Here is a 230,686-nt window from a genome sequence, read left to right as displayed (position 1 = left end):
TAAAATACGATTTAGAATACGCTATCTTTTCTGCTTTTTCTAGTGTTTCTTTGGCTTTGTGCCAATCTTTGTCGGCCAAATACATTTCAGCCAATAGGATAGAGGCGTACATCGTGTTTTGATTACTTTTTCCCTTTTCAGAAATGCGAATGTCTTTAGAAAGCAAAGCAATAGCTCCTTTGATATTGCCTTTTTGCTGGTTTACGAGTGCCAAATTCCCTATTGCTTTGGCGTAGCGAACCTCGTCTTTAATTTGTGTTGCCAGAAGCGCTGTTCTTTGAAAATAAGACTCCGCTTCTTTCAGATTTCCCACCCGAAAATAATTTAGGCCAATAGCATCTAAAATAGCAGCATATTCAGCCGTCTTTTGTGGTGTATGTTTCTTTGCCAGATTCAAATAATGAAAGGCATTATCATAATCGGCTAGGGTTTGCATTATCCAGCCTATTTTCTTGAAAGATTCTCCAGGTAGAATTAACTGCTCAGGAGCCACTTTTTCTAATCGTTCCATCATTTTTAACAGCAAAGGTGTCATTGTTACATATTCTTTATGATGATACAGATACATTATGTAATTGAGCTGTGTCCAGATTTCAAGAGATTTATTTTTTAATTCGTTTGCTTTTTTTATGGATTGTAAGTAATGAAATTCGCTTTTTGGGTTGGTTTTATTTAAGCAATTACTGTAACCATTAGCAAGAAGGGCATTATAAAGAACGGCTAATTCTTTAGTGCTCTTTAATGGCTTTAGGTATTTTTTTAATGCTAAAGTATCGTTTTCAAAAGACTTTTCCTGAAGCAGCATAGCTTCTATTTTTTTTATCGGATGGACTAAAGAAGGGATTTTTATAGGCGCATTTTGTGTTGTTCCTGCAAGCGAAAAAAAGAATAAAACAAGAAGATATATTTTTCTGGAAAGCATCAATTTTGTTTATGGGAGTTCTCAGTTGTAAGCGGTAAAAATAATAAAAAACAATTCTAAACGTAGATATTTATTAGTTTATCGCTTGTTTTTCTTTTATTTAAGGTAAAAATGTCCCCTATTTGTCCCCCTATATTTTTTTCAAATATAAAAGTGTAGTTCTATTTTTGTCGTTTTATGACCTACTACACCTAATTAACTTTATGAAAAAAATTCTACTATTATTTTTTTATTTATCCTTTTACACTTTATATGCTCAAATTCATATTGGTGCAGTTGGTGGGGCTATTATCAATAATGTTTTCCCCTGTTATGATAGGCAAGGATATAGTTATACACAGCAAATTGTTCTGGCAAGCGAGTATCAGGCAGAGGAGGGAGTAACTGGACCGATTACACAAATTAAATGGAAAATTACTAGCGGAGCTGTAAACGCATCTACTTTTAATAATTGGTCGGTTTACTTGGGGCATACAACCAAAACATCATTTTCTTCCGATTCCGATTTTATTCCTGTAGCTAATCTTACGCAAGTTTATTCTGGAATAGTGACTATTACACAAGATAATCAATGGATAACGATTGATTTACCTACAAGTTTTAATTACAATGCCTCTGAAAATTTGGTCGTAGCTGTTTTACAAAATGTAGTAGGAACCTCAGCCCCCTCTTTTTCATCCTACATGCCCACAACTTTTGGAAGTAGGGGATTATTGGCTTTTGGTTATACAGCAGTTGATATTAACAATTTGGCAGCTAGTTTTAATTATTCTCAGCAAACAATTGCTCAAATTCAGTTTACCGGGACGCTAATAAATTGCCATAGACCTCAAAATGTAATAGTAGCAAATAGCACAAATGGAAATGTAACTTTCAACTGGAGTAACCACCAAAATGCTTTAAACGGCTATTTCTATGAATTACGGACTTCAGGCTTATCTGGGAGCGGCAGTTCTGGTTTAGTAGAATCAGGAAACATTGCTGCTGGACTTGTAAGTAAAACATACAGTGATATTCCTTTAAATACTGAACTAAGCTATTATGTTAAGGCTTTGTGTAGTACTAATGAGGAAAGTAACTGGAGTAAAGTGGTCTTTACAATAGTTCCAGCTCCAACAGCAGCAGCAGCAAATCAAGGTTTTTGTCTCAATTCAAATGCTACGTTAAACAATCTTTCTGTACAGGGGGCAAATATAAAGTGGTATGTTGTCGCAACAGGCGGAAATGCTTTGATAAATACTACTTTTTTGACCGATAATACTACTTATTATGCAAGTCAAACCTTAAACGGAAAAGAAAGTATCGAAAGAGTTCCTGTACTGGTTTCATTAAACACTGTTCCTAATTCACCTGTAATTGCTTCACCTCAAGTATATACCAATATAAATGCAACTTTAGCCACTTTAACAACAACTGCAGCTAATCCTAAATGGTATATCAGTAGTAGTGCTCCTTTTCCTTTATCACCCGGAACAGTCTTAAACAATGGGCAAACGTATTACGTAAGTGAAAACAATGGTGGTTGCGAATCACCACGGACGGCCGTAACCGTTCAGCTAGATTCGAACAGTAATCCGTGTACCAACTGGGGTACCGCTCCTAATCAGGATTATGATTGTGATGGTGTAATTAACAGCGCCGATTTAGACGATGATAATGATGGTATTTTAGATGATGAAGAAAGGGGTGTTTCTAACACAGCTACGACTTTTAATTTATTTGCTCCGCCAACTTTAGATTATACTAATGATTCTTGGTATTTGAATATTTCTGGCGAAGCAAGTACACAAATTTTATTTGATAATACTACTTATACAATACCAGTTAGTGGTGCATTAACCATTAGTGTTCCAAATATTAAACTTCCAACGTTAAATGACAATATAATCCAGACCAATAAAACCATGGAATTGCAGGCTAGCAGCCCGATTACTATTGTACAGGAGGTAAAAGGTAGTGGAGCTTCAAGTGATGCATGGGTTGTTTTACCAGAAAAGTTATGGGGTAATGAGTATCGTATAATTAGCCACCCTGGAGCAATTAGAAATAATTACGCAATGCTTTTCAGTAATATAAACAATAATGAAATTATAATTAAAAACCAACAAGGCATTGTGCAAAAGAGTTTCATATTAAATGCCGGACAAACTTATGTACAGACATCAGGCACTGCCTCTATGACTGGATGGACAATTTCGGCATCTGATAATATAGCCGTTATCGCAGCTAATGCCTGTGCTAATTCTTCTGGTGGATCATGTGACAATATAAATGAAATGCTTTCCCCTCAAAATCTTTTGGGAACAAAACATTACATTCCAAATAATAATTCGAATACTACCTATGTAATGGCTGAAGAACCTAATACAGAGCTAAGAATCGACGGTGTTTTAATTAGTACTTTGGTTAACTCGGGCGATGTTTATAATTTCAACATAGGTGTAAATGATCTTAAAGTACTTGAAACAAATAAAAAGGCTACTGTTTGGCAATTAACACCTAATGATTATGATCCTTCATGGTTAAAAGTATTGGATGTGAACAAAGCAGTTACCAGCTTTAATTTTACTATACCGAGTTCTATGACTTCTTCAAATATTTTATCTTTAATAGTAAATACAGCGAGTACTTCTTTAATACGCATAAATGGAGCAGCGGTTACAGCTTGGGTTCCTTTTCCTTCTGATCCATCAACTTCACTCGCAAAAATAACAAATATAGTAGCTGGGCAATCAATAACGGTTAATTCAACTACAAATCAAGTGCCTATTCTATCTGCATATACTGGTACAGGACCTGCTATATCGAATGCAACATCACCATCAATAGGCAGTTATAATTTAGGAACAGCTAATCCTGTTAATTTATCGGACATTGATACAGACGGAGATGGAGTTTTTGATCATTTTGATTTAGATAGTGATAACGACGGTTGTAGCGATGCCAATGAAGCGTATAATACTAAAACTGCTGAAGGCACTGATGGAAATATGATATATGGTAATGGGAATCCTCCAGCAGTTGATTCAGATGGAAAAGTAATTGGGGCAAATTATTCAGGAACTAATCCAAACGTTAGAAAACCAGGAAGTAGTAGTACTATTACGGCACAACCCGAGGATGCTGTTTCAGATGTATCGGGAAGTGTAAGTTATAATGTAAGTATAACAGCCGGTTCTGGTACAACATTATACCAATGGCAGTATAGTGCTGACCAAGGAAATACTTGGAATGATTTAGTAGACGCATCCATCTATTCAGGCACAACAACGCCAACTTTAGTTTTAAATAATAGTACTTCATCTTATCATGATTACAGCTATCGAGTAGTAATTAATCAGTCTGATTTTATTTGCGGTGAAGTTTTTTCTGATGCAGCTAATTTATGTCTTGTATCTGCATCTCAAGCGCAAATTGTTAATGATAAATGTGCCGCTATCGAAATTTCAGGAAATGTTCCCGAACTAGGTGTGGGAAGCTGGAGTATTGTAAGTGGTACTGGAGGGACAATTTCTGATGTTAATGAGGCAGAAACTTTCTTTAGCGGAAATCCGGGAACTACCTATGTACTAAGATGGACAATAACCAACGGAAGTTGTAGTAATTATAGTGATTTAACAATATCTAATATTCAAACAGCATTAAACAGTGTTCCAACACAGGTAGACCTATTATGTCAAGGTGCAGCAACCGGTTCAGCAAGAGCAACTATTACAGGTGGTGTAGCTCCTTATAGTTTTGTTTGGAACAATGGTATTACTTCAACAACAAACCAAGCGGATAATTTAACCGAAGGAACCTATGAAGTGACTGTAACAGATGATAATGGATGTGTAATTAAACAAGATTTTACAATTATAGTCACGCCCGATATCATAAATCCAACAGTTTTAACTCAAGACATCACTGTTCAGTTAGATGCAACAGGAAACGCAACTATAACCGCTTCTCAAGTTGATAATGGCTCGACAGACAATTGTGCAATTGACACATTAGTTTTAGATACAACCACATTTGATTGTTCGAATATAGGCGCTAATACAGTTATACTTACGGTTACTGATGTCAATGGGAATTCTTCAGATGCAACAGCAACAGTTACTGTAGAAGATACCACAGCGCCTGTTGCCGATTTGGCTATGTTGCCAACTAGTACCGAGCAATGCGAAGTAATAAGTTTGACCACGCCAACCGCTACTGATAATTGTTTAGGAACGATAACAGGAACAACGACTACGACTTTCCCTATTACAGCCTCTACAACAGTGGTGTGGACCTATACTGACGGAATAAACACTTCTACTCAAAACCAAGAAGTAATCATAGCTGATACCACAGCGCCTGTTGCCGATTTGGCTATGTTGCCAACTAGTACCGAGCAATGCGAAGTATTAAGTTTGACCGCGCCAACCGCTACTGATAATTGTCTGGGAACGATAATAGGAACAACGCCTACGACTTTCCCAATTACAGCCTCTACAACAATTGTTTGGACCTATACTGACGGAATAAACACTTCTACTCAAAACCAAGAAGTAATCATAGCTGATACCACAGCGCCTGTTGCCGATTTGGCTATGTTGCCAACTAGTACCGAGCAATGCGAAGTATTAAGTTTGACCGCGCCAACCGCTACTGATAATTGTCTGGGAACGATAATAGGAACAACGACTACGACTTTCCCAATTACAGCCTCTACAACAATTGTTTGGACCTATACTGACGGAATAAACACTTCTACTCAAAACCAAGAAGTAATCATAGCTGATACCACAGCGCCTGTTGCCGATTTGGCTATGTTGCCAACTAGTACCGAGCAATGTGAACTAATAAGTTTGACTGCCCCAACCGCTACTGATAATTGTTTGGGAACGATAATAGGAACAACGACTACAATTTTCCCAATTACAGCCTCTACAACAATTGTTTGGACCTATACTGACGGAATAAACACTTCTACTCAAAACCAAGAAGTAGTAATCGCTGATACCACAGCTCCTGTTGCCGATTTGGCTATGTTGCCAACTAGTACCGAGCAATGCGAAGTAATAAGTTTGACTGCGCCAACCGCTACTGATAATTGTTTGGGAACGATAATAGGAACAACTGTTACAACTTTCCCGATTACAGCCTCTACAACGGTAGTTTGGACATATACCGATGGAACGAATTCAAGTACCCAAAATCAAGAAGTAGTAATAGCTGATACAATGGCTCCTGTTGCCGATTTGGTTGCATTGCCAACTAGTACCGAGCAATGCGAAGTAATAAGTTTGACCGCTCCAACCGCTACTGATAATTGTTTGGGAACGATAATAGGAACAACGACTACGACTTTCCCAATTACAGCCTCTACAACAGTGGTGTGGACCTATACTGACGGAATAAATACCTCTACTCAAAACCAAGAAGTAATCATTGCTGATACCACAGCGCCTGTAATTACTGGTATTGGCAACCAAACAGTATCTTGTGATGCGACAATTCCTGATTACACTACTTTAATTTCGGCAACAGACAATTGCGATGTGCTATTGACAATTACACAAAATCCAGTAGCGGGAAGTGCTTTTGTGGATGAAATAGTGGTAACGGTTGAAGCTAGTGATACTAGTGGAAATAGCGCAAAATATGATTTTGTAGTATCCAAAAATATAGTTTCAGTAGATGCTGGATCCGACGTCTATATAAAAGAAGGAGAAACTGTGCAGCTTAATGCCATAGCATCTGAAGTGGGAAGTTATACCTGGAATGCAGCTGTCGGATTGAGTGATTTGTTTATTCCAAATCCTGTGGTCAGCCCTGTGGGAACAACCACATATACGGTTAGTTTCATGAATGCTGACGGTTGCCTTGCAGAAGATACTATTACCGTATTTGTTGAACCAGATCTAAATGACGATACAAAATATGGTTTTTCCCCAAATGAGGATGGTATAAATGATTTCTGGGAAATTGATACTATAGAAAAATATCCTGATAATGAGGTTTTTATTTACAACCGATGGGGCGATTTGGTTTTTCAAATCAAAAATTATAATAATACTACGAATGTTTTTAGTGGTATTGCCAATCGAAAAAGAACCATGGGAGCCGATGTGCTTCCTGAGGGTACTTACTTTTTTGACATTAAAATAAAAGGTACAAATTATCTTAAAAAGACCAAGGGATTTCTGGTATTAAAACGATAAATAATGATTCATAAATATTTCACACCTACTATTGTAGTTTTGTTTACAATGCAACTCAGTTTAATTTTTGCACAACAAACACCAGTATTTGCTAATTATAGTTATAATACTGTGGTTATTAATCCAGCACATGCGGGTTATTATCAAGATGCTGATCTTACTTTTATAAATTCTGGTTTTTTTAATGCTGTTGAAGGAAGTCCCAAAAACATTGGGTTAACGGTTAATGCGCCACTGCGCTCCAAGCATTTGGGATTAGCGGCTGGAGTTTCATCCGATGAAATAGGAGTTACAACTGCTACTAGTTTTTTTGCCGCTTACTCTTATAAGATTTTTTTTGATTCAGAGTACGGCCAAGGACGCTGGTGGGCTTATGATCCTAATATCATATCCTTTGGTATAAGTGCTGGAGGAACATTTTATAATGAAGATCTATTGAGTTTGGGTATCGAAAATGATCCTGAATTTCAACGCAATATTAATGCTTTTGTTCCTACTATTGGAGTTGGACTTTTGTATAATAAAGATCGTATTTATGCCGGTATTTCTGCTCCAAACATATTAGGAAATTCATTATCATCAGAAACAAATATTAATTTTAAAAATCCTATTTATAGTTATTTCGGCTATCGTTTTTTTACGAATCAATTTGAAGAAGTGTTGATTAATCCAAGTATGTTAGTTAAATATGTTTCTGGGGCGCCACTTCAGGTTGATCTTAATTTGATGGTCAATTATTTAAATATGGTAGAATTTGGAGCAGGATATCGTACTAGTGAAACGGTTAATTTATTGGCAGGATTTCATTTAGGTACTAATTTTAAGCTATTATATAATTACAGTTATGCCCTAAAAGAATATAATAATATCAATACTCATGGTATTATACTTAATTATCGTTTTGGTAAAGGATATGAAAGATAGCTTTTCGTTGATCCTTAAAAAGTGAAGTGGTATTTAGGACTTTCAAAAAAGAAAAATTACCGGATGCCATTTGAAAAAGCATCTGGTAAATAGCCCTTATCCGCCCTTGTGTTTGTTGACTTTCCATTTGATATAAACTGAGAAATTCATTATTCCATAGCAATACAGTATAGTCCATTGACCTAAAATCGTTGTCAGTCCACCGTCCACCGATCCCTATCCCGATAAAAATAAAATTTAGATTTATTAGGAAATCAACACAGAATCTATCGGGGCCCAAAACCCACAACCCACAACTCACAACCGACAACTCACATCTCACAACCCAAAACCCAAAACCCAAAACCCAAAACCCAAAACCCAAAACCCATAACTGATAACCCACAACTCACAACTCACAACTCACAACCGACAACCGACAACCGACAAAACATTCAATATTATTTTTTATCTTTAATCTTTCAAGTAAGCCCCTTCATGAATAATCACTAATCCAAAATCAATAATATGGAAAATAATAGCGTTTCATTACACCGAGTACTTAAAGCCGCTCCCGAGAAAATTTATCGTGCGTTTACTGATGCAAATGCGATGGCATCATGGATTCCCCCATACGGTTTTTTATGTGTTGTTCATAGTATGGATGTAAAAATAGGAGGGAACTACAGCATGTCTTTTATTAATTTTTCTACAGGAAAGGGACACTCCTTTGGCGGAACATATAGGGAATTGAAGCCAAATGAGTTTATTAAATATACAGACAAATTTGATGACCCGAATTTGCCTGGTGAAATGCTCACTTCAGTTTGGCTCAAAAAGCTGTCTTGCGGTACAGAACTTAAAATTATCCAAGAAGGAATCCCTTCGGTTATACCAACAGAAATGTGTTATTTAGGTTGGCAGGAATCATTAGAGAAATTGGCAAAATTAGTGGAACCACAAATTCCGGATGCCTAAATGCCCCAAAAAACATAACTCTCGGAACTGACCACTCATGACTCATCCAGATAACTATTGGGACTCACAACCCACAACTCACAACCCACAACCCACAACCCACAACCCAAAACCCACAACCCACAACCCACAACTGATAACCCTACTAAAGCGGCTTTGGGCTTAAACTGCTAATTTAAAATATTTTTGTTTTTTTACAGAATAGGAATTCCTATCCAATGCATAATAAGCATTATTACAACAGTTATTCCAAAACTGCACAAAGTAAGAATACGCCAATAAGTAGACCGCCCATTTCCAAATCTCCAAATTCTTTCACCAGTTTCTTTCCTGTTTGATTCTAAAGTAAATTTCGACAGTATATATGTTGAAATAATAAAGATCAAAATTGCAATTAACCAAAATTTCATCATAATTTAAATTTTAAAAAAAGTTATTCAATTTAGATATCAAGATTAGCGCTAGCCGCTCTCTTGTTGTTATTCTGCCTTTTGTTCTATTGGAAACTGAGTCATATCCATATAAAAAATTTCCCAGGTGTGCCCATCAAAATCTTCAATAGTTCGCTCCTGCATAAAGCCATGATCCCGCATTTCGTTAGGTTCTATTCCACCGGCTTTCAATCCATTGGTCATGATATGATTTAATTCGTCAATGCTGTTGGTCGATAGTGAAAAAAGCCCTGCCAATTTGGATTTAGTGTCAGCAATGGGTTTGCTAGCAAAACTCGCAAATTTTTCGTGCGTCAGAAGCATTACAAAAATAGTTTCGCTCCAAACCATACACTTTGCGGTCTCGTCTGAAAATTGAGGATTGTTTGCAAACCCTAATGCAGTATAAAAGGCCATAGATTTTTGTAGATCTTTTACTGCTAAATTGATAAAAATTTGTTTTGCCATTTTTTAAATATTTAATAGTTAAGAATATTTTTTTGTTTCTATTTCGTTTGGTCAGTGTTTTTAGAGTAAGCACCGAACCCTCCAGCATTAAAACCGCTAGACTAAATTTTAAACTAATTAGAAAGTGAGTCGCTCGGCGATTCCTACTTCCCTTGTAAATAAATGGAGTTATTATTTAAGGTTTTGGAGTTTTAGATAGTATTTCGTCTAATTTATAAACAATATTGCTTCCGTCTTGTGGAGGATTTACTAAATATGTTTTTTGAAGTCTTACTTGATATTCATGATTTTCAACGTAATCAAATTTTTCAATTTCAGGTAAACTGATCCATTCAGTCGAATTAGTTTCTTTAATTTTAATTCCTTTTATTGTTGTAGTGCCAGGGAAAATAGTGTAATCAATATATTTGTGATATACGGTTGCCGTTACTACTACTGTTCGGTCAGAATGATCTTCTTTCTCGCAGCTTATGGTTGAAAAGTAAATAATAATAATAAAGCTAATAAATACACAGATAGGATTCTTCATTTTTTTGCTTTTAATTTTTTTAAATTTCTAATACTCCTTAGCTTTTAAAATGTCTTATATAAAGCTTGTTTCTTAAAAAAAAGAGAACTTTAAACTAAAGCCAAATATAACAAAATACTAATATAAAAAGAAGATTATTCTTATTTTTAGAAGGACTCTGTCCGCTATTGGCAGAGCCGTCTAACCGAGAGCTTACTGTTTATTATTCCAGTTCTAATTTAGTTTTATAAATTTTACTTAAGCCATTATTGCTTGCAGATAGGTATAGCTGCAAATCGGAAACAGTTTTAAATTCTCTGGGCCTAATTTCATTTCTTTTACTTGTGAAATATAACATTTGGTTTTGCTCGTCATAAAAAGGGCAATAATCCATATATTTTGAATTAATGGGTTCTCCTATGTTTTTAGCTTTTCCCCATATTCCGTTGGCATCTTTTTTTGAAACATATAGATCGCCACTACCGTAACCGTCTTTTTCGTTGTACTTTGTAAATAGTAGCAAATCTTCTTTCTTAGAAATAAAAGCATTAAATTCGTAGCCGCTACTATTGATGTTTTCGTCCAGAAGTATAGGCTCAGTGTATTTGCCGTTGTCCCAACGACTAAAATAAATATCATCTTTTCCTAATCCCTTAGGGGATTCCATTGTGAAATAGAGGTCGTTATTGCCACTAAGGGAGGGATAAAATTCATCCAAATCAGAATTAATTGGTTTTCCTATATTGATGGGTTGTGACCATTTTTCGCCTGACTTATTTCGTTGAACATACCAAATGTCAAAATCTTTTTTTACGGTATCAGTATCATGTAAAGGTCTGTCAGAAACAAAAAACAGCCGTTGACCATCCGCTGATAAAAAAGGTTCTAAATACATATATGAATCAGAAAACGGCATCAATTCCGGTTTTGTCCATCCTTTTTTTTCTTTTTTGATACAGGCAATTTGAGAAATTTCCTGAAAAGGACTTTGGATTGTAAAAAAAACTTCATTGCCGTCTGCCGACATAGTAAAATCGCGTACACTTACATATTGGTTTAAGGCAGTACTAAATTGTACGACCTCATTGGTACTCTGAGCCCATAGCCCGTTTGAAATAAAAACAAGTACAATTATGAATCTAATTTTCAGCATAGTTATAAGTCTGTTTGATAATTTGTTTGCTAGAGTTCTTCATAATTCTTAGTTAATAATAACGCAAAGTGTTTATTATGTACTAAATAGGTGATTTCGAATTATAAACTTTTCAAACCGCTAAGTTTTCTTCTATTTCACCTATTTTGTATATACTTTCTTAGGAAAAGTTCATTTATTTAAGTTTATATGCATAAATAAGTCCATTGGCATCACCAAAATAAATAATTCCATTATCAATTATAGGGGTTGATAGAAGTGCTCCTAGTTCAAGAATTGTTTTCTCAGAACCTTCCATGTCCTTTCCATATAATTCAAAATCGGTTCGAAAATCATCATTTTCATTATATACCAGATGGAAATTTTTCTTGCTAGCCTGAGTTTGAAAAACTTGTTCTAATTTTCCTTTAGACGGATTAAGCATATACAATTTTCCATTAAAACAACCGAAATAAATATTATTTTCAAAATATATAGCTTTCCCAAATACTCGCATATTTAAAGGGTAGGAACATTTTTCATAACCGGTTTCTGCAGATAAACCACAAAATCTGTGTGAATCTGAGGTTCCAAAATAAACCACATCATCAACAATAAGAGGTGTAGCAATAACCCAGCCTCCTTTCTCTTTCATATTCCACAATCCTCTTCCTGTTTCAATATCTAAGGCATAAATGTTAAAATCTCTACTGCCAAAAATTACAGAATTCTTATAAATAGCAGCAGCTCTCTGAATTTCACCTTTAGGAAAATAAGTATCGCCAACGGTTTTAAATTTCCAAACTAATTCTCCATTTTCAGTATTTATTGCATAAAAGAACCCGTCAAAACTACCTACATACGCTACCTTATTGTGAATTAATGGAGTAGCATGAACAATACCATCTGTTGTAAATTTCCAAATTAACGTGCCACTATTTGGTTCAATTGCATATATATTTCCGTCACCACTTCCAATAAATATCTTATTGTCTGAATAAACTGGAGATGAAAGGTAATAGTCCCAGATGTCAAGTCTTTTTTCCCCATTTGTTTTAAATGTCCATTGCACTTTTGCATTGTTTTTGTCAATAGAATATACTAATCCATCGGTACTATTAAAAATCACAGAATCTTTATATAACAAAGGTTGAGATTTAATGGCTCCTCTCGTTTTAAACTTCCATTTCAAACTGCCGTTTTTCTTGTCTAAAGCATACAAACATGAATCGTTACTTCCGATGTATAGTGTACTATTATCTACAGCAGGAGATGAATAAACACCTGCTGCAGTTGAAAATTCCCATAGCAAAGAACCCTGTCCGTAAACAGCTGTAGAAAAAAAAGTAAATAGAATAAGCAGTTTCTGTAGCTGTTTCATTTATTTTAATTTTTACCAGTAGACGATAGTCGGTCTTAGTAGGCCATAATTTTTCGGTTAAACACTAATTTTCCAAGTACAAAACCATTTTCAAATTAAGTCAAATGGCCAACGAAACTCTGACTATTATGCCTTGTTTTTCTTTTTCTCCTCAATTATTTTTTCCACTAAATCTCGGAAAGTTTTTACTTCGCCGATTACTAATTCTTGTCTTTCAGGTTTAAAAATGTTTATTGAGTTCCAAAATCCTTTCGTTCTAGTTTTGGCTCTTATTTTTGTTTCAATTTTTTCTATTGGTCTTGTGCCTGTCAAAGTAATTTCTTCCAAAACAGGTGAAAAATATTTATCCATATATTCAGTCAAACTTGAAGAAGGCTTGAGTTCTGAAACATTCACACCTTTTTGTTTTAAGTTTCTTTTTATCGTCAAAAATACACCTGCTTTAATACAAGGTTGTCCAAATAGTTTCTTTGGTTCGTAACTGTCTTTTAAAGCATGATTGGAAATTAGTTTACAAACATCAATTAGTTTTCTGTTTTTTGCTGGTTCTAAAGTGTCAAACCATTCTTTTTCGGGTATATTAATTCGGAATTCTTGATTAAGAAATTCACTTAGTTCTTTCCATCCTAATAAGTCTCTAGCCCATCTCCATTCTCTGATTGTCATTTCGGCTGTTATTTCTGCCCAAGAGTCTGCTTCGCAGTCAAGCGGACTGCAAAGTCTGTGTTGTTCTTTGAAAATTCCAAGAACTTCTTCTGTCGAATATTTTTCTGTAGTTTCTTTCATTTCAAAATAAGGCATAACGGCAGCCTCTTAAAAAAACCTCCATTACATTACCCTCAAATATAACAAAATACTAATATAAAAAGAAGATTATTCTTATTTTTAGAATACAACACATCACCGGAATTTCTCTTGATAAGATAGTTTTTTCAAGTGTTAGAAGACATGCGTCCTCATTTTCGGCTCCCTTTAGAGAAGGGGTAAACCGAAAATCGCACCCCTTTGCACAACTTCCAGTTCCGTTCAACCGCGGGTTCATTACTTCGTCCGATTAGTATCGGGACTCGGCACACAAACCTATGATTTACTGAAACTAAGTGAAACGTCTCTATAAAACTATTCTTCTATGTGGTTAAAAAACATCCCAATTGCTATCGGAGAACTAATAACTGATAACTATTGTTTCTTTTTTTCTTGATAAAAAAAGAAACAAAAAAATCAAACCTCAATAGTTGCTCCCGATAGCTATCGGGACTGAAAATCTCGGGCGCATTTCATAACTTCGTCCCTTCGTCCCGATAAGTATCGGAACTCGGGTGTTTGTGCTGTGCACGCAACGAACTTAGCTGTTGTGCGTTCGTTTTTTTTATGAGGTTAATGGATTTATATGTATTTGTCCTCCAATTGCTTTCAAAACTTTCATTATCGTTGAAAATTGTGGTTTGGATCCTTCCGACAATGCTTTGTACAAACTTGGTCTGCTCATTCTAGTTTCTTCTGCAATTTTGGTCATACCAATTGCTTTTGCAATATGTCCAATTGCAGTAACAATTTCAGCATCATTGCCTTCTTCCAAAACGGTATTTAGATATTCAGCAATCATTTCGTTGCTGTCCAAGTAATCTGCAATATCAAATTTTGACGTTTCCATTTTCTATTTTTTTAATTTTTTCCAAATTTCTTTTGCTTTTTCAATGTCTTTTTGTTGAGTAGATTTATCTCCTCCAATAAGTAGAATAATAACTTTCCCGTCAATTTCTTTGAAATAAACTCTCTAACCTTTTGCGTAGTTGATTTTTAGTTCTCTAATTCCATCTCCAACAGGTTCGCAATCTCCAAAGTGTTCGTCCTTTTCTAACTTTTGAAGTCGAAACAAAATTTTTGCTTTTGCTCTAAAGTCATTCAATTTCTTAAACCACTTATCAAATTCCGTCGTCTTTTCAATAAAGTACATTCTTTAGACTGTATTCGTTTGGATAAAAAATAATTTAATCTTGCAAATTCAGTTTTAAACGTTCTATCTGGGCAAAAGCTAAAACATTAAAAAAAACAGCCTCGATGAACGGATTAATTTAAAAATAACTATTGCTACCAAAATTAAAAGCAACAGCGAAAAGGGGTAGTACAAGAATTAATTTTAGAGACAGCGATTCCATTAATGGCAACAAGCCGCATAATAGTATGCTCCTGACTCTAAATTGCTAATAGATAGGATACAAAAGGGTTTCTTCTTTAGTATCTGTTTTAGTCGAAATCCGTATTTCTTTTAAACAATTCCCTTTCTCATCTTTGGTCACACAGTATAGCAGGACCTCGTCAATAAGTGCCTCATTTTTGTCTCTGATGACAATTTTAGAGCGCTCTTTGTTAGTATAATAGAAATACCTAGTGTGGAAAGGGGCAAAATGATCAACTATTTTAGCAATAGTTCCATCGGTATTATAATGATAAATGGCTTCATTTTGTTTATATTGTTTCTTAGTGTAGCAACTGATACGTTCTCTTTGTTTAGGCTTCCAACGCGTTTTGCAATAATAAGCCTCTTTGTCGGGATAGATTTCCACCACAAACCATAATTTTTTTTTGGTTTCTTGCACAAGATGGCCTGAAGCATCAACAGTTTTGGAATATTTGATGCGACCATTTCGGGTAAAAATCATTTGCTTTTTTTGTACAAGCCTTTTCTGATCGTCGACTACGACATAAGTTTCTTCGGTTGCAGATTTTATTCCTTTAGCCAGTCCTTGCTTATCGATATACTTTTTTGTGGCGCAGGAGGCTACTGTCAAGAGAAGGATAAAAAAGAGTGAAATTTTCATAATTCTAAAGTGTAGCGTTGTACTAAGATACTGTTTTTCAAAGCATTTACTTCCGATGGACAGGGGCGTGTTTTTTTTTAAAAAAACAAACTTTCTGAAGCGCAGCAGTAAGGATATAGAGCAGTACAATCAGTAATGGATTGCATTTTCAACTGAAATACCTCGGCCTTTTGTCAGAATAAAACCTGCAAAAATCATTACAGTTTCCAGTTTTTTTGAAATAACCAAAGGGACAATTTTGTAACTTCGTTCCCATATTAAAGATAATGATAATTTCTTTACGGGAATTTCTGTTTTTTTTAATGTCAATGGCTAATAAGGAAGATGGGATCAGAAAAGAAGCGATCACTTAAATAAAAAATAAAATAAGTTAGTTTAGGAGATCTTATTTTTGGCAGTTTAAAAAGGAATCAGGAGTGAAATAACCGGATAATTTCTAACTTTATATTTTAATACTGGAAAAATGAAAAAGAATAGTATACTGATAGCAGCTACGCTGATAGCTAGCGGTTCATTTGCTCAAGCGCCACCAAAAACAGTTACCGATGCATTGGAGAAAAAATTCCCCAATGCCACAAAAGTGAGTTGGGATATGGAAGGGCCCCTGGAATGGGAAGCAGAATTTAAGTGGAAAGGAAGTAAAATTTCAGCAGAATTCAATCAAGACGGAACCTGGTTAGAAACGGAAAAAAATATAAAACCCAGAGCGCTGCCTCAATCCGTTCTTGCTGCAATCAGGCTGGAATTTCCGGCATGGAAATTAAAAGAAGCCGAAGAAAAAGAAACTGCAAAACAGGGAAAATTATACGAACTGGATCTTAAAAAAGGTTCAGAGAATAAAACCGTTACTTTTAAAGAAGATGGAACAGTCCTGCTAGAATAAATTCAAATAACGCCTTGGCTGTAATTAGTTTTTAATGATGATTTTTCGTCAGTTCGAGGCATAATTTTTTTACAAAAAAAGCAATTTGATATGATATCCTCAGTGTCACCTCGAGCGGAGTCGAGAGGCTTCAATGTAAAAAACGTCAATGGTAGTGATTTTCGATAGAAAATCGTATCGAGACAGAGTAGAATAAATTCAAATAACGCCTTGGCTGTAATTAGTTTTTAATGATGATTTTTCGTCAGTTCGAGGCATAATTTTTTACAAAAAAGCAATATAAGATGACATTCATCCTGTCAGGCTGAGCCTGTCGAAGCCCCTATTGTATCAAAACGTCATAGGTAGTAAATTTTCAGGAAATGCGAACAGCTTTTTCAGAAAATTTGTATCAACCCGAGCGCAGTCTTCAAAGCACTCAACCATCTCACAACTCACAACCCACAACTCACAACCAATAACCGTTGCCCGTCTATCGATGACCGAAAACTGACAACCCATAACCGACAACTTACAACCCACAACCCACAACTCATAACCCATAACCGTTGCCCGTCTATCGATGACCGAAAACTGACAACCCATAACCCATAACCCACAATATTGTATTACTAGAAAAACGGAACACGGATAACGCGAATCTAAACTGATAAAAACGGATTTCTATCTAAAAAAATCAGCGACAATCCGCCTGATCTGTGTCATCTGTGTGCCAATACTGAATTACTAGAAAAACGGAACACGGATAACGCGAATCTAAACTGATAAAAACGGATTTCTATCTAAAAAAATCAGCGACAATCCGCCTGATCTGTGTCATCTGTGTGCCAATACTGAATTACTAGAAAAACGGAACACGAATAACGCGAATCTAAACTGATAAAAACGGATTTCTATCTAAAAAAAAATCAGCGACAATCCGCCTAATCCGTTTCATCTGTGTGCCAATACTGAATTACTAGTCCGCTAAGCGGACACTCATCGAGGAAAATGAAGAGCTTAAATAGCTTTTAGTGCTCAAGTTACAGCTTTTATTTGCAAATCGAGATTCTTACTCTAGGAGAGAAAGTTTTGAAACCAAAAGAGGCTGTCCTTTTCGGACAGCCTCTTTTATAGAAATAATAAATGTACTTATTAAGTTTAATACCAAATTAATACCCAAAATTTTGATCTTCCGGAAATACTTTGTCATTATTGTTGATCTCATCTAAAGGTATTGGAAGCAATAAATTCTTTTTTAAGAAATCTTCAGTAAGAACACCATTATTGATGATATAATCCCTGTATAGCCCTCCAACGGAATTGCTGGTTTCAAGATTGTATCTGTATTGAACATTTTTACTGTTGTTATGAATTTCCATTACTTTTTTCAAATAAGCTGTTCCTCTGCGACGGATATCTTCAAACAAATTAGGCTCTCCGGCCAATTCAAACATTCGTTCAAAAAAGATTTTATCACGCATCGCATCTTTACTCAGCGCAGTTTGAACTTGAGGATAAATAGCTCCTGCTACTGAATTTCGGGCACGATCTAAAACTTGGTTTAGGTAGCTAAGTGCCTGGCCGCTATTCCCTAATTCATTTTCAACATCAGCCATCAACAAAAGCAAGTCAGCATAACGGAAGATAATTAAGTTTTTAGGATCGTACTGGGCATTCGCCATTACTGTGGAGAGCATCTTATGATTCAATGGATTGATATTTCTATCACCAGCAGAGGTGTTGTTCCAAAGAGCTCTAAGACCATTAGGCAGGCTAGTACCGGTAGCAAAGTCGTAATCTGGATTAGTTGGGCTATCACCAGATTTACGAGGCGCCGAAGCATACATATCATACACAACTGGCGCAGTCGCTGTGCCGGTATTATACAAAGGATAAGCAAAATAGGTTTGATTTTGCGTTGCAGCCGAAGTATTGTTTACCCATCTCGATAAATAGGTAGAGGCCATACGGGGATCGTCAGGGTAAGTGCCGCGATGCAAATCATAGAAGGCCCTGTCTATTTTGATATTTCCAAAAGAAGGCTGAGCGGCTGCAATTCTACCAAAGGAGCCAGCTGTAGGACCAAAATTAAACGAAGTGCGTAGATTGACACCGATAGCATCAGTAAAATTAATTTGGAATATAGATTCTGTAGAATTACTGTGACTAACCCATAAATCAGCAAATTTAGGAGCCAATGTAAATTTTCCAATGGCCTTATCGCCATAGGTTTTTGCCAAAGTATACAAAGCAGTGGCGTCTTTTCCTTCTGCTTGCGATTGGTTGGCCATCATCCAATAACATTTGGCAATAAACGCATTGGCAGCATCTTTGGTAGCCAAACCTTTCATGCTTTCAATTGCGGGTAGGTTTTCTGCTGCAAATACTAAATCACTCAATGCCTGATCATACACCTGAGCTCTTGTGCTTAAGGCCGTGTGTAAGTTGGTAGACGATAGCGGTTCTGTAATTATGGCTGCTTTCCCAAACAAATTAGCCAATTGAAAGTAAGCAAATCCTCTTAAAAATCGAGCATGGGCAATTCCTCTTGTTTTATAGGCTGGAGGGAGGCTGGACGCTTCCAATCCTTTTGCTAAATAGGTACCTTCTGAAATGACTCTATAAAAGCCGGTCCACATCGAGTTCAAGAGGGGATGTTCTTGGTAATAATCATATTTGATTGATTTTTCAAGACGATCACCATCGGTTTTCGACCAATAGATTCCGTTGGCTATGGTGATTTCATGTATAAACTGACCGTAAAGCGCTGAACTGGCTAACCAACCGTAATTTTGCATGATAACTGCTTCGGCAGTGCTTTCATCGTTAAAAACAGTGGCCGAATTTAAACTGTATTTTGGATCTTCTTCTAAAGAACAGGAGGTGCTGATAATGGACACCAAAACAAGCATTAAGCCGATTATATTGAATTTCATTTTCATGACTTATTGTATTAAAAAGTTAAATTTACACCTAGAATAATTTGTCTTTGTGCGGGGAATGAATACAGATCAAATCCTCTTCGTAACGGATCAAAGTTGAAAGATCTGCTAGTAGGGTCATAACCACTGTAGTTGCTTATTGTGAAAACATTTTTTGCAGAGGCAAAAAGGTCTAAACCACTCAAGCCTAGCTGTCTGGCAATAGCAGACTGGAATGTATACCCCAGAGTGATATCGGTACATCTTAAGTAACTGCCGTCTTCAAGATAGCGGTCATAAATATGTCCATTAGCAATATTACTGTCAAGAGAAGGATACACATTAGATGGGTTGCTAGGGGTCCAAGCATTGGCAACAGCTTCTGGTTTCCTGTTTCTGTCCCCACTTTGAATATTCGCTAAGTTAGTATAGCGGTTGTTGGCATTAAAGATATCACCTCCCTGTACTCCTGAAAATGAAGTCGAAAAGCGCAATTGCTTGTAATTGAGACTGGATTGAAAGCCATATGTATAGTCTGGATTGGGATCACCAATAATGGTTTTGTCAGATAAGTTTACCACACCGTCACCATTGACATCGACTACTTTAAGATTTCCTGGAGCAGATGAAATTCCAAAAGGAGCACCTACTACATAAGTGTCATTCTGTTGTACGATACCATCCGTTTTAAAGCCGTAAAAAAGACCCGGCGCTTCGCCTTCCATAAAGATATTGGCCTGACCAAAGTGGTCTCCTGCGGTGTTCCCCAAAAAGGCGGTTACGGTTCCTAAAGAACCATATACACCCGGAGTATTTCCTATTTTATTAATCGTAGATTGGTTGAAGGCAATATTACCGCCAAGAGTCCATTTAAAATCTTTTTTACGAATAAGATCAACATTTAATAAAAGTTCAACCCCCTTGTTTTGAACTTCACCTCTGTTAACCGTTATCGAACTGAAAGCAGTAGAACCAGGTAAAGAAATGTTGACTAATAAGTCTTTAGTTGTTTTGTTATAAACATCTACCGATCCTGAAATTCGATCCTGAAATAATCCAAAGTCAAGCCCTCCATTAATAGATGCCGTACTTTCCCATTTCAAATCAGGATTACTGATACCACTCACCCCTAAACCTTGGATGATCGCTCCTGTAGTTGTTGCATATCCTGCACCTATAGCGCCATAGCCAAACACAGTGGAGTAGGGACTGATATTTTGACTTCCTGTTTCTCCATATCCCGTACGTAGCTTAAATTGAGACAACCAACTGGCGTGGTTCGATACAAAGTTTTCTTGAGCCACATTCCATGCTAAAGCAAATGACGGAAAATAACCCCATTTATTTTCAGGACTGAATTTGCTGGTTCCGTCTGCACGCATAGTAGCAGTAACCACATATTTCCCATTATAAAATGAAGCATTCAATCGCGCCAAATAGGATAATAATTGGTAATCACTTTGGCCTGGGCTTAAAATTTGTTGCGTCGTAGCCGTATGCAATCCATTGGTACGTAAATTTTTATAAGGAAAATTTCTTCCCAGTGCAGCCGTACTGGACAAGCTGTAAACATCATAGGTTGCTCCTGCAGTAGCATCTATACGTGCTGCTCCAAAGGATTGATTATAGAACAAAAGATTTTCAACATTGTAGTTGTTGCGTTTTAATTTGTCTTGGGTCAATTGACCATTGTAAAGAAAACCATTGTACAATCCCAAATCATACCAGTTTGTTTTTTCCACATTGTTTAAGTTTCCTCCAGTTCTAAAAGTATATTTTAGGTTTTTGCTAATTTTGTAATCAGCATTGAAAGAGCCAGTAAAACGCTGTTCATTGTTAATGTCGTCATAGTCGGTAAGCCAACTTAATACGGTACCTCTACTGTCTACATCGTTTGCAAAAGTAACATCATCTGTAGGTCTAAAATAGGGAGCAGTATTGATCGCTGTAGGAATAATAGCTCCCGAAACTCTACCGGTAGTATTACCGCCAGACATCATATTGTTTTTTCTCAGGAATCCGCTAAGCTGGAAACCTACTGAAAGTTTGTCGGTAAGATCTGTATTTAAGTTAAGGCGAAAATCTCCATGTTTCAAACCGGTATTTTTAACAATACCTTCCACATTTTTAAATGAAGAAGAAAAGCTGTATTTTACTTTTTCAGATCCTCCATTGATATTTAAATTATAATCTTGAGATAAGGCCGCCCTTGTTACCTCTTTTTGCCAGTCTCTATTGCTAATGGCGGATTCTTTGCTAACATTTACACCATTTTCATCTACACCCGTATAGACGTATTTGATGTCCTCACCAATCAGAAATCTTTGATCAGTTGGAAATTTAGTATTCCAGTAAGTTCCATATTCTCTAAGATTCATGAGATCGATAAATTTTGCGGCTTCAGCCATAGAAAAATTTGCACTAACACGAATCGTGGCCTTACCGGCTTTACCTCTTTTAGTAGTAATTAAAATAACACCATTGGCACCACGGGAACCATAAATAGCCGTTGCAGAAGCATCTTTTAGAATTTGAATGTCTTCAATGTCATTCGGATTGATACCGGCCAACGGATCCAGAGAAGGCTGATAATCGCCACTGGAATTGCGCATACCTTGTGAAGTTGAGGATTGCGGAACATTATCAATTACATATAGAGGCTGACTGTCTCCTTGCAAGGAATTAGCGCCACGAATAGTGATTGAACCAGCCGATCCGGGAGTAGAACCTCCTGTCGATATACTGACACCAGCCACTTTTCCTTGCAGTAAATCATCAATAGACGTGGCAATTGCAGCTTCATCTCGGTTTGGCTTTAACGAAACAATAGCCCCAGTCAGGTCTTTTTTACGCATAGAACCATAGCCCACCACAACAACATCATCTAATTGTTGGGCATCTTCTATAAGGGATACGTTGATCACCTGATCTGTACCCAATGTCTTTTGTTGATTGCTAAAGCCTAAATAAGCAAAAACCAATACATCACCTTTTTTGGCTTCTAATTTGTATTTCCCGTCAAAATCAGTTGACGTCCCTTTAGAGGTATTTTTAATCTGAACATTTACGCCGGGTATAGGCGATCCCTTCTCATCCGTAACCTTCCCGGTTACCACTTTTATTTGTGCCAACAAAGTACTGCTAGCCATGATAATAAAAAGAAATGATAGTATCAAACTTCTTTTGCTCATAAAATTGTGATTAAGTTAGTTAAAAAAATAATTGTAATTGGTTATTAAAAATGGTTAAAATCGCAAGAAGCAATCGAAAAGATTTATACTTGATCTAACTTCCTGTGTACTATGTTTTTTCTGTTATACAATTTCTAGGCATCTGATAAGGACTAAAATTTATTTCCACTAATTTTTAGCACATAAGTTTTTTACTTTAGAAATTATTATTACAAATTTAAAAGAGATGTTAAATTAGTATTAATATTGTGGGGATACAAAAAGGTTACATCAATGAAACTTTGGGGTTACATGTTTAAATTTACAGCTGTTAATTAAAAAAAAGGCTAAAAGCATAAGTTATGATAATACGATTAAGATTAATAGGTTTGCTGTTTTGTATCTTTCTATTACAGCAAGCACCGCTGCACGCACAAACCAATATTTTAAGGTTTAAGCGCGTTACTTCCCAACAAGGATTATCAGAAAATGGGGTTACAGCTGTCATGCAAGATGACAATGGAAGACTTTGGGTAGCAAACAAAATTGCAATTAACAGCTTTGATGGGGAAACAGCTAAAGTATATCATGTAGGTCAAAACAATAATATAAATCAGTTTTTTGAAGACAAAAATAGAAATATTTGGGCAGCCACCCAGCACGGAATTTATGTCTTTGATAAGAACAAGGACAGCTTTGTGAAATTAAAATCCAATCACAAAAAACGGAACAAATTGTTCGCTTCTAATGTCTTTTGTATAGTTAGCACCAAGCAAAATGAACTTTTAATAAGCGGAGCAAATGATTTTTTGGTGAAGCTGAAAATAGACCGCAAAGCCAGAGTCATTGACAGTTCAATTCAATTTTTAAACAAACCTAAAAAATATGGGAACCTTACTAAAATAGTAAAAGGACCGGATGCTACATTTTGGCTGGCTACTGATAGAGGAGAAGTATTAATCATGAAAAATGATGTGATTAGTGAATCCGCTTTTGTAAAATCAGGAAATGGACTCTTAATAAATGATTTGGCTATGGATAATTTTGGTAATTTATGGGTAGCTACCAATGGCAACGGACTCTTTCGCTATAACATTGATAATAAAACAACGAAACATTTTTATAAAGAGGATAATGCTCCGCAACAATCCATCAATAATAATATAGTGACGAAGCTCTATGCCGAAGGAAAGAATCTGTGGATTGGAACAGATGGTGGCGGTCTTAATTTATACGCTCAAGACAAAGAAGTTTTTAATTATTATACCTACGACTTTGGTAATGAGTTTTCAATATCGGATAATTCAATAATCGACATACAACCGGGACTAAATAATGTCATCCTATTAGGGACGGTACATGGTGGAATATCCATGTTTCGAAATAATTATAAAATACAAAATGTGCCCGCCAAAAATTTGAAATTTTTAACGCAAGATCCCCAAGGATCCAGAGTAATGGAGGACAGTTATAAGAACATCTGGTTATCGGCAGGAAGAACGGGACTTCGAAGATACAACCCAAAAACGAAGTCATTAACGATATTTTCAGCTAAGGGATCCGATTCGGGATTTAGAGGAAATATAGTGCTTTCCCTATTTGAAGATAATAATAAAAGAATATGGGTGGGAACCCTGAGAGAAGGAGTTAATATATATGATTTAAAACAGGATAGATTTATAGACTTCAAGCAAGGCAAAGACTTTAAAGGGGTTTTTTCAATAACCCATGATGATCAGGGGAATATATGGGTAGGCCACAGAAAAGGAATCAGTATTTTTAACAAAGATTTGAAATTAATACAGCTATTAACCAAGCAATCTTCCAATTCCAATCAGATAATTTGTTTGTACAAAGATACCAAAGGCAATATGTGGGTCGGAACTACTGATGGTCTTTTTAAATATGAAAAAAAAGACAAGGGTTTTGTGATGAGAACCTACAAACACAAGGATAAGGAGGTTCACTCTTTGAGCAGTAGCAGTATATTGTCAATAGGAGAAAGCCAGGATTCATCAATTTTAGTAGGTACCTACGGCCATGGTTTGAATAAATATGTGAAGGAAACGGGAAAATTTGAAAGGCTGGCCAGTGGAAATAAAATCAAAGGAGGAATAATACGCGGGATTTTAAAAGACCATCAAAAGAATATTTGGCTCAGCACAAATGCGGGATTAACAAAAATGGATTCGAAAGGGGAGATCACTAATTATGGGATCTCTGAGGGCATATTTCCGTTTAATGGTGGTGCCGCGAGTTTAGATTCGAGCGGTAAAATAATAATGGCGGGAGTATTTGGCTTATCCTATTTTAAACCGGATAAATTACAGTTCAAAAACTATTGCCCCCCAGTTTATTTTACTTCAATTAAAGCAGTCAACGGGGAAAAGGAATCGATTTATTCGTTCTCTGAATTTGCAAACGATACAGTGGTGGTCAAACCGGACACCAAACTATTGAATATTAACTTTGCTTCCTCTGAATTGTATTCAAAGAGTAGTATTGAGTATCAGTTTCTGATGGTTGGACTGGATGACAACTGGCAAAACCTGGGAGGTCAAAACAAAATATCCTTCTCTAATTTAGATCCGGGAAAATACCAATTAAGGGTGAGAGCAACTAATAATTCCAAATTATGGGATAGTAAATACACGACTTTGTATATCATTGTCAAACCTTCCTTTTGGCAAAGACCTTTAGTAAGGGGCCTGCTGCTGCTTGTTGTTATTTCAATGTTTGTAGTAGTCTACCGCCTAAGGACTTCTGTAATCGAAAAACAAAAGATAAAGCTTCAGAAACTTCTCGACTTGAAGACCATTGAGGTCAAAGAGCAGGAGCAGAGAATATCGCAGGGCAAGATTTCAATGTTAGAAATTGAAAAACAAAATCAAGGCTTAAGACAGAAAAAATTGCAAGATGAGTTAAACTTCAAAATAAACGAACTTACTAACAATTCATTGCGAAGCATGCACAAAAACAATTTGCTCAATGATATCAAAGACAAACTCAAAACCGAATTGAAGAGTAAAACAATAGACAGAAACAATTTGGAGGCTATAGTGGATCATATAAATGACAGTTTTATTCTTGATGCTGACTGGGAAAGCTTTTATACGCTTTTTAATCAAGTACATCCTACCTTTATTAAGGAATTAAAACGACAATATCCTGCTTTAAGCGAACGCGAAATAAGATTGTGTACTTTAATTTTGATTGATTTTTCTTCCCAGCATATGGCAACGCTTTTTGGAATTTCGCTAACCTCCATAAAAGTGGCGAGACATCGATTGCGTAAAAAATTGAATATACCAACTGGTGAATCGGTAAAAAACTTTATGCTAGACCTGGCTGCCGATGAATTAAAATAGCTGGGGAACCTGAGATTACTCAATAGTGATCTTCTAAATGGGCTATGTTTTATACGATGCTAATGCAAAATTATTGTTGATGCTTTGGCCTGCTAAGAGTGCTGTTGTACCCCTTTTTTACACCTTAATGGTTTAGTTATCAGTGTTTTTTATTGTTTTTTGTAAGTTAATGTAACTTAAATGTAGGGTCAATGTAACATAGTTGTAACCATTAGAATGCCTTTTTCGCCAGTTCGAATGTTTAACTTTGAAATAGGAGAAGCTTTGCTTTATCTTAAAAAGCAATGAGGAAATTTCACAATGGAAGCCAAGTGAATGCTCTGGACTAAGGAACTATTAATACTAGAACAATAAAGATGAAAATTAATGTAAAAAGAGTGCTCTTGTGCTTTATTTTGGCGATCACTGTCAATGCTTATTCTAAAGAACTCCCTTTTGGAGAGAAAGAAAATAGTTTTAATCCCAAGGATCCAAGCGGGAAGCTAAAGATTATTCCGGAACCGGTGCAGATGCAGCTTTTTGAAGGAAGTTTTTCGATAGCTCCTTCGGTTCAGATCTATTTCAGTTCAAAGCAGCCGGAACTCTCCAAACAAGCAAAATTTCTGTCTAGTGCGATCGAATCTTTATCGGGAGCCAAATTAAAAATAAGCAATAAAGCAGCAAAGACTTCAATCAAACTAATGATTTCAAAGTCGGAAGGAATCGGAAAAGAAGGCTATAATCTAACGGTTACCGAAAAGGGAATTGTGATTTCGGCCAATACCGAAAAGGGAATTTTTTATGGGATTCAGACTTTGTTGCAGACCTTGCCGGCAATTCGAACCAATGAAGCTTTAAAAGTTTCTTGTCTTAAAATTACCGATTATCCTCGCTTTCAATGGCGCGGGATGATGCTGGATGTAAGCCGTCATTTTTTCTCGGCAGAGGCAGTAAAGAATTATATTGATTTATTAGCCGCTTATAAAATGAATGTTTTTCACTGGCATTTGGCAGATGCCGAGGGTTGGAGATTGGAAATAAAAAAATACCCTAAACTGACTTCGGTAGGGGCTTGGAGGAAAGAGATTCCGGGAAGTATTTTCTATAAAGTCGATCAGAGCTTAACAGGAGAACCCTTTTCTTATGGGGGCTATTATACCCAAGAGCAAGTGAAGGAAATTGTGGCCTATGCCGCGGCAAGAAATGTGACGGTAGTGCCGGAAATTGAGATGCCAGGACATTCAGATGCAGCCCTGGCTGCCTATCCGGAATTGGGCTGTACAGGAAATCCGCAAGAGGTGAGAAGATCCCAAGGCCCCCTTCCGGGCGCCGAAGCTAATTTTTGTGCCGGAAAGGAACAAAGCTTTACCTTCCTGCAGGACGTATTGCAAGAAGTAATGCAACTTTTCCCATCCACTTATATTCATATCGGGGGCGACGAAGTAGATAAAAAATGTTGGGAGAACTGTGCTTTATGCCAACAAAGGATGAAAACAGAAGGGCTGCAAAACGTAAAGGAATTGCAAAGTTATTTCATAAAAAGAATAGGCAAGTTCATAACAGCCAAAGGCAGAAAAATGATTGGATGGGATGAAATACTCGAAGGAGGATTAGCACCTAATGCTACAGTAATGAGCTGGCGTGGGGAGAAAGGCGGAATTGAAGCGGCCAAACTCCAGCACGATGTAATAATGACACCCTCTAGGGTACTTTATTTTAATAGATATCAGGCCGATACCCTGGCTGTTCAACAACCACTTGCTGCAAAATTCACAATTAATACGCTACAGAAAGTATACGATTACGAACCGATACCAAAGGAATTAACAGCTGCCGAGTCCCGTTTTGTACTGGGATCTCAGGGCTGTATTTGGACCGAATTTATTTCTTCAGTGCCTCATCTACAACAAATGACCATGCCGCGCATGCTGGCCTTGTCAGAAGTTTTATGGTCGCCTCTAGAGAACAAGAATTGGAACAAATTCAAAAGCAAGGCGCATTCGCATTCAAAAAGGCTGGGAGATCTGGGGGTTGTCGTATTTACATCAGAACTGAATCCTTAAGATTTAATTTGGAAAAATAACTAAAACTATATATTAAATAAAACATGACTATTTCATTAAAAAAAGACTACCGATTGCTACTTTGGGGATGGATATTAGCCCTGTCAGTGCATACTATTTCTGCCCAGCAAAGCAGTACTTCACAATCGAGACAAGCAGTTTCCTTAAATAAAAACTGGAAATTCCATTTGGGAAGTGCCAATAATCCGGCTAAAGATTTTGATTATGGGATTGTTCGTAATTTTACAATCGCCGGTGGTGGTGGCGGGGCTGTAAGTCCAAAATTTGACGATAGCAAATGGCGCACGGTAAATGTGCCTCATGATTGGGCAGTTGAACTTCCTTTTGAATACCATAAACATTTTGACGTTCAAAGTCATGGTTACAGACCTGTTGGTGGTTTTTACCCGGAGAACAGCGTGGGCTGGTACAGAAAGCGTTTTAATGTAGATAAAGAAAAAGAAGGACAACGTTTTGTACTTCGATTTGAAGGGGTGTACCGCGATTTTAAATTATGGGTGAATAACAATTACATTGGAGGCAATTTTGGTGGCTATACCGAAAGCTCTTTCGATATCACAGATTTTATCGAATTTGATAAAGAGAACTTAATCGTTCTTCGCGTTGATGCGACTCAGTATGAAGGCTGGTTTTATGAAGGAGCGGGTATCTATAGAAATGTAGCTTTAGAAACTTTTACTCCCGTTCACATACCGGAATACGGCGTTTATGTGTATGCGAAAGTAGAGAAATCACAAGCAAAAGTAATTGCTCAAACAACAGTAAAAAATCAAGAAGGTAAAACTGCAGAATGTACGGTATCTTCTTATGTGATGGATGCCAAAGGGACAAAAGTTACCCCAACTAGAACAGAGAAATTAAAGATAAAAAACAACGAAACCCAACAAGTTGAACAGAATTTTTCTATCAAAAATCCGCTATTGTGGGGTCTTAACACGCCTAATTTATATCGATTAGTATCGATCGTAAAAAAAGATGGGAAAATAATTGATACTCTTTCAACAGAATTTGGAGTTCGAACTTTTGATTATAACGCTACTACAGGATTTTCTCTAAACGGAGAATCGATGAAGATAAAAGGGATGTGTGTGCATCAGGATCACGCAGGCGTTGGATCGGCCGTGCCGGATGCTTTAGTATTTTACAGAATAAAACTTCTAAAAGAAATGGGAGTCAATGCCTACCGTTGCAGTCATAATCCGCCTTCAAAATCAGTTTTGGAAGCCTGTGATAAGCTGGGTATGATGGTGATGGATGAAATTCGCGTAATTGGTACCGGAAAAGAATATTACGAGCAATTTGAAAAATTGATTTTAAGAGACCGCAACCACGCCAGCATCATGCTTTGGAGCCTTGGAAACGAGGAAACAGGAGTTCAAAACACCGATTTGGGCAGACGCATGGCGCATACCTTGGTACAACGTCAAAGAGAATTAGATCCTTCACGTTTGAGTACGTATGGTGGAAATAACGGAATCAATTTCAAAGGAATCAACCAGGAAATGGATGTGAGAGGTTTTAACTACCACATCAAAGAATTAGACGATTACCACAAAGAACATCCTACACAACCGATGGTTTTTAGCGAGGTGTCTTCTATGGTAAGCTCCAGAGGAATGTATGCCAAAGATTCGATAAAAGGCTATCTTCCGGATTATGATATGAACAAACCGGGCTGGGGACAAAGAGCCGAAGAATGGTGGAAGTTTACCGTGGACAGACCTTGGCTGATGGGCGGTTTTGTTTGGACCGGTTTTGATTACCGTGGGGAACCAACTCCCTTTACTTGGCCGAATGTTAATTCCCATTTTGGGATAATGGATGTTTGCGGATTCCCTAAAAACACCTACTATTACTACCAAAGCTGGTGGACGGATAAAGACGTTATCAAAATTTATCCGCACTGGAACGGCCACAAAGCGGGAGATAAGGTAAATGTATGGTGCAATACTAATGCCGATGAAGTGGAACTGTTTTTAAATGGTAAAAGCTTAGGTAAGAAAACCATGCCACGCAACAGCCATTTAGAATGGGACGTTATTTACGAGCCGGGCAAATTAGAAGCAGTTGGCTTGAAAAATGGCAAAATAATCCGCACCGCTGTCGAAACCACTACAGCCCCATACCAAATTGTCTTGACTCCGGACCGCCAAGCTATAAAGGCTGACGGAAATGATGTCTCGGTTATCAATGTAAGCGTTCTGGACAAACAAGGCAGAGAGATTCCTGATGCGATGAATTTGATTCAATTTAACTTAAAAGGCAATGCTACTGTCTTAGGGGTGGGTAATGGCGATCCAAGCTCACACGAAGCTGATAAATGCATGGACGGCAACTGGAAGCGTTCTTTATTTAATGGAAAATGCCAAATCATTTTGCAGTCTATGGATAAAGAAGGTGAATTTAACCTTACAGCCGCAGCCGAAGGGGTGCAAGCGGCAGCCGTTTCAATAACGATGAAAAATAAATAGAAATGAAAAGATTTAATATACCAGCAATAGTGCTTGCCTTATCCTGTAGTTTTTGCGTTCAGCTATCGGCCCAAAATAAGACAGCAAAAAGACCCAATATTGTCATTATCATTTCGGATGACCATGCCTTTCAGGCCATTGGGGCCTATGGCAATACCATGAAACCAACGCCCAATATTGACCGTATTGCCCGCGAAGGGGTTCTGTTCAATAAAGGCTATGTGACCAATTCGATTTGCGGACCGAGCCGCGCGGTGATTCTAACGGGCAAATACAGCCATAAAAACGGATTTAAAGACAATGAAAATTCGCGTTTTGACGGAAGTCAGGATAGCTTTATCAAGCAACTAAAAGGCTCCGGCTATGAAACGGCTTGGATTGGAAAATGGCATCTGGAAACAGACCCCCAAGGTTTTGATTATTGGCAAATTTTACCCGGGCAAGGCCAGTACTACAATCCGGATTTCCACATGATGGACGGTACTAAAAAACGCACCGAAGGCTATGTCTCGGATATAGTCGAAGATGTTTCCGAAAATTGGTTGGACAATCGAGACAAAGACAAACCTTTTTGTCTGGTTATAGGACATAAAGCCACTCACCGTACTTGGATACCGGATACTCAGGATATGGGGAAATTTGACGATGTTACTTTTCCTTTGCCTCATAATTTCTATGATGCTTACAAAAATCGGGAAGCGGCCAAAGTGCAGGATATGTCTATTGCCGAAACCATGGTGATGGGATATGATCTTAAAGTTTTTGAGGACGAAGCCGCCGCTAATCAGGAAGGAACGGTTTCCAGAATGAATGCCGAGCAGCGTAAAAAGTTTGACGCCTATTATTTGCCCATAGCAGCCGATTTGAAAGCTCGTAATTTAAAAGGAAAAGAATTGACCGAATGGAAATTTCAGCGCTACATGCGCGATTATTTGAGTACGGCAGTTTCATTAGACCGAAACATTGGCCGCACCTTGGATTATTTGGATAAAAATAATTTGACAGAGAATACCATCGTGATTTATATGTCGGATCAGGGGTTTTATTTGGGGGAACACGGCTGGTTTGACAAGCGTTTTATTTATGAGGAATCCTTCAGAACCCCCATGGTGATGCGTTATCCGGGAGTGATTAAGCCCGGAACAGTGTCCAATGATTTGGTGATGAACCTGGATATTGCTCCTACAATGCTTGATGCGGCCGGAGTGGCCATCCCGAAAGACGAACAGGGACAGTCGTTTTTGCCGTTACTTAAAGATAAAAAAGCCAAAGGACGTGAGGCCATCTATTATCATTACTATGAAAACGGCGAACATGCCGTATCACCGCATTTTGGGGTAAGAACCAAACGATACAAGCTGGTGCGTTTTTACAAAAGAGTGAGTTCTTGGGAATTGTATGATTTAAAGAAAGATCCCAACGAAATGAATAATTTATATGGGAAAAAAGGGTTTGAAAAAATCACCGCTCAGATGAAAGTGGAACTCAACAAACTGATTGCGCAATACGACGATCAGGATGCCAGAAAGATCTTGACGGCGAATTAAGTTCGATTTTAGAAGTGAAATTATTTTTAATGCCAATCAAGGCTTGAAAGTCATGATTGTTTATGATAATTAATTAGCTCCAGAGGAGCGAAATGTTTATAGAATTTAAGATTTGTGTAAAAGTTCCGGAGGGACGGTATATAAATTCAAGCGTTGATTCGCATTTTAGGTGATGTTCTCATGATAGTTAATTAGTCATAAATAGGTCGCTCCGATGGAGCTTTGAATCAATTCAATTATACTTTCTATAGCTATTTCGCTGCTGACGGAGCTTTACCGTTGGAGCTTTATTCATTATAAGCTCCAGAGGAGCGAAATGTTTATAGAATTTAAGATTTGAGAAAAAGTCCCAGAGGTACGCTATTTTGCTCCTAACAGAGCTTTATTATATGACTTTATATTCATTATAAGCTCCAGAGGAGCGAAATGTTTATAGAATTTAAGATTTGAGAAAAAGTCCCAGAGGTACACTATTTTGCTCCTAACAGAGCTTTATTATATGACTTTATATTCATTATAAGCTCCAGAGGAGCGAAATGTTTATAGAATTTAAGATTTTTGTAAAAGTTCCGGAGGGACGGTATATAAATTCAAGCGTTGATTCGCATTTTAGGTGATGTTCTCATGATAGTTAATTAGTCATAAATAGGTCGCTCCACTGGAGCTTTGAATCAATTCAATTATACTTTCTATAGCTATTTCGCTCCTAACGGAGCTTTACCGTTGGAGCTTTATTCATTATAAGCTCCAGAGGAGCGAAATGTTTATAGAATTTTACCAAGAGGACTATAATAGCAAGCTCGCCTTTGCAAACACCAATAAAGTATAGCGTCCCGAATAGAAAGAGCAGAACCATAAAAGAACTACTAACAAATAAAATTGATTTTGATGAAAAAAGTGCTACTTATTGCTTTCTTACTGATGATTAATCCCTTGCTAAAAAGTCAGACGATCAACCAGAGTATCTCCTTTTCGGGTACTGCAAACAGCTTAGCTTCCTTTGGTAATATCAACGAATTAAACGGAGTCAGTCAATTCTCTTTTGAAGCTTGGGTGTATATCAATCAGTGGAATGAAAATAGTTATATTTTTCGAAAAACAGCTTCTACAACCAGCAGAATTGATCTTCAGTTAGGGCCTGTAGCGACTAAGAGATTGTATTTTCATGTGGCCAACGGAGCGAATACTTATGCTGCTCTTGATAATTCAGCGATTAATGTGGGGCAATGGAATCATATTGTAATGGCTTATGATGGTACGAAGTCTGCTTATAATAGGATTCGCATTTATATAAACGGTACTCAGGCGACAACGGGTATTTGGTATTCTTCCGGGAATGGATTGCTTGCTGCAACGACTCCTGTCACTACAGCTGATTTTGAACTGGGAAAAAACTTTAATGGTAAGATTGACGAGGTGAAACTTTGGAATCATGCCCTAACAGCATCAGATATTGATAGGAAGAACACGATTAATAAATACCATCCTTTGTATGCCAATCTGATTTCCTATTGGAAGATGGACAAAAACGCTACATCCGTAATTGATACAAAAAACAATTATAAGGGTACGCTCTCAAGTGCTTCATTTTCTCCGGTTACGGATAATAACACATTCAAATATAAGATTGTCAGTAGTTATATACGGTCTAATTTTTACGAAAGCGGCCAAATCAGTGAGGAGTATATTCGAAACAATAATGATATAATATATATGGCAGCTAGTCCGTATGCCAATGGGGATTTGTTCTTTGATTTCCCCGTCAATGATGGGGTATTAAATAATGCCGCTTATATGTCAGGTTTTGATTCCAGAAATGGCCTGATGGATTTTTCGGGTACCGCTGCTTCAATGAATTGTGGTAGTGATTTGCTCAATAAAGCGAATGGAGGGGCAACGGCTTTTTCTTTTGCAACATGGGTCTATATTGACCAATGGGTGGAGAACAGCAGTATTTTTAGAAAATACGAATCGGCAACTAAAAATTTTGATTTGCAGCTAGGGGCGGCAGCCACAAATCAATTGATCTTTCACCTTTCAAATGGGGCAGATAATTATGTGACGGCAGAGAATTCAGGAATTGCCACAGGGGGATGGCACCATGTTGCTGTAACTTATTCAGGGAATACTTGCGCCTATCAACAGCTCAAACTCTATGTTGATGGAATTGCTGTCCCAATAGCATATAAAAACGGGGATGGTTTACTGTCCACAACGGGGCCCTTTATCAGATCAAATTTTGAATTAGGAGTAAACTTTGACGGTAAACTCGATGAAACCAGTGTCAGTCAAATAAGCCTGAGTAGCAGCGAAATTAATGCATTGATGAACAATCAAATCGTGGTAGACACCTGGAATGAAACAAAAACGACTGCTTACTGGAAATACGATGATGCCTCAAAACCGGAAAAGGATTCCAGAACATGGCTTAGTGTTTTAGAAGGCCTGAAACAAACAATGACGGGATATGATGGAGCAGAAATTCGTCTGGGAATTATTGGTGGAGATTGGAAAACCATGATAAAGACAGAGCCTGCTAGAATTAATTTTGCCAATAAGGTCAAAAGCATTGTAGAAACCTATGGTTTTGATGGAGTCGATTTGGATTTTGAATGGTGTACCACCACACAGGAATGGTCTGATTATAGCGCTACTATAGTGACGTTGAATAGCATTTTGTCTCCAACTTCTAATTTTAGTGTAACCTTACATCCTTTGTACTATAAAATCAGCCCGACTGCAATAGCAGCACTTGATTATATATCGATTCAGTCTTATGGACCAAGCCCCGACCGTTATCCATACAATGAATTTGTAAACAATGTGGATGCCATGCTGGCTTATGGCTTTCCTGCTCAAAAACTCATCATGGGATTGCCATTCTATGGCGTAACTACTGATAATTCCAAAATTACGGTCAGTTATAAAGGGATTGTAAATAAATACCCCACACTTGACCCCCTATCAGATCAAGCAAATATGGATGTGAATGTAACGACAGGGAATGGTTGCGGAGCAACTGGAGAGCTACAGTCCAAAAGCATCACTTATAATGGACAGCAAACCATCATCAATAAAACAAAATTGGTAAGCGACAGGGAATTGGCTGGTGTGATGTATTGGGATATGGCAACTGATGTCGATTATACAAACCAATTATCCCTTCTAAGAGCTTTAAATAGTGTAATGAATGCAAATGTCGAACAAATTCCATTAGAAGGCGTATCCAGTCGCAATACGAAGGCATTAAAATCCGAAGAGAATAGGATTCCGGTACATTCAGATTTTTGGGTTTATCCAAACCCTGCCAAAAATAGTTTCACCGCCGAAGTAGCAACAGAACAAAAAGGAAATATCAAAATATTTAGCGTTACAGGTCAAGAATTATTCACTAAATCCCTGAGCAATCAGCAGAAATTAGACATCAATATCAGTAATTTTAAACCGGGTTTGTATATGGTGAAATTTTTTGATGAAAAAGGAACAGCTAAGTCAGCCAAACTTATAATTAACTAGCACGGAGTACAATGTATAAGGATAACTTGTTCAAGCTTTTTTATTCGATACTAAAATAATAGTTTTTAGGCTAGTCAAAGTATCGGCTACCCCAAAAAAAACAGCATAGCTATAACAGAGATAGTATACAAATACGGCATGGATATATCAGCTACCCAAAAAAATAGGCATAACTATAGGTCTTGTATAGCAATAACAGGATTTATTTAATAAGCGGTATAGATTTTAGGAGGAGTCATAATTATTTCAGGACAGGACATATAGCATAGATATAGTACTGATATAGCATAGATATAGTACTAATATAGTATGGATAAAGCATAGATAGTGTATGGATAAAGCATAGATAGTGTATGAACTGGGAATCAATGGTGCTGGCCTTATTTTAACTTCCTATTAGTAGTTGATAAGGCCAAAACCAAGAATACAATCCTTATTTTTGCAGTTCTAAAATGGGATCACTTACAAGATGAATACAAACAAACTGCATCAAACAAGAATATCGGCGCTAGACCTTGCAATAGTAAGGGATGGAGGAACTGCATCTGAAACTTTTAAAAACAGTGTCAATCTGGCCCAACAGCTGGAAAAATGGGGTTATCATAGATTCTGGTTAGCCGAACATCACAATATGCCCGGAATTGCCAGTAGCGCCACTTCAATATTGATTGCTCATATTGCGGCGGCCACCAAGACTTTAAGAATAGGATCCGGAGGAATTATGCTTCCTAATCACGCTCCTCTAATTATTGCAGAACAGTTTGGAACCTTAGCCACTCTTTTTCCAAACCGAATCGATCTGGGCTTGGGACGTGCCCCTGGAACCGATCAGTTTACCGCCTCGGCCTTGAGAAGGGATGAACATGCCGCGATGGAATTCCCCGCCAATGTACAAGAATTACAACTTTATTTATCAGAAGGGAATAAAAACGGACGAGTTCGAGCCATTCCGGGAGAAGGCTTAAACATCCCAATATGGATTTTAGGCTCCAGCACCGATAGCGCTTACTTAGCCGCTTCCTTGGGACTGCCTTATGCTTTTGCCAGTCATTTTGCACCGGCACAACTTCATACTGCCATAGCCATATACCGCAATAATTTTAAACCATCAACCTATTTAAAAGAGCCTTATGTGATCGCTTGTGTAAATGTGATTGCCGCCGATACAGACAAGGAAGCCCAGAGACTGGCCACTTCTTTCAAGAAATTATTCCTTGGAATCATCACAGGAAACAGACAACAGCTTAAAGAACCTGTAAATCCCGATGAGGATTTTATGGATCCAATGGAAGAGGCTGCTTTACAACAAATGATTGCTTACACTTTTATAGGCGGACCAGAGAAACTAAAAAAAGAATTGGAACAATTCCTGGAGCATACTAAAGTGGACGAACTAATGGTAGCCTCAGCTATTTATGAGCATCAAGCAAGACTTCGTTCGTACGAAATTTTGGCAGAAATAAAAAAAGAAACGCTTTAGATCTAACTGATTTAATTAAGAGTCAAGGCTCCTAGGATCTCTTCGGATAAAAAGGGACCACCGGGATATTTAGCCGTATAATCCAGATTAAGCCATACCTGACCGCGTTCATCAATATGATAATGCAGTTGTTTTTTATGGCTTTCTTTCACAAACAAGATGTTTTTAATCAAATAATTGACGGTTTCAAGGTCGTTTAGCGTTCCTATCAATATTTCAGGGTAAATGTGTCCTTTAGTATGAATCAATCTTGGCGTCCCGCCAATGGCTCTAACAGCCGCTGCCATCAAGATCGAATGATCGTCGCAATCTCCCGAAAAATATTCCAAAGATTCACTTGCAGTGGCGATATAATCTCCATCTTTTGGATCGCTGACATAGTTCCAACGGCGGTTGATTTCCTTAAAAACAGCAAAACATTGGATAATAGTTCTGTAATCCGAATAGCCTTTGACGTTCTTGAAATGCTTTGACGTGGCCATGATAGCAAAATTTCTTACCTTAGGATTCTTATACTCAATGGCGCTAACAATCTTTGATTTATTGGGAAAAGGAAGCAACTTAGCAATGATAATATCCTGTGGATTCGGATTATCTGACATGGTGTACATCATCGAATTATAATCCTCAAAAACACTTTCAAATCCGTAATTGCCAAAAACAGTTCCATAAAACAACACCAAAACATACAAAATAATGCAAATGATTATGATGGTTCGCAACAAACGCAGTATTAATTGAATAATGACGATAATTGCAAGAAAGAGCAATATGCGGTCAAGATTCAAAGGCCAGTTAAGTTCAATTAAATTTTGATGGGCTATAATAAAAACAGGAATGGCAATCAAAATGTTTAAAACAAAGATAATGACATCATCCCAGGGTTTTTTCACCTGAAAGCGTTGTTTAAAACCCTGAAAAGAAATTTGTTTTATTTTTATCATACCGACGATAAAAACAGTAATCTAGACTGTTCTTACAATTTCATCAAAAGTACCTATTTTATCTATAATTTTCAGTTGAAATAATTGATTTTGGACATCATTTAGTGTTTTTTGCGATAATTGTTTTTCAGACCACTCGGTTAAAGACAGCCATTCTTGTATGTCTTCGAGCTTTTGATTGTAATTAGAGGCCAAAGTTTTATCGATAGCTGTTACCGCTTTAAAACTTTTTGTTGTTTCATTAATAATGTGTAACAGTTTCGAAATAATTTCGGGATTCTTTTCTAAAACTGCATCGCGAACAGCAATAACAAAACAAGGCCAAGGAGTTGGACAATCAGCTACTTTTCTAAAAATTCCCTGATCTACCAAAGGTTTCGTCATAAAACGTTCCCACATAAAATAATCGGCTGTTTTGTTTGCCAAGGCATCGACTGCTCCATCAATGGTATTGACAATTTCAAATTGTAATTTATCCGCTTGCCATCCTTGATTGTCGGCATTAACATAGGCCATCAGTTGAGAACCGGAACCCAAACGGGAAATGGCCGCTTTTTTGTTTTCCAAATCCCCTAAAGTATAATAATCTGATTTTGCAGCAACGTGAATTCCCCATATCAAAGGCGATGCAACGTAAACCTGGACAATTTTACTCGGATTTCCGGCAACGATATCTTTTATGATTCCTTCTGTTAGAATTACTGCTACATCAGTTTCACCCGAGCGCAGCATCTGGCACATTTTTCCAGTTCCTTCGGGAACATCCGTCCATTGCAAATCAATATTTTCTTTTTCGAATGTGCCATTTTCAATGGCTAAGTGCCAAGGCAGATTAAAATGTTCCGGTACACCGGCTATTTTTAGTATTTTCATCTTTATGAATTTGATGCTAAAGGTACTAACAGAAAATTAGAATGAGTCAAAAAAAAGGAGTCAAATTTTGTTTTTTGAACTATTCCAAAAATAAAAAGCTTTCTTTGAAATAGTTAGTTTCAAAGAAAGCTTTTAACACAAATGGAAAAATTATTAGATCATTTCCTCAAGCTGGCATTCACTTTTCATACTTTTGTTTTCGGTAAAACGACTGTGCCATGAGAGTGCCTCACTCAAAATGTGTGGAGTATGACCGCCTAAAGCTTGAGCTCTATTGCAATAATCTTCAAGTTGCTCTTTATAATCAGGATGTACACAGTTTTTAATAATAACTCTGGCACGTTCAACAGGTGCTAAACCTCTTAAATCGGCCAAACCCTGTTCGGTTACTAAAATATCTACATCATGCTCTGTGTGGTCTACATGCGAAACCATCGGCAGAACGTGTGAAATAGCATTATTTTCTTTTGAAGCTGATTGCGTAACAAAAACACTTAGATAAGCATTTCGAGCAAAATCTCCGGAGCCACCAATTCCATTCATCATTTTTGTACCAGAAATATGGGTTGAGTTAACGTTTCCGTAGATGTCAAATTCAATTGCAGTATTAATTGCGATTATTCCCAAACGTCTAATCACTTCGGCAGCATTACTGATATTTTGTGGCCTTAATATCATTTTGTCTTTATAGAAGGAAAAATTATTCATTATTTTTGAATAACAATCTTTTGAAACCGTAATCGAAGAAGCGGAAGCAAATGTCATTTTTCCGGAATCAATAAGGTCAAAAGTACTGTCTTGTAAAACCTCTGAATACATGCTTAAGTTTTCGAATTTACTATTTATAAAGCCTGAAAGTACCGCATTTGCAACTTTTCCAATTCCGGCTTGTAAGGGCAGTAATGAATTTGAAAGCCTTCCTGAGGCCACTTCTTTTTCAAAAAATTGTAAAAGATGATGGGCAATTGCAGTGGTTTTTTCATCAGCAGCGGCAATGTCAGCAGGGCTGTCTTGAGCTTCCGTAAATACAATTCCAATTACTTTAGCAGGATCAATAGAGATGTATTCACTTCCAATTCGAGTATCAACTTTAGTTATTGGAATGATTTGCTTGTTGGGATATTCTTTTTGAAGAAATACATCGTGAATACCTTTGAGCTCGACAGGAAATGAGGTGTTAATCTCGATTATAATTTTATCAGCCAAGGCAGCAAAAGTTGCTGAGTTTCCAATTGATGTCGAGGGAATTATATTTCCATTTTCGTCCACTTCTGAAGCTTCAATTATTGCGATATCCATTTTAGGAAGGTGTCCATTTTGTAGTAGTTCAGCCGTTTCACTTAGATGTTGATCTATATATAAAACCTCATTATTATTAATGTGCTTTCTTAAAGTTGCATCTGCTTGAAAAGGCATTCTTTTAAACAAGGCTCCACAGCTAGCTAAATCAGCATCTGTTGTATGGCCTAAAGAAGCTCCAGAGATGAGTGTTATGGAGATGTTTTCTAAAGCAGCTCTTTTTGCAAATGCAGGCAAAACAGATTTGCTATCTCCTGCTTTTGTAAAACCACTTGTGCCAACGACATCATTATTATTTATTAATTTTGAAGCTGTTTCAGCTGAAATTATCCTATCTTTATATCTTTCAAAAAGTAATCTGTTAGTCTCTGTCATATTAAATTTTTATTATAAATAAGCCTATATATTGGTAATTTATTAAAATAAGTGTTTTGTTTTTGAGATATGGTAAATTTAATTCACTAAATTAATTTTTTTTTTACCTTGTCGGATTATTCAATAAAGACAAAAAAATATTCGTTTAAGACAACTTAAAATCATGCTGCAAGAAAAATATTATTTATCTGAAGTTGACGCAAATGAGAGCAGTATTTATTGTCATCATGACCTAATGGGAGAGTCGTTTATAGAAACTCATTTTCATAAAAAAGCTCAATTTCTTTATACTGAAGGTGGTATTGTTTATGTTAAAACAACAACTAAAACTTATTTTCTCCCTGCACGACATTGCATGTGGATTCCTGCGGGGGTAGAACATAGTATTCATCCTAGTTCTCCTGACGTACTTATGCGAAATTTATATTTTCCTGTAGATAAAACGGAAGATGAGTTTTATAAAAAGGAAGGAATCTACCCGGTCAACGATCTTGTTTTAAATTTAATGTTGTTCACCAATCGGTGGAATGGTCATATTTTAAAAAGTGATAAAAAACGATTTACAATAGCTAAGGCTTTTAAATTGTTGCTTCCTGAAATTTTTAAAGTAAATTTAAGTCTTTCTCTTCCTTTCGCAAAAGAAGCTCGGTTGCAAAGGATTATCGAGTATATGTCTGTTCATTTAGATCAAGTGATACTTTTTTCTGAACTTTCAGAACAATTTGGTTTTAGTGAGCGTTCATTGCATCGTTTGTTTCAAAAAGATTTAGGAATGTCTTTTATGCAATTTTATACCATTCAGCGAATGCTAAAAGCCATTGAATTGATTATTGAAAAAAAACTTCCCATTAATGAAGTAGCCATGAAAGTGGGTTATACTAGCGTGCCCACTTTTTCAAATACCTTTTATAAACTATTAAGTCAACGCCCATCTGATTATTTGAATGGAATTGAAATATTCAAGAAAAAGAAAACGGATTGATTGTAATTATTAAAAGTTAAACAACACTCTTTGTAAGAACTAAATTCCCAAAAGAAGTGCCGTTTAACTTTTATAAAATTTGAATTATTGACTTATTAATTTGTTTAAAGTATAAGCAATCAATTCATCAACGGCTTTATAAGGATCTTCGCTGAAAGTCCCCGAAGCACGATTAGCAATAATAGCATTCAAAGAAAGAGCATTATGTCCTAAAAGCGCCGAAAGTCCATAAATGGCAGCGGTTTCCATCTCAAGATTAGTGATTCTATTGTCTTCAAAAGTAAAATTATCCATTTTAGAATTCAAAGATTCGTCTTGAATATTCAACCTCAAAACGCGACCTTGGGGACCGTAAAACCCACCTGCTGTTGCCGTAATTCCTTTGTGCATGCGATCGCTTTCGATGATTTTCTCCAGTTTTTCAGAGCAGGAAACAACATAAGGTTTTCCTTTGCGTAAATCCCAATTAGTATGCGCAATAAAAGCTTCTTCGATGGCAGTATTTGAAACTTCGTCAATCAAGTAGGAGCGAAGCATGTTGTCGAGTCCGAGTCCAAATTTTGACATCACAAAGCTATCCACCGGTATATCGGCTTGCAAGGAACCTGAAGTCCCGATACGGATAATATTCAAAGAGGTCAGTTTCTCTTTTGGTTTTCTAGTTTCTAAGTCGATGTTAACCAAGGCATCCAATTCGTTGAGAACAATGTCAATATTATCAGGACCAATTCCCGTTGACATCACGCTAATTCTTTTGCCTTTGAACAGACCGGTTTGTGTTTTAAATTCTCTCTTTTGCATGGAAAATTCAATACTATCAAAGGCCTGTGTTATTTTTTCGACGCGATTTTGATCCCCCACAAAGATAATATCATGGGCGATGTGTTCCGGTTTCAGATTAAGATGGTAAACGCTTCCGTCCGGGTTTAGTATTAATTCAGATGATTTTATGGCCATTTTTTTTAGGTTTAACCGCAAAGTTCACAAGGTTTTTCGTAAAGTTTACAAGATTTTTATTAGTTTTTGATTCTTGTTTTAGATCTAAGATCTTAACCTCCAACACGTTTTACTTTAAAGCCTTTTGCTTTAAGAATTTCCATGATTTTATCGCGATAATCTCCTTGAATAATGATCGCATCATCCTTAAAAGTTCCACCTACACTCAATTTGGTTTTTATTTCTTTGGCGAGAATTTTAAAATCTTCATCACTGCCTTCATAACCTTCAATTATTGTTGTGGCTTTGCCTTTTCGTTTTTCAAATTTGCAAATCATAGGTTCTTTTTGAACGTATAATTCGTGGGCAACCTTTTCTACCGCTTCTTCGGGAGCTGGCTCGTGGTCAGGAAAAAGGTTTTTTAATTGGTCTTGTAAGTCCATATTTTATGTTTTATTAATCCGTGTTCTAATTTTTTTAAACTCAAAACGGAATTCTCAAGTATTACAATGTTAAACATAAAGAAAAAAGACATTAAGTAAACTCAATGTCTTTTTATTACTAGAAGTAAAATTAAGGATTATTTTTTAATCAATCCCAAATCTACTAAGCGTTCATATAAATATTCTCCCGCTGTAATATCTTCAAATTGTTTTGGGTGTTCAGCATCAATGCAGTTTTCTAAACAATTCAACGGCATATCACTTACCGGATGCATGAAGAACGGAACAGAATATCTTGAAGTTCCCCACAATTCCCTCGGTGGATTAACCACTTGATGGATAGTCGATTTCAATTTGTTATTCGTATGACGCGATAACATATCACCCACATTGATCACTAATTCATCTGGTTCAGCAATAGCATCAATCCATTCTCCATTATGGTTTTGAACCTGTAATCCTTTGCCTTGAGCACCCATCAATAAGGTAATCAGGTTGATGTCACCATGAGCGGCAGCACGAATCGCATTCTCCGGTTCAGATGTAATAGGCGGGTAATGAATTGGTCTTAAAATCGAATTTCCGTCTTTGGCAAAATTGTCAAAATAGAATTCGTCTAGACCCAATCGCAATGCTAAAGCTCTCAAAACATAAACACCAGTTTTCTCCAGCATTTGGTAGGCTTCTTTGCCTACAGCATTAAAATGTGGTAATTCTTTAACTTCAACGTTTTCAGGGTATTCAGAGGCGTATTTTGAACCTTCGCTAACATACTGTCCAAAATGCCAAAACTCCTTCAAGTCGCCTTCTTTTCTCCCTTTGGCATGTTCAGTTCCAAAGGACACATAGCCTCTTTGACCACCGATACCTGGAATCTCATAACTGCGCTTAGTTTCTAATGGTAAAGCGAAAAACTGTCTAATTTCGCCATACAATTCTTCAACCAATTGATCATTTAAAAAATGACCTTTTAGTGCCACGAAGCCAATATCTTCAAATGCACTTCCGATTTCATTTACAAATTTTTGTTTACGTTTCGGGTCGTCCGAAAGGAAATCACGCAAGTCAACACTAGGAATGTTTTGCATACTGTTAAATGTTTTTTAATAACTTACAAGGCTTTAAAGACCTTGATGATACAAATGTATTGATTAATTTTAAATTTGAATTTTAAAACAGAAAACAAAATAAAAATATATAACAATTTTAAGTCATGCTGTTGTATTTTCTTTATTTTTGATACAACCAAAACACCAAAAAATGAATTTTGACAAGAAAAATCTATCCAACGAACTTTTATTAGACTTATATAGAAAAATACTAAAGCCCAGATTGGTAGAAGAAAAAATGTTAATTCTCATTCGGCAAGGAAAAGTAAGCAAGTGGTTTTCCGGTATAGGTCAAGAAGCGATAGCTGTAGGGGTAACCGCCGCTTTAGATGCTGATGAATACATCTTGCCGATGCACCGAAACTTAGGAGTTTTTACCGCAAGAGATATTCCTTTGTACCGCCTTTTTTCACAATGGCAAGGGAAAGCTAATGGTTTTACTAAAGGCCGTGATCGCAGTTTTCATTTTGGATCCCAAGAATATAAGATTATTGGGATGATTTCGCATCTTGGTCCTCAATTAGGCGTGGCCGACGGAATTGCATTAGCTAATAAATTAAAAGAAAACGGAAAAGTTACCGCTGTTTTTACTGGAGAAGGAGCCACCAGCGAAGGAGATTTTCACGAAGCCTTGAATATTGCTTCGGTTTGGGAATTGCCCGTTTTGTTTATTATTGAAAATAATGGATACGGACTCTCAACACCTACAAACGAGCAATACCGATGCGAAAACCTTGCCGATAAAGGAATTGGTTACGGTATGGAAAGCCATATTGTTGACGGTAATAATATCTTGGAAGTGTATACTCTTTTAACCGAATTGAAAGCATCCTTGAATAAGAACCCGCGTCCTGTTCTCTTAGAGTTTAAAACCTTTAGAATGCGCGGACATGAAGAGGCGAGTGGTACAAAGTATGTCCCTCAAGAGTTGATGGATTTATGGGCAGCAAAAGATCCGGTGGAGAACTACAGGAAATATTTATCTGAAAATGGAATCCTGACTGCTGATTATGACGCCGCTCTACAAGATGAAATAAAAAAAGAAATTGAACAAGGCTGGGCATTAGTCAATGCAGAATCTGAAATTAAATCGACTTATACAGATGAGTTAAATGATGTGTACAAAGATTTTGTATATGAAGAAGTTACCCATTCAGAAGAAGTAGAAAACATTCGTTTTATCGATGCCATATCCCAAAGTTTAAAACAATCGATGGAAAGGTTTCCTAAGTCGGTTATTATGGGCCAAGACATTGCCGAATATGGAGGTGCTTTCAAAATCACCGATGGTTTTGTGGCTCAGTTTGGTAAAGATCGAGTTCGGAATACGCCTATTTGTGAAAGCGCTGTGGTTTCGGCAGCAATGGGATTATCAATCAACGGATACAAGGCGATTGTAGAAATGCAATTTGCTGATTTTGTCTCTACCGGCTTTAATCCCATTGTCAATTTATTGGCCAAATCGCATTACCGTTGGTTGGAAAACGCCGATGTGGTGGTGCGTATGCCTTGCGGAGCGGGAACGCAAGCGGGACCTTTTCATTCGCAAACCAATGAAGCTTGGTTTACCAAAACTCCAGGGCTAAAAGTGGTTTATCCCGCCTTTCCTTATGATGCCAAAGGTTTATTGAACACATCGATTAATGATCCAAATCCGGTGCTGTTTTTTGAACACAAACAATTATACAGAAGCGTTTATCAAGATGTACCAAAGGATTATTATACGATTCCTTTAGGAAAAGCCACCTTATTGAAAGAAGGAACGGCTGTCACTATTATTTCGTTTGGTGCCGCAGTACATTGGGCTTTAGATACCTTATCAAAAAATCCCGAGATTTCAGCAGATTTATTGGATTTAAGAACGCTACAACCCTTGGATACTGAAGCGATTTATGCCTCGGTAAAGAAAACCGGAAGAGCAATTATTTATCAGGAAGACTCCATGTTTGGAGGTATAGCCAGCGATATTTCGGCAATGATCATGGAGAATTGTTTCGAATATCTTGACGCTCCGGTGAAACGTGTGGCGAGTTTAGATAGTCCGATTCCGTTTACAAAAGCCTTAGAAGATCAATATTTACCCAAAGGAAGGTTTGAAAAGGAATTGAAAGATTTATTGGCTTATTGATTATAGTGATTCTTAAATTTTACAAAGAACTATATTATAATTTGTGGCTTATGGATGCATAATCTATTTTTGAGCATTCTAAAAAAGATAAAATTCTGATGAAACCCTTAAGAGAAAAATTACTTATAAAAGACGCCACAATCAATAAAGTACAGTTTGATACCGAATGGTTTTTTAGTCTTGAGGACATGGCTTTTTATTTAAAAGAAGATCTTTCGGAAGTGGAATTTGTTCATTTGCCAATGCGTATTAACGGGGAAGAAGAGTTGGTGAAATGTGCTACTTTTGAGGATATTCTTAGGGGACGAAAAGAATTATGAAAGGTTTGTGCTCTTTTTTATACCTTTAAAAGCTCAAAAACAATTTATAATATGAAAAAAATATTCCTTTGTCTGCTAACGCTAACAGTATTGGTTTCCTGCAATAAAAAAGCGGAAAAAGTAGATGTTAAAGCTTTAAATGAAAAATTTGACAAATACAAAGAAGGTTTTGTAACGGATCTTTGGAGTCTTTATCCAGACTGGGCTGCAAGTCAAGGTTACCATAAACTAGACAGTGTGTTAGTGATTTCCGATTTGGCTTATAAGAAAAGACAATTGGATTTTGCTCATGCCCAATTGGATTCTTTGGAACAATATGCGATAGAAAACCTGACAGACAACAACAAAACAGATCTCTACATGATTCAAAATCTGTTGAAGAGTTCGATTTTTAGCATAGATAAAATGAAATCCTACGAGTGGAATCCTTCTGAATATAATGTTTGCGGTTCATTTGCAGAGATTCTGAACGGGAATTACGATGCTTTAGACAATCGTTTACAAAACTTTAGTATCAAAATGAATACTATTCCGGCTTATTATGAAGCTGCTAAAAAGAATATCAAAAATCCAACTTTGGAACATACGGCTTTAGCAATTGATCAAAATTTGGGAGGAATATCCGTTTTTGAAAAAGATCTACAAGACGCTTTAAGTAAAAGTAGATTACCGGAATCAGAAAAGAAAACCATCCGAGAAAAGGCTAAAATTGCTGTTAAGGCTATTACAGCTTATGCCAATTGGTTGAAGGAATTAGATAATAAAACGCCGCGTTCTTTTAGACTGGGCGCCACTTTATATGCCGAAAAATTTGATCTGGATATTCAATCCAGTTATAGTTCAGACGTAATTTTTCAAAAAGCAATCAATCATAAGAAAGAATTGCATGAAAAAATGTTTGTTTTGGCAGATAAATTATGGTCAAAATATATGAAATCTACAGCAAAACCATCAGATAAACTGGAACTGATTAAAATGGTAATTGATAAGATTTCGTTGCAACACACAACACCAGAAAAATTCCAATCGGAGATCGAAAAACAAATCCCGGAGCTGGTAGCCTATGTAAAGGAGAAAGATTTACTTTATATTGATCCTTCAAAACCTTTAGTAGTGCGTAAAGAGCCGGCTTATATGGCAGGTGTTGCAGGAGCATCCATTTCGGCACCGGGTCCCTATGACAAGAATGCCAATACTTATTATAATGTAGGAAGTATGGCGGGATGGTCAGCCGAGAATGCAGAAAGTTATTTAAGAGAATACAACGATTACATCTTACAAATATTGAATATCCACGAAGCGATTCCGGGACATTATACCCAGTTAGTTTACAGTAATCAATCCCCAAGTATCATCAAAGCCATTCTAGGCAATGGTGCTATGGTTGAAGGTTGGGCAGTTTATACTGAGCAAATGATGCTGGAAAGTGGCTATAAAAATTCGGATGAAATGTGGTTGATGTATTACAAATGGAATTTAAGAACGACTTGTAACGCCATTTTAGATTACAGTGTACATGTCAAGAACATGAGTAAGGAAGCCGCTTTGGATTTATTGATTAGAGAAGCATTTCAACAACAGGCAGAAGCCGAAGGCAAATGGAAACGCGTTACCTTATCTCAAGTACAGCTGTCATCCTATTTTACAGGTTACATAGAAATATATGAGTTAAGAGAAATACTTAAAAAGGAGCAGGGAGCAAAATTCAAATTGAAAGAGTTTCATGAAAAGTTTCTAAGCTATGGTAGTGCACCAGTAAAATACATCAAGGAATTGATGTTGAAAGAGGTTAAAAAATAGACAAAGAGTAATAAAAAAAGGAGGTCCGCAATGGCCTCCTTTTTTGATCTACAGCATATTTATCGGTTGATTTGTTTTGCTTTTTCCTTAATAATATCGCTGATTTTTCTATTTTCAATTTTACTTTCCAGCCAAGAAATAATATCTAAATATAGAAAAGCTCTCTTTTCGTAAGTGTTTTTTTCCAATTCGATAAACCGCGCTCTCATTTTTACAAACTCTTTTTTGATATCACTCGGATAAATGGAGTTTAAGTTTTTCAAAAAGCGAATGATTTCTTTTTGCACTTCATGCAAGTCATTCATTTTGATTAGAAACTTATAAGTATTTTTCAATTGGTTTTCTAAGTAATAATCTTTTCCTAATTCATAATGGGCAATCAAGCAAAGGATTCTGGAGAAACACATAAGGTCTTCGCGCATCGAAAGATTCTTGTTGTTGATGATTTTTTCTAAATAAAATATAGATTCTTCATATTTTTCTACGCCAAAATAAATAGAAGCAAACTTGTAATAAAACAACATTTCATGGTGTTCATCAAGATGCTCGCTATGTAGTTTTATTTTGTTTAAAATAACAGGAATCAAATATTCACTTTCATCAAAAGTACCTTCCAAAATATGGAAATTCAATTTGTTATTGTATAAATACAAAAAAGATAACGAAGCCACATTGTCATTTACCGGAAAATGAGGATCATCGATTGTTTCTTCTAATAATTCCAGGTAATTCTTGAATTTTGTTTTGTACTTCAACATAAATAAAGACTCCAGAAGATAATGATTTCCTTTTAAGAAAAACACCGGATTCAAATAAATCATATTTTTGTTAGCATAAAAAAGAGTAACCCATTTATTGGCATATTTGTAACAGGCCAAAAAATCCTGTACTAAAAAACTGCGCCAAAGATTAGCATTGTAAAACCAGTATTTTTCCCTAAAACCGAATTTTGCTTCATCTAATTTTGAAATGTGTTTCTTGAAGTAATTGTTTATGTATTTATATTCTTCATCATTCTTTACATAACCTGTTTTGAGCATAATTCCATACAATTGTAGGGATAAATTAGACAGTTTGCTGGAAATAGTATTCTGATAATTCAATTCTTTGGCTTGAATTACCAGTTCATCAGCGCGTCCTTGAATACTTCTGGTGATGTATTGGGACTCAATTAGTTTTTCAAATTCAACAATCTCATAGGCCATGTTCTTCTCGTCATGCTCTAATGCTTGAATTTTTGTTTTGTCCAATATTTTCAAACTCTGCCTGTACAATCCTTTGTTGTATAGAATTGTGGCAAAATCTATTTGTTCCCTTAGTTGGTAACGAACATTTTGACTGGGAATATTCAATCGAATGCTAACCAAAATCTGTTTGTATAAATACGACTTTAAGTTAGATAATTGTACTTTTTTAATGATACCACTTTTCAAAATAAGTTTCTCATCATAAGCCTCTGATTTGTCTAAAATATTAAATAATTCAATAAATTTTGTATTCGAACTGGTCTCAAGTCGGCTTGCAAAAATCTTAAATTGTCTTTTTTCTGATTTTGACAAAGACTTTATTAATACAAATAAAAAATCTTTTTGATGGTTAGCCATTGTAAATTAAAATATAGTAACTAGCTTGTTTACAGGTAGTTAAGGTGTTTTTGTTAGTTTTATAAGTAGTATATTTCACTAAAAGCTGTTTTATAATAAAGTAAGTGAAATCTATTTTTGTTCTCGAGATGTGAAATTACATTAAATAAATGAAAATGAATAGAGAGAAAGTTCAAATTTTTGATACCACTTTGCGAGATGGAGAACAGGTCCCAGGATGTAAATTAGATACCAAACAAAAACTCGTGATAGCCAATCGCTTGGATGAAATGGGTGTCGATATTATAGAAGCTGGTTTTCCTGTTTCTAGTCCGGGAGATTTTTTATCTGTTTCTGAAATAAGCAAGATTGTAAAAAATGCTACAGTTTGCGGTTTAACAAGAGCCGTAAAAAATGATATTGATGTTGCCGCTGCTGCATTAAAATTTGCTAAAAAACCACGTATTCACACCGGAATTGGAACTTCTGATTCTCATATCATTCATAAACTTCAAACCACAAGAGAAGATATTATTGCCAGAGCAAAGTTTGCTGTTGCACATGCCAAGTCTTATGTTGAAGATGTCGAATTCTATGCCGAAGATGCTGGTAGAACCGACAATGATTTTTTGGCCAGAGTTTGTGAGGAAGTAATAAAATCAGGAGCGACCGTTTTGAATATTCCAGATACTACAGGCTATTGTTTACCGGAAGAATATGGTGCAAAAATAAAATACCTGAGAGAAAATGTAAAAGGTATTGAAAACGTGATTCTTTCTTGTCATTGTCATAATGATTTAGGAATGGCTACCGCCAATTCGATTGCAGGAGCTGTAAACGGTGCCAGACAAATAGAATGTACTATTAATGGAATTGGAGAAAGAGCCGGAAATACGGCACTTGAGGAAGTGGTGATGATTTTTAAACAACATCCTTATTTGAATTTATATACAGATATTGATTCTAAACAATTGAACGAAATGAGTCGTTTAGTTTCTGAAAGTATGGGAATGATGGTGCAACCCAATAAAGCTATTGTAGGAGCGAATGCTTTTGCACACAGTTCAGGGATTCATCAAGATGGAGTGATTAAAAACAGAGCTACTTATGAAATTATGGATCCCTTAGATGTGGGTGTCAATGAATCTTCCATTGTTCTTACTGCCAGAAGTGGTAGAGCAGCTTTGGCTTACAGAGCTAAAAAAGTGGGTTATGAATTGACCAAAGTACAGCTGGATATTGTGTATGTTGAGTTTTTGAAATTTGCAGATATTAAAAAAGAAGTTTTGGATGATGATATTCATCAAATCATTGCCATCTGCAAAATACAAAGTGATTTAGTTAGAAATTAGGATTCTTAAAAAGAATGAAGCCATGAATTTAAAAATAGCGGTACTAGCGGGAGACGGAATTGGTCCTGAAGTAATTTTGCAGGCGAAAAAAGTTTTATATGCTGTTGGTTCAGTATATAATCATGAATTTGTTTTTGAAGATGCACTTATGGGAGCTGTGGCTATCGATAAAACGGGAAATCCGCTACCAGAACAAACCCTTAATTTGTGTTTGAATACAGATGCTGTTTTGTTTGGAGCTATTGGTGATCCTAAATACGATAATAATCCCGATGCAAAAGTACGTCCGGAGCAAGGATTGTTGAAATTAAGAAAAGAGTTAGGTCTTTTTGCAAACATTCGACCAATAAAGCCTTACAAAGCCTTATTAGATGCTTCGCCTTTAAAAAGAGAATTTATCGAAGGTACTGATTTTACAATTTTCAGAGAATTAACTGGTGGAGTTTATTTTGGAGAAAAAAAATTAAACGAAGCAGGAACAATCGCTTCTGATTTATGTGAGTATTCAGAGGAAGAAATTTCCCGAATTGCACATTTGGCTTTCCAATCAGCACAAAATAGAAGAAATAAAGTCACTTTGGTCGATAAGGCAAATGTGCTTGAAACTTCCCGTTTGTGGAGAAAAGTAGTCAAAAAAGTCAGCGAAGATTATCCTGAAGTAGCATTGGATTTCTTATTTGTAGATAATGCCGCGATGCAAATTATATTAAACTCAAAACAGTTTGATGTCATTTTGACTGAGAATTTATTTGGTGATATTTTATCCGATGAAGCCAGTGTAATAACAGGGTCAATCGGATTGTTAGCCTCGGCTTCATTGGGAAAAACAAATGCGCTTTTTGAACCTATTCATGGTTCTTATCCGCAAGCAGCCGGAAAAAACATTGCAAATCCGATTGCTTCTATATTATCTGCTGCTTTATTATTGGAGCATTTTGGACTTTTTGAAGAAGCCAAAAATGTGTATGAAGGAGTAAAAAAATCTATTGAATACCAAGTGGTCACCATTGATTTAAATCCGGGATCGACATTTGGAACCAATGAAGTTGGGGAGTTTGTCTCTAATTTTATTCTAAACAAGGATGACTTATTGTATTTCAATAGAAATAATGTCCATATAGGACAGTCGACTATTGTCTAATAGACAATAGTCAAAAGACATTAAATAATCTGGATTGATATATTTTTTAGTTGATATATTTTTTTGTTTCATTTGTTTTTATACATTTGGCACATCAAAAAAAGATAAATGAAACTATTTGTTATTATTCCTTCAATTATTAATGTCATTGTGATTATCACATGGGCAGAGGGAATGGTATAGATATAAGTAAAAAGATATTTAAAACCTCCCATCTATTTGGGAGGTTTTTTTTTGCAATAAATTTAAAATACACAAACAGAAATAAAATGGAATTAAATAAATACAGCAAGACCATAACGCAAGATGAAACACAACCGGCAGCACAAGCAATGCTGTACGGAATTGGTCTGACTGAAGAAGATTTAAAGAAAGCTCAAGTTGGAATTGTAAGTATGGGTTATGAAGGAAATACTTGCAACATGCACTTGAACGACTTGGCAAAAGATGTGAAAAAAGGAGTTTGGGATGCTGACTTAGTAGGTCTAATTTTTAATACTATTGGTGTTAGCGACGGAATTTCAAATGGTACAGACGGAATGCGTTTTTCGTTGGTTTCACGTGATGTTATTGCTGATTCTATTGAAACAGTTATGGGAGCACAATGGTATGATAGTTTAATTGCTATTCCTGGATGCGATAAAAATATGCCAGGAGCCTTAATTGCTATGGGAAGAGTAAATCGCCCTGCATTGATGGTTTATGGAGGAACAATTCATTCTGGTAAATGGAAAGGAGAATCTTTGAATATTGTATCTGCTTTTGAAGCTTTAGGAAAAAAATTCAATGATACTATAACCCCAGAAGATTTTAAAGGAGTTATTCAAAATTCTTGTCCAGGAGCTGGTGCTTGTGGCGGAATGTATACTGCTAATACAATGTCATCAGCGATTGAAGCCTTGGGAATGAGTTTGCCATACAGTTCTTCTAATCCTGCTTTAAGTGAAGAAAAAAGACAAGAATGCCTTGATGCTGGAAAAGCCATCAGAGTATTATTGGAAAAAGATATTAAGCCAAGAGATATTATGACTCGTGAAGCTTTTGAAAATGCCATTACACTGGTAGCTGTTTTAGGGGGTTCTACTAATGCCGTGATGCACTTGATTGCCATGGCTCATGCTGTAGATATCGAAATAACCTTGGCCGATTTTCAGGCAATAAGTGACAGAACACCTGTTCTTGCTGATTTGAAACCAAGTGGAAAATACATGATGGAAGATTTACACGCTGTTGGTGGAGTTCCTGCGGTGTTGAAATATCTATTGAAAGAAGGATTCATTCATGGTGAATGTTTGACTGTTACTGGAAAAACAATGGCCGAGAATCTTGCCGCTGTTCCAGATTTAAATGATGGTCAAGAGGTGATTCATGAAATTCAAAAAGCACTAAAATCAACTGGAAACATTCAAATATTATACGGAAACCTTGCTTCTGAAGGAGCTGTTGCTAAAATTAGCGGAAAAGAAGGAGAATATTTTGAAGGACCAGCTGTGATTTTTGAAGGAGAATTTGATGTAATTCCAGGTATTCAAGCCGGAAAAGTAAAGCCAGGAGATGTAGTCGTCATCAGGAATTGTGGACCAAAAGGTGGTCCAGGGATGCCTGAGATGCTAAAACCAACTTCTGCCATTATGGGAGCGGGACTAGGAAGTAGTGTTGCTTTGATTACAGATGGTAGGTTCTCTGGAGGTTCACATGGCTTTGTGGTAGGTCACATTACACCAGAAGCCTATGATGGAGGCGGAATTGCTTTAGTTCAAGATGGTGATTTAATTACTATTGATGCAGTTAAGAATACCATCAATTTGAAAATTTCGGATGAAGAATTTGCGGCCAGAAAAGCGAGTTGGGTTCAACCAGCTTTGAAAGCAACCAAAGGAGTTTTATTGAAATACGCAAGATCCGTTTCAAGCGCATCAACAGGATGTGTTACCGATAAATAACGACAAAAGAAAATGAATTTGAAATTTTAGAATTAAAAGTCAAATTCGAAAAATAAAAATACCAAATGGGAAAAACTAAAATATCAGGCGCCGAAGCCGTTATTAGATGCTTATTAGAAGAAGGAGTAGACTTGGTTTATGGATATCCTGGTGGAGCTATAATGCCGGTTTACGACGAATTATATAAATTTCAAGATCAATTACATCATGTTTTGGTGCGCCACGAACAAGGAGCAACCCATGCAGCGCAAGGATTTGCGAGAGCAACAGGAAAAGTTGGGGTAGCAATTGCTACTTCAGGACCTGGAGCGACTAACTTAGTAACTGGAATTGCCGATGCACAAATAGATTCGACACCAATGGTTTGTATCACAGGCCAAGTAGGAAAACATTTATTAGGATCGGATGCGTTTCAGGAAACGGATATTATCGGAATTTCAACTCCGATAACCAAATGGAATTATCAAATTACAGAGGCTTCGGAGATTCCGGAAATCATTGCAAAAGCATTTTATATTGCAAGATCAGGGCGTCCAGGACCGGTTTTGATTGATATTACCAAAAATGCGCAATTCGACGAATTCGAATTTAGTTATAAAAAATGCACCGGGATTAGAAGTTACAATCCAAAACCGACTCTGAACCTTGAAAAAGTACAAGAAGTGGCACAACTAATAAACAATGCCAAAAAACCTTTTATCGTTTTTGGTCAAGGAATTATTCTAGGAGAAGCCGAAGCGGAGTTGAAAGCATTGGTAGAAAAATCCGGAATTCCGGCGGCTTGGACAATTTTAGGTCTTTCGGCTTTGCCAACAGATCATCCTTTAAATGTTGGAATGGTAGGTATGCACGGAAATTATGGACCGAATATTTTGACCAACGAATGTGATGTTTTAATTGCATTGGGAATGCGTTTTGATGATCGTGTGACCGGAAATTTAGCCACTTATGCCAAACAAGCTAAAGTAATTCACTTTGAAATAGATCCAGCCGAAGTAGATAAAAACGTAAAAACAGAAGTGGCTGTTTTGGCCGATGTTAAAGAGGCTTTGACTGCTTTACTGCCTTTTATCGAAGAAAAGAAACACGAATCTTGGCACAATGAGTTTAAGGAGAAATACAAGATTGAATTAGAGACTGTAATCAACGATGAGTTAGAACCAAAGAGAGAAGGAATTTCGATGGGAGAAACAATCGAAATGATTAATAAGCATTCTAAAGGAGATGCAATTATGGTTTCGGATGTGGGACAACACCAAATGTTTGCTTGTCGTTATGCCAAATTCAATTCGACCAAAAGTAACGTTACTTCGGGCGGTTTAGGAACGATGGGATTTGCTTTGCCAGCGGCCATTGGTGCCAAAATGGGAAGACCGGATCGCGAAGTGGTTGCTATTATTGGAGATGGAGGTTTCCAGATGACCATTCAGGAATTGGGAACAATTTTTCAAACCAAAGTTCCAGTAAAAATTGTGGTGCTAAACAATGAGTTTCTTGGAATGGTGCGTCAATGGCAGCAGTTGTTTTTTGACAAAAGATACGCTTCAACGGAAATGATTAATCCTAATTTTATAGCTATTGCCGAAGGTTATTATATTAAAGCTAAAAAAGTAACCAAAAGAGAAGATCTGGATGCCGCAGTTGCTGAAATGATGGCTTCAAAAGAATCTTATTTCCTTGAAGTTATGGTAGAAAAAGAAAACAATGTATTCCCAATGATTCCAACAGGAGCTTCGGTTTCGGACATTAGATTAAGTTAATATTATGGAAAATAAAACATTCACCATTTCTGTTTATTCAGAAAATAACGTGGGCTTACTCAACAGAATATCAGGAATATTCTTAAAGCGTCACATCAATATACTGAGTTTAAATGTTTCAGAATCAGAGATTGAAAAAGTTTCTCGATTTATTATTGTGGTTAACACAACCGAAAAATGGGTACAGAATATTGTAGGTCAAATTGAAAAGCAAATTGATGTTATCAAAGCTTTTTATCATGTTGATGAAGAAACTATATTCTTGGAAAACGCTTTGTTCAAAATAGAATCGGGCTTATTATTTGACGAAAGACAAATTCAGAACATCATAAAAGAAAGTCATTCGGAAATAGTTACGGTATCGAGAGATTTTTTTGTGATTTCAAAATCAGGCCGACGTTCAGATATAGAGGAATTATACAAAAAATTAAAACCTTTCGGAATCATGCAATTTGTGCGTTCAGGAAGAATTTCCGTTTCTAAGGAAAGAATGCAAATATCAACACTATTAGAAGAATTAGAAAAATAAATAAATATAAAAACAATGGCAAATTATTTCAATACATTACCACTTAGATTACAATTAGAACAATTAGGCGTTTGCGAATTCATGGATCAATCTGAATTTGCTGATGGCATCGAAGCATTAAAAGGAAAAAAAGTAGTTATCGTAGGTTGCGGTGCTCAAGGTTTGAATCAAGGTTTAAACATGAGAGATTCTGGTTTAGATATTTCTTATGCTTTGCGCGCTGAAGCGATTGCTCAAAAAAGAGTATCTTATATGAATGCGGCTGATAATGGTTTCAAAGTGGGAACTTATGAAGAATTAATTCCAACAGCTGATTTGGTTTGTAATCTTACACCTGATAAACAACATACTGCTGTAGTTACGGCGATTATGCCATTGATGAAACAAGGATCTACATTGGCTTATTCTCACGGTTTTAATATCGTTGAAGAGGGAATGCAAATTCGTAAAGACATTACTGTAATTATGTGTGCGCCTAAATGCCCTGGATCTGAAGTTCGTGAAGAATATAAAAGAGGTTTTGGTGTTCCAACTTTAATTGCAGTTCACCCTGAAAATGATCCAAACGGAGAAGGTTTAGCTCAAGCAAAAGCTTACGCTGTAGCCACTGGAGGTCACAGAGCGGGAGTTTTAAACTCTTCATTTGTTGCCGAAGTAAAATCGGACTTAATGGGAGAGCAGACTATTCTTTGCGGAATGTTGCAAACCGGTTCAATCTTATGTTTTGACAAAATGGTTGAAAATGGAATCGAGCCAGCTTATGCTTCAAAATTAATCCAATACGGATGGGAAACAGTAACCGAAGCCTTGAAACACGGTGGAATTACCAATATGATGGATCGTTTGAACAATCCTTCAAAAATTGAAGCATACCGATTAGCCGATGAATTAAAAGACATCATGCGTCCTTTGTTTCAAAAACACATGGATGATATTATTTCTGGGGAATTTTCAAAAAACATGATGATTGATTGGGCTAATGACGATATCAATTTATTGACTTGGAGAGCAGCTACAGCTGAAACTAATTTTGAAAAAACAGCGCCAACAGAAGCTCACATTTCAGAACAAGAATATTTTGATAATGGAGTGTTGATGATTGCTATGGTAAAAGCGGGTGTCGAATTGGCTTTCGAAACTATGACAGAAACCGGAATCATCGAAGAATCGGCTTATTACGAATCTTTACACGAATTGCCGTTGATCGCTAATACGGTAGCCAGAAAAAAATTATATGAAATGAACCGAATCATTTCGGATACTGCAGAATATGGTTGTTATTTATTTGACCACGCTTGCAAACCGTTATTGACTGAGTTCATGAAAACCGTTGATACTAATGTAATAGGAAAACCTTTCGCTACCACAAATGGTACTGATAATACAGTTCTTATTGCAGTTAATAAAAGTATCCGTCAACATCCAATTGAAGAAATTGGTGAATGGTTGAGAGAGTCGATGACGGCTATGAAAAAAATATAAAGATTAAATTGAGGAGTTACGACACATGTTAATGTGTTGGAATTTGCACTGTATCATTTATTTCTATAATATTTTGAATTAGTTAAACGATTTATTAAAATTTCAAAAATGAATATAGTTGCTTATTGCATCACTTAGTTTGCAAAGGAGTTGTAAACTAAGTGAGGTGATTCCTTTAATAAAGTGACACTGTTAGAGGGACTATATTCTTATATTATAGCAGGTAATAGTGTATTTAACATCCAAGTTCTTTTAGGTGGTTGGGTTTTGTTGCGTTTTACCGCATATCTTAATGTTGAAATTGTTGTTAATGAAAAAAGGCGGGTAGGAAATCTACTGCGCCTTTTTTGATACATGAGAATTTCACTAAAACAACCTATTATTAGATAAAATACATTTAATTGAATGTTTTTATATGAAATATATTTTTTTTTAATATAATTAATGATTTAAATTGTTTTAAGAATAGAGAGGGATTTAATACATTTATAAAAAATTAAAAAGCATGAGTTATTATAAAATTGAAAATTTAGAACAATACTTTAAACACTATAATAAATCAGTTCGTGAGCCTAGAAAGTTTTGGGGCAAAATAGCCGAAGAAAATTTTACTTGGTACCAATTATGGGACAAAGTAGTAGATTTTAATATGGCTGAGGCTGAAGTAAAATGGTTTACCGAAGCAAAAGTAAATATTACAAAGAACTGTATAGACAGACATCTTAATAAGAGAGGAGACAGAACAGCCATTATTTTTGAGCCTAACAGCCCAGATGAGGAAGCATTACATATCAGTTATAATGAATTGCATCAACGTGTTTGTAAAATGGCCAACGTTTTACGCGAGCAAGGAATTAAAAAAGGAGATAGAGTTTGTATTTATTTACCTATGATTCCTGAACTGGCAGTTTCCATCTTGGCTTGTGCTAGGATAGGAGCGATACATTCGGTTGTTTTTGCAGGATTTTCAGCTTCAGCTGTGGCTAGCAGAATTATTGATAGTGAATGTAAAATGGTGATTACTTCTGATGGTGGTTACCGCGGAAATAAGACAATTGAATTGAAAGGAATTATTGATGAAGCTTTAGTAAATTGTCCTTCTGTTGAAAGTGTATTAGTTGCTAAAAGAACAAATACAGACATTCATATGAAGCCGGGGCGTGATCAATGGTTGCAACCACTTTTTGATGCTGCATCGGATAATAATGTTGCTGAAATCATGGATGCAGAAGATCCTTTATTTATATTGTATACTTCTGGTTCTACCGGGAAACCAAAAGGAATGGTGCATACCACTGCCGGATACATGGTACATACGGCTTATACATTCAAAAATGTATTTAATTATGAGGATAATGATATCTTTTGGTGTACTGCCGATATAGGTTGGATTACCGGACATTCCTATATTCTATATGGTCCTTTATTGAATGGTGCTACAACCGTTATTTTTGAAGGAGTTCCTTCTTATCCTGATTTTAGTCGCTTTTGGGAAATTATCGAAAAGCATAAAATAACGCAATTTTATACGGCACCTACAGCTATACGAGCTTTGGCCAAAGAGAGTTTGGACTATGTTCAAAAATACCCTTTGAAGACTTTAAAAGTGATTGGTTCTGTTGGCGAACCTATCAATGAAGAGGCTTGGCACTGGTTCAACGATCATGTAGGTGGAAAACGTTGTCCGATTGTTGATACTTGGTGGCAAACAGAAACCGGTGGAATTATGATTTCTCCAATTGCATTTGTAACCCCTACCAAACCAACTTATGCTTCCTTGCCGTTACCGGGAATTCAACCTGTTCTGATGGATGAAAAACGCAACGAAATAGAAGGAAATCAGGTAACTGGAAGTCTTTGTATTAAATTCCCTTGGCCTGGAATTGCCCGAACCATCTGGGGTGATCACCAACGCTATAAAGAGACTTATTTTAGTGCCTTTCCAGGTAAATATTTTACGGGTGACGGTGCTTTACGTGACGAAGTAGGTTATTATAGAATTACGGGTCGTGTAGATGATGTTGTCATTGTTTCTGGTCATAATTTAGGAACGGCACCAATCGAAGATGCCATAAATGAACACCCGGCAGTGGCAGAAAGTGCAATTGTAGGTTTTCCACATGATATAAAAGGAAATGCATTATATGGTTTTGTGATTTTAAAAGAATCAGGTGAGTATCGAGATAGAGAAAATCTGTCTAAAGAGATCAATCAACAAATTTCAGACCATATTGGGCCAATTGCAAAACTTGACAAAATTCAGTTTGTTTCAGGTTTACCAAAAACGCGCTCCGGAAAAATTATGCGTCGAATTTTGCGTAAAATTGCTGAAGGTGATTTCTCTAATTTTGGTGATACTTCTACTTTATTAAATCCAGAGATCGTTGACGAAATTAAAGACGAAAGAATTTAAAACCAAAAATAATTAGCCAACTAAAAAACTGCTCCACAAAATGGGGTAGTTTTTTTTTACATAAGCATTTCATTTGAAGGAAATTGCTTAAATTAGCAGGATTATGAAATCGCCATTATCAATAAGTTTGCGTAAGCAAACACAGATAAAAAAAAGGTGACCCGAGCTTGCGAACTGGCGAAGCATACCATATATGACCGCTGATAATTAGATTTTACATATATGAAAATAAAAACTCCTGTAATTATCGTAGGCGGAGGTTTGGCTGGTCTCACAGCGGCAATTCATTTGTTGAAAATAGGAATAGAGGTAATTTTGATAGAAAAAAATGAATTTCCAAAACACAAAGTTTGCGGAGAATACATTTCAAATGAAGTTTTACCTTATTTTCAATGGTTAAACATAGATATTCAAGAACTGAGGCCTGTTTCCATTAGTAAGCTACAATTTTCAATTGAAAACGGTCAAACAATTAATTGCAAGTTACCATTGGGAGGTTTTGGAGTCAGTCGCTATGCTTTAGATGAATTTTTGTATAAAAAAGTTGTAGCTTCTGGTTGTCAAATGATACAAGATAATGTGGAAAGCGTAGTTTTTAGCGACAATCAATTTAAAGTTTCTACTTCAAACAGCGGCATTTTTGAATCTGAAATTGTGCTGGGTGCTTTTGGAAAACGTTCCAATATCGATCAAAAGTTAAGCAGAAAATTTATTCAAAAAAAATCATCATGGTTAGCTGTCAAGGCGCATTATAGGTTTGATTTTCCTGATGATGTAGTGGGTTTACATACTTTTGAGGGTGGTTATTGTGGGCTTTCAAAAGTAGAGAGTAATAGGGTTAATGTTTGTTATTTGACGCATTATGATACTTTTAAAAAATACCTGAATATTGAGGAATTTCAGCAGAAGGTAGTTTCTGTAAATCCACATTTGAAGCTTATTTTTCAAAAGGGCAAAATGCTTTTTGAAAAACCTTTAACAATCAGCCAAATTTCTTTCGAAAAGAAAAATGCTGTCGAAAACCATATACTGATGATTGGAGACAGTGCGGGTTTGATTCATCCTTTGTGCGGCAACGGTATGGCAATGGCGATTCATGGAGCCAAGATTGCTTCGGAATTGACAGGGGATTATTTTAATGCTAAAATTGGTTCAAGAAGCGAATTGGAGCAACGCTACAATACAGCTTGGAAGACTAATTTTGAAGAAAGATTAAAAACAGCTCGTTTTTTAACTAAGATTTTGCAAAGACCAAAACTGACGGGATTTGTCATGCAATTGTTGGTTTTGTTCCCTTCTTTATTGGCTTTTATTATTCGAAAAACGCATGGTAAATCCATCCTTTAAAAAAAATAAATGGGACTAAACACTAAACATCGAATAGACCGACAGGAAATCATAGACGATTTTACTATGGAAGGCGAAGTTTTGCGTGAAGCCTTGGATAAAATTGCCAAAATTAATCAACTTTTAGGAGGAAATAAGCTAACTTTATCTGGAGTCAAAAAGTTGATTTCGAATAATTTGAACACTATTGAAATAACCATTGTAGATGTGGGTAGCGGCAATGGAGACATGCTGCGCATTCTGGCTGATTATGGCAAAAGAAACAATTTGAAATTGAATTTAATAGGGATTGATGCCAATGATTTTACGGTGAATTATGCCCGTCATTTGTCAAAGAGATACGCTAATATATCCTATCGCTGCCTGGATGTTTTTGATAAAGAATTCAACGAGATAAAATACGATATTGCACTATGCACCTTGACCTTACATCATTTTAAAGAAGATGAAATCCTGAAATTAATGTCCGTTTTTTATAGGAATGCTAACCTAGGAATAGTGATTAATGATTTACACAGAAGCGCTATATCTTATCGCTTGTTTCAGTTGCTCTGTTATGTTTTTAGGCTAAATACCATTTCAAGAGAAGATGGATTGACATCAATTTTAAGAGGTTTTAAAAGAGAGGAATTAAGCCGTTTTTCTGAGAAAAATAACTTTAAAAAGTATAATATTCAATGGAAGTGGGCTTTTCGCTACCAATGGATAATTTCAAAAATATGAGTGTAAAAATACATACGGTCAGCAAGCAACTTCCGCGATATTCAAGAACCACGGCCGAAATTATTCCGTTTCTTGATATTTGGCTTTCGGGACAGGATGATCGATTCATCAGGAAAGTAAAGAAAATTTTTGAAGCTGCGGCAGTTGATAAACGCTATTCCATAATGGATCCCATTGAAGTTTTTACCAAAGCATCCTTCGAAGAAAGAAATACCATTTATGTGCGGGAAGTCATTGATTTAGGAGAAAAAGTACTACAAAAATCCTTGGGACAATCCAATTGGAAACCCGAAGATTTAGATTATATCATCACGGTGAGCTGCACCGGAATTATGATTCCTTCTTTGGATGCTTACTTGATTAATAAACTAAAATTACGTCAGGATATTGTTCGGCTTCCTGTGACTGAAATGGGCTGTGCTGCGGGAATTTCGGGAATTATTTATGCCAAAAATTTCCTCAAAGCCAATCCCGGAAAGCGAGCAGCTGTAATTTCTGTAGAGAGTCCTACCGCTACCTTTCAGCTCAATGATTTTTCAATGGCTAATATTGTAAGTGCGGCAATTTTTGGAGACGGAGCAGCCTGCGTCTTGCTTTCTTCTGATGAAGCCGATGAAGGACCGGAAATTCTAGATGAAGAAATGTATCATTTTTATGACAACGAACACATGATGGGCTTTAAACTTACTGATTCAGGCTTGCAAATGATCTTGGATATTGAAGTTCCTGATACAATCGCTTCCCATTTTCCTGATATTATTCATCCTTTTTTAAAAAAGAACAATATGGAAATTAGCGATATTGATCATTTAATTTTCCATCCCGGTGGGAAGAAAATTGTTCAAACTGTTGAAGGTTTATTTTTAGATTTGGGTAAAAATATCGATGATACCAAAGAAGTATTGCGTCTGTATGGCAATATGTCGAGCGCAACGGTTTTGTATGTACTGGAACGATTTATGGATCGCTTACCGCCAAAAGGAGAAAAAGGACTCATGTTGAGTTTTGGTCCAGGATTTTCGGCTCAAAGAGTGTTATTGCAATTTTAGTCCAAAGTAAGTATGAAAAGCGAAGAAATTATAGCAAAACTACCGTATTCTAAACCCTTTTTGTTTGTCGATGAAATAATCGAAATCAATGAAAATAGGGTAGTAGGGAGTTATACATTTGATGAAAAAGCAGATTTTTACAAAGGGCATTTTAAAGATAAACCTATTACTCCAGGGGTGTTATTAACCGAAGTTATGGCGCAAATAGGCTTAGTGTGCTTAGGAATATATCTGTTAAAAAACAGCTTTAGTAAAGATACTTCAATTGCCTTAACATCAACTGATATCGATTTTTTAATGGTAGTACTTCCAGGGGAAAAGTTAACTGTTTTTTCGGAAAAAATATACTTTAGATTTGGAAAATTAAAATGTAAAGTGCTAATGAAAAATGAACAGGGGACCGAAGTCTGTAAGGGAACAATTGCCGGAATGATGATTTGAATGAATTTTTGTCGAAAGATATTTTTTTAATAAAAAAGCAGATATAAATGGACAGCAGAGTTGTAATTACAGGACTTGGAATTGTATCGCCAAATGGAGTAGGGCTCGATGCTTTTACACATGCCATCAAGAATGGAATTTCAGGAATCAAGCACGATCCTGAACTCGAACGTTTGCAATTTTCCTGTCAGATTTCGGGAAAGCCTGTAATTACAGATGAATTAAGATTGCACTATTTTTCTGAATTAGAATTAAGAGGTTTTAATTCGACAGGGATTTTATATGGAGTTATCGCAGGAATAGATGCTTGGAAAGATGCCGGATTAAGTATAGAAATCAATGAAGAACCTGACTGGGACAGCGGAACTATTTTTGGAACGGGAACATCGGGAATCGATAAATTTCGTGAAAGCATCTATAAAATTGATGATTTTCAAACCCGTAGACTAGGAAGTACAGCTGTGGCACAAACGATGAATAGCGGAGTTAGCGCTTACTTAGGTGGGAAATTAGGTTTAGGAAATCAGGTTTCATCAAATTCCTCTGCTTGCACCACAGGTACCGAAAGTATTCTAATGGCCTTTGAAAGAATTAAATCCGGTCAGGCAAAACGGATTTTGGCAGGAAGTACCAGTGATTCCGGTCCTTATATTTGGGGCGGTTTTGACGCTATGCGAGTTTGTACTTTCAAACATAATGAATCGCCAGAAAAAGGATCCAGACCCATGAGTGCGAGTGCGTCCGGATTTGTACCGGGAAGTGGTTCGGGCGCATTGGTTTTAGAAGACTTAGAAAGTGCTTTGGCGCGTGGAGCTAGAATTTATGCCGAAGTTTTAGGTGGAAACATCAATTCTGGCGGACAAAGAGGTTTGGGAACAATGACGGCTCCAAATCCTAAAGCGGTTCAAAAATGCATCAAAGATGCTTTGGTAAATGCGAAGATTCATCCAGATAAAATAGATGCTATAAACGGGCATTTAACAGCCACATCCAAAGATAGTTTAGAAATAGAAAACTGGAGTAAAGCTTTAAATAAAACTGGAATTCATTTTCCTTACATCAATTCTTTGAAATCGATGGTTGGGCATTGTTTATCAGCAGCCGGAAGTGTTGAAAGTGTCGCTTCGGTATTGCAGTTGCATCAGGACTTCCTTTTTCCGAATATAAATTGCGAAGACTTGCATGCCGAAATTACTAATACTATCGATGCTTCCAGAATCCCGAGACAATTGATCAAAAAAGAATTGAATGTTATTATTAAAGCCAGTTTTGGTTTTGGAGATGTCAACGGATGTGTTGTCTTTAAGAAATTTAATCACTAAAATAAAATTATGAATAGAGAAGCAATAATTGAACAGTTAAGAATTATCGTAAAACCGTATATTCAAAATCAGCAAGCCTTTAGTGATTTGACTGAAGAAACGGATTTTATTAATGATTTAAGAATAAATTCTGCAAATCTGGTAGATGTTATTTTAGATATTGAAGAAAAATTCGATATTATAATCGATAATAAGGAAATGGAACAGATGATTAATGTGAAAGCAAGCTTGGATGTTATTGCATTTAAATTATCCGAAAAATGATTGGGAATGATATTGTAGATTTGGCGCTAGCCCGAAAAGAAAGTAACTGGCAAAGGCCTCACTTTCTGGACAAAATTTTCACTTCCTATGAACAGCAGCTGATTTTAGAGGCCGAAAATCCTGAAATTATGGTTTGGAATCTCTGGAGCAGAAAAGAAGCCGCTTACAAAATCTACAATAGATCAACTGGTATTAGAGCTTTTATCCCAAGGCAATTAGAATGTATTTATGAGGATGAAGCTCGGGGTTTGGTTATTTGCAAAAAGAATATTTATCACAGCCAAACCACGATAATAAATGACGAAATCCATACGATAGCTGTTGCTAAAAAGGATTTTTTTAACCAAATTCAGCCAATTAGACCGATCAAAAATATCCAAAAAATAAACGGAATCCCGTTTTTGGTTGATCGTTCAGGGATTATCTTGAGACCAGTTTCTATTAGTCATCATGGACGTTATAATGCTTGTATCACTATAAAAAAAATTATTTAATGCCTAATCTTGATTTTAATTTTAAGAACAACAAGGCTGTTCTATAAGCATCTTCAGAAGAAGAATTCCGGTCGCTTATGGGTATTTTGTAAATTTGGGATAACTCATCCAGTGAAAATTGCTTATCCGTAATATCGTTTAATTTTCGATGCATGATATCAATATCCAAAGCTTCATTTTTTAAGCGGCCACATCCTAATCTTTCTAAGGCGGCATTGAACATTTCAACATCAAAATCAACGTGATGGCCAACTAATACGGCGTTTCCAATGAATTCAATGAAGGCTTTTATGGCTTCAGGCTCACTTAATTTGGGTAGCTTGCTTTCGATAATAAATTCATTAGAGAGCTGATTGTCATGAAGGAATTTGTATTGTAATAAAACGGCCTCAAAACTATCGCTGATGAGAATACTGTCATTAACAACCGCAAAGGCTGAAATAGATAAAACAACATCTTTGTGAGGGTTTAGCCCTGTTTTTTCAGTGGATAAAATGACATAACGGCTTGATTTAGAATCAAATTTGGATATATAGGTTTTCCAAAATTCAGGATGTTCTTTATTGATATATTTTAACCAGTCCAACATAATTATGAAAATTGAGTCAATTGAAATTTATTTTTTATTAATTCTTCCAATTCCTTCATTGGAGCAAGTGCATTTTTCAGTTTTTCCTTGTCAATTTTTGACATTTCTTCCAGATTGATATATTGTCCCGCATCATCATTTTTCAATCCTTCCAAGGTTCTAAATTTGGATAAAGTTAGAAAAGCTTCGGCGCAATTCAGATAAATTTCGGAATGCTTTGGATCCGTTATAGCAAGTTGTTTAAATCGAAGATAGGTGTTGTTAATTCCAATTAAATCATAGCTCAAAGCAAATAAACGCGCACTATCCACTAAAGGCATTAAAGCGCGTGTTTTTATATCAAAAAAGTCTTTGTAAACGCCTTCCTCTTCCACAATAAATTTTTTGAAAAAACTCAAAGGCGAGTGCTTTCTTAGAGCGTCATTTCCTAAAAAATCAAAAAACAGCGTATTGTTTTTGGCATTTCTGAAAACAACATTAGTAATTGCATCTTCAATTTTTTGTTCTCCAATGACAAGCTCATAATCAAAGAAAATACTGCTGAGTTCATTGCTGTTTTCACCTGGAGTATTCATCCAAGCATCATATTGTTTTACCCAATCTGTCAGGGATTTACACCACATCATATTGCTTCCCATATGTCCGTTTGGACACAATTGATAGCCTACTTTTTCAAGAGTTAGTGTTGTCTTTTTTCCTAATTTAAGGAAATAATCCTTTACTTCTCTGTATTTTTCGGCGGCAACATCTTCAAAAATCAAGATACTGTCTTGGTCGGTAAGCAATAATTGTTCTTTTCTGCCTTGACTTCCAATGCTTAACCAAGCAAATCGAGCAGGAGGTGAGCCTAAATCTAAAATGGAGAGCTCGACCGCTCGCTTGATTATAGCAAAATTTATCTCACTTGCAATGTTATTAATATGGGTAAGCGGTATGTTTTTAAATATTGAATTTTGGATTAAATCAGCCAATCGCAAACGAATTTGCTGTAATTCTTTTGAACTTTGAGAGCGTTTGATCTCTTTTATCAAAACTCCAGGATTGTTAGCTTGAGCAATAACCAAATCATGTTCAGAAATAACTCCTCTGATAACGGATTTATTTGTTCCATCTTGAGTAACGCATAAATGAGTTACGTTATTTTTGAGCATCAGCAATTGGGCTTCTGCCAATGAAACATTTTCAATAACCGTTATTGGTGGTTTTGACATGATTGTAGCTACAGGGACGGTATTTGCGTATCTTCCAGTAGCAATTTTTGAAGACATATCTGTATGGGTAACAATCCCAATAGGCATATTGTTTTCGCTGACAATCGCGCTATTTAATAAAGTTTCGGCCATTAACTGTGCAACATCTTTGACAATTGCGTCTGCTGTGACCACTATTGGATTGCTATTATAGCTTAAAGCTTGAAAAAATTGCATTTCGGCCTTTTGATCAGAGTAAAATACCGTATCCGAAATAATACTTTTACCTAGGTTTTGGCTGGTTTTTGTTTGGTGTGAGTTTGCCGCAAAATTCTCTAATAAAAAATCCAAAACCGCAGCGTTATTGGCTACAAATGGTCTGAAAACAGCAATTGGAATAGCATAAACAATACTTTCTTCGCGTGCTTTTGCTGTCATCATATAATTGTTCTTTGCAAAAAACGGACGCAAGCCAAAAATAGCACCTTCGTGGCATTTACTCAAAATAGTTTCTTCGGCATCCGCAATGGCGTACAAGTTGATCAGTCCAGAGTTTACCATATAAAAACAATCATGCAAAGGATCATTAATTTGGAACAAAGTCTTATTTTTTTCTAAATTTAATACACGAATATTTACTGCAATTTCAGAAAGTTCTTGAAATGTCAATTGATCAAATGGCGCGTATTCTTTTAAAAAATCTGCAATATGTTCCGCAATTGTATTCATAGGTGTTTCTAGATTTAGAAAACAAAATTAAGGAATTAAACATTTAAAATTCATTTCTATTTGTTGTTAAATTGTTGTTTTATAAAAAATGTATTTTTGATTTTTTCTGTTCTAATTTTAGGAGAAAGCTTAGATTTAGGATAGAAGCCATTTATGGGCAATAAAAGAGCAAATGAAGTGTTTCTAATAAATTCTATTTTACATAATATAAATTATAGTTCAAAAATGCAACCTTATTAAAAAAGCCAATTTAAAATCTGGAATCACTGCTATAAACAATCTCTAATCTCTACCTTTGCAAAAAAATAAAATAATTTTGAATACAAACACTACTATAAGCAAATCCAGATATTTTAAACTAATTCTTATTCTAGGTTCTCTGACGGCTTTGGGACCGTTTTCAATCGATATGTATTTGCCGGGATTTTCAGGAATTGCAAGAGATTTAGACACTACAGTTGCCGAAGTTGCGATGACTTTGTCGAGTTATTTCATAGGGATTTCTGCGGGACAATTGCTTTACGGACCATTGTTAGACCGTTTTGGCAGAAAAAAGCCTTTATTTATTGGATTATTGGTTTATATATTGGCTTCTTTGGGTTGTGTATTTGTCAACGATATTGATACTTTTATAGGTTTGCGATTCATACAAGCTGTGGGTAGTTGTGCAGCAACTGTAGCTTCGATTTCGATGGTTCGCGATCTATTTCCGGTACGAGATATCCCAAAAGTGATGTCGTATTTAATGCTTGTCGTTGGGCTTTCGCCAATGTTAGCGCCAACAGTTGGCGGTTATGTCACCGAAGCTTTTGGTTGGCATGCGGTTTTTTTGATTTTAATGTGCATTGGAATTCTGATTCTTTTAGCAGCTCATTTTGGTTTACCGCATACACATAAACCGGATACTTCAATTTCGCTAAAACCAAAACCTATAATTCTTAATTTTTGGAGTGTTATCAAAGAACCTCAATTCTATACCTATGCTTTAACTGGTGCTATAGCATTTTCAGGCTTGTTTACTTATGTTGCGGCTTCGCCTATTTTATTTATGCATATTTTTGAAGTAGATGCTAAAACCTACGGTTGGATTTTTGCTTTTATGTCTTTGAGTTTAATAAGCGGTAGTCAGCTTAATTCTTTATTGTTAAGGAAATTTAGTAGTGAACAAATGATTTTTGGCGCATTGATTACACAATCTATGATTAGCGTCATTTTCCTTATTTTGTCTTTAAATGATGCATTAGGTTTATATGAAACAATTGGAATGCTATTTTTATTTCTGTCTTGTTTAGGAGTTGCTAATCCAAATACGGCTGGGCTTACTCTTGCTCCTTTTGCCAAAAATGCCGGAAGTGCTTCGTCTTTAATGGGAGCTATTCAGCTTGGATTGGGTGCTACGGCATCATTTGCAGTAGGGATATTTCTTAAAGATTCTATGGTTCCTATGACCGTAATCATGATGGTGTCAACTGTTCTGGCTTTTATTGTTCTAAATATTGGCAGACGTCGTATTAAAGTTAAATACTAGGTTTAGAATTTGTTTTTCGAATAAAATAAACTACTCCATAGAAACATCCTATTTCTATGGAGTAGTTTAGTATTATCTTGAAATTAACAAAGGGTTTCTTTGTCTGTTAAACTTTGTTTGCTGTCCGGTCTAATAATCATTCGTAAAGATTGATCTTTAGAAAAATAAGCAATTGTCCAGTTGTAGAATGTTTGCAATCGGTTGCGATAGGTTATCAATGAAACCAAATGAACAAATAACCAAATCATCCAAGCCAAAAAGCCATTGAAGTGCCAGTTGGGTTTAGGTAAGTCGACCACGGCTTTCTTTTTCCCGATGATAGCCATGGTGCCTTTGTCATGGTATTTAAAAGGAACTAAAGAACTATTTTTATTGATAGCCTTAAAGTTTTTAGCGAGATTTATTCCTTGCTGAATGGCTACTTGAGCCACCTGTGGATGTCCTTCAGGGAAATTTTCATCGGTGAGTTGAATGCAGGTATCACCTATGGCATAAATATTTTCGGTTCCATTAATCTTATTGAAAGCATCGGTAGCCATTCTTTTTCCGCGACCATAACTCTCGGCAGGAATTCCTTCAAAAGCTTTAGCCGAAACCCCTGCGGCCCAAATCAGGTTTTTAGTTTGTATACTTTCGCCGTTAGACATGTAAACGGTGTCATCAACATAATCCACTACTCTGCTGTTCAACTTCACAACAACTCCTAGTTTTGTTAGCGCTTCCAGTGTATCTTCTTGCGAGGCTTTACTCATTGGGGACAACAAAGCCTCTGAACCATCAATCAAATAGATATTGCTGGCTGTGGTACTGAGTTCAGGATATTCTTTTCTAAAAATGTTTTTTCTCATTTCGGCAAACATGCCTGAAACTTCAACACCTGTAGGACCTCCGCCTACAACAACAATAGTTAGTAGTTTTCTGCGTTTTCGGATGTTTTTACAAATGGAAGCTTTCTCCAAATTTTTCAAAACGGTATTGCGCATCTCAATAGCATCATTGAGCGTTTTCATGGGAATCGCATTTTTCTTTACGTTTTCCATACCAAAATAACTGGTTTCGGCTCCCGTGGCAAAAACCAAATGGTCGTAATCTAATTCTCCGTTATTGAGCACCACTTTATTCTCAGACGGGATCACTTTTAGCACTTCGCCCAAACGAAATTGAAGATTTTTTTTACCTGCAAAAAATTTTCGAAAGGGATAACTAATGCTCGAAGGTTCTAAAAAAGCCGTAGCAACTTGATAGATTAGCGGCGGAAAGAAATTATAATTGTTTTTGTCTACTAGAGTTACCTGAATTCCCTCTTGGTTTAACAGCTCTTTAGCAAGGTTAAGTCCTGCAAATCCGCCACCGATTATTACAATATTCATATAATGTTGTTTAATAATTTTAATAAAAAAATAGCCTTTATAAACTTACAAAATTTATAGAGGCCACTGGAAAATGAACTATTAAAAAAGGGTTAAAACTTTCCTGCTTCTTTTTGTTCTTTTAATGGATAAGGCAATTCACAACACTTTGAACTATAAATTTTGTACTTTTGCGCCCCGAAATCCTAAGATTAAAAGTGAAAAATAAATTACTCAACATACCACCAATACCGGCTGTTCTTTTAGCAATACTAAGTGTTCAGAGTGGCGCAGCAATTGCAAAAAGTCTTTTTCCTACTATTGGTGCTAGTGGAACCGCCTCGCTGAGAATTGGTATATCAGCAATCCTATTGTTGGCTGTTTTCAGACCTAATTTGCTAAAAATAAGCAAAAATCAATGGAAAATTGTCGTTCCTTATGGTTTGTCTTTAGGAGCAATGAATTTGATTTTTTATCTGGCAATAGAGAGAATTCCTATCGGATTAGCAGTTACATTGGAATTTATAGGCCCATTACTGGTGGCTGTTTTTGGCTCAAAACGTTTGATCGATTATTTATGGGTTCTTCTTGCCTTGGCAGGAATTATTTTGATTGCTCCTTGGACAACAAATAACGGCATAGATTTATTAGGGGTTCTATTTGCTTTATTGGCGGGAGTATTTTGGGCTTTTTATATCGTTTTAGGTGGGAAAATTTCAAAAATAATGAAAGATGGAGAAGCTGTTGCCACTGGAATGCTCTTTGCTTCCTTATTGATTATCCCTTTTGGAATTATAGGAAATGGACTCAGTAATCTAACGCCAACGTTGGGTTTTTTAGGCATAGCTCTTGCTCTTTTGTCCAGTGCAATTCCTTTTACATTAGAAATGAAAGCACTTGGCCAACTTCCAGCCCGTACATTTAGTATTTTAATGAGTTTAGAACCGGCAGCAGCTTCTATTTGTGCTTTTTTATTTTTACAAGAGCACCTTAGTTTTAACGAGGTTTTATCTGTTATTTTTGTAGTAATAGCTTCAGCAGGATCAACACTTACTTCTAAATCAAGAACTTAATATAAGTTTTACTATTTGTGCAAAATGAAAACCTTAAAAAGCATTTTATTTTCGTTCGTATTCAATTTCATTGCCTTCAAGATCTTTGATTTTAACAAAGTGAAGTTGCTCAAGAAGTTTAATTGCTTTTTATGACTTGTGCTAATTTAAAACAAAAAAACCATTGCACTACTTCTTCAAGCAATTGCAATGGTTTTATTCTTTATTTTAAAAAAAAACTATTTCTTTTTTTGTCTTTTTTCTTGTTTTTCTGTCGGTTCGTTTTTGTTTTGCAACAAATAATTGGCCAAGAGTTTTTCAATTAATTCGTCTTTGGTCAGGTGATGAAAAACAGTTTTTATTTTGGTTTTCAATTCCGCGTCAACTTCGTGGTTGGGTTTGGTTTTGAAGATTTGCTTGGCCCATAAAAGCGTATTGTTTTCTTCGATGCTCAACGTGCTTGGCTTTTTAAATTCGGTGAATTTAATTCCCAATTCTTTTTCAAAATCAGCAATCTCGCCTACTTCTTCCGGTTGCAAGACTGTTAACGAAAGTCCCTTTGCTCCTGCCCTTGCCGTTCTTCCGCTTCGGTGTACATAAGCTTCATACGCATCTGGCAAATGGTAATTGACCACATAGGAAATTTCCTTTACGTCGATTCCTCTTGCCGCTAAATCCGTCGCTACCAATATATTGATATGTCCTTCGCGGAATTGCTCCATGATTCTGTCTCGGATTCCCTGTGACAAACTCCCGTGCAAGGCTCCCGAAGAAAAACGGTTAATCGCCAGATTTTTTGCCAGTTTATTTACCGCTGCTTTGGTCTTGCAAAATATGATTCCGCGTTCGCCTTCTCTGGAATTCAGGAAATGCATCAAAACATCCAATTTTTCGATGGGATCAACAACAATGTATTCATGATCAATCCCTTGATTCCCTACTATTTCCATGCTGGCACTGACTTGAACCACGTTTTTGTGCAAGTAATTCTGGATTAGTTGTTTTATGGTTCCCGGCATAGTGGCCGAAAACAATAATGTTTTGTGTTCCTTTGGCAATTCGGCAACAATTTCATCCAAGCTTTCTTTCAAAATACTGACCATTTCGTCGGCTTCATCGAGCACGAGGAATTTGGTTTCTTTTAGATTGATTGCTTTGCGCTGGATTAAATCGATCAAACGTCCCGGCGTTGCCACTACAATATGCGTTGGTGACGTCAATCGCTCGATTTGCGGTTTTATCGGGATTCCTCCGCAAGTGGCCGCAATAGAAACTTCGGGCAAGTATTTGGCAAAATCTTCAAGATTTCTAAAAATTTGCTGCCCTAATTCGCGCGTTGGAACCAAGATAACGGTTTGAACTGCTTCAGATTTTGTGTCTATTAATTGTAAAAGAGGCAATCCAAAAGCAGCCGTTTTTCCTGTACCGGTTTTGGCAAGTCCCACAAGATCAGTCTTGTTTTCTAAAAGCAGCGGAATTGTTTTTTGTTGGATTTCTGTTGGCACAACAATCTTCAATTCGGCAAGTGCCTTTAAGATGGCTTCCGAAATTCCTAAATCAGTGAATTGTTTTGACATTTTTTGGATTTATTATTTTATAAAAAATAGTTCTTTTTGTTTGTATTCCCTAGCCCCGATTACTTCACTTGCCTTTTATTTTCATTGGAGTTCAGTGAACTTCGTTTGAAGTGAAAATCCTGTTGTCTCGTTTCTTTAACGAGACAAGAGATTGTAACGAATAGCAGGATTAGCTCTTTATGTTAATCCTCATCGGGTTCGTTCATGATTTTTTCACGATACTTTTTCCCGATTAATAAGGTCAATTTCAATTTATAATCGTCAATAAGCCATTCGCGATAGTTTTTACTGCACTGGCTCAGACATTTAGAATAACGTTTGATGCGGCAATCGATATCATTCTCTAATTCCTTAGACAGGGATTTAGCTTCCTGTAGGGTTTCAGTATTGTCAACGCACATGGCGGCATGCTGGTCTAAGGATTTATCCAGAACCACCTTAGAACGCAGGTTTTGTTTTATGATGAGTTTGTGTTCTTCATCGACATCAAAACTTACATCGGCAGTTTTGCTGAATTTAGCACGCAATTCCGGTGGCATGGTGTATTTGAAAAACATTTCAATTTCAGTATCATCGCGCAGGTTTTCTAAATAAAACTCGGGCGATTTGAAGATGTGTTGCCAGTTTACCGGTTCGCTCCAAAGACCAAAACGGGCGGCATTGTTTCCTAAATCGATCACGGTAAATTCATCTTTACCGGGTAATTTTCGGGAACCACGACCAATCATTTGGTAATATAATGTCAGTGATTTTGTGGCTCTGTTCAGGATGATTGTTTCTACAGTTGGTTCATCAAAACCGGTGGTTAAAATCCCCACAGAGGTTAGTATGGCATCCTTAGTATGCTTGAACCAATGTAATATGTCTTTTCTTTCTTCGTTGCTGCTGGTATTGTCTAAATGGCGTATCGCATATCCTGCTTCCCTAAAGGTTTCATAGACATAAAGCGACGTATTGATCCCGTTATTGAAAATCAATGTTTTCTTACCCAACGATTTCTCTGTATAGGCATGCAATAGTTTCTCTTGCATAAGGGAATTAGTATATAAATCATCGGAAGATTTCACCGTATAATCCCCGTTTATTCCCACCTTAAGCGAAGTCAAACCTACATCATAGCTATAAGTGGTGGCTTTGGCCAAAAAGCCGTTTTGAATCAAGGAACTGATGGTGTCGCCCACTATTAGTTCGTTATAACTTTCGTTCATTGGCAGCTTGATGTTAGAACTCAAAGGAGTTGCCGTAACACCTAGAATAAAGGAATTAGCAAATGAAGTTAATAGTTTTCTAAAGGAATTGTAATGTGCCTCATCAATAATCACTAAACCTACATTGTCAAGTTCGAGTTTCTCATCATTGATACGGTTTTTCAAAGTCTCAACCATGGCTACAAAACAAGAGTATTCGTCTTGATCGGGAAATTCTTTGACCTTACTGTTGATAATTTTATTTTTTACGCCAAAACCTTTTAGCATCTTAGAGGTTTGCTTGCACAACTCAATACGATGGGTCAAAACAACAACTTTCTTATTGTGCTGTGACAAATAACGGCGTACAATTTCGGAGAATATCACCGTTTTACCTCCGCCGGTAGGCAATTGGTAAAGTAAATGATGGTTTTGCGGAGCATTGTCTATGCGTTCAAATATGGCATCAATATCTCCTTGTTGGTAAGCATAAAGTTCTTTTCTGTCTTCTTTTTCTATTTCTATAGTATTTTCAAACATTGTTTTTTGTTGGATTTTTGCAAAAATACACCTAAAAAACAGTTATTCCGTTATTTTTAGTTTAAAATATGTATAGCGATTTAATAAAATTGAATTATAGGGATTTAGTATTCGAGACGTTCCACAATGGTTTGGAACTGTTCTTTGTTCTTCCATTTTTGTTCAAAAGCTTCATTTTGAATGGATTTTAGTCTTGTTTTAAAATCTGGCAGGATGCCATTGGCAATCAAATAATGAGCCACTTGCTCAAAGGAATTAAGCATACTTTTGAAAAATATTTCCTGTTTTATGGTGTTTCCGGCCGAGAAAGCCTGCGCAATTTCGATATTATAGAGCATCACATCGGCTATAAGAAAGGGATCAACACCCAAAACCATAAAGTGTTTGATGTATTTTTGAGCAACAGATCGACGCATCTTTGGTTTTTTTCCCCTTCCACTGCTTTGTATTGGAAAATATTCATTAGAGATTTTGATTTTGGATTCCAATAAAAGAGAATTTTCTTTCGGATTAAATACAAAGTCATAATACACTTTCACAGGATTGAATTTTTCATACAATTCGATGATTTGTTCTTCGAGTTGTTCTTTAGTGAGTTCTTTGACGTATTTTTTTAAATCCCTCTTGCTCATAATCTAAGTTTAGTTCTACAAAAGTAAATTAGTTTTTACAGGAATGTTTTAAAATTTACTTGGGAAGTATATTAAAACACTTTTTTCTGGCTTATTGTAGTAAATAAGTTTTACTAAAACGTTTTATTATAATAAAAAACTTATAAAAAAATTACTATAATTATTTTATTGAATCAATTCAATTGCATTTACTATTAATTTGAACGACAATTGACGGTAGTTGTTGCAATTTTTACAATATATTCTCCAATAAATGAAAAATACATAATTAACATTTCATTTTAACATCAAAAATAAATAATTGTTTGTTTTTTATTTATTATTGTAATGATATAATAATTATTAAAAATTCATTTTTAGCTAGTATTATTAATAAAATAAGTAATGGATAGACGTAAAGCACTTAAAAACGTAGCCTTTTTATTAGGAACTGCGATCTCCTCAAGCACAATTGGTGTTTTGTTTGAAAGTTTTGGAGTTTATGAAGGTGAAAAAAATCAGGTCTCTTTTTCTGCCGCTGATGAAGTAATTTTAGGGGAATTTGCAGATATTATAATTCCAACAACAACATCTTCCCTTGGGGCAAAAGCAGCTGGAGTTGGCAGTTTTATTCCTATGATGGTCAGGGATTGCTATCCGGCAAACTTGCAGGAGCTTTTTGCTTCAGGCATGAAGGAAATGTTGTCAAAATGTCAAAAAGATTTCAACAAAGATTTTCTTTCTACCAATGCCCAAGAACGCCATAAATTAATGACTGATTTAACTGCCGAGGCAATCGCTAATAAAAAGAAACCTTCGTTCTTTATGATTGCAAGGGATTTGACTTTGTTAGGCTATTTTTCATCTGAAATTGGTTGTACCCAAGCTCGAGAATACCTTCCCGTTCCCGGAAGATATGACGGCAGCGCAGATTATAAACCGGGACAAAAAGCTTGGGCTACTTAGAAATTTAAAATCCAATTGCTGATTTTTATTACGAACCTTTTAAATGAAAAAAAGTGAATATAAACTCTGATTTAAAAAAACAAAATACTTATGATGCCATTGTCGTTGGTTCAGGAATTAGTGGCGGTTGGGCTGCAAAAGAACTCACAGAGAAAGGATTAAAAGTTTTGATGCTGGAGCGCGGTATGAACATCGAGCACATCAAAGACTATGAATCAGCGATGAAAGCACCTTGGGAGATTGAACATGCAGGAAGACTCACCCAGGAGCAAAAAAGAACCCATCCGGTACAAAGCAGGGATTATCCTTATAATGAAGCTACCGAAAAATGGTGGGTAAATGATCTAGAATGTCCTTATACCGAAGACAAACGTTTTGACTGGTACAGAGGTTTTCATGTGGGAGGAAAATCCTTGATGTGGGGGCGCCAAAGTTACCGTTTTAGTGAACATAATTTTGAAGATAATAAAAAAGACGGTCATGGAAACGACTGGCCTATTCGTTATAAAGATATTGCTCCTTGGTATGATTATGTAGAGAAATTTGCTGGTATCAGCGGGCAAGCCGAAAATTGGCCTCTCTTGCCCGATGGTAAATTTTTGCCGCCAATGGACATGAATTGTGTCGAAAAATCGGTTAAAGAACGCTTAGAAAAACATTACAACAATACCCGATTAATGACCATTGGTCGTACTGCAAACTTGACGGTTCCACATAAAGGCCGCGGCAGTTGTCAATACAGAAATTTATGCAGTCGCGGTTGTCCGTTCGGGGCCTATTTCAGTACGCAGTCTTCTACTTTGCCGGCGGCAGTTGCAACCAAAAGATTAACGGTAAGGCCGTATTCTATTGTCAATCATATCATTTACGATAAAGATACCAAAAAGGCAAAAGGCGTCATGGTAATTGATGCCGAAACCAACGAAACGATAGAGTTTTACGCCAAGATCGTTTTCGTTAATGCATCAACTTTGGGCTCTACATTTATTTTATTAAATTCTACATCCGAAGCGCATCCTAATGGTTTGGGAAATGCCAGCGGACAGTTGGGACATAATTTAATGGATCACCATTTCCGTTGTGGTGCCGAAGGAACTGCCGAAGGTTTTGAAGATAAATATACCTACGGAAGAAGGGCAAACGGAATTTATATTCCAAGATACCAAAACGTAGGCAATGATAAAAGAGATTATTTGAGAGGATTTGGTTACCAAGGCGGAGCCAGCAGAGGTGCTTGGCATAAAGAAGTGGCCGAATTGGCTTTTGGAGAAAATTTCAAAGAGACCTTATCTCTTCCTGCTAACAGCTGGAGTATGGGATTGGGAGGCTTTGGTGAAATGTTACCATATTATGAAAATAGGGTTTATATCGACCATTCTAAGAAAGACAAATGGGGACAACCTATTTTAGCCATTGACTGTGAATTCAAAGAAAACGAGGCTAAAATGCGTGAAGATATGATGAATGATGCCGCCGAAATGCTGGAAGCGTCAGGAATAAAAAATGTGAGGACTTATGATAATGATTGTTACCCAGGCATGGCGATTCATGAAATGGGAACTGCTAGAATGGGGAATGATCCAAAAGATTCTGTTTTAAATAAATGGAACCAGATGCATGAAGTGAACAATGTATTTGTTACCGATGGTTCTTGCATGCCTTCGATTGCCTGCCAAAACCCATCGCTGACATTTATGGCATTGACGGCTCGCGCCTGTGATCATGCCGTAAAAGAATTGAAAAAAGGTAATATTTAGTGCGTCAAAAGCTATGAGAAAATTAAAAATGGGCATGATTGGCGGCGGTAAAAATGCTTTCATTGGAGCAATTCATCGTATTGCCGCCAATATGGATGGCTTGGTTGAATTGCATTGCGGCGCATTTAGTTCTAATCCTGAGATTTCAAAGGAATCTGGAAAAGGCTTATTTCTTCCCGAAGCAAAATGCTACGATTCGTACGAAAAAATGATTGCAATCGAGAGCCAACTTCCCCAAGACCAAAAAATGGATTTTGTGACTATTGTTACTCCAAATTTTACGCATTTTGCTCCCGCTATGATGGCTTTGAATCACGGTTTTCATGTTTTGATCGACAAACCGATGACCTTAAGTCTGGATGAAGCCAAACAATTGCAGCAAAAAGTTAAAGAAACCGGACTTATTTTGTGCTTGACACATACTTATTCGGGTTATCCAATGGTAAAGCAAGCCCGAAAAATGGTTGCTGACAATGATTTTGGCAAAATCAGAAAAGTGATCGTTGAATATACCCAAGGCTGGTTGAGTTCTTTATTGGAAAGTAAAGAGAACAAGCAAGCTCTTTGGCGAACAGATCCCGCAAAAAGTGGTATCAGTGGTTGTATGGGAGATATTGGAACCCATGCCGCACATTTGGCCGAATATATTTCGGGCTTGAAAATCGCTCAGTTGTGTGCCGATATTAACATTGTCGTTGAAGGCAGAAAACTGGACGATGACGGCAATGTATTGTTAAAATTTGACAACGGCGCAAATGGTATTTTGGTTGCCACACAAATAGCAACCGGTGAAGAAAATGGATTGAAAATTAAAATTTATGGTGAAAAAGGAGGCCTAGAATGGCATCAGATGGAACCCAATTCTTTGATAATAAAATGGTCCGACGCTCCAACGCAAATTTACCGTACAGGAAATGGCTATTTGTCTAATATTTCAATGGCGAATTCCCGCACGCCAAGCGGTCATCCAGAAGGTTATCTCGAGGCATTTGCCAATTTATACAAAAATTTTGCTTTGACTTTATCTTTTAAATTGGAAGGAAAAGAACCTACCCAAGAAATGCTTGATTTTCCGTCCGTTGATGACGGAGTTCGAGGGATGGCTTTTATAGAAAACGTGATTGCTTCAGGTAAATCAGATCAAAAATGGTTTGATTTTAAAATTTAAATAAAAAATGACAACAATACAGGGTCCAGCCGTTTTTTTGGCACAATTTATTGGCGATAAAGCCCCGTTTAATTCCTTGGACGGAATTTGCAAATGGGCTTCCGATTTGGGTTTTAAAGGCATCCAAATGCCAACTTTAGACAGCCGTTTTATTGATTTGCAAAAAGCCGCAGAAAGCAAAACTTATGCGGAGGAGTTAAAAGGCAGAATCGCTTCACATGGTTTGGAAATAACCGAATTGTCGACCCATTTGCAGGGTCAGTTGGTGGCGGTTCATCCCGCCTACGATGATTTTTTTGACGCTTTTGCTCCTAAGGAAGTTCACGGAAAACCAAAAGCGAGACAGGAATGGGCGGTGCAACAATTGAAGTATGCGGCAAAAGCCTCGCAGAATTTGGGATTAAATGCCCATGCTACATTTAGCGGTTCTTTACTTTGGCAATATTTTCATCCTTGGCCACAGCGACCTCCCGGTTTGGTCGAAGATGGTTTTGCTGAATTGGCCAAACGCTGGTTGCCTATTTTGAACGAATTTGATAATGCTGGTGTTGATCTTTGTTATGAAATTCATCCCGGTGAAGATTTATTTGATGGAGAAACCTATGAAATGTTTTTGAAAGCGGTAAACAATCATTCCAGAGCCTGTATTTTGTACGATCCCTCCCATTTTGTTTTACAACAATTGGATTACATACAATATATCGATTTTTATCACGAACGAATCAAAGCTTTTCATGTCAAGGATGCCGAGTTCAATCCCACGGGAAAACAAGGAACTTTTGGAGGTTATCAAAGTTGGTTAAATCGAGCCGGAAGGTATCGTTCTCCGGGAGACGGACAAATAGATTTTAAAACCATTTTTAGCAAATTAACCCAATACGATTTTAAAGGCTGGGCCGTGATGGAATGGGAATGTTGCTTGAAAAACCAAGAAGATGGCGCGCGTGAAGGTGCTGAATTTATAAAAAATCATATTATAAAAGTTACCGATAAGGCCTTTGACGATTTTGCCGCAGTAGAAACAAACCAAGTTTTTAACAGGAAAAATTTAGGATTATAAAAATATAAATACATGAAATTTAATTACTTATTTTTAGGAATTGCCATCATTACTTTAGCTTCATTTTCTAAAGAAAATACAGCAGAAAAATACACACCTAAAGTTGATGTTGTTTTTCAATTTTCAGATGGTGAAAAATTGATTGCTAAATCAGATTGCATCGGTTGTCATAAATTAGATAAAAAGCTCATAGGTCCCTCCTATTTGGAAATTGCAAATAAATATGCAGCCAATGAAAAAAACATTTCTTATTTGTCCAATAAAATCATAAAAGGCGGTTCAGGAGTTTGGGGAACTGTCCCGATGGGAGCGCACGCCTCGATGAAAAAAGACGAGGCAAAAACAATAGCAAAATACATTTTATCATTGAAAAAGTAATCTATTTATTTCGATTTATAAACTAACCAAGCAAACTTTAAAAAATAAATGAAAGACGAAAAAGATAATAAAATCACGAATAACCGCCGTGATTTTATAAAAACAACCGCTATTGCCGCTGCGGGATTTATGATTGTTCCTCGTCATGTTTTGGGAAGGGGATTTGTGGCGCCAAGTGATCGCTTGCTAATTGCCGGAATTGGTGTTGGAGGAAAAGGCCAGTCAGATATTGGAATGTTTGCCAAGAGCGGAAAAGCTGATATTGCCTTTTTATGCGATGTAGATAGCCGCAGGGCTGTAAGAAGTGTAAATGCATTTCCAAAAGCCAAGTTTTACAAAGACTGGCGCGAAATGTTAGACAAAGAACATAAAAATTTTGATGCCGTTTCAGTTTCAACACCGGATCACAATCATGCCATTCAAACCTTGGCAGCGATGCAGTTAGGTAAGCATGTTTACGTTCAAAAACCACTTACCCATGATATTTATGAGGCTCGAATTCTGACTCAAGCCGCTAAAAAATACAAGGTCGTAACCCAAATGGGAAATCAGGGTTCCTCCAATGACGGCACTCGAATTATGAGAGAATGGTATGAAGCGGGTTTGATAGGCGATGTTCATACCGTTAAAGCCTGGACAGATCGCCCTGTATGGCCTCAAGGTATACCTTGGCCAACCAAAACCACCGAAATTCCGAAAGAATTGGACTGGGATTTATGGTTGGGTACTGCTCCACAAAAAAATTATGTTGCTAAATTAGTGCCATTCAACTGGCGCGGATGGTGGGATTATGGAACAGGCGCCCTAGGAGATATGGGCTGTCACTTGATCGATGCGCCATTTAGTATTTTAAATTTAAAATATGCCAAAGATGTTCAATGCAGCGTGGGCTCGGTTTATGTTGATGAATTCAAAAGAGGATATTTTCCGGATAGTTGCCCTCCATCTAGTCACGTTACTTTAACTTTTCCAAAGACCGATAAAACCAAAGGCGATGTAAAATTGCATTGGATGGATGGCGGAATTCAACCAGAACGACCATCAGAATTAGAGCCAAATGAAATTTTTGGAGACGGTGGCAATGGAACTTTATTTATTGGAACCAAAGGAAAAATGATGTGTGATACCTATGGATTGAATCCTCGTTTGCTTCCTTTAAGTCGAAATGAAAACATCAAAGTAGCTCAAAAATACCCTCGCGTCAAAGGCGGTTCTGACGGACATTATAGCCAATGGGTGGAAGCCGCTATTGCCGGCTACGGAAAACAAGAATTAAGTTCGCCCTTTGAAATTGCCGGACCTTTGACCGAAGCTTTATTAATGGCAAATCTAGCAATTAGAGGCTATGATATTCATAAAGAAGTATTGGGTGAAGATGTTTATCCTGGACGATCCGCAAAATTGTTATGGGATAATGACAATATGAAAATTACCAATTTTGATGAAGTCAATCAGTTTGTGAAGCGCGACTATCGCGAAGGCTGGGCTAATTTGACTTTATAAATTAACTATTAAAACCGAAACTTATGATTAAAAATATTTGTACCGCGATTATGCTGATGGCTTTGATTCAAACAACAAACGCCCAAAAAGGGTTTAAACCCCTATTTGACGGAAAAACAACCACAGGATGGCACAACTACGGGAAAACCACAGTTGGTTCAGGCTGGAAAGTAGAAGATGGAACTTTGCACTTTGATCCCACCGCCGCAAAAAATGGACAGGGAGGTGATCTTGTAACTGATCAGGAATACACCAATTTCCATTTGAAATTAGAATGGAAAGTCGCTCCAAAAGCCAATAGCGGTATTATTTTTTATGTAAACGAAGATTTAGAAAATTTCCCAAACACCTATTCTACCGGTTTGGAAATGCAGGTTTTAGATAATGACGGACATCCTGACGGGAAAATTATCAAACATGCCGCAGGTGATTTATACGATTTAATTAAAAGTTCTAAAGCTGCTGCAAAACCTGTAGGCGAATGGAATACCGCCGAAGTAGTTTGCAAATTTGGCAAGCTGACTTTGGTTTTAAATGGGGTATTTGTTGTTGAAACCCAACTTTGGGACGACAATTTTAAATCTTTGGTAGCTGGAAGTAAATTCGCCAGCTGGAAAGATTTTGGAACTTTCAAAACCGGTAAAATTGCTTTACAAGATCATGGAGATCATGTGTGGTACAGAAACATCATGATTAAAGAATGGAATACCATGGATATAACTACGGGATGCGAAAACGGGATGTAATTTCTTTTTCTTTAAAAGAATAAAATACAGCCATATGTGGTAAAATCTCAAAATTTATTTTTGATGGTTTTACCCTGAAATATGAAATATAGAAATCAATTTATAAAAATTAAATCGTTAACTACCAGAATAATTAACCAAAAATAATGAATACTACTACCCGATTTAAATTATCACTAATGATGTTCCTGGAGTTTTTTATCTGGGGAGCTTGGTTTGTAACTCTAGGTACTTTTTTAGGTAACAATTTGAAAGCTTCCGGATCAGAAATTGGATCTATTTTTTCAACCCAATCTTGGGGAGCCATCATTGCTCCTTTTATTATTGGTTTAATTGCTGACCGTTATTTTAATGCCGAAAAAATATTGGGTATTCTTCATCTTGGCGGCGCTTTTTTGATGTACCAAATGTACCAGTCGGATGAAGTAGCTGTCTTTTATACTTACGTTTTGAGTTATATGGTTTTATACATGCCTACCTTGGCCTTAGTTAATTCAGTAGCTTTTAATCAGATGAAAGATCCGGAGAAAGAATTTTCAAATATCAGGGTTTGGGGAACCATCGGCTGGATTTTAGCAGGATTATCTATTAGCTTTTTGTTTCATTGGGATTCGAGCGAAGCAGTTTCTCAGGGATTGCTTAAAAACACCTTTCTGCTGGCAGGAGTTGCCGCTTTCTTGTTAGGAATTTTTAGTTTTGCTTTGCCAAAAACGCCGCCAAAAGTGGCTTCTACCGAAAAAATCAGGATTGGTGACTTACTTGGTTTCGATGCTTTGAGATTATTAAAGGATAAAAATTTTGCGATATTTTTCATTTCCTCCATTCTGATCTGTGTTCCTTTAGCTTTTTATTATCAAAATGCGCATCCTTTTTTAACGGATGCCGGAATCGAAAATCCAACAGGGAAAATGGCAATTGGGCAAATATCTGAAGCACTATTCCTGTTGTTGATTCCAATGTTTTTTGTCCGTTTTGGATTTAAAAAGACCATTCTAGTTGGTATGTTGGCTTGGGCACTACGATATGTTCTGTTTGCTTATGGCAATGGAAGCGATTTAAGTTTTATGCTCATCACCGGAATTGCCTTGCACGGGATTTGTTACGATTTCTTTTTCGTTTCGGGACAAATTTATACCAATTCAAAAGCCGGAGAAAAATACAAAAGTGCCGCGCAGGGATTGATCACTCTCGCCACTTATGGTGTGGGAATGCTAATCGGGTTTGGAGTTGCAGGTTGGATTACCGATAATTATAAAACCCTTGGAGGTGCAATCAATTGGGAAATGGTATGGTTAATTCCTGCCGGAATTGCATTGGTGGTATTTATACTTTTTGCCCTTTTATTCAAGGAGAAAACTAAAACAGAAATTACAACAATCTAAAATTTAATCAAAATGAGTTCTAATTTAAGCAGAAGATCGGTTATAAAAAATATTGTTGCCGGAGCGGTAGCGCTAAACATTCCTCTGGGGTTTTCCGCTGCAGCAAGCCCAAAAGAGACAAATATGGAAGAACAAACAATAAAAGGCAACATTAATCACTCGGTTTGCAGATGGTGTTTCAGTAGTATTGATCTTGAAATCCTTTGTGTAGAAGCCAAAAAAATGGGGATTTCGGCAATTGATTTGGTTGGCCCTGCCGATTGGCCTATATTGAAAAAACACGGTCTTGATTCAGCGATGTGCAACGGTGCAGAGATTAATTTGGTCGATGGATTCAATGACCCAAAATTTCATGAAACCTTAATCAAGAACTATTCAGCAATGATTCCGCTGGTTGCAAAAGCGGGTTATAAGAATCTGATTTGCTTTAGTGGTAACAAAAGAGGAAAAACCGATGAAGAAGGCTGGAACAACTGCGTAAAAGGATTGCAGCCGTTGCTCCCTTTGGCTGAAAAGCACAATGTAGTTTTAGTGATGGAATTATTGAACAGTAAAATTGACCATAAGGATTACCAATGTGATACTACAAAATGGGGAGTGGAACTGGCTAAACGCCTTAATTCGGAACATTTTAAATTACTTTATGACATTTACCACATGCAAATTGACGAAGGAGATGTGATCCGAACAATCAGAGACAACCATAAGTATATTGGTCATTATCATACCGCTGGCGTTCCCGGTAGAAACGAAATTGACGAAAACCAAGAATTAAACTATGCAGCCATCATGAAGGCAATAGTGCAAACAGGATTTAAAGGCTATGTAGCGCAAGAATTTATACCTAAGAATCCAAACAAAATGGACTCTTTAAGAAAAGCGATTGCGATTTGCGATATTTAAGAACAAACAAATAGAATTAATGATAAAAAGAAGAACTTTTTTAATAAATACCGGCATGGCTCTGGGCGCAATAGCACTAGCACCTTCATTGGCTTTCAGCAGCAAAAATAAAAATATTGGACTGCAATTGTATACTTTGCGAGACAGCTTCCCTTCTAATGTGAAAATGGTTTTGGAACAAGTCGCCAAAGCAGGTTTTAAAGAAGTGGAAACCTATGGCTTTTCGTTAAAGAATGGTTTTTTTGGCACATCTGCAAAAGAGTTTAAAACTATTTTATCCGATAATGGTTTGAAATCCCCGAGTGGGCATTATGATCTTGGTACTTTTATTAAAGACGGGAACTCTGATGTTCTTAAAAAAACGATTGAGGCGGCGAATATTTTGGGGAATCAGTATGTAACAATTCCCTGGCTAGAGGAATCACTCAGAAAGAGCGCCGATGATTATAAAAAAATTGCTTTAAAAATAAACCAAGCAGCTGAGATTTGTAAAGAATCAGGTTTAAAATTGGCGTATCACAATCATGCTTTTGAGTTTACCTCATTTGAAGGCACGACTGGTTATGATATTCTGCTCGGCGAAACGGACAAGAAATTAGTTGATTTTGAATTGGATTTGTATTGGGTTGTGCGATCGGGAAATGATCCTTTGCAATTGTTTAAGAAAAATCCGGGACGTTTTAGCATGTGGCATGTCAAGGATATGGATCAAAATAATCCCGATAGAAATACCGAAATTGGTAACGGAAGCATTGATTTTAAATCGATTTTTGCTGAAGCAAAACTGTCAGGGGTAAAACATTTTTTTGTTGAACAGGAAACCAATTATGTTCCTAATCCGATAGAATCAGTAAAAACAAGTTATCAATATGTTAGTAAACTTTTGATTTCATAATATTCCGGATTTGTAAATAAAAGAGAAGACCAACTTGAGGGTTGGTTTTCTCTTTTTTAAATCATAATATTTGGCCTCAAAATTTAACCTTTCTTATGAATTAGTTTTGAATAGAATACTTCAAAAATCAATGTTATTGCCTAATTTTGTCGATTATTACTAAAAATAAATTAAATGCTTAAGATTTTCAAGATTACTGCGATTCTAGAAGGAATATCCTATTTGGTTTTATTTGCTAATATGCTTTTGATCAAGCCTACACACATTGATTTGTACAAAACCCTACTATATCCTATAGGTATGGGCCATGGTGTACTTTTTATTGGCTATGTTTTGCTAGCTGTTTTATTAAAAAACGTTCAAAACTGGGACTTTAAAAACTTAGGTATTATTTTATTTGCTTCACTTGTTCCTTTTGGAACTTTTTATATCGACAAGAAATATTTAAAGAATGTATAAAATTATAGAGCAAATTTTCACCTTCCTCTACCCCATTTTTCGGAAATGGGGATTGGGGTACAATTTTGCCTCTTATTTAAGTTTATTTATAAACATTGCCTTGCTGTGTTTTTTGGCTTATGCCATCTATGTGGTTTTCCGACTTCTTTTGGTCACCATAATAGTTTTTGTAGCTCAAAAAACGAAAACAAATTTTGACGATTTATTAGTATCCAATAAAACAGCAAAATACATAGCCCACCTTATTCCGCTGCTGTTTATTTATAAATCAGTTCCGATAATTCTGGATAAATACGAATATTGGGAAGATATTTTTGGTAAATTGGTAGGGATTTATATCGTATTTCTGATTTTATGGATCATACGAACGGTCTTTAATGCATTGAGAGATTATTTAAAAGTAAAACCTCGATATAGCGACAAACCTATTGATAGCTTCATTCAAGTAATAATGATTGTGCTTTGGTTGGTGGGAATTATACTAATCATATCAAAAATATTTGATATTGACCGCAAAGAGCTTTTGACTACTTTTGGAGCTGTTTCGGCTTTGATTATTTTAATTTTCAGGGATATTATTTTGGGTTTTGTGGCGAGTGTCCAAGTTTCTATAAATGATATGGTTCGTATTGGCGATTGGATTACCATGGAAAAATTTGGAGCTGACGGTGATGTAATCGAAATTAATTTAACCACAGTTAAGGTGCGAAATTTTGACAATACGACTACTACAATTCCTACCTATAGTCTAAGCTCAGATTCTTTTCGAAACTGGCGCGGTATGTTTAAATCTGAAGGACGAAGAATTAAAAGACACATTTTGATCAAAACAAGCAGTATCCGTTTTTTGAATGATGCAGAATTTGATGATTTGAAAAAAATTCAATTGATCAGTGGTTATATTGATACCAGAAAAAGAGAAATTGACAAATTCAATAGTGTGAATTCTATAGATAAATCGATTGCAATCAATGGCCGAAATATCACTAATTTAGGATTATTTCGAAAATACATCATAGAATACCTGCACCATCATCCCGCTTTAAACAAAGATATGTTGATGCTTTGTCGCCAATTGCAATCCGACTCTAATGGGGTTCCTTTGGAAATTTATGCTTTTACGACAGATAAAAAATGGGAGAATTACGAATACATAATGGCTGATATCTTTGATCACGTCATTGCATCTGTTGGTTATTTTGATTTAGAAATTTTCGAATTGCCCTCTGAAAAAGTATTTCTGAATTAGGCTTTAAATGTAAAAAAAGACCTTAAGTATTTTGAAATACTTAAGGTCTTTTTTATAAGCCTTCTTTATTTAATTAAAGCAAACGATTTTTAACATATTCAATTTGTGTTTTTCCATGTGCTTTTGGCTTTCCATCCGCACCTAAATTAACCATTGTGGTAGTATCTATGGAGATAATTGTTTCGCGCGTCATCATGTTTCGAACTTCACACTTTAAGGTCAATGAGCTGTTCCCGAATTTAACCACGTCAATGCCAATTTCAATAATATCTCCCTGTTTTGCGGAACTTCTGAAATTTATTTCCGACATGTGTTTAGTAACTACTTTGGGATTTTCCAGTTGAATTATCGTGTATAAAGCCAGTTCTTCATCAATCCAGGCCAGCAATTTTCCGCCAAATAAAGTTCCGTTTGGATTCAAGTCTTCGGGCTTTACCCATTTTCTAGTATGAAATCGCATAATTTTTATTTTTATAATGCTAAAATAACTCATCTTAGGATATATTTTTTTATTTTTAAAGAAAAAAATGAATCAGAGAGATGTTTTTTTAAGAGAATTTCGAGGAGAAACCATAGGTAGTGTAAGTGCTCAATCTTCTTCGGAGGAAATGTTTCAAAATCAAACCCTTCGCCCTATCCTAAAACTGCAAAACGAACTGTTTATCGCCGCTTTCCATAATTATATTACAAAATATAAGAGCGATTTTTATACCCAAACAGTCGATAAAAAATTAGCGACGATAGAAAATGCAATTCAAAAAGACATTAAGTTCCGTAATGCTATGAAAGGGATGATCATTGGATTATTTACTCAAGACGAATATCTATTGTATATAAAAAACTCATCAAACCTTAATAAAAGAATGATGAGTATGCTTATTGAAAGACTAAAAAGTCAGTTACAATTGTTTGAAAAAATAGCTTTATAATTTATTATTTCCAAAGTTTATTAAACAACAAAGGACAAATGGTTTCCATACTTTTGGGATCTTCTGCGTCCCAAGTAAAATTGAGCAAAGGGTAATTCTCATCAGTGGTGGTAAATAGCTCATAATCAATATAAGGATACAATTCCTGATTGGTTTTGTTTTTGAATGCTGAAACCGCTACAAACCAAAAACCTTCAAATTGATAGGATTTACGGTCAGGAATTACTTGATCAACTAAATAATCCGGATTAGCCTTTGCTTTATAAAAAACGTCTTTCCCTCTGGAGATTAACCAGCATCTAAAATATTCAAAATCACCATCCGAAACACCGCCATTCATGATATAGGCCGCGCACCATAATTCAGGATTGTAGGAATCAAAAAGAAGCTGATCTGTTCTGAGTCGAAAGCCTATTATTTCCTTTGGAGACAATTTTTCAAGTTCAGCAACCAAAAAAAGTTCTTGATCCTCCTGATCTGTATTTTCTTTTATGGAACTTTCAATAAGGTTCCAATAGTGTTCTTCATCAAGCATTTCACTTGATTTAGAAAATGAAATACTATCGAAGGCCACTGTTGCAGTATCTACTATAGGAATGGCTTCTTTTGGAACAGTCTTTACAACTGGGTTGATTTTTTTTTGAGCTGTAACACTAACCCCAAAAACGATCAAACAGAACAAAATTGTATTTGTATTTTTCATAAAAGTGATAAGATAAATCAGTTGATCTGTTTTGTTTTTCAGGTAAAATTAGCAAATATTATTCTGTGATATTGATATTTGCTACATAAAAATTAGTGTCAATTTTAAGTTCTTTATTTTCAGATGTAATTGATTCTTGTTTCCAATTTGTTTCCGGTTTTAGCCATTTTTCGGTGCCATTTAGAGTTACTTTAATAGGCATGTTAAAATTGGCAACACAATTTGTCCAACGAAATGTCAAGCTATTGTCTTTGAAATAATACTCTAATGTAGGAATTCTGGTATCTCTTAAATATTGATTAAAGAAAGTTGCTAAATCCAGTCTAACATTAGTACTCAGATAATCCTCGATTTGTTTTGTGGTAACTGTTTGGTGGTAAAAAGTACTGTTCAATCCTCTCAAAATGGCTTTCCATTTTTCATCGTTATTTACAATTTGGCGTAATGTATGTAACATATTGGCTCCTTTGTAATACATATCACCCGAACCTTCGCTATTCACGTCATAATGACCAATAATCGGTTTGTCGTTTTGAATGCTTTTTCTCACTCCTTTTACATAATCAAAACCGGCTTCTTTCCCATAGTAATATTCCACAAAAAGACTTTCAGAGTAATTTGTAAAACTTTCGTGAATCCACATATCAGCAATGTCCTTGTAGGTAATATTGTTAGCAAACCATTCATGTCCGGATTCATGGATGATAATAAAATCAAATTTGAGTCCCCAGCCTGTACCGCTTAAATCTCTCCCTTTGTAACCGTTTTTAAAATCATTACCATAAGTAACACTACTTTGGTGTTCCATGCCTAAATAAGGCGCTTCCACGAGTTTGTAACTGTCTTCATAAAACGGATAAGGTCCAAACCAATGTTCAAGGGCTTTCAGCATACGAGGAACTTCTTTGAATTGTTTTTTTGCTTTGGCTAAATTATCTCTTAGAACATAATAACTGCAATCTAAATTTCCTTTTTCTCCAGCATATTTTTCCGAAAAAGAAACATAATCACCAATATTTATATTTACCCCATAATTATTGATGGGATTTGCCACATACCAATTGAAGGTTCTTGTACCGTCTTTTAATTTTTTGACACTTTGCAAACGTCCATTAGAAACATTTGTTAAATCACCTGGAACGTTGACACTGATTAACATGTTTTCTACTTCGTCATACATATGATCTTTATTGGGCCACCATACACTCGCACCCAATCCTTGACAGGAAGAAGCTATAAAAGGGTTACCATTATGATCTTTTTTCCAAGTAATTCCTCCATCCCATGGTGGATTTACGGCAATCTTTGGCTGTCCGCTATAGAAAACCTTCAGTTCTTTTAATGCTCCTTTTATCTGTGGAGCGACTAATTCTATAAAAAAGGCATTTCCTTCTCTTTGGTATTTTAATTCTTTACCATCCTGAACTACTTTATCAATTTTCATCGGATTTTGCAAATCAATCTGCATGCGATTGTATGCATTCAACACTTGATATCGGATTGTGTTAGAACCTGTAATAGTGCTGTCTGAAGGATTTACTTTAACATCAAGATGATAGTATTTTACATCCCACCAAGCTCTCTCTTTGGTTATACTTCCTCGAAGGGAATCCTGTCGGGTAAAGACTTCATTGTTCTTTTGTAATAAACCTTGGGCGCTTAGCGAACTAGAAATAAAAAGTGCGACAAAAGCAAAACGAAAATAATGAATCATAGATCTGAAACTTTTAAATAAGAGGGTAAATATATGTATTTTAATTTTTCTTGAAATAGCAGTAATAATAACATTAGTGTTTACAACTGTTCAATGAATTGGGTTAACAAGTGTACCCCATAAGCAGTCGCATGTTTGCTTTTAGCAAATTCATCATCCCCAAATGCGACACCAGCAATGTCTAAATGTGCCCAAGCTGGATGTTCCTGAGTAAAATATTCCAGAAATTTAGCGGCGGTGATAGCTCCAGCAAGCGGTTTTCCACTATAATTTTTGACATCGGCAATATCGCTTTCGATATCTTGTTTATAGGCCTCCCAAAGTGGTAATGGCCACAATCGTTCACCAATTGCATCTCCCGTTTCTTGTATTTTTTTTGAAATAGTTTCATTATTGGTAAATAAAGCGGCGCATTCGTGACCAAATGTACCCATACTGCTTCCCGTTAATGTGGCGATATCTATAATATATTCGGGTTGAAAGTTCTTAATTAAATACGATAATCCATCGGCTAGAATGAGTCGTCCTTCAGCATCTGTATCAATGATTTCGATTGAATTTCCGCTATAACTATGGATTACATCACTGGGCAAAAGCGACCTACTATCTACCGAATTTTCGGCACAAGGAACAATAGCGGTTATTTTAACTGCTAATTGTAAGTCGGCAATGAGTTGCATAGCGCCAAAAACGGCTGCTCCGCCAGCCATATCGCATTTCATTTCCAGCATTCCTGCTGTTTTGATGTTTAAACCACCCGTATCAAAGGTGATTCCTTTTCCTACGAATCCAACATGCTTTAAATTAGGTATACTTTCTTTAGGTGTGTATTTCATAATTATGAACTGAGGTTCATTCTGGCTTGCTTTACCAACGGCCAAAAATGCACCTAAACCCTGAATTTGACAGGCTTCCAGTCCTAAGACTTCAACTTCAAAGCCATATTTTGCTCCTTTGTCAACTGCCCAATTTGCTAAATATTTAGGTGTAACCTTATTTGGTGGCAAATCAACAAGGCTCAAGGTTTCTAGTTGGGCTCGGGCAATTTTTATCGCTCTATTTATAGTTGCCGAATAATCATTATTCGATAAAATTTCTAATTCAAAATGATCGTTCAGAAAAGGATGCGTTTCTTTAATTTTATAATGACCTAAATCATAGGTTCCCAGAAGCAATCCTGAAATTGTAGCCTCTACTAATTCAGTACTAAATTGTTTCGGAATGAATAACGCTACGTTTTTTCCAAAGCTTTCTATCTCTTTTGCGGCGATTCTCCTGAAAATGGTCTTGATGGATTTGTAATCAATCGCTTTTCCTAAACCAATGAATATATAAGTATTCCCTTTATACTCGGCAAGATAGTGCGTATCTTTTTTTCCAAAAAAAACTTTGGAAGAGATTTCTACATCTTCAAATTTTATAGGAATGATACTTTTCGAATTCGTCTCAAAAACCGGTATTAAAATAGTTCCTGAATAATTTTCTAAATGGGCTATTTGTTTCGTTTTCATAATATATCTTTTATTCAAGGCTAAGGGATCTTTTGTTTAGATTCATCACGATTTATGCAGCTTTCGAGCGGAATTGAAGTCATTTTAAAATAGAGAGTAAATATAGTCGATTGCAGTTTCAAAAAAAAGAAAACCCAATAGTTAATAATGATACTATTGGGTTTTAATTTAATTCAGGAAAATTGAAATGGCTATTTTTTTCGGCTTTTCAATACATTCACAACGTCATTTAATTGAAATCCTTTGGCTTGCAATAAAATGAGGTAATGAAAAAGTAAATCGGCGCTTTCGCTCAAAAACAAATCATCATTTTCGTCTTTGGCTTCGATGACCACTTCGATGGCTTCCTCTCCTACTTTTTGAGCAATTTTGTTGATTCCTAATTTAAACAAGGAAGCCACATAACTTTTTTCAGAATCGGCGTTTTCTCTTCTTATTTTAATTGTGTTTTCTAAATCTGAAATAAATCCGTAATCCGTTTTATTTTCTAATCCCCAACAGCTATCCGTTCCTTTATGACAAGTGGGACCTTCCGGCTTCACTTGGATTAATAAAGTATCATTGTCGCAATCATTTTTAACATCTATTAGATGCAAAAAGTTGCCGCTTTCCTCCCCTTTGGTCCAAAGTCTTTGTTTTGATCTGCTGTAGAAAGTCACTTTTCTGGTTTCGATCGTTTTATCGTAAGCTTCTGAATTCATGTAACCCAGCATCAGGACATTTTTAGTTTCGCTGTCTTGAATAATGGCTGGTATCAAACCATCTGTATTTTTTGAAAAATCTAATTTCATAATTTTTATTTAATGATTAAAAGATTGAAGAGTAGAATCTATTTTCTTTAATCTTAACTCTATATCCGAACTTCAACATTGTTATTTTTAAGCTGTTCTTTTAAGGTTTTTATTTCAATTTCTTTAAAATGAAATACACTTGCCGCCAAAGCTGCATCTGCTTTTCCTGCTTTAAAGCAATCTACAAAATGCTGAACAGTTCCGGCTCCTCCTGAAGCAATTATAGGAATATTGACCAATTGGGATAGTTTTGCCAAAGCTTCATTGGCAAAACCGTTCTTGGTTCCGTCGTTATCCATCGAGGTGAAAAGAATTTCTCCTGCGCCACGTTGCTCTACTTCCTTTGCCCAGTCAAACAAGTTCAATTCAGTTGGAACCTTGCCTCCTACCAAATGAACGATCCATTGTTCATCGATTTGTTTGGCGTCAATCGCAACCACCACGCATTGACTACCGAATTTTTGTGCCAAATCATTAATCAACTGCGGATTTTTGACTGCCGATGAATTGATAGAAACTTTGTCAGCACCATTTTGCAATAAAATCTCAACATCTGATACTGATGCAATTCCACCACCCACAGTAAACGGAATATTGATCGTAGAAGCTACTTTACGAACCAAATCGACCAAGGTTTTTCTTCTTTCTTCGGTTGCAGAAATATCTAAAAAAACCAACTCATCGGCTCCTTCGTCCGAGTAGATTTTAGCTAGTTCCACCGGATCTCCAGCGTCGCGTAAATCGACAAAATTAACCCCTTTTACAGTTCGTCCATTTTTTATATCCAGACAGGGTATTATTCTTTTTGTAAGCATGTTTTTTAATGTATTAATTAGAAAATTAGTCAATCAGATAATGTGAACAAATTATCCAATTTTCTAATTATCTCATTTTCTAATTATGTACTCTTCCAATTGTTTCATAGAAATTCGTCCTTCATAAATCGCTTTTCCGATGATGGTTCCTTCGCAACCCAGTTCAGCCAGTTTGGGCAATTCATCAAAAGTTGAAATTCCACCCGAGGCGATTAATTTTATGCCTACTGCTTGCTCCAGTATTTTGGCATACAAATCAAAACTCGGTCCTTCTAACATACCGTCTTTGGCAATATCGGTACAAATAACGTATTGAATTCCTTTATTTTGATAATCTTGAATAAACGGAATCAAATCTTCGTTTGAATCTTCAAGCCAGCCCGAAACGGCTACTTTTTCGTTGTTGGCGTCTGCTCCAAGTATGATTTTATCTGCACCATATTCGGCGATCCATTTTTCGAATATTGTCCTGTTTTTAACTGCAATACTTCCACCGGTAATTTGATTGGCACCGCTTTCAAAAGCAATTTTTAAATCGGAATCCGATTTCAATCCGCCTCCAAAATCAATTTTCAAGTTTGTTTTCGTAGCAATTTGTTCCAGTATTTTATAATTGACAATTTGGTTTGATTTGGCTCCGTCTAAATCCACCAAATGTAAGTATTCGATTCCATGCGCCTCAAATTCCTTGGCCACTTCTAGCGGGTTCTCATTGTAAATAATCTTAGTATTGTAATCGCCTTTTGATAAGCGTACACATTTCCCTTCGATGATATCTATTGCGGGTATTATTCTCATTGATTTTTTAAGTTTAAAGTTTTAGAAAATTTCCTAAGATTTGCTCTCCAGCATCGCCACTTTTTTCTGGGTGAAATTGGGTTCCATAGAAATTATTTTTATGTAAAGCCGAAGCATATTCTACCTCGTAATCAGTAGTTGCGATGGCTTCGGCGCAGTTTGGCGCATAATAACTGTGCACTAAATACATGTATTCCTTTTCTTTAATTCCTTCGAATAAAGGAGATTTGAGATTGTAAATTTGGTTCCAACCCATTTGCGGTACTTTTACTTTTGAAGAGAATTTAATTACATCCACATCAAAAATCCCTAAACCTTTGGTATTTCCTTCTTCAGATTTATTGCACATCAATTGCATTCCTAGGCAAATTCCCAAGACGGGTTGCTTAAGTGTAGAAATCAAATCATCCAAACCGCTTTCTAAAAGCATTTTCATTGCAGAACTCGCTTCGCCTACTCCGGGAAAGATTACTTTATCGGCAGTTTTAATTTCGGTAGGATTGTTACTTAAAACAGCTGTAAATCCCAGTCTTTCGATAGCAAATAGGATGCTCTGAATATTTCCCGCTCCGTAATTTATAATTACTATTTTCATTTATTAATTGTTTCAAGTTTCAAGTTTAAAGTTTCAAGTTATTTTGTGATAAGCTGAAACTTTAAACTCGAAACAACTTTTTTATAGCATTCCTTTTGTGCTTGGTAGAATCATTTTCTCGGTATCGCGTTTCACCGCCACTTTTATCGCTTTGGCGAAAGCCTTAAAAATGGCTTCGATCTTATGGTGTTCGTTTTGTCCTTCGGCCTTTATGTTGATATTGGCTTTAGCCCCGTCAGAGAAGGATTTAAAGAAATGCAAGAACATTTCCGTAGGCATTTTGCCCACCATTTCGCGTTTGAATTCGGTTTCCCAAACTAGCCAGTTTCTACCTCCAAAATCGATGGCAACCTGAGCCAAACAATCGTCCATTGGCAAACAAAAACCATAACGTTCAATCCCTAATTTATTTCCTAACGCCTTAGCAAAAACTTCTCCAAGCGCAATGGCAGTATCTTCGATCGTGTGGTGTTCATCGACCTCCAAATCACCTTTTACAAGGATTTCCAAATCCATTTGTCCGTGGCGGGCAATTTGGTCGAGCATGTGGTCAAAAAAAACAATTCCAGTTTCTATCTTGCTTTTTCCGGTTCCGTCCAGATTCAAATTGATATAAATATCAGTTTCATTTGTCTTTCTTTCTATCGAAGCAGAACGTGCTTCCAATTTAAGAAACTCATAAATCACTTTCCAATCGGTGCTTTGTAAACTAATAACCGAATCTAATTCTTCTTTTTTAGAAGCAATTTCAGTACTTCCGGGGCCATCAGTTGTATTCAGGAAAATAGCTTTAGCTCCTAAATTTTTAGCCAATTCTACATCGGTCAATCGATCACCCAAAACAAAAGAGTTTTCCAGGTCATAGGCCGGATTATCGATATATTTAGTCAACATTCCTGTTCTTGGTTTGCGGGTTGGCGCATTGTCTTCGGGAAAAGAACGATCTACAAAAATATCATCAAAAAGGACGCCTTCATTTTCAAAAGCTCTCAGAATAAAATTTTGAGTTGGCCAAAAAGTATCTTCAGGAAAACTAGGGGTTCCTAGTCCATCTTGATTGGTTACCATAACCAATTCATAATCTAATTCTTTTGCAATTTTAGCTAGATATTGGAATGATTTTGGGTAAAATTCTAATTTTTCTAGACTATCTAATTGATATCCTTCCGGTTCTAAAACAATCGTTCCGTCACGATCGATAAAAAGTACTTTTTTCATTTTTTTATTTCTTTTGACCATTAGCTAATGGCTAATAATGCATCCATTAATTTTTTATTTTCTTGAGCTGTTCCAATCGTCAAACGCAACGTGTTTTCACACAAGGGCTGCGTTGTTCTGTTCCTGATTACAATTCCTTTGGCAATTAATTCATTGTATCTTTTATTAGCGTCATCTACTTTTATTAATACAAAATTAGCTTCTGTAGGATAAATTTTGCTTACAAATTTTACTTGATCTAATACTTTAAGTAAACTTTCTCTTTGATCTATAATTGAATTGATTTCAAATTCAATTTTATCTTTTTGATTCAAACGTTCTATAGCTCTTTTTTGCGTTAATTCATTGACGTTATAAGGCGGTTTGATTTTGTTTAAAACTGAAATTACTTGGCTGGAAGCATAACAAATCCCCAATCTAATTCCTGCCAAACCATAGGCTTTTGAAAGTGTTTGCGTAATGACCAAATTAGGATATTCATCCAATTCGTTAATCCAACTTTGCTTTTTCGAAAAATCAATATAGGCTTCGTCAATAACAACTAAGCCGTTGAAATTTTGTAATAAAGTAACAATACTTTCATCAGAAAAAGAGTTTCCTGTTGGATTATTTGGCGAACATAAAAAGATAATTTTAGTGTTTTGATTCACGGCTGCTAAAATAGCGTCAATTTCAGGTTGAAAATCTTTAGAGAGTAAAATCTCTTTATTTTCTACGGCATTGATATTGGCTAAAACTCCGTACATTCCGTAAGTGGGTGGCAAAGTGATAACGTTGTCATCTTTGGGTTCGCAAAATGCTCTAAAAAGCAAGTCCAACACTTCATCGCTTCCGTTTCCGAGCAATATCTGATTGGTTTTTAGACTTTTTTGTTTGGCCAAAATGCCTTTTACGGTACTTTGCTGCGGATCCGGATAACGATTTACACCGTTTTCGAAAGGGTTTTCGTTAGCATCGAGAAAAATCATCTCGGCGGTGTCAAAATCCTCAAATTCATCTCTGGCAGACGAATACGGCTTTAATTGCTTTACGTTTTCTCTAACTAGATTATTTATGTCAAAATTATTTTTCATCTTTAATGGCTTTTAATCGTAAGCTAACTGCATTTTTGTGGGCTTGTAAACCTTCGGCTTCTGCCATGATTTCAATGGCTTTGCCAATATTTTGAATTCCTTTTTTGGATATTTTTTGGAAAGTCATTGATTTGGTAAAACTATCTAAATTGACACCGCTATAATTCTTCGCAAATCCATTGGTTGGCAAAGTGTGATTGGTTCCCGAAGCATAATCTCCGGCACTTTCAGGAGTATAATTTCCTATAAAAACGGATCCTGCGTTTTCAACTCCATCAATATAAAAATCATCCGCCGCAGTGCAGATTATAAAGTGCTCCGGACCGTATTCATTGATTAATTCCAAGGCTATTTTATCATTCTCAACAAATATCAATTTAGAATTGGCAATGGCTTTTTCGGCGATTGTTTTTCTTGGCAGAACGTCCATTTGAATTTGGATTTCTTTTTCTACGGCATCAATCAAGTTTTTAGAAGTCGAAACTAAAATAACCTGACTGTCCGTTCCATGCTCTGCTTGTGATAACAAATCCGATGCCACAAAAGCGGGAACGGCGGCATCGTCGGCAACGACTAATAATTCAGAAGGTCCAGCCGGCATATCGATAGCCACACCAAATTGTGTCGCCAATTGTTTTGCCACGGTTACAAACTGGTTTCCGGGGCCGAAAATTTTATATACTTTTGGGATCGTTTCTGTCCCAAAAGTCATTCCTGCAATCGCTTGGATACCACCTACTTTCAAAATTTTGGTTACTCCACATAAATTAGCGGCATATAAAATGGCTGGATTAATTTTTCCGTTTTTATCTGGCGGAGAACATAGAACAATTTCATTACAACCAGCAATATTAGCTGGAACGGCAAGCATTAAAACGGTCGAAAATAAAGGTGCTGTTCCTCCGGGAATGTACAATCCTATTTTTTGAATTGCTCTTTTTTCCTGCCAACAATTGACACCCTCAGTAGTTTCGATAATTACTCGATCCGTTTTTTGGGCCGCATGAAATTTTTCAATATTCGATTTCGCAAGTTGAATCGATTCTTTCAGTTCGTTAGTTATTAAACTGACTGCCTCGTTTATTTCATCTTGTGATACTTCGTAGTTTTCAAGAGAAACGCCATCAAATAAGGAAGTGTATTTGGCAACAGCAAGATCCCTTTTCTTTTGGATTTCTTTGAATATTTCTTTTACGGTAAATTCTATATCATCTACTGTTTTGGTTGGTCGCTCTAAAATTGCAGTCCAGGTTTCGGGTTTTGGGTTGTATATTTTATTCATTTTTAATTTAATTAAGGATCCAAAAATTAAAAGATTGAAAAAATTCAATAGCTAATTTATGACATTTAGTAATCGTATTTATAGAACCATTTTTTCGATAGGGCAAACTAAAATCCCCTCGGCACCAGCTTCTTTCAATTGATCAATCACGTCCCAAAAAGTATCTTTATCAATAACTGAGTGCACACTACTCCAGCCTTCTTGCGCCAATGGCAGAACTGTTAAACTTCTTAAAACAGGTAGTATTTTTCCAATAGCATCAATTTTATCATTAGGAACGTTCATCAAGATGTATTTTGATTTTCGTGCTCTCAAAACCGATTCAATTCTGAATTTTAAAGTATCAATTAATTTTTGAACTTCCGGTGTTACTTTTGGAGAAACCGCCAAGACGGCTTCACTTTTCAAGATGATTTCCACTTCCTTTAAATTGTTTTTGAACAACGTACTTCCGCTGGAAACAATATCCACGATAGCATCTGCAAGGCCAATATTAGGAGCGATTTCTACCGATCCTGAAATTTGGTGAATATCAACGTTGACACCAAAGGAATTGAAATATTCGATTACCGTGTTAGGGTAAGAAGTGGCTATTCGCAATCCGTTTAGATCTTGAATCGAGTTGTATTCGAAGGTCTTAGGGACAGCGACAGAAACTTTGCATTTTGAAAAACCTAATTTTTGCACAACCTGAATTTCTTTTCCTTTTTCGACCAATAAATTATCGCCCACTATGGCAATATCTACAACGCCATCTATTAAATATTGGGGAATATCGGAGTTTCTTAAATATAAAACTTCCAAGGGGAAATTTGAAGCTTCGGCTTTTAACTGGTCGATTCCATTGTTGATCGAAATACCGCAATCCTTAAGAATTTGGATACTGTCTTCGTTTAAACGACCTGATTTTTGAATTGCAATTTTTAATGTACTCATTTTAAATATTTTTAGTTAGAATAGTTTGTTTGAGTACAAGGATAAGAATGAAAAAACCCGTTTGATGTACTCAAACGGGTTTTAGAATATGATGATTTACACACATACCATTAACACATCGCTTGAGAGCAATAATGAAAATGATGATGATGTAGTTGAATTGAAAACATTTTGTTGTGCTTTATAAACTTTATTTCGTTTGCAAATATAATAGATATTTTACTTGCAATGCAATTTTTAATTTAACTTAATGAGATAAAATTGTTAAATGCTATTTTTTATCTGCCTCTTTATCATTAGTATTTGGGATTAAATTTTGATTCGTACCCTCAGTAACTACAGGATTTTCCCTGATTTCAGTATGACGAATTTCTCCTCCGGAAGTACCAACTTTTTGACTTAAAAAAATTGCAACAAAAGCCAATCCTAAAATAAAATAAGAAACTAATTTCTCTTTAGAATTCTTTTTAACACTCAAAAATAGTGCAAATAAAGAGGCTGCCCCCAATACATACAATGCGATAGCTAGTTTTTCGGCAAGCTCTTCATGTTCATGGATAATTTTTTTTCCAATGTTTGGCATGTCTTCCACCAATTCTTCTGCGCCTTCTCCCGTTGCCATGCTTAAAGCCGCAAAAATAGCTGCCACTATAAATAAAACATAGGCTGTATTTTTGACCGAATTGTTTTTTAATAGCATGCCAACAATTAAAATTCCGAATCCAAAAATTGTCCCAATGATGGGAAAATGATTGACAATTAAGTGTAAATGAGCATCGTTCATAATAGGTTTATTTTATTAGTTATATAGAAATTGTATTAATATATGATTCCTTTGAATCCAATTATTATTCTAATTCGCAACGTCAAAAACCCCTTTTACTAAAATTTTTGAAGTCGCATTAATCTGATTAACAGGCAGAATTTCAACAAATTTTTCCGAACGTTCCCCAACTGTCACTAGCTCTTTTTTGAAGAAGTAGCTATTGTTTTTAGTTTGTGTTAATAAAAGTACGAAATTTTTGTTATTTTCGGTGATTAATGCTTCCGCAGGAATGCCTAATCCTTTTTTGGAATCAACTACAATCGCCGCTTCGACAAACATACCAGTCATCAATTTTTGTTTTATGTTTTCATCTAGATGTCCGTGAACATTGATTGTTCTGTCATTTCCTTCAATGGATTTCCCTACTAAATGTACTTGGGCATTGAATGTTTCTTTTGAAGCCTCCGGAATAGTGAAATTGATTTTTTGTCCTTGTTTTACTTTTAAAATATCTTTTTCAAAAACATTCAATTCTAAGTGTAAATGCGATGTTTGAATGATATCAAGTATTACATCTGATGGCGCCACATACATCCCAACATTAGCATTCATTACCACAATATCCCCAGAAATAGGTGCAAAAATCGTAATTACAGAGGTCAAGTTCCCTTTTTCAACATTTGCAGGACTTATATTGAGCATGGCCAGTTTTGCTTTTAAGCTTTGGTGCATTCCTTTGGCTCTCTTGTATTCGCTTTCGGCTTTTAAGTAGTTTTTTTGAGAAGTTATTTTTTCATCAAATAAGGCTTTTTGACGTAAATACTCTGATTTTAGGTAATTTATTTGCTCGGAAACATCCAAATATTCTTTTTGAATATCCAAATATTCCGTGTTTTCTAATGTCAATAAAGCTTGTCCTTTTTTAACTTGATTGCCAACTAAAAGTTTTGTCGATTTAACGTAACCTCCAATAAAGCTCGTTATTTGAGCTCTGTTTTGCGGCGGAACGTCAATTTTTCCAGATGTTTTAATGGTTAGATCAAAATCTTGTTCGATTGGTGAAGCAATTTCCATCGCACCCGACTTAAATTGTGTGCTGGTAATTTCAATCAGGTTCTCCTCTTTAGCTGAAGATTCCTCCGTTTTTGCTTCTTTACAAGAGAAAAGGATTATAGATAGGGAAAGTATATAAAGTGATTTTTTCATTTTTAAAACAATTTTAGTAATTAAGATATTGAATGTCAAGTTGGATTATATTAAATTGAAGTACATTATCGAGGTAATCTACTTGAATATTGGAGGCGTTTTCTAAACTTTGGATGTACTGAAAGAAATCAATTTCTCCCTGTTTGTAGCTAAGATTCCCCACTTTAATGATTTCGTCAGATAATTTTTTCCCAATTTGAGCATAGTAATTGATTGCCTCTTGATATTTGGCCAATTCATTCTTTTTTTGAATGATAAATTCACTTCTCTTTTGGATCTGGTTTTGTCTTTGTTGTTCCCAACTTTCCCATTCGAGTTGAGCTACTTTAGTTTTTGAAATAGTACCCGAAAACAAAATAGGAAGCGATAGCCCAACTTGAAAACCATTCAATGATTGGGATAATCCTTTATTGGAACCCGTAAAATATTCTAAATTAATATCAGGTAACCAATGTTGTTTTTGTAATTTAATTTGGTTTTTGTATTTTGTACTAACACTTTCTAAATAAGCGTTTTGTACAGATTCATTTCTTGTATCCATTGCAACAGACATTGGACTGATTGCACTGGTCGAAATGACAATTTTTTCATCGGTTTGTATTAATGAATGTAAAACGGCATACTGTGCTTTCTTTTCTGATTCAATTTGATTCAGCTTGGTTTTTATTTGTCTGAATTTAGCTTGAGCGGTAATTTTTTCTAAGTAGTTTGTCTCTCCTAATTCAAAACGTCTGTCACTAGCTTTAGAGAAATTTTGATACAAACTGTCTAAATAAACGTACAATTTCTCTTGGTGTTGAAAATAGACAATTTCCTGATAAACCTTAGAAATTTCTAAAGACAGCTTGCTTTTACGCATTTCAAAACTGGCCTTTTCTTTATCGTAATCAGCAGTATATACTTTCTTTTGTGCTCCGTAAACAGTTGGAAATGCAAAATTTTGTTGGATACCAATAACGTTTAAAGGTTCGTTATTAAAAGCTAAATTATTGTTATCCTTATTGTAATATAGGTTTGTTTTATCGAAGGTGTAGGCACTTTTTATAGTAGCTTCATATTTATCCACCTGCAATTGCTGCGCTTTTAATTCTTTATTATTTTGAATTCCAGATGCTATCAATTGATCCAACTCAGAATTTGTCGTTTGAGCGAAAGCAAATGAGGAACTCAATAAAAGTAACAGGATATAACTACCACCTTTATTTTTCTTGAATTTTGGTTTTTTGAACTCTTTTGTATCAAATATTTTATATAAAATGGGCAATACAATCATCGTAAGAATGGTAGCGGTAAACAGGCCTCCAATTACTACTGTAGCCAACGGTCTTTGTACTTCGGCTCCTGCCGATGCTGAAATTGCCATAGGTAAAAATCCTAATGCTGCCGCTGCTGCCGTTAATATTACAGGTCGCAATCGATCTGTAGTTCCTTTCAAAATAAGTTCATCAATATTATTCATTCCCTGATGTTTCAATTCTTTAAAGTGTTCCACCAATACAATTCCGTTTAAAACGGCAATACCAAACAAGGCAATGAATCCAACTCCAGCAGAAATACTAAACGGTAAGTCTCGCATCCACAAAAACAAAATTCCGCCCACAGCCGAAAGTGGTATCGCTGAATAAACCATCAAGGCTTCTTTGATAGAGCCAAAGGCAAAATACAATAAGATAAAAATCAATAATAAAGCAATAGGAACAGCGATCATTAAACGTGCTTTGGCACTTTCTAAGTTCTCAAACTGACCGCCATATTGTACATAATAACCAGCAGGTAACTTGATCTGGTTGTCGATAATTTTTTGAATATCAGTTACCACACTTTGTAAATCTCTGTTTCGAACATTGATTCCTACCACAATCCTACGATTGGTATTGTCTCTGGAAATCTTAGCTGGACCTTGGGTATAGTCAATTGTTGCTAATTCTTCCAATGGAATTTGCTGACCTGAAGGTGCAGAAATATAAAGATTCTTCAAGTCATTGATTCCGGTTCTATTGGTTTGGTCTAAACGAATCACCATATCAAAACGCTTTTCACCTTCAAATACATTTCCAACGGTTTTTCCGGCAAAGCCAAGAGCGATCATTTCATTCAAATCAGAAATATTTAATCCGTAGCGCGCAATTTTGGAACGGTCGTATTGTACGGTCATTTGCGGTAAACCCTCGGTTTTTTCGATTATAACATCGGAGGCTCCTTCCACTTTTTCTATTGCTTTTTTTATCTCATTCGCCTTTTGAGCCAAGACATTCAAATCTTCACCAAAAACCTTAACCGCCACATCAGATCGAGTCCCTGATATTAATTCGTTGAAACGCATTTCTATGGGTTGAGTAAACTCGATTTCTATATTTGGAATTTGTTTTTCAATAGCTGCCTTTATTTTATCGGCCAGTTCATCTTTGCTCGAGGCCGATACCCATTCCGATTTTGGTTTTAATTTTATAATGACATCACTTTCCTCCATACTCATAGGGTCAGTAGGAACTTCGGCGGCGCCAATTCGACTGACAACCTGTTCTACTTCGGGAAAGTTTTTGAGTATAATTTTTTCCATTTGGGTAGTAATGGCAATTGTTTTAGTCAATGTAGTCCCCGTTTTTAAGACAGGCTGAATTACAAAATCTCCTTCATCAAGTGTTGGGATAAACTCTCCTCCCATTGTAGCAAATAAAACTACGGCAGAAACTAACAATCCCAAAGCAGCATACAACACTTTTTTAGTATTGACCAAAGCCCAACTGATTATTGGTAAATACCAAGAATTGAGCTTTTGAATTAATCTACTCGATAAAGAATTTGGGTTTTCTTCTTTTGGTTTTAAAAATAAAGACGAAATTACCGGTACATAAGTAAAACAAAACAGCATAGCTCCTACCAAGGCGAAGCTAAAAGTCATGGCCATGGGTTTGAACATTTTCCCTTCGACACCAGAAAGCGAAAGAATAGGAATGAAAACAATTAAGATAATAAGCTGGCCAAAAATAGCCGAGTTCATCATCTTGGAAGCACTTTTATGAGTAATTTTATCAATTTCTATTTGTTGTTCTCTCTTAGAAAGCGGCCCCAATTTAGCCGACTTACTGGCGATTTGAAAGGCGATAAATTCGACTATAATTACCGCGCCATCAATTATAATTCCAAAATCAATGGCACCAAGACTCATTAAGTTGGCATCAATTTTAAAAATATTCATCAAAGAAATAGCAAAAAGCAAACACAATGGAATCACCGAAGCGACAACCAGTCCAGAACGCCAATTTCCTAGCAACAAAACCACTACAAAAATGACAATCAAACAACCTAAAATAAGGTTTTCGGCTACCGTAAAAGTTGTTTTTCCCACTAACTCACTGCGTTCCAGAAATCCATTGATATAAACACCTTCAGGCAAAGACTTTTCAATTAAAGCAATTCTATCTTTTACATCATTAATCACTTGTTTTGAATTGGCTCCTTTGAGCATCATCACCTGACCTAAAACCTTCTCTCCTTCACCATTTCCGGTAATTGCGCCAAAACGATTGGCATGACCAAAACGAACTTCTGCCACATTCTTGATGTACACTGGAAAACCATTGGTATTCTTAACGACAATGTTTTCTATATCTTGTAGTGATTTTACTTTTCCTTCAGCACGAATAAAATAACTTTGATTTACTTTTTCAATATAAGCACCTCCAGCAATGCTATTGTTTTTTTCGAGAGCTGTAAAAACATCTGTAGTAGCGATATTCATCGCTTTTAGCTGTGATGGATTTATGGCAATTTCGTATTGTTTTAAAAATCCGCCCCAGGTATTAATTTCTACAACTCCTTTTATTCCTGATAATTGTCTTTTTACAACCCAATCTTGAATGGTTCTTAAATCAGTAACCGAATATAAGTTTTTGAACTCGGGTTTTACTTCAATCGTATACTGGTACACTTCGCCTAGCCCCGTTGTTATTGGCCCCATTTCGGGAGTTCCAAAACCTTCCGGTATTTTTTCTGAAGCGGTTTTTATTTTTTCGGCGATTAATTGTCGCGGTAAGTAAGTTCCTAACTCTTCTTCAAAAACAATGGTTACTACTGATAATCCAAATTTTGAGATAGACCGAATTTCAGTTACACCAGGCAAGTTGGCCATTTCAATCTCTACAGGATAAGTGATGTATTGCTCAATATCTTGAGTAGAAAGATTGCGAGAAGTAGTAATAACTTGAACTTGATTATTAGTCACATCTGGTATGGCACCAATGGAAATTTTGAAAATAGAATAAACTCCAAATCCTGAAATCACAAGCGTAAATAACAAAATGATGAGTTTGTTTTTTAAACTAAAAGCTATAATTTTTTCTAACATTTATATTTTATTTTATTATGTAAAAGTAAAATATATAGATAGGATTAAACTTAAGATTGTCTTAAGTAATACTTAAAAAGAAATTTAATCGAAATTCAATGTCACTTGAGTTCCTATGTGTTCCTGACTTGTAACTGCTATAGAAATATTCAACAATTTACATAAACGGTTTACAATGGACAAACCTAATCCTGTTCCTTTTATCTCAGGATGATTGCTTGCTTTTGAGCGATAAAAAGGATGGAATATTTTTTCTAAATCTTCTTTTGGAATTCCAATTCCTGTGTCAGAAATATGACATGAAATTCTCCCACCGGATTCCGTTAACCGAATGATTAATTGCCCATTTTCATTTGAATACCTAATGGCATTTGAGACAATATTTTCAATAATCGTCGAGGCGAGATAACGGTCGCTTTTGACAAACATTTCATTGGGAAATGGAGTAATTACTTGAATGTTTTTTGCCTGAATGACAGCAGAAAATCTCGAAATTACATCCAATATTATTGTATCTAGCGAAATGCTTTCGATTTGTACAGATTGATTTTCAAATCGCGCCAATAAGAGCAATTGATCTACCAAATTATTCAAGCGATTTACTTCCTTGACACAATAATTAATTTTGTCCTGATATTCCTCTTGGTTTCGGGGTTTTCGAACCAAAACTTCCAAGGTTCCTTTTATGACCGTTAAAGGCGTTCTTAACTCATGGGAAGCGTCTGAAGTAAATTGTCTTTCTCTTTCTACTGCCGTTTCAATTCGATCCAAAAGCTTATTAATTGTTTGAGACAAAACATATAATTCATCCTGTTTTTGCGGTAGCGGAATTCTGGATTTTAAATTATCCTTTGTGATAATATTCGAAGTTTCTATAATAGCACTTATGGGTTTTATACTTCTTCCGGCAATAAATCGGGCGATAAGAAACAGAATCAAAAGTATTAGAGGATAAGCGATAATTAATATTTCGGATAAATTTTGAAGAACCATCGAAGCGCCTTCCAGCGACATAGCGATCATCAAATAGCCTATAATCCGGTCGTTTTGAAAAATAGGAACTTGAATTTGACGAATTTTATTGTTCAAAATTTTGGTGTCAAACAAAACATTGTCGGCTATGTTTTTATCAAAAAATAAGGTTTCATTTTTTAAGTTTGGAGATTTTTCAAAAACTTCTCCTTTCTTATTTAAAAACTGAATAAAAACAGGATTTACTTCGACAGTATTATGCTCTCTTTCCTCCCATTCTTTTGCATGAATCAAGTAAAAACTATTATTTTTAATTTCGATTTCATTCAAATGACTATTGACCTCTTTTGAAATATCGGAGTTTACATGATTGTAAACACTTAGTTTTACGATAGAATAAATCACAAAGAAAACCACAAAAATCAAAAGTGCGGTAGTGATAATGTAATGTGAGGCAATTCTATTTTTAAAGGAAAGTTGTTTCATATAGAGTTAGTCGTTAGCGATGTAACCTACACCACGAACAGTTTTAATATAATCTTGTTCTATTTTTAAATTCAGTTTTTTTCTAATGGCATTCATAAAAACATCAATAACGCCAGTGTCATATTCAAAATGAATGTCCCAGACATCTTCAATAATCTGATTTCGAGTACAAACTTTTCCTTTGTTTCTAACAAGATAAGATAACAATTCAAATTCCCTTTGAGTTAAAGAAACTTCCTCTTCGTTTACTAAAACCAGATGTTTTTCCAGATTAATTTGTATTGTACCCAAAGTTAAAATTTCGTCTTGCTGTTGATTCCTAAAGTGAATTTTTATTCGTTCGACTAGTTCTTCAAAGCTGAACGGTTTTTTGATATAATCATTGGCACCCGCTTTTAATCCTTCAATTGTCTCTTGAACAGTGTCTTTGGCAGTCAAAAAAATTATTGGAGTTGTTTTATTTTTCTCCCGAATCGCCTTGCAAACTGCTACGCCCGTCATTTTTGGCAACATCCAATCCAGCAGAATCAAATCAAAAGGCTCGTTTTGGCTTAATTCATAACCTTGAGCACCATCTGCTGCAGTACTGATTTGATAGCCTTCTTCTTCTAAGCCTTGCTGCAGGAATTGAACTATACCCAATTCGTCTTCGACAATTAAAATATGCATTTAGCTTTTTTTTATTAAAAACCTTACTATAGAACCTAAGAGTTACAAATTTAAGCTAAAATTGATTCAAGTTTTATTCCTTAGTATTTGTATTAAGCAAAAATTAAGAAAATAATAGTTTAAAAAGTTAACTACTTTTTTACTCTGATTTAACTATTTTTACAAAAAAATTATACAAACATGACATTTTTTAAAAAATTAACGCCTTTTTATAACCTAATTCTTTTTTACGTTATAGTAAGTTTTATCTTAAGGATAGTACTGCTTTTTCATCCCATAACACAAGCTAGCTATAACTGGACAGAGGTTCTTAAAATTTTCTCTTACGGATTGGTTTCTGATTTTTTTGTGTTCATTTTGGCCAGCGGTTTTCTTTGGTTGTATCTTATATTTATATCCAATACAAAATATTTAAAACCTTATGGTTACCTTATTTTGGGAGTATTAATCGCCTTACTATTATATATTATTTCGGGAAAATCAATCCTGACTGAATATGGAGGCGCATTGCCCGAAATAGGTTTGGCATTCGTAGGTATAAAAACGATTTTATTTGGCTTATTACTTTTTTTACCCAAATACCGAAACAAAATAAGATTCTGGCTTTTTAGCTTTGTGATGTTCCTATTTGTTCTTTTGATATTGCAAAATGCCATCAGCGAATACTTTTTCTGGAATGAATTTGGGGTCAAATACAATTTTATAGCCGTTAATTATTTGGTTTACACCAATGAGGTAATTGGGAATATTATGGAATCGTATCCGGTAATTCCATTGTTTACCGCATTATTCCTTATTGCAGGAATCGCAACTTATTTTATTGTAAAAGGATCCAGAAGTTATATTGACAGTATTCCAACTTTCGTTGAAAAAATAAAAATTTCGGGTCTTTATCTTGTTTTATTCGCGCTCTCCATAGTTTCAGTTCCTTTTTTGGCAACCAAAGAAAATTCTCAAAATATTTTCTCTAATGAATTACAGGCTAACGGAATTTATAAGTTCTATTTGGCTTTCATGAATAGCGAATTGGATTATTTTAAATTTTACAAAACCTTACCCGAAAAAGAAGTCTATGCTTTATTAGGACAACAAATTCCTTCTCTTACGGGCGAATCAACATTAAGGGAAATAAAAAGTGCTGCAGCAGAAAATCACAAAAACGTCGTTTTAATTACTATTGAAAGTTACAGTGCTGATTTTATGAAAATGTACGGAAATGATAAAAATATCACTCCATTTCTAGATGATTTAGCCACAAAAAGTTTGGTATTTACTAATTTCTATGCTTCTGGTAATAGAACGGTACGTGGTCTTGAGGCTGTAACCCTATCTTTACCTCCTACTGCTGGTGAAAGTGTTGTAAAACGCAAGGACAACAAAGATAAATTCACAACCGGAAGTATTTTTAAACAAAAAGGGTACCATGTAAAATACCTTTATGGTGGAGATGCCTTTTTTGACAATATGGAGGATTTTTTTGGAGGTAATGGCTATGACATTGTGGACAAGAAAACATTAAAACCAAATGAAATTAGCTTCTCTAATGTATGGGGAGTTTGCGACGAAGATATGGCAGACAAAGCAATCAGTGTGATGAATGAAGAAGCAAAGTCAGGAAAACCATTTTTCAACCATTGGATGACGGTAAGCAACCACAGACCTTTTACTTATCCGAATAACAAAATTGATATTCCGGGTGATGCTAAATCGCGAGATGGCGGTGTCAAATACACAGATTATGCGTTAAAGAAATTCTTTACCATGGCTCAAAAACAGCCTTGGTTTGCCAATACAGTTTTTGTTATTGTATCGGATCATTGCGCTTCGAGTGCAGGAAAAACAGAACTTCCGGTCGATAAATATAGAATTCCGGCCATGATTTACAGTCCTGGTTTTATTCAGCCACAGCGTTATACCAAGCTAATGTCGCAAATAGACATTATGCCAACCTTATTTGGACTTTTAAATTTTAATTACCAAAGCAAGTTTTTTGGTCAGGATGTTTTAAAACCAGATTATAAACCAAGAGCATTGATTGCCACTTATCAGGATTTGGGGATGATAAAAGATAATGTTTTAACTATTATTTCGCCAAAACAACAAGTCAAACAATTTCAACTGACTTTATTACCTAAAGAAGGTGTCGAGAATGATTTTCAAATTTATTACGACCAAAAACCAATTTCAAAAGAAAGAACGGATTTAGTTAATGAAACGATTTCTTTTTATCAAACGGCTTCGGATATGTTGAAGAAAAAGCAATACGACAAAATAAGGTAAATAAAAAAACGGCTGAGATTTGATTCTCAGCCGTTTTTCTTTATATAATTGTAAGGATTTAAAATTCCTTTTCACTTTCTAATCCAAAAAGCTTTCCTTTTTCCCAAAGCTTCAGATCTCTTTTTAGGCCTTTCTGATTGTAGTTTGTCAATTCTTTTGCATCAAGATTACTTAAATCTGGTTTCCCTGCATTTACCCAAGCAGTGTACCAAAAACTAGAAGTTGCTGCAATAGCTTTTTTCATTTGATTTTCGACCATTCCGTTTAAAGCTGTATGCAATTTAGTGGCATATTCATCCGAATAGATTACTCCATTGTATTTATTTTTTGCAATGTTTCCGGCTGCATCCATAACATATAGTTTATTCTCAGGAGTCGCTGTTCTTAAACCTTTATCTATGGCCAATAACGGCTCAACTAAACTATGGGTGTCAAACATAATATCCCAAGTTGCTTTCTCTACATCTTCAATATAAACTGCAGATGTCGTGTTGAATTTGTAATTTTTGGCGAATAATTCCGGTAATCTGCTTTCCCACAAAGAATGAATTCCTTTTTGGTTGGTGTTTTGTCCGTCATGATTGTCCGAAGTATGCAATGGCATGTGCGCATCGGCAATGTAATGTCCAAGATCTGAGGCTAAAAACAAGATTTCAGTTTTTCTTTTTTCTTTAAAAGCTTTAGTCAATTTAACCATCATGTCTTGAATATACCAAGGCAATATTCCGTTTTTGTCCAAGAACTTCGCATCGTATTTTTGTTTGGCTTCTTCCAAAGTTTTTGGAAAGCTGTCGGTACTACCATAATTTTCCATGTCAAAATAGTGACGTGGTCCTTCGGCTTTGTCATTTACCGCATATTTTCTTACATCAGGAACCGTCGATTCTGTAGTGATGAAATCAATATGGTTGTAAAAAAAAATCTGCAGTGGTTTGGGCAACGCCATTACAGCGGCATTATTTATTCTTTCGTGTCCGATAATTCCCCACGACAAAGTTAGAAAACCAATAGCTATTGCACTTAACAATACAATTGTAGGTTTAAATTTAATATTTTTCATTACTTTTATTTATATGAGTTACAAATGTATTTTATTTTTGAGTAAATAAAAAACAAGAGGTTTAAGATTACATTAATTAATAGCAATAACTATGTTTCGGCATCAAGGAATAAATAGAACTTTCATTCATAATTTACGTTTGGCTACTCTACTTTCATTTGTTGCTGGAATTGTAAATATTACTGGGGTTTTGGCGGTAAAAACGTTGACAACTAATGTAACAGGTCATTTTGCTTTTTTTGCTGAAGAAGTCATTAAAGATAATTATGTGGCCGCAATCACCTTTTTTATTTTTACTCTTTTCTTTTTATTGGGATCTTTTACCTCCAATTTTTTAGCGGAATTGGTAGCGCAAAAAAAACCTCATTTGCTCCATGTAATTCCAATTTCTATAGAGATTGCCATTTTAACATCAGTTGGTTTTTTTGCCAAAGCAGCAGATCTGTCCTCGTTAGAAGGGAAATACATTGCTTTTTCGATGCTTTTTGCTATGGGGATCCAAAATTCACTGGTTACGAAAATATCAAAATCTATCGTGAGAACAACTCATCTAACAGGCCTTTTTACTGATTTGGGAATTGAGTTGTCACAATTGTTTTTTTATAAAAAAGAAAGCCAAAGAAAAAGCCTAAAGGCTAGTATTTCTTTGCGACTATCCATAATAATTTTCTTTTTTATTGGCTGTATTTCGGGAGGTTTTATGTATACTTTTCTCGAATTGAAAACACTTTTTGTGAGTGCTTTTTTTCTTCTAATTGCCCTTATGTACGATTACATCAGATTGCAATTTTTGGTAATCAAAAGAAAAAGAATCACTTCTCACCTTAGTTGAAATACATAATCGAGAATAATGCTGCGACAGCAATGAATCCCCAAAGCAAAATACCCTGAAACAACGGTTTTAAACCAACTAATTTTAAGACATTAAAGTTTAATCCTGCGCCTATTAAAAATAAAGTAATTGTTAGCCCAATTTTAGCCATTGAAACCAAATATGGCGATACAATAGTCATTTGAGGAACATAAGTATTCATAAGCATTGCCAGAATAAACAATCCAATAAAATACGGAATTTTAAGCTTTCCGGACTTATTTTTAAACAATACGGCAGTCATTAGAGCTACAGGAATAATCCATAAAGCTCTGGCCAATTTTATCGTTGTTGCAATTTGTAAGGCTTCCGGTCCGTATTTATTGGCGGCTCCCACTACGGAACTGGTGTCATGAATGGCAATGGCACACCATAAACCAAATTCTTGTTGGGATAAATCCAACCAATGCCCTAGAGCGGGAAATAAGAACAAAGCAATAGAGTTCAAGATAAAAATAACACCCAGAGCCACCGAGGTTTGCTTTTCATCCGATTTTATCACTGGTGCAATCGCTGCAATGGCGCTTCCTCCACAAATAGCCGTTCCACAAGAGATTAAATGAGAAGTTTTCTTTTCAATGCGCAACCATTTCCCAAGGAAAAAACCTAAAATCAATGTGCTAAATATTGAAGCGACTGTAAATAAAAAGCCTTCTTTTCCGGCGCTTAATGCGCTGTTTACATTCATCCCGAAGCCAAGTCCAACTACTGAAATTTGCAACAAAATATTGGTAGCTTTATGATTGAATTCTAAAAAAGGATGTCCTGACAAATTTGCTACAACCAAGCCCAACAAAAGAGCAATGGCTGGTGAAATAAAACCTGAAAGACAAAATAGGGCTAATATGCCAAAGATCATTTTCTCAAACCTTGCACTTAGTTTAAGAAAAGTAGCGTTGTTTTTTTTAATTGTTTCGAAATGATTTTTCAAAGTAAAATTATTTAAATATTACTCTGCAAAGATCAGCCGTATAAATGGCTTTCACCAATCATAAAAAATAATCCGCTATAACTCCAGGTTATAGTAACTAGAGATGTTTTTTAGAAATAAATCCGAGAGTGATTCTTTTTTTCCTTGAAGGCTAATGACATAAAAATAACGTTCCATACTAAGGTTTTTTACATCAAGTATCGCCAGTTCGTTATTTTTTAGTTCTTTTTCTATGGCATGAATCGATACAAAAGCAACACAGTCAGAGTTCATTAAATAAGATTTGATGCTTTCGGTACTTCCTAATTCCATTTCAACAGTCAGCTGGGAGAAACTAATTTCTAGAGATTTTAAAGCATGCTCTATAACTTCTAATGTTCCGGAACCCTGTTCTCGAATTAAAAATTTCATTTCTAAAAGATCCTCTTTCGAAATTTCTTTTTTGTTCACCAAAGGATTCTTGCTGTTGCATACCAATACTAATTCGTCTTTTAAAAACGGAATGTATTTTATCAGTTGGTTTTTAGATTGTCCTTCAACAATTCCAATCTCAATTTCTTTATTTAATAGCGCATTCTCAATTTGTTCCGTATTTCCATTGCGTAAATTGACTTTTACATCTGCCATTTTCTGATGAAAACGGGCTAGAAGTGGCGGAATTATATATTGTGAAATAGTGGTGCTAGCTCCCAATCGCAGTATTCCTCTTTGCTGATGAATAAGCGTACTCATATCAAAATCGATTTCACGATAGATTTCAAAAATGCTTTTTGCGTGTTCTAAGAGTACTTTTCCGGCTTGGGTCAAGGAAATCTTAGAACCGTTTCTGTCAAAAAGTTTTACTTTGTATTCTTCTTCTAATTCTTGGATGTGTTTAGAAACTGCGGGTTGGGTGATAAATAAATTGCTAGCCGCTTTTGTAAAACTCAATCGGTTTGCAACGGCATAGAATACTTTGAGCCTAAAATCCATAATCGTACTTTCTTGTTTAATTAAAACTACAGTAAACCATTGTATTTTCGAACAAACCATTCGGCCGAAAGCAAAGCGGCAATTAAAACCAACAACCATTCCCACTCAATCAATGGAGATCTTGTTATATTGTTTTTTTGGATCGATTTGTAGCTGTCGTCTTCTAAAAGTGATTTTACTAATTCATTCACCTGATTGGGAAAATAGGTTTTTCCCTGAGTTAAATTAGCCAATTGATTTAATTTTTCCAAATCTGGATTGATGAATTGCTTTTCAATATCAAAATCCAAAATCTCGAAATGACTGGAATACGAACTTTTTGAATTTAGCTCTTTTACAGTAAAATTATAATTTCCGGGTGCCAATCCGTCTAAATTAACTTTATAAGAATTATTGCTTTTTAGCAAATCGTAATTTTTACTTTGCTTGGTTTTCGTATTGGTTATCGAAATTGTCAAATGTGCCTTTTCGTCAAACTCGTAATTTTTATTGAAATATTGAGCCGTAATTTCGATCGCTTCCCCTGAATTATAAAAGCTTTCATGATTTACAACCAATGATTTTTTGGAATTATTGGAAGCCAAAAATTGGATTGTTTTGTCTATAAAAACATCAAATTTATCAAAAGACTGATTGTCAACATGACTTTGCAAACGCCATTTCCAAGCATTTTCACCTAAAAGAAAAGCCGTTCTTTTTCCTTGATTTTCGGCAAAAGCCAGCAAAGGCGAATTGGTTTCCATATTTCTGATTTTGGACGAAAGTAAAACAGAAAGATTGCCTTTGGTTGTCACTGTTCCGAAAGGATTTTGCAAAGGCGGAAAATTTTCGAATCCGATATTTTCAATGGCAAACAAATTGAATTGCGAATTAAAGCTTGCCAAATAATCTTCTTTTTGCGCGCCCATTTTAAACAGCAAACTATTTTGCTGCTGATTCAAAAACGGAAAATCAGTATGCGTTCCCGTAATAATAAAAGTGTTAATTCCCGCCAGTTTGTTCTCTTCAAAAAGGGTTTTAAATTCGGCTGTAGGCTGGTACAAAATCAAAACGCCATAATCTTGTAATGAATTGATATTCTTTGGGTTAATAATAGTTACTTTGCGTTGCGCATTAGATTCGATCGCGCGTTTTAAAGCACTGATATCAGGATGGTTTATAGCCGAAACGAGCGCTATATTTGTCTTTTGATCGATCACTTCAACGGCAAAATTCTTAGTATTGTTGTAGCTGTTTTTCTCTTTTTCTTTAGAAGTTATGGTTGCCTTAAAAACTTGTGAACCTAATTTTTCTGCGGGCAAAAGCACATTGATAACTGCTGTTTTTTTAGAAGCCGAAAAGGAAATAGTTTGTTTGCTCAAAATAGATTTCCCTTGCGAAATACTAAAATCGGCCAAAATATTTTTATTTCCCGAATACTGTAAAAATACTTCAACAGGAAATTTATTTTTATAAAAAGCATATTTGTTTACATTCAGCTGATTTATTTTTAAATCCAACTGTTTTATGGTATCGCCCAAAACAATCTGAAAAACTTTGTTAGCCGTATCAAAAGCATACACATAATCATTACCTGAAGTTTGATTTCCATCGGTAATAATAATGGTCGGGAAAATAATGTTTTTGTTAATGCTCTTTAAATCCTTCGCAATCGCGTCTAAATTGGACTGTGTTCCTTTAAAATCAAACTTTTCTGATTGTTGGAATTCGTTGTCAAACCGATAGGATTGAATATCAAATTTTTCATTTAAGGCTTCATTGGATGCTAATTCTTTATAGACTTTTAATGCTGTTTTATCCGCATTTAAGTAGGAAATTGAACTAGAATTGTCCACCACAAGAGCCAAAGGTGGTTTTACTATTTCTAGAGTATTTCTAGTGATTATGGGATTAATCAGCAATAGTAACAGACAGAAAATAGATAGAAAACGCAAAAAAGCCAAAAACAAGTTTAATTTCGACTTGTTTTTGGCTTTGTAATAATATTGAAAAAAGGACAAACCACCAGCTATTAATAATGAAAAAACTAGTAATAAAACGGTGTTTGTAGTCATCCTTTTTTATTTTAAATGATGAATTTTAAATTTTGAATTCCTCATCATTTAAAATTCATAATTCTTAATTTATAATTAAATCTAGGTAAGCATTCCTCCGTCAACATTCATGACTTGTCCGGTAACGTATGCACTCATATCTGAAGCAAAGAAAAGACAAGCATTGGCCACATCATCAGTTGTTCCACCGCGTTTCAACGGAATACCGTCTCTCCATCCTTGAACCACATCGTCACTTAATTTTGCAGTCATTTCCGTCTCAATAAATCCTGGCGCAATCGCATTACAACGAATGTTACGTGAACCTAATTCCAAAGCAACTGATTTTGTAAAACCAATAACTCCAGCCTTAGAAGCAGCATAATTTGTTTGTCCGGCATTTCCTTTCACTCCCACTACACTACTCATATTGATGATAGAACCGGCACGTTGTTTCAAGAATGTTTTTTGAATTGCTTTTGTCATATTGAATACCGATTTCAAATTGACATCAATAACTTGATCAAAATCAGCTTCAGACATACGCATCAAAAGGTTGTCTTTCGTAATTCCTGCATTGTTAATCAAAATATCTACAGTTCCAAATTCAGCCAAAACAGCATCCACAAATGTTTGTGCTTCATTAAAATCTGCCGCGTTTGATTGGTATCCTTTGGCTTTAATTCCTAAAGCGTTTAATTCGTTTTCTAATGCTAAAGCCGACTCAACAGACGAACTGTAAGTAAAAGCAACATTTGCTCCATGTTTTGCAAAAACCTCTGCAATTCCTTTTCCAATTCCGCGACTTGCGCCTGTTATAATGGCCACTTTTCCTTCTAGTAATTTCATGTTCTAAAACTTAGTTTAATTTTTATTGGTAGCTATTCCTGCTATTTGCTTCAATATTTGATGTTTATAAAAAAAAACATCAAATGATTTCCACTACAAATGTTCACATTCACTGAACTCTTATGAAAATAAAAGTCAAGTGAAGTAATCAGGACTATCTTACAGCCGTCAAATATAGAATAATTCCTTTTTTAAAAAAAATTTGAAATTCAATAACATCAATATAAATAACTTCAATTAAATTTTAAAAATGCGATTTACCCATTTATCCCAAAAATTGGCATAAATAGCAACCAATGTAAAGATAAACAAGAATAAGTGATACCAGGCATTACTGATTAAATCTACGAAATTCAGTTTCCCATTAGCAAAGCTTAAAATTAGCAGCACTTGAGCTCCGTAAGGCAAAATCCCCTGAATAATACAAGAAAAAATATCAAGTATTGTTGCCGTTTTCCTTGGATTTAAATCATATTCGTCATTGATTTCTTTGGCAATATTTCCCGTAATGACGATAGAAACCGTATTGTTAGCAATTGCTAAATTCGCGAGTCCCACTAATGTTCCAATTCCAGTTTGAGCTGATTTTTTGCTTTTAATGCGTCTTTTCACCTGAGACAAAACATAATCGATACCGCCGGCTTTATCTACCATGGCTGCTAAACCACCTGTAAGCATAGAAAGTAAGAAAATTTCAGTCATACTGGTAAAGCCTTCATAGATTTTCTGGGTAAAAGCCATCAAAGTAAAATTATCCCCAAAAAAACCGATGGCACCAGCAAGCAAAGTGCCAATAATTAATGTCGAAAAAACATTAACTCCGGATACCGCCAGAACAATCACCAACACATAAGGAACTATAGTAACCCAATTAAAGCTGTTTGTAGGAATTGCAACGGTGTTAATATCAGAATTTAATCCCAAATAAAAGAGAACTAAAATAGTGATTAGCGCAGCAGGAAAAGCAATAAATAAATTGATTTTAAACTTGTCCTTCAATTTACAACCCAAAGATTGTGTTGCCGCAATCGTAGTATCCGATATCATCGAAAGATTGTCTCCCAGCATCGAACCTCCCAATAAAGCACCTGAAATTAAAGGCAAAGAAGCGCCACTTTTGTCAGCCAAACTTACCGCTATGGGTCCAATGGCGACAATCGCTCCAACCGAAGTTCCAGTTGCCGTAGATAAAAAAGCAGCGATTAAAAAAATTCCCAACGGAAAATAGGCAACATCAATATTATTAATTCCTAAACTTACTACTGCATCTACACCGCCCGTAGCTTTACTCACGACTGCAAAAGCACCAGCCAGTAAATAAATCAAACACATAGTCATTATTTTACTTTCTCCGCATCCGGCTATCAAAGTTGAAATTTTCTCCTCTGTAGATGATTTAAAAAGGAGAAATGCAGAAATAATTCCCAATAAAACCGCAACCGGAGATGGAAACGCATAGAAATCATTGAGCCAAATACCAGCTCCCAAGAAAGTAAAGATAAAAATCAATAAAGGAATTAAAGCGAATGGATTACCATCATTTTTAACATGTTTTGTCATAATCAATTTATTAAATGAAAGGGATATGACGAAAAACAAAAAAGCAAAACAGGAATAAAAAACAACATTTTTTCCAAAGGATTTGGCTTATCGTTTTAGCACCTTGCTCGTTGTTGCAGGTTGCTATCTCCTAATAGAGATTCGTGATAACGGCTGCAAAAATAATATATATTTTAATATAAAAACATTCCTTTGCTAGTTTTTATGATTTTAAAGCAAAAAAAAGCCTTACCGAAGTAAAGCTTTTTTAAAATTATATAGATTGCAATGTTTTAGAAAGCCACATTCCATCTTGGTAATTTTCCGTTTTCATCTAAGAAATTCTGCAAAACTTGTCCTTCTACAGCCGTTGGAATAGCTTTAACTGTATCATTGAAAGTGTCGTACCAAACCACTTCTAATACACTAATGTCTTCCTTTTTCATTTGTGCCGGCCAAGAATATTTTCTTCCTGTTTTTGCAAATTGGTGACCGTTTACGATTTTATCATACAAACCGCCATTTTTGATTTTCAATGTTCCGTCGTTTTGAACAGTTCCTGTAGAACCAACCATAATCAACTCTTTGTCATCTCCTACTGCGTAAACTAAAAACACACCAGATCCTTCAGAAGCATTACAAACTTCCTCTAAACTATGATCGATAGAAAATGAAAACTGATTGCTAACTTCGAACTTTTTTAATTCCTTATACATATTATTTTATTTTTATTTGGATTGGCTTTGGAAAAACTAGCTCACAAAGACATGAAAAACAATTCAAAACCATTCATTTATATTGTTTTTATTAAAAATAAACTTCTAAAAAGCTTATTTTTTAATAAGTTGCAAAGGTATTTTTTTAATTCGATTTATAATAAAAAAGCCCCACAAATTGTGAGGCTTAATCTATTTTTAGTTTTAAATAGTAAACTATCCTAAAACTTCTTTTACTTTTTTACCAATTTCAGCTGGTGAATCAACAACATGAATACCGTTGTCTCTCATGATTTGTTTTTTAGCTTCAGCAGTATCATCAGCTCCACCAACGATAGCACCTGCATGACCCATTGTACGTCCCGCTGGAGCAGTAACTCCTGCGATGAATCCTACAACTGGTTTACGGTTACCATCAGCTTTGATCCATTTAGCAGCATCAGCTTCTAGTTGACCTCCAATTTCACCAATCATAACGATACATTCCGTTTCTGGATCGTTCATCAATAATTCAACCGCTTCTTTAGTAGTAGTTCCAATGATTGGATCTCCACCAATACCGATAGCAGTAGTGATTCCTAATCCTTGTTTTACCACTTGATCAGCAGCCTCATAAGTTAAAGTTCCTGATTTTGAAACGATACCTACGGTTCCTTTTTTGAAAACAAAACCTGGCATAATACCCACTTTAGCTTCACCAGGAGTAATAATTCCAGGACAGTTAGGACCAATTAATCTTGCATTTCTTTCTTTTACATAGTTATTAGCGTGAATCATATCAGCAACAGGAATTCCTTCTGTAATTGCGATAATCACTTTTATTCCAGCATCAGCAGCTTCCATAATTGCATCAGCAGCAAAAGCAGGTGGTACAAAAATGATAGTAGTGTCAGCTCCAGCTTGTTCTACAGCATCTTTCACTGTATTAAAAACAGGTCTGTCTAAATGCGTAGTTCCTCCTTTACCCGGAGTAACACCACCCACAACGTTAGTACCGTACTCAATCATTTGAGAAGCGTGGAAAGTTCCTTCACTTCCTGTAAATCCTTGAACAATTATTTTGGAATCTTTATTAACTAAAACACTCATGATATATATTTTATGTGATTTTTTTTAAATAGTGATGCAAAAGTAAGGTTTTCGAAATTATTTTAAGCCTTTTTTCGTATCAAAATAATTTATGATAATTAAGTTTGCTGTTATTTTAATTTAATTAAAATTTCAGGAATCTTTTTGATATTAGCCAATTGTTTTAATTTTTCTCTGGACTCTTCGATAGGCGTACCAAAATAGGTCTTTCCTCCTTCAACCGATTTTGTAACCCCGGTTTGACCAAGAATCACCGCTTTTTCACCAATAGTAATTCCGCTTGTGGTTCCTACCTGCCCCCAAATGGTAACTTCATCCTCAATAATTACGCAGCCGGCAATACCCGTTTGTGAAGCAATTAAACATTTTTTCCCAATTACAGTATCATGACCTACATGTACCTGATTGTCTATTTTTGTTCCTTCTCCAATGGTCGTATCTCCAGTAACCCCTTTATCAATTGTACACAAAGCTCCAATGCCTACATTGTTCTCAATAACCACTCTTCCGCCCGAAAGCAATTGATCAAAACCTTCTTCTCGCTTCTTATAATAAAAAGCATCAGCTCCTAAAATTGTTCCGGCATGAATGATGACATTATCACCTATAATTGTATGGTCATAAATAGAAACATTAGAATGGATCAAACAATTCTTCCCTATCACCACATGATTACCTATGAAGCTATTTGGTTGAATTACAGTGTTTTGACCTATTTCAGCTGAAGCAGAAATCGAAGCGTTAGAAGCTTGAAAAGGCTTGAAATGATTCGTCAACTTGTTGAAATCTCTAAAAGGATCGTCTGACAATAATAAAGCTTTTCCTTCTGGACAATCTACTTTTTTATTGATTAAAATAATAGTTGCGGCTGAGTTTAGTGCCTTATCGTAATATTTGGGATGATCTACAAAAACAATATCACCTGCTTCAACAACATGAATTTCATTCATGCCCAAAACGGGAAAATTCGAATCACCAACATACTCGCAGTCAATTATGGCTGCAATTTCTTGTAAAGGATAAACTTTTGGGAATTTCATAAATTTAGTATTCAGTGTTCAGTGTTTAGTACTCAGTTTGACTATAAACTGAATACTAAACACTGTAAACTATTCTTTTACACGCTCCATGTATGAACCAGAGGCTGTATCAATTTTAATTTTATCTCCTTCATTGATAAACAAAGGTACATTTACCGTTGCACCAGTTTCAACAGTTGCTGATTTAGTTGCATTTGTAGCCGTGTTTCCTTTAATTCCTGGTTCTGCATAAGTTACCTCAAGTATTACAGATGCTGGCATATCTACAGAAAGAGGCAAATCTGTTTCTGTATTGATGCTTACCATTACATTCTCGCCTTCTTTTAATAATTCAGGTGAGTCTAAGATGTTTTTATTCAAAGATATTTGTTCAAAAGTTTCCGTATTCATAAAATGAAACTCGTCCCCTTCTGGATATAAAAATTGAAATTTATGATTTTCAACACGAACTTCGTCAATTTTATGTCCTGCCGAAAAGGTATTGTCTAATACTTTTCCGTTAGTCAAACTTCTTAATTTTGTTCTAACGAAAGCGGGACCTTTACCTGGTTTAACATGAAGAAACTCGATAATCTTATAAATATCATTATTGAATTTAATACACAATCCGTTTTTAATATCTGATGTAGATGCCATTTTATTTTTTTATTTGTTGATTCGTTGATTCGCTAGTTTAATCGATTAAGTAATTAAAGGATTAAACATTTTTTATTAATAGTTCCCAGAGTATCCTTTCATAACACCTCTTGATGAATTTCTGATAAAATCAATAATTTCATCTCTCTCAGGAGTTGCTTCCATCTCACCTTCAATAATGCCTAAAGCCTGAGTGGTGTTGTAATTTTTTTGATATAAAATTCGGTATATATCTTGAATCTCTCTGATTTTTTCAGTCGAAAAACCACGTCTTCTTAATCCCACCGAGTTAATCCCTACATAAGACAAAGGCTCTTTAGCTGCCTTTGTATAAGGAGGAACGTCTTTTCTTAAAAGCGAACCACCTGAAATCATGGCATGATCTCCAATGTTAATAAATTGATGCACTGCTGATAATCCACCCACAATGGCGTAATTCCCTACAGTCACATGTCCTCCTAATAATACTCCATTGACAATAATGGCATTGTTTCCTACGTGGCAATCATGCGCAATGTGTGCACTGGCCATAATCAAACAATTATCACCTATAACGGTTTGACCCGATGCAACTGTTCCTCGATTGACTGTAACACATTCTCTAATGGTACAATTATCTCCAATAATTGCCAAAGATTCTTCTCCTCCAAATTTTAAATCCTGAGGAACAGCAGAGATTACTGCGCCAGGGAAAATGTTGCAATTCTTTCCTATTCTTGCACCTTCCATGATAGTAACATTGGAGCCAATCCAAGTACCATCTCCTATAACTACATTGTTATGAATGGTTGTGAAAGGTTCTATGACAACATTTTTGGCGATTTTAGCGCCAGGATGAACATATGCTAATGGTTGATTCATCTGCTTGTTTTTATTGTTTTCTATTTAATCAAATAAAAGATTGAAATTAATTTCCAATGCGCTTATTTGTCTTTATTTATTGTTTTTTAGCAATCTGTGCCATTAATTCAGCCTCAGCCACTAACCTTCCGTTAGCATAGGCATTAGCTTGCATGTGACAGATCCCTCTTCTAATAGGAGTAATCAAATCGCATTTAAAAATTAAAGTGTCTCCAGGCAGTACTTTTTGTTTGAATTTAACATTATCAATTTTCATGAAATAAGTTAAATAATTCTCCGGATCCGGAACTGTACTTAATACTAATATTCCTCCTGTTTGCGCCATAGCTTCAACAATTAAAACACCTGGCATAACCGGAGCATCAGGAAAGTGTCCAACAAAGAAATTTTCATTCATTGTTACATTTTTCATCCCTACCACATGGCTGTCTGACATTTCAATGATTCTGTCAATCAGCAAGAAAGGAGGTCTATGAGGCAAAACTGCCATGATTTTATGAATATCCATCAATGGTTCCTGATTCAAATCATAAACAGGAACATGATTTCTTTGCTCAATTTTTATAATTTTCGCCATTTTCTTGGCAAATTGAGTGTTTACAAAATGGCCTGGTTTATTAGCAATCACTTTACCTTGGATTTTAGTACCAATTAAAGCCAAATCCCCAACAACATCTAATAATTTATGTCTTGCTGCTTCATTAGGATAATGCAAAGTAAGATTGTCTAATATGCCGTTTGGTTTAACATTAATGGTTTCTTTACCAAAAGCCAGTTTTAAATTCTCCATTGTAGTTTCGGATATATCTTTATCTACATATACAATGGCATTATTTAAGTCTCCTCCTTTGATTAAACCATTATTCAATAGTGCTTCTAATTCGTGTAAGAAACTAAAGGTTCTGGATTCGGCAATTTCAGATTTAAACTCTGAAATATTTTTCATGGTTGCATTTTGAGTTCCTAAAATTTTAGTTCCAAAATCCACCATCGTGGTCACGCAATATTGATCACTCGGCATGATTAATATTTCGCTTCCGCTAGCTTCATCAGTAAAAGAAATAACCTCTTTTACTACATATACGTTTCGTTTTGAATTTTGCTCTTCAATTCCGGCTTTTTCAAGCGCTTCAACAAAATATTTAGATGAGCCATCCATAATAGGTAGCTCAGAAGCATTTAATTCTATAATAACATTGTCTAAATCACAACCTACTAAAGCTGCCAAAACATGTTCTGGAGTCTGAATTTGAACCCCAAGTTTTTCTAAATTTGTTCCTCTTTGTGTATTAACAACATAATTAGCGTCAGCTTCAATAACAGGCTGTCCCTCTAGATCTACTCTTACAAAAGTAAAACCATTATTTACTGGAGCAGGTTTAAAAGTCATTTTAACTTCCTTACCTGTGTGTAATCCAACTCCTGTTAGCGAGATTTCTGTCTTGATGGTCTTCTGTTTAACCATTGTTTCCATTTTTTTGGTTTAATATTTGTTTCTTTAACTCTTCAATTTCTGCTACAAGTTTAGGCAAATTCCTGAAATGCACGTATGATTTGCTAAAATCATTGTATCCAAATGCCGGACTTCCTTGTAAAACTTCATTGTCTTTTATGTTTCTGGCTAGACCTGCTTGGGCTTGAATGCGTACATTATCACCAATGGTTAAATGTCCAGCAATTCCTACTTGTCCGCCAATCATGCCGTTTCTTCCTATTTTTGTCGAACCAGCAATTCCGGTTTGAGCAGCGATAACAGTATTTTCTCCTATTTCAACATTGTGTGCTATCTGGATCTGATTGTCTAATTTTACACCTTTTCGAATAATAGTCGAACCCATTGTGGCTCTATCGATTGTGGTACAAGACCCTATGTCTACATTGTCCTCTATGACAACATTACCTATTTGAGGTATTTTTTTATAGGTTCCATCAGTATTTGGTGCAAAACCAAAACCATCTGCTCCAATAACGACTCCCGAATGGATGATACAATTATTTCCAATTACGGTTTCTGAATATATTTTTGCTCCGGCAAAAATAGTGACATTATTACCAATAATAACATTGTCACCTATGAAACAATTAGGATAAATCTTAACATTATCTCCCAAAGTCACGTTTTGACCTATATAACTAAAACTACCTAAATATAGTTTTTCGCCATATTTCACGTTTTCCGATATAACTGTTGGCTGTTCTATTCCGATTTTTTGACCTTTTGCCTGATCGTAAAATTCTAATAATTTGGAAAAAGCCATATAAGCATCTTCTACTTTTATAAGAGTGGTTTTTAGTTCAGATTCTGGAATAAAAGATTTATTAACTATAGTAATGGTAGCTTCTGTACTATAGATGTAGTTATTGTATTTGGGATTTGACAGAAAAGTTAATGAACCTTCCTTCCCTTCCTCAATTTTAGATAATTCATGTACTTCAGCATTGGGATTCCCAACAACCTCACCTTCTAATATTCCCGCTATTTGTTCTGCTGTAAATTTCATCGGCACAAAAATATAAAAAAATAGATTTTAAATGTTCATTTACACAAGTTGTTTTGGGAAACAGATATAATATTTAGTGACCGATTTTGATAATGATTTCAAATTCAACTGATCTGAAGATTCAATTACATCTTCGACAGTTCTGTCTTTTTTCAAAATTCGGATAGGCTCAGCTTCCTTACTATAGGCCTGATTTTTTATTTTTCCTCTAAATATAAAATAATTCGTTTCGGGCAAACTAATGTTGTTTTCTACTGCAAAACGCTCTTTTAGAGGTTGTAAATCTTCAATTTGCACTTTTTCACTAGTCAGTTTAATCTTTAATAAATCCCTGTTGATAATCATATTACTCAAAGTAGCTAAAATAAAATCATCCTGCCGTTGCCATGCTTTTAAAGCACTAATAATATCAAAATCGTCTAATTGTGAAAACAAATCGAGTGTTTCTGTATCAAAAAGATCTAGAGTAATTTTATTTTGCAAAAAGAACTGTAAAGGCTCACTGCAAGGCAAAACCACGCCTTTCAAAGTTAGTTCTTTGGCTCTTTTCAAGATTTTAGTCAAAACTAATTCTGCCGCTAAACTGGTTTTATGCAGATAGGCCTGCCAATACATCAATCGTCTAGACATCAGGAATTTTTCAACCGAATAGATTCCCTTTTCTTCAATCACCAGTACATCATCGACCACATTCATCATTTGTATGAGTCGCTCTGAATTGACATTTCCTTCGGCTACACCTGAATAAAAGCTGTCACGTTTTAAATAATCCATACGATCCATATCGAGTTGACTGGAAATCAATTGCAACATGAACTTTCGATGATAATCACCTTCAAAAACCTGAATAGCCAAATCCAGTTGTCCTTTGAATTCCACGTTTAATTGATTCATAAATAAAAGCGAAATGGATTCATGGTGCACATCTTCAACAATACTTCTTTCCATTGCATGCGAAAACGGCCCATGACCTATATCATGCAATAAAATGGCAATATATAAGGCATTTTCCTCTTCTGGAGATATCACAACACCTTTAAAACGCAATACATCAACCGCTTTTTGCATCAGATGCATACAGCCCAAGGCATGATGAAAACGGGTATGATTAGCACCCGGATAGACTAAATACGACAATCCCATTTGAGAAATCCTACGAAGTCTCTGAAAATAAGGATGCTGTATCAGGTCATATATTAAGGCATTAGGAATGGTAATAAACCCGTAAATTGGGTCGTTGAATATTTTTAGCTTATTGATTTGAATCACTTTAACTTTATTTTAGGGCAACAAATATAGTTAAATTAAACTTTTACTGTTTCAATTCTATTTTAAAAAGAGCCAGTGATTTGCTCATTTTTTTTCTTAAATTTAATTAACAAAAAATTAAGTTCGCTTAGTTCGGTGTTTTACGAACTAGTCATATCTTTGCAAAAAAAACAATGGATACAGCAGAAAAAGATAGAGAGGAAATCATCGAAATGTTCGGTGTTCATTTTGAGTCTACATTTGATATTCCACCGCTTGCCGCAAGAATCCTTGGAGTTATAATTATAGATGGTTGTAGATCCGGTTTGACATTTGAAAGCTTAATAGAAAAATTAGGTGCCAGCAAAAGTTCCATTTCAACTAATCTAAATTTACTGCTCAAGATGGAAAAAATAACCTATTTCACCGTTTTGGGAGATAGGAAAAAGTATTACAGAGCCGCTCCTCTAAGCAATCGCTTGGCCAATTATTTAAAAATGATAAAATGGGAGCAGCAAATAATTGATAAGATGATTACCTACCGAGAACGAACAATTTCATGTGCGGAGGAAAAAACAAATTTAGAAAATATTAAGTTTTACAAATCCCATATTGAGCAAGTAGAAGAACTCATTATGAAAACCATTTCTGAATTCAAGGACATAGAAAGCATAAATAAATAATCCATAATCAAATTAAATAAAAATGAAGAAAAAATTATTTCCAATACTAGCTGTTTTGCTTATAGTTTCCTCTTGTGGAAAAAAGGAACAACAAGCACCACCACAAGGGCCAGCACCTTTTCCTGTACAAACAGTAACTACTAATGACGCTACTGTATATCAAGAATATACAGCTAATATTGAAGGACAACAAAATGTTGAAATTCGTCCTAAAGTGAATGGTTTTATCCAAAAAATTTATGTTGATGAAGGTCAGGTCGTAAAAAAAGGGCAAATACTTTTTAAACTAGAAACACAATCTTTAAATCAGGATGCTTCTGCGGCCAAAGCGATGGTGCAAGCTGCTCAAGTAGAAGTGGATCGATTAAAACCCCTTGTAGATCGAAAAATCATCAGTAATGTTCAACTGGAAACAGCTAAAGCAAAATTAGCCCAAGCCAAAAGCGCTTACGGAAGTATTGCTGCAAATATTGGCTACGGGACAATTTATTCTCCTGCAAGCGGAACCATAGGAAGCCTGCCTTTCAAAGAAGGTAGTTTAGTAAGTGCCACCAATCAAGAGCCTTTGACTACTGTTTCAGATACAAGAATCGTACGTGCTTATTTCTCTATGAACGAAAAACAATTGCTTTTATTCAACAAGACTTTCAAAGGGGCAAATGCAGCCGAAAAATTAAAGTCGGTTCCTCAAGTTTCATTGCTTTTAGTTGACGGTTCTGAATACGATCAAAAAGGGAAAATTACAACCATAAACGGTTTAGTGAATGCCGCAACAGGAACTACTGATTTTAGAGCTGAATTTCAAAATCCACAGGGAATTTTAAGAAGCGGAAGCAGCGGAGTTGTTCGTTTGCCAATTATACAAACTAATGTAATTCTAGTACCTCAAAATGCTGTTTTTGAAGTACAAGGAAAACAAATCATTTACGTAGTTGAAAAAGGAAATAAAGTAAAATCAAGAATTATTGAAACTAATGGAACTTCTGATTTGAATTTTATTGTAACAAGCGGATTATCAGATGGTGAAGTTGTCGTAGTTGAAGGCGCATCAAAACTAAAAGACGATATGGAAATTGTTCCGCAACAAGCTAAGGAAGTAAATGCACAAAAAACGGAAGCAGTTGCGATAGATTCGGTAAAAACAAATAGTACAGCCATTAAAAAATAAGAGTCAAGATGTTAAAAACCTTTATAGAGAGACCCGTTCTCTCGACCGTAATCTCAATCTTAATCACCATTTTGGGTATTTTAGGATTGATGTCATTACCCGTAGAACAATACCCCGAAATAGCGCCGCCAACAGTTCAGGTAACGGCTACTTATACAGGAGCAAATGCCGAAACGGTTCTTAACAGTGTGGTTATTCCACTGGAAGAAGAAATCAATGGTGTGGAAGGAATGACGTATATGACTTCCTCTGCCGCTAATGATGGTTCGGCTAAGATTTCCGTTTATTTTGAATTGGGTGTCGATCCTGATATTGCCGCAGTAAACGTTCAAAATAGAGTCTCCAGAGCAACGTCAAAACTGCCTCAGGCGGTAGTGCAAACGGGAGTTACGACCCTTAAAAGTCAAACGAGTGCGTTGATGTTTTTTGCTTTGTATTCCAATAATGAAACTTTTGATGAAACCTATATTCAGAATTATGCCAAAATAAACTTGGTACCCAAGTTACAGCGTGTAAAAGGTGTTGGTCAGGTAAACGTTTTTGGAGCCAAAGATTACTCGATGCGAATCTGGATTGATCCGGCAAAAATGGCCAGTTACAATCTCTCTCCAAAAGACATTCAAACAGCATTACAAGAGCAAAATGTGGAAGCAGCTCCGGGTAAATTTGGTGAAAATGCGGAAGGAGTTTATGAGTATGTAATCAAATACAAGGGACGTCTTTCTGAAACAAAAGACTACGAAAACATCATTATCAAAGCCACTGGAAACGGAAATTTCTTAAGACTTAAAGATGTTGCCACGGTAGAATTAGGTGGCTTCAATTATGGAACAAAGAATATCGCCATGGGTAAACAAGGTGTTGCCGTTGGGGTATTCCAAACTTCGGGTTCCAATGCCCAAGATATCATTACTGAAGTGGTTAGCATTCTGGATGAAACAAAACCTAGTTTTCCGGATGGAGTAGATTATGTTATTCCTTACAATACTAAAACTTTCTTAGATGCCTCTATTGATAAGGTAATTTCAACATTGATTGAAGCCTTTTTATTGGTATTCCTTGTAGTGTATTTGTTCTTACAGGATTTTAGATCGACATTAATCCCTGCTATTGCGGTACCTGTGGCGATTATAGGAACCTTCTTTTTCTTGCAGATATTTGGTTTTTCGATTAATATGTTAACCTTATTTGCGATGATTCTTGCCATTGGTATTGTTGTCGATGATGCTATTGTCGTCGTCGAGGCAGTTCATGCCAAGCTGGATGAGGGAGCTAAATCAGGAAAAGAAGCTACTATTTCAGCGATGAGTGAAATTACCGGTGCAATTATTTCGATTACTTTAGTAATGTCAGCGGTATTTATTCCGGTATCTTTCTTGAGCGGACCTTCGGGTGTGTTTTACCAACAGTTTGCGATAACATTAGCCATTGCCATTTTGATCTCGGCAGTAAATGCCTTGACTTTGAGCCCGGCTTTATGTGCTTTATTTTTAAAACCACATACTGATTCAAAACACCATAAGAAAAACTTTAAAGAGAAATTTTTCATTGCTTTCAATACTAGTTTTGATCGAATGAACAACAGATATGTGAAATCTCTTGGATTTTTGGCCAGAAAAAAATGGATTACCGTTACGGCTTTAATCGTTTTTTCAGGAATTACTTTCTTTTTGTTCCAAACGACTCCTTCCGGATTTATCCCGAATGAAGACAGGGGAATCATCATGGCCGATTTGACACTTCCTCCGGGAACAACCTTGGAGAAAACACAAAAAGCGGTCAATGAATTGGATTCTATCCTAGCATCGATGGATATTGTTGAAGCTCGAATGAGCGTGGTAGGATTCAGTTTATTAAACAGTGTAAATGGAGGTTCTTATGCCTTTACGGTAATTAAATTAAAGGACTGGAAAGAACGTAAAGGAGCCAACCAATCAGTTGATGCCGTAGTAGGCGAATTATTTGGTAGAACAGCGCATTTTAAAGATGCCAGAGCATTGTTCTTTACGCCTCCAAGTGTGCAAGGTTTTGGTGCAGCAGATGGTTTTGAACTAAAAATTCAGGACAAAGGAGACGATGATTGGGCTACAGTGAGTAAGGTAACGAATGAGTTTTTAGGGGAGTTAATGAAAAGACCCGAAATTCAATATGCGATGACCAACTTTAATCCTAATTTCCCGCAATATCAAATGGATATTAACGTAGAAAGAGCTAAAGATGCTGGAGTGTCTGTAACGGATATTTTCAATACGATGCAAGGCTATTATGGTGGATTGTACACAACGGATTTCAACAAATTCGGAAAACAATACCGTGTAATGATTCAAGCCAAAGCCTCAGACCGTACTAATCTGGAATCTATAAATTCTATTTATGTCAAAAATGCCTCAGGACAAAAAGTGGCAATTAGTCAATTTGTTGATTTCAAAAGAATTTATGGTCCTGAAGCAGTAGCGCGATTCAACATGCTAAAAGCTGTAAATGTCAATGGTAAAGCGAAACCGGGTTACAGTTCTGGTGATGCCATCAAGGCCGTTCAGGAAGTAGCTGCCCAGCATTTGCCAAAAAGTTATACCTATGAATTTTCCGGTATGACACGTGAGGAAATTTTGGCTGGAAATCAAGCTATCGGAGTGTTCTTATTGAGTTTAATATTTGTTTATTTCTTGTTAAGTGCGCAGTATGAAAGTTATTTAGTACCACTTTCGGTATTACTTTCGCTTCCTGTTGGTATAGCCGGAGCCATTGGTTTTGTGAAATTGGCAGGACTAGAAAACAATATTTATTTCCAGGTTGCCCTGATCATGCTGATAGGACTACTGGCCAAAAATGCCATTCTGATTGTGGAATTTGCCATACAAAGGCGCCGACACGGAATGGATTTAACGGCCGCTGCCATTGAAGGGGCAAAAGCCCGTTTGCGTCCTATTTTAATGACCTCATTAGCCTTTATCTTCGGTTTGATGCCATTGGCATTGGCCTCAGGAGTTGGTGCTGTAGGAAACCGTTCTATCGGTATGGGAGCTGTTGGAGGAATGTTAGTAGGAACTGTTTTTGGAGTATTTGTAATTCCAATATTGTTCGTAATATTCCAAGGATTACAGGAAAGAATTTCCGGGAAACCATTTGATGATAAAGAAGCTGAAGTAATACTTTTAGACGAAGAAAATGAAAAATAAAATATACAGAGTCGCACTATTGGCTGTCACGGCAACACTGATGCAATCGTGTTTTGTTGCCAAAGACTACAAGCGTCCAGAGTTAAAAACAGAAAGTTTATACCGAAATGAAGTAGTGGCCACAGACACTACTTCATTGGCCAATGTCTCTTGGGACAAGATTTTTACAGATCCCGTCTTGCAGGGCTACATTCAGAAAGGATTGCAAAACAATTTGGATATCCGAATTGCAATCCAAAACCTCGCTGCGGCAGAAGCTACCATGAAACAAGGAAAAGCAGGCTACTTCCCTACTCTTTCTGCTGGAGCCGACTGGACGCATCAGGAACTTTCCAGAAACAGTCAGTTTGGTGCCTTGTTAAAAGATCGCAGTACTGACCAGTTTCAGATGACGGGTACTTTATCCTGGGAAGCCGATATCTGGGGCAAAATAAGAAGTAATAAGCGTGCTGCCAATGCGGCTTATTTACAAACAACGGCAGTTAATCAAGCAATAAAAACGCAATTAATTGCTACGATTGCCACAACTTATTACCAATTGCTTTCGGTAGATGCCCAAATAAAAGTAGCCGAGAAAACGTTGATAAACAGAAATCAAAGTGTCGAAACAATCTTGGCTTTGAAAGATGCCGGAAGTGTAACCGAAGTGGGTGTAAAACAAACCGAAGCCCAGAAATATGCCACCGAAATCATCATTGCCGATCTAAAAAACAACATTATTTTCTTAGAAAATACAATGAGTGTTCTTTTAGGTGAGCCATCTGCTAAGATAGCTCGTACTACTTTTGAATCACAAACGATACAACCCAACATCACCTTAGGTGTTCCTGCTAATTTACTGAGGAACAGACCCGATGTTATTGCTGCTGAGTACAATTTGATCACTAATTTTGAAATGACCAATGTCGCCAAAAGTGGCTTTTATCCAACGCTGAAAGTAACGGCGACAGGCGGACTTCAAAGTATTGATTTGAAAGAATGGTTTAGCGCCAATTCTATTTTTGCCAATGTGATTACGGGTTTGACCCAGCCGATATTCAATCAAAGGCAAGTGAAAACCAAGTATGAAGTAGCCAAAGCCAATCAGGAAAAAGCCTATTTACAGTTTGAGCAATCTTTGCTTACAGCCGGTAAAGAAGTATCTGATGCTTTAGCGCAATACAACAATGAAACCTATAAAATCAAAGTTCGCGAGAAACAAGTAGATGCTCTTTTAAAAGCAGCCGATTTTTCAGATGAATTATTGACCTATGGTTTAGCCAATTATTTGGAAGTTTTAACGTCTAAAAATGACGCTTTGAACGCCGAATTGAGTTTAGTTGATAATAAATTCCAACAATACAAAGCCATTATCCAATTATACAGAGCCCTAGGTGGCGGATGGCAATAGCTTAGTTCTTTTGATAGAATTAAATTTGGTTAATTAGGTTTGAAAGCCACTGAGTAATATACTTAGTGGCTTTTTTTATGGTGGATACTAACACAAGACCGCTTTTTTAGCTCTAAAGAACAAGCATTAAAATAGAAAAAACGATTCGAAATTATAGAAAATACAATACATAACCTGCAATAGAACCGCCCAAAACAATCAAGGCACTGTTTATTTTTTTATACTGAAACCCAATCCAAATACTCGCTACAGCGATCAGAATTGTGCGCCAATCTGTTATAGTATCTTTTCCCATTTGGATACAAATAGAAACAATGATTGCTACCGAGGCCACATTAACCGCGTCGAGAAAAACGGAAAAAGGTTTTGAGTTCCTAAGTTTTTTTACCAACGGATTGAGCAAGGCGACAAAAAGAAAAGAGGGCAAGAATATGGCCAAAGTAGAAAAAAAAGCACCTGATAGTCCATTGATTTGGTAGCCTATAAAAGTAACCGATGAAAAAACAGGCCCCGGTGTAAACTGTCCCACGGCAATCGCATCAATCAAAGCGGTTCGAGACAATAAGCCTTTGGCTACTAATTCTGCATCCAAAAAGGCAAAAAGCACATAGCCACTTCCATAAAGAATCGCTCCTATTTTCAGGAAAATCAAGAATAAATTAAAATTGGTCGAAGCAACTACAGCGGTTTTCGATAATGGGAAAAACGCCAGCGGCATCCAATTAAGTTTAGCCGCTCCCGATTCCCCCTTTTTTAGGGAATAGAAAAACAAGCCTACAAAGCCAGCGCCAAAAAGAAGCGCAATTTCATTGATTTGCAACAGCGAAAGCGACAAAACTCCAATTCCTATTATCGCCAATAAGCCCGTTTTTAAGGATTTCTTGGCCAATGGAAAAATAGCGGCCAGAATAATGGCAATAATGGCGGGTTTTACACCGTATAAAAAAGCTTGCAGCTGTGGCAACTGTCCGTATTCCTTGTACATAAAGGCAAAAAATCCCGTAATCAAAACCGCCGGCAGGATAAAGCAAAGTCCGGCCACAATCAATCCTTTCCAGCCCGCTTTTTCGTGCCCTATGTGAATAGCCATTTCAGTACTATTGGGTCCCGGAATCAAATTAGTGGCTCCTAATAAATCCAAAAAATGCTGTTCGCTAAGCCATTTTCTTTTTACCACTACCTCTTGCTGCATCATGGCAATATGAGCCGCCGGACCACCAAAACCGATAATACCCAATTTCAGAAATAGCTTAGCTACTTCTTTTAAATCCTCCTTCTTTTGCATCTTAGGTGCTATTTTTTTTTATTTTGTTTCAGCGGCCAAGTTATACTAATATTTTAATTTGAATGTTATCAAAAAGTATCCTTTTTAGCGAATTTACAATCAGAATAAAATGTAGAAATGTTGCTAAAGCAATTGCCTGTGACTGGCGTTTTGCTCATAAAATTCCACTTCTTTGAGAGAAATATTCTTATTTAAGAGTTTGCTTTTCGGCGTTTTTTAGGTCTAAATACGTTTTCATAAATAGTACCGCTAATGCTAATCTAAACAATCGATAGAACCAGATGTTGACTTCCCACAGCAACAATTTGTGTGTCGCTCCGGTATCAAACAAGGAATCGATAAAAGAGAGTAAAAAAAATAGGGCTAATATCAGATGGACTGTTTTTGGCATTTTCATAGGCTAAAATGAGTTGGTTAAAATGTGAGTTGTTGTTGTCTTAACTGTTTAATTTTAATTTCATCATCAGATCTGTTTGCTCGTCATCACCCAATTTGAAAAGGTGTTTGTCAAATTCCACGAAGCCATTTTTCTCGTAAAAGCTTATTGCTCTTGCATTTTTTTCCCAAACGCCTAGCCAAACATATTCCGAAGCTTTTTGCTTTGCAATTTCGATGGCTTTGTCATACAGCAATTGCCCTACACTTTTGCCATGAAAATCTTTTGAGACATAAATACGTTCAATTTCGAGTGCTTGACTTTCTTTTAGTTCCGTTTGTGCCGCTCCAAAGTTGATTTTTAAATAGCCAATCACTTGCTCGTCCTGCTCGGCAAAATAAAAGGCTGAATTTTCGTCTTCGAGCTCTGCCTTGAGCTGTTCAATAGACAAGGCTTCTTCCAGATAGCTTTTCATATTCTCCGGAGAGTTATAAGCTGCGAATGTCTCCTGAAAGGTTTGACGGCTAATTTCTTGTAATTTCACAAGATCGTTTAGGTTTATTTTTCGAATTTCAATAGGAATCATTTTTGTATGGATTTGATTGAGATATGGAGAAGGTAATCCGTTTTTTAACACAAGCTTGATGATCGTCATAGATAAGTACCAGATCCAGTAAATTATGGTGCGTCAATGGATAGTTATTTTTTATATACCAAATTTACCTAGTATTGTTTTAAAGTCCTCAACAAAAACATCTTGTAATATTTTACTATCTGCTAACATTGAATAATCGATAACGTTTAAATTGTTTATTTTGTAATATTTATCAGAATCATATTCTTCATCTTTTAGTGTTGAAGTTAAAATAACTTGTTTGTTTAATTTTATGTATTCTTTTAGCATTAATGTTTCTTTTGAAGATGATAATTCTCCTTCTCGAAATGAATCAATTATTAATGGAAATTGATGAGATAATAAATTATTTAGAGCCATTAGTTTACAGAAATAATATTCTTGACCTTCACTTCCAGAATAGGTTTCACCAGTTTTTGTAAATAAATCTTCGAATATTAACAATCCTTGTGGGTCAATTTTAGAATAATAATTTTTCATTTCCAAAATAATATTTGACAAAATACTTTTTTGAAAATCTTTATTAGATGTTATTTTAATCTCATTATTTTGTATTTTTTTTTCAATTTCTTCTAATTCCTTTTGAAGTACAGATACAATCTGATCAACGTCTTTTGAATCTGTAATTTCGTCTTGGAAAAGAATATAGTTTTTTATTTCCGGCGTTGAACTTTCTAAAAGTTTATTTACTTGAACCTGTTCATTATTTATATTATTGTTTAACTCTTCAACAATTTCAGCTTTTATTGAAATATTATTCCTTACAGACTCAATAATGTTTTTTCTTACAAAACTATTACTTACTTCGAATTCAAAATCTTGATTTGAAAAAGTAATTTTACTACTACCACAATCAGAACATTTAACTTTTCCTTCATCTAAATTTCTGTTTAGTGAAGTCAATTCAGTTATTAAATTCTGTAATTTTATTTTTCTGTTTTCTTCTCTATTTCTTTGCTTCTTTAACTCTGCAATATTTAAATGTAATTCTCGTAATTGATTAGAGGTGTTTTTAAAGTCCAAATTATTGGATGCTGAACTAATAAATGTTGCAATCTGTGGATTTTGTTTAATAACTTTTATCTTTCTTGTTTCTGCTTTTATTTTTGTTTCAATTATTGATTTTTCTTTCTTTAAATTTTCAATATCATATTTATTGATTGTTGATATTGATACACCTTTAAGTGAATAAATCATATTAATAAAATCTACTTTGTTATTTTGACCTTTTACAATAAGATTTGATGTATTTCTATTATCTTGACCAAGAAAAAATAATTCATAAAAGAGACTCAAATCAACTGTTTTTTGTTCGCCATTTTTATCAATTTTTGGAAGTTGATATATTTCTTTGTCGAAGTAATACTTAAATTCACTTATAGTGTTGAAAATATTAAAACTTTCATTATTTAATACGAGTATTGAGTTCCCTTTTCTTAAGAATTCAAAAGTTGAACTATTAAATTCAATTTCTGAATAAAAAAAATATTTCTTTGGGTTGAAACTATTTGGAAAAACTGATTCATAACCTATGGAATAAATTAAACTCTGCATTAATAATGTTTTACCTCTATTATTATCATTACTAAAAATAATGTTTGTTGCATTAGTAAAGCGATTTTCAATGAAAGCCTCTTCTAAGTTTCCAAATGCTACTTTTTTTACTATCATTTTGTCCCTTCTATTATGATTGATATTAAATATTTTATTGTAAAATCTCTTAAATATGATATTCTGAAGTTATAATCTTTGAACGTTTCTTGATAAACATAATCAACATCATTAGAATTATTTTCGTTTAAAAAGGTTATTATTTTCTCGCAAATGTTCCAAAAGACTTTGTTGCTATTTTTATTAAAAAATGCTCGTGATAGATTAGAATTACATTCTTGAAGAATATCTTTCACATCTTCAGTATTTAAATCTTTGATTAATGGAAAAAAGTAAAGTGGAATAGAGGAATAATTGAAAATTTCAATTCCAATGATTCGACTAATTATTAAAGTTTCTATGTCTTTTGTTGATAAATGCCTATTAAAACTTAATACATCACGTATTTCAGAAATAGTTTCGTTTTCTATGTAACTATTCTTTTTTGCAGATTGTATATTTCGTAAATCGGCAAATACACTATTATAAAAATCATCCGATTTTAGACTTACTTTTTTAAATTTGGTTACGGACTTAATATATTCATTTTCAGAGTTATTATCTTCAACAATAAATACTTTTTTTGAAAAAGATTCAATTTGTTTTGAATAATCAACAGAAGTACCTTTAACCCGTAACACTTCTTCGGTTAATCCATTTAAAATTCTTTTTAAAGTTTTTTCTTCAATATTATTTAGATTGTAAATATTTATTTCAGCGTTTATTTTATAATCAATATTTAATATTGGAGAGAAGAAAATAAATTCATGAAAGGAAAAAGTAGAAATAAAATTATCAAATAGCGTAAATAGATATTTTCCAATTTTCTTTGGGCTTAATGATTTTTCATTTTTTGATTGAATATCCCAAATTTTATCATGATTCTTATTTACGCCACTTACATCATTAAAACAATCAAAAGTAACGTATTCTATTTCTTTTTTATTTCCGATTAGATATAGTAAAGATTTAGTTTCAAAATCCGAGGCTTTTTTATTGTTAATTTCTGTGTTTTTAAAAGTATAATCCATTAACTCTTTCTTTTTTTAGCAGTTCGGTTATAATTACCGCGAACTAGTATGTACTCGCTACTAAATAGTGACCATATACCCAAAAAAGAATAGATAACTGTTATTTAGTAGCACAGCAAAGTCAAATATATTTAAATTTTCTTACAAATCACAAAAACAATTTTTTATTTATAGTAGGTATTTTATACTGAAAAAGCATTATTTCTCGCAACCGCGTGAGGGACGGCAACGGAAAGCCCACAGCCGCGACTTCGTCGCGGCGAGGACTTGCAGTGAACTGCCCGACCGGAGCTTTGGCGGAGGGCACGCGCTGAAACAAGTTCAGCACAAGCACCAAAAAAAGATAGACCGGAGCGCCAATAAAAAGTCTTTTTTGGAGTTCTATACTTGGCTTATAACACTAAAATTTATCATAATATTAGCAAGTGGAAGCCTCAAAAAGCTGTAAATTGGCAGAATGATTCAAGGAACGGGAACACTAGTAGCACGACTATATGGATAAGATAAAAATACTTTGGGTTGATGACGAAATCGACTATTTGAAACCGCATATTTTATTTTTGGAGAAAAAAAATTACAGCGTCACCACCTGTAATAACGGTCGCGATGCGATTGATATTTTTGAAAATGAGAATTTTGATATTGTTTTCCTCGACGAAAACATGCCGGGTATGAGCGGGCTGGAAACGCTCTCGGAAATGAAGGAAAAGAAGAGCGCCATCCCGATGATTATGATTACCAAAAGTGAGGAAGAATACATCATGGAAGAAGCCATAGGCTCTAAAATTGCCGATTACCTGATTAAACCGGTCAACCCGAACCAGATTTTGCTGAGTTTGAAGAAAAACCTCGACAATTCCCGTCTCGTTTCGCAAAAAACCACCTTGGATTACCAAAAAGAATTCCGAAAAATTGCCATGGATATGGCGATGGTCAATTCCTATGAGGACTGGATTGAGCTGTACAAAAAACTGATTTTTTGGGAACTGAAACTCGAAAACATCAACGATCAGGGCATGATTGAGATTCTGGAATCCCAAAAAGTGGAAGCCAACTCTCAGTTTGGGAAATTTATTGAGCGCAACTATGGAGATTGGTTTTTGCCCAAAGCAGATAAACCCATTCAGTCGCATACCTTATTCAGAGAACTAGTGGTGCCTGAGATTGTAAAAAAAGACAAGCCAATCCTATTTGTGGTAATCGATAATTTACGCTACGACCAATGGAAAGCCTTTGAAAGTGTGGTCGCTAATTATTATAAACTGGAAAAAGAGGTTCCCTACTACTCTATTCTGCCTACGGCTACCCAATATGCAAGAAACGCCATTTTCTCAGGCTTGTTGCCGGTGGAAATGGAAAAACAGTTTCCGCAGTACTGGAAAAACGATCCCGAAGAAGGCGGGAAAAACCTGTATGAAGCGGAGTTTTTGTCGGCGCAATTGAAACGCCTTGGACTAAAAATAAAGGAAGATTATTTTAAAATCACCAATCTAGCCGGAGGAAAAAAACTGGTAGAAAACTTCAAATCCTTAAAAGACAACGATCTGGTAACGGTAGTCTATAATTTTGTAGATATGCTTTCGCACGCCAAAACCGAAATGGATGTGGTCAAAGAACTGGCTTCAGATGATAAAGCGTATCGCTCACTGACTTTGAGCTGGTTTAAGAATTCACCTCTTTTGGAAATTATCCAGCAGGCTCAAAAGTTGGGTTTCAAACTGATTCTAACCACGGATCACGGAACCATAAACGTCAAAAATCCATCGAAAGTAGTGGGAGATAAAAATACGAGTTTGAATTTGCGTTACAAAACCGGCCGAAGTTTGACCTACGAGCAAAAAGATGTTTATGCCGTAAAAGACCCAAAAAAGATTGGTTTGCCTGCCATAAATATGAGCAGTTCTTATATTTTTGCAAAAAATGATTTGTTTTTGGCCTATGTCAACAACTACAATCATTATGTGAGTTATTACAAAAACACCTACCAACACGGCGGAATTTCACTCGAAGAAATGATTATTCCTTGCTTGATTTTTAGTCCGAAGTAGTTTTTTTGTTTCAGGTTTGAAATTTCATGTTTCAAGTTTTGGAAATAAAGTACATATAGTGATATCCATCACGAATAATTTAGAATTTAAAACTCATAATTTAAAATAATAAAAAAGAATGGAATTTATTTTTTCATTAGATGAAATCGAAAAGATAGCGCAGCAAGTTGTAGCGGAAAATCCCAATAAGGTGATTCTTTTTCATGGTGAAATGGGAGCCGGAAAAACTACTTTTATAAAACAATTGTGCAAGACTTTAGGGGTTAGCGAAGCAACGAGCAGTCCTACCTTTTCTTTAGTTAACGAATACCAAACCACTACAAATCAAACTGTTTATCATTTTGATTTTTATCGATTGAAGAATGAAATTGAAGCCTTAGATATGGGCGCCGATGATTATTTGTATTCCGGAAATTGGTGTTTTATCGAATGGGCCGAAAACATCCCTAACCTGATTCCCGAATCCCATTCGGTTATTTCGATCAAGACACTTGCTGACGGCAAACGTTCTTTAGAATTAAGTTAACGAAGTATCAGCATGATTTTAGATAACAACCTTCGCATCATTCCTTTTTCTCCGGAGTGGAAAGAACCCATAAAAACCTTGAATATCGAATGGCTCCAAAAATACTTCAAAGTAGAGCCCAAAGACGAAAAGGTACTTTCGAACCCGCAGGAAGAAATCATAGACAAAGGCGGAATGATTTTTTATGTTCAATACAAAGACGTGATTGTAGGAACGGTTTCTTTGCTCAAAATAGACAATCAAACCTTTGAACTGAGTAAAATGGCCGTTTCCGAAGGAATTCAAGGTTTAGGAATTGGTAAAAAACTGTTGCAGCATTGTATTGAAGTCGCTAAAGAGCAGCAAATTAAAAAGCTTATTTTGTATTCGAACAGGAGTCTAAAACCGGCTATTCATTTGTATGAGAAATTTGGTTTTGAAGAAATAGCCTTGGAAGAAGGTATCTATGAGAGAGCCGATATTAAGATGGAAAAAATAATTTAGAGCGTAAATAATTTTGCTCGTGCATTTCTGGATAGAAAATGCTGTTTTTTAATCTTTTTGCGTAAATTTACTTCTTATTATCATCATTACAATGTCAATAGCAATAACTCCATTTACTAAATCTCAGCTGTTACCCCAAGAAGAAAAACTAGAGGTAAAAAGACAAAAAAGCGAACTTTTTATAGGAATCCCTAGCGAAACCAGCTATCAGGAACGACGCATCTGTCTTACTCCTGACGCGGTAAATTCCTTGACCTATCACGGACATCGCGTAATGATTGAGTCTGGTGCGGGAGTTAGCTCGAGTTATTCCGACAAAGAATACAGTGATGCCGGAGCCGAAGTTACCTGTGATACTCGTAAGGTTTTTGGTTGTCCGATGATTTTAAAAGTGGGTGCACCTACTCTTGCCGAAATAGAAATGATGAATAATCAAGCCATTTTGATCTCGTCAATTCAATTAAAGACTAAGAAAAAGGCTTATTTTGAAGCCTTAACCAAAAAGAAAATTACCGCTCTTGCCTTCGAATACATCAAGGATCCGGATGGAACCTATCCTGCTGTGCGCTCCTCCAGTGAGATTGCCGGTACCGCTTCGATATTAATTGCTGCCGAGTTGATGATTACCAATGAATTTGGAAAAGGATTATTATTTGGAAACATCACCGGAGTACCGCCAACAGAAGTAGTGATTATAGGAGCCGGAACCGTAGGCGAATTTGCCGCCAAAACAGCCATAGGACTTGGTGCTAATATAAAAGTATTTGATAATTCCATCACCAAGTTAAGGCGTTTGCAAAACAATTTGAATCAACGCATTTTTACATCAACAATCCAGCCTAAGTCCTTGTTAAAAGCTTTGAGACGTTGCGATGTGGCTATTGGAGCCATGCGCGGTATCGAGCGTTGCCCAATAGTTGTCACCGAAACGATGGTCGAAAACATGAAAAAAGGAGCTGTAATTGTTGATGTGAGCATCGATACAGGCGGTTGCTTTGAAACTTCAGAGGTTACTTCTCATGAAAAACCAACCTTTATTAAAAATGATGTATTGCATTATTGCGTACCTAATATCCCATCTCGTTATTCAAAAACGGCTTCGCTATCTATCAGCAATATTATTACACCTTACCTGATGCAAATTGCTAATGATGGCGGAATTGAAAGTGCCATCCGATGTGACATGAGTTTAAAAAATGGCGTTTATCTTTACCACGGCATTCTTACTAATAAAGCCATTGGAGATTGGTTTGATTTACCCAATAACGACATCAATTTAATTGTGTTTTAAACAAAGTTTCAGTTACCTTTGCCAAAAAAAATTTCATGAAATTTGCACAACGTTTTGCTTACTATTTAGTAGGATTGGTAATAGGTCTGTTTTTTGTTGCTATGGTTTTTGGAGGTAAAGACACTCGCTGTAATTATTTCCCAAACTCGAGGGTTTTAAATGATATCAGAAATAAACCTTTTGAATATTCTGAAAAAGCTTCCCAAGTTTTAGCCGAGAAATGGGTTGATACCACTGATATTAAAAAATCGTTGGAATTTGGAGATGTGGATTTTGACAAAAGCGATACCGAATTTGGAAAAAACGCAAAACTTTACATTATTGAAGGCAAAACAGCAGCCAACCAAAAGATTATCCTTAAAATAACGAATCGTTCTGACAAGGCTATTTTAGAAGATATCACCAAAGAATAGGAAGTATTCGACTCAATTAACAAAACCATAGCTATTGATTTTATATAAAAAATCAAACGGACTTTATTTTATAACAATCATAAAACCCACTCAATAGGCGTTTTCTGATTTGTTTTTAAATAGGCGTTGGTTTTGCTGAAATGTTTATTTCCAAACCATTTTCCTTGGTTGGCACTCATTGGCGACGGATGTCCTGATTCTAAAACCAAATGTTTGTTTCGGTCAATCTTCGCCCCTTTTTTATGGGCAAAATTCCCCCAAAGCAAGAAAACTACCTGTTCTTTTTCCTCCGAAATTTTTTGGATTACGGCATCGGTAAAAAGGTTCCATTTTAAATGTTTATGGCTGTTAGGTTTGTCTTCCCTAACGGTCAAACCGGCATTCAGCAACAAAACGCCCTGTTGTGCCCAACGTTCTAAATCACCAGAAGTTGGCATAAAAATACTGCCTAAATCATCACAAATTTCGCGATAAATATTCCGCAATGAAGGCGGAATTCGCACATCGTTATTGACCGAAAATGCTAAACCATTGGCCTCGCCTTTCCCGTGATAAGGATCCTGGCCAATGATAACCACTTTTAAATCGGCAAAGCTCCCGTAGTTGAAAGCCGCAAAAATAGCGTCCTTTGGCGGATAGCAAGAATGATTGCAGTATTCTTCATCTACGGCCTCCATCAATTCCTTAAAATAAGTTTTTTGGATCTCGTCCGCTAGAATGCTTTGCCATTCCATATTGAGGTTGATTTTCATGTAATTTATTTTAGTACAAAGTTCGCAAAGTTTTTCACAAAGTCCGCTAAAAAAAGTAAGCCATTTCACTTTGAATCTTTGTAACTTTGACACCGTACAATTTAGATCTTAAAATGATATCCATTACCGAAAAAACCTTACAAGACTTACAATTTCCAACCGTTCTCGAAACAATTTCGGACATCTGTAATACCGATATTGGAAAAGACAAAGCCTTGAAAATAACTCCTTTTAGAGATAAAGAAAGCTTGATGCAGGCCTTGATGCAGACATCGGAGTATGTTTCTTCATTTCAAAATAACAATGCCATTCCCAATCACGGTTTTGATGCCATAAACCATGAAATTAAATTCCTTGCCATTGAGGACAGTTTTCTTGAGGTGGGAAGTTTTAGAAAAATAGCAACATTATCTGCAACGGTTAATTTTTTATTGAATTTCCTGAAAAAATTTGAGGATTATTATCCAAATCTAAATGCAAGAGCCTCGGAAGTAGAATTAACAAAGGAAATCATCACTCTTGTTGATGCCATAGTCGATAAATATGGAGAAATCAAGGACAATGCCTCTCCGGAGCTTTTAAATATTCGCAGGGATATAAATCTGGTGCGCGGGAAAGTCAACCAAAGTTTTGGCGTGGCTCTTACCCAATACAACAGCTTGGGTTATCTGGACGACATCAAAGAAAGTTTTGTGCAAAACCGCCGAGTTTTAGCCGTTTTGGCTATGTATCGCCGTAAGGTAAAAGGCACCATATTAGGAAGTTCAAAAACCGGAAGCATCGCTTACATCGAGCCCGAAGCGACCTTAAGGTATTCCCGTGAACTCAGCAATTTAGAATACGAAGAGAAAGAGGAAATCACCCGAATTTTAAAGCAGTTATCGAATACCATTCGTCCTTTTTTACCGCTTTTGATCCAATATCAGGATTTTCTGAGCGATATTGACGTGATTGCCGCCAAAGCAAAATATGCCGATCGCATCAACGGAATCATGCCTACAATCACTGAAGAAAGACGTCTTTATTTTAGAGATGCCTTTCATCCTATTTTGTATTTGAACAACAAACAAAAAAAAGAAATAACACATCCTCAAACTATAGAATTAAGTCAGGAGAACAGAATTATTGTAATCTCGGGACCTAATGCCGGTGGAAAAACGATCTCTTTAAAAACAGTTGGATTACTCCAATTAATGTTGCAATCGGGAATGTTGATTCCGGTGCATGAACGATCCGAAACTTTTTTATTCGACAGAATACTAACAGATATTGGTGACAACCAATCTATTGAAAATCATCTAAGTACTTATAGTTACCGTCTAAAGAACATGAACTATTTTTTAAAGAAGTGCAACCGAAAAACCATGTTTTTAATTGACGAATTCGGTACCGGTTCTGATCCTGAATTAGGTGGTGCCTTAGCCGAAATTTTCCTCGAAGAGTTCTATCATCGGGAAGCTTTTGGGATTATCACCACGCACTATTCGAACTTAAAAATTCTGGCAAATGAATTGCCTTTTGCTACCAATGCCAACATGCTTTTTGATGAAAAATCATTGGAACCGATGTACAAACTGGTTTTAGGTCAAGCCGGAAGTTCCTTTACCTTTGAGGTGGCTTTGAAAAACGGTATTCCGTTTAGCCTAATTAATCGTGCTAAGAAGAAAATTGAAGTTGGAAAAGTACGCTTTGACAAGACAATTGCCACTTTACAGAAAGAGCGTTCCAAAATGGAAAAAACTTCGCAAACGCTGAAAGAAGAAGAAACTAAAGCGCGTGAAGAAGGCAAGAAAATGGAAACTATCAATGTCAAAATCAAACAAAAACTCGAAAGTTATCAGGAATTGTATGATAGTAATCAAAAAACAATTTACATCGGTCAAAAAATTGAGGATATAGCCGAGAAATATTTCAACAATAAGAACAAGAAAGACCTGATTGGTGAGTTTTTGAAAATTATCGAAATCGAGAATTCAAAACGTAAGAAAGCTTCTCCAAAAGAGGTAAAAGCAATCATTGAAAAGAAGAAAGAAATCATTGCCGAAGTAACTGTTCAAGTCGAAGAAATCAGAAAAGAAAAGAAAGAAAAGAAACTTAAACCGATAATTGAAAAGCCAAAACATATTTTAAAGGTAGGCGACAGAGTGCGTATGCTGGATGGAAAAGCAGTAGGAAGTATTGATAGCATTGAAAAAAATAAGGCTACAGTCAATTACGGCGTCTTTACTTCTAAGGTAAGTTTGGATGAATTGGAACTGGTTGAAGCTGTTAAGAAAAAGTAATCAGTATTCAGATTACAGTGTTCAGTCAGTAGCGTCTTTGCCAGAAATGAAGTAAACACTTGAACACGGACAGAAGTTGAACAATTAAATGACGACAAAACCAATTTTATAATATAAGGATGAATACACCAAGTGAGATTGCTTCGTACCTCGCAATAACAACAAAAGGAAAAAAAATAATCCTCTTTGACGGCGTTTGCAATTTGTGCAATTCGGCGGTGCAATTCATTATTAAACACGATAAAAAAGACGTCTTTAGATTTGCAGCCATCGAATCAGATATTGGACAGCAGATTCTCCAACACATTGGGATGGATCCCAAAAAAAGTGACAGTGTTATCCTTTACGAACCTGGGATTGCCTACTCTTGTAAATCAGAAGCTGTTTTAGAAATAGTTCAAGATCTTGGCTCTTTTTACAGTTTGTTGTCTGTTTTCAAAATATTTCCAACAGTATTTTCGGATTCTATTTATGATTATGTTGCCAAAAACCGATATCATTGGTATGGAAAAAAAGAACATTGCCTACTCCCTACTGCCGAATTAGAATCTAAATTTTTACAATAAATCCGAAATTACTGATTTTTATCATGTTCTATCCTTAAAAGAATTTCTATTTTTGATATTCTAAATACTAGGAATATGAAAAATATAGCACTTTACAATTGGGATAGCGGTTCAATAATTATTGTTTTTGTCTTCGGATTCGTAGTAGTAGCATTAGTGGCTGCAGTCTTACTTATGATGAACAATGACAAGAAAAAGAAATAAAAAAGAGGATGCTTTTGACATCCTCTTTTTTGCAACAAAAACTAAAATTAGCTTCTGATTAATTTTCTGTATTTCAAACGCGTTGGAGTCAAATCTCCACCTAAACGTTTCTTTTTGTTTTCTTCATAATCAGAGAAACCACCTTCAAAATAATACACTTCGGAGTTTCCTTCGAAAGCAAGTATGTGGGTACAAATTCTGTCTAAGAACCATCTGTCGTGCGAAATTACCACTGCACAACCCGCAAAATTCTCCAATCCTTCTTCCAAAGCACGAAGTGTGTTTACATCCAAATCATTCGTTGGCTCATCCAGTAACAAAACGTTTCCTTCTTCTTTCAAAGTCATTGCTAGGTGCAAACGGTTACGCTCTCCACCAGAAAGTGTTGCCACTTTCTTATTTTGATCGCTTCCACCAAAATTAAATCGGCTTAAATAAGCACGAGAATTCACTTGACGACCACCCATCATAATCAATTCCTGACCATCACAAAAGTTTTCCCAAATTGACTTATTAGGATCAATATTAGAATGCGACTGATCCACATAAGCGATTTTCACGGTTTCACCGATAGCAAATTCTCCTGCATCCGGTTTTTCCTCGCCCATGATCATTTTGAAAATAGTCGATTTACCGGCACCATTTGGCCCAATAATACCAACAATTCCTGCTTGCGGCAATTTGAAATTCAAATTATCATACAATAACTTATCTCCAAAAGCTTTTGAAACATTTTTAGCTTCAATCACATTTGTTCCTAAGCGTGGACCATTTGGAATATAAATCTCTAGATTTTCATCCAATTGTTTTTGATCTTCATTCAACAATTTATCGTAGTTCTGCAAACGCGCTTTTTGTTTCGTTTGGCGACCTTTGGCTCCTTGACGCACCCAGTCTAACTCACGTTCTAAAGTTTTTCTGCGTTTTGAAGCTGTTTTCTCTTCTAGCGCCATACGACTTGATTTTTGATCCAACCAAGAAGAATAATTCCCTTTCCAAGGAATACCTTCACCTCTGTCTAATTCTAAAATCCAACCCGCCACATTATCCAAGAAATACCTGTCGTGCGTTACCGCAATTACAGTTCCTGCATATTGTGCCAAATGTTGTTCTAACCAAAGAACACTCTCGGCATCCAAGTGATTCGTAGGCTCATCCAAAAGCAAAACATCCGGTTGTTGCAATAACAAACGACATAAAGCCACACGACGGCGTTCCCCACCCGATAAATTCTTGATTGGAGTATCTGCTTCCGGAGTACGCAAAGCATCCATAGCAATTTCTAATTTAGTGTCGATTTCCCAAGCGCCCAAAGCATCAATTTTATCTTGCAAAGCGGCTTGGCGATCCATTAACTTATCCATTTTATCTGGATCTGAATAGTTTTCTTCAAGACCAAATAGATCATTAATTTTATTGTATTCTTCTAAAACTGCCATAGTTTCGGCAACACCTTCTTTTACAATTTCGATCACTGTTTTACTGTCATCCAAAATAGGCTCTTGTTCTAAATAGCCAACAGTGTATCCAGGTGCAAAAACGACATCTCCTTGATAATTTTTATCTGCACCGGCAATAATTCTTAATAAAGAAGATTTTCCTGAACCGTTAAGACCTAAAATACCAATTTTTGCTCCATAAAAGAAACTCAAATAAATATCTTTTAAAACTTGTTTGTTGCTGCTTGAGTAGGTTTTACTCAACTTTGACATTGAAAATATCACTTTCTTATCGTCTGCCATTTTTTTATTTAAAATTTAAAATTCAACATTTAAAATAGTACTTAAACTCTCCCCTTTAGAGAACTGAAAACCCAAGCAATAGCCAAGAATCCTACGCCTACGGCTGCAAATCCCCATCCGGAAACTTCGCTGTATCTGAAAGCCCCAAGACCAATGAGGAGTAATCCCATTAATATCATAATAAAAGTAGCCCATCCTAAGATGGTGTTCTTATTCATTCCCATAGTTGTGCTATATTTTGAAATGCAAATATCGTTAATTTTAACGGCTAATTAAATATATTATACAGCATTTCTCTTAATAAATCAGCATTTGACATTGCATTAGCGCCCACTCCTTTGCTTTTTACGTCAATCTCTCTCAAAGAAGCTACTATTTGACTCACCTTTCGCATCGGATAATTCTTAAGTGCCACATCATATTCTTTCAGAAAAAACGGATTCACCCCGATTACTGCCGCTACATTTTTTGGGTTTTTATCTTTCAAACCGTGGTATTTGAGCAATTGAACAAAAAAGCCAAAAACCAAACTTGTGGTAACCACCATTGGATTTTCTTTTGGATTATTGGCAAAATTTTCAGCTATAGTGTAGGCCTTAAGTTGATTGCGTTCTCCGATGGCTTTTCTTAATTCAAAAACATTAAAATCTTTACTAAAACCAATGTTTTCCTCAATATCTTTTGGACTGATGGTGCTTCCTTTGGGTAAAATAATCTGTAGTTTTTCCAACTCATTATTGATTTTGCTCAAATCAGTTCCCAAAAACTCAACTAGCATTGCAGCGGCTTTTGGTTCAATGCTGTATTTTTTCCCTGCTAAAACTCGCTTAATCCAATCTCCAACTTGGTTTTCATAGAGCTTTTTACTTTCATAAACCACACCATTTTTAGCTAATAATTTAGTCGCTTTTTTACGTTTATCCAAGGTTTTGTACTTATAACACAAGACCAAAACAGTAGATTCCATAGGGTTTTCTGCATAGGTTTCCAGTTTATCAATAGTACGGCTTAGGTCTTGCGCTTCTTTTACGATGACCACTTGACGCTCTGCCATCATAGGATAACGTTTGGCCGTAGAAACGATATCTTCTATAGTGACGTCTCTACCGTACAAAACGGTTTGATTGAACCCTTTTTCTTCCTCCGACAATATATTTGCTTCTATATAATCTGATAATTTATCGATATAGTACGGCTCTTCCCCCATCAAAAAATAGATGGGTCTGATGTTTCCGCTCTTGATATCGTTTACAATTTTAATAACCTCGTCCATTCCTCTTTGTTTAAAGTTTGAAATCTAAAGTTTGTTGTTTCGAATGAAGTTTTTAACCCCTAAATTTTAAACTTATTTAATACTTTTGCTTCATGCAAAAATTAAATTTCCAACTTTATAACTTTCGGTTCAAAAATAGCGAAAATAAAGTATCCATTTTCGATGAAATCAGGAAAAAATTTATCATTCTCACACCCGAAGAATGGGTTCGTCAGCATGTGGTTCAGTTTTTAATCGAAGAGAAAAAATATCCTAAATCCTTAATTAATGTTGAAAAAGTATTAAAAGTCAACGGATTGAAAAAAAGATACGATGTGGTGGTTTTTAAACCTGACGGCTCTATTTTTGTTTTGATTGAATGCAAGGCTCCCGAAATAAAAATTGCCCAAGCCACATTCGACCAAATTGCCCGTTATAACATGACGCTCAATGCGCAATTTTTGATGGTCACCAATGGTTTGAATCATTACTTTTGCCAAATGGATTATGAAAATGAAAAATATGATTTTCTAGAAAATCTACCCAATTATAATAGTTAGTATAATTTGATTAGTTGGATTTCTTTGATTGTCAGAATCGAAGTAGTCTAAAATCTAAGCCGTTTAAAAAATCTAAATATCTAAATGAAAATAGCAGTCGTCATACTTAACTGGAACGGAGTTCAACTATTAGAGCAATTCTTACCTTCAATCATACAATTTTCACCAGAAGCCACGATTTATGTTGCCGATAATGCCTCTACAGATACTTCTGTTTCCTTTGTGAAACAGCATTTTCCCAGTGTTCAAATAGTCAAAAATAAAGGCAATTTTGGTTTTGCACAAGGGTATAATGAAGCCTTGAAACACATTGATGCCGAAATCTATGCTTTGGTCAACTCTGATATTGAAGTAACTCAAAACTGGTTAGAACCTATTCTTGAAACTTTTGAAAAGGAATCTGAAACAGCCATCATCCAACCTAAAATATTGGATTTTAAAAACAAACAGTACTTTGAATATGCTGGTGCTGCTGGAGGTTTTATTGACAAATATGGCTATCCTTATTGCCGAGGACGGATTTTTGATACTATCGAAAAAGACTTGGGCCAATACAATGACAACCGGGAAATATTTTGGGCTTCGGGAGCTTGCTTTTTTATACGAAGTGCTGTTTATAAAGAATTGAACGGTTTTGATGACGCTTTTTTTGCACATCAAGAGGAAATTGACTTGTGCTGGCGCGCTTTTAATAAAGGACATAAAATAAAATACAATTACAAATCGGTGGTTTACCATGTCGGCGGGGCAACCTTGCAACAAGGAAATCCAAGAAAAACCTTTCTGAATTTTAGAAATTCGCTGTTGATGTTAACTAAAAACTTGCCCAAAGAAAGTCTATACGAAGTACTGTTTTCAAGGATGATTTTGGACGGGATTGCCGGAATTCAATTCATTTCAAAAGGAAAATTCTCTCATTTCACTGCAATCCTAAAAGCGCATTTCTCTTTTTACTCTTTATTTCGAGACACTTATAAAAAAAGAACGCAATTCCAAACAAAGAAATACTATAACCAAAAAAGCATCGTTTATACCTATTATATAAAATGTGGCAAGATTTTTGTTAAATGATTTTAACAAAATTTATTTGTATAATCTAATCTTTAAAAACTAAATTTGTAATTCACACTAACATTAAATTTATGAAAAAAATTGTAATTGCCTTATCTGTATTGGCACTTTTAACTTCATGTGTTTCTAAGAAAAAATATGCCGACTTAGAGGCTCGTAATAAAGAAACTCAAGATTTATTAAATAGCGCAACTGTAAAATTAAATTCTTGCTTGGAAGAAAAAGCTGGACTTACTGCTACTGTTGCTGGTCTAAAAGAGCACAATCAAGGGTTGCTTAATGTGTCGAAAGATTTGACAATGCTGACCTCTAAAGGTGCTGAAAATTTAGAAAAATCATTAGAAAGCTTGAAAGAGAAAGATTTAAAAATTTCAAGACTTCAAGACGCTTTAACAAGAAAAGACAGTGTAACATTAGCATTGGTTTCTAGTTTGAAAAGCTCTGTTGGAATCTCTGATTCAGATATCGAAATCAACGTAGAAAAAGGAGTTGTTTTCATCTCAATCGCTGACAAATTATTGTTTAAAACAGGTAGTTATGAAGTATCTGACAAAGCAAAAGGAGTATTAGCTAAAGTAGCTAAAGTAGTAAATGACAAACCTGATTTTGAATGTATGGTTGAAGGTCATACTGACAATGTTCCATTGAACGGAAGCGGAATTTTATTGGACAACTGGGATTTAAGTGTGAAACGTTCTACTTCTATCATCCGTGTGTTGACAAATCAATTAGGAGTTAAACCAGAGCAATTAATTGCTGCAGGTAGAAGTTCTTACATTCCTTTGGTTGCGAATGATTCTGCTGAAAACAGAGCGCGTAACAGAAGAACACGTATCGTTGTATTGCCAAAAATCGATCAGTTCTATGATATGATTGAAAAAGAAATGAAAAAACAACAAAAATAATATCGTATTCAGTGAACAGTAATTAGTGTTCAGTCTACTTATAATCATAAAACGTCTTGAGAAATCAAGACGTTTTTATTTTTTATACCATTCTAAAAAGGTCTTTATTCTTAATCGGCTGACCACAAAATCAAATTCTTTTGCATCAGGAATTTGAAGTACCATTTGGCTCTCATTTTTCAATGCTGAGATGTATTTTTTATTGACCAGAAACTTTCGGTTGATTCTAAAAAACAATTCTGGATCGAGCTTTTGCTCTAAGTTATCTAAAGAATTATTGATCGCAAATTGTCTCTTTTGATTGGTCAAAATAAAAGAAGCATTGGCATCACTAAAAAAACAAATCACTTCATGGGATTCGATTTTTTTTAAATGATTCCCAGAAGAAACTAGGAAAGAGGTCTTAAATTTATTTTCTATATTTTCTTCCAAAACTTTCCAGTTCAACGCATTTGCAAAACCCGTTTTAAAAGCATCATATTTTGAAATCATTTTATCCAACTTAGACTCATCAATAGGCTTCAGAAGATAATCAATTGCATTGTAATTGAATGCCTTCAGCGCAAATTCATCATAGGCCGTGGTGAAGACAATTTTGGATTGTATTTGAATTTTATCCAATATCCTGAAACAATTTCCATCCCTTAATTTGATATCAATGAAAACAAAATCTGGATGATTATTTTCTTCAAACCATTTCAGAGCACTCACAACAGAAGGTAAAATAGCCAAAACGACGAAGTCTTTATTCATCAATAGCTTTTCAAACCGTTTTCCTGCAGGAATTTCATCCTCTATAATTACTGCTGTCATTAGGATTCAAGTGTTAAAATGGGAAGATTTACTTGATAGATACTTGAACTGTCATTAATCTGGATTTCTTTATTAGTCAAAATTTTATAGCGTCTATTAATATTTTCCAAACCTACTTGATTGGATTGCTTGCTGAATTTATTAGAAACGGAATTCTCAATAAGCAAGCCATTATCACCTGTTGAAATTCTGATTTCCAAAGGGCTATCTTCGTCCATCTTGTTATGCTTAAAAACGTTGTCCACAGTTTCCTGCAGCGAAATGGACAATATGTATTCGTTTTCTTTTGGAAGAGCGCTAATTTCAAATGAAAAACCATTTTCAAATTTCGCCTTATAAATTTCTAAATATTCTTTTATGAACTCCAATTCCTCTTTCAGTAAAACAAAATCATCGTTTTGATTCTTTAAATAATGACGATAGGTATTCGATAAATGATGACCAAATTCAACCGCTTTCTTAGGATTTATTTCGATAAAAGAAATTAAAGTGTTCAAATTATTGAACAAAAAATGAGGATTCACCTGATTTTTCAATTGCAAATATTCGGCTTCTTTTTTAGAAAAGGAATTGGTTAAAGTTTTAATTTTAAAATCATTACTTTTCAATTTATTGGTATAAAGCAGTATAATCATTATTACAGAGGCCGAAAAGATTGAAGCGTTCAAGACAACTATTAAAAAATGATTATTAGAAACAGGCAACTGTAATGATATGGGTAAAGTTAATAATGTAGCTATTATTACTATAAATAAATAATTTCGTTTGAACACTGTAAAATGGGTTAAAAACCAAATTAAAGCCAATGAAACTACTGAAATTTTTAAACAGTGCCATTCAATTTTAAAGAAAAACACAATAAGTTTATTTAAATGGAAATAATCGGAAAAATGGAAAAGGTAATCGTATGTAGATAACACAATAGTCATTGTAATTATAGATTCAATTAAACTTATTCCTAACACTAATTTTAAATAATACAATGGTTTTTCATTGAACACTAACAATTCGTTTATCTTAGAAGAATAGTCTAAAAGTGAAAAAAAAAGAAATTCAGCAAAAAAAACACAAATTGCTACAAGAGCTTGCAGCGATGAAATTTGAATAGTATAGCTGTTCAAAAATAATTTAGAAACTAGTAAAGCAAAACAAAACACCGAAATAAAAAGTAAAATAGCGGAAAGCAATAAATTTCGCACGGTCTCCTCTTTTTTCTGCTGCCGTTTTTCAAAAATGCAAACGTACACCAAAGAAATTAGACCGAAAAATCCCGTCATAAAGATATTAATCCTCCATATTTGTACAAATTTAAATGAACCACTAATAATTATGGAGATTACTGCAATTACTACTAAAGGTAAAATGCTAAGTAAACATAACTTTTTAAATGCTTTCATAATGCTGTTTTTTAAAATTCAAATCAAAAGTCGGATGATTTGAATTTTAATAAAAAATAAAGATAGTGAAATGCATTTATTGGCTAGTGAATGGTAAATAATCTTTAAATAATATCTACGTCGCCCTTACCTTCCCTGATGATAACTGGTTCATGACCTGACAAATCAATAATAGTAGAACCTACGTTGTCACCATAACCACCATCAATAACCAAATCGACCAGGTTTTGCCATTTTTCAAAAATAAGCTCAGGATCTGTAGTGTATTCGATTACATCATCCTCATCACGAATCGAAGTGGAAACAATGGGATTACCCAACTGACGAACAATTTCTAAAGCAATGGAATTATCCGGAACACGGATTCCTACCGTGGTTTTCTTTTTGAATTCCTTTGGCAAGTTATTATTTCCAGGCAAAATAAATGTATAAGGTCCCGGTAAGGCTCTTTTTAACAATTTAAAAGTGGAGGTGTCAATTTGCTTCACATAATCCGACAAATTACTCAAATCGTGACAAATAAAAGAAAAATTAGCTTTATCTAATTTGATTCCTTTTATTCTGGCAATGCGCTCTAAGGCTTTGGAATTCGTAATATCGCAACCCAAACCGTAAACGGTATCTGTTGGGTAGATTATCAAACCTCCTTCTTTTAGCACCTTTACCACCTTGGCTATCGCTGCTTCACTGGGTTTGTCTTCGTATATTTTTATAAATTGAGCCATGAGATTGAAAATTTTTGATTAACGATTTTTAATTAGCTGATTTAACACTGAAACTGAATACTAAAAAACTGATCACTGAAAACTATCCTATAATATCCAGTTTTGCAAAACGCAATAATAATTTTTTAATGCCGCCTACCTCAAACTTAATTTCTGCCTTTTTATCAGCACCTACGCCTTCTAAGTTTAAAACTTGTCCTTTGCCAAAACGTTCGTGCATTACCACGTTTCCAGCTGCTAATTTATTATCAAACAAATTAGCACTACCCGAAGGAGCATTGGCCGAAACTGGTTTCAATTTACGAATATTTAAATCTGTCTTGGGTTCCTTATCAGTGATATGTTTAGGAGGCACTGCATTTGCCGGTTTTGCCAAACGCAGTTTTGATTTATCTACATCTCCAAAAACATCAATGTCAATCATCGGTCGATAACGATAATTACTTTCTGCCGGAGTCAGATACTCCAAATATTGAGCATCAATTTCTTCAATAAAACGGGAAGGTTCACTATCTGTTAATTTTCCCCAGCGGTAACGCGATTGGGCATAAGTCAAATAAGCCTGATGCTCCGCTCTTGTCAGGGCAACATAAAACAAGCGTCGTTCTTCTTCCAGTTCCGATCGGGTGCTCATACTCATGGCACTCGGGAACAAATCCTCTTCCATTCCCACCACAAAAACGTGGGGAAATTCTAATCCTTTGGCCAGGTGTATGGTCATCAAAGCCACACGGTCTTCGTCGCTGGTATCCTTATCTAAATCCGTTGCCAATGCTACGTCTTCCATGAATTCAGATAAAGCGCCACGAGCACCGTCTATTTCTTTTTGACCTTCGGTGAAATCCTTCAGTCCGTTTAAGAGTTCTTCGATATTCTGAATTTTTGCCATTCCTTCCGGTGTAGCATCTTTTTTCAGTTCCTGTACCAATCCCGTTTTTTTAGAAACATGATCGGTGATATAAAAGGCATCCTGGTTCTCATTGATTACTTGAAAACTCTGAATCATCGTCACAAAATCTTTTAGTCTTTGCTTGGTACCGGAATTCAGTTTCAAGTCAATTTTGTCAATATTCTGCATGACTTCAAATATGGATCGCTTGTAGTGATTGGCGGCAACAACCAGTTTCTCAACTGTGGTATCACCAATACCGCGAGCCGGATAATTAATAACACGCATCAATGCTTCCTCATCTTTTGGATTGATTACCAATCGCAAATAACAGAGTACGTCTTTTATTTCTTTTCTTTGATAAAAAGACAGTCCGCCGTAAATGCGATATGGAATATCTCTTTTTCTCAAGGCATCCTCCATTGCACGGGATTGTGCATTGGTACGGTATAAAATTGCAAATTGACCATTGGTCATTTGGTTTTGCATCTTTTGTTCGAAAATGGTACCGGCAACAAAACGTCCTTCCTCAGCATCGGTCATGCTGCGGTGTATTTTTATCTTTGGACCAAAATCATTGGCCGTCCAAACAATTTTATCCAGCTTGACTTTATTTTTATCGATAATGGTATTGGCTGCCTCCACAATATTCCTTGTCGAACGGTAATTTTGTTCGAGTCGGAAGGTTTTTACGCCTTCATAATCTTTTTGAAAATTTAAGATGTTATTGATATTGGCACCACGAAAAGCATAAATACTTTGGGCATCATCACCAACCACACATATATTTTGAAATTTGTCCGACAAAGCTCTTACAATCAAATATTGCGAATGATTGGTATCTTGGTACTCATCCACCAGAATATAACGAAAACGGTTTTGGTATTTGGCTAGAACTTCTGGGAATCGAGTTAGCAATTCATTGGTTTTCAACAACAAATCATCAAAATCCATGGCTCCAGATTTGAAACATCTTTCTACATATTTTTGATACAGCTCGCCCATTCGAGGCTTTTTGGACATCGCATCTGCTTCCTGTAAATCTGGGTCGTTAAAATAAGCTTTAACAGTGATCAAACTATTTTTAAAATTAGAAATCCTACTCAAAACCTGTTTGGGTTTATAAACATCTCTATCCAATTGCATTTCTTTGATAATCCCTGAAATCGCGCGCAGGGAATCCTGAGAATCGTATATCGTAAAATTAGATGGATAACCCAAAAGAGAAGCTTCGGAACGCAAAATTTTGGCAAAAACAGAGTGAAAAGTTCCCATCCAAAGATTTTTGGCCTCGCTATTTCCAACAATATCCGCAATTCGTTTTTTCATTTCACGCGCTGCCTTATTGGTAAAGGTAAGCGATAAAATATTAAATGCATCTATTCCCTGATGCATCAAATAAGCAATTCTGATTGTTAAAACACGGGTTTTTCCTGAACCTGCACCAGCAATAATAATCATTGGTCCGTCTTTCTGTAATACGGGTTCGCGTTGGGCTTCGTTAAGTTGGGAAATGTATTTTTGCATTGAAATTTTCTATTTATGCAAAAATATGAATTTAAGAATTAGAAAGTTCTTAAACAGAATTAAAAACAGCAATTAATCTTATTTAAAAAAGACATCGTAAGCAAAACGAATCAAAGTCCCAACGACAACCACCAAGAAGAAAATTCGAATAAAGCCGTTTCCTTTAGAAATAGCCAGTTTAGCGCCAATCCATCCGCCAAGAGCGTTACTCGCAGCCATGGGTAAAGCGATAGCCCAAATGATTTTTCCTTTGATCATAAACAAGCAGATCGATCCAAAATTAGTCGCCAGATTGACCATTTTAGCATTTGCAGAAGCATGAAGAAAATCAAACCCCATTAAGGCAATAAAAGCCACCACAAAAAAACTCCCGGTTCCCGGACCAATAAATCCATCATAAAAACCAACCACAAAACTGATTAGTATTGCATTTAAAATTTGTGTTCTTTCAGAAATATTTCGTTCCACATGTTGTCCGAAATTTTTCTTGGCGTAGGTATAAATCGCTAAAAGCGAAAGGACAAAAAGCAATAAGGGCTTCATAAAATCATTGCTCATATAAGTCAACAAAGTAGAGCCCAAAAAAGCGGAAGGCAAAGCTACTCCCATCATGATAAACAATAATTTCCAATTCATATCTACCTTTTTCAGGTATTGAAAAGCAGCGAATGAAGTTCCGCTAAATGCTGGTATTTTTAAAGTTCCAACAACTGTTGAAACGGGTAAATTAGGCAATAAAATTAAGCCTACCGGTGTTTGAATAAGTCCGCCGCCACCGACAATAGCATCAATAAATCCAGCGGCAAAAGCAGCAAGGCAAAGAAAAATAATGATATAAGTATCCATTGAATGGTCAATAAAAATTAAATATTTTAAGGGCTAAAATATTTTTGCAAAAATACCACTCCAATCGTACTTTCAATCATAATTCATGTAAATTTATCGGCAAAAAGTATATTTTTGCTTTTCAAAATTTAAAACTAATGGATTCTACAACTATCGTTGAAATAATAGCTTATTCCCTACCTTCATTAATCACAGGTAGCGTCGCTTACTTTTTATTTAATTCTCATTTTAAAGACCAGCAAAACACCCGACGATGGTTGTTGCAAAAAGACAATCAATCAGCCACATTACCGCTTCGTTTGCAAGCTTATGAGCGATTGACTTTGTTGATGGAACGCATCAATCCTTCACAATTAATGGTGCGTATCAATCCAATTTCTGATGATAAAACTGAATACCAAAATTTTGTAATTGCACAAATTGAACAAGAATTTGAACATAATTTAGCCCAACAAGTTTACATTTCTGACGAATGTTGGTCCATCATTGTAACGGCAAAAAACGCTACTATCCAAATGATTCGACTAGCTGCCAGAAACGAGAAAGTAAAATCTGCTGATGGTTTGCGGGAATTAGTTATTGCTGATTTATTGGAAAAACCGTCTCCAAGCAGTGCTGCTTTGGCTTTTATAAAAAACGAAGTAGGACAGCTGTGGTAAAATCAAATGAGGTTTTCTTTAGGTTCGCTTTTATTGTGAGCGTATTCAAAGCCTTTTTTCCACCATTCTTTCATTTTATCATTATTAAAAACCAGAGCGTTGTGCGTCAGTTCTATAGGCGTGTAGAAAATATTTAATTTTACATTATTATCAGCTGCGGTTAGTTTTCCTAACAAGATATCATGCTTTTCAATTTGATCTAATTCAATTCGGAATAAATCAATCAATAGTGAAAAGGGATTTTTTCCGATGGCAATTTTATCGGTTGTCTTTTCGGTTTCCAAAACAATCACATCTATCTCGGTAGCACCGCGAATAATAGCTTGTTGAATAGGAACCAAACTCGAAAATCCCCCATCGCCGTAATCAAATCCATTGATCGAAACCAAACTCATAAAGGGAATATAGTTACTCGAAATCCAAATCCAATTGCAAAATTCATCATAGTTACAATCATGAATTGATTTATATTCGGCTCTATTTTTAGAAAGATTAGTAACGCTAATCACTATATCTGTTTGTAGTGCCTTTAATTGATCAAAATCTTCAATCGTAAAGCTCTCTTTGATGTAATTAAGCAACCTTTTACTTTCACCAAAGGTTCTTCTCCTTCTAAAAAACTGCTTGATCATATTAAAATGATTAATTCTTACAGTGTCAATTCCGTTTTTATTTTTAACGATAAAAGGATTAACATCAAATATTTTAGCCATATTAACATCTGTGAATACAGTATAAATTTTATCAATTTTCCCTAAAGCCAAATGAGGAATAAGCAAGCTTCCGGTTGAAGTTCCAATGAAAAGATCATAATTTTTATTTTTATTTTGCAATAAATACTGAGCCACACCTCCAGCAAAAGCGCCCTTACTACCGCCACCAGAAATTACCAATGCTTTCATAACTATTTTATAAAAATCAAACAGAAACCATTAAACAGCTAGTTTAAAACCAATTAAATATAAGTCTAATTTAACAATCTATTCAATTGAAATTGTTCTTTTTCATTCAAATCAGGCAAAATACGTTCAAATGAAGTTCTCCACTCCTCGATTTTTAACAAAGTCCGAATCGTGTCCCTTCCATATTTAGAGAATTGCCACATATGGTGCGTAGTGGCATTGACTAGGTTCTTCAAAACTACGTCGTCTATCAATTTAAAACTAACGAGTTTCTCCAATGCATTTTGTCTTGTAATCGCCTCATAAGCCGGTGACGAATACAAAACCAATTCATTTATAAGTTTTTCCTTGTCAGCTGTATAATTTGGGGTCGAAATCGCCAAAGATAACCATAGCGTTTTTAGATTAAAATCGTTGAAACCAATCCAATCTTTTGATCTATCCAAATAATCAATACGGAATTCCGGAAAATTAGCCCATAAATAATACAAAGCTATTTCTCGTGTTTGATAAGAATTATCGTCTAGTAAACTTTCATATTGGACTCTAAATTCTAGTGGAATTTTTGATAATGAAGCAGCTACTGCCTGACGAACTTGGATGTTTTTGGTTTCCAATGCCAATTGAAGTAATGCTTTTTTTGCCTCGAATTTTTCACTTTTTAGTTGATTAACCACTGCTTCTTTTACAGTGAAATAAGCCTTCGATTTTAAAATTTCTGTACAAAAAACCTCTTTTTCTTCCAGTGTTTTTTTCTTTAGCTGTTCCACTTCGTACAAAAACTTCATTGTTTTATTTTTCAAAAGCAATCTATTGATTTCATGATTATTAACAACAGTGGTTTCAAGCCAAATTTTGCTAAAATTATTGGTATCAAAATCCGATATTTTATTGATTTCATCCCAAAAATCCTGAGTTTTAACCGTTTTAAAAGCATGTTTTTTTAAATAGTTACGCACCGCTTTTTTAAATGCCTTGTCTCCTATTGCCTGATGTAAAGCAAACAAGGTCCAAGCTCCTTTTTGATAAAAGCTCAATGAACTTGCTTTTTCATTCAAAACAGGAATCGTATCTGTTCGCGAAGCATATTTTATTTGTTGAGCAGATTCGTATAATCTGGAATAAAAATAATCCTCTCCAAAGATTTCCCTTTCGGCCAGCAAAGCGTAATAGGTTGCAAAACCTTCCTGCAGCCAATGATGCTTACCGCTTTGAGCAGTGATCAAATCTCCAAACCATTGGTGAGCTAATTCGTGCGCATTGACATTGATATAATTGCGGTCTTCAAAACCTATAGAATCAACAACGTACCTACTTGAAAATAGCGTTGCAGAAGTATTTTCCATGCCAGCGTACAAAAAATCTCGAACGGGAATTTGTTTGTAAACTTTCCAAGGATATTTCACTCCAATTTCCTTCTCTAAAAAGTCAAACATTCTTTTTGAATAGCGATAAGTCGGCTCTAATTTGGCTAAATCTTTTGGTTCCAAATGCATTTCTAAAGGAATTCCAGTCTTTGATTTTTCTATATTTTGTTCAAATTTTCCAATGGCAAGCATCAATAAATAAGAACTCATCGGTTTTTGCATTCGATAGCTCCAAACTGAAAGTCCATCCAAGTCCGACTTAAATTGCAAACTACCATTTGAAATTACTTGGTAATTTTTGTCAAAAGTAATTTCCAAATTGAATATCACTTTCTCATTCACATCATCAAAACTTGGAAACCAATGACTACTATATTTTCCCTGACCTTGGGTCCAAACTTGCAAGTCATCAGTGGCGGTTGAACCTACAAAATATAAGGTTTGTTTAGGCGATGCATTGTAGTGAAATGTAAGGCTGTTTTTCCCTTTTTTAAACGGAAAAATCACTTGCAATTCCTTTCCGGTATTCTGATAATTTATATTTTTCCCATTCAGTTTCAGCTCCGAAAAATCCATATTTTGCGCATCAATTTTAATGGTATCAATGGGTTTCAAAACCACAAAATCATAATTTACAGCTCCCGAAACGGATTTAGTCGTTGGATTTATCGCTATTTTACCTAAAACTGATACGAAATCAATCGATTGTGTTTGTTGGGCGAAAATAAAGCTGGAAATAAAAAGAAAAAGATATTTCATTCTAATAGGAATTTATGGAATCCATATTCCAATTTTTAGGATTATTTTTTATGTAATGGTATATTTTTTCGAACGAATTGTCGTTTCGAACGATGTGATCGTGATAATTGGATTGCCAAATTTTATTTTGGAATTCTGTAGAGCCGCACTGCAATGCGTCTATATTGTGTTGCGAATTAATTTGTTTGGTTGTAACCGATTTAAAAATTGCCACAAATGATGAAATAGAATTGGGCTTACGGGATAATATCGTTTGTAGAGACGCACTGCAGTGCGTCTCTACGTTGTGCGTCTCTGTATCGGGTGCCTCCACATCATGCGTCTGTATAGGCGATACAATTTCAATCAACAAATGAATATGATTGGGCATAATGATCCAATTATGAAAAAACCAATGTTCCCGTATTACAATTGATTTCAATAATTCCGTTTCAATGATTTTTCCATTTGCGTTCAATATCATTTTACCGGCTTCAATGGCACCAAAAATACATTCTCTATTTTGGGTGACCAATATAATAAAATAGATCGCTTCACGGGAATAATCCCAATTTTTCAATCTATTCGACTCTGTTTTGTATCTATTTTTAAACAAGGCCATTCATAACATTTTTGTGTTTTTCAAAGTTACAACGATTTCATAAACAAATAGAAGTAATTTTGTAAGTTTACCTCCGAAAAAATCAAAGAATAGCATTGAAAAAGAAAGCCTTATTTAACTGGAGCAGTGGCAAAGATTCTGCTCTGGCCTTATATAAAATTTTACAAAGTCCCGAATTCGAAATCAGCTGTCTCATGACTAGTGTAAACCAGCAATTCCAGCGTATTTCGATGCATGGAGTGCGGGTAGAATTATTAGAAAAACAAGCCAAAAGTATTGGTTTACCGCTAGAAATTATGCAGATTCCGGAAATGCCCACGATGGAAGTTTATGAAAAAATGATGCAGCAAACACTTGAAAAACTAAGAGACCAAGGTGTCAGCCATTCCATTTTTGGAGATATTTTCTTGGAAGATTTACGCAAATATAGAGAAGACAAATTAGCCGAGATAGGCTTCGAAGGCGTTTTTCCGCTTTGGAAAATCCCGACTCCCGACTTGATACAGGAATTCATAAACCTGGGATTTAAAACTATAGTGGTTTGTGTAAATGAGCGTTTCCTAGATAAAAGCTTTGTTGGTCGCGTTATTGACCAGAATTTTATTGACGATTTGCCCGAAAATCTAGATGTATGCGGAGAAAATGGCGAATTTCATACCTTCACTTTTGACGGGCCTATTTTCTCCCGACCAATTGATTTTGAGGTTGGTGAAATCGTATATCGCAAATACGAGAAACCAAAAGAGGATTCCTCTAACACCGCCTGTGACACCAGCGCAACTGATGCCTTTGATTACGGATTTTGGTATTGTGATTTAATAGAAAAATAAGATTTTAATACAGCTGCTGATTTTTCGGTTTTATATTAATGTTCAATGAATATTAGAAGTGAACCAAAGAATTAGCAGTTATTTTTCAATTAAAGAACACAAACTGTTTATAGAGTATAGCGCAAAGGATTCCCAGTCCAAAACTCAACAAAGTTCCAATCAAGATATATTCGGTCAGTTTTACATCTTTGGATTCCTTAAGATCTCCAAATCTAAAAATGGATTTGGCTGCCAATAAAAAACCAATTCCTTCCCAGAAATCAATCAGCACAAAAAAGAAGATGAACAGTCGTTCGAGAATCCCAATATATTTCCCTGCATTATTAGTGTCATTATTATTTTTTTTAGCTATTGGCACACTCCATTTTGACAGCATTAGTTTTAAAACAATTGCAGCCACATAGGTTACCAGTATTAATGCCGTTAATAAGGCCAAACTTTTAGAAGAATACAATATCTCAAATGGTATTTGATACGGATAATAGTAATAGACCACAGCGGCAATAACTCCAAAATGCATAAACTGGTCTGCAAAAAACCAAATCTTTGTCGTTTTCTTTTTCTCGAAAAATAGTTTGACACTATCAATGACAAAATGACTCAAAACAATCAGGATAATAGCAAACAGGTAGTGTCTATTGAATTGAGTTGTAAACAGTAACAATAAAAAATGTAATCCAACGTGAAAATACAGGTATTTTGATTTCAGTTTACGCTTCTTTTTATCTTTGACCCAAGCGGTGGGTTGAAATAAAAAATCACCAATTAAGTGTGCCAGAATGAGCATTAAAAATAATTCTACCATTGTTTTTCAATTTCTTGTTTATAAAATGCAATCACATTTTTCAACTCCTCATAGCCCGCTCTTTTTAAGGAAGCACTTATTGAACTTTGGCTTTTTTTGTTTAAAACACTTGCTAATTGATTTTGATTAATAGTTGGATTTTGTAATGCCTCTTTCAGAATTTGGGCTGATGTACTCGTCCAATTATCTGAAAACATAGCCGTTAATTGTAAAATAAGGTTAAATGTTTTATCAAATACAGGCCAAGGTGTTTGTATCCCTAAAGTTTGTTTTCTTAAACCTTCAAAACATTCTCCTGAATTTACAAAAGCACTTCCGTTCGACTCTGTTATTTTATGGGTTTTATAATCAATAGTGCCTATTCCTATTGCCATCCGCACGTCAAGCAATTTATGTTGTTTGACTGTAGCCTTGATTACAAAGGCGATTTCGAGTGCATCAACGGCTTCTACAACAAGCTGAAAACTGTCGCCTCTGTAAATTTCCCAATCCTTTGGTTCTTTTCCATAGCTATCTAAAACGGCCTTTAAATCAGTCATCCATAAAGCTGATGCTACTTTCCTCGAATTGATAACATCTCCGGTAATTACTGCTTTCATACTTTAAAAATTTAAAGCAAGATACTAAATTTATCGTCAAATATAACGATACTGTTAATTATCGCTAAATTTGACGATAATTAACAATATCGCTGTTAGAAGCAATATTACTTAGAAGAATATGCTTTTGCAAAAAAAGAACTCCAAGATTGATATGACCACCAATCAGAGGTAATTCGATATGCATAATGAGGTTTTTATCTTCTTCAGCAATCGGTAGAGCTCCCTCGATCGATGGAATATCGCTGAAACGAGCTACTCCGCCACCGCTAAACTCACCTCCAAAGACCGATTTGTAAAAAAGAAAAGCTTCCTCAGTTTTACGAGGAAAATTGAGATAGGTATTTACTCTTGCCATCGTCTTATCGTTTTTAATTTGCTAAGTAAATTTAGAACTAAAGCTATACTAAAAAAATAATACTAATAAACAACAGTTTACCAGGCTTTTAAGTCGATATTATTATAAAAAAAACACCAAAGTCAAATGACTTCGGTGAGTTCTATTATTTATTTGCGAAATTGTCTTGAAAAATAGTGCTATTTGGTAATCTAGTCTATTAACGCGCTATGGTGAAAGTAAATTTTGATCCTTTTTCCATTTCAGATTCAACATAAATGGTACCTCCTAACTCTTCAACTATTTTTTTGACAGTAGCAAGTCCTATTCCGCTTCCTTTTTCTCCAAAACGATCCTGATTTGATACGACTTCAAATAACTGAAAAATTCTTTTATAATCTTCTTTTAAAATACCTGGACCATTATCCTTTACCGAAATTTTATAAAAAGATTCTTCTTCCAATAATTCAATTTCAATTTCAGCAATTTCTTTATCATTATATTTAATAGCATTTGCAATCAAATTAATCAATATTTGTTCTATAGCTGTTTTATTTGTTTTTATGGAATCTGTACTTGATTTGAATGTAATAGAACAATTATTTTTAAAAATAAAAAGATTTGAAATCTCATCTATTAAAATTTGAAAATTAATTTCTCTTTCATTTTCTGTTAACATATGATCCGTTTTACTGTACTCAAGCAAACCATCAATCATTTGTCTCAACTTGTCAGAAGAACTTTTAATTAAGTGAATAATTTCTTGTCCTTCTTCGTCTATAGATGAGCTATAATTTTCAATAAAAAATTCAGCAAGTCCCGATACATTGGCTAATGGCGATTTTAAATCATGAGCTGCAATTTTGGCAAATCGTTCTAACTCTTCATTTTTCTTTTCAAGTTTTACCATTGTATTTTTCAATTCAGCCGTTTTCAATCTCAATTCCAATAATTTCATGGTTTGATCAGAAAGTGCTTTTAAAGAACTGATTTGATTTTGACTTAATGTTTTTGGTTGATTATCAATTACACAAAACGATCCAATTGGTAATCCCTTTTCATTAATTAGAGGAATTCCTGCATAAAAGATCACTTTTGGCTCTCCTAAAACGATTGGATTGTCATGAAAGCGCTCATCTTGCCTGCTATCTTCAACTATAAAGACATTATCCGGTTCATTGATCACATGGCCGCAAAAGGAGAAATTTCTAGGTGTTTCGGAAATATCCAGACCGTGATGAGACTTAAACCATTGCCGATCTTGATCCACTAAACTAATAAGAGAAATTGGGGTGCCACATATTTCGGCTGCAATTGCTGTTAAATTATCATAATCAATTTCTGGAAGTGTATCCAATATAGAATAGGATTCTAAAAATTTGATTCTTTCATCTTCCCTTCTATGCTTTTCTGGCGCAATCATAAATTTAGTTTATTTCAATTTGTTATAATGTAGATTCCTTTTTATTTTGGTGTGATTAATTAAAAAATAAATCATCCAAAGTCTTATTACCAATATTATTTTTCAAAAATACAGCTTATTTTTTAAGATTGAATTCAGATGATAAAATTTAAAATCAGATAAAATTAATTCTAGATATAAAAAAGTTTCTTTCTAAAATTTATCCGATTTCCAAAATCCCAAACAAAAAACTATCTTCGCTTTTTAAAGAGAGAAAAGAAAAACAGAACGAAAAAAAGACTTTGCACGTCTATATCCTATTTCTTTTTACTCTATTTTCCGAAAAGACAAAATGAACAACCTCCTACTTACTCCTATCGAATACCTCAAAGGCGTTGGTCCCAATCGGGGCGAATTGCTGCGCAAGGAATTGGGGATACATAAGTACGGAGATCTTATCAATTTATACCCCAACCGCTACATTGACCGAACCCGTTATTACAAAATAAACGAATTGCAGAATAATGCAGCCGAAGTACAAATTATTGGCAAAATTATCAATGTAAAAACGGTTGAGTTTGCCAAAGGCAGAAAACGCCTCGTAGCCACTTTTGTGGATGATACCGGCCAGATGGAATTGGTGTGGTTTCAAGGACATAAATGGGTTCGAGAATCCTTGAAAATCAATGAAATTAGTGTGATTTTTGGGAAATGCACTTCGTTCAACGGCATGTACAATATGGCACATCCCGAAATTGAATTACTAAGCGAACACGAGCAAAGTTTGCGATCGGCCATGCAGGCCGTTTATCCTTCGACAGAAACGCTAAGCAATCGCGGGATTTCAAACCGAACCATCAACAAAATGATGCAGCAGTTGTTTCTGGAAACGCAAGCCTTGTTTACAGAGACTTTGCCTGAGTACTTGATCCAACAATTGCAACTGATTCCAAAAAATGCTGCTTTATTCAACATCCATTTTCCTAAAAGCGCCGAAGCTTTGGCGAAAGCCCAATTTCGTTTAAAGTTTGAAGAACTGTTTTTTATTCAACTGCAACTGATCATGAAAAACCTGATTCAGAAGCATAAAATAAAAGGACATCCTTTTACAGTTGTGGGGGAGTTTTTTAATGAATTTTATCAAAATCACCTGCCTTTTGAACTCACGGGAGCCCAAAAAAGAGTGATTAAAGAAATAAGGGCTGACATGGGTAGTAATGCTCAGATGAACCGGTTACTGCAAGGTGATGTAGGTTCAGGAAAAACCATTGTGGCTTTTATGAGCATGCTTTTGGCAATAGACAACGGTTTCCAAGCCTGTTTAATGGCTCCTACTGAAATCTTGGCAAATCAACATTTTATAGGTCTTTCAGAATTAGCTAATAAGCTGAATATAAATATAAAAATACTCACGGGTTCCAGTAAAACTGCAGCTCGAAAAACAATCCACGAAGAACTGGAAAATGGAACTTTACAAATACTAATTGGTACACATGCTCTACTGGAAGACAAAGTAAAATTCCAAAATTTAGGTTTAGCAGTGATTGACGAGCAACATCGTTTTGGTGTCGAGCAACGCTCTAAATTATGGAAAAAAAATGCCATTCCGCCCCACGTTTTGGTGATGACCGCAACCCCTATTCCCAGAACACTTGCGATGAGTTTGTACGGTGATCTGGATATTTCGGTAATTGACGAACTGCCTCCGGGACGAAAACCCATACAAACGGTGCATCGTTTTGACTCCAACCGACTGAAAGTTTGGAAATTCATTCGAGACGAAATTGCTATTGGCAGACAAATTTACATTGTTTATCCATTCATACAGGAATCGGAAAAAATGGATTTTAAAGATTTAATGGACGGTTACGAAAGTATTTCTCGTGATTTTCCTTTACCTCAATACTCGATTTCCATTTTGCACGGAAAAATGAAGCCAGCAGATAAAGATGCTGAAATGAAACGATTTGCGGAAGGAAAAACCAATATTATGGTCGCTACCACCGTGATTGAAGTGGGCGTAAATGTGCCCAATGCTTCGGTAATGATTATTGAAAGTGCGGAACGCTTTGGTCTTTCGCAACTCCATCAATTAAGAGGTCGCGTGGGTCGTGGTGCCGATCAAAGTTATTGCATCCTGATGACGAGTCACAAATTAAGTTCTGACAGCAAAACCCGCATGGAAACCATGGTGGGAACCAATGATGGTTTTGAAATTGCCGAAGTCGATCTGAAACTTCGAGGACCTGGAAACCTCATGGGTACCCAACAAAGTGGCGTACTCAACCTTCAAATCGCCGATATTGTGCGAGACAGGGATATTTTAGCTTTAGCCAGAGAACATGCCCAGAAGATTCTTAGCGCTGATGCACCCTTACAAAAACCAGAACACGCCAATTTAAGAGCTGTTTATATTGAACTCACCAAAAAGAAAAACATCTGGAACTATATCAGTTAATTTTTTTCTATATTTTTTCTGTATTTTTTTGATTACTTCATTAAACCTTTATTGTTTTATAGTATCTAATTTGTGAGTTTTATGCTTTGGCATACTTAAATTGGTTGGTTTTAATTTTTTTTTAATACTCCTAATCATCATTAAGGTGTAAGATTAGGAGTTTTTTATGCTAACTATAAAAAATAGTTGTATGTACAAACGTTAAATAAAAATTAACGTTTCCCATATTTCCAAATGTAAAACCTAAATTTGTTTTTAACATAATTTTATAAATACTAAATCCTACTTTACCCAATAACTATGAAAATAAAATACTTTATATACACTGTTTTAATTGTTGGTTTCGGTGCTTTTATCACCTATAGAATCATCGAAAATAAAAGTGAGTCTAATGAAGGTAAAGATAAATCAGCCAAAGGCAAGGCTGCCAGAGTTAGCGGAATTGTTTTAAAAACCCAAAATTTTGATAATATTCTCTCACTATCGGGTTCTATTGAAGCCAATGAACAAGTAGAGATTCGGTCTGAAGTTTCTGGAATTGTAGAAAGTATTAATTTTCAAGAAGGTAGTTTGGTTACTAAAGGCCAATTACTTTTTAAGGTAAACGATTTGGAATTGAGAGCGCAGCTGAGTCAAGCCAATACCAAAGAAAGTCTCGCTTCCGAAAATGAAAGACGAGCCAAGCTTTTATTACAAAAAGAAGCCATCAGTCAAGAAGAATATGATGTAGCCAGAGCTGAACATGCTTCAACAAAGGCACAAAGTCAGTTGATTAAAGCCCAGATAGCCAAAACAGCGGTAAGAGCTCCTTTTTCGGGCAAAATAGGATTGCGCACCATTTCGGTGGGAACCTATATAACTCCAGCGGTTTTAGTGGCAAAATTAGTCAATATTGGCAAGCTAAAAATTACTTTTTCTATTCCTGAAAAATATGCCAATCAAATTAAAAACAATACTAATTTAAGTTTTTCAGTTGCCGGTTCCTCTGAAAAGTATACAGCCCAAGTTTATGCCATTGAACCAGCAGTTGAAATTAGCACCCGAACTTTGCAACTGCGTGCTATTGCTGACAACAAAAACGGTAAACTATTGCCGGGAACTTTTGCCAATGTAGAATTGCCTTTAGACATTATTCAAGATGCCATTGTAGTTCCTTCGCAAGCGGTAATTCCGGTTCAAAATGGAAAAAAAGTATTTATTTCTGAATTTGGAAAAGCCAAGGAAATTATGGTCGAAACAGCCACCAGAACAGACGCCTCATTATTAGTATTGTCAGGTCTTAAAGCGGGTGATACGCTTATTACAACTGGAGTAATGTCTTTAAAAAATGAAGCACCGGTAAAGGTAACAGTACAATAGATTTTGGATATTTAAATTCCTATCGGCCATTTTAATCTCAAATCAGCAATAAAAAATCAAAATGAGTTTATCTACCTTAAGCATAAAAAGACCCGTATTGACAATCGTAATGAATTTGTCAATTGTGTTGTTCGGGATCATTGGATACACCTACCTCGGTGTGAGAGAATTTCCCTCGATAGATCCCGCTCAGGTTTCAATTCGAACTAATTATACGGGTGCCAATTCGGATATTATTGAGTCCCAAATTACCGAACCACTGGAGAAAGCAATCAATTCTATTGATGGAATTCGGAACATTACTTCGTCCAGTTCGCAAGGGAGTAGTTCTATTACCGTAGAATTTAATTTGGATAAAGATCTTGAAGAAGCAGCAAATGATGTTCGTGACAAAGTTTCACAAGCCATTCGAAGTCTGCCGCAGGATATTGATGCTCCTCCTGTAATTTCTAAGGCTGATGCCAATAGTGATGCCATCATCTCAATGACGGTTCAAAGTGATACCAGAAACCAATTAGAGCTGAGTGATTATGCCGAAAACGTTATTTCCCAACGACTGGAAACCATTCCCGGAGTAAGCGGTGTCCAAATTTGGGGACAAAAAAGATATGCAATGCGCTTATGGATTGATCCTGTAAAATTAGCTTCATACGGTTGCACTGTGGCAGAAGTAAGAGCCGCATTAAACCAACAAAATGTAGAATTGCCTTCGGGAAAATTGACCGGAAATAATACGGAATTGACTGTAAAAACAGTTGGAAATTTAGCTACAGCCGAGGAATTCAATAATATTATCATTCGTTCCGAAGGAGAAAAAATAGTCCGCTTCAGCGATATTGGCAATGCAAGCCTTGGCCCTGAGAATACCGAAACTAAAATGAGCGAATCAGGAGCGCCGCTTGTGGGTGTTGCCATTGTACCGCTTCCCGGTGCCAATTATTTAGATATTTCTAAGGCTTTTTACAAGCAATTTGAGGCTTTAAAAAAGGACTTACCTAAAGACATCAAATTAAATATAGCCATTGACAGTACTATTTTTGTCAAAAAATCGGTTATAGAAGTGGCTGAAACTTTGGGAATTTCGATCGTTTTGGTTATCCTAATTATCTTTTTGTTTTTTAGAGACTGGGCCATCGCTTTCAGGCCATTAATTGATATTCCGGTATCCTTGATTGCAACATTCTTTATAATGTGGCTTTTTGGTTTTTCAATCAATGTATTAACTTTATTGGCTATTGTTCTGGCAACAGGGCTGGTTGTTGATGACGGAATTGTAGTAACCGAGAATATTTTCAAAAAAGTCGAAGAAGGCATGTCTCCCATTGAGGCAGCCATCAAAGGTTCTAATGAAATCTTTTTTGCGGTAATATCCATTTCGATAACCTTAGCGGCAGTATTTTTACCGGTTATTTTCTTGGAAGGTTTCGTAGGAAGTCTTTTCAGGGAATTTGGTATTGTCATTGGTGCTGCCGTATTGATTTCGGCCTTTGTTTCATTGACTTTAACTCCAATGCTGAATGCCTATTTAATGAAAGGTGGCGAACAAAAAAAATCTAAGTTTTACATCAAAACCGAGCCCTACTTCCAAATGCTAAACAGCAATTATGCCAGTTCATTGAAGCAATTTATGAATCGAAAATGGTTGAGTTTCCCTATTTTGATTGCTTGTTTTGGATTGATTTTTGTTTTTTACAATTTGCTCCAAAAAGAAACCGCTCCTTATGATGACCGAAGTTCTTTAGTTCTCAGAATGACAGCTCCTGAAGGCTCCAGTTACGAATACACCGATCGTTTTATGCAAGAAATCTCTACATTGATAGAAGACTCTATTCCTCAGAAGAAAGTGGCCTTGGTAATTACTTCTCCCGGTTTTGGTTCTTCGTCAGTCAATAGTGGTTTTATCAGACTCTCACTTAAAGAACCCAATGAAAGGGAGCTTTCTCAGGCTGAGATTGCGGGGAAATTGACCAATTGGACCAAACAATATCCCGATGCTAAAACCTCTGTCATAGAGCAGCCGACCATTGCCGTAAACAGACGTGGTGGTTTACCTATACAGTATATCATCCAGACACAAAATTTTGAAAAATTAGAAGAAAAAATTCCACAGTTTATGGAGGAAGCGGCCAATAACCCCACTTTTTCCATTACAGATGTCAACCTGAAGTTTAACAAACCTGAGATCAATGTAACGATAGATCGTGAGAAAGCAGAAAGTCTAGGAATCTCAGTAATCGATATTGCCCAAACTCTGCAGCTTTCTTTAAGCGGACAACGTTTTGGTTATTTCATGAAAGACGGGAAACAGTATCAAGTTATCGGACAATTTGATCAAAAAGACCGTTCTAAACCTTTGGATCTGACTTCGATGTATGTAAAAAATAACAAAGGAGATTTAATTCAAATGGATAATATTGTGAGCATTGATGAACAAAGCAAGCCTCCGCAGCTGTATCACAATAACCGTTTCATGTCGGCCACCGTTTCTGCTGGTCTCGCTCCAGGCAAAAGTATCAATGATGGTATTGAGGCGATGGATGAAATCAAGGCCAAAGTCCTCGATGATACTTTTACAACCGATTTAGGTGGAGAATCCAGAGACTTTGTCGAAAGTAGTTCCAATACCGCTTTTGCTTTTGGTCTGGCCTTATTATTGATCTTTTTGATTCTAGCCGCTCAATTTGAAAGTTTTATTGATCCTTTTATCATTATTCTTACCGTTCCTATGGCAGTAGCTGGAGCCTTATTCTCGCTATGGCTTTTTGACCAGACTTGGAATATTTTCAGCCAAATTGGTACTGTAATGCTCATTGGTCTAGTAACTAAAAACGGAATTCTGATTGTCGAATTTGCAAACCAGCTCCGAGAACAAGGCAAACCAAAGTTAGAAGCTATTTTAGAAGCATCAGAAGCTAGGTTACGACCTATTTTAATGACAAGTCTTGCCATTTCATTAGGAGCCTTACCTATCGCCATGTCACTGGGAGCGGCTTCTAAAAGTAGAATGGGAATGGGAGTTGTAATTGTGGGCGGTACGGTTTTTTCCTTAGTTTTAACTTTGTACGTTATTCCGGCCTTGTATTTTATGTGGTCTAAAGCCAAAAAACACCATCCTGAATTTGAACACATCAATGAATATGAAAAAGAAAGTATATAAAATGAAGTATTCTAAAATAGTCTTTCAAAGTTGCATTTTGTTCTTCTTAGGTATTTTAAATAGTAATGCGCAAGAACTGTTAACTATAGAAGAGGCCGTAAAAATAGCATTGGAAAACAATTATCAAATCAAAATTGCCAAAAATGATTTAAAAATCAGTGAAACTAATGTATCGGCTGGAAATGCGGGAATGTTACCCAAAGTTTCTGCCTCGATTGTGGACAATAACGGTATTCAAAACCTGACTCAAACCCGAACTGATGGCACAGTCAATAAATTAGATAATGCCAAAAACAATAGTTTGAATTATGGGGTAAGTCTGGACTGGACAGTCTTTGACGGGATGAAAATGTTTGCCAAAAGAGACCAATTGAAAGAGCTTCAAAAACTGGGCGAAGCGCAATTAAAGCTAGCTATTTTTACCAAAATAAGCGATGTCCATTCAATCTATTTTGACTTGGTGCAACAACAACAGCAATTATCGGCTTTAGATTCTACTCTTGCTATTTCAAACCAGCGACTTGCTTTGGCACAAAATCGTTTTAAGATAGGGAAAGCCTCTAAACTGGAAGTTTTGAATGCTCAAGTAGATTTAAATACAGATAAGGTTAGCTTATTGCGACAAAAAGAATTGTATGCCAATACAAAAATTCTGTTGAACCAGATTCTGGCCAGAGTAACCAACTCAGAATTTAGGGTTGCTGATCAAATTGTAGTGGACAATGGTTTATTGCTTGCCGAATTGACCGCTTTGGCAGAAAAACAAAATCCAGAATTAAAAGCTCAAATTATAAATAAAAGAGTTAGCGAATTGCAGTTGAAACAAATTAAAGCAGGAAGATATCCTACTTTAAAAGTGAATACGGGTTACAATTTCTCTGAGAGTCAATCTAGTCTTGGTTTTACAACCCAATCCTCAGCTAGAGGTTTAAATTATGGTTTTAGCGCAACATTGAATCTATTTGATGGTTTTGCCCAAAACAGAAATGAAAAAATCGCTTCTATTGCGGTTGAAAATTCAAAAATAGTAATAGAGGAACAAGCTTTGGCCTTAAATGCTCAGCTATCAACGGCTTATCAAACTTATTTAACCAATTTAGAATTGATTAGTCTGGAAGAAAAAAATGAAGCTATAGCTAAACAAAATCTGGATATTACATTGGATAAATTTCGCATTGGAACTATAACTACCTTGGAGTTTCGAACAGCCCAATTGAATCATGTCAATGCAAAAGTGCGTTATAGTAATGCTCAATTTCAAGCAAAATTATCTGAAATTGCACTTAAGGAATTAGCTGGTACCATTAATTTTTAAATTAAATTTGCGAAAACTTTTCGCCTCTAATGATATCATACAACCCAAAAGATTGGATTACTTTTATTTTTCACTTTCATAAAGCCGATACCTTTCGAAAATTAATCCCAATGATGATTTTCATTGGGTTATATTCAGCTGCTATAGCTTATCTTGAAATTGAATATTGGGATTTACCGGATGACAGCCATGTGAAAAATATTTCTATTATGCATGGAATGCTTGGTTTTGTAATTTCATTATTGCTCGTTTTCCGAACCAATACAGCCTATGATCGTTGGTGGGAAGGACGTAAAATGTGGGGAGGTTTAGTAAACAGCAGTCGCAATCTAGCCATTAAACTATCGGTTATTTTAAAAGAGGAAAGTGATCGTGCTTATTTTCGAAAAATAATACCAAGTTTTGCATCTATTTTAAACAAGCATTTAAAAGATGACGATACAGCTAAGCAATTATTTGATGAGGACCATTTATCAATAGATCATCACAAACACAAGCCTAACCAATTGGCTAAAATAGTATTTCAAAAAATAAACGACCTGTATTCAGTTAATAAAATAACGGGAGATCAGCTGATCATTTTGAACCATGAAATTCAATCCTTTACTGAGATTTGTGGTGCTTGCGAAAGAATAAAAAACACGCCTATCCCTTATTCATACAGTGCTTTTCTGAAAAAGTTTATTTTTTTCTATGTAATGACACTTCCTTTTGGATATGTATTCAACTTGGGCTATTATGTCATTCCTGTAGTCGTTTTTATCTTCTATGTTTTGGCGAGTTTAGAATTGATTGCCGAGGAAATTGAAGATCCTTTTGGCAACGATGCCAATGACTTACCTACTGCAAAAATGGCTGAAAACATAAAAAGACACGTAGAGGAATTGTTATAAAAAATTAATTCGTCTTTCATTTTATATTTATAAATGCGAATAGTACACCTATTATTTTTTATACATCAGTATTTCGAAGTAATACACCTAACTGTTTGTGTTTTTTCAAACAAATTGAAGCCTTTACCGCTTATTTAGCATGTGAAAACAGCCGAGAAAAAACCAAAAAAATTGTTTCTTACTACAAACTGCAATCCTTATATTTGCAGTCATATTAAAATTGACAGATGAAAATATCTTACAACTGGTTAAAACAATTCATTAAAATAGATTGGAAGTCCGAGGAGACAGCAGCGCTACTTACTGACTTAGGTCTGGAAGTAGAAATTGTTGAAAAATACCAATCGGTAAAAGGAGGATTAGAAGGTATTGTGGTAGGACACGTTCTTACTTGTATTCCCCATCCTGACGCCGACAGACTAAAAATAACCACCGTTGATTTAGGTGATGGAGTCCCTGTACAGATTGTATGTGGTGCTGCCAATGTGGATGCTGGACAAAAAGTACCCGTTGCTACAATTGGAACTGTACTATACGATGAGGCTGGAGTCCCTTTTACGATCAAAAAAGGAAAAATCAGAGGACAAGAAAGTCATGGAATGATTTGTGCCGAAGATGAGTTAGGTTTAGGAACCAGCCACGAAGGTATCATGATTTTGGATAATTCACTTGTTGCTGGAACAAAAGCTTCAGAAGTTTTCAAAATAGAAAATGACGAAGTATTTGAAATTGGGCTAACGCCAAACCGCGCTGATGCTATGAGTCATCTAGGTACAGCCCGTGATTTAAGAGCTGGTTTATTACAAAATGGAGTCAATGCAGAGCTCATCACTCCTTCAGTAAGCAACTTTAGAGTTGACATGAGAACGCTGAAAATTGATACTAATGTTGAAGAGCCTCTTTTAGCACCTCGTTATTGTGGTGTTACCATTTCTGGAATTTCGGTAAAACCCTCACCAAGCTGGTTACAGGACCGACTAAAAGCAATAGGAATCACTCCTAAAAATAATATTGTTGACGTAACTAATTATGTGTTGCATGATTTAGGCCAACCTTTGCACGCCTTTGATGCTTCAAAAATCAATGGGAAAATAATTGTAAAGACTGTCGCTGCGGGAACTAAATTCGTTACTCTTGATGATGTAGAAAGAACGCTTCATGAAGAAGATTTAATGATTTGTGATGAAAAAGGGCCTTTGTGTATTGCAGGTGTTTTTGGAGGTAAAAACTCGGGTGTAAATGAACAAACCAATGCTATATTTTTAGAAAGTGCTTATTTTAATCCAATTAGCATTCGAAAAACAGCTAAAAGACATCAATTAAATACAGATGCCTCTTTTAGATTTGAAAGAGGTATTGACCCAACTATCACGGCTTATGCATTAAAACGTGCTGCTTTATTGATTCAAGAAGTCGCTGGTGGAGAAATCACCTCAGATGTCAGTGATGTGTATCAAAAGAAAATCGAAGACTTTTCGGTTTTCCTAAATTTTGCCAATGTTGCTAAAATTATTGGTCAAGAAATACCTAAAGATACTATTAAACAAATATTAGTATCACTTGACATTAAAGTAAACAGCGTTTCAGAAATTGGTTTAGGATTAACCATTCCTTCGTATCGTGTTGATGTACAAAGAGAAATAGACGTTATCGAAGAAATCTTAAGAGTCTATGGATACAACAAAATCGAGTTTTCAAAAAAATTGAATGCTACGGTTTCTAATTCGCCAAGAAACGAAGATTATAAAATACAAAATATCGTAGCCTCGCAATTAAATTCGCAAGGATTTAATGAAATAATGGCCAATTCGTTGACAACTGCATCTTATGTAACACTTTCTGATTCATTAAAAGAAGTTCATAATGTAACTATGCTAAATCCGTTGAGTAATGATTTAGCCACGCTTAGACAATCATTATTGTTTTCTGGACTGGAAGCAATTTCATATAATATCAATCGCAAAAACAGCGATTTAAAATTATTTGAGTTTGGTAAAACCTACCATAAATTTCTTTCTGGCTTTGAAGAACATAAGCACCTGACTTTATTTCTTACCGGAAATAGAAATCAAGAAAGCTGGACAAGTCCTGAAAAACCATCTGATTTCTTTTTATTTAAAGGATATGTAGATGCTATACTTTCGAGATTTGGAATTCAAAAAACACAAAACTCTCCCGTTTCATCGGATGTTTTCTCTGAAGGGATTGCCATAGGAACCGGTCATAATACTCTAGTTGAGTTTGGAGTTGTTAAAAAATCAATATTGAAACATTTTGGTATCAAACAAGAAGTTTTTTATGCTGACTTTAATTGGGATTTAATTCTGAAAGCAGTCACAAGTAAAATAAAATTCACCGAAATTCCAAAATACCCGGAAGTTCGCAGAGATTTAGCCTTGTTAATTGATCAAAATGTTACTTACGACAGTATTTATGCTATTGCAAGACAAACGGAAAAAAGTTTATTAAAAGAGATTAATTTATTTGATGTTTATGAAGGTAAAAACCTTCCTGATGGAAAAAAATCTTATGCCTTAAGTTTCATTATTCAAGACAGCACAAAAACTTTAACTGATGTACAGATCGACAAAATAATGAGCAAATTACAAAAGAATTTTGAAACAGAACTTGGAGCAAGTTTGAGGTAAGTTTCATTATAAAATTATAAAAAAAGCCCTGTTCACTGAACAGGGCTTTTTAATTGACAAAAAATTTCAACCTTTTATAAAACTATTGTTTAGGTAACAAAACGGTGTCAATAACATGAATCACTCCATTGGATTGATTAACATCAGCAATCGCAACCGCAGCCATAGAACCATTTTCATCGGTAATGTATAGTGTTTTTCCTTTCATCCAAGCCGTCAATGTTCCGCCGCTAACCGTTGTTAACATCGCTTTTCCATTTCCTGCTTTAATCGCTTTTGCCACATCTCCGGCATTCATTTTACCCGCCACAACATGATAAGTAAGAATATTTTGTAATGTTTTTAAATTTTCCGGTTTCAATAAGGTTTCTACTGTGCCCATTGGTAATTTTTCAAAAGCTGCATTTGTTGGAGCAAAAACGGTAAATGGACCTTTCCCTTGCAAAGTTTCCACTAAACCTGCTGCTTGGACTGCGGCAACTAATGTAGTATGGTCTTTTGAATTTACGGCATTTTCAATAATGTTTTTAGATGGATACATGGCGGCTCCACCTACCATAACTGTTTTTTGTGCAAATGATGTTGCTCCAAATACTAATGCGAATAATGCTACTGATAAAACTTTTCTAGTTTTCATAAATTTTTAATTTAAGTTATATAAAAGCATTTACGGGATTGGATACTTTTTGGATTTAAAAAATAAAAATTTATTTCAAAATATTCAAAATCAATAGCTAATACTTGATAAAAAACTAAATAGGAAAAGTAAAAATCCAAACGTTGTGCTAGGAAGCACAACATTTGGATTGTATATAAGAGTTTTTTGTGTGTAAAATGAAAGCTATTTTTCTTCCTTCGACAAAAAAACTTTCTCTATTCTTGTGTCCGGGATAAGCCAAATAATTGCCACCACAAAGTAGATTGAAATTGAAATCCATTCATTAAAAAACGAAACAACTATGGCTGCTAAGTATAAAAATTGAGAAAATCTTTCTTTAGAATTTTTTCTCAACGCTTCGGCCAAAAGCGACTTTTTGTCTTCAATAGATAATATTACATTCTTTAGAATCAAAAATGCAATTGCCGACATGAAAAGAATAATTCCATACAAAGTCACGGGTGCTTTTGAAAAATAATGCTCTCCAAGCCATCCAGTAGAAACCGGAATTAAGGACAACCAAAAGAGAAGATGCAAATTGGCCCAAAGAATCTTACCATTAACTTTGGTGAGTCCCTGCAACAAATGATGGTGATTATTCCAATATATACCAACATAAACAAAACTCAATACATAACTGATAAACTTTGGAAATAGCGGAAAAAGATCCCTAAAATCTTCGCCTTGAGGTACTTTTATTTCTAATATCATAATGGTAATGATAATAGCTAATACCCCGTCACTAAAAGCTTCCAATCGGTTTTTATTCATGTTATTGATTTAGTTTTTGTCCATAAAAATAGCCCCCTTTACTGTAAAATTAAATTTTACCATAATACATTGACTTAACAATTCCGTCCGAAAGTCCAATTTTGGGCACATAAATTTGTCGGGCACCGCTCCATTTCATAGCATTCAGATAAATGCGAACAGCAGGGATGATTACATCGGCACGATCGGGATTTAAACCTAACTCAGAAATTCTTTGTTCGTAGGATAAAGAATTTAAGAAGGCATACTGTGAGTTGATATAAATATAGGACAATGGTTTTTCTTGCATTTTCCCCGACATTTTAAACAACTTATTGATGTTTCCTCCTGAACCTATTAAGGTCACTTCCTCAAAATCTTCGGTGATTGTTTTAATCCATTTTTCAATTTCTGCCCAAACCACATCGTGAACCATATCATTCAGTAAACGAACCGTTCCTGCTTTAAATGATCTTGAATGTACAATTTTACCATTAGAAAACAAGGTGAATTCAGTACTTCCACCGCCCACATCTACAAAAAGATACGTTTGATCAGTATTCAGTAAATGGTATAAATCAGTAGAAGCTATTATGGCTGCTTCTTTTTTTCCATCTATTATTTCTATATTTATATCTGCTTTATTTTTTATAATTTCTACCACTTCATTCCCATTATAAGCTTCACGCATCGCCGATGTTGCAAAGGCTTTGTAAGACTGAACCTTATGCACTTTCATCAGTAAATTGAAAGCTGTCATGGCATCGCACATTCTATCAATATTCTCTGGTGAAATTTCTCCCACTGTGAAGGCATCTTGTCCCAAACGTATGGGTACTCGAACTAAGGAACTTTTATTAAATTGGGGCTCTTTTCCCTCTTGCTCAACAATATTCACTATCAATAAACGCATCGCATTAGATCCAATATCAATAGCAGCATATTTTTTTATTTTAATCATTCTTGATTATAATTTGTAATTATTTTAATATTAAAAAAACCATATTATGGTAACTATTAAAAAGTTTCATCTAATAAATCAACCTTTCTTTGATAATATTTATACGTTTCTAATTGGGCTCTAAAAACGGGTTCCTCTCCTCTTTCTCGGTATTTATTATCTAAATTTTCCGAATGATAACGCGCTTTTACGTTTCCTTTCCACCCCAGATCAAAATTATCAATCAATTCATTTTTAATATCTTGATCGTAAATTGGGCAAGTCACCTCGACTCTTCCGTCTAGATTTCGAGTCATAAAATCAGCCGATGAAATATAAACTTCTGTTTGACCGCCATTGGCAAAAATATAAATTCGGGAATGTTCCAGATAATTATCAACGATACTTATTGCTTCAATATTGGCACTCATTCCTTTGACCCCAGGAATCAAGGAACAAATACCTCTGACTTCAAGCTGTATTTTCACTCCTGCATTACTGGCTTCATATAATTTATCGATCATCGCATAATCAGACAAACTATTCATTTTCAACTTTATATAGGCTTTTCGTCCGGCGCGCGCGTTCAAGATTTCCCTTTCGATCAATTTGTAAAATCTAATTCGGGTATAATGTGGCGAAACGATCAAATGCTTGTAACGGTGAATCCTATAGTTGATATCAAAAAATTCAAATACTTTTGAAATATCTTTCAAAATTTGCTGATGACTGGTAAAAAGAGTCACATCAGTATACACTTTGGCTGTTGTTTCATTAAAATTCCCAGTAGAGATAAAGCCGTATCGTTTTATTTTGCCGTTTTCATTCCTTTCAATAACACATATTTTACTGTGTACTTTCAATCCTTTTATACCAAAAATCAATTCAATTCCTTCGGTTTGCATTTGCTCAGCATAGGAAATATTAGAGGCTTCATCAAAACGAGCTTGCAATTCTATTTGTACTATTACTTTTTTTCCGTTCTTGGCCGCATTAATCAGCGAGCTTATAATTTGAGAATTCTTAGCTAATCGATACAAAGTGATTTTAATTGAAGTCACCTTTGGATCCAAAGCTGCCTCTCTCAGAAATCTGGTGAGATAGGAAAATGATTGGTAAGGTGCATTCAATAAATAATCTTTTTCACTTATTTTTTCTAAAAGGCTTCCTTCTAGACTTAAGCCTGGAATGGGCAAAGGATCATTGGTTTTATACAACAAATCAAATCTACCTAAATTTGGAAAATCCATATAATCTCTTCTGTTGTGATATCTTCCTCCAGGGATGATACTATCTGTAGAAACGATTTTCATTTTGTCAAGAAAAAAGGCAAGAGTATCTTCTTCAATCAATTCATCATATATAAAACGAACAGGCTCCCCTATTCTTCTATCTTTTACGCTGGTAGAAATTTTCTCTAGCATACTTTTACTCAAGTCACTGTCAATTTCTAATTGGGCGTCCCGACTAATTTTAATCATGTGGGCAGAAACGCTTTCATAATCAAAAATATTAAAGATGCTTTTCAAATTGCGTCGGATTACATCGTCGATTAAAATAACATATTGCTTTTCATTCTTTGAAGGCAAAACAATAAAACGGTTCATCGTTTTTGGAATTTCTATAATAGCATAGCGTACTTCGGAATCTTTTTTCATCACTAATTTTACCGCTAGATAACCTACGTTGTCTTTAAGTAAAGGGAATTCGGCTAAATCATTCAAAATAATCGTTACCAGCTCCGGACTTAGTTTTTGAATAAAGAAATCTTTTAAAAAGATTTCCTGTTCTTCTGAAATTTCATTTTCATTGATAATGAAAATATTTTCCGCTTCCAGTTCCGTTTCGATTCTTTTTAATATTCTTAAACTCTCGGATTGGTGTTCAATCACGATTTCAGTAATTTCTTTTACTAATTGTTGGGCTGATATTCCTCCCAAAATTTTCTCACCTGATTTACCTGACAAACTCAGCCTTCTAATGGCGGCAAAGCGAACTCTAAAAAACTCATCTAAATTATTGGAAAAAATTCCTAAGAAACGTAATCTATCTAAAAGTGGTACTGAATCATCTGCGGCTTCCTGAAGTACTCTGGCGTTAAATGCTAACCAACTTTTTTCTCTATCTATATATTTTTTATTTGACACTATTCTGTTAATTTTAAATCTTTTGGTATTAGTATTTTTTTTGTTTTGCCTCTATTAATTTTAGCCCAATCATTTGTATTAAACTCTAAAAAAACAAATCCAGATGTAGGAACATTATCTATAAAAACATCCCCAAATTTATTGACAAAATTTGTAATTGCGGCATTATGTCCAAAAAGAATCACACTATCAAATTCATTTTTACATGATTTAATTGTTTTCTCTAATTGGTTTTCATCAAAAGTATAAAGCTCTTTCATATAAACAATACTTTCTATGGGATATAAGATATTTTGTGCAAAAATCAGCGCCGTATCCGAAGCTCTTTTGGCGATACTACTCCAAATAACATATGTTTTAGGAATAAAATCTAAAATATTTGAAGAAACTAAGTGGGCATCTTTCATTCCTCTTTGATCTAAAGGTCTGTCAATATCTTTTAAAGGAGTATCCCAATTTGATTTTGCATGTCTTATTAAAATTAGATTTTTCATGGGAACTCTTTTTAAAAGTAAATATTTAAACAAAAGGGAAATATTGCTACAATTTACAAAAGAATTACTAAACATTTACCTTTTTTTGAACTGAGCTTTATTTTTTTTTTGATTACTTTCCACAATGCTATTTACTGAAAAAAAAAAAATCTATTTTAAAAATCCATTCAAAATTTACACCTCCCACCCTTTTCTTTAAGAAAATTTCCTAACTGATTTTTTTTTTTAAGCAATAAACTCTAAAAAAAATCTGGCATAACAGAAAAACAACACGCTTACAAAGAAAATATTAAAAGTTTACATAAAAAACCAAACAAAATTAAACAATAATCATTTTTACCCTAATTAACAGAACATATTATACTTTTTTACGATTATTAATGGATAAAATCTATTTAAAAACACAATTCATTCGTTTATATTAACTCACTACCTGCAAAAAAAGCTCAAATAGCACCCTTTTTTAAATTTAATTAGTAAGAAAAGTACTTTCGTCGAGTATTTCGGTTATTTATAGAGAATAAATATCATTTTATTTTTTTATAACTAGTTTAGTTCCATAATCTTACAATTAAGCAAATAATTTATAATATTTTATTAAAATTTTAGCTATAAGATCATTTATCAACATAATAAAACACTAAAACTCTTTTGATGATTTCTAAAATTGATGTTATCCTATAGAAGACCCTTAATTTATCAATAAAATTAGTTACAAACAACCTATTAAAAATTGATTGTATGAAAACAAAAATTACCCCAAACAAGAAAATAAGCTTTCAACCTATTTTTTTTATTTTGAGCTTTTTATTCAGCGTATTAGATAGCTTATCGAAGATTTTCCCTCTATCTAATTTAGATAAATCTAATACTTATATACACTCTGTCTGTCTTGTAAAAGATGCCACAACAATAACTTTTGATCGAAAATTAGATCAAACCTCATATTAAGGAATTCATTACTCGTTTATTTAAATAATAAATATTATGAAAAAAATTACTTTTATTCGATTTTTAGCTTTTTTAATATTGTTGTTTTCAACAACAATAAGTTATTCTCAGGTTGTTTACCCTATGACCTCTTTACTTACGGAAAGTGTTTGCCCAGTTAGTACAAATTGTGGAGCGCAATCAATGATTACAAAGGGTGCCTTTATTGGAAATGGAAATGGAAGTAAAATTCTAAATTGTATTTCAGATCCTAGTTATGCCAACTATGGAATTATAAACCCTAATGATGTATGGATATTTATCGATATGGAAAAGAATGGGAATAAACATGATTTGTTTGTTCAGTTTAACATATTTGTTAATGATCTACCAACCAATTCTGGCAACATATACACTGCTTTTTATGATTCAACTGGAGGTCTTGAGACAGGATATTATAAAGCTATTAAAATAAATTATAATTGTGGTGACAAATTTGAATTAAAAAACATATTTGTATCCTGGAATTCAAATGATAATTCAACACCTCAATGTAATGGAACGGGTTATTCACAATGTTATGCTGATGTTCCAAACATTACCGTAGATGCTCCATTAAAAACTGATTTTACATATACTCGTAATTGCAATAATATTATTGTTACAACAGATATTACTGGAGGAAAATTATATCAAACTGGTGGTTTAACACCAATTCAGTCTCCTTATTCAATTAAAATAAATTATGGTGATGGCACAGGAGACATTATAGTTGCTCCAAGTCCAGATCTTTATGATGATCCAAACGAAAAATTTATTAATTATGTGTTTGCATCTCATTCTTTCCCGGTTAATAATACTGTAAACCCAATTAATTATACCATTACCTTAACAGCCACAGATACAGCTACGCCAACTCCAGCCAGTAGTGTTAAGACCTCTACCGTTACTATATATCCTCAATTAACTGGCTTAACTTTAACACCTTTGCCTACTTCGTGTAACGGATCGTTAGGAAGCATAACAGCCAGTGGTGTAACTGGAGGCTATGGAAGTTATACTTATAGCATTAATGCAGGTACCAATTATCAGGCAGATGCTACTTTCAATAATTTACCAAGTGGAACCTATACAGTGATTGCTAAAGATGGTAATGGTTGTACAATTAGTACTTCAACTTCAGTTGTTGTTTCAACTGGTCCTACAGCATCCATATCTTCACAAACAAATATAGATTGTTTTGGAAATAGTAACGGTAGCGTGACTGTAGCCGGAGCTAACGGAACTGCTCCCTACACCTATGCTAAAGACGGAATTACTTTCGGCTCAAGCGGAACTTTCGGTAGTCTTACAGCAGGTTCTTATACCATTACAGTTAAAGATGCTAATGGCTGTACCAAAACCCAAGCGGTAACTATTACTGAGCCTGCTGCTGCCTTAACAGCCACTGTTGCTAAAACAAATGTGACTTGTAATGGCGCTAATGATGGAACCATTACCATAACTGCTCCAACTGGTGGTTATGGAACTTATGAATACCGATTGGATACTGGTGCTTGGCAAACTAGCGGGAACTTCTCCGCTCTGGCCAATGCTACTTATAGCGTACAGATTCGCGATGCAGCAAATCCTACTTGTATAATTGTATTGGGCGACCAAATCATCACGCAGCCAGATGCCTTAACAGCCACTATTGCTAAAACAAATGTGACTTGTAATGGCGCTAATGATGGAACCATTACCATAACTGCTCCAACTGGTGGTTATGGAACTTATGAATACCGATTGGATGCTGGTGCTTGGCAAACTAGCGGAAACTTCTCCGCTCTGGCCAATGCTACTTATAGCGTACAGATTCGCGATGCAGCAAATCCTACTTGTATAATTGTATTGGGCGACCAAATCATCACGCAGCCAGATGCCTTAACAGCCACTATTGCTAAAACAAATGTGACTTGTAATGGCGCTAATGATGGAACCATCACCGTAACTGCTCCAACTGGTGGTTATGGAACTTATGAATACCGATTGGATGCTGGTGCTTGGCAAACTAGCGGGAACTTCTCCGCTTTGGCCAATGCTACTTATAGCGTACAGATTCGCGATGCAGCAAATCCTACTTGTATAATTGTATTGGGCGACCAAATCATCACGCAGCCAGATGCCTTAACAGCCACTGTTGCTAAAACCAACGTGACTTGTAATGGCGCCAATGATGGAACCATTAGCGTGACTGCTCCAACTGGTGGTTATGGAACTTATGAATACCGATTGGATACTGGTGCTTGGCAAACTAGCGGGAGCTTCTCCGCTTTGGCCAATGCTACTTATAGCGTACAGATTCGCGATGCAGCAAATCCTACTTGTGTAATTGTATTGGGCGACCAAATCATCACGCAGCCAGATGCCTTAACAGCCACTGTTGCTAAAACCAATGTGACTTGTAATGGCGCTAATAATGGAACCATCACCGTAACTGCTCCAACTGGTGGTTATGGAACTTATGAATACCGATTGGATGCTGGTGCTTGGCAAACTAGCGGAAACTTCACCGCTTTGGCCAATGCTACTTATAGCGTACAGATTCGCGATGCAGCAAATCCTACTTGTGTAATTGTATTGGGCGACCAAATCATCACGCAGCCAGATGCCTTAACAGCCACTGTTGCTAAAACCAATGTGACTTGTAATGGCGCTAATAATGGAACCATCACCATAACTGCTCCAACTGGTGGTTATGGAACTTATGAATACCGATTGGATACTGGTGCTTGGCAAACTAGCGGGAACTTCTCCGCTTTGGCCAATGCTACTTATAGCGTACAGATTCGCGATGCAGCAAATCCTACTTGTATAATTGTATTGGGCGACCAAATCATCACGCAGCCAGATGCCTTAACAGCCACTGTTGCTAAAACAAATGTGACTTGTAATGGCGCTAATGATGGAACCATTACCATAACTGCTCCAACTGGTGGTTATGGAACTTATGAATACCGATTGGATGCTGGTGCTTGGCAAACTAGCGGGAACTTCTCCGCTTTGGCCAATGCTACTTATAGCGTACAGATTCGCGATGCAGCAAATCCTACTTGTATAATTGTATTGGGCGACCAAATCATCACGCAGCCAGATGCCTTAACAGCCACTATTGCTAAAACAAATGTGACTTGTAATGGCGCTAATGATGGAACCATTACCATAACTGCTCCAACTGGTGGTTATGGAACTTATGAATACCGATTGGATACTGGTGCTTGGCAAACTAGCGGGAACTTCTCCGCTCTGGCCAATGCTACTTATAGCGTACAGATTCGCGATGCAGCAAATCCTACTTGTGTAATTGTATTGGGAGACCAAGAAATTACGCAGCCAGATGCCTTAACAGCCACTGTGGCCAAAACCAATGTGACTTGTAATGGCGCTAATAATGGAACCATCACCGTAACTGCTCCAACTGGTGGTTATGGAACTTATGAATACCGATTGGATGCTGGTGCTTGGCAAACTAGCGGAAACTTCTCCGCTCTGGCCAATGCTACTTATAGCGTACAGATTCGCGATGCAGCAAATCCTACTTGTATAATTGTATTGGGCGACCAAATCATTACGCAGCCAGATGCTTTAACAGCCACTGTTGCTAAAACCAATGTGACTTGTAATGGCGCCAATGATGGAACCATTAGCGTGACTGCTCCAACTGGTGGTTATGGAACTTATGAATACCGATTGGATACTGGTGCTTGGCAAACTAGCGGAAACTTCTCCGCTTTGGCCAATGCTACTTATAGCGTACAGATTCGCGATGCAGCAAATCCTACTTGTATAATTGTATTGGGCGACCAAATCATCACGCAGCCAGATGCCTTAACAGCCACTGTTGCTAAAACCAATGTGACTTGTAATGGCGCTAATAATGGAACCATCACCGTAACTGCTCCAACTGGTGGTTATGGAACTTATGAATACCGATTGGATGCTGGTGCTTGGCAAACTAGCGGAAACTTCACCGCTTTGGCCAATGCTACTTATAGCGTACAGATTCGCGATGCAGCAAATCCTACTTGTGTAATTGTATTGGGCGACCAAATCATCACGCAGCCAGATGCCTTAACAGCCACTATTGCTAAAACAAATGTGACTTGTAATGGCGCTAATGATGGAACCATCACCGTAACTGCTCCAACTGGTGGTTATGGAACTTATGAATACCGATTGGATGCTGGTGCTTGGCAAACTAGCGGGAACTTCTCCGCTTTGGCCAATGCTACTTATAGCGTACAGATTCGCGATGCAGCAAATCCTACTTGTATAATTGTATTGGGCGACCAAATCATCACGCAGCCAGATGCCTTAACAGCCACTGTTGCTAAAACCAACGTGACTTGTAATGGCGCCAATGATGGAACCATTAGCGTGACTGCTCCAACTGGTGGTTATGGAACTTATGAATACCGATTGGATACTGGTGCTTGGCAAACTAGCGGGAGCTTCTCCGCTTTGGCCAATGCTACTTATAGCGTACAGATTCGCGATGCAGCAAATCCTACTTGTGTAATTGTATTGGGCGACCAAATCATCACGCAGCCAGATGCCTTAACAGCCACTGTTGCTAAAACCAATGTGACTTGTAATGGCGCTAATAATGGAACCATCACCGTAACTGCTCCAACTGGTGGTTATGGAACTTATGAATACCGATTGGATGCTGGTGCTTGGCAAACTAGCGGAAACTTCACCGCTTTGGCCAATGCTACTTATAGCGTACAGATTCGCGATGCAGCAAATCCTACTTGTGTAATTGTATTGGGCGACCAAATCATCACGCAGCCAGATGCCTTAACAGCCACTGTTGCTAAAACCAATGTGACTTGTAATGGCGCTAATAATGGAACCATCACCATAACTGCTCCAACTGGTGGTTATGGAACTTATGAATACCGATTGGATACTGGTGCTTGGCAAACTAGCGGGAACTTCTCCGCTTTGGCCAATGCTACTTATAGCGTACAGATTCGCGATGCAGCAAATCCTACTTGTATAATTGTATTGGGCGACCAAATCATCACGCAGCCAGATGCCTTAACAGCCACTGTTGCTAAAACAAATGTGACTTGTAATGGCGCTAATGATGGAACCATTACCATAACTGCTCCAACTGGTGGTTATGGAACTTATGAATACCGATTGGATGCTGGTGCTTGGCAAACTAGCGGGAACTTCTCCGCTTTGGCCAATGCTACTTATAGCGTACAGATTCGCGATGCAGCAAATCCTACTTGTATAATTGTATTGGGCGACCAAATCATCACGCAGCCAGATGCCTTAACAGCCACTATTGCTAAAACAAATGTGACTTGTAATGGCGCTAATGATGGAACCATTACCATAACTGCTCCAACTGGTGGTTATGGAACTTATGAATACCGATTGGATACTGGTGCTTGGCAAACTAGCGGGAACTTCTCCGCTCTGGCCAATGCTACTTATAGCGTACAGATTCGCGATGCAGCAAATCCTACTTGTGTAATTGTATTGGGAGACCAAGAAATTACGCAGCCAGATGCCTTAACAGCCACTGTGGCCAAAACCAATGTGACTTGTAATGGCGCTAATAATGGAACCATCACCGTAACTGCTCCAACTGGTGGTTATGGAACTTATGAATACCGATTGGATGCTGGTGCTTGGCAAACTAGCGGAAACTTCTCCGCTCTGGCCAATGCTACTTATAGCGTACAGATTCGCGATGCAGCAAATCCTACTTGTATAATTGTATTGGGCGACCAAATCATCACGCAGCCAGATGCCTTAACAGCCACTATTGCTAAAACCAATGTGACTTGTAATGGCGCTAATAATGGAACCATCACCGTAACTGCTCCAACTGGTGGTTATGGAACTTATGAATACCGATTGGATACTGGTGCTTGGCAAACTAGCGGGAACTTCTCCGCTTTGGCCAATGCTACTTATAGCGTACAGATTCGCGATGCAGCAAATCCTACTTGTATAATTGTATTGGGCGACCAAATCATCACGCAGCCAGATGCCTTAACAGCCACTGTTGCTAAAACAAATGTGACTTGTAATGGCGCTAATGATGGAACCATTACCATAACTGCTCCAACTGGTGGTTATGGAACTTATGAATACCGATTGGATGCTGGTGCTTGGCAAACTAGCGGGAACTTCTCCGCTTTGGCCAATGCTACTTATAGCGTACAGATTCGCGATGCAGCAAATCCTACTTGTATAATTGTATTGGGCGACCAAATCATCACGCAGCCAGATGCCTTAACAGCCACTATTGCTAAAACAAATGTGACTTGTAATGGCGCTAATGATGGAACCATTACCATAACTGCTCCAACTGGTGGTTATGGAACTTATGAATACCGATTGGATACTGGTGCTTGGCAAACTAGCGGGAACTTCTCCGCTCTGGCCAATGCTACTTATAGCGTACAGATTCGCGATGCAGCAAATCCTACTTGTATAATTGTATTGGGCGACCAAATCATCACGCAGCCAGATGCCTTAACAGCCACTATTGCTAAAACAAATGTGACTTGTAATGGCGCTAATGATGGAACCATTACCATAACTGCTCCAACTGGTGGTTATGGAACTTATGAATACCGATTGGATGCTGGTGCTTGGCAAACTAGCGGAAACTTCTCCGCTCTGGCCAATGCTACTTATAGCGTACAGATTCGCGATGCAGCAAATCCTACTTGTATAATTGTATTGGGCGACCAAATCATCACGCAGCCAGATGCCTTAACAGCCACTATTGCTAAAACCAATGTGACTTGTAATGGCGCTAATAATGGAACCATCACCGTAACTGCTCCAACTGGTGGTTATGGAACTTATGAATACCGATTGGATGCTGGTGCTTGGCAAACTAGCGGGAACTTCTCCGCTTTGGCCAATGCTACTTATAGCGTACAGATTCGCGATGCAGCAAATCCTACTTGTATAATTGTATTGGGCGACCAAATCATTACGCAGCCAGATGCTTTAACAGCCACTGTTGCTAAAACCAACGTGACTTGTAATGGCGCCAATGATGGAACCATTAGCGTGACTGCTCCAACTGGTGGTTATGGAACTTATGAATACCGATTGGATACTGGTGCTTGGCAAACTAGCGGGAGCTTCTCCGCTTTGGCCAATGCTACTTATAGCGTACAGATTCGCGATGCAGCAAATCCTACTTGTGTAATTGTATTGGGCGACCAAATCATCACGCAGCCAGATGCCTTAACAGCCACTGTTGCTAAAACCAATGTGACTTGTAATGGCGCTAATAATGGAACCATCACCGTAACTGCTCCAACTGGTGGTTATGGAACTTATGAATACCGATTGGATACTGGTGCTTGGCAAACTAGCGGGAACTTCTCCGCTTTGGCCAATGCTACTTATAGCGTACAGATTCGCGATGCAGCAAATCCTACTTGTATAATTGTATTGGGCGACCAAATCATCACGCAGCCAGATGCCTTAACAGCCACTGTTGCTAAAACAAATGTGACTTGTAATGGCGCTAATGATGGAACCATTACCATAACTGCTCCAACTGGTGGTTATGGAACTTATGAATACCGATTGGATGCTGGTGCTTGGCAAACTAGCGGGAACTTCTCCGCTTTGGCCAATGCTACTTATAGCGTACAGATTCGCGATGCAGCAAATCCTACTTGTATAATTGTATTGGGCGACCAAATCATCACGCAGCCAGATGCCTTAACAGCCACTGTTGCTAAAACAAATGTGACTTGTAATGGCGCTAATGATGGAACCATTACCATAACTGCTCCAACTGGTGGTTATGGAACTTATGAATACCGATTGGATACTGGTGCTTGGCAAACTAGCGGGAACTTCTCCGCTCTGGCCAATGCTACTTATAGCGTACAGATTCGCGATGCAGCAAATCCTACTTGTGTAATTGTATTGGGAGACCAAGAAATTACGCAGCCAGATGCCTTAACAGCCACTGTGGCCAAAACCAATGTGACTTGTAATGGCGCTAATAATGGAACCATCACCGTAACTGCTCCAACTGGTGGTTATGGAACTTATGAATACCGATTGGATGCTGGTGCTTGGCAAACTAGCGGAAACTTCTCCGCTCTGGCCAATGCTACTTATAGCGTACAGATTCGCGATGCAGCAAATCCTACTTGTATAATTGTATTGGGCGACCAAATCATTACGCAGCCAGATGCTTTAACAGCCACTGTTGCTAAAACCAATGTGACTTGTAATGGCGCCAATGATGGAACCATTAGCGTGACTGCTCCAACTGGTGGTTATGGAACTTATGAATACCGATTGGATACTGGTGCTTGGCAAACTAGCGGAAACTTCTCCGCTTTGGCCAATGCTACTTATAGCGTACAGATTCGCGATGCAGCAAATCCTACTTGTATAATTGTATTGGGCGACCAAATCATCACGCAGCCAGATGCCTTAACAGCCACTGTTGCTAAAACCAATGTGACTTGTAATGGCGCTAATAATGGAACCATCACCGTAACTGCTCCAACTGGTGGTTATGGAACTTATGAATACCGATTGGATGCTGGTGCTTGGCAAACTAGCGGAAACTTCTCCGCTCTGGCCAATGCTACTTATAGCGTACAGATTCGCGATGCAGCAAATCCTACTTGTATAATTGTATTGGGCGACCAAATCATCACGCAGCCAGATGCCTTAACAGCCACTATTGCTAAAACCAATGTGACTTGTAATGGCGCTAATAATGGAACCATCACCGTAACTGCTCCAACTGGTGGTTATGGAACTTATGAATACCGATTGGATGCTGGTGCTTGGCAAACTAGCGGGAACTTCTCCGCTTTGGCCAATGCTACTTATAGCGTACAGATTCGCGATGCAGCAAATCCTACTTGTATAATTGTATTGGGCGACCAAATCATCACGCAGCCAGATGCCTTAACAGCCACTGTTGCTAAAACCAACGTGACTTGTAATGGCGCCAATGATGGAACCATTAGCGTGACTGCTCCAACTGGTGGTTATGGAACTTATGAATACCGATTGGATACTGGTGCTTGGCAAACTAGCGGGAGCTTCTCCGCTTTGGCCAATGCTACTTATAGCGTACAGATTCGCGATGCAGCAAATCCTACTTGTGTAATTGTATTGGGCGACCAAATCATCACGCAGCCAGATGCCTTAACAGCCACTGTTGCTAAAACCAATGTGACTTGTAATGGCGCTAATAATGGAACCATCACCGTAACTGCTCCAACTGGTGGTTATGGAACTTATGAATACCGATTGGATGCTGGTGCTTGGCAAACTAGCGGAAACTTCACCGCTTTGGCCAATGCTACTTATAGCGTACAGATTCGCGATGCAGCAAATCCTACTTGTGTAATTGTATTGGGCGACCAAATCATCACGCAGCCAGATGCCTTAACAGCCACTGTTGCTAAAACCAATGTGACTTGTAATGGCGCTAATAATGGAACCATCACCATAACTGCTCCAACTGGTGGTTATGGAACTTATGAATACCGATTGGATACTGGTGCTTGGCAAACTAGCGGGAACTTCTCCGCTTTGGCCAATGCTACTTATAGCGTACAGATTCGCGATGCAGCAAATCCTACTTGTATAATTGTATTGGGCGACCAAATCATCACGCAGCCAGATGCCTTAACAGCCACTGTTGCTAAAACAAATGTGACTTGTAATGGCGCTAATGATGGAACCATTACCATAACTGCTCCAACTGGTGGTTATGGAACTTATGAATACCGATTGGATGCTGGTGCTTGGCAAACTAGCGGGAACTTCTCCGCTTTGGCCAATGCTACTTATAGCGTACAGATTCGCGATGCAGCAAATCCTACTTGTATAATTGTATTGGGCGACCAAATCATCACGCAGCCAGATGCCTTAACAGCCACTATTGCTAAAACAAATGTGACTTGTAATGGCGCTAATGATGGAACCATTACCATAACTGCTCCAACTGGTGGTTATGGAACTTATGAATACCGATTGGATACTGGTGCTTGGCAAACTAGCGGGAACTTCTCCGCTCTGGCCAATGCTACTTATAGCGTACAGATTCGCGATGCAGCAAATCCTACTTGTGTAATTGTATTGGGCGACCAAATCATTACGCAGCCAGATGCTTTAACAGCCACTGTTGCTAAAACCAATGTGACTTGTAATGGCGCCAATGATGGAACCATTAGCGTGACTGCTCCTGCTGGTGGTTATGGAACTTATGAATACCGATTGGATGCTGGTGCTTGGCAAACTAGCGGGAACTTCTCCGCTCTGGCCAATGCTACTTATAGCGTACAGATTCGCGATGCAGCAAATCCTACTTGTATAATTGTATTGGGCGACCAAGAAATTACGCAGGCTAATGCTACAGAACCTATAATTCCTGAACCTATATGTAATACAGACAGAACATCAACTATTAGTTTGAATAGTTATCTTCCAACTGGCACTCCTTTAACCGGCAGTTGGACTAATGATAGAAATATTGTATTAAGTGACAGTGAGTTTAAGCCCTATAATCTAGCGGTTGGAGAGTACAATTTTGAATATCAGGTTATGATTGAAAGTTGTCCTATAACTTATTTTGTAAAAATAACTATTATAAACCAAGATTGTGGAATTGTATTGGGTTGTGGTGCTATTGAGGTACATAATGCTTTTACACCTAACAATGATGGTATAAACGACAGTTTTGAAATTGACAATATTGAAGATGTTGAATGTTATCCTGAGAACACAGTTGAAATATACAATCGATGGGGTGTATTGGTTTTTGAAACTAAAAATTATAACAATACAACCAATAGCTTTAATGGAATCTCACGAGGTAGAACTACTATAAGTCAATCTTCAGGTTTGCCAACGGGAACATATTATTACATCTTGAATTACACTTCTGTTGATACACTTGGTAAGATTCAGACTAATAAGAAAGACGGGTATTTATACCTTACAAGATAACTCCAACTCAAATCTAACACCTGAGACTTAAAATCCCTCAGGTTTAAAACAGAATCTAATGAAGAAAAAAATAATATTATTCGCTTTACTGTTTGCAGGAATTGTAAGTTATGCACAACAAGATTCACAATTCACGCAATACATGTACAACACAATTACTGTTAATCCTGCTTATGCAGGATCTAGAGGAGCTATGAGTATATTTGCTTTGCACCGTACTCAATGGGTAGGACTAGATGGAGCGCCAGTAACTAATGCCGTGTCAATAAATACTCCTTTAAACGGAAGTAACTTAGGTTTAGGAGTTTCGGTTATAAATGATAGAATTGGGCCCACTCATGAAAATACAATTTCAGCAGACTTATCGTATACTGTCCCAACTTCGGAAACATTTAAGCTTTCATTTGGTGTTAAAGCAACAGCTAATTTATTTGATTTAGATGGAACAAAATTGACACCTAAAGTATATGGTGATGTATCATTGGAAAGTTTTAATAAATTTACCCCAAATATAGGAGCTGGAGTATATCTCCATTCAGACAAAGCTTATCTGGGACTATCAGTTCCGAATTTCATAGAAACGAATCGATACAATGACAATGATGTTGCAATTGCAAAAGAAAAAATAACTTCTTATCTGATTGCTGGATATGTGTTTGATTTGAATACTTCCGTAAAATTCAAGCCTGCCCTACTTACTAAAATGATCAAGGGAGCTCCTCTCCAGGCCGATATTTCTGGTAACTTTCTATTCAATGATAAATTTATGCTTGGAGCCTCCTACAGATGGAGTGCTGCTCTAAGTGCAATGGCTGGATTTCAAATTTCTGATGCTTTGTATATAGGCTATGCTTACGATCATGAAACTACCCAATTAAAGCACTACAATTCAGGATCTCATGAAATCTTTTTCCGATATGAGTTATTTAAGAAAAATGATAAAATAACTACCCCTAGATTCTTTTAAAAATAAATAGTAGCTTCATATGAAAAATTATATATTCTTTTACCTAGCCATACTAAGTGTTCTTTCATTTAGTAGTCATGCACAAAAAACGAAAGTAGCATCAGCCGATAAAAAGTACGACAACTATGCTTATATAGAAGCCATAAAAACTTATGAAAGAGTTGCTGAAAAGGGTTACAAATCGGCAGATTTATTTCAAAAGTTAGGAAATTCGTATTATTTTAATGCTGAACTTGATAAGGCAGCAAAATGGTATGGCGAATTATTCTCTATGACACAAGATGTAGAACCTGAATATTATTACAGATATTCACAGTCTTTAAAATCTATAGGAGAAAATAGTAAAGCCGATGAGATGTTAGCCTTATTCAATCAAAAATCAGGAAACGATACCAGAGGAAAAATTTTCAAAAAAAACACCAATTATTTAGAGGTCATTAAAGCAAATTCAGGCCGATATAAGGTAGAAAATGCCGGTATAAATTCCCAATACTCCGATTATGGTAGTTCCTTTTTAAACAATAAAATTGTTTTTGCATCGGCAAGAGATACCGGAAGTATCAATCAGCGAAAACACAAATGGACCGATCAAAATTTTACAAATTTATACACGTCTGATTTAGACGACGCCATGAATCCTGGTGTGATTACACCATTTTCAAAGAATGTGAATTCAAAATTCAACGAATCGACTCCCGTTTTCACAAAAGATGGAAAAACAATGTACTTTACACGAAACAATTATCTGGACGGCAAAAAAGGGAAAAATGGAAATAACATTACTTTAATAAAAATTTATAAAGCTAATCTAGAAAACGACCAGTGGGTAAATATAATCGAACTGCCTTTCAATAGTGATAATTACAGTACGGCTCATCCTGCTTTAAGTACAGATGAAAAAACATTGTATTTTGCTTCTGATATGCCTGGAACATTGGGACAGTCAGATTTATTCAAAGTTAGAATAAATAATGATGGTAGTTTCGGGACACCTCAAAACCTAGGGAATAACATTAACACCGAAGGAAGAGAAACCTTTCCATTTCTAACAGATGAAAATGAAATCTATTTTGCTTCAGACGGACACCCTGGCCTTGGGGGATTAGATATTTTTGTGTCTAAAGTAAAAGCTGATGATACTTTTGGTAAAGTACAAAATGTAGGTAGTGATGTAAATTCTCCAAAAGATGATTTTGCCTATTTGATTGATACTAAAACAAGAAAAGGTTTTTTTACCTCTAATAGAGACGGTGGACAAGGCTATGATGATATTTACAAATTTCTAGAAACTAAAAAACTTTCTTGTGAACAAGAATTATTTGGAGTTATAACTGATCTCAAAACTTCCTACATTTTACCAAATACAAAAGTAAGTCTCTTTGATGCAACATTCCGTCTTATGAACTCTACTATTTCTGATCAAAACGGAAACTATTCTTTCAACGTAGAATGTGGAAAGACGTATTATGTGAGAGCTGAAAAAACAGAGTATACCACTAAAGAAGAGAAAATTGATATAATAAGCCAAACCGGAAAAACGAACTTATCCATAGCTTTAGAAAAAGAAGCATGTCAAGTAGCTATTGGAGATGATTTAGGAAAATGTTTTGGAATAAAAATGATTTATTTTGATTTAGACAAACATTTCATTACACCAATAGCGACTTTAGATCTAGAAAAAATACTAGATGTTATGAATCAGAATCCAACTATGAAAATAGACATTCGATCCCACACAGATAGTAGACAAACCTTTAAGTATAATGAGATTTTATCCAACAAAAGAGCCAAAGCCACTTTAGAATGGCTTGTTAAAAAAGGAATTAATTCCAACCGTCTTACTGCTAAAGGCTATGGAGAAACACAATTGGTAAATAAATGCTCAGATGGTGTAAAATGTACTGAGGAAGAACATCAAATGAACAGACGCAGTGAATTTATAATTACAGCATTATAAAAGTACTCGTTAACTCAACATTCTCTCTTAAAAAAAGATCCCTTAAGGCGAAAGCTTTAAGGGATCTTTTTAATTACTGCAAAACTAAGTATTCTAAACTCATTGGTAAAATTTTTTCACTAAATCAAGTCATTAAAAAAAAATAACCCGTTAAAAAACAAATACTTATCCTGTTAACTCTTTACTAAATAATGGCACTAATTAAACTTATTAATTGAATAATTTTCATCAAAAAAACACCTTTAAACGACTATTTTGGTTTTTTACGGAAAAAAAAAAACAATGTCATTAATTAGTCATAAATTTAATCATGACTAATTAATGACATTGTTTTTTAAATAGTCATAAAGTATAAGCATTTGAATTTTTAACCCCAAATAAAAATTCCTTGTCTTAAATATAGTGTATCTCTAAACACATGCTCTTGAAGTTTTGAATAAAATAATTTATTATTTATTCAAAAATTAGTATTTCAAAAACGTATTATCAGTTCATTATTTTTTTTAATACAACAAAACTTAAATAGATTGATTACAAGACGAAAAAATCAATCAAAAAAACAAACATTTTTAAAAAGTACAAAATCTAGTTTAACCTCTAATGGAAATTTTTAGCATTAGTATTTTGTCTCTTTAAATTTAAACTTCAATATTACTTAATCAAAAATGAAATTTGCTAATCCATTTATATTTAAGTAGATAAAAAAACTGACATCGATTGAGATTGAATTGCTGTCATGACGTTTCAGCCTTTAATGTACAAAACAATTCCGAGAAGTAGATCTTACTATTTACAATTGTATCATTTTCTAACGATTTAATTAAATCAATATGAAATCAATCTTTACCCATTCGACAAAATCATTTATATTTCATTTAGTAAGCTTTTTTAGTTTAACAATGGCTGTTGCCCAAACAACAACAACATTTCCTAATCCAAATTCCTGTACATCTGGTGATTTGGAATTAGTTGGTGCAACTCTCGTTGAGGGAGTCGGTTGCGATGCCTGTGACCAAATACCTCAAGAGATAACCAGAACACTAAAAGTTTCCATTAATAACACCACTGGTTCAACTAGGACATCTTTTGCTTTTTGGGGACAATTAGAAATCTATGACGGAAATACGGGATTATTAAAACCTTCCGAGTCCGGACCAATAAGTGGTTGTGGTGGTCCACTACCAGGTAATACTATAACAAGTTTAGCTACTATTCCAATTAAATATACTTGTGGTGATATATTAAAGATTACTAATCTATTTTTGGCATGGACCGATGCATCTCCTGGTAGTACTTGTGCTTCTTTAAATTCTGCCACAATTGCTCCCAAATGTGGAACATTACCTTCTATAAAAATTGAAAATGGTGTAAATGGAGAATTTGCTGTGACCAATTTACAATGTTATGGATCAAATAATGGAAGTATTGACTTAACCCCAACTGGAGGAACAGCTCCATATTCTTATACATGGACTGCTTCTGATGGGGGAATTATCCCGGCTGGACAAGAACACAATCAAGATCTTAGCGTTTTAGTGGCTGGTACCTATACAGTAAACATTCAAGATGCTAATCATTGTAACATTACAAAAAGTAGAACTATTGTACAACCTGAAACCCCTCTTGTTGCTGCAATTGGTTCTGTAACAAATGTAAACTGTAAAGGTGGTGCAACAGGATCAGCTACAGCTTCAGCTACAGGCGGAACTGCAGCTTATACCTATAGCTGGAATACCAATCCGATTCAAAACACAGCTCTAGCCTCCGGATTGGCTGCGGGCACCTATACTGTTACAGTAACAGATTCTAAAGGGTGTACTGACACCGAACAAATTACTATCACTGAACCGCAAAATGCGCTTATAGCTGCAATTGGTTCTGTAATGAATGTAAACTGCAAAGGAAGCGTCACGGGATCAGCTACAGCTTCAGCTACAGGCGGAACTGCAGCTTATACCTATAGTTGGAATACCAATCCGATTCAAAATACAGCTGTAGCCTCTGGATTAGCTGCAGGGACCTATACCGTAACGGTAACGGATTCAAAAGGTTGTATTGATACTGAACAAATTACTATAACAGAACCGCAAGATGTGCTTGTTGCTTCAATTGGTTCTGTGGCGAATGTAAACTGTAAAGGTGGTGCAACAGGATCAGCTACAGCTTCAGCTACAGGCGGAACTGCAGCTTATACCTATAGTTGGAATACCAATCCGATTCAAAATACAGCCCTAGCTTCTGGATTAACTGCAGGTACCTATACCGTAACGGTAACGGATTCCAAAGGTTGTATTGACACTGAACAAATTACTATAACAGAACCGCAAAATGCGCTTGTTGCTTCAATTGGTTCTGTGGCGAATGTAAACTGTAAAGGTGATGCAACAGGATCAGCTACAGCTTCAGCTACAGGCGGAACTGCAGCTTATACCTATAGTTGGAATACCAATCCGATTCAAAACACAGCTCTAGCCTCCGGATTGGCTGCGGGCACCTATACTGTTACAGTAACAGATTCTAAAGGGTGTACTGACACCGAACAAATTACTATCACTGAACCGCAAAATGCGCTTGTAGCAGCAATTGGTTCTGTAATGAATGTAAACTGCAAAGGAAACGCCACGGGATCAGCAACTGCTTCGGCTACTGGCGGAACTGCAACTTATACCTATAGTTGGAACACCAATCCGGTTCAAAATACTGCAGTAGCCTCTGGTTTGACTGCGGGCACCTATATTGTTACAGTAACAGATTCCAAAGGCTGTACCGACACCGAACAAATTACTATCACTGAACCGCAAAATGCGCTTGTAGCAGCAATTGGTTCTGTAATGAATGTAAACTGCAAAGGAAACGCCACGGGATCAGCAACTGCTTCGGCTACTGGCGGAACTGCTGCATATACCTATAGTTGGAACACCACTCCTGTTCAAAATACTGCGGTAGCCTCTGGTTTGACTGCGGGCACCTATACTGTTACAGTTACAGATTCCAAAGGCTGTACCGATACCGAACAAATTACTATAACTGAACCGCAAGATGCGCTTATAGCAGCAATTGGTTCTATCGTTAATGTAAACTGTAAAGGAGAAGCCACGGGATCAGCAACTGCTTCGGCTACTGGCGGAACTGCAACTTATACCTATAGTTGGAACACTAATCCTGTTCAAAATACTGCTGTAGCCTATGGTTTGACTGCAGGAACGTATACAGTAACAGCAACAGATTCCAAAGGCTGTACTGACACAGAACAAATTACTATCACTGAACCTCAAAATGCACTTGTTGCTACAATTGGTTCTATCGTTAATGTAAACTGCAAAGGAGACGCCACGGGATCAGCAACTGCTTCGGCTACAGGCGGAACTGCTGCTTATACCTATAGTTGGAACACTAATCCTGTTCAAAATACTGCGGTAGCCTCTGGTTTGACTGCAGGAACTTATATAGTAACAGTAACGGATTCCAAAGGATGTACTGACACCGAACAAATTACTATCACTGAACCTCAAAATGTACTTGTAACTGCTATTGGTTCTGTCGTAAATGTAAATTGCAAAGGAGAAGCTACGGGATCAGCAACTGCTTCGGCTACAGGCGGAACTACTGCTTATACCTATAGTTGGAACACTAATCCTGTTCAAAATACTGCGCTAGCCTCAGGTTTGATTGCAGGAATGTATACAGTAACAGTAACAGATTCCAAAGGCTGTACCGATACCGAACAAATTACTATAACAGAACCACAAGATGTGCTATCGTGTTCAATTATGCAAGACAAAGCTGTTTCTTCTAATGGTTTAAGCGATGGCGAAGCCACTGTTACTCCTATTGGTGGAAATGGAGGATATACCTACTTATGGGATAATGGGGAAACTACTGCTAAAGCTGTAGGTCTTAACGTAGGATTACATGCAGTAACTATTACCGATAGTAAAGGTTGTCAAACAACTTGTAATGTAACAATCAGTCAACCTGATGTGCTATCTTGTAGCATTATTCAAGATACTCCTGCTAAATGTTATGGAGACAGTAATGGGATAGCCTCAGTAACAGCTATAGGAGGTAATGGTGAATACACTTATTTGTGGGATAACGGAGAAACTACTGCACAGGCAATTGCTTTAAATGCAGGAAATCATAGCGTTACTGTTACCGATAAATTAGGATACCAAACAACTTGTAATGTAACTGTTGAGCAACCAAATGCAGCCTTAAGTGCTACCGCTATTATAGTAAACAATAATAATTGTGTAGGATGTACTAACGGCTCAATAACTCAAACAGTCAGTGGTGGTACAAGCCCATATACATATTTATGGTCTAATGGCGCAACTACCAAAGACTTAAATTCACTATCTAAGGGCAGCTATACTGTTGAAATTAAAGACTATAATGGATGTGTAATAAACTACACTTATACGATAGTCGAGTCAGGGATAGCCTTGGTAAAAACAGGAACTTTCAACGATAGCAACTCAGACGGATATGCGCAAGCGGGAGAAACTATCAATTATGCTTTCTCTGTCACTAATATTGGTGAGGTAACTCTAACCAATATCTCCATTACCGATCCTTTAGTGACCATTATTGGAGGGCCTATAGCTACACTTTCCATTGGAGCAACTGATTCTTCGACTTTTACCGCTTCTTATCTACTGACACAAAGCGATATTGATGCCGGTATGGTGATAAATTCTGCTTTGGCAATAGGCAAAGATTCTGAAAATATTGATGTGAAAGATATCTCAGGAACTGATATAAATAACGATACTGAAACCATAACTCAGCTGATACAATCCCCTTCAATAGTTGTCACCAAAGATGGATTTTATAATGACACCAATGAAGATGGAATTACAAATGTTGGGGATAAAGTTATTTATAATTTCACGGTAAAAAACACGGGGAATGTAACCTTAAAAAATATTATTATAGCTGACATATTGCCCGGATTAGAAATTTCTGGTGGTCCAATTGATCTTGAACCTAATGCAATTGATAATAACACATTTACTGCCTTTTATACAATTGCTCAAAAGGATATTAATGCTGGATTTGTGTATAACTTAGCAACGGTAAGTGGAACACCACCTGTAGGGGAACCTGTTACGAGTACTTCTACTGATCCTACTCCTTGTGTTTCCTGCCCAGTTAATCCTGATTGTCCTGCAGAAACTGATTGTAGTAACTATACGATTACTCCTCTAAATCAAACACCTTCGTTAGTTATCACAAAAGATGGGACTTATGTGGATACTAATGAAGACGGTATTACAAGCATTGGCGATAAAGTAACTTACAACTTCACGGTAAGAAATACCGGTAATGTTACATTGACAAACATAACCATACATGACCTATTACCAGACATACAAATTTTAGGAGGACCAATTGACCTTGAGCCTAATGCTATTGATAATAATACATTTACCGCTTTTTATACAATTAAGCAAAATGATATTAACACTGGTTTTGTTTACAATTTAGCTATAGCTACAGGAACACCGCCTTTAGGAGAACCTGTTTCTGCAACCTCTACAGATCCTACACCTTGTACTTCCTGTCCTGCTAACCCAAATTGTCCAGCCGAAACGGATTGTAGTAGCTACACAGTTACTCCGCTCAATCAAAATCCCAGCTTGCAAGTTACTAAAACGGCAACCGTTAGCAGTAATGGTAATGATACAGATGTCTACAGTTTCGTTGGCGATGTAATCAATTATACCATAATAGTAAAAAATACCGGTAATGTAACACTTCATGATATTATAGTGATAGATGAATTAACAGGATTGACTACACAGCCTATCGCAACCTTGGCACCTGGTGAATCTTTGGAAGCTATTCTCCAAACTTATACAATAACCAAAAATGATTTAGCTCAAGATTCAGTCGTCAATATTGCAAAAGCGACAGCAAAAGATCCAAATGGAGTGGCAATCCCACCAGCTTCAGGTACTGTGACTGTTGAAAAAGCCAGCGTATTAGGATGTGAAAGTATTGTCGTTCATAATGCTTTCTCTCCAAATGGAGATGGAATTAACGAAACCTTTATAATTGACGGTATAGGTGATACTACTTGTTATCCTGAAAATACAGTAGAAATTTACAACCGCTGGGGAGTATTAGTTTTTGAAACAACAAACTATAATAATCAAACTAATGTTTTTGATGGCTATTCAAGAGGTAGAACAACCATTAGTAAATCATCCGGTTTACCTACAGGAACCTATTACTATATCTTGAATTATACTTCGGTTGATCTCAGTGGTAATATCCAAACCAATAGAAAAGATGGGTATTTATACCTCACACGATAAACCTAACTCAAATCTAACTCCTGAAAACTAAACATTCTCAGGTTAAAAAAACAAGATAAATGAAGACAAGAGTATTATTATTCGCCTTGCTGTTTACTGGAGCTGTAAGTTATGCACAACAAGATGCGCAATTTACACAGTACATGTATAACACAATCAATATCAATCCCGCTTATGCAGGATCGAGAGGAGCTTTGAGTATATTTGCTTTACATCGCACTCAATGGGTAGGCCTAGACGGAGCACCTGTTACTAATGCGGTATCAGTCAATACACCTTTAAATGAAAGTCACTTGGGTTTGGGAATATCTCTAATAAATGATAAAATTGGCCCCACTCATGAGAATACTATTTCGGCAGATTTATCTTACACCATCCCTACTTCTGAGACATTTAAACTCTCTTTTGGAATCAAGGCAACGGCTAATCTATTCGATTTAGATGTAAATAAATTAAACCCTGTTGATGATGATCCTAGCCTCCACGATTACAATAATAAATTTTCACCAAATATTGGTGGAGGAATTTATTATCATTCTGATAAAGCCTATCTGGGTTTATCTGTTCCTAATTTCATAGAAACCAATCGATATGATGACAATGAGGTGGCAATTTTTAAAGAAAAAATTAATTATTATCTTATTGCTGGATACGTATTTGATTTAAGCAGTTATGCAAAATTCAAACCTGCACTACTTACAAAGATGGTTAAAGGGGCTCCTCTCCAAGTAGATGTATCTGGGAATTTTATGCTCTATGATAAATTTGTTGTTGGTGTCGCCTACAGATGGAGTGCCGCATTAAGTGCTTCAGTTGGATTCCAAATATCAGATGCATTATATATTGGATACGGTTATGATCATGAAACTACAGATTTAAAGCATTATAATTCCGGATCTCATGAAATATTCCTGCGTTATGATATATTTAAAAAGAATAATAAAATAACAACCCCAAGATTCTTCTAAAAAAATATTATGAAAAAAAACCTACTTGTTTTAATAGTATTAAATGTGTTTTCATTTAACGGCTATACTCAAAATGAAAAATTCTATGTAACTGAAAAAATAAGCGATAAATATGCCTATGTAGATGTTGTAAAGACCTACGAAAGAATTGTAGCAAAAGGCTATAAATCCATAGTCATGTTTAAAACTATTGGAGATTCCTATTATACAAATTTTGAATTAGACAAAGCAGCAAAATGGTATTGTGAACTATTTGCCATGACAGCTGATTTAGAACCTAAATATTATCAACAATACGCCAAGTCATTGAAAGCTATAGGTGAAAATGATAAGGCCAATGAAATTCTCAAACGTTTAAACCAAAAAAATGAAAATAGAGTTGATAATACTTCTTTAAAACTACAATAAATTGATAACAACACGATTCTTCTAAAAAACAATCATTATGAAAAATAGTATACTTCTTTTTATCACCATAGTTAGTGCTTTTTCATTTAACTGTTTTGCCCAAAAAGCAAGAGTTTCCATAGCCGAAAAAAAGTATGACAACTATGCTTATATAGATGCAATAAAAACTTACGAAAGAGTTGCAGAGAAAGGGTACAAATCGGTAGATATGTTTAAAAAACTAGGGAATTCCTATTACTATAATGCCCAACTGGATCAGGCTGCAAAATGGTATGCTGAATTATTTGCCATGACCCAAGACTTAGAACCAGAATATTATTATCGCTATGCTCAATCCTTAAGGTCTATAGGCGAGAATGACAAGGCTGATGAGATAATGCAAAAATTTAACCAGCTATCTGGAAACGACAGCCGAGGGACACTTTTTGAAAAAGATCGGAATTTCCTTGAGGAAATTAAAGCCAATTCAGGAAGGTATCAAGTAGAAAACGCAGGAATTAATTCTAAATATTCTGATTATGGTTCTTCTTTCTATCTGAATAAAATAGTCTTTGCTTCTGCCAGAGATACCGGTAGTCTAGGCCAAAGAAAACATGCTTGGACTAATCAATATTTTACTAATCTTTATGTAGCTGATTTAGATGAAGCAATGTCTCCTGCGGCAGTCCTAAAATTTGACCGAAATGTAAAATCAAGATTCCATGAGTCTACCCCAACTTTTACCAAAGACGGAAAAACAATGTACTTTACCCGAAATAACTTTCTAGAAGGAAAAAAAGGAAAAGACGGCAATAACATTACTTTAATAAAAATATATAAGGCTAATTTTGAAAATGATAAATGGAAAAACATAACCGAACTTCCATTCAATAGCGACAGCTATAGTACAGCACATCCCGCCTTAAGTGCCGACGAAAAAACATTATATTTTGCTTCGGATATGCCGGGTACATTTGGACAATCTGATTTATTTAAAGTAAAGATTAACGAAGACGGAAGCTTTGGAATACCCGAAAATTTGGGAAGAACGATCAATACTGAAGGTAGGGAAACCTTCCCGTTCCTAACCAATGAAAACGAAATTTATTTTGCTTCAGATGGGCATCCGGGTCTGGGAGGTTTAGACATATTTGTTTCTAAAATCAATGCAGACGGCACTTTTGACAAAGTTCAAAACATAGGAACCGATGCCAATTCTCCTCAAGATGATTTTGCCTATTTAATAGATACCAAAACCAGAAGAGGTTTCTTTTCCTCTAATAGGGATGGCGGTCAAGGTTATGATGATATTTATAAATTTCTTGAAACTAAAAAATTAGTTTGTGAGCAAGAACTCTACGGTGAAATTACCGATTTAGCTACTGGTGAAATCTTACCAAATACAAAAATAAGTTTGCTAGATGATTCACTCACTTTACTAAATACTGTCTATTCGGATGAGAAAGGAAATTATTCCCTAACGGTAGAATGTGGCAAAAGATATAGTGTTAGAGCGGCCAAAGAAGAATACACCACCAAAGAAGAAATAATTACGATCGTCAAAGAAAATGGTAGAACCCATCTGCCATTTGCACTAGAAAAAGCAAGATGTAAAGTGGCCGTAGGAGATGATTTGGGTAAATGCTTTGGAATAAAAATGATTTATTTTGACTTTGATAAATCAGACATTCGAATGGAAGCTGCCCTAGATCTAGAAAAAATACTAGATGTTATGAATCAATATCCAACTATGAAACTCGATATCCGATCACATACTGATAGCCGAGGCACTTTCAAGTACAATGAATCTTTATCAGACCGAAGAGCAAAATCTACCATAAAATGGTTGGTTAAAAATGGTGTAGATAAAAATCGCCTCACAGGTAAAGGCTATGGAGAAAACCAACTCGTAAACAGATGTGCTGACGGTGTTGATTGCTCTGAAGAAGAACATCAAATGAATAGACGTAGCGAGTTTATCATAACTGAGTTATAAATAAAAAGAGAGAGGTCGTTTTAAAAAACGACCTCTCTCTTTTAAATAGAAAATCTTATTATATTCTTACGAAAATATTAGTGTAATATTTCTTTCCTGTAACGGCATCTTGATCTATTGCAATTCCAAAATGAGTAAAATTCCCAACGATATTCCCTTTATGGGTTGCACTATTCAACCAAGCATTTACTGCATCTTGAGGACTATCATAATTACGAGCTATATTTTCGGCTACCGCTTTAGCTTCTAAAGCTTGTATAATATTCTCTGAACGAGCCACAAAACCATCATGATTTAAAACATCATTAGTAATCATGTAAATATTATGCTCTTCTGACTTATAAGAAATATGATTTATTTTCTCAAGAGAATTTAAGCCAACACTAAGTCGGTAATCATTTATTAAATTCATCACTTCTATTTCAGATGCACTGTAAGTGTAATTTAAAACAATTTCAGGTTTCAATCCTATCTTTTCCCGTCCAGACATATCCGAAGAACAAGAACTTATCATAAATATTGCCGCAACAAGTAGAATTTTTGGGAGTAAATACAATTTCATATGGGTAATCTGGATTTTTTTTTGCGCTGTATCAAAACGCCTTCCTAATTCCAAACATACGTGCTTATTTATCAAGTGTCCAAAAAACATCGACAAACTACACAATTTTTAACCATTATTTATTATTTTTCGTACTTAAAAAAGGAATCAATAAAAATACAGCCTAAAATAATGAAAGCTACATTAATGAATGATGAACGTTCAGGCATTAATTACAGTAGTTCAATATTTTTAAACAAAATTAGCGTAAATAAAAAGCTGACTCTTGGGGAGAAGTCAGCTTTCTAGAAGTAATCAATTAAATTTTTGCAAAAATATTAGTATAATATTTACGACCATTTTCCGGATCAGCTTTTATTGCAATCCCAAAATGAGTAAAGTTGCCAACAATATTCTCTTTATGACCTGGACTATTCAACCAAGCCTTTAAAGCATCTGCAGGTGAATTATAATTATAGGCTATATTCTCTGCTACTGTTTTTGCTCCCAAAACTTTTATGATGTTTTGTGAGCGAGCTACAAAATCGTTATGATTTACAACTTTATTAGCAATCATATAGTTGTCGTGCTCTTCAGACTTATATGACATATGATTTATTTTCTCTAAACGATTTAAGCCAACACTAACTCTGTAATCATTTATCAAATTCATGGCTTCCAATTCGGTTGCAGTATAATCGTAATTTTCAACCACACTTAGTTTGTTCTCTACTGCATCTGCATCAGAAGTATCAGAAGAACAGGAATTCATTATACATACCACTGATAAGAGTAATACTGTACGAAGTAATTTTGTTTTCATAATAGTAGTAGTTTAAGTTTAAAGTAGATTGTGGGGCAAACTCCTTTAATATATTTTCTAAAAATCCATAGACCGAATTTACATATATTTTCGTTTAAAAGCGCAAAATAATCGATGAAATACATCTTTTTAAATTTTAAATGTATTTTTTCCTACAAAATTAAACATTAGATATTATTAGAATGGCAAGCTTAATTACTATTTTTACTTTACTAAAACTCAAGAAAGCTGTTAGCCGAGATGCTAAAAAACAATTATAACATACTTATAAAATATACCGATTGTTTTTAAGGTAAAAAAAAAGCTGTACCCAGAGGATACAGCTTTTTTAATGATTTTGATAGAGATTAAATTTTAGCGAATATATTCGTATAATATTTTTTTCCACTGGCTGGATCTTCACGAATTGCCATTCCAAAGTGAGTAAAATCACCCTCTATGTTCTCTTTATGACCAGGACTGTTTAACCAAGCAGTAACAGCACTTTTAGGGCTTACAAAATTAAAGGCAACATTCTCCCCTACTTTCTTAGCACCTAAAACATTCATAATGTTTTCTGAACGAGAAACAAAACCATCATGACTAGGTTCTTTTTTAGTGATCATGTAATTATCATGCTCCTCAGACTTAAAAGAAATATGATTAATTTTTTGTAAAGAATTTAAACCAACACTTACACGATACTCATTTATCAACTGCATTGCTTCCAATTCAGAAACGCTATAAGTATAATTTTCAACTTTTTCAGTCTTAGCTTCAACCGAAGCTGTTTCTGAAACATCAGAGCTACAAGAATTTAAAGTAATTATTGTAACAGCAAGTAAAACTGTACGTAGTAATTTTATTTCCATAAAATAGTAGTTTAAGTTTAAAGTAGATTGTGGGGCAAACTCCTTTAAAGAAATTAGATATTTAATCTTTTTTCGTTACTCAAACTTATCAAAAATTTCGCTAAACAAAGCAAAATAATCGATGAACTACATTATTATCAATATATTGTAATTTTTTTCTTAAACTATGGAGATAATCTTTCTATCTTCCATGAAAAATCATCTTGGCTAGTATATCGAATTCTATCATGCAAACGATTGGGTCTTCCTTGCCAAAATTCCACTTCATGAGGAACCACTAAAAAACCTCCCCAGTGCTTCGGTCTTGGAATCACCATACTTTCGTACTCATTTTCTAGTTGTTTCAAATTCTCTTCTAAAAAAGTACGGGAAGGAACCACTTCGCTTTGGTTTGAAACAATAGCTCCCAATTTACTGCCGTCTGGTCTGGAATCAAAATAATTATCCGAAACAATTTCAGCGGTTCTTTGTGCAATTCCTTTAATAATTACCTGACGTTCCATACTATGCCAAAAAAAAGACAGACATACATTAGGATTATTGGCAATTGCTTTACCCTTTTCGGAATTATAGTTGGTATAAAAAATAAAGCCTTCTTCGTTGTATTTTTTTAATAAAACTACTCTGGCTTTAGGAAAGCCGTCTAGGCCAATTGTAGAAACCGTCATTGCATTCACTTCTTCAGTCCCACCAAAATCCTCTGTTTCATGAAACCATCTGTTAAAAAGATTTATAGGATCTTCAGGTATAGTAGACTCCAGCAATTCACTTTTATCGTATGATTTTCTATAATTACTTAAATCTTGCATTACTTTGGTTTATAAGGATTAATTCTTCTTTAAATTTACTACTTTTTAAACTTTTGAGAAATCAGGATTTCTCTTTTAACGAAAGTATTATTTTTAAATTCAGCTAAAACTCAAAATTTTCACCATCATCTGCCAAAAGCACTTCGGGAAAAATAGTCAGGGCTTCCTCTTTAAAAAGTTCTATATTTTCATATCGGGTAGAATAATGCCCCAGAATTAATTGTTTAACATTGGATTTCAAAGCAATTCTGGCAGCTTCTTTGGCTGTCGAATGCATTGTTTTGGCCGCTAAAGCTTCTTCTGATTGCAAAAAAGTGGCTTCGTGATATAACACATCTACTCCGCTTATGACCGGAATAATTTCTTCATTATAAACAGTATCCGAACAAAAAGCATAACTCTTTGGTGCTACAGGATCAAAAGTCAATTTCTCATTCTCTATAATCCTACCGTCATCTAAAACAATATCTTTTCCGTTTTTAATATTTTGATAATAACATCCCTCAATATTATAATCTTGGGCAGCCGCAATATTGAGTTTTCTTTTATCAATTTTCTCTTGAAACAAAAAACCATTAGTATAGACACGATGTTTTAAAGGAATAGTCTTTACTATAACTTTCTCGTCTTCATAAACTATTTCGCTTTCATTAGACTCTAATTCGTGAAAGTACAAACCGTAATTAGTCCACGAATTGGCTAAGCGCAGTTGTAACTTTATAATTTCTTTGATGCCTTTAGGTCCGTAGATATGTAAATCAGTAGTTCTATTTAATAAGGTAAAAGTCGATATTAAACCAATCAATCCAAAAAAGTGATCGCCATGCAAATGAGAAATAAAAATATGATTTATTTTGGAAAATCTAATTTTGTTTTTTCGAAGTTGCACTTGAGTTCCCTCTCCACAATCGATAAGAAATAATCTGTTTTTTATTTCTAAAATCTGAGAAGTAGGATTGGTAAAAGTACGCGGAGTGGCTGCATAGCAACCTAGAATGGTTAGTTTCAAGTTATTCTTTTATTTTGCAAAATAGTTATTGCATATTTGATTAAATCATTTAAACGATTAAACAAATAACCGAATACACCTATTTAAAATCCCAAATCTCTTTCAATCTCTTCCATTTCAATAATATCGTGCGCTTCCAATAAAGAAGGGACAGCGGTCAAGGCTTCTGGAATTGCATTGAAGTCAAAATCTGAAATGACGATAACAAATGATTTTTTTGCTTTTTTATGTAACTTAGACAAAGGCATAAATGTTTTAACATCAATTAACGTCAAATCATTATATGAGAGAAGATCAATAATTATATTGTGTTTTTCGAATGTTTTATATTGATGCGTTACTTTCATTAAAAAAGAAGTAATGTCGCCTTGAGTGTCCTTAATTGTAATGGTATGTCCTTTTTGATCTACTTTCATTGTATGTGTTTTATCAAAATTGTATGCTGCTAATGGCTGTACTTTTATTTTAAAATTATTGAATTTTTGATGCCAAAAGATAGATAACAGCCATTCTGATGGCTACACCATTTTCTACTTGGTTCAAAATTACCGATTGATTTGAATCAGCCACCTCTGAGGTAATTTCAACCCCGCGATTGATAGGACCAGGATGCATAATTACAATCTCTTTGCTTAGAGAATCTAAAAGCGGTTTATCTACACCATATTGTTGGGCATATTCTCTAGTTGATGGGAAAAAATTCACATCCATACGTTCATTTTGCACACGCAACATATTGGCTACATCACACCATTCTAGGGCTTTTCGCAAATTGGGTTCAACTGTTACTCCCAGTGATTCAATATATTTAGGAATTAATGTTTTTGGTCCGCAAACTTTAACTTCGGCACCTTGCATTTGCAAAGCATAAATATTAGATAAAGCGACTCTTGAATGCAATATGTCACCCACAATCACTACTTTCTTCCCTCCTACATCACCTAGTTTTTCTCTGATGGAATAACTATCCAACAAAGCCTGAGTAGGATGCTCATGAGCACCATCACCAGCATTTACAATACTTGCTTTTACATTTTTTGATAAAAAGTAAGCAGCACCCGGATTTGAATGACGCATGACTACCATATCTACCTTCATTGATAGGATATTATTTACGGTATCTATCAGTGTTTCTCCTTTTTTAACGGAAGATTGTGCTGCCGAAAAACTAATAACATCAGCTGATAATCTTTTTTGGGCTAATTCAAAAGAAAGTTTAGTACGGGTACTATTTTCAAAAAATATGTTGGCAATGGTAATATCTCGTAACGAAGGTACTTTCTTTATCGGTCTGTTGATGACTTCTTTAAAATGATCGGCGGTTTCAAAAATAAGGTCAATATCTTTTTTGTTGATGTATTTTATACCTAATAAATGATTTACACTTAGTTCGCTCATCTTTGTTTACTGATTATTATTAATTAAAAAAACGCCGTCTTCTCCTTCATTCTCGATCCAATTCACTTTTACCTTTTCATCGTTTATGGCATCTACCTGTCTCCCTCTATAATCGGGTTGAATAGGCAAATTGCGACTAAAACGTCTGTCAATTAAAACAAGTAATTCAATTTCCGAAGGTCTCCCGAAAGACTGAATCGCTGTCAAAGCAGATCGAATACTTCTACCGGTATACAAAACATCATCAATAAAAATGACTTTTTTGTTTTCGACTATAAAATCAATTTTGGTTTTATTGGCTTCCAATGGTTTATCCGTTCTTCGAAAATCATCTCTAAAAAAAGTGATATCCAAGTAGCCTAACTTAATTTCGGGTGTATTGTATTCTTTTTCCAATATTTCTTTAAGACGTTCCGCCAGGAAAGTTCCTCTTGGCTGAATACCAACCAAAATTGTATCCGAGAAATCGAGATGTTTTTCAATTAACTGACAAGCTAAACGATGTAGAATGATATTGACTTCTTTTGAATTGAGCAATACTTTTTGAGTCATAGTAAAGGTTGGGTTTGATTTTGCAAATATACAAATTCCGATTTATGATTTTATACTTATAAAGCGAGAAAATAAAGTCCTTTTTATTTTCTCAATAAAACGATATTCTTACAATATCGAAATTAAAAACCAAGGTATAAAAAAGCCCCGAGAAAAAACTCAGGGCCATCTATAAAATAATCCATTTAATAAATTAAGAATACATTTTAGTTCTCAATTCCTGAATTTTTTCATCATCAAGATATTCATCAAATGTCATGTAACGATCAATAACACCATTTGGCGTCAACTCTACTACTCTATTACCCACAGTTTGAGCAAACTCATGGTCATGGGTTGTAAAAATAACCGAACCCTTAAAGTTTTTCAAAGAGTTATTGAAAGCAGTAATCGATTCCAAATCCAAGTGGTTTGTAGGCTCATCCAGCATTAATATATTAGCGCGTTCCATCATCATTCGAGACAGCATACAACGTACTTTTTCTCCTCCAGAAAGTACTCTACTTGTTTTCAAAGCTTCTTCTCCTGAGAAAATCATTTTCCCTAAAAATCCTCTAATAAAAACTTCGTCACGCTCTTCTTCGGTTTTTGCGTATTGACGCAACCAATCTACTAAACTCAAATCATTTTCAAAGAAAGAATGATTCTCTGCTGGTAAATAGGCTTGATTTGTTGTAATTCCCCAATCAAAAGTTCCAGAATCGGCTTTTTGATTGTTATTTAAAATTTCGTAGAAAGCAGTCGTAGCCCGTGAATCACGAGAGAAAAGAACAATTTTATCGCCTTTTGCCATATTCAAATGAACATCTTTAAACAAAAGTTCTCCCTCAACAGAAGCACTTAAGTTTTCTACATTCAAGATTTGATCTCCCGCCTCACGATCCTGATCAAAAATAATCGCAGGATAACGACGGCTTGAAGGTTTAATTTCAGAGATATTCAATTTCGAAATCATTTTTTTTCGAGAAGTCGCTTGTTTAGACTTCGCCACATTCGCAGAAAAACGACGGATAAATTCTTCCAATTCCTGTTTCTTTTCTTCGGCCTTCTTGTTTTGTTGCGCACGTTGTTTCGCCGCTAATTGGCTAGACTCATACCAAAAAGTATAATTTCCTGAATAATGGTTTATTTTTCCAAAATCAATATCAGATATATGGGTACACACCGCATCTAAAAAGTGACGGTCGTGTGATACTACAATTACCGTATTTTCATAATTTGCCAAGAAATTTTCTAACCAAGCAATGGTTTCAAAATCCAAGTCGTTAGTAGGCTCATCCATAATCAGTAAATCCGGATTTCCAAATAAAGCTTGCGCCAAAAGTACACGCACTTTAATTTTTCCTTCCAAATCTCCCATTAATGTATAATGGTGCTCTTCGCCAATACCAAGATTGGATAACATCGAAGCCGCATCTGAATCGGCATTCCAACCATTCATTTCTTCAAATTGCACTTGCAATTCTCCAATTCTGTCGGCATTTTTATCGTTATAGTCTAAATAAAGTTCATCCATTTCTTTCTTAACAGCATATAGGACTTTATTCCCCATCAAAACGGTTTCTAGAACGGTATGTTCATCAAACATGTTGTGGTTTTGGTTTAAAACCGACATACGTTTACCCACTTCTAAATGAATATGTCCTGAAGTAGGGTCCATATCACCGGAAATGATTTTAAGAAAAGTTGATTTTCCAGCACCGTTAGCACCGATAACTCCATAGATATTCCCGTGGGTAAAGGTTGTATTTACTTCGTCGAATAAAATTCGCTTACCAAACTGAACTGATAAATTATTTACTGTTAACATGAATATTTTTTATAAATTTTTTGCAAAAATACGAAAAAAATACTGATTTTAGATCATGTTTAATTTGCCATTTTTATTTGATAAATAGCATCTAACAAACCATTTCGAGGAGTGTCCTGAAGGAGTTCCCAGAACATTATACCGCCCAATTTCTTTTTTATTGCATAAGATGTTTTTTCCTTTACCGAAGAAATATCATCCCCTGTTGCAAATATTTTTTCTTTTTCATTGTACCAGTATGCCGCTTTTGCTTTATTGTCCCAATAATAATTCCAACCTTTCTCTTTGGTAAAAGTAGTTGCGTAATTATTGAAACCGATGCCACTGGTATGCACTCCTGATTGATAGAGTCCGTTATTATTGTTAGCTACCTCTTTCCATACCCGAGTATAAAAAGCAGCTCCAATCACCAGTTTTTTTGCCGGTATTCCCAGTTTTAACAAATATTCTACTGCGCGATCCGTAGATTCTTCGGCAGCATTGGTACTATATATAGGCGTATGATGTCCCGTCACGGTTGAATATCCGTTTACCAAATCGTAACTCATAATATTCACCCGATCAACCAAAGGCATGATTTTTTTCCAATCTACAGATTCGTCCAAGAATTTCTGAAAACCTCCAGCTGCAAAACTAAGTTCATTTTTCGGCCCTAAAACCTTACGCAGAATTACTATCAATTCCGTAAAATTTTCCTTATCAGCTGCCTGATATAAATGTCCCGGATGTCCCTCGATTGTAGGGTATTCCCAATCCAAATCGATTCCATCACAATTAAAATAGTCATTCACTTCCTTTACTGATTTTGCAAAAAGCGCGCGTCCTTCTGCCGTTGAAAAAGCTTCGGAACAAGGCGCACAACCTCCCCATCCACCTAAAGACAACATTACTTTTAGTTTTGGATTTGTTTTTTTCAAAGAAACCAAATGTTTGATGGCAAGTGAATCTTGAGCATTGTCAACGGTTAATTTCCCCCCTTTTAAATGGCAAAAACTATAAATGATGTGAGTGAGTTTATTCACTTCAAATTCGTCAATTTTCTTATCATCTCCCGTATAATAGGCAATGACAGACATTTTTTTTTGACTTTGGGCAGAAAACGAAATTATCGTGACACCTAAGAAAAAGAACAGTTTTAAATACTTCATTTTAAATAATGGTTTAGGTTAGTTTCTATAGTTAAGGAATTCATTAATTGTAAATTAACAGAAAAAACCTGGTAAAAAACTTACCAGGTTATAATATCAAATTCTCAAAAAGAAATCAATATTTGTACAAAATAAAATATATTAAAACATAAATAACCAAACTCAATTCTAACAATTCTATTTTATTACTGTTTTAAAACTCCTATTAATTTTTTTAAACTGCTATATACTGCCAATTCTACATCTGCATGGTCTTTAGAATTACATTGTTCTAACAAATCATTCAATAAAGAGGAATTAGGCGCTTGCTTATTTTCTATAGTCAATAAAAGCTGTTGCGATAAATCACTTAGACTTTTTGATAAAGGTAAAATAGGTTGAACAAGCGGTGCATTCAAACTTAAATTAATTAAACTAGTATTCGTTGCAATCCATTTTTTAAAGAAACTACTCACCAAATCATTATTTTCTACACTTTTATTCTCTAAATAACGATTTACCGCAATTTCAAATTCTAAAGCGTCTGCGGCATCAGGTGTACAAGCATCCGCAAATAAGGTAAAGGGAGAATACATCTGATATTCAGTTCCACCTTTATTGCGGGAATACTTTTTCAGTGGTTCGCAAATATTCGAAAACTCATTAAGAGCGTCACTATTTTGATTGTTTACAATGTTTCTCAAAATAACCGCTTTGTTTTTTATATGCGTAAGTCCCAATTCTTCTAATCTAAAAGAAACCGTTTTTAATCTTTTGCGCATACTATTAACATCAGTAATATCTTCAGCCGACCATAATCGTTCCGCAATTGCAGCAGTTCTAGGCCAAAGTCTGGAATCTATTGTTGTGGGCGTAACCAGTTCAGTCCACATCGTAGCTTCACCACCTAGAATCCTTGCTTTTTCCTCTTCGGTCAAAACGGCATTTTTAGGCATTGGATCCACATTATAATGCTCTTCCACACCATAAACTAAGTCTACATAATACCCATTAGACAAAACCGTTTTATAACCTCCTTTAGCAGCGTCAACAAGGGATTTCCCAGCTGGAACTCCTTCATTGACTCCTTTCCAAGAATGAATAATAGCATCTTTGGACATGTCTTTTGTCATAATTTCCTCCCATCCCATCAATTGTTTTCCGTGTTTTTTAAGCATCGGAATTAACTTCATGGTGAAATAAGTTTGAAGATCATGATTGGTAACTAACTTATTTTTCTTTTTAAAGTCCTGAATTCTTGGATTTGAATCCCAATCTTTTCCTTCGTTTTCGTCTCCTCCAATATGGAAATAAGCTCCGGGAAACAAAGGACAAACCTCATCAAAAATTTCACTTAACAACTGATAGGTTTTGGGATTCGACGGGTCTAAAGTTGGATTAAAAATACCCGCATTACGTTCAATTGCATAAGTCGCCAAAGCCGTTGACTGCATATTCTTCTCAGAAGTTCCGTTAGAAAAACCAACCATTTTACTACCTATTTCAGGATAGGCGGTCAATATTGCCGAAGCATGACCGGGAACATCGATTTCTGGCACAACTAGGATTCCTCTTTCGTCGGCATATTTAACAATGCTTTTGATTTCTTCTTGGGTATAATACGATCCATCAGAAGCCATATTGGTCAACTTTGGATGTTTTTTTACCTCAATTCTCCAGCCTTGATCGTCAGTTAAGTGCCAATGAAAAACATTCATTTTGAGCGCAGCCATAGCATCCAGATTTCTTTTGATAACATCTACCGGTTGAAAATGTCTTGCAACATCAATCATAAGACCACGCCAAGTGAATCTTGGTAAATCAGTAATTGTGGAAGATGGAAAATAATACGATGTGCTGGAATTTTGCAATAGTTGCAATAAAGTTTCCAAAGCATGCAAAGCACCCAAATCCGAAGTAGCATTAATCGTTATTCGATTCGATTGAATGTCTAATTGATAACTTTCGTCTTCATAAAGTCCAATTTTTCCATTTTGAACACAATTTATTTGTAATTCTGCGTCAGGGAATTCGTTAACTTTAGTAATGAATCCTTGCGTCAGAAACAATCCAGTTCTACCGTCTAATCGTCGCAAAAAATTTGTAGTTCCTACAAAAATTCTAGGATTAGGATTTCCGGTAATATTTACTTTAAAATTTTTAGTTAGGGCAAAAACACCTTCCTTCAAATTTATATTTTGAGGCCATGGCATAAGATCCAATTGCTCTTTTTTTATTTGGGCATTAGATACAAAAGCCACAAATAAAAGGATCAGGAAGTATTTCATATATTATTAACTAATTTAAATGTTGTTTTTAATAATCGAAACGCTTAAAAGCTTCGATTGCTTCGTATTCGGCCAAGCCTAAATCATCGTACAGTTTTGCTGTATTTTTGTTGCGATCCTCAGCTCTTACCCAAAATTCTCTAGAGTCATTTCCTTGAAACATCACTCTGTCTTTCTGAGATTGGTGGTATAAAATAGCATGTCTTTTTAATAAAACCTCATCCGGACTTAAAGGAACAGCCATGTCTATTTCATGTAAATCCCACTCGTGCCAAGCCCCACGGTACAACCACAACCAACAATCGTCCATGTAAGGTTCTGGTTTTAATTGCTTCATAGCGGCAAAAATGGCATTCAAACAAACCTCATGCGTTCCGTGCGGATCAGCCAAGTCGCCGGCGGCAAAAACCTGATGGGGTTTAATTTTGGCAATAATATCGGCTACAATAGCGATATCTTCTTTACCTAAAGGGTTTTTCTTAATTTGTCCCGTTTCATAGAAAGGAAGATCTAAAAAATGGGTATTTTCATCTTTCAAACCAATATATCTGGTCGCGGCATAAGATTCTCTTCTTCTGATTAAGCCTTTCAATTTTCGAACTTCAAGCGAATCAATTTGATTTTCTTTTTTATTATTCAAAAAGTCAATGGTAGACTGGAAATTGATATTGCATTTTTCATTTTCCATAAAATCATTACAAACTTCAGCAAATTTTAATGCCTCATCATCTGTAACGGCAATATTACCGGAAGTTTGGTACACCACATGAACGTCATGTCCTTGCTTTATCAACTTAGAGAAAGTTCCTCCCATAGAAATCACATCATCATCCGGATGCGGGCTGAAAAGAATAATTCTTTTCTTGGCAGGATTTGCTCTTTCGGGTCTGTAGGAATCGTCGGTATTGGGTTTACCTCCTGGCCAACCCGTAATAGTATGCTGCAATACATTGAACATATTAATATTCAAATCATAGGCAGAACCTTCTTGGGCTAAAAGATCCGACATTCCGTTATTATTGTAATCTCTATCCGTTAGTTTTAAAATTGCTTGGTTGGTTTTTTGGCAAAGCCAAACGATAGCCTTACTTTTTAGTTCGGGTGTCCAGATGCATTCTCCAACTAACCAAGGTGTTTTGAATCGGGTCAATTCTGAAGCTGCCGATTGATCTAATACAAAAGTTGCATTGGTGTGATTTTGCAGGAAAGTGGCAGGAACTTCAGAACTTATATCACCTTGAATGGTTCTTTTTATAATATCGGCTTTGTTTTGCCCCCAAGCCATCAACACAATCCTTTTGGATCTCAAGATAGTAGAAACCCCCATAGTGATGGCTCTTTTAGGAACATTGTCAATACCGTTGAAATCCGAAGAAGCATCTACTCTGGTGATATGATCCAAGGTAATAATTCTAGTTCCGGAATTAATATGAGAACCCGGCTCATTGAAACCTACGTGACCTGTGCGCCCTATTCCCAACAACTGAAAATCTAAACCTCCAGCATTTCTGATATTCATTTCATAATCCACACAATACTGGTTCAATTCTTCAATTGCTATCGTTCCATCTGGAATATTGATGTTTTCTGGTTTTATATCTATGTGATTGAAAAGATGCTGATGCATGAAATAATAGTAACTCTGACTGTTTTCTTTGGTCATTGGATAATATTCATCCAAATTAAAAGTAATCACATTCTTAAAGCTAAGTCCTTCCTCTTTATGCATACGTACTAATTCTTCGTATACTTTTATAGGGGAAGAACCGGTAGCTAATCCAAGAACACAGGGTTTGTTTTTTTCTTGCTTTGACCTAATCAACTTTGCAATTTCTTGGGCAACAATTATAGAAGCTTCTGTAGAATTTTTGAAAATTTCATTGTGGATTTTTTCAAATCTAGTGTCTTCAAATTTACCTACACTTTTGTAGCTGATATCCGGCTTAATCTCTAAAGCATTTTTCATTTTTGTTTTTTTTAATCCATTAAACTAGGTACAAATTGTAAAAAAGGATAGAACTGTTTTAATATGGATTAAAAACTTTTTTTATTCTATACTGAAAAGACCTAAAATACTATTCGAATACTTTACTTCCCACTCCTTGTTTTATTACTGACCTAATTCTTTTTTGTGTATAAATTTATTTGATTTTCAAGTAGATAAAAGTACCTAAAACGTTTTTTTCCTAAAAATAAATTATACAAACTGTCCATTATTTTATACCAACAACACGATTTAAACAATAACATGTAATTTAAAAGGAAATCTTTTCTTCAAAGAACACTTAACATGCCAAAATGTGTATTAATTTTCCTGAAAAATGATAAAAAAATGGCATAAGTATTTTTCAACTTATACCATTTTAGCAATTAACTAAATTTTAAAAATTAGGACCGGTAGTATCCCACCAAAGTCTTGTAGCTCCGTTATCTGGGCCACCCAGTTTTGAGACACCTGAATCATAACCCACTTTATTATTACTTGACTCATTTTGAGAAAATGGTAATCTTCTAACACCTAATTCTGTACTTATTAAACCACCACTTTTATTGTTTGTAATTCTAAATAATTTTGGATAACCCGTTCTTCTGAACTCAGACCAAGCTTCTTGACCATCAGGATAAGTAGCAATCCATTTTTGAGTAATGATTTTTTCAAGATTGGTTTCTTTATCAGCTCCCCAAGCAACAGTAACCTTACTCACAGCTGCCGCATTATTAGCTGCATTAACAGGGTCTACATAATCCTTAGCCATTTTAGTATCGTCTGCAATATAAGCATCTGCACCAGAAACTCCGTTTTGATCAAAAGATGCTTTAACACCTGACTCATATAAGTCTTTTGCTGTACCGCCCATGTTCCATCCTCTTAAAGCGCCTTCTGCTCTTAGAAAGTAAGCCTCTGCAGTAGTCATCCATGCAACTGCTCCTGTTTTAGTTCTAGGTCCGGTTTGTGAAAATTTAGAATAAGCTCCTGCCGGATAAACGATACCTGTTCTTACTCCCTTAAATTCACCTGCAACAATTCCTGAAGTGTTCCAGTATTTATCGATACGAGGATCAGCATATCCACCTAATATGGATTCCATATCTGCACCCATAAATATTCCTGCCCAAGCATGACTCATTACATCAATAACGTTTAAATCTAATGGTGATTTTACAAGCATATTATCAGAGGCAGTAGCCAACACTCCTAACGGATGAGCTATTGCTTTTTCAGCCTGAGTTTTTGCTAAAGCAGCATCTACTTTTGAAATGCGCATGGCCATTCTTAATCGCAATGTATTTGCATATTTAACCCATTGCTTATAATCACCGTTATACAATGACAAATCAGTTCCAGTAAATGCAGAAGCTTCACCCGCATTTACTCTTGCTGTCAATTCAGTAACTGCAAAATCTAAATCTTTAAAAATATTATTATAAATTTCTTGTTGCGAATCATAAGTAGCTCGTTCTTCACCATATTTTGAGTATACTGCAGGACCATACATGTCTGTGATGCGTTGCATCGTTGCTGCTTTCAAAATCAATGACCACGCATAATAATTATCAGAAGTCCCTTTTGCTCTTTGTTCAATTTTATATAAATAGGCAATAATACTTACATAAGCATCATCCCAAGCATAACTATTCCATCCGGAATTTAAAACATAATCATGATTATTCGCAGGTCCAAACATTACTGGAGTCGTCATGTAACCTGACCAACCATCTGCTTGCAAACTTTGCTGAATTTGGTATTGCCAAGTAATATCACTAATATACAATCTGTTAAAAGCGGGTTTAATTAAACTTTTAATATGATTAAAATCCTGCGCTAACTGCTCAGCTGTGGCTGATTCTGGATTTGTATTTATTTCGTTAAAATTGTCTGTACACCCTACTGCTGCCAGTAAAGAGAGACAAACTGCTGATCTTTTTATTTTATTTATTATCATGATTGTTAGATTAGAAAGTTATGTTTAAATTAAGACCAATACTTCTTGTTGATGGCATACCAAAAACATCAACACCTTGCAAACCTTCCCCGGTACTTAAAGCAATATTAGGATCAAACGGTGCTTCTTTGTGAATGAAGAATAAATTTCTAGCAATTAATGATAAGCTAGCAGAATTTACAAAAGGAATTGCTTTTTTGTTAAAAGTATATCCAATAGAAACTTCTCTTACACTTACATTTGTTGCATCATAAACATATTCACCCGAAATCCCATTTCTTCCACCTACTTTAGTATAATAAGTCTCAGCATCCATTGTTGTTATAGCTGTTCCATCAGGAACTCTTACACCATTTATTGCTTTACCACCTGCATTTCTAGCATCACCTGACGCTTTTGAAACACCATTTCTATCGTTGATTGCTTCGGTTAAACTTAAAACTTCTCCTCCAAATCGACCATCAAGTAATACATTAGCGGTGAAATTTCCTATTTTAAAAGTATTTGACCATCCTAACATAAAATCAGGATTTGCGTTTCCTACTTCCTCCCAATCTGAAGTGGCAATATTATTATCTTTATCAATTTGAATTCTACCTTGAGCATCTTTTACAAAATTTTTACCCTCTATAACTCCAAAAGGTCTTCCTTCAACAAGTGAAAAACGGTAGCTGTTTGATCCGGGATCAGTAAGTATAATTCGGCCATCTTTTTCAGTTGGAATATCGTTTACTTTACTTTTGTTTTGAGAATAATTAACTCTTGACTCCCATCCAAATTTATCGTTCTTGATAATATCTGCAAACAATACAGCTTCGAATCCTTTATTTGTTATACTTCCTGCATTAATTACATAGTTAGTATAACCATTTGCATTAGTTGATTCTGCAGCAATTTGAATAAGTTGATTTTTTGTTTCCGAATCATAGTAAGACAACTCAAAACCAAGTCTGTTGTTAAACATTCTCCATTCAGTACCAACTTCAAATTCTGACTTTAACTCTGGTTTTAAACTTTTTCCTGGTAATGGCCCAGCTGCTGGATTAACTGGTTGTCCTGCAACGATTGATGTTGTTGGATTAGTTAGGTAAGCAGAAATATCACTTCCAACTTGAGCATAAGTAGCACGTACTTTACCAAAGTTAATAAAATCTGGCATTGCAGTCATTTCACTTAATATAGCTGTTAAACCTACAGAAGGATAAAAGAAACTTGGTTTATCTGTATTAACCAATGTTGAAGACCAATCATTTCTAGCAGCAACATCTAAATACAAATAACTTTTATAACCAAAAGTAGTTGTAGCAAATACAGACTGCACTTCTCTTTCGTATGCTGATTGAATATTACCGTTATTGGTTGAGAAATTCCCTAAAGTAAAGATATTAGCATTGACTAATCCACCACCAATTCCAGAATCAAGGGTAACTCCTCTCGATTTTCCATTGTTAATACTTGTACCAATAACTGCATCAAAAGAGAAATTATCAGAAAAATTAGCATTAATCAAACCTATTAAATCTGCATAATTTTGAGTAGAAATAGTTGTAACATCAATTAACCTTCCATTTTTATTTACAAGAGATGTAGCAGAAGTTGCATACATTTCTTTCTCAAAATTACTCTCACTTCTATTATAACTGTACCTCGAAGTTAAACGGAACCAGTCATTTACTTTATAATCTAAAGCTATAGCTCCATTAAAGAAATTATTGGTATCTAAAGCTTTCTGTCTGTTAATTTGCCAATATGGATTTTCATTGTTTTCGTTTATAGATCCTCTAGCAAAACCGGGATAATTTTGTTCCATCAAGTTTCTTGCTGGATCATACACCTCATAATTTTTTAAATCTGCAAAACTAAAAGCTCTTGGATGAGAGTAAGCTCCTGCAACAGGGTTAAAATACAAACCGTTCACTGGTCTATTATTAATTTTTTGACTTGTATAATTTCCTGTAACGGCTACATTTAGTCTATCCTCAAAGAATTTTGATGTTTGATGGATACCAAAATTATTTTTCTTCAAATGATTTCCTGGTATGATACCGGAAGCGTCTGTGTTAGCATAAGTCAAACTAGTTGAAGCTCCTTCTGTCGCTTTTGAAAAAGACATCGAAGTAATTTGCGTAATTCCAGTTTCAAAAAAATCCTTTACACCATCTTCTACTTTTTGCTTTGCTCCCCAGCTTCTTGCATCCCCGGTAAGAGAGCTATAATCAGACTGAAACTTTGGTAAATAAGCCACAGATTCGACATTTGTAACAGAATTAACATTAAAGGTTTCAGATCCTGTTTTTACTTTTTTAGAAGTTAACATAATAACACCATTTGCTCCTTGGCTACCATACAATACCGAAGCAGCTGCACCTTTAAGAACAGTCATTCCTTCATAATCATCTGGATTAATCAATGATACTACATCACCGCCATCACGGTTACCACCAGCTAAATCTCCAAAAGTACCATTTGGCTGACCTCCATTAGGGTTTGACAACGGAATACCATCAATAACATATAAAGGCTGGTTATTTGTAAATGAAGAATTACCACGAATAACTACTTTAGTTGAACCACCAGTTCCTGCTGAACTTTTTGTAACAGCCACACCAGCAATTTTACCTGCAACCGTATTTACAATATTAGCATCTTTTACACGTACTAATTCTTCTCCTTTTAATTCTTGAGTAGAATATGTTAAGGATTTTTTCTCCTTTTTAATTCCTAATGAAGTTACCACTACTTCAGAAAGAGCATTTCCCGCAGCTTCTTTCAACTGTACTTTAATAGCACTATCATCCACAATGACAACATTTTGAGTTTCAAAGCCTATATAGGAAATCACCAAAGTTCTTCCCTTTTGTGCTTCAATGAGAAATTTACCGTCAAAATCGGTGGTGGTTCCTTTATTCTCTCCTTGCACATTAATGTTAGCCCCAGGTAATGGAGAGCCGGTCGCATCGGTTACCATCCCTTTGACTGTTTTCACTTGAGCAAGCGAAACCTGCGCCGTGAAAATAATCATAAAGATTAAGATAATTTTTTTCATTTTAATTGATTTTTGTTAGTTATACCGTAAAACTATATGTTAAAGCAGTCTTAAAAAAAAAAATTATACTAACAACCTGAAAACCGACATTAACCACTGACTTTTATAAACAAAGTGTACTTTGATACCAATCTTGGCAACAAAAAAAATAAAATATTCAACAAACAACAGTATTTATTCAACGAAGTGTTTTTTCAAAGTCGTTAATATGTTAAATTCATATTATTTTGGATTTTAATCCAATAAAAAGCGATTTTTGCCTACAAATTCCTTAAAGTTGCAAAATAATCATGCTATTCATTTTTGAAAAGCAAGGATTTAACCTCTAAATCATTCCTAATTGAAGCTCCTTAAAAAAATAAAAATAAACACTGAGATTCGAAATCATTTTTGGTTTTGGATCCTCTTTTTTTTAATCAACTTCTTGCGTTGGGGATCCTATTTTGATGATTATCTCTATTCATTTAAATCCAATTTAATTGAGTTTTCCTTACACATCCCTTTTGTGTACTTTAATTTGTTAGTGCTTATTCCTCGTTATATTGTAAAATTCAAATATTACAAATATACTTTAGCGCTACTGGCCAGTCTGGCTGTAATTTATATAACAAGGACTGCCTTGACCTATTACATGATTTCAGAAAACATTTGGCCTGAAGCCAATAAAATGTACAAAGCCTTTGATATTAATCATATTGTTGCAGTAACCATTGGAGAAATCTATGTCCTGTCAATTGCTTCATCTGTTTTCTCTACAATGAACTGGCTAAAGGAAAGAGATCGCAATACGATTATGAAGCAGAATCAATCTAAAATGAAGCTCAAATACCTTAAAACCCAAATACAACCTCACTTTTTTTTCAATACCCTCAATAATCTTTATGCTTTGTCCTTAGAATCGTCAAAGAAAGTTCCTGATGTTATCTTGAAACTCTCCCGATTAATGGAATACGTCCTTTACGACATCAAGGGAACCCAAATGGTTGACCTTACAAAAGAGATTGACTATATTCAGAACTACATCGAAATAGAGAAACTACGCTTTGAGAATGTAGATGTGGCTGTAAACATAGAATCTAACATTGAGGACATTAAAATCCCACCTTTATTAGTTATCACACTGATTGAAAACGCTTTCAAACATGGAGGCCCCTGCAACAACAATCTCAGAATCAAGATCAATTGTAAAGTTATCGACAAAGCCATCCTACAATTTGAAATACTAAATAATTTTGTACTTTCACAAAATGCAAAAACTAAGAAGGGAATTGGTTTATCCAATACTAAAAAGCGACTAAAATTGATTTTTCAAAATAATTTTACTTTAGAAAAAACAGTAAAATTCAATTATTATATCATCCGATTACAAATACCCGTTCAAAATGAAGATTAAATGTGTTTTGATTGATGATGAGCCCTTGGCAACCAAAGTCCTGATGAATTATTTCACTAATTTTTCAGATTTTGAGATCATTGGCACATTTCACAATCCTATTGAGGCTCTAGATTTTATAAATAGTAACAGTATTGATGTCGTTTTTTTGGACATCCATATGCCGGTAATGACTGGATTTGAATTGATTCGATTAATTGAGAACAAAACCAAAATTGTCATTACAACTGCCTTTCGGGAATTTGCCGCCGAGAGTTACGAACTGGATGTTTTGGATTATTTAGTAAAACCCATTCCACTTCCTCGTTTTATTAAATGCATCCATAAAATTGAGGCCGATTACAATTTGAAAAACAATCTTAAAATTGAAACCCTTAAAATAGATCCGCATATTTTTATCAAAGTAGATAAGAAAATGGTCAAAATCATAATTGATGAAATTCTATTTATTGAAGGGATGAAAGAATACATTAAGGTGGTCACTGCTGATAAAACCTATATTACCCACAAATCATTGACTGCACTATCAGAAGAACTACCCGAGGATCAATTTACCCGCATCCATAAATCGTATATCATTGCTGTCAATAAAGTTAAATCTATAGAAGGAAATAGAATCCAAGTACATTCCTATACCTTGCCCATAGGGCGTAATTACAGCAAAGATGTAAAAATTAGGATTTTAGACTAAATCTAGAAACGACAAATACTCTTTAAAATTCATTAAAAATACAGTTGATTATAGAAATCGTGTCGATTGTATAATTTTAATCAATTTTCTTATAAATAATTTTTTTTTAATTTACTTAAAAGATACTTTTACAAATAGAACTAATTTAATAATCTAAAAATTTAACCTAACTTTAATTATGAATTCAGAAAATTCGCAAACCAAATGGGGGCAATTTATCCCTTTAGCCATTGTCTTCTTTTTTTGGGGATTTGTTGCTGCCAGTAATGATATTTTAATTCCCGTTTTCAAAACAGCCTTTAATCTAACACAAGGCGAAAGTCAATTAGTCTCTTTAGCTTTTTATATAGCCTATACAGTAGGTTCATTGATATACATGGGGATTTCTGTTCTAATTAAAGAAGATATTGTAAACAAAATTGGTTACAAAAATGGACTATCTTTAGGTTTAGCCATTTCAGCTTTAGGAACCTTATTATTTTATCCCGCAGCAAATACAGGCTCATTTCCTTTAATGTTATCCGGTTTATTTATTGTGGCATTGGGTTTCTCGTTGCAACAAACCGTTGCCAATCCGTTAGCAATTGCTTTAGGGCCTATTTCAACGGGTTCCCAGCGATTGACTATGGCTGGAGGAATCA

172 protein-coding genes and 1 riboswitch (2 of these 173 running past the window's edge) are annotated in these 230,686 nt (G+C 35.7%); of the genes, 78 read left to right on the top strand and 94 right to left on the bottom strand.

Annotated elements, in window-relative coordinates; translation table 11 throughout:
• Positions 1-922, bottom strand: partial view of a tetratricopeptide repeat protein gene (locus tag LNP19_RS12510; protein WP_230062249.1) — the 5' portion only. Its footprint begins 812 nt before the window's first position; the window shows 922 of its 1,734 coding nt (coding positions 1-922); the start codon lies at positions 920-922; its stop codon lies beyond the left edge, outside the window.
• A gap of 203 nt (positions 923-1,125) precedes the next feature.
• Here LNP19_RS12510 and LNP19_RS12505 point away from each other — a divergent pair, with 203 nt between their 5' ends.
• From LNP19_RS12505 to LNP19_RS12495, 3 genes are all read left to right on the top strand, one after another.
• On the top strand, positions 1,126-7,113 hold the full coding sequence (locus LNP19_RS12505; RefSeq protein ID WP_230062248.1) for a T9SS type B sorting domain-containing protein: 5,988 nt from the start codon (positions 1,126-1,128) through the stop codon (positions 7,111-7,113).
• A 3-nt stretch (positions 7,114-7,116) separates the two neighbouring features.
• Complete coding sequence (locus tag LNP19_RS12500) at positions 7,117-8,037, top strand: PorP/SprF family type IX secretion system membrane protein (RefSeq protein ID WP_230062247.1); 921 nt, start codon at positions 7,117-7,119, stop codon at positions 8,035-8,037.
• 507 nt (positions 8,038-8,544) lie between these two features.
• Positions 8,545-8,994, top strand: a complete 450-nt coding sequence (locus tag LNP19_RS12495; protein WP_230062246.1) for an SRPBCC family protein — start codon at positions 8,545-8,547, stop codon at positions 8,992-8,994.
• A 479-nt stretch (positions 8,995-9,473) separates the two neighbouring features.
• Here LNP19_RS12495 and LNP19_RS12490 read toward each other — a convergent pair whose 3' ends face one another.
• The 8 genes from LNP19_RS12490 to LNP19_RS12455 all read right to left on the bottom strand — a co-directional run bounded on the left by LNP19_RS12490 (position 9,474) and on the right by LNP19_RS12455 (position 15,736).
• Positions 9,474-9,893: a VOC family protein gene (locus LNP19_RS12490; protein WP_230062245.1), complete on the bottom strand. Its 420-nt coding sequence runs from the start codon at positions 9,891-9,893 to the stop codon at positions 9,474-9,476.
• 175 nt (positions 9,894-10,068) lie between these two features.
• Positions 10,069-10,422: a DUF4377 domain-containing protein gene (locus LNP19_RS12485; RefSeq protein ID WP_230062244.1), complete on the bottom strand. Its 354-nt coding sequence runs from the start codon at positions 10,420-10,422 to the stop codon at positions 10,069-10,071.
• A gap of 202 nt (positions 10,423-10,624) precedes the next feature.
• Positions 10,625-11,554, bottom strand: a complete 930-nt coding sequence (locus tag LNP19_RS12480) for a TolB-like translocation protein (protein ID WP_230062243.1) — start codon at positions 11,552-11,554, stop codon at positions 10,625-10,627.
• Between the two features lie 175 nt (positions 11,555-11,729).
• On the bottom strand, positions 11,730-12,914 hold the full coding sequence (locus LNP19_RS12475; protein ID WP_230062242.1) for an outer membrane protein assembly factor BamB family protein: 1,185 nt from the start codon (positions 12,912-12,914) through the stop codon (positions 11,730-11,732).
• Between the two features lie 126 nt (positions 12,915-13,040).
• Positions 13,041-13,715, bottom strand: coding sequence for a hypothetical protein (locus LNP19_RS12470; protein ID WP_230062241.1), 675 nt, complete (start codon positions 13,713-13,715; stop codon positions 13,041-13,043).
• Positions 13,716-14,283: 568 nt separating this feature from the next.
• The gene (locus tag LNP19_RS12465) at positions 14,284-14,568 is read right to left on the bottom strand and encodes an addiction module antidote protein (RefSeq protein ID WP_230062240.1); all 285 of its coding nucleotides are present in this window, start codon (positions 14,566-14,568) and stop codon (positions 14,284-14,286) included.
• Positions 14,569-14,691: 123 nt separating this feature from the next.
• On the bottom strand, positions 14,692-14,871 hold the full coding sequence (locus tag LNP19_RS12460; protein WP_230062239.1) for a type II toxin-antitoxin system RelE/ParE family toxin: 180 nt from the start codon (positions 14,869-14,871) through the stop codon (positions 14,692-14,694).
• Between the two features lie 247 nt (positions 14,872-15,118).
• Positions 15,119-15,736: a hypothetical protein gene (locus LNP19_RS12455; RefSeq protein WP_230062238.1), complete on the bottom strand. Its 618-nt coding sequence runs from the start codon at positions 15,734-15,736 to the stop codon at positions 15,119-15,121.
• A gap of 463 nt (positions 15,737-16,199) precedes the next feature.
• Here LNP19_RS12455 and LNP19_RS12450 point away from each other — a divergent pair, with 463 nt between their 5' ends.
• On the top strand, positions 16,200-16,619 hold the full coding sequence (locus tag LNP19_RS12450) for a PepSY-like domain-containing protein (RefSeq protein ID WP_230062237.1): 420 nt from the start codon (positions 16,200-16,202) through the stop codon (positions 16,617-16,619).
• Positions 16,620-17,770: 1,151 nt separating this feature from the next.
• On the opposite strand, the gene LNP19_RS12445 is transcribed toward LNP19_RS12450, so the two are convergent.
• Positions 17,771-19,537, bottom strand: coding sequence for a RagB/SusD family nutrient uptake outer membrane protein (locus tag LNP19_RS12445; RefSeq protein ID WP_230062236.1), 1,767 nt, complete (start codon positions 19,535-19,537; stop codon positions 17,771-17,773).
• 17 nt (positions 19,538-19,554) lie between these two features.
• Positions 19,555-22,713: a SusC/RagA family TonB-linked outer membrane protein gene (locus tag LNP19_RS12440; RefSeq protein ID WP_230062235.1), complete on the bottom strand. Its 3,159-nt coding sequence runs from the start codon at positions 22,711-22,713 to the stop codon at positions 19,555-19,557.
• A gap of 341 nt (positions 22,714-23,054) precedes the next feature.
• On the opposite strand from LNP19_RS12440, the gene LNP19_RS12435 reads away from it, so the two are divergent.
• The 6 genes from LNP19_RS12435 to LNP19_RS12410 all read left to right on the top strand — a co-directional run bounded on the left by LNP19_RS12435 (position 23,055) and on the right by LNP19_RS12410 (position 37,137).
• Positions 23,055-26,060 (top strand): ligand-binding sensor domain-containing protein, encoded by a 3,006-nt coding sequence (locus tag LNP19_RS12435; protein ID WP_230062234.1) that lies wholly within the window; start codon positions 23,055-23,057, stop codon positions 26,058-26,060.
• Between the two features lie 356 nt (positions 26,061-26,416).
• A complete protein-coding gene (locus LNP19_RS12430; protein ID WP_230062233.1) occupies positions 26,417-28,102 on the top strand; it encodes a beta-N-acetylhexosaminidase in 1,686 nt (561 codons plus the stop codon).
• A gap of 44 nt (positions 28,103-28,146) precedes the next feature.
• Complete coding sequence (galA, locus tag LNP19_RS12425) at positions 28,147-30,594, top strand: beta-galactosidase GalA (protein WP_230062232.1); 2,448 nt, start codon at positions 28,147-28,149, stop codon at positions 30,592-30,594.
• Between the two features lie 2 nt (positions 30,595-30,596).
• A complete protein-coding gene (locus LNP19_RS12420; protein ID WP_230062231.1) occupies positions 30,597-32,141 on the top strand; it encodes a sulfatase family protein in 1,545 nt (514 codons plus the stop codon).
• An 888-nt stretch (positions 32,142-33,029) separates the two neighbouring features.
• Positions 33,030-35,657 (top strand): LamG-like jellyroll fold domain-containing protein, encoded by a 2,628-nt coding sequence (locus tag LNP19_RS12415; protein ID WP_230062230.1) that lies wholly within the window; start codon positions 33,030-33,032, stop codon positions 35,655-35,657.
• Positions 35,658-36,126: 469 nt separating this feature from the next.
• Positions 36,127-37,137: an LLM class flavin-dependent oxidoreductase gene (locus tag LNP19_RS12410; RefSeq protein ID WP_230062229.1), complete on the top strand. Its 1,011-nt coding sequence runs from the start codon at positions 36,127-36,129 to the stop codon at positions 37,135-37,137.
• 11 nt (positions 37,138-37,148) lie between these two features.
• Here LNP19_RS12410 and LNP19_RS12405 read toward each other — a convergent pair whose 3' ends face one another.
• The 3 genes from LNP19_RS12405 to scpC form a co-directional block, all read right to left on the bottom strand.
• Positions 37,149-38,081 (bottom strand): transglutaminase-like domain-containing protein, encoded by a 933-nt coding sequence (locus LNP19_RS12405; protein ID WP_230062228.1) that lies wholly within the window; start codon positions 38,079-38,081, stop codon positions 37,149-37,151.
• 21 nt (positions 38,082-38,102) lie between these two features.
• The gene (locus LNP19_RS12400; protein ID WP_230062227.1) at positions 38,103-38,954 is read right to left on the bottom strand and encodes a substrate-binding domain-containing protein; all 852 of its coding nucleotides are present in this window, start codon (positions 38,952-38,954) and stop codon (positions 38,103-38,105) included.
• 153 nt (positions 38,955-39,107) lie between these two features.
• Positions 39,108-40,628, bottom strand: coding sequence for a succinyl-CoA:acetate CoA-transferase ScpC (scpC, locus tag LNP19_RS12395; RefSeq protein ID WP_230062226.1), 1,521 nt, complete (start codon positions 40,626-40,628; stop codon positions 39,108-39,110).
• Between the two features lie 163 nt (positions 40,629-40,791).
• Between scpC and LNP19_RS12390 the strand changes: the two genes are divergently transcribed.
• Complete coding sequence (locus LNP19_RS12390; protein ID WP_230062225.1) at positions 40,792-41,610, top strand: helix-turn-helix transcriptional regulator; 819 nt, start codon at positions 40,792-40,794, stop codon at positions 41,608-41,610.
• 84 nt (positions 41,611-41,694) lie between these two features.
• Here LNP19_RS12390 and LNP19_RS12385 read toward each other — a convergent pair whose 3' ends face one another.
• The 3 genes from LNP19_RS12385 to LNP19_RS12375 all read right to left on the bottom strand — a co-directional run bounded on the left by LNP19_RS12385 (position 41,695) and on the right by LNP19_RS12375 (position 44,077).
• Positions 41,695-42,567 (bottom strand): nucleoside phosphorylase, encoded by an 873-nt coding sequence (locus LNP19_RS12385; protein ID WP_230062224.1) that lies wholly within the window; start codon positions 42,565-42,567, stop codon positions 41,695-41,697.
• A gap of 92 nt (positions 42,568-42,659) precedes the next feature.
• Positions 42,660-42,989 (bottom strand): translation initiation factor, encoded by a 330-nt coding sequence (locus tag LNP19_RS12380; RefSeq protein ID WP_230062223.1) that lies wholly within the window; start codon positions 42,987-42,989, stop codon positions 42,660-42,662.
• 137 nt (positions 42,990-43,126) lie between these two features.
• Positions 43,127-44,077 (bottom strand): isopenicillin N synthase family dioxygenase, encoded by a 951-nt coding sequence (locus LNP19_RS12375; RefSeq protein WP_230062222.1) that lies wholly within the window; start codon positions 44,075-44,077, stop codon positions 43,127-43,129.
• Positions 44,078-44,249: 172 nt separating this feature from the next.
• On the opposite strand from LNP19_RS12375, the gene LNP19_RS12370 reads away from it, so the two are divergent.
• The 3 genes from LNP19_RS12370 to LNP19_RS12360 all read left to right on the top strand — a co-directional run bounded on the left by LNP19_RS12370 (position 44,250) and on the right by LNP19_RS12360 (position 48,346).
• Complete coding sequence (locus tag LNP19_RS12370; RefSeq protein ID WP_230062221.1) at positions 44,250-46,226, top strand: alpha-ketoacid dehydrogenase subunit alpha/beta; 1,977 nt, start codon at positions 44,250-44,252, stop codon at positions 46,224-46,226.
• Positions 46,227-46,324: 98 nt separating this feature from the next.
• A complete protein-coding gene (locus tag LNP19_RS12365; RefSeq protein WP_230062220.1) occupies positions 46,325-46,546 on the top strand; it encodes a hypothetical protein in 222 nt (73 codons plus the stop codon).
• A 51-nt stretch (positions 46,547-46,597) separates the two neighbouring features.
• Entirely contained in the window at positions 46,598-48,346 is a 1,749-nt protein-coding gene (locus LNP19_RS12360; RefSeq protein ID WP_230062219.1) for a DUF885 domain-containing protein, read from the top strand.
• A 59-nt stretch (positions 48,347-48,405) separates the two neighbouring features.
• On the opposite strand, the gene LNP19_RS12355 is transcribed toward LNP19_RS12360, so the two are convergent.
• The gene (locus LNP19_RS12355; protein ID WP_230062218.1) at positions 48,406-49,950 is read right to left on the bottom strand and encodes a hypothetical protein; all 1,545 of its coding nucleotides are present in this window, start codon (positions 49,948-49,950) and stop codon (positions 48,406-48,408) included.
• A gap of 155 nt (positions 49,951-50,105) precedes the next feature.
• On the opposite strand from LNP19_RS12355, the gene LNP19_RS12350 reads away from it, so the two are divergent.
• From LNP19_RS12350 to LNP19_RS12285, 14 genes are all read left to right on the top strand, one after another.
• Positions 50,106-51,281 carry a 2-isopropylmalate synthase gene (locus LNP19_RS12350; RefSeq protein WP_230062217.1) on the top strand — a complete coding sequence of 392 codons (1,176 nt, stop codon included), beginning with the start codon at positions 50,106-50,108 and terminating at the stop codon, positions 51,279-51,281.
• A 22-nt stretch (positions 51,282-51,303) separates the two neighbouring features.
• Entirely contained in the window at positions 51,304-52,422 is a 1,119-nt protein-coding gene (gene leuB / locus LNP19_RS12345; protein WP_230062216.1) for a 3-isopropylmalate dehydrogenase, read from the top strand.
• Between the two features lie 269 nt (positions 52,423-52,691).
• On the top strand, positions 52,692-54,365 hold the full coding sequence (ilvD, locus tag LNP19_RS12340) for a dihydroxy-acid dehydratase (protein ID WP_230062215.1): 1,674 nt from the start codon (positions 52,692-52,694) through the stop codon (positions 54,363-54,365).
• A gap of 65 nt (positions 54,366-54,430) precedes the next feature.
• A complete protein-coding gene (gene ilvB / locus LNP19_RS12335; protein WP_230062214.1) occupies positions 54,431-56,125 on the top strand; it encodes a biosynthetic-type acetolactate synthase large subunit in 1,695 nt (564 codons plus the stop codon).
• A gap of 4 nt (positions 56,126-56,129) precedes the next feature.
• Positions 56,130-56,654, top strand: a complete 525-nt coding sequence (gene ilvN, locus LNP19_RS12330) for an acetolactate synthase small subunit (RefSeq protein WP_230062213.1) — start codon at positions 56,130-56,132, stop codon at positions 56,652-56,654.
• Between the two features lie 15 nt (positions 56,655-56,669).
• Positions 56,670-58,136, top strand: a complete 1,467-nt coding sequence (ilvC, locus tag LNP19_RS12325) for a ketol-acid reductoisomerase (RefSeq protein WP_230062212.1) — start codon at positions 56,670-56,672, stop codon at positions 58,134-58,136.
• Between the two features lie 505 nt (positions 58,137-58,641).
• Positions 58,642-60,549, top strand: a complete 1,908-nt coding sequence (gene acs, locus LNP19_RS12320; protein WP_230062211.1) for an acetate--CoA ligase — start codon at positions 58,642-58,644, stop codon at positions 60,547-60,549.
• Between the two features lie 222 nt (positions 60,550-60,771).
• Complete coding sequence (locus tag LNP19_RS12315; RefSeq protein WP_230062210.1) at positions 60,772-61,896, top strand: NAD(P)/FAD-dependent oxidoreductase; 1,125 nt, start codon at positions 60,772-60,774, stop codon at positions 61,894-61,896.
• 9 nt (positions 61,897-61,905) lie between these two features.
• Entirely contained in the window at positions 61,906-62,619 is a 714-nt protein-coding gene (locus LNP19_RS12310; protein WP_230062209.1) for a methyltransferase domain-containing protein, read from the top strand.
• On the top strand, positions 62,616-63,668 hold the full coding sequence (locus LNP19_RS12305) for a type III polyketide synthase (protein ID WP_230062208.1): 1,053 nt from the start codon (positions 62,616-62,618) through the stop codon (positions 63,666-63,668). Before LNP19_RS12310 ends, LNP19_RS12305 begins: the two co-directional genes overlap by 4 nt.
• A 12-nt stretch (positions 63,669-63,680) precedes the next feature.
• Positions 63,681-64,109, top strand: coding sequence for a 3-hydroxyacyl-ACP dehydratase FabZ family protein (locus LNP19_RS12300; protein WP_230062207.1), 429 nt, complete (start codon positions 63,681-63,683; stop codon positions 64,107-64,109).
• A gap of 47 nt (positions 64,110-64,156) precedes the next feature.
• On the top strand, positions 64,157-65,431 hold the full coding sequence (locus LNP19_RS12295) for a beta-ketoacyl-[acyl-carrier-protein] synthase family protein (RefSeq protein ID WP_230062206.1): 1,275 nt from the start codon (positions 64,157-64,159) through the stop codon (positions 65,429-65,431).
• Between the two features lie 9 nt (positions 65,432-65,440).
• Entirely contained in the window at positions 65,441-65,695 is a 255-nt protein-coding gene (locus LNP19_RS12290) for an acyl carrier protein (protein ID WP_230062205.1), read from the top strand.
• Positions 65,692-66,189 carry a 4'-phosphopantetheinyl transferase family protein gene (locus LNP19_RS12285; RefSeq protein ID WP_230062204.1) on the top strand — a complete coding sequence of 166 codons (498 nt, stop codon included), beginning with the start codon at positions 65,692-65,694 and terminating at the stop codon, positions 66,187-66,189. Before LNP19_RS12290 ends, LNP19_RS12285 begins: the two co-directional genes overlap by 4 nt.
• On the opposite strand, the gene LNP19_RS12280 is transcribed toward LNP19_RS12285, so the two are convergent.
• The gene (locus LNP19_RS12280; protein WP_230062203.1) at positions 66,182-66,778 is read right to left on the bottom strand and encodes a 3'-5' exonuclease; all 597 of its coding nucleotides are present in this window, start codon (positions 66,776-66,778) and stop codon (positions 66,182-66,184) included. The two genes, LNP19_RS12285 and LNP19_RS12280, sit on opposite strands and share 8 nt — an antisense overlap.
• Positions 66,779-66,780: 2 nt before the next feature.
• Positions 66,781-68,697, bottom strand: a complete 1,917-nt coding sequence (locus tag LNP19_RS12275; RefSeq protein WP_230062202.1) for a DUF294 nucleotidyltransferase-like domain-containing protein — start codon at positions 68,695-68,697, stop codon at positions 66,781-66,783.
• A gap of 316 nt (positions 68,698-69,013) precedes the next feature.
• Here LNP19_RS12275 and LNP19_RS12270 point away from each other — a divergent pair, with 316 nt between their 5' ends.
• Positions 69,014-70,225 carry a multidrug effflux MFS transporter gene (locus tag LNP19_RS12270; protein WP_428979030.1) on the top strand — a complete coding sequence of 404 codons (1,212 nt, stop codon included), beginning with the start codon at positions 69,014-69,016 and terminating at the stop codon, positions 70,223-70,225.
• A gap of 83 nt (positions 70,226-70,308) precedes the next feature.
• Here the strand turns inward: LNP19_RS12270 and LNP19_RS12265 are convergent, their stop codons facing one another.
• Positions 70,309-71,595: an NAD(P)/FAD-dependent oxidoreductase gene (locus tag LNP19_RS12265; RefSeq protein ID WP_230062201.1), complete on the bottom strand. Its 1,287-nt coding sequence runs from the start codon at positions 71,593-71,595 to the stop codon at positions 70,309-70,311.
• A 197-nt stretch (positions 71,596-71,792) separates the two neighbouring features.
• On the opposite strand from LNP19_RS12265, the gene LNP19_RS12260 reads away from it, so the two are divergent.
• Entirely contained in the window at positions 71,793-72,647 is an 855-nt protein-coding gene (locus LNP19_RS12260) for an EamA family transporter (protein ID WP_230062200.1), read from the top strand.
• A gap of 218 nt (positions 72,648-72,865) precedes the next feature.
• Here the strand turns inward: LNP19_RS12260 and LNP19_RS12255 are convergent, their stop codons facing one another.
• The 3 genes from LNP19_RS12255 to LNP19_RS12245 form a co-directional block, all read right to left on the bottom strand.
• The gene (locus LNP19_RS12255) at positions 72,866-74,203 is read right to left on the bottom strand and encodes a DEAD/DEAH box helicase (protein ID WP_230062199.1); all 1,338 of its coding nucleotides are present in this window, start codon (positions 74,201-74,203) and stop codon (positions 72,866-72,868) included.
• 182 nt (positions 74,204-74,385) lie between these two features.
• A complete protein-coding gene (locus LNP19_RS12250; RefSeq protein WP_230062198.1) occupies positions 74,386-75,930 on the bottom strand; it encodes a DEAD/DEAH box helicase in 1,545 nt (514 codons plus the stop codon).
• 104 nt (positions 75,931-76,034) lie between these two features.
• Positions 76,035-76,562, bottom strand: a complete 528-nt coding sequence (locus LNP19_RS12245) for a DUF6155 family protein (protein WP_230062197.1) — start codon at positions 76,560-76,562, stop codon at positions 76,035-76,037.
• Between the two features lie 384 nt (positions 76,563-76,946).
• Here LNP19_RS12245 and LNP19_RS12240 point away from each other — a divergent pair, with 384 nt between their 5' ends.
• From LNP19_RS12240 to LNP19_RS12185, 12 genes are all read left to right on the top strand, one after another.
• A complete protein-coding gene (locus LNP19_RS12240; protein ID WP_230062196.1) occupies positions 76,947-77,507 on the top strand; it encodes a gluconate 2-dehydrogenase subunit 3 family protein in 561 nt (186 codons plus the stop codon).
• A gap of 53 nt (positions 77,508-77,560) precedes the next feature.
• Entirely contained in the window at positions 77,561-79,264 is a 1,704-nt protein-coding gene (locus LNP19_RS12235) for a GMC oxidoreductase (RefSeq protein WP_230062195.1), read from the top strand.
• 13 nt (positions 79,265-79,277) lie between these two features.
• Positions 79,278-80,432, top strand: coding sequence for a Gfo/Idh/MocA family protein (locus tag LNP19_RS12230; RefSeq protein ID WP_230062194.1), 1,155 nt, complete (start codon positions 79,278-79,280; stop codon positions 80,430-80,432).
• Between the two features lie 7 nt (positions 80,433-80,439).
• A complete protein-coding gene (locus LNP19_RS12225) occupies positions 80,440-81,492 on the top strand; it encodes a sugar phosphate isomerase/epimerase family protein (RefSeq protein WP_230062193.1) in 1,053 nt (350 codons plus the stop codon).
• Between the two features lie 12 nt (positions 81,493-81,504).
• Positions 81,505-81,870 carry a c-type cytochrome gene (locus LNP19_RS12220; protein ID WP_230062192.1) on the top strand — a complete coding sequence of 122 codons (366 nt, stop codon included), beginning with the start codon at positions 81,505-81,507 and terminating at the stop codon, positions 81,868-81,870.
• 48 nt (positions 81,871-81,918) lie between these two features.
• Entirely contained in the window at positions 81,919-83,373 is a 1,455-nt protein-coding gene (locus tag LNP19_RS12215) for a Gfo/Idh/MocA family protein (RefSeq protein ID WP_230062191.1), read from the top strand.
• A gap of 23 nt (positions 83,374-83,396) precedes the next feature.
• Positions 83,397-84,119, top strand: coding sequence for a 3-keto-disaccharide hydrolase (locus LNP19_RS12210; protein ID WP_230062190.1), 723 nt, complete (start codon positions 83,397-83,399; stop codon positions 84,117-84,119).
• A gap of 146 nt (positions 84,120-84,265) precedes the next feature.
• Positions 84,266-85,501, top strand: coding sequence for a nucleoside permease (locus LNP19_RS12205; RefSeq protein ID WP_230062189.1), 1,236 nt, complete (start codon positions 84,266-84,268; stop codon positions 85,499-85,501).
• A gap of 12 nt (positions 85,502-85,513) precedes the next feature.
• Positions 85,514-86,404 (top strand): hydroxypyruvate isomerase family protein, encoded by an 891-nt coding sequence (locus LNP19_RS12200; protein WP_230062188.1) that lies wholly within the window; start codon positions 85,514-85,516, stop codon positions 86,402-86,404.
• A gap of 19 nt (positions 86,405-86,423) precedes the next feature.
• Positions 86,424-87,299: a sugar phosphate isomerase/epimerase family protein gene (locus LNP19_RS12195; protein WP_230062187.1), complete on the top strand. Its 876-nt coding sequence runs from the start codon at positions 86,424-86,426 to the stop codon at positions 87,297-87,299.
• Between the two features lie 174 nt (positions 87,300-87,473).
• Positions 87,474-87,758 carry a DUF3817 domain-containing protein gene (locus LNP19_RS12190; RefSeq protein ID WP_230062186.1) on the top strand — a complete coding sequence of 95 codons (285 nt, stop codon included), beginning with the start codon at positions 87,474-87,476 and terminating at the stop codon, positions 87,756-87,758.
• Positions 87,751-89,007 carry a mechanosensitive ion channel family protein gene (locus tag LNP19_RS12185; protein ID WP_230062185.1) on the top strand — a complete coding sequence of 419 codons (1,257 nt, stop codon included), beginning with the start codon at positions 87,751-87,753 and terminating at the stop codon, positions 89,005-89,007. The genes LNP19_RS12190 and LNP19_RS12185 overlap by 8 nt, the downstream gene beginning before the upstream one ends.
• 73 nt (positions 89,008-89,080) lie before the next feature.
• Here LNP19_RS12185 and LNP19_RS12180 read toward each other — a convergent pair whose 3' ends face one another.
• Entirely contained in the window at positions 89,081-89,467 is a 387-nt protein-coding gene (locus LNP19_RS12180; protein ID WP_230062184.1) for an acyl-CoA thioesterase, read from the bottom strand.
• 67 nt (positions 89,468-89,534) lie between these two features.
• Here LNP19_RS12180 and LNP19_RS12175 point away from each other — a divergent pair, with 67 nt between their 5' ends.
• Positions 89,535-89,936, top strand: a complete 402-nt coding sequence (locus LNP19_RS12175) for a glyoxalase (protein WP_230062183.1) — start codon at positions 89,535-89,537, stop codon at positions 89,934-89,936.
• 4 nt (positions 89,937-89,940) lie between these two features.
• Here LNP19_RS12175 and LNP19_RS12170 read toward each other — a convergent pair whose 3' ends face one another.
• The 16 genes from LNP19_RS12170 to LNP19_RS12095 all read right to left on the bottom strand — a co-directional run bounded on the left by LNP19_RS12170 (position 89,941) and on the right by LNP19_RS12095 (position 109,819).
• A complete protein-coding gene (locus LNP19_RS12170) occupies positions 89,941-90,639 on the bottom strand; it encodes a DUF4240 domain-containing protein (protein WP_230062182.1) in 699 nt (232 codons plus the stop codon).
• A gap of 58 nt (positions 90,640-90,697) precedes the next feature.
• On the bottom strand, positions 90,698-92,353 hold the full coding sequence (locus LNP19_RS12165; protein ID WP_230062181.1) for a M1 family metallopeptidase: 1,656 nt from the start codon (positions 92,351-92,353) through the stop codon (positions 90,698-90,700).
• 80 nt (positions 92,354-92,433) lie between these two features.
• Positions 92,434-93,864 carry a leucyl aminopeptidase family protein gene (locus LNP19_RS12160; RefSeq protein ID WP_230062180.1) on the bottom strand — a complete coding sequence of 477 codons (1,431 nt, stop codon included), beginning with the start codon at positions 93,862-93,864 and terminating at the stop codon, positions 92,434-92,436.
• A gap of 191 nt (positions 93,865-94,055) precedes the next feature.
• Complete coding sequence (gene hisIE, locus LNP19_RS12155) at positions 94,056-94,655, bottom strand: bifunctional phosphoribosyl-AMP cyclohydrolase/phosphoribosyl-ATP diphosphatase HisIE (protein ID WP_230062179.1); 600 nt, start codon at positions 94,653-94,655, stop codon at positions 94,056-94,058.
• A gap of 59 nt (positions 94,656-94,714) precedes the next feature.
• Complete coding sequence (gene hisF, locus LNP19_RS12150) at positions 94,715-95,470, bottom strand: imidazole glycerol phosphate synthase subunit HisF (RefSeq protein ID WP_230062178.1); 756 nt, start codon at positions 95,468-95,470, stop codon at positions 94,715-94,717.
• 72 nt (positions 95,471-95,542) lie between these two features.
• Positions 95,543-96,268, bottom strand: coding sequence for a 1-(5-phosphoribosyl)-5-[(5-phosphoribosylamino)methylideneamino]imidazole-4-carboxamide isomerase (gene hisA / locus LNP19_RS12145; protein WP_230062177.1), 726 nt, complete (start codon positions 96,266-96,268; stop codon positions 95,543-95,545).
• Positions 96,269-96,281: 13 nt separating this feature from the next.
• A complete protein-coding gene (hisH, locus tag LNP19_RS12140; protein WP_230062176.1) occupies positions 96,282-96,863 on the bottom strand; it encodes an imidazole glycerol phosphate synthase subunit HisH in 582 nt (193 codons plus the stop codon).
• A gap of 81 nt (positions 96,864-96,944) precedes the next feature.
• Positions 96,945-98,081: a bifunctional histidinol-phosphatase/imidazoleglycerol-phosphate dehydratase HisB gene (gene hisB / locus LNP19_RS12135; RefSeq protein WP_230062175.1), complete on the bottom strand. Its 1,137-nt coding sequence runs from the start codon at positions 98,079-98,081 to the stop codon at positions 96,945-96,947.
• Positions 98,082-98,101: 20 nt separating this feature from the next.
• Positions 98,102-99,154, bottom strand: coding sequence for a histidinol-phosphate transaminase (hisC, locus tag LNP19_RS12130; protein ID WP_230062174.1), 1,053 nt, complete (start codon positions 99,152-99,154; stop codon positions 98,102-98,104).
• Positions 99,144-100,436, bottom strand: coding sequence for a histidinol dehydrogenase (gene hisD, locus LNP19_RS12125; RefSeq protein WP_230062173.1), 1,293 nt, complete (start codon positions 100,434-100,436; stop codon positions 99,144-99,146). The genes hisC and hisD overlap by 11 nt, the downstream gene beginning before the upstream one ends.
• Positions 100,437-100,514: 78 nt before the next feature.
• On the bottom strand, positions 100,515-101,372 hold the full coding sequence (gene hisG, locus LNP19_RS12120; protein WP_230062172.1) for an ATP phosphoribosyltransferase: 858 nt from the start codon (positions 101,370-101,372) through the stop codon (positions 100,515-100,517).
• A gap of 271 nt (positions 101,373-101,643) precedes the next feature.
• The gene (locus tag LNP19_RS12115; protein ID WP_230062171.1) at positions 101,644-102,156 is read right to left on the bottom strand and encodes a DUF2231 domain-containing protein; all 513 of its coding nucleotides are present in this window, start codon (positions 102,154-102,156) and stop codon (positions 101,644-101,646) included.
• A 69-nt stretch (positions 102,157-102,225) separates the two neighbouring features.
• Positions 102,226-103,344 (bottom strand): efflux RND transporter periplasmic adaptor subunit, encoded by a 1,119-nt coding sequence (locus LNP19_RS12110; RefSeq protein WP_230062170.1) that lies wholly within the window; start codon positions 103,342-103,344, stop codon positions 102,226-102,228.
• 13 nt (positions 103,345-103,357) lie between these two features.
• On the bottom strand, positions 103,358-107,692 hold the full coding sequence (locus tag LNP19_RS12105; RefSeq protein ID WP_230062169.1) for a CusA/CzcA family heavy metal efflux RND transporter: 4,335 nt from the start codon (positions 107,690-107,692) through the stop codon (positions 103,358-103,360).
• A gap of 84 nt (positions 107,693-107,776) precedes the next feature.
• Complete coding sequence (locus tag LNP19_RS12100) at positions 107,777-109,150, bottom strand: sensor histidine kinase (RefSeq protein WP_230062168.1); 1,374 nt, start codon at positions 109,148-109,150, stop codon at positions 107,777-107,779.
• Positions 109,151-109,156: 6 nt separating this feature from the next.
• Complete coding sequence (locus LNP19_RS12095; RefSeq protein ID WP_230062167.1) at positions 109,157-109,819, bottom strand: response regulator transcription factor; 663 nt, start codon at positions 109,817-109,819, stop codon at positions 109,157-109,159.
• A gap of 180 nt (positions 109,820-109,999) precedes the next feature.
• On the opposite strand from LNP19_RS12095, the gene LNP19_RS12090 reads away from it, so the two are divergent.
• Positions 110,000-112,099, top strand: a complete 2,100-nt coding sequence (locus tag LNP19_RS12090) for an LTA synthase family protein (RefSeq protein WP_230062166.1) — start codon at positions 110,000-110,002, stop codon at positions 112,097-112,099.
• A 58-nt stretch (positions 112,100-112,157) separates the two neighbouring features.
• Here LNP19_RS12090 and LNP19_RS12085 read toward each other — a convergent pair whose 3' ends face one another.
• A complete protein-coding gene (locus LNP19_RS12085; RefSeq protein WP_230062165.1) occupies positions 112,158-113,159 on the bottom strand; it encodes a zinc dependent phospholipase C family protein in 1,002 nt (333 codons plus the stop codon).
• 91 nt (positions 113,160-113,250) lie between these two features.
• Here LNP19_RS12085 and LNP19_RS12080 point away from each other — a divergent pair, with 91 nt between their 5' ends.
• Positions 113,251-113,991 carry a YoaK family protein gene (locus tag LNP19_RS12080; protein WP_230062164.1) on the top strand — a complete coding sequence of 247 codons (741 nt, stop codon included), beginning with the start codon at positions 113,251-113,253 and terminating at the stop codon, positions 113,989-113,991.
• Here the strand turns inward: LNP19_RS12080 and LNP19_RS12075 are convergent.
• From LNP19_RS12075 to LNP19_RS12015, 13 genes are all read right to left on the bottom strand, one after another.
• A complete protein-coding gene (locus LNP19_RS12075) occupies positions 113,984-114,889 on the bottom strand; it encodes a YeiH family protein (protein WP_230064238.1) in 906 nt (301 codons plus the stop codon). The genes LNP19_RS12080 and LNP19_RS12075 overlap by 8 nt on opposite strands.
• Positions 114,890-115,036: 147 nt before the next feature.
• On the bottom strand, positions 115,037-115,933 hold the full coding sequence (locus LNP19_RS12070) for a LysR family transcriptional regulator (RefSeq protein ID WP_230062163.1): 897 nt from the start codon (positions 115,931-115,933) through the stop codon (positions 115,037-115,039).
• 26 nt (positions 115,934-115,959) lie between these two features.
• Positions 115,960-117,987: a hypothetical protein gene (locus tag LNP19_RS12065; protein ID WP_230062162.1), complete on the bottom strand. Its 2,028-nt coding sequence runs from the start codon at positions 117,985-117,987 to the stop codon at positions 115,960-115,962.
• Between the two features lie 81 nt (positions 117,988-118,068).
• Positions 118,069-118,815 carry a 3-oxoacyl-[acyl-carrier-protein] reductase gene (fabG, locus tag LNP19_RS12060; protein ID WP_230062161.1) on the bottom strand — a complete coding sequence of 249 codons (747 nt, stop codon included), beginning with the start codon at positions 118,813-118,815 and terminating at the stop codon, positions 118,069-118,071.
• Between the two features lie 237 nt (positions 118,816-119,052).
• Positions 119,053-120,375 carry a Na+/H+ antiporter NhaC family protein gene (locus LNP19_RS12055; protein WP_230062160.1) on the bottom strand — a complete coding sequence of 441 codons (1,323 nt, stop codon included), beginning with the start codon at positions 120,373-120,375 and terminating at the stop codon, positions 119,053-119,055.
• A 57-nt stretch (positions 120,376-120,432) separates the two neighbouring features.
• A riboswitch (SAM-I-IV-variant riboswitch) is annotated at positions 120,433-120,530 on the bottom strand.
• Between the two features lie 117 nt (positions 120,531-120,647).
• A complete protein-coding gene (locus LNP19_RS12050) occupies positions 120,648-121,070 on the bottom strand; it encodes a hypothetical protein (protein WP_230062159.1) in 423 nt (140 codons plus the stop codon).
• 216 nt (positions 121,071-121,286) lie between these two features.
• Positions 121,287-122,159 (bottom strand): succinate--CoA ligase subunit alpha, encoded by an 873-nt coding sequence (gene sucD, locus LNP19_RS12045; protein WP_230062158.1) that lies wholly within the window; start codon positions 122,157-122,159, stop codon positions 121,287-121,289.
• A gap of 110 nt (positions 122,160-122,269) precedes the next feature.
• Positions 122,270-123,199 carry a UDP-3-O-(3-hydroxymyristoyl)glucosamine N-acyltransferase gene (locus tag LNP19_RS12040; RefSeq protein ID WP_230062157.1) on the bottom strand — a complete coding sequence of 310 codons (930 nt, stop codon included), beginning with the start codon at positions 123,197-123,199 and terminating at the stop codon, positions 122,270-122,272.
• 69 nt (positions 123,200-123,268) lie between these two features.
• On the bottom strand, positions 123,269-123,835 hold the full coding sequence (gene efp, locus LNP19_RS12035) for an elongation factor P (protein WP_230062156.1): 567 nt from the start codon (positions 123,833-123,835) through the stop codon (positions 123,269-123,271).
• 75 nt (positions 123,836-123,910) lie between these two features.
• Entirely contained in the window at positions 123,911-124,696 is a 786-nt protein-coding gene (gene lpxA, locus LNP19_RS12030; RefSeq protein ID WP_072945935.1) for an acyl-ACP--UDP-N-acetylglucosamine O-acyltransferase, read from the bottom strand.
• A gap of 76 nt (positions 124,697-124,772) precedes the next feature.
• Positions 124,773-126,161 carry a bifunctional UDP-3-O-[3-hydroxymyristoyl] N-acetylglucosamine deacetylase/3-hydroxyacyl-ACP dehydratase gene (locus LNP19_RS12025; RefSeq protein ID WP_230062155.1) on the bottom strand — a complete coding sequence of 463 codons (1,389 nt, stop codon included), beginning with the start codon at positions 126,159-126,161 and terminating at the stop codon, positions 124,773-124,775.
• A complete protein-coding gene (gene lpxD / locus LNP19_RS12020; RefSeq protein WP_230062154.1) occupies positions 126,154-127,197 on the bottom strand; it encodes a UDP-3-O-(3-hydroxymyristoyl)glucosamine N-acyltransferase in 1,044 nt (347 codons plus the stop codon). The genes LNP19_RS12025 and lpxD overlap by 8 nt, the downstream gene beginning before the upstream one ends.
• Before the next feature lie 39 nt (positions 127,198-127,236).
• Positions 127,237-128,466 carry an HD domain-containing protein gene (locus LNP19_RS12015; protein WP_230062153.1) on the bottom strand — a complete coding sequence of 410 codons (1,230 nt, stop codon included), beginning with the start codon at positions 128,464-128,466 and terminating at the stop codon, positions 127,237-127,239.
• A 173-nt stretch (positions 128,467-128,639) separates the two neighbouring features.
• On the opposite strand from LNP19_RS12015, the gene LNP19_RS12010 reads away from it, so the two are divergent.
• Genes LNP19_RS12010 through LNP19_RS11995 form a run of 4 tightly spaced genes read left to right on the top strand, consistent with a single transcriptional unit; the run spans position 128,640 to position 134,865 of the window.
• Positions 128,640-129,128, top strand: coding sequence for a GbsR/MarR family transcriptional regulator (locus LNP19_RS12010; protein WP_230062152.1), 489 nt, complete (start codon positions 128,640-128,642; stop codon positions 129,126-129,128).
• 22 nt (positions 129,129-129,150) lie between these two features.
• The gene (locus LNP19_RS12005; RefSeq protein ID WP_230062151.1) at positions 129,151-130,296 is read left to right on the top strand and encodes an efflux RND transporter periplasmic adaptor subunit; all 1,146 of its coding nucleotides are present in this window, start codon (positions 129,151-129,153) and stop codon (positions 130,294-130,296) included.
• An 8-nt stretch (positions 130,297-130,304) separates the two neighbouring features.
• A complete protein-coding gene (locus LNP19_RS12000) occupies positions 130,305-133,475 on the top strand; it encodes an efflux RND transporter permease subunit (protein ID WP_230062150.1) in 3,171 nt (1,056 codons plus the stop codon).
• Positions 133,465-134,865, top strand: coding sequence for an efflux transporter outer membrane subunit (locus LNP19_RS11995; RefSeq protein WP_230062149.1), 1,401 nt, complete (start codon positions 133,465-133,467; stop codon positions 134,863-134,865). The genes LNP19_RS12000 and LNP19_RS11995 overlap by 11 nt, the downstream gene beginning before the upstream one ends.
• 151 nt (positions 134,866-135,016) lie before the next feature.
• On the opposite strand, the gene chrA is transcribed toward LNP19_RS11995, so the two are convergent.
• The 4 genes from chrA to LNP19_RS11975 form a co-directional block, all read right to left on the bottom strand.
• Positions 135,017-136,150: a chromate efflux transporter gene (gene chrA, locus LNP19_RS11990; protein WP_230062148.1), complete on the bottom strand. Its 1,134-nt coding sequence runs from the start codon at positions 136,148-136,150 to the stop codon at positions 135,017-135,019.
• A 437-nt stretch (positions 136,151-136,587) separates the two neighbouring features.
• A complete protein-coding gene (locus LNP19_RS11985) occupies positions 136,588-137,112 on the bottom strand; it encodes a GNAT family N-acetyltransferase (protein ID WP_230062147.1) in 525 nt (174 codons plus the stop codon).
• A 120-nt stretch (positions 137,113-137,232) separates the two neighbouring features.
• Positions 137,233-138,831: a hypothetical protein gene (locus tag LNP19_RS11980; protein WP_230062146.1), complete on the bottom strand. Its 1,599-nt coding sequence runs from the start codon at positions 138,829-138,831 to the stop codon at positions 137,233-137,235.
• Positions 138,828-139,841: a hypothetical protein gene (locus tag LNP19_RS11975; protein WP_230062145.1), complete on the bottom strand. Its 1,014-nt coding sequence runs from the start codon at positions 139,839-139,841 to the stop codon at positions 138,828-138,830. The genes LNP19_RS11980 and LNP19_RS11975 overlap by 4 nt, the downstream gene beginning before the upstream one ends.
• 494 nt (positions 139,842-140,335) lie before the next feature.
• On the opposite strand from LNP19_RS11975, the gene porX reads away from it, so the two are divergent.
• The 5 genes from porX (at position 140,336) to LNP19_RS11950 (ending at position 144,602) form a co-directional block, all read left to right on the top strand.
• Positions 140,336-141,889 carry a T9SS response regulator signal transducer PorX gene (porX, locus tag LNP19_RS11970; protein ID WP_230062144.1) on the top strand — a complete coding sequence of 518 codons (1,554 nt, stop codon included), beginning with the start codon at positions 140,336-140,338 and terminating at the stop codon, positions 141,887-141,889.
• A 118-nt stretch (positions 141,890-142,007) separates the two neighbouring features.
• Entirely contained in the window at positions 142,008-142,415 is a 408-nt protein-coding gene (gene tsaE, locus LNP19_RS11965; protein ID WP_230062143.1) for a tRNA (adenosine(37)-N6)-threonylcarbamoyltransferase complex ATPase subunit type 1 TsaE, read from the top strand.
• Between the two features lie 12 nt (positions 142,416-142,427).
• Positions 142,428-142,898: a GNAT family N-acetyltransferase gene (locus LNP19_RS11960; protein ID WP_230062142.1), complete on the top strand. Its 471-nt coding sequence runs from the start codon at positions 142,428-142,430 to the stop codon at positions 142,896-142,898.
• A 91-nt stretch (positions 142,899-142,989) separates the two neighbouring features.
• The gene (locus LNP19_RS11955) at positions 142,990-144,189 is read left to right on the top strand and encodes an alanine dehydrogenase (RefSeq protein WP_230062141.1); all 1,200 of its coding nucleotides are present in this window, start codon (positions 142,990-142,992) and stop codon (positions 144,187-144,189) included.
• Positions 144,190-144,224: 35 nt separating this feature from the next.
• Positions 144,225-144,602, top strand: a complete 378-nt coding sequence (locus LNP19_RS11950; protein WP_230062140.1) for a DUF4258 domain-containing protein — start codon at positions 144,225-144,227, stop codon at positions 144,600-144,602.
• Between the two features lie 77 nt (positions 144,603-144,679).
• Here LNP19_RS11950 and ung read toward each other — a convergent pair whose 3' ends face one another.
• Entirely contained in the window at positions 144,680-145,354 is a 675-nt protein-coding gene (gene ung, locus LNP19_RS11945) for a uracil-DNA glycosylase (RefSeq protein ID WP_230062139.1), read from the bottom strand.
• A gap of 113 nt (positions 145,355-145,467) precedes the next feature.
• On the opposite strand from ung, the gene LNP19_RS11940 reads away from it, so the two are divergent.
• The 3 genes from LNP19_RS11940 to LNP19_RS15440 all read left to right on the top strand — a co-directional run bounded on the left by LNP19_RS11940 (position 145,468) and on the right by LNP19_RS15440 (position 148,406).
• Positions 145,468-147,636 carry an endonuclease MutS2 gene (locus LNP19_RS11940; protein ID WP_230062138.1) on the top strand — a complete coding sequence of 723 codons (2,169 nt, stop codon included), beginning with the start codon at positions 145,468-145,470 and terminating at the stop codon, positions 147,634-147,636.
• Positions 147,637-147,755: 119 nt separating this feature from the next.
• A complete protein-coding gene (locus tag LNP19_RS11935; protein ID WP_230062137.1) occupies positions 147,756-148,202 on the top strand; it encodes a thiol-disulfide oxidoreductase DCC family protein in 447 nt (148 codons plus the stop codon).
• 75 nt (positions 148,203-148,277) lie between these two features.
• The gene (locus LNP19_RS15440; protein WP_255665587.1) at positions 148,278-148,406 is read left to right on the top strand and encodes a hypothetical protein; all 129 of its coding nucleotides are present in this window, start codon (positions 148,278-148,280) and stop codon (positions 148,404-148,406) included.
• A 47-nt stretch (positions 148,407-148,453) separates the two neighbouring features.
• Here the strand turns inward: LNP19_RS15440 and ettA are convergent, their stop codons facing one another.
• Genes ettA through holA form a run of 3 tightly spaced genes read right to left on the bottom strand, consistent with a single transcriptional unit; the run spans position 148,454 to position 151,421 of the window.
• Complete coding sequence (gene ettA, locus LNP19_RS11930) at positions 148,454-150,148, bottom strand: energy-dependent translational throttle protein EttA (RefSeq protein ID WP_230062136.1); 1,695 nt, start codon at positions 150,146-150,148, stop codon at positions 148,454-148,456.
• Between the two features lie 41 nt (positions 150,149-150,189).
• Positions 150,190-150,372 (bottom strand): CAL67264 family membrane protein, encoded by a 183-nt coding sequence (locus LNP19_RS11925; RefSeq protein WP_230062135.1) that lies wholly within the window; start codon positions 150,370-150,372, stop codon positions 150,190-150,192.
• Positions 150,373-150,416: 44 nt separating this feature from the next.
• On the bottom strand, positions 150,417-151,421 hold the full coding sequence (holA, locus tag LNP19_RS11920) for a DNA polymerase III subunit delta (protein WP_230062134.1): 1,005 nt from the start codon (positions 151,419-151,421) through the stop codon (positions 150,417-150,419).
• 92 nt (positions 151,422-151,513) lie between these two features.
• Here holA and LNP19_RS11915 point away from each other — a divergent pair, with 92 nt between their 5' ends.
• From LNP19_RS11915 to LNP19_RS11905, 3 genes are all read left to right on the top strand, one after another.
• Positions 151,514-151,960 carry a type I restriction enzyme HsdR N-terminal domain-containing protein gene (locus tag LNP19_RS11915; protein ID WP_230062133.1) on the top strand — a complete coding sequence of 149 codons (447 nt, stop codon included), beginning with the start codon at positions 151,514-151,516 and terminating at the stop codon, positions 151,958-151,960.
• A gap of 84 nt (positions 151,961-152,044) precedes the next feature.
• On the top strand, positions 152,045-153,031 hold the full coding sequence (locus LNP19_RS11910; protein WP_230062132.1) for a glycosyltransferase family 2 protein: 987 nt from the start codon (positions 152,045-152,047) through the stop codon (positions 153,029-153,031).
• Positions 153,032-153,102: 71 nt separating this feature from the next.
• Positions 153,103-153,936: an OmpA/MotB family protein gene (locus LNP19_RS11905; RefSeq protein WP_230062131.1), complete on the top strand. Its 834-nt coding sequence runs from the start codon at positions 153,103-153,105 to the stop codon at positions 153,934-153,936.
• Positions 153,937-154,011: 75 nt separating this feature from the next.
• On the opposite strand, the gene LNP19_RS11900 is transcribed toward LNP19_RS11905, so the two are convergent.
• The 5 genes from LNP19_RS11900 to LNP19_RS11880 all read right to left on the bottom strand — a co-directional run bounded on the left by LNP19_RS11900 (position 154,012) and on the right by LNP19_RS11880 (position 160,133).
• Positions 154,012-154,749, bottom strand: a complete 738-nt coding sequence (locus LNP19_RS11900) for a LytR/AlgR family response regulator transcription factor (protein WP_230062130.1) — start codon at positions 154,747-154,749, stop codon at positions 154,012-154,014.
• The gene (locus LNP19_RS11895) at positions 154,749-155,417 is read right to left on the bottom strand and encodes a sensor histidine kinase (protein WP_230062129.1); all 669 of its coding nucleotides are present in this window, start codon (positions 155,415-155,417) and stop codon (positions 154,749-154,751) included. Before LNP19_RS11895 ends, LNP19_RS11900 begins: the two co-directional genes overlap by 1 nt.
• A gap of 833 nt (positions 155,418-156,250) precedes the next feature.
• Positions 156,251-156,871: an L-threonylcarbamoyladenylate synthase gene (locus tag LNP19_RS11890; RefSeq protein WP_230062128.1), complete on the bottom strand. Its 621-nt coding sequence runs from the start codon at positions 156,869-156,871 to the stop codon at positions 156,251-156,253.
• Between the two features lie 82 nt (positions 156,872-156,953).
• Complete coding sequence (locus LNP19_RS11885; RefSeq protein ID WP_230062127.1) at positions 156,954-159,287, bottom strand: ATP-dependent helicase; 2,334 nt, start codon at positions 159,285-159,287, stop codon at positions 156,954-156,956.
• Between the two features lie 78 nt (positions 159,288-159,365).
• Positions 159,366-160,133, bottom strand: a complete 768-nt coding sequence (locus LNP19_RS11880) for a sulfite exporter TauE/SafE family protein (protein WP_230062126.1) — start codon at positions 160,131-160,133, stop codon at positions 159,366-159,368.
• Positions 160,134-160,270: 137 nt separating this feature from the next.
• On the opposite strand from LNP19_RS11880, the gene LNP19_RS11875 reads away from it, so the two are divergent.
• Positions 160,271-160,792 (top strand): DUF7935 family protein, encoded by a 522-nt coding sequence (locus LNP19_RS11875; protein ID WP_230062125.1) that lies wholly within the window; start codon positions 160,271-160,273, stop codon positions 160,790-160,792.
• 2 nt (positions 160,793-160,794) lie between these two features.
• Here LNP19_RS11875 and LNP19_RS11870 read toward each other — a convergent pair whose 3' ends face one another.
• The 3 genes from LNP19_RS11870 to LNP19_RS11860 all read right to left on the bottom strand — a co-directional run bounded on the left by LNP19_RS11870 (position 160,795) and on the right by LNP19_RS11860 (position 164,421).
• Positions 160,795-161,694 (bottom strand): patatin-like phospholipase family protein, encoded by a 900-nt coding sequence (locus LNP19_RS11870; protein ID WP_230062124.1) that lies wholly within the window; start codon positions 161,692-161,694, stop codon positions 160,795-160,797.
• A 65-nt stretch (positions 161,695-161,759) separates the two neighbouring features.
• The gene (locus LNP19_RS11865; RefSeq protein ID WP_230062123.1) at positions 161,760-163,820 is read right to left on the bottom strand and encodes a M1 family metallopeptidase; all 2,061 of its coding nucleotides are present in this window, start codon (positions 163,818-163,820) and stop codon (positions 161,760-161,762) included.
• A gap of 1 nt (position 163,821) precedes the next feature.
• Positions 163,822-164,421: a transposase gene (locus LNP19_RS11860; protein ID WP_230062122.1), complete on the bottom strand. Its 600-nt coding sequence runs from the start codon at positions 164,419-164,421 to the stop codon at positions 163,822-163,824.
• Between the two features lie 95 nt (positions 164,422-164,516).
• Here LNP19_RS11860 and LNP19_RS11855 point away from each other — a divergent pair, with 95 nt between their 5' ends.
• Positions 164,517-165,251, top strand: a complete 735-nt coding sequence (locus tag LNP19_RS11855; protein ID WP_230062121.1) for a Dph6-related ATP pyrophosphatase — start codon at positions 164,517-164,519, stop codon at positions 165,249-165,251.
• Between the two features lie 85 nt (positions 165,252-165,336).
• Here LNP19_RS11855 and LNP19_RS11850 read toward each other — a convergent pair whose 3' ends face one another.
• The 4 genes from LNP19_RS11850 to LNP19_RS11835 form a co-directional block, all read right to left on the bottom strand.
• The gene (locus LNP19_RS11850; protein ID WP_230062120.1) at positions 165,337-166,056 is read right to left on the bottom strand and encodes a DUF3307 domain-containing protein; all 720 of its coding nucleotides are present in this window, start codon (positions 166,054-166,056) and stop codon (positions 165,337-165,339) included.
• The gene (locus LNP19_RS11845) at positions 166,050-166,655 is read right to left on the bottom strand and encodes a transcriptional regulator (protein ID WP_230062119.1); all 606 of its coding nucleotides are present in this window, start codon (positions 166,653-166,655) and stop codon (positions 166,050-166,052) included. Before LNP19_RS11845 ends, LNP19_RS11850 begins: the two co-directional genes overlap by 7 nt.
• A gap of 64 nt (positions 166,656-166,719) precedes the next feature.
• Positions 166,720-167,013, bottom strand: coding sequence for a VOC family protein (locus tag LNP19_RS11840; RefSeq protein WP_230062118.1), 294 nt, complete (start codon positions 167,011-167,013; stop codon positions 166,720-166,722).
• Between the two features lie 199 nt (positions 167,014-167,212).
• Positions 167,213-168,415, bottom strand: a complete 1,203-nt coding sequence (locus LNP19_RS11835) for a sensor histidine kinase (protein ID WP_230062117.1) — start codon at positions 168,413-168,415, stop codon at positions 167,213-167,215.
• A 331-nt stretch (positions 168,416-168,746) separates the two neighbouring features.
• On the opposite strand from LNP19_RS11835, the gene recG reads away from it, so the two are divergent.
• The 6 genes from recG (at position 168,747) to pheT (ending at position 180,224) form a co-directional block, all read left to right on the top strand.
• On the top strand, positions 168,747-170,852 hold the full coding sequence (recG, locus tag LNP19_RS11830; RefSeq protein ID WP_230062116.1) for an ATP-dependent DNA helicase RecG: 2,106 nt from the start codon (positions 168,747-168,749) through the stop codon (positions 170,850-170,852).
• Between the two features lie 300 nt (positions 170,853-171,152).
• The gene (locus LNP19_RS11825; protein WP_230062115.1) at positions 171,153-172,211 is read left to right on the top strand and encodes an efflux RND transporter periplasmic adaptor subunit; all 1,059 of its coding nucleotides are present in this window, start codon (positions 171,153-171,155) and stop codon (positions 172,209-172,211) included.
• A 61-nt stretch (positions 172,212-172,272) separates the two neighbouring features.
• Positions 172,273-175,368, top strand: a complete 3,096-nt coding sequence (locus tag LNP19_RS11820) for an efflux RND transporter permease subunit (RefSeq protein WP_230062114.1) — start codon at positions 172,273-172,275, stop codon at positions 175,366-175,368.
• Positions 175,343-176,683, top strand: coding sequence for a TolC family protein (locus LNP19_RS11815; RefSeq protein ID WP_428979029.1), 1,341 nt, complete (start codon positions 175,343-175,345; stop codon positions 176,681-176,683). Before LNP19_RS11820 ends, LNP19_RS11815 begins: the two co-directional genes overlap by 26 nt.
• Positions 176,684-176,712: 29 nt before the next feature.
• Entirely contained in the window at positions 176,713-177,576 is an 864-nt protein-coding gene (locus tag LNP19_RS11810; protein ID WP_230062112.1) for a bestrophin family protein, read from the top strand.
• Positions 177,577-177,803: 227 nt separating this feature from the next.
• Complete coding sequence (pheT, locus tag LNP19_RS11805; protein WP_230062111.1) at positions 177,804-180,224, top strand: phenylalanine--tRNA ligase subunit beta; 2,421 nt, start codon at positions 177,804-177,806, stop codon at positions 180,222-180,224.
• A gap of 82 nt (positions 180,225-180,306) precedes the next feature.
• On the opposite strand, the gene LNP19_RS11800 is transcribed toward pheT, so the two are convergent.
• The 5 genes from LNP19_RS11800 to LNP19_RS11780 form a co-directional block, all read right to left on the bottom strand.
• On the bottom strand, positions 180,307-180,861 hold the full coding sequence (locus LNP19_RS11800; protein ID WP_230062110.1) for a fasciclin domain-containing protein: 555 nt from the start codon (positions 180,859-180,861) through the stop codon (positions 180,307-180,309).
• A gap of 204 nt (positions 180,862-181,065) precedes the next feature.
• Complete coding sequence (locus tag LNP19_RS11795) at positions 181,066-181,653, bottom strand: TMEM175 family protein (protein ID WP_230062109.1); 588 nt, start codon at positions 181,651-181,653, stop codon at positions 181,066-181,068.
• Between the two features lie 49 nt (positions 181,654-181,702).
• Positions 181,703-182,593 (bottom strand): Ppx/GppA phosphatase family protein, encoded by an 891-nt coding sequence (locus tag LNP19_RS11790; protein ID WP_230062108.1) that lies wholly within the window; start codon positions 182,591-182,593, stop codon positions 181,703-181,705.
• Positions 182,594-182,649: 56 nt separating this feature from the next.
• Positions 182,650-184,719, bottom strand: coding sequence for a polyphosphate kinase 1 (gene ppk1, locus LNP19_RS11785; protein WP_230062107.1), 2,070 nt, complete (start codon positions 184,717-184,719; stop codon positions 182,650-182,652).
• The gene (locus LNP19_RS11780; RefSeq protein WP_230062106.1) at positions 184,719-185,213 is read right to left on the bottom strand and encodes a SixA phosphatase family protein; all 495 of its coding nucleotides are present in this window, start codon (positions 185,211-185,213) and stop codon (positions 184,719-184,721) included. The genes ppk1 and LNP19_RS11780 overlap by 1 nt, the downstream gene beginning before the upstream one ends.
• Positions 185,214-186,200: 987 nt before the next feature.
• On the opposite strand from LNP19_RS11780, the gene LNP19_RS11775 reads away from it, so the two are divergent.
• The 7 genes from LNP19_RS11775 to LNP19_RS11745 all read left to right on the top strand — a co-directional run bounded on the left by LNP19_RS11775 (position 186,201) and on the right by LNP19_RS11745 (position 209,763).
• Positions 186,201-197,165 carry a T9SS type B sorting domain-containing protein gene (locus LNP19_RS11775; protein ID WP_230062105.1) on the top strand — a complete coding sequence of 3,655 codons (10,965 nt, stop codon included), beginning with the start codon at positions 186,201-186,203 and terminating at the stop codon, positions 197,163-197,165.
• Positions 197,166-197,223: 58 nt separating this feature from the next.
• On the top strand, positions 197,224-198,132 hold the full coding sequence (locus tag LNP19_RS11770) for a PorP/SprF family type IX secretion system membrane protein (RefSeq protein WP_230062104.1): 909 nt from the start codon (positions 197,224-197,226) through the stop codon (positions 198,130-198,132).
• Positions 198,133-198,151: 19 nt separating this feature from the next.
• The gene (locus tag LNP19_RS11765) at positions 198,152-200,089 is read left to right on the top strand and encodes an OmpA family protein (RefSeq protein WP_230062103.1); all 1,938 of its coding nucleotides are present in this window, start codon (positions 198,152-198,154) and stop codon (positions 200,087-200,089) included.
• Positions 200,090-200,919: 830 nt separating this feature from the next.
• Positions 200,920-206,412, top strand: coding sequence for a DUF7507 domain-containing protein (locus LNP19_RS11760; protein WP_230062102.1), 5,493 nt, complete (start codon positions 200,920-200,922; stop codon positions 206,410-206,412).
• A gap of 59 nt (positions 206,413-206,471) precedes the next feature.
• Positions 206,472-207,380, top strand: coding sequence for a PorP/SprF family type IX secretion system membrane protein (locus tag LNP19_RS11755; protein ID WP_230062101.1), 909 nt, complete (start codon positions 206,472-206,474; stop codon positions 207,378-207,380).
• A 9-nt stretch (positions 207,381-207,389) separates the two neighbouring features.
• Positions 207,390-207,788 carry a flagellar motor protein MotB gene (locus tag LNP19_RS11750; RefSeq protein WP_230062100.1) on the top strand — a complete coding sequence of 133 codons (399 nt, stop codon included), beginning with the start codon at positions 207,390-207,392 and terminating at the stop codon, positions 207,786-207,788.
• Positions 207,789-207,825: 37 nt separating this feature from the next.
• On the top strand, positions 207,826-209,763 hold the full coding sequence (locus LNP19_RS11745; RefSeq protein ID WP_230062099.1) for an OmpA family protein: 1,938 nt from the start codon (positions 207,826-207,828) through the stop codon (positions 209,761-209,763).
• Positions 209,764-209,821: 58 nt separating this feature from the next.
• Here LNP19_RS11745 and LNP19_RS11740 read toward each other — a convergent pair whose 3' ends face one another.
• The 14 genes from LNP19_RS11740 to LNP19_RS11675 all read right to left on the bottom strand — a co-directional run bounded on the left by LNP19_RS11740 (position 209,822) and on the right by LNP19_RS11675 (position 227,961).
• The gene (locus LNP19_RS11740) at positions 209,822-210,277 is read right to left on the bottom strand and encodes a CAP domain-containing protein (protein ID WP_346432212.1); all 456 of its coding nucleotides are present in this window, start codon (positions 210,275-210,277) and stop codon (positions 209,822-209,824) included.
• A 346-nt stretch (positions 210,278-210,623) separates the two neighbouring features.
• Complete coding sequence (locus LNP19_RS11735; protein WP_230062098.1) at positions 210,624-211,127, bottom strand: CAP domain-containing protein; 504 nt, start codon at positions 211,125-211,127, stop codon at positions 210,624-210,626.
• A 347-nt stretch (positions 211,128-211,474) separates the two neighbouring features.
• On the bottom strand, positions 211,475-211,978 hold the full coding sequence (locus tag LNP19_RS11730) for a CAP domain-containing protein (protein ID WP_230062097.1): 504 nt from the start codon (positions 211,976-211,978) through the stop codon (positions 211,475-211,477).
• 164 nt (positions 211,979-212,142) lie between these two features.
• On the bottom strand, positions 212,143-212,787 hold the full coding sequence (gene pdxH / locus LNP19_RS11725) for a pyridoxamine 5'-phosphate oxidase (protein ID WP_230062096.1): 645 nt from the start codon (positions 212,785-212,787) through the stop codon (positions 212,143-212,145).
• A gap of 103 nt (positions 212,788-212,890) precedes the next feature.
• Positions 212,891-213,796, bottom strand: a complete 906-nt coding sequence (locus LNP19_RS11720; RefSeq protein ID WP_230062095.1) for a ribonuclease Z — start codon at positions 213,794-213,796, stop codon at positions 212,891-212,893.
• 83 nt (positions 213,797-213,879) lie between these two features.
• On the bottom strand, positions 213,880-214,212 hold the full coding sequence (locus LNP19_RS11715) for a ribonuclease Z (RefSeq protein WP_230062094.1): 333 nt from the start codon (positions 214,210-214,212) through the stop codon (positions 213,880-213,882).
• Between the two features lie 55 nt (positions 214,213-214,267).
• The gene (locus LNP19_RS11710; protein ID WP_230062093.1) at positions 214,268-215,194 is read right to left on the bottom strand and encodes an aspartate carbamoyltransferase catalytic subunit; all 927 of its coding nucleotides are present in this window, start codon (positions 215,192-215,194) and stop codon (positions 214,268-214,270) included.
• A 6-nt stretch (positions 215,195-215,200) separates the two neighbouring features.
• On the bottom strand, positions 215,201-215,746 hold the full coding sequence (gene pyrR / locus LNP19_RS11705; RefSeq protein WP_230062092.1) for a bifunctional pyr operon transcriptional regulator/uracil phosphoribosyltransferase PyrR: 546 nt from the start codon (positions 215,744-215,746) through the stop codon (positions 215,201-215,203).
• A 193-nt stretch (positions 215,747-215,939) separates the two neighbouring features.
• On the bottom strand, positions 215,940-217,556 hold the full coding sequence (locus LNP19_RS11700) for an ABC-F family ATP-binding cassette domain-containing protein (RefSeq protein ID WP_230062091.1): 1,617 nt from the start codon (positions 217,554-217,556) through the stop codon (positions 215,940-215,942).
• Between the two features lie 59 nt (positions 217,557-217,615).
• A complete protein-coding gene (locus LNP19_RS11695) occupies positions 217,616-218,704 on the bottom strand; it encodes a glycoside hydrolase family 18 protein (RefSeq protein ID WP_230062090.1) in 1,089 nt (362 codons plus the stop codon).
• Between the two features lie 185 nt (positions 218,705-218,889).
• Complete coding sequence (locus LNP19_RS11690) at positions 218,890-220,971, bottom strand: beta-N-acetylhexosaminidase (RefSeq protein WP_230062089.1); 2,082 nt, start codon at positions 220,969-220,971, stop codon at positions 218,890-218,892.
• Between the two features lie 28 nt (positions 220,972-220,999).
• Positions 221,000-222,937 (bottom strand): glucosamine-6-phosphate deaminase, encoded by a 1,938-nt coding sequence (nagB, locus tag LNP19_RS11685; RefSeq protein WP_230062088.1) that lies wholly within the window; start codon positions 222,935-222,937, stop codon positions 221,000-221,002.
• 415 nt (positions 222,938-223,352) lie between these two features.
• On the bottom strand, positions 223,353-224,915 hold the full coding sequence (locus tag LNP19_RS11680; RefSeq protein WP_230062087.1) for a RagB/SusD family nutrient uptake outer membrane protein: 1,563 nt from the start codon (positions 224,913-224,915) through the stop codon (positions 223,353-223,355).
• A gap of 10 nt (positions 224,916-224,925) precedes the next feature.
• Positions 224,926-227,961 (bottom strand): SusC/RagA family TonB-linked outer membrane protein, encoded by a 3,036-nt coding sequence (locus LNP19_RS11675; protein WP_230062086.1) that lies wholly within the window; start codon positions 227,959-227,961, stop codon positions 224,926-224,928.
• A gap of 505 nt (positions 227,962-228,466) precedes the next feature.
• Here LNP19_RS11675 and LNP19_RS11670 point away from each other — a divergent pair.
• The 3 genes from LNP19_RS11670 to LNP19_RS11660 form a co-directional block, all read left to right on the top strand.
• The gene (locus LNP19_RS11670; RefSeq protein ID WP_346432211.1) at positions 228,467-229,354 is read left to right on the top strand and encodes a sensor histidine kinase; all 888 of its coding nucleotides are present in this window, start codon (positions 228,467-228,469) and stop codon (positions 229,352-229,354) included.
• Positions 229,344-230,045 (top strand): LytR/AlgR family response regulator transcription factor, encoded by a 702-nt coding sequence (locus LNP19_RS11665; RefSeq protein WP_230062084.1) that lies wholly within the window; start codon positions 229,344-229,346, stop codon positions 230,043-230,045. The genes LNP19_RS11670 and LNP19_RS11665 overlap by 11 nt, the downstream gene beginning before the upstream one ends.
• A gap of 178 nt (positions 230,046-230,223) precedes the next feature.
• On the top strand, positions 230,224-230,686 hold the start of the coding sequence (locus tag LNP19_RS11660) for an MFS transporter (protein WP_230062083.1). Its footprint extends 974 nt past the window's final position; 463 of the gene's 1,437 nt are visible here — the first part of the coding sequence; it begins with the start codon at positions 230,224-230,226; the stop codon falls past the right edge of the window.

The organism is Flavobacterium acetivorans (genome assembly GCF_020911885.1).
Taxonomy (GTDB): Bacteria; Bacteroidota; Bacteroidia; order Flavobacteriales; family Flavobacteriaceae; genus Flavobacterium; species Flavobacterium acetivorans.
This window is presented reverse-complemented; position numbering and strand designations above follow the sequence as displayed.

Bases quoted from the DNA above. Each gene is read 5' to 3' on its own strand.
- LNP19_RS12505 (WP_230062248.1), top strand. From the start codon at position 1,126: ATGAAAAAAATTCTACTATTATTTTTTTATTTATCCTTTTACACTTTA.
- LNP19_RS12500 (WP_230062247.1), top strand. From the start codon at position 7,117: ATGATTCATAAATATTTCACACCTACTATTGTAGTTTTGTTTACAATG.
- LNP19_RS12495 (WP_230062246.1), top strand. From the start codon at position 8,545: ATGGAAAATAATAGCGTTTCATTACACCGAGTACTTAAAGCCGCTCCC.
- LNP19_RS12490 (WP_230062245.1), bottom strand. From the start codon at position 9,893: ATGGCAAAACAAATTTTTATCAATTTAGCAGTAAAAGATCTACAAAAA.
- LNP19_RS12485 (WP_230062244.1), bottom strand. From the start codon at position 10,422: ATGAAGAATCCTATCTGTGTATTTATTAGCTTTATTATTATTATTTAC.
- LNP19_RS12480 (WP_230062243.1), bottom strand. From the start codon at position 11,554: ATGCTGAAAATTAGATTCATAATTGTACTTGTTTTTATTTCAAACGGG.
- LNP19_RS12475 (WP_230062242.1), bottom strand. From the start codon at position 12,914: ATGAAACAGCTACAGAAACTGCTTATTCTATTTACTTTTTTTTCTACA.
- LNP19_RS12470 (WP_230062241.1), bottom strand. From the start codon at position 13,715: ATGCCTTATTTTGAAATGAAAGAAACTACAGAAAAATATTCGACAGAA.
- LNP19_RS12465 (WP_230062240.1), bottom strand. From the start codon at position 14,568: ATGGAAACGTCAAAATTTGATATTGCAGATTACTTGGACAGCAACGAA.
- LNP19_RS12460 (WP_230062239.1), bottom strand. From the start codon at position 14,871: ATGTACTTTATTGAAAAGACGACGGAATTTGATAAGTGGTTTAAGAAA.
- LNP19_RS12455 (WP_230062238.1), bottom strand. From the start codon at position 15,736: ATGAAAATTTCACTCTTTTTTATCCTTCTCTTGACAGTAGCCTCCTGC.
- LNP19_RS12450 (WP_230062237.1), top strand. From the start codon at position 16,200: ATGAAAAAGAATAGTATACTGATAGCAGCTACGCTGATAGCTAGCGGT.
- LNP19_RS12445 (WP_230062236.1), bottom strand. From the start codon at position 19,537: ATGAAATTCAATATAATCGGCTTAATGCTTGTTTTGGTGTCCATTATC.
- LNP19_RS12440 (WP_230062235.1), bottom strand. From the start codon at position 22,713: ATGAGCAAAAGAAGTTTGATACTATCATTTCTTTTTATTATCATGGCT.
- LNP19_RS12435 (WP_230062234.1), top strand. From the start codon at position 23,055: ATGATAATACGATTAAGATTAATAGGTTTGCTGTTTTGTATCTTTCTA.
- LNP19_RS12430 (WP_230062233.1), top strand. From the start codon at position 26,417: ATGAAAATTAATGTAAAAAGAGTGCTCTTGTGCTTTATTTTGGCGATC.
- galA (WP_230062232.1), top strand. From the start codon at position 28,147: ATGACTATTTCATTAAAAAAAGACTACCGATTGCTACTTTGGGGATGG.
- LNP19_RS12420 (WP_230062231.1), top strand. From the start codon at position 30,597: ATGAAAAGATTTAATATACCAGCAATAGTGCTTGCCTTATCCTGTAGT.
- LNP19_RS12415 (WP_230062230.1), top strand. From the start codon at position 33,030: ATGAAAAAAGTGCTACTTATTGCTTTCTTACTGATGATTAATCCCTTG.
- LNP19_RS12410 (WP_230062229.1), top strand. From the start codon at position 36,127: ATGAATACAAACAAACTGCATCAAACAAGAATATCGGCGCTAGACCTT.
- LNP19_RS12405 (WP_230062228.1), bottom strand. From the start codon at position 38,081: ATGATAAAAATAAAACAAATTTCTTTTCAGGGTTTTAAACAACGCTTT.
- LNP19_RS12400 (WP_230062227.1), bottom strand. From the start codon at position 38,954: ATGAAAATACTAAAAATAGCCGGTGTACCGGAACATTTTAATCTGCCT.
- scpC (WP_230062226.1), bottom strand. From the start codon at position 40,628: ATGACAGAGACTAACAGATTACTTTTTGAAAGATATAAAGATAGGATA.
- LNP19_RS12390 (WP_230062225.1), top strand. From the start codon at position 40,792: ATGCTGCAAGAAAAATATTATTTATCTGAAGTTGACGCAAATGAGAGC.
- LNP19_RS12385 (WP_230062224.1), bottom strand. From the start codon at position 42,567: ATGGCCATAAAATCATCTGAATTAATACTAAACCCGGACGGAAGCGTT.
- LNP19_RS12380 (WP_230062223.1), bottom strand. From the start codon at position 42,989: ATGGACTTACAAGACCAATTAAAAAACCTTTTTCCTGACCACGAGCCA.
- LNP19_RS12375 (WP_230062222.1), bottom strand. From the start codon at position 44,077: ATGCAAAACATTCCTAGTGTTGACTTGCGTGATTTCCTTTCGGACGAC.
- LNP19_RS12370 (WP_230062221.1), top strand. From the start codon at position 44,250: ATGAATTTTGACAAGAAAAATCTATCCAACGAACTTTTATTAGACTTA.
- LNP19_RS12365 (WP_230062220.1), top strand. From the start codon at position 46,325: ATGAAACCCTTAAGAGAAAAATTACTTATAAAAGACGCCACAATCAAT.
- LNP19_RS12360 (WP_230062219.1), top strand. From the start codon at position 46,598: ATGAAAAAAATATTCCTTTGTCTGCTAACGCTAACAGTATTGGTTTCC.
- LNP19_RS12355 (WP_230062218.1), bottom strand. From the start codon at position 49,950: ATGGCTAACCATCAAAAAGATTTTTTATTTGTATTAATAAAGTCTTTG.
- LNP19_RS12350 (WP_230062217.1), top strand. From the start codon at position 50,106: ATGAATAGAGAGAAAGTTCAAATTTTTGATACCACTTTGCGAGATGGA.
- leuB (WP_230062216.1), top strand. From the start codon at position 51,304: ATGAATTTAAAAATAGCGGTACTAGCGGGAGACGGAATTGGTCCTGAA.
- ilvD (WP_230062215.1), top strand. From the start codon at position 52,692: ATGGAATTAAATAAATACAGCAAGACCATAACGCAAGATGAAACACAA.
- ilvB (WP_230062214.1), top strand. From the start codon at position 54,431: ATGGGAAAAACTAAAATATCAGGCGCCGAAGCCGTTATTAGATGCTTA.
- ilvN (WP_230062213.1), top strand. From the start codon at position 56,130: ATGGAAAATAAAACATTCACCATTTCTGTTTATTCAGAAAATAACGTG.
- ilvC (WP_230062212.1), top strand. From the start codon at position 56,670: ATGGCAAATTATTTCAATACATTACCACTTAGATTACAATTAGAACAA.
- acs (WP_230062211.1), top strand. From the start codon at position 58,642: ATGAGTTATTATAAAATTGAAAATTTAGAACAATACTTTAAACACTAT.
- LNP19_RS12315 (WP_230062210.1), top strand. From the start codon at position 60,772: ATGAAAATAAAAACTCCTGTAATTATCGTAGGCGGAGGTTTGGCTGGT.
- LNP19_RS12310 (WP_230062209.1), top strand. From the start codon at position 61,906: ATGGGACTAAACACTAAACATCGAATAGACCGACAGGAAATCATAGAC.
- LNP19_RS12305 (WP_230062208.1), top strand. From the start codon at position 62,616: ATGAGTGTAAAAATACATACGGTCAGCAAGCAACTTCCGCGATATTCA.
- LNP19_RS12300 (WP_230062207.1), top strand. From the start codon at position 63,681: ATGAAAAGCGAAGAAATTATAGCAAAACTACCGTATTCTAAACCCTTT.
- LNP19_RS12295 (WP_230062206.1), top strand. From the start codon at position 64,157: ATGGACAGCAGAGTTGTAATTACAGGACTTGGAATTGTATCGCCAAAT.
- LNP19_RS12290 (WP_230062205.1), top strand. From the start codon at position 65,441: ATGAATAGAGAAGCAATAATTGAACAGTTAAGAATTATCGTAAAACCG.
- LNP19_RS12285 (WP_230062204.1), top strand. From the start codon at position 65,692: ATGATTGGGAATGATATTGTAGATTTGGCGCTAGCCCGAAAAGAAAGT.
- LNP19_RS12280 (WP_230062203.1), bottom strand. From the start codon at position 66,778: ATGTTGGACTGGTTAAAATATATCAATAAAGAACATCCTGAATTTTGG.
- LNP19_RS12275 (WP_230062202.1), bottom strand. From the start codon at position 68,697: ATGAATACAATTGCGGAACATATTGCAGATTTTTTAAAAGAATACGCG.
- LNP19_RS12265 (WP_230062201.1), bottom strand. From the start codon at position 71,595: ATGAATATTGTAATAATCGGTGGCGGATTTGCAGGACTTAACCTTGCT.
- LNP19_RS12255 (WP_230062199.1), bottom strand. From the start codon at position 74,203: ATGTCAAAACAATTCACTGATTTAGGAATTTCGGAAGCCATCTTAAAG.
- LNP19_RS12250 (WP_230062198.1), bottom strand. From the start codon at position 75,930: ATGTTTGAAAATACTATAGAAATAGAAAAAGAAGACAGAAAAGAACTT.
- LNP19_RS12245 (WP_230062197.1), bottom strand. From the start codon at position 76,562: ATGAGCAAGAGGGATTTAAAAAAATACGTCAAAGAACTCACTAAAGAA.
- LNP19_RS12240 (WP_230062196.1), top strand. From the start codon at position 76,947: ATGGATAGACGTAAAGCACTTAAAAACGTAGCCTTTTTATTAGGAACT.
- LNP19_RS12230 (WP_230062194.1), top strand. From the start codon at position 79,278: ATGAGAAAATTAAAAATGGGCATGATTGGCGGCGGTAAAAATGCTTTC.
- LNP19_RS12225 (WP_230062193.1), top strand. From the start codon at position 80,440: ATGACAACAATACAGGGTCCAGCCGTTTTTTTGGCACAATTTATTGGC.
- LNP19_RS12220 (WP_230062192.1), top strand. From the start codon at position 81,505: ATGAAATTTAATTACTTATTTTTAGGAATTGCCATCATTACTTTAGCT.
- LNP19_RS12215 (WP_230062191.1), top strand. From the start codon at position 81,919: ATGAAAGACGAAAAAGATAATAAAATCACGAATAACCGCCGTGATTTT.
- LNP19_RS12210 (WP_230062190.1), top strand. From the start codon at position 83,397: ATGATTAAAAATATTTGTACCGCGATTATGCTGATGGCTTTGATTCAA.
- LNP19_RS12205 (WP_230062189.1), top strand. From the start codon at position 84,266: ATGAATACTACTACCCGATTTAAATTATCACTAATGATGTTCCTGGAG.
- LNP19_RS12200 (WP_230062188.1), top strand. From the start codon at position 85,514: ATGAGTTCTAATTTAAGCAGAAGATCGGTTATAAAAAATATTGTTGCC.
- LNP19_RS12195 (WP_230062187.1), top strand. From the start codon at position 86,424: ATGATAAAAAGAAGAACTTTTTTAATAAATACCGGCATGGCTCTGGGC.
- LNP19_RS12190 (WP_230062186.1), top strand. From the start codon at position 87,474: ATGCTTAAGATTTTCAAGATTACTGCGATTCTAGAAGGAATATCCTAT.
- LNP19_RS12185 (WP_230062185.1), top strand. From the start codon at position 87,751: ATGTATAAAATTATAGAGCAAATTTTCACCTTCCTCTACCCCATTTTT.
- LNP19_RS12180 (WP_230062184.1), bottom strand. From the start codon at position 89,467: ATGCGATTTCATACTAGAAAATGGGTAAAGCCCGAAGACTTGAATCCA.
- LNP19_RS12175 (WP_230062183.1), top strand. From the start codon at position 89,535: ATGAATCAGAGAGATGTTTTTTTAAGAGAATTTCGAGGAGAAACCATA.
- LNP19_RS12170 (WP_230062182.1), bottom strand. From the start codon at position 90,639: ATGAAAAATACAAATACAATTTTGTTCTGTTTGATCGTTTTTGGGGTT.
- LNP19_RS12165 (WP_230062181.1), bottom strand. From the start codon at position 92,353: ATGATTCATTATTTTCGTTTTGCTTTTGTCGCACTTTTTATTTCTAGT.
- LNP19_RS12160 (WP_230062180.1), bottom strand. From the start codon at position 93,864: ATGAAAACGAAACAAATAGCCCATTTAGAAAATTATTCAGGAACTATT.
- hisIE (WP_230062179.1), bottom strand. From the start codon at position 94,655: ATGAAATTAGATTTTTCAAAAAATACAGATGGTTTGATACCAGCCATT.
- hisF (WP_230062178.1), bottom strand. From the start codon at position 95,470: ATGCTTACAAAAAGAATAATACCCTGTCTGGATATAAAAAATGGACGA.
- hisA (WP_230062177.1), bottom strand. From the start codon at position 96,268: ATGAGAATAATACCCGCAATAGATATCATCGAAGGGAAATGTGTACGC.
- hisH (WP_230062176.1), bottom strand. From the start codon at position 96,863: ATGAAAATAGTAATTATAAATTACGGAGCGGGAAATATTCAGAGCATC.
- hisB (WP_230062175.1), bottom strand. From the start codon at position 98,081: ATGAAAAAAGTACTTTTTATCGATCGTGACGGAACGATTGTTTTAGAA.
- hisC (WP_230062174.1), bottom strand. From the start codon at position 99,154: ATGAAAAATAATTTTGACATAAATAATCTAGTTAGAGAAAACGTAAAG.
- hisD (WP_230062173.1), bottom strand. From the start codon at position 100,436: ATGAATAAAATATACAACCCAAAACCCGAAACCTGGACTGCAATTTTA.
- hisG (WP_230062172.1), bottom strand. From the start codon at position 101,372: ATGAGTACATTAAAAATTGCAATTCAAAAATCAGGTCGTTTAAACGAA.
- LNP19_RS12115 (WP_230062171.1), bottom strand. From the start codon at position 102,156: ATGAACGATGCTCATTTACACTTAATTGTCAATCATTTTCCCATCATT.
- LNP19_RS12110 (WP_230062170.1), bottom strand. From the start codon at position 103,344: ATGAAAAAATCACTTTATATACTTTCCCTATCTATAATCCTTTTCTCT.
- LNP19_RS12105 (WP_230062169.1), bottom strand. From the start codon at position 107,692: ATGTTAGAAAAAATTATAGCTTTTAGTTTAAAAAACAAACTCATCATT.
- LNP19_RS12100 (WP_230062168.1), bottom strand. From the start codon at position 109,150: ATGAAACAACTTTCCTTTAAAAATAGAATTGCCTCACATTACATTATC.
- LNP19_RS12095 (WP_230062167.1), bottom strand. From the start codon at position 109,819: ATGCATATTTTAATTGTCGAAGACGAATTGGGTATAGTTCAATTCCTG.
- LNP19_RS12090 (WP_230062166.1), top strand. From the start codon at position 110,000: ATGACATTTTTTAAAAAATTAACGCCTTTTTATAACCTAATTCTTTTT.
- LNP19_RS12085 (WP_230062165.1), bottom strand. From the start codon at position 113,159: ATGAAAAATATTAAATTTAAACCTACAATTGTATTGTTAAGTGCAATA.
- LNP19_RS12080 (WP_230062164.1), top strand. From the start codon at position 113,251: ATGTTTCGGCATCAAGGAATAAATAGAACTTTCATTCATAATTTACGT.
- LNP19_RS12075 (WP_230064238.1), bottom strand. From the start codon at position 114,889: ATGATCTTTGGCATATTAGCCCTATTTTGTCTTTCAGGTTTTATTTCA.
- LNP19_RS12070 (WP_230062163.1), bottom strand. From the start codon at position 115,933: ATGGATTTTAGGCTCAAAGTATTCTATGCCGTTGCAAACCGATTGAGT.
- LNP19_RS12065 (WP_230062162.1), bottom strand. From the start codon at position 117,987: ATGACTACAAACACCGTTTTATTACTAGTTTTTTCATTATTAATAGCT.
- fabG (WP_230062161.1), bottom strand. From the start codon at position 118,815: ATGAAATTACTAGAAGGAAAAGTGGCCATTATAACAGGCGCAAGTCGC.
- LNP19_RS12055 (WP_230062160.1), bottom strand. From the start codon at position 120,375: ATGACAAAACATGTTAAAAATGATGGTAATCCATTCGCTTTAATTCCT.
- LNP19_RS12050 (WP_230062159.1), bottom strand. From the start codon at position 121,070: ATGTATAAGGAATTAAAAAAGTTCGAAGTTAGCAATCAGTTTTCATTT.
- sucD (WP_230062158.1), bottom strand. From the start codon at position 122,159: ATGAGTGTTTTAGTTAATAAAGATTCCAAAATAATTGTTCAAGGATTT.
- LNP19_RS12040 (WP_230062157.1), bottom strand. From the start codon at position 123,199: ATGAAATTCCCAAAAGTTTATCCTTTACAAGAAATTGCAGCCATAATT.
- efp (WP_230062156.1), bottom strand. From the start codon at position 123,835: ATGGCATCTACATCAGATATTAAAAACGGATTGTGTATTAAATTCAAT.
- lpxA (WP_072945935.1), bottom strand. From the start codon at position 124,696: ATGAATCAACCATTAGCATATGTTCATCCTGGCGCTAAAATCGCCAAA.
- LNP19_RS12025 (WP_230062155.1), bottom strand. From the start codon at position 126,161: ATGGTTAAACAGAAGACCATCAAGACAGAAATCTCGCTAACAGGAGTT.
- lpxD (WP_230062154.1), bottom strand. From the start codon at position 127,197: ATGAAATTTACAGCAGAACAAATAGCGGGAATATTAGAAGGTGAGGTT.
- LNP19_RS12010 (WP_230062152.1), top strand. From the start codon at position 128,640: ATGGATACAGCAGAAAAAGATAGAGAGGAAATCATCGAAATGTTCGGT.
- LNP19_RS12005 (WP_230062151.1), top strand. From the start codon at position 129,151: ATGAAGAAAAAATTATTTCCAATACTAGCTGTTTTGCTTATAGTTTCC.
- LNP19_RS12000 (WP_230062150.1), top strand. From the start codon at position 130,305: ATGTTAAAAACCTTTATAGAGAGACCCGTTCTCTCGACCGTAATCTCA.
- LNP19_RS11995 (WP_230062149.1), top strand. From the start codon at position 133,465: ATGAAAAATAAAATATACAGAGTCGCACTATTGGCTGTCACGGCAACA.
- chrA (WP_230062148.1), bottom strand. From the start codon at position 136,150: ATGCAAAAGAAGGAGGATTTAAAAGAAGTAGCTAAGCTATTTCTGAAA.
- LNP19_RS11985 (WP_230062147.1), bottom strand. From the start codon at position 137,112: ATGATTCCTATTGAAATTCGAAAAATAAACCTAAACGATCTTGTGAAA.
- LNP19_RS11980 (WP_230062146.1), bottom strand. From the start codon at position 138,831: ATGATAGTAAAAAAAGTAGCATTTGGAAACTTAGAAGAGGCTTTCATT.
- LNP19_RS11975 (WP_230062145.1), bottom strand. From the start codon at position 139,841: ATGGATTATACTTTTAAAAACACAGAAATTAACAATAAAAAAGCCTCG.
- porX (WP_230062144.1), top strand. From the start codon at position 140,336: ATGGATAAGATAAAAATACTTTGGGTTGATGACGAAATCGACTATTTG.
- tsaE (WP_230062143.1), top strand. From the start codon at position 142,008: ATGGAATTTATTTTTTCATTAGATGAAATCGAAAAGATAGCGCAGCAA.
- LNP19_RS11960 (WP_230062142.1), top strand. From the start codon at position 142,428: ATGATTTTAGATAACAACCTTCGCATCATTCCTTTTTCTCCGGAGTGG.
- LNP19_RS11955 (WP_230062141.1), top strand. From the start codon at position 142,990: ATGTCAATAGCAATAACTCCATTTACTAAATCTCAGCTGTTACCCCAA.
- LNP19_RS11950 (WP_230062140.1), top strand. From the start codon at position 144,225: ATGAAATTTGCACAACGTTTTGCTTACTATTTAGTAGGATTGGTAATA.
- ung (WP_230062139.1), bottom strand. From the start codon at position 145,354: ATGAAAATCAACCTCAATATGGAATGGCAAAGCATTCTAGCGGACGAG.
- LNP19_RS11940 (WP_230062138.1), top strand. From the start codon at position 145,468: ATGATATCCATTACCGAAAAAACCTTACAAGACTTACAATTTCCAACC.
- LNP19_RS11935 (WP_230062137.1), top strand. From the start codon at position 147,756: ATGAATACACCAAGTGAGATTGCTTCGTACCTCGCAATAACAACAAAA.
- LNP19_RS15440 (WP_255665587.1), top strand. From the start codon at position 148,278: ATGAAAAATATAGCACTTTACAATTGGGATAGCGGTTCAATAATTATT.
- ettA (WP_230062136.1), bottom strand. From the start codon at position 150,148: ATGGCAGACGATAAGAAAGTGATATTTTCAATGTCAAAGTTGAGTAAA.
- LNP19_RS11925 (WP_230062135.1), bottom strand. From the start codon at position 150,372: ATGGGAATGAATAAGAACACCATCTTAGGATGGGCTACTTTTATTATG.
- holA (WP_230062134.1), bottom strand. From the start codon at position 151,421: ATGGACGAGGTTATTAAAATTGTAAACGATATCAAGAGCGGAAACATC.
- LNP19_RS11915 (WP_230062133.1), top strand. From the start codon at position 151,514: ATGCAAAAATTAAATTTCCAACTTTATAACTTTCGGTTCAAAAATAGC.
- LNP19_RS11910 (WP_230062132.1), top strand. From the start codon at position 152,045: ATGAAAATAGCAGTCGTCATACTTAACTGGAACGGAGTTCAACTATTA.
- LNP19_RS11905 (WP_230062131.1), top strand. From the start codon at position 153,103: ATGAAAAAAATTGTAATTGCCTTATCTGTATTGGCACTTTTAACTTCA.
- LNP19_RS11900 (WP_230062130.1), bottom strand. From the start codon at position 154,749: ATGACAGCAGTAATTATAGAGGATGAAATTCCTGCAGGAAAACGGTTT.
- LNP19_RS11890 (WP_230062128.1), bottom strand. From the start codon at position 156,871: ATGGCTCAATTTATAAAAATATACGAAGACAAACCCAGTGAAGCAGCG.
- LNP19_RS11885 (WP_230062127.1), bottom strand. From the start codon at position 159,287: ATGCAAAAATACATTTCCCAACTTAACGAAGCCCAACGCGAACCCGTA.
- LNP19_RS11880 (WP_230062126.1), bottom strand. From the start codon at position 160,133: ATGGATACTTATATCATTATTTTTCTTTGCCTTGCTGCTTTTGCCGCT.
- LNP19_RS11875 (WP_230062125.1), top strand. From the start codon at position 160,271: ATGGATTCTACAACTATCGTTGAAATAATAGCTTATTCCCTACCTTCA.
- LNP19_RS11870 (WP_230062124.1), bottom strand. From the start codon at position 161,694: ATGAAAGCATTGGTAATTTCTGGTGGCGGTAGTAAGGGCGCTTTTGCT.
- LNP19_RS11865 (WP_230062123.1), bottom strand. From the start codon at position 163,820: ATGAAATATCTTTTTCTTTTTATTTCCAGCTTTATTTTCGCCCAACAA.
- LNP19_RS11860 (WP_230062122.1), bottom strand. From the start codon at position 164,421: ATGGCCTTGTTTAAAAATAGATACAAAACAGAGTCGAATAGATTGAAA.
- LNP19_RS11850 (WP_230062120.1), bottom strand. From the start codon at position 166,056: ATGGTAGAATTATTTTTAATGCTCATTCTGGCACACTTAATTGGTGAT.
- LNP19_RS11845 (WP_230062119.1), bottom strand. From the start codon at position 166,655: ATGAAAGCAGTAATTACCGGAGATGTTATCAATTCGAGGAAAGTAGCA.
- LNP19_RS11840 (WP_230062118.1), bottom strand. From the start codon at position 167,013: ATGGCAAGAGTAAATACCTATCTCAATTTTCCTCGTAAAACTGAGGAA.
- LNP19_RS11835 (WP_230062117.1), bottom strand. From the start codon at position 168,415: ATGATTGCGCCAGAAAAGCATAGAAGGGAAGATGAAAGAATCAAATTT.
- recG (WP_230062116.1), top strand. From the start codon at position 168,747: ATGAACAACCTCCTACTTACTCCTATCGAATACCTCAAAGGCGTTGGT.
- LNP19_RS11825 (WP_230062115.1), top strand. From the start codon at position 171,153: ATGAAAATAAAATACTTTATATACACTGTTTTAATTGTTGGTTTCGGT.
- LNP19_RS11820 (WP_230062114.1), top strand. From the start codon at position 172,273: ATGAGTTTATCTACCTTAAGCATAAAAAGACCCGTATTGACAATCGTA.
- LNP19_RS11815 (WP_428979029.1), top strand. From the start codon at position 175,343: ATGAATATGAAAAAGAAAGTATATAAAATGAAGTATTCTAAAATAGTC.
- LNP19_RS11810 (WP_230062112.1), top strand. From the start codon at position 176,713: ATGATATCATACAACCCAAAAGATTGGATTACTTTTATTTTTCACTTT.
- pheT (WP_230062111.1), top strand. From the start codon at position 177,804: ATGAAAATATCTTACAACTGGTTAAAACAATTCATTAAAATAGATTGG.
- LNP19_RS11800 (WP_230062110.1), bottom strand. From the start codon at position 180,861: ATGAAAACTAGAAAAGTTTTATCAGTAGCATTATTCGCATTAGTATTT.
- LNP19_RS11795 (WP_230062109.1), bottom strand. From the start codon at position 181,653: ATGAATAAAAACCGATTGGAAGCTTTTAGTGACGGGGTATTAGCTATT.
- LNP19_RS11790 (WP_230062108.1), bottom strand. From the start codon at position 182,593: ATGATTAAAATAAAAAAATATGCTGCTATTGATATTGGATCTAATGCG.
- LNP19_RS11780 (WP_230062106.1), bottom strand. From the start codon at position 185,213: ATGAAAAATCTAATTTTAATAAGACATGCAAAATCAAATTGGGATACT.
- LNP19_RS11775 (WP_230062105.1), top strand. From the start codon at position 186,201: ATGAAAAAAATTACTTTTATTCGATTTTTAGCTTTTTTAATATTGTTG.
- LNP19_RS11770 (WP_230062104.1), top strand. From the start codon at position 197,224: ATGAAGAAAAAAATAATATTATTCGCTTTACTGTTTGCAGGAATTGTA.
- LNP19_RS11765 (WP_230062103.1), top strand. From the start codon at position 198,152: ATGAAAAATTATATATTCTTTTACCTAGCCATACTAAGTGTTCTTTCA.
- LNP19_RS11760 (WP_230062102.1), top strand. From the start codon at position 200,920: ATGAAATCAATCTTTACCCATTCGACAAAATCATTTATATTTCATTTA.
- LNP19_RS11755 (WP_230062101.1), top strand. From the start codon at position 206,472: ATGAAGACAAGAGTATTATTATTCGCCTTGCTGTTTACTGGAGCTGTA.
- LNP19_RS11750 (WP_230062100.1), top strand. From the start codon at position 207,390: ATGAAAAAAAACCTACTTGTTTTAATAGTATTAAATGTGTTTTCATTT.
- LNP19_RS11745 (WP_230062099.1), top strand. From the start codon at position 207,826: ATGAAAAATAGTATACTTCTTTTTATCACCATAGTTAGTGCTTTTTCA.
- LNP19_RS11740 (WP_346432212.1), bottom strand. From the start codon at position 210,277: ATGATAAGTTCTTGTTCTTCGGATATGTCTGGACGGGAAAAGATAGGA.
- LNP19_RS11735 (WP_230062098.1), bottom strand. From the start codon at position 211,127: ATGAAAACAAAATTACTTCGTACAGTATTACTCTTATCAGTGGTATGT.
- LNP19_RS11730 (WP_230062097.1), bottom strand. From the start codon at position 211,978: ATGGAAATAAAATTACTACGTACAGTTTTACTTGCTGTTACAATAATT.
- pdxH (WP_230062096.1), bottom strand. From the start codon at position 212,787: ATGCAAGATTTAAGTAATTATAGAAAATCATACGATAAAAGTGAATTG.
- LNP19_RS11715 (WP_230062094.1), bottom strand. From the start codon at position 214,212: ATGAAAGTAGATCAAAAAGGACATACCATTACAATTAAGGACACTCAA.
- LNP19_RS11710 (WP_230062093.1), bottom strand. From the start codon at position 215,194: ATGAGCGAACTAAGTGTAAATCATTTATTAGGTATAAAATACATCAAC.
- pyrR (WP_230062092.1), bottom strand. From the start codon at position 215,746: ATGACTCAAAAAGTATTGCTCAATTCAAAAGAAGTCAATATCATTCTA.
- LNP19_RS11700 (WP_230062091.1), bottom strand. From the start codon at position 217,556: ATGTTAACAGTAAATAATTTATCAGTTCAGTTTGGTAAGCGAATTTTA.
- LNP19_RS11695 (WP_230062090.1), bottom strand. From the start codon at position 218,704: ATGAAGTATTTAAAACTGTTCTTTTTCTTAGGTGTCACGATAATTTCG.
- LNP19_RS11690 (WP_230062089.1), bottom strand. From the start codon at position 220,971: ATGAAATACTTCCTGATCCTTTTATTTGTGGCTTTTGTATCTAATGCC.
- nagB (WP_230062088.1), bottom strand. From the start codon at position 222,937: ATGAAAAATGCTTTAGAGATTAAGCCGGATATCAGCTACAAAAGTGTA.
- LNP19_RS11680 (WP_230062087.1), bottom strand. From the start codon at position 224,915: ATGATAATAAATAAAATAAAAAGATCAGCAGTTTGTCTCTCTTTACTG.
- LNP19_RS11675 (WP_230062086.1), bottom strand. From the start codon at position 227,961: ATGAAAAAAATTATCTTAATCTTTATGATTATTTTCACGGCGCAGGTT.
- LNP19_RS11665 (WP_230062084.1), top strand. From the start codon at position 229,344: ATGAAGATTAAATGTGTTTTGATTGATGATGAGCCCTTGGCAACCAAA.